Source organism: Klebsiella sp. RHBSTW-00484 (assembly GCF_013705725.1).
In the GTDB taxonomy this organism is placed as follows: domain Bacteria; phylum Pseudomonadota; class Gammaproteobacteria; order Enterobacterales; family Enterobacteriaceae; genus Klebsiella.
Genome location: NZ_CP055482.1, coordinates 57,672 through 262,877 on the forward strand (window position 1 = coordinate 57,672; position 205,206 = coordinate 262,877).

The window sequence follows — 205,206 nt, forward strand, 5'->3', positions numbered from 1 at the left end:
CGGCCGCAATCAGTCTACATGCTGGAGACTGCATAAATAAAATTTACTTACTTTGTTTTAGTTTCGCGAAAATAGGTCTCTTATCCGAAAAATGGAACGATAGAGATTTGTATACTGTTTAAAACAAAGGAGTGACTATGCCTGCCACCATAAGTCTGAGCAATATCCCTGTGAACTCGGTCTTTTCCCACGACCAAAGCCAGTTCTCTTATCGGCATGTTGATTTCAGTATTGAGTTGCTGCTTTCTTCGGGAAGTGACTCACAGCTGGAGTATCTTTTTCTCAAACCGGCAGCTGAAGTAAAGGCCGATCTACAGCGTCGTTTAGGCCGTGGGGAACTCTTTGTGACAACAGACAGTTGCGACAATTTTAGCGAAGTCTATGGCTGTATGGGACACGATTGCTGAGGGCTTTATAAAGGCAGGCGTCCGATTTTATAACAATACGAGACACAAGCACCTAATGATGACTGAATCGTTCTATGACTGGGTTGTGTACTGCATCACGGGCGTAATAATGGCGTCGGCGCTCCTCGAAGGAAAAAGAACCCGTTTCCCGGCTGCATTTTTTTACGGAAGCATTGTGCTTCTGGTTGTTTTGATTGTGGCCGGTGGCCTGAACTGGTGGTTTTACCGGTCAAAATTCGGCTCAGTCGTCGTTATTTTTGCTGCTACAACACTGTTAATGACCCGATTCAGGATGGTCATTTATGCGCTCAGGTTTCGGTCGCTGGTTGCAGGTCTGCAATCACACGTTAACAAGGGGTTCAGGATAATCCTCGTTTTACCCGAAAATGAGGACGAGAAGATCGTATTAATGAGCATGTTGTCTAAAAAAATACCCGCAGGCGCGTTGTTTTATACCCAAACTGCTCTGGGTCCATATTCAGGGGATCTACTGCATGCATTGGGACAAAAGCATCTTATGGGCGAAGGTTACCTGCTTCTCTGTGAGCAACAACTTCCTGCCCGAACCTGGCTAAGCACTGTGGAAAACGGTGAACCAGAGACGTCTCTTGCAGTCAATTTTCATTCGATCCCTGATATGGAGTGATACCCCTATGTACAATACCGATTCACAGACCGTACCAGCTGACACCCTGTGTGAAAGCAGTTCTCAGGTGAAAATTCAGTTAAGTCGAAGTGCCTCCCGGGCGCTGACGACGGCGAAAGAAATTCTTGAAACCCGGGGACTGGAATCTGTATCAACTGAAGATCTCGTTCGGGCATGCCTCGAAGAAAATCATCCTCTCGATCTGGCCAGCATCTATCTTGAGCATCGACTAAAACAGAAGGGGACCAGCATCTGCGAATTTTAGCGTTTTGCAACCTATTGGGGAAAATCCGGAATGTGTTTAAATAGCTGTAAATAAAGCAATCTACAGGTAAATCATGAAAAGCAATCTTCATCCTTTTGGAGCGTCTGGCACGAAACGAGTACTCAAAACGGACATTGCGTTGTCGCTGCTCTGTTGGATGTTTACCAGTCCCTTTAGCAACTGGACCGAAAAATATTTTACCGGCACAGAGGTGCCTGAAGCACCGATGCCCGAGTTGGGTCAGGCACCTGAGGCTATCTTTCGATTTGTGCTTAATGATGATGGTTTTGATGTTGGTTATGACGCTGTGGGTATGGATCTCTGCTGTTTCTCTATCCCACTATCTGCAATGCCAACAGTAAATCTCGACGAAGAAGAGACGTTATCCAGGCTGACTGGCGAAATGATCCACGGCGTACTGCTTTCTCTGCCTGAGTACCTTGAGATGCCAGACAGGCTTGTCTATCAGCTAAATGATGAGGTAATGGCGTTCAATTCACACTGTGGCAACGGAATTCTCCATGGATGGACGTCAGCGCAAGAGCTGTGGCGAAACGAGATCTTGCCACGCACACCTATTTTGATGCAGCACACCTCAGTCATTCACTGAGTTCCGGGGGCTCTGGATGAAAAAGCGACTTTACCTGTTGGAATGGAAACTTTGTGAGACACGAGCCTGGTTAGGATGGATGGTTTTTTGGTTGATCATCAGTTTTATGCTGTTATCTGCGATGTTGATGACAGGGCATTTGCTAAACAAGTTTGTCCTAGCGCCCGTCTGGCTGTTTATCTGGTGCTCTCCCTGGTTATGCTTCTTGTTGAAGGTACGCGTGACCGAGATTGATAAAGGGCTGGTGAATACCCTTCAGCTCGGAGGTTTACCGGTTTGTCGGTGGAGCCGTCCTGTAGTTCCCGGCATTTGGTCTGTTGATCGAATGAACGGCCGCTACAGGCTGAACCGTATTGGCACGGATGGCCTAACGGTACATTATCCGTGGCGCTTGCATTATCAGCCTTTGTTCCTGACTCCGGATAACCAGATTTCTGATATTAACGGGGGTAAACATGAATGAAAAATATGACGCTGTAGTGAGTGCAGCTACCTCCTGTCTGTTGTATGTCCGTGAAAACGGAAGGTCAGGCCTCGGGGAATGCCCGGTGGCGTATTCGAATGAACTCATCAACAGATGGCTTAGTTCGGCTGAACGTCGTAATTTGCATTCTCGTCAGTGTTTGCGTTCGATCCGAACCATTCTGAAGCAAGCCAGAAAGTGTCGTCAGCCTGATTTTAAGAGCGTGATGCATTTGCTGGTGGAAGGTAATGGCGTTATCCCGGATGTTACAGTATCGGATTTGGGTAATGTGCAGAGTATACGAAATGAACTTATTGGACTGGGCTGGTGGGTGAAGTTCGGTGTACCGCTGGACTGGCAGCGTATCAATCTGCAACACAGGCCTGTCAGTTTTGGCCTTTTGTCCGACCTTAATCGTTGTTTCAGGCATGACGGCCAGCAGGCTGAACCTCTGCCCCTTTATACAACAGGCAATTCCGATGAACTGCGGAAGGTGTTGGAAAAGTACAGCTACCGGCTGCGTATCGCATCTTCAGAAGTGGTTGAGGATGTAACGGTGTTGCGCTGTTTTATTGAAACCGGAGTGATGAATGTCCAGTGAAAATTTACCTTTCTACCGTGATCGGATTCTGGAGCGAATTGAACAGCTCAGAGCCTTTCTGAATAACCATCAGCCGGTGATGGCGGAACTGATGACTGTGGGGGCCGTCACGCGCCACGAAGAGCGGCTGAAAGAGGTTACCCCAATTGAGGTGAGTACTATTTCTGATGCCTCTGTAGATGACATTATCCGTGTATTTCAGGATTTTTGTATCGATGACATCGATGTACTCAGCAGGAATTCAACGAAAGTAACGACCAAATATCCGGGGCTGATTATTGTTCCTGAGGGTGCCGAACTGCTGAGCAGAATTATTCGCGATATCAACGACGCCAAAACTGACTTTGCCTCAGCTATGAAAAGGGTAAATGATCAGAAACACATCCGCTTTGAGGAAGTTCACCGTAAACTTCCCGGCCTTGTGACAGTGGCGTCTACTCGCAAAATTATGTTTGTGGAGGCACGGCTTAAAAAAGTTACTTTTTGCTGGCGACTAAACCGGAACCAGGTAAAAACCAACGCCAGTGAGCTCATCGCGATGCTGGATAAGCGTCGTACGGCAGCGGTCAAATCGCCAGCGACCACTGACCTGACAGTGGTTGCGAACATCGATAGGGCGAAGGCATTACTTGAAAGAAAGGTCCTACAAGACGGGGATGCGTTACGTCTTTGTCGGACCAATACCTTCCCGGTTCCGATCGCGCATCTGTTCTCATACCGTCCTGAAGGCACGGAGCGTGGAAGTAGCAAATACGCCGAGACGGATTACAAGGTGGTGAAAGCCTCACTGCCCATTTTCGCTGTTGGACAAAAGCCAGCATTTAAAGGTCTTCAGAACTGGGTGCCTGCGTCGGATGACGCACCGTCAAATGCACGAAGGATCAACCATAGCTACACGGAGCTTGTACCCGGTGCGGATCTTGGCATTTTCATTATGAGTAAGGTCTGAGGAGAAAAGCATGCAATGGATCTCCACTACCAGCCAGAAGCTCGATGAGAGACTTTATCGTGTCTGTGTCTGGGTGAAAAAATACCACGAGGACGCTATTAACCGTGTTGTATTGACGGTGGATCTCAGTAAAGCCCGACATGACCCGGGAGAGGATAAGGTACGGTCCGAGTTACTGTGTGGCCATTACTTTCTCATGAGGAAGGAAAACAATGCGAAATCGGCGCCAGCGGATCAAAACTTTGAATTTTTACCTGACGGCCGCAACCTGAGCTGGCAGACGTCGACCCCGGGGCTTCAGCAGCTTCTGCTGAACAATAATGTACCGGAGTCCCTCAGGACCCTGGCTGATTATATTCACATACGTCTGACCAAACTGACAATGGTCCCGATGTCGGGAACCATAATGAAAGCTGCACAGGAAGACAGTATCAGCTGGGTGAAAGTGGATCTGCGATATTTCTGGCAGTATGAACTGGTTGATTCCCATCTGGGACCTGTCCAGGTGTCTCATAAGGCGCTTGTGCGTTTTGGCCGTCTGGCTAAACACGATGAAAATGCCAGCGCTATTCGTATGCTTCGCCAGCGGTTGTCATCACCATTTATTCAGGAATATGAGATGCCTGAGGAGGAGCTGAAGCGTAAGCAACAGATCATGAATACCGCCGATGTGAAAATGCTTTTTCATGCTCATTATCCGGGGCAGAAATTGCTGTTGGCCCGGTATGCCAATGGCTGGGTGCTGGTGGATTGTTTCCTGTTCCACCATATCAAACCCAAAAAGAAGGCGAAAAACAAAACCAAAGCAGGCAAATCAGAAACACAAAATATAAAAACGACGGGGAGTGAGGATCATGGAACTGGGCATTATGGTGTGCATCGTGTTGTTACTCTCACTGGCAGCGGTGTGGATCAGTAACAAGGCGGTGGGATTACTGGAAATCCATTATTTTAAGCGACCGCTGAGCATGGAATATGCGGCGTGGCTGAGGGTGATGTGTGCCGGTTTGTTGTTTATTTTTATCCAGATGGCCCCGGCATTCACGTTTCTGTATACGCTTAAGCTGGTGGCACTGTTAAACTTGGGTGTGCAAACTATGAAGCTTAACGGCGTTTATAAAATGAAACGCACAGGTATGCTGCCGCCGAAAGACGCCCTTCAGGATCTGAACCGGTTTAATCCTTTCCGTAAGAAATAACCCTCAGCAGCGCCCGCATGGGCGCTACTCATCCAGCGCTCCGCGCATGAATTGCGTCATCGCTTTTTTACCAGCTTCAATGTTACGGATATAGCGTGAAACCATCTCCGCGTTGCTCCAGTTACCCATCTCCATGATCTGCAAGAGCGTATACCCGGCATGAGCAAGTTCGATGGCACCGCCTACGCGGACGCTGTGACCGGTCCAGCATCGGGTGCCCGTTTCCTGCGGATGAAGCTCTTCCCAAAGCGCTTCAAAGGCCCGGAGTAGCGTGTTCTTACTAAGCATACCCTCATCCTCGACGGGAATGGGTTCGCCATTTCCCCCGAGCGGGGTTCGGGTAGGCAGATAGGGCATGTTATGGTTTCTCAGCAGCGCATTGATTTCGTTACCCTGGCTTCGTAAACCCCATTCAGGTGGCATATATCCGTTATCCTGAAAGTTAACGGCCTGAAAGAGATAGTCCTTCGGATGGCTGTATTGATCCCTTCCGACCATACCCATCAGCCTTCTCAGTGTGGCTGTGAGGTTAGGGGTCAGATGATAGGTGAGCAGGGTACTGACAGTGGATTTTGTCCGGTATACCGTCAAGGTAAAGCTGCCGGTCTTTTCATCCAGCACAAGGTCTTCCATCCGAATTCGCCTGATCTCCGCTGAGCGAAGCAGTGTTTCAAACCCTGTCCAAATTAGGCAAAGGTCGCGGAGTTTGCGCACCGACTGCGTCGTACTGTGTGCTTTAATCAATGCCTTTAGATCCGTCACCATGAATGGCGTAGCCTGGCGGGTAACTTTCTGCTTTCGGGCTTCAGCCTGTTCGAGGGCCGCAAGAATATAACCTACTTCAGATGTGATGATCCCAGGCTGATCGAGTGCTTTCCTTTGGATACTGTTCAGGGCATGCAGGCACCCTTTAATACTGCTTCGTGACAGTGACTTCTGAAGATGGTCTAAATAGGCCAGCAGTGGAGTTTCAGTCACCGGGAGAGAGCTGGCGGGCCAATCTTCGTTCACCTCCTTTCCTGCATTTGCCTGATACCACTCATTCCAGGAACGCAGCCAATGGAGATACGTCTTAGCCGTATGGTATTTCAGGTGAGAAAAATAGCGGATGAGGCGCATCAGTTGCTTGTCATTAACTTTAACCGTAGACAATTGTTGATGGAGATCGTTGTCTGCAAACCGTCTGGTTACTGGCTGGCTATTCATTGTGTCCACCTGAATACACTGTTTTTATTTACAGCCATTTTAGCATTGCGGTACCTGCTTATGAACAGGTTCCGGGCAACAAAAAAAGGGGGCCCGCCAGTTCAGCAACGAGCCGGAGTTATACGTCAAATAGTTGCAAAAAAAATTAGATTCCCGGAACAAATCCACATAAGATTGGGATACTGTACTTTTGCTGAAAATAACTTAAGGTTGACCATGTCCGAAACTAAACAGGCGTATTTGATGAAATTTCGTAAGTGCTCTTCATTTGACACACTGGAAAAAGTATTTGAACGACTCTGTGAAAAGAATGTTGGTATAGTTTCACTAGAAATTTCCGGGGCATATGACCATCGAAAAGCTGAACTGACAATGAAAAAACTCTACGATAAAGTCCCCGCCAGTGTATGGACCCTGGTTCGTCAGTAAAATGAAAATCCCGGGAACCATTATACAGCCGACGTTTAACAAAAAGAGGTTTATGAAATCGTCTGTTGAACATATAAATTTATTAAATTATTTATTACCACCTCTGGGAATTAGTTTAATCAGAAAAGTAATAACTTCACTTAAAATGCTTTACTTGCTCTGTTGTGGTAAAACGCATGGGAATTAAACCTTTATTAATTTTAACTCTTCCATTCATCTCCTTTTATTTAAACGCGGCGAGCCTAAACGAGTTCAGTCAAAAACTGGATGAAGGTTACCGTTACGCCTGTAACGCAACTCAGACGGGCAACGCAGAGGTTGCCTCTCTGGCGCTTGAGAACTACAGGGCAAATTTCACTACCTCAGACCCAAAAGTTGGTTTCAGCCAGATAATGAATGATGAAATAAACAAGGTTGTCTCGAATTTTTTCAGAATGGGCATGATCCAGGGGAACACCAGTACTGCGGCCTGCGAGACGCCTTCGGAGTTGCTGAGTCAGACCGCTTTGGCGGTATATTCCCGACAGGAAAAGGCGGCGTTGGCATCGAGCCTTGATGCTGTCCGCTTCACTGAATATGCGGCGCAGGCCTACCCGATTTTTGATTCAATCCGGAGTACAAGCATCAGTGAGGATGAAGTAATTAATCAGATTAATAAAATTGGGAATAATGCAATTATAAATGACAAGAATGCTATTGACGCCAGCAATGCGACAAGTGCGATGAAAAACGTAGTGACTGTACTTTTTTCTGCCCGGAGTGACCCGGAACTTATGCAATTTATGATGGGTTATATTGATCAACACAAACTGCATTGAATGTAGGGTCCAGTATTTATATTAAATCAGCTTTCGTCCTGAAAGTGAGCCCACTGTTGGAATGCTCACTAATTCCGGTTCCGTCCGTATTAATAAGTCTCACTGCTGGTGGAGGGACGGGCAACCGGAAAAGTAGCTTTTTACCAGCATAGAATTGCCATCGCTTTATCCATTTGCCCCTGCCACAGTAATAAAAGCAACTTAAAAACTCATGAAAAAAGACCTCTTATCGAAATGTCATACTGCTTTCGTCCGATATAGTGAATGTCTGTATGCTGCGGGGGAAATAACATGCGAAAGAGCTATACCTATGGGATTCCTTTCGGACTCCATCGCGAAACTGGACGGTATCTGGACATCACGGAAGTAAGCAGAGGGAGTGCATGCAACTGTATCTGCCCCGGGTGTCGTACGGATTTGATCGCCAGGCAGGGTGAGGTCAAACTCTGGCACTATAGCCACACCACGGACCTCTTCGGTGATTGTGACGGCTTGATGGAGGCGATTCGGGGAAAAATTATTGAAGTTGTCCGGGAAAGACATCTTCTCGGTTTCCCGCATCTTCTGGCCGGTTATGAAGGCGGGAAGGTGCCACTTGATGAGGTAAGCGGCAGCGGAAGCATGTTCGGCGCCACGGCAGATCTGTTTGTGAAGGTTAACGACCTCTGTGTCGCCGTGTTTCTTGATACCGATCGCAGCGTGGCCGGGAAGCTGACGTTCGACCATCTCCATCCCTCGGAAATGGTAGCAGCATTACGTATCGATCTGCCGGATATAGAATACGAAATCAGTCAGGTACAACTTGGCAGGCGAGATGGAACCTACAGCGAACGTATCGAGAAAATTATCATTGATGAGACGGAGTCACGAGAGTGGTTGTATCATCCCATGATGCAGGAACTGGGGACTGAACCCCTGAAGGTTTATCAGGGCCGTGAGCCTGCGGAAGCAGGACCACTTCTCCAGCGTCTTTCCGACTGCTACATGAAGCTGCCGGACATCTTACCCCAGAGCATGAATACGCTGATAAGAATGCAGCAGGACACCATCGTTTGTTTGTGTCGGCTCACCGTCAGAGCATCCAATATAGCCCAGACTGATGAATTTCCGCTGTTTATACGTTACTTCCGTCTGCATTGTCTCGACACCAGTGAGCATGTGAATTACGAGAAATTGCTGAACTGGCAGGACATGATCACAAAATCACAGGAAGGGCAGTCGCTAACGATGGAGGAACGGGATTATCTCCAGGAAATCGCCCGTATTGGCCTCTACAACCACCGACTTAAAAGTGTCTGCCTGACGGCCTGCGAAGACAGTAAGGTGGCAACAACTGAAGGACCAACAAATTTCTCATTGCTCTGAAGGGGGCTGGTGAGTTACGGGCCTGGCGGGCATGGAAACGTAAACAAAATCTACTTGCTCGCCTTAAGCAGTAATGGGTTGTTCATTTCTTACATGGTCTCAGAGTACCTATCATGATCAGTCCGGTAATATAAACTGGCACAGCCATCATAACAGCCCAACGCTAATGGACATACATTAGCGTTGGGCTGTTATGGCCGAAAGACTGGATCAGGAGTTCCGGATTTTTGCGCGGTAGGTGTGTTTGATCCTTTCAATCGTGGCAAGAGATGCATTCCAGTAGCGTTCAGCGTCGGGGCGATATTGGTCATCGAAGATGCAAAGATTCAATAATAGTGTAATTAGCGTCTCCTGGCGGCAAAGTCAGTCGGCCGGAACTGGTAAACTGTATTCCACCTCACCCGGGCTGGCGGGCGACTGACGTCTTGCCGGTTCATAGCCGGTGGTCGCGTCTGACAATGCGGTGTCCTGCCGGTAGTGACGCTGGCAGGGAGGTTTGCCAAATATACCCTACAGGGACTTCAGGAATGAATACGTTCGAACAGTTTAAAGCACAGGTCACCCAACATGCCTGTGGACTCGGTCCGGAACAACTGGCCGGGTACTGGGGGCGGTCCACCAGCGGCGAATGTGTTTCGCCATCGTATGAAGTGTTCAGGGGTTATCCGACCCGCCATCCGCTGGCGGAGTTTGTGGAGATGGCTGCATCCCGCAACGGCATCAGGCCGGATGACTACCTGGGTGATTTACTCCGGGGGCCGCATGAGGTTGTCGGCTCCCTGACGGATGACAGCACGTCACCCGCCGCCAGCCTGCCTGTCTATTTCTTCCCGGGTGCCGGGATTTACGCTGCGGCGGTCAGTGATACCGAGGTGCTCGATGTCTGGATGAGCTGGCCTTGCTACCCGGAAAACTGGTGAACATCCGAAACCGGGTTAACCGGCCGGGGATGATTTCCACGACAGCTGGTGCGGACGTGATAACACAATTGCATGTCCTCATCCCTCAAGCCCCCTGCCAGGCCCCAACGTGCTGTCAGGCTTCGCCTGATTCCCGACCTTTGCACGTACTTCAGCCGATAACTTTTTGTTTTCTTTTTATTTTCTCCCCATTTCCTCAAAGTTCGCGGGCGGCGTGGACAGGGCACCATTGCCGCATGTGGGGTCTTAATAAGGGCAGGGTGGTCAGGTTTGCTCGATGCCGGGGGTAGGCCCTACCCTTTATGGGATGAGGACATGCAATTTACTAAATTAATCGCCAGCACCGGTGGTGGCTTATCTGTAACGGGTCAGTTTTTTGATACGGGGAATGTTTCAGGGTTAAGATCTGGAATCATAAAAATATACGCTCCCGTTCAGGACATACGACTTGAAATGGATAATGCCATTAAAGAAATTCCAGCCTTTCGTCGATAACAGTTTCTGACCATCGCCATAACCATGTCATGGAGGAGACTAACCGTGTTTCAGAGGTAAGCTGTTGCCTGGCAAAACATACAAACTCAAATATCAGGAAGCGAGTTTAGTTGTTTATAACATGCAGCCGTGTAACTGATTAGGTACCGGCAAAAGGAGGAAATAATGTTTGAAAACTACGTTTGTAAAATCTATGTAAGCAATGATCCTCATTTTAGTAGCCATCTCGAAGCAACTGCGTTTGGTTTCGATAATGGTCAGCAGCAAAAGATTCTCACCGCAGCCCATGTTGTTACCAATGCTCTTGGAAAAATTTATCCCGTCAGCAATACACTTAAACTTTACGTCAAATTTCTTAACCATCAAGGACTGGTGAACGAAGAGCCTGTTCTAGTCGATTTCATTCTCAATGAGGCTAATGACAGGGCAGACTTTAAAGACGGCATTCCGTTTGTTGACAGTGCAGAAATCGTATTACCAGCTGGAATACAACAGCCTGTAAGTAGTTACTTTAAGGTCCTAGCACCCGCAGCTGGCATGGATACATTGGGTGTCGGATATCCAATGAATGAGACAACAATTTCGGCATTCCCTGGTGAAGTTTCAGGAATTTGGCCTTTAAATTGCTCAAATCATTCTCCCCAACATCTCACAACTCGCTTTGTAATAGCACATTTCAACACCGATGGTTGCTCTGGTGGACCCTATGTCGTCTCCGAGAAGGACGAGCATTTTGTCATTGGAAGTCTGGTTGGAATAATGTCTGGAACCTGCCCAGATTCAAATCCACACATGTCTGTTCAGTCCGCTACTGATTTTTAGCAAAGTCAGTTCCAAAATGACGCTGGCACGATAGTTATTTTGGGTATGCCAGATATGGCGTCTGCCCTTACTAACAGCAACAGCATTGAAACTGACAAACATGAACTGGAAAGTGCCACAATAGTAAGTCATGATTTCTTCATCACTTTTATGGTGCTCTTTTTCACCTATCACACAGCAAGTTATGAATACGAGGCCTGTAATGGACGCTACCGAAACTGAAGAGCTCGAAAAAATTCGCAAGAAGGCAATGGATGAAGTTACAAGTGCTCTTCAGGCGCTTGAAAATAAGTTCCCGGGTATTACTGAGGGCGCAGCAGCTTTGGCGGGGTCAGGCGTAGGCGCAGCGGCTTCCTTCGGTGCTCTCTATACGCTTGGTACAACGGGAGTGTCAGCAGCAGGCATAACCTCCGGGCTCGCTACAGCAGGGTCTATCGTCGGTGGCGGTATGGTTGCAGGCATTGCGGTATTGGCCGCACCTGTAGCTGTGTTAGGGATTGGCGGGTACGCGATAGTGAAACACAAAAAAAATGCGAAACTGACAGCCGCCCTTAGTCAGGCCATCCAAAAGCTCTACGAAGTTCAGGAAAGGTTGATGTCGAATGCGGAATATTTTAAGGCAGAAATTGCTGGCATCAAGGCAACAATCGACATGCTTACTAAGAAAGCTCCAAAAGGTAGCCTGGTCGCGGTGAGGTAAACACATGAGTCAGTCTGAACCGCCCCGGTTTTTTTGGAGAGTGTTTAGTCCGGAAGCTCAGGCTGCCAGATCATTATTTGTACTGGTAGCATAATAAGCTTTTTCGGCTTCTACCGGCGGTATGTGTCCTAGCCGTTCCAGTAACCTTCGATTGTTGAACCAGTCCACCCACGCCAGTGTCGCAAGCTCCACTTCCGTGTGGTTTTTCCAGCTTTTACGGTGGATCACTTCCGCTTTGTAAAGGCCATTGATACTCTCGGCCAGGGCATTATCGTAAGAGTCGCCTGTACTGCCTGTCGACGCCAACAGCTCCGCCTCCTGCAGCCGCTGGGTGTACGCCAGTGACACGTATTGGGAGCCCTTGTCCGAGTGATGGATTGTACCTGAGGGGCGACGTGCCCACAGAGCTTGTTCCAGAGCATCCAGCACGAACCTTGCTTCCATCGACGATGAGACCCGCCAGCCAACGATCGTGCCTGCGAACACATCGATGATGAACGCCACATAGGCGAAGCCATGCCAGGTGCTAACGTACGTAAAATCTGCACACCAAAGCTGATTGGGACGTTCTGCCACAAACTGGCGGTTTACCAGATCCGCTGCTGCCGCTGTTTTACGACCGATCGTGGTCTTGATGACTTTGCCACGGAGTACGCCCCGAAGACCTATTATTTTCATCAGGCGTTCAACAGTACACCGGGCGACGCTAAAGCCCTCGCGGAGCAACTGACGCCAGACTTTTCGTGCCCCATAGACACTGTAATTTTCTCCGTAAACGCGTTTTATCTCCTGGATGATTTGAGCATCGCACTTTTCTCGTTGGCTACATTTCTCAGGATGTAGCTGGCGTTGCTGATGCCAGTAATATGTCGACGGGGCAATATCCAGTTCGCGACATACCGGCCCGACCCCGTGTGTACCACTCAGACGCTGCATAAGTGGCATTATTTTTTCCAGTGGCGGTCGAGCTCCGCCTGAGCAAAATAAGCTGAGGCCTGGCGCAATATATCATTGCTGCGGCGTAGCTCCCGATTTTCACGCTCCAGTTCTTTTAAACGCTGGCGCTCATTGGTGCTCAGTCCACCATCATCAGTGCTGACGGGGCTGACACCACCACGGACATCATTTTTATGCTGACGCAACCAGGCTCGTAGGGTGTCGTAATGGCACCCGATTTTTGACGATATGGCACGAATGGCATCCGGCTCAGAGTCATACTCATCACGGTGTTCCAACAACATTCTGACAGCGCGCTCACGCAGTTCAGGGGGATAGCGTTTGGCGGATTGTGATTTCATTTTGGGTCTCCTTTCACTGAGAGTTTAGTCTCCAAGAAACCCGGTACGGTTCAGTCTCCTTATGATGATGAGTTCAGGGCCATCCGTTATATTCAGCTCCGTGGTCAGGATATCGCGAACGCTCACGAGACAATTAACAGTGATATAGAGAGCCTTAAGGCACAGTTGACCGGGCTAATCAGCGGCACTGAACTTGATGAAGCGGAGCATCTGGCGCTTAAAGAACATCATCTGCGAGAAATGACCCCTTCAGATACTGCCATGCATTCTACTGGTCTCAAGACTATATATAGCGAGGCTAACCAGCGTGTATGCGGTGATATTGGACTGGCCACAATACTCTCCACGGATGACCTGGCTGTTGTAGATGCCCGGATCCAGAATCATATTAAAGAATTTAATGATCGCTACGCACTCGACGCCTGGGATTATGCTATTGCCTGCGGATGCGGGCTCATAGCATCCATGCTGGATTTACTTTGCGTCAGAGCCCCGCCAAAACCTACGGTGAGCTTTACGGCAGAAGTGGATGGTATTTTCAATAAACAGGTGCAGAAAGCCTTCAATGCCATTTTGCCGGAGGACCTGAGTACAAAACTCTCAGATTTGTTCCCTATAGGGGCACCAGACAGTTCGATCAGCAGCGATTTAGTGGGTGCGGCCGGTGGCGTTTTGTCTCCCACAAATCACCGCTTAAGAGCTTTGTCACACGATCCCATACTGGGCATTATTTTCGGTATAAAGGATATGCTGAACGGGACCTGTACGGTGGTTCAGAATGGACAGATCGTGGTTTATCCTTCCAGTAAAGGCGTTACTGACGAAACCAATATTTTCAGGCTCATCGCCAGAATGTTTGGACACCTGGCATCGGATGTTAATGCCCCCTCAGCAAAAGGAAACCGTGGCATGGGTTTACCGGCTCCTTTTATGGGGCTACTTCGTATGCTTGAGGGGATCCCTGTGGGGAGTTCTAACTTCGGCAAACAAATAGAGTACATGTATGTCAACGGATATGACTTTCGTCAGTTTATCGTGACAAGTATTCCGATGACCATAATGGAAGTTTTGATGCGGGTTTTCTATGTGGTGAAACAGGTATCGCTGGGAAAAGGAGCTTTTGGGGAGACCTTACTGGATACCATGCCGTTGCGGCTAAATCCACGCTTCCGGATGATGCTTGCCCTGGGTTATGGAACTTCCAGTGCTGTTAACGCAGGTAAAATGTATATCACCGGCAATATTCTCAATGCGAATTACGCCTCTTGGATGGGGTTGGCCTGGAATGGTTTTCACTCACTCAAGTGGTCCCTTTATCAGCGACACTTAAAGCTTTGGGCCGGTATTGAAAAGGCAGAACTGGAACGGCTTCAGAACAATATAGACAGCATCGAGGCATTGACCATCAGAGCAGGAAACTTGCCAGTCAAGTAACATTCACCGGAGCACCTCCGGAACCCCATAGCCCACCAGCTGCTAAAAATGTCTGCCTTTGCTTTTAATGCTCTCTCTGCCTCCTCCCCGAGGCAGAGAGTAGCTCGTAGTTATTTATACAGCTCACAACAGGGCCATAAGATACTCCGCTTCTCGTTTACCGATGATCCTGATCTGTCAGCTCTCTTCCCGGATGCTGTACGAGCGTAACGGCTTATTATTGATAGTTCTCTCATATCAAACGTCATAAAGATTTATGCTGCCACTTGGTAACAGCCTAAAGGTTGTACTCTCTATTTAACAGCTTTTAGGCTGTTAATTTGATATTACAGCTTTTAGGGTGTATTTTTAGAAAACAGCGTACAAGGTGTATCAGAGGAACTACTGAGGCCAGCTTATGATCAATAATGATTACCCGTTAAACACGCTCAACCAGTTGCGTCCCTTGCTCATTGGTTTTCGCAAGGCGAATGGCCTGACGCAAAAAGACCTGTCCGAAAGGTTAGGTGTCACTCAACAGACATACTCACGTCTGGAAGCCAACCCTGCCAGTGCGAGCATTGAACGGCTATTCAAGGTGTTTTCTGTCCTGGGTGTAAAAATCAGCTTCTCCTCGGCAACCACTTCTTCAGAGAGGAAGCAGACGGAAGAAATATATAAATTTAATTCACCTGCACGACAGGAGGATTGGTAACGATATGAGCCGGAAACAGCAACGTCTGGTAATTTGGATGAACGGCATCAAAGTCGGGTACTGGGAAAAAAGCAAAGGGGTAGACAGCTTAGAATACCTTCCTGAATGGGTTGCTGACGAACAGGGAAGGCCGCTGTCATTATCCCTTCCTTTTACTCCCGGGAACCAGGTCTGGCGTGGAAATGTGGTACGTGACTATTTTGATAATTTACTCCCGGACAGCGAAGGCATACGCAGACGTCTGGCAATGCGTTACAAGGCCGATAGCCTGGAGCCTTTTGATCTGCTGACGGAGCTGGGAAAAGACTGCGTGGGCGCGATACAGCTGCTTCATGACGGAGATGAACCCACTGATTTATATTCCGTGAAGTATCACCCGCTTACTGAATCAGAAATTGCGGCAACTTTGCGTAATACCACGGAGACATTGCTACCGGGCAGGCCAGAAGATAACGACGACTTACGTTTATCTATTGCCGGTGCTCAGGAGAAAACAGCCCTACTGTGGCATGAAGATCGGTGGTGTATGCCGGAGGGTAATACACCAACGACGCATATATTCAAGCTACCGCTCGGACTTGTGGGGAACATGAAAGCCGACATGAGCTCGTCGGTTGAAAATGAATGGCTCTGCTCGGTACTTCTCGACCAGTACGGGCTCCCCGTGGCAAGAACGCAGATTGCTCACTTTGAAGATCAGAAAGCGCTGGTGGTAGAACGTTTTGACCGAAAATGGTCAGGAGACGGACAATGGATCATTCGTTTACCCCAGGAGGATATGTGTCAGGCCCTGGGCGTTTCGCCATTACGAAAATATCAGGCGGACGGCGGGCCAGGTATATCGGAAATTATGGAGGTTCTGAGTAATTCAGACCGTGCTGAGCGTGACAAAGCGCAGTTTTTTATGACGCAGATAATTTTCTGGATGATGGCCGCAACAGATGGCCACGCTAAAAATTTCAGTATTTCTATTGGGCCACAGGGACGTTATCACCTTACACCAAACTATGATGTGTTGTCGGCATGGCCGGTGATCGGTCATGGGAACAATCAGATATCTTGGCAGAAGTGCAAACTGGCGATGGCCGTACGTGGCAGTAGCAACTATTACCAGATATATCGAATACAACGACGCCACTGGATCAGGCATGGTGAGATAACCGGCCTGAGTAAACAGCAGACAGAGGCGATGATAGAGGAAATCATCGCCAGAACCCCGGGTGTCATTGAACGTGTTAGCGGGCTTCTTCCGGACCAGTTCCCCCAGCAGCTTGCGGAAAGTATTTTTGATGGAATGAGGCAGCAATGCAGGCGCCTGGCTGAGAAATGACAGCCGCAATTTATAGTGTGCATGTTTTCAGAATAGCTGGTGTAAGCGTGAGGATTCAGTATGACTGAAGAACAAAAAAGAATAGAGCGGGCTATTGAGTTGGCTTGTCGTTACGGCGGAACCGATGAAATGCATCATCTGCAATGGGTCGTGGATCAGATGGTAAGAGAACTTGCTGGAGAACGTTATGCACAGATAGTAGCTGATGCCACCAGCGGAGAAGATGGGCCTGATACTTACAAATGGAGTGTTGGGATCGCGCCTTAACAGCTGTCGGTCTGGGGGTGAAAACGTATTCTTCATTCAGCGAATTCCCAGGCTTCACATTAAGACTAAAGCGGCGGCCGCAGTAACGTAAGAGAAAATAAATGGCTATTTTTGTCCTCCAGATAAAAAGAGCGGCCTATCGGCAGAGTATCGAGTCAGATGGCAGCAGTTGCTGGAAAGCCATGGGGTGAAGCAGGCCCGTTTATCTCATCAGGCGTTATACGCCTGGCTGTATCGGCATGATCGAAGCTGGTTTCTGCAATTTAACCGGCAACACCATCAGGGCCATGCTAGAGACAATCTCCGTGTCGATTGGCCAAAGCGGGATCGCATGGTTTGTCGTCAATTACTCCATATCCTCGATCAACATGAGTTGATGCTTGATTCCCCTCGGCTGTCGAGGAACTGGTATCTATCGAAACTTCTATCGGGAGCCATGATTGAGAAAAACTTGCGCTCTATGCCTCTTACTCGCTTGTTTTTTCAACGATATTGTGAAGATATAACAGGTTATCAGATTCGTCGTTTGGCTCTTGCTGCCGGATTGCTGGTGCAGACTGGTAATTCATTGCGCCGATGGCGACTTCTTCGCCTGGCTGGATTGAGTGATGAGCGATTAACCTCGCTGGCTGATGACCTATTGCGAGATGTATTGGGGGCTTGATGCAGGATATCCGTTTTGAAAAGGTATCTGACGATACAACCATTTTGGCAATCGGTTCTCTGTTCCGGCGAGTTAATCACACACAGTGGGGCATCAATCTGGATCTGGCTCCTCAAGCTGAAATCGGGTCGCTGCGGGTTTCGAATCTTCCTGTTTTGGCTCGTAAGCGGGTGTTGAATCCGACACAGAAGCATAAGTCTGCCGGTTTTCGGCTCTCTTTTACCATCGAGAGCTCGGCTACTTGGCAACGCAGATATTTAGGTGATTTCCCTGTTCCCTTGGCCATTCGCGCCATGGATAAGCGGAGAACAGCATGAGCCAACAGACCCTCAACCGCCTGCGCGAGCTCAGACTCGGCGGCATGGCCGCTGCCCTGCAGCAGCAACAAGAACAGGTCGCGACCTACGACGGCCTGTCGTTTATCGAACGGCTGGGACTCTTGGTCGAGCAAGAACATCTGGCGCGCGAGCAACGCAAACAGGCGCGGCTGGTGCGCCACGCTCGCCTCAAGCTGAGCGCCACCACCCAAGAGATCGACTACCAGCACCCGCGCAACATCGACCGAGCCCAGATCGCCCGGCTGGCCCAGGGCGACTGGCTGCAACGCGGGCAGAACCTGCTGATCACCGGCCCCTGCGGCAGCGGCAAGACCTATCTGGCCTGCGCCTTGGGCTATCAGGCCTGTCTGCAGGGCTACGGCACCCACTACCACCGCCTGTCACGGCTGCTGCAGAGCCTGACCCAGGCCAAGGCCGACGGTAGCTACGGCCGGCTATTGGCCCAGTTGGCCAAGGTCGAGCTGCTGATCCTCGATGACTGGGGGCTGGAGCCGCTGCTACCCGCCCAGCGCCACGATCTGCTGGAGATCATGGACGACCGTCACGGCCGCCATTCGACCGTGGTGATCAGCCAGGGGTCGTCTCAGAAAACGGAATCTATGGTCACTCCCGTTTTTGCAACACCGATTTTGACGACAAGTTGGCTTGCTTGAATCTATCCGGCGTCTGAATGGGATTTTATTCCCGCGCCTCGATGAGTTCCGCGCCTGATGAACCTCCAGAAAATATACGGCTTCAATGAGCCTTTCCGTTTTACAGGTTCCTCAACAGGCCGGTGGGCCGTTAGTATCATCAATATCAGTATTCGCAAAACCAGATGAATGATTGTTTAAACTGGTGTATTTCTGCCTTTATGCTTCGTAAGTTTGCTGTCGCGCCGTCAGTGCCCAGGCTATTCTGGCCAGCTTGTTTGCCAGAGCACAGGTGACGACAAAGTTGCTTTTCCGACACAACAACTCCCTGACCCAGTCGGCCAACTTGCCAGACTGGTGTTCCAGTTTTTGTATGAATACCCTGGCACACTGAACCAACAAAGTTCGGATCTTTTTGTTGCCCCGCTTGCTAATCCCTAACAATGTCGTCCGACCTCCCGTGCTGTACTGTCGGGGTACCAGCCCTGTTGCCGCCGCAAAGTCACGGCTGCTGGCGTACTGCTTCCCGTCGCCAATCTCAGTTGAAATAGTACTGGCAGTCAGCGTTCCAACGCAGGGAATACTCAGCAAGCGCTGTCCAACCTCATCTTCGTCCAACTTTCGTTTCAACTGAGATTCCAGATCTTTAATCTGCTCAACAAGATAGTGATAATGCTGTTGTAATTTCAGCAGTAACTGGCTGAGATAAAGAGGCAAACTACTGTCCTCAAGAAGGGTACTCAGTCGACTAATAACGGCAGCACCTCGCGGAACGCTGATACCAAATTCCAGCAGAAAAGCATGCATCTGATTAGTTGTTTTCACCTTATCCTGAACCAGGGATTCACGGACACGATGCAGAGCTCGCATTGCCTGCTGAGATTCGGTTCTGGGCTGCACGAAACGCATAGATGGACGTGATGCTGCTTCACAGATAGCTTCAGCATCAACGAAGTCATTTTTGTTGCTTTTAACGAATGGGCGGACAAATTGCGGTGATATCAGCTTTGGAAAATGCCCTAACTCTGCCAGCTTGCGTGCCATAAAGTGAGAACCGCCACAGGCTTCCATCGCGATGGTTGTTGCTGGGCATGTCGCCAGAAATTCGATTAGCTTTGGTCGGGTGAATTTTTTACGGTAAACGGCCTTCCCACGATGATCCTGACAATGAATATGGAAAGAGTTCTTACCCAGATCGATACCAATAAGCGCAATGTTTTCCATGATGGTTCTCCGAATGAAAGCCTGTCCTCAGCATAGTACTGGGAAGGAGGGAGTGACCATCTCATTAAATAAAGCACGCTAAGCCGGTCGCGCCAGCCCGCGTTCGAGCCATGCCTGCACGTTCGAATAGCTGCTTAGGCCGAGGATGTCGCCCGCTGCGTAGAATTCGACCAGCGCATTCACCCAGCCAAACGTCGCAATGTCCGCGATCGAGTAATCATCGACAATCCATTCGCGGCCCTCCAGCCGGTGATCCAGGACCCCGAGAAGACGCCTGGATTCATCAACAAAGCGCTGCCGAGGTCGCTTGTCCTCATAGTCCTTGCCGGCAAATCGCAGGAAAAAGCCTAGCTGTCCGAAGGTCGGCCCAACGCCCGACACCTGAAAGAACACCCAGGCCAGAGTCTCGTACCGCTGGGCGGGTGTTGTTGAGATGAGCTGCCCCGTCTTGTCGGCCAGATAGATGAGGATCGCACCGGTTTCCCATATGCCAATGGGCTGGCCGTCAGGGCCAGCCGGATCGATGATCGCGGGTATGCGGCCGTTGGGATTCAACGACACGAACGCTGGATCCTTCGACTCGTTGTTCGAGATGTCGACGAAGTGGGGCTCATACGGCAGGCCAGTCTCCTCCAGCATCATCGAGACCTTGACGCCGTTGGGCGTGGGGGCCGCGTATAGTTGCAAGCGATCCGGATAAGATGCTGGCCAGCGCTGCGTGATGGGAAAGGAGGAGAGGTCTGTCATATCTGGATCCTGGCACTGCGACGGCGGCTGAATGGAATGATCTGCTTCAAGGCCGGGTTCGACGACCGCGTCGATTGACGCGGTCGTCGGAGGTTGCGAACCGGATCGGCGCGGCACTAACGGCAGCGAAGCCTATTCCGCTGCAGCCCCGGCCGCAGGGCTCACATCGCCGGCCTCATGCCGCTTTGGAAGAACCCAGTCGGGACGGACGAAGTGGCAGGTGTAGCCGCCCGGCCGCTTCTCCAGATAATCCTGGTGATCGGGCTCGGCCTCCCAGAACTCGCCGACCGGCTGGACCTCGGTCACCACTTTGCCATCCCACAGCCCCGAGGCATCCACATCGGCGATCGTATCCTCGGCGACGCGCTTCTGCTCCTCGTCGACATAATAGATGCCCGACCGGTAGGAGAGCCCACGATCATTGCCCTGGCGGTTCAGCGTCGTCGGATCGTGGATCTGGAAGAAGAATTCCAGGATGTGCCGGTAGCTCGTCACTGTCGGGTCGAAGACAATCTCGATCCCCTCGGCATGCGTGCCGTGATTACGATACGTGGCGTTCGGAATATCGCCGCCCGTGTAACCCACACGGGTCGAGATGATGCCGGGCCGCTTGCGGATCAGATCCTGCATGCCCCAGAAACATCCTCCTGCGAGAACAGCGCGCTGATGCATGTTAAGCCTCCTCTACTTGATCGAGATATTCACCGTATCCCTCGGACTCCATCTCGTCGCGCGGGATGAAGCGAAGGGACGCAGAGTTGATGCAGTAGCGCAGACCGCCGCGGTCGGAAGGACCGTCCGGGAAAACGTGGCCCAGATGGCTGTCGGCGTGTACCGACCTGACCTCCGTCCGGACCATGCCGTGTGCACTGTCCCGCACCTCGTTCACGTTTGCCGGAACGATCGGCTTGGTGAAGCTGGGCCAGCCAGTACCCGAATCGAACTTGTCCGTTGAAGCGAACAGCGGCTCTCCCGACACTATGTCGACGTAGATGCCAGGCTCCTTGTTGTCGTTGTGCTCACCCGTGAAGGGCCTTTCGGTCCCCGAATCCTGGGTAATCCGGCGTTGCTCGGGGGTCAGGCGGTCAACTGCTGCCTGTGACTTCTCAAACTTCATGATAGTCTCCAATAATTAATCTAAATAGATGCGCGGAATAGTAGATCACTGAAAGGGAACTCAGCCCGGATTGTGCGATCTGATCAATCGCCAAACCAACCAAAACCACCAACCGGACTGAGCGATGCCGATCATAGCACCAATACCCCGTGGCGAACGACGCCTGATGCAGAAAGCTATTCATAAAACGCGCGATAAAAATCATGCCCGCAGACTCACGGCCATGCTGATGCTTCATCGGGGTGAACGGGTCAGCGATGTTGCCAGAACTCTCTGTTGTGCTCGTTCATCCGTTGGTCGCTGGATTAACTGGTTTACGCACTCAGGTATTGAAGGCCTGAAATCCTTACCCGCAGGGCGCTCCCGACGCTGGCCTTTTGAACATATCTGCACCCTGTTACGTGAGCTGATAAAGCATTCTCCCGGCGATTTTGGTTATCAACGTTCACGCTGGAGCACCGAATTACTGGCAATAAAAATCAATGAGATAACCGGTTGCCAGTTACATGCAGGAACCGTTCGCCGCTGGTTGCCATCTGCGGGGCTTGTATGGCGCAGGGCCGCGCCAACTCTGCGTATCCGTGACCCACATAAAGATGAAAAGATGGCGGTAATCCACAAAGCGCTGGATGAATGCAGCGCAGAGCATCCGGTATTTTATGAAGATGAAGTGGATATCCACCTTAATCCTAAAATCGGTGCGGACTGGCAGTTGCGCGGACAGCAGAAACGGGTAGTGACGCCGGGGCAGAACGAAAAATACTATCTGGCCGGCGCACTGCACAGTGGCACGGGTAAAGTCAGCTACGTGGGCGGCAACAGCAAAAGTTCAGCGCTGTTTATCGCTCTGCTGAAGCACCTGAAAGCCACTTACCGGCGGGCGAAAACAATCACGCTGATCGTTGATAACTACATTATCCATAAAAGCCGCGAAACACAGCGCTGGTTGAAAGCAAATCCCAAGTTCAGGGTAATTTACCAGCCGGTTTACTCGCCGTGGGTGAATCATGTGGAACGGCTATGGCAGGCACTTCATGACACGATAACCCGTAATCATCAGTGCCGCTCAATGTGGCAGTTACTGAAAAAGGTCCGCCATTTTATGGAAACCGCCAGCCCATTCCCCGGAGGAAAACATGGTCAGGCAAAAGTGTAGCGGTATTAGGCGCAGCTATTTAGAGAGCTCGACACACTGTCATTTATCTTTGCAGTCATTGCGCCGACTATCGCAGTGCGCCCCAGATTTATCCAATACGCTGCGCGTATAGTTTCCATAGCGCCGAAGCTCTTCACGTCGTGATTCAGTTCCACTCATACCGGGCTGCCAGCTGCGCGATGTTCCGTATCTCGACCGTTGCCGTGGAGCCGGATACTGTCGCGATCACGACTTCGCGCTCCAAGACAAATCCGTCGATCGGCCGAGTGACGAGGCCTTGCACGGTCGGCGATCGTTCCGGAAGAATGCATATGGCGTGGCCGTCAGCGACGACCCGTTGCACCCAGTCCTCGCGATCTGATCGAAAGCGAGGTCGCATGAGCAAGTCCCGTCGCGCGAAGTGATCGAGGATCCGATCGCGAAACTCGCATTTCAGGCGATCGACGAAAGGAAACTCGAGCAGGTCTTCGCCGCGCACGATCTCGTTGGCAGCCAAGGGATGGTTTGCAGAACAGCCGAGCACGAAGCGCTCCCGAAATAGAGGATGCACATCCAGCTTGCGTTCCGGTCTTGTTTCACGCGGCATGATGCACGCGTGGTATTTTCCTGAAAGCACCTCCGATGTGTCCTCGTTCGACTGGAGCGAGTGCAGCTTGATTTCGATGGATGGCATCTCCGCCAATGCGCTCTCGAAGAATGCCGTAAATTCCTTTGGTCCGACGGTGGGCGCGACGGCGACATCCAGCACGCGGTGCCCCCCCATCGCCCAGTGCTCCGAGTGATTGCGAACGCTCTTCATCGCGACCACCATGCGCCGGAATTCTGCCTCGACGTCATGGCCAAGGCCAGTCAGGCGGCTGTTCTTCCCGTCGCGATAGATCAGCGGCCCGCCAAGCTCATCTTCCAAGCGGCGGATCGCGCGGGTCAGACTTGGCTGTGACACACCGCTCAAGCGAGCGGCCGCTGTGAAATTCAGCGTCTCGGCCAAGTTGATGAAATAGCTGACTTGATTGAGTTCCATAGTCCTTTGGCCCACGCGCCTGACTGATACCTCTTCCGTGAGACCGCCTTTGGAAAGCAGGTCGCAGAAGTATGCTTGGCGCATATAATCATGGTATAGGGGCTTGTCTATATGCGCCAGACATATAAATGATAGCCTGAGATGACGATTACCGGTTGGCGGTGCGCTCCGCTCAGCTCCGTCGAAGGTTCTGAGAGCGCAACCGCCAAGCCGCGTGCTGGAGGTTTGATGGACATGGCAGGAAGATCATTTACGTTTGTCAGTGGGGCTGGCTCTCCGCTGTCCGGGCACCTCGAACCGCCGGAAGGGACGCCGCGGGGCTGGGCGATCTTCGCCCACTGCTTCACGTGCGGGAAAGACAGTCGCGCCGCTGTTCACATCTCGCGCGCGCTGTCGCGTGCGGGCATCGGGGTCTTGAGGTTCGATTTCGCCGGGACCGGGATCGGCGGTGGGACGGGAGAACCTGTGAACTTCGCGTCGGACGTCGAGGACCTTCGGGCCGCCGCAAATGCGATGGCGGCGGCGGGCATGTCACCGTCCCTCCTCGTCGGGCACAGCCTGGGTGGCACCGCTGCGATCGTAGCCGCCGCCGACATGCCTGATATTGCGGCGGTAGCGACGATTGGTGCGCCGGCCGACCTTCAGCATATCTTGCGCCTCTTCGGACCGAATGATCTGGACACCATCGCGAGCGAGGGCGAGGCCTCGGTGGAGATTGCCGGTAGGCCCTTCCTCATTCGCCGAGGGTTCCTTGAGGCGGTTGAGGGGATCGACGTCGAGAAGGCCATTGCCTCCCTGCGACGGCCGGTGCTGGTCATGCACTCTCCGCTGGATCAGGTGGTCGGCATCGACCACGCGTCGCGCATCTTCGTCGCGTCCAGGCACCCTAAAAGCTTCATCTCGCTCGACAACGCGGATCACCTTCTCACCGACGTCGCGGACGCGAACTACGCCGCGGCCATGGTGGCGGTTTGGGCGAGCCGCTTTCTCCCACCACTCAGCGCGGATCTTCCGCAGGTCGAGGTTGCGGAGGGCGTCGTCTCCACCGAAACTCTTGCAGGGACGTTCCAGCTCAAGGTCCGCAGCGGCGAGCACACTCTGTTCGCCGACGAGCCAGCATCGGTCGGTGGCCTCGGGACCGGACTATCTCCCTACGAACTCGTATCTGCCGGCCTCGCAGCCTGCACGGTGATGACGATGCGTCTCTATGCGAACCGCAAGGGCTTTCCGCTCGAACGGGCGAGCACGACCGTGCAGCACGAGAAGGTGCCGGACATGATGCCACCCGACCGGTTCACCCGCACCATTGTCCTCGATGGGCCGCTGAGTGATGATCAGCGCGCTCGGATCCTCGCGATCGCTGATCGGTGTCCCGTCGATCTGAGTCTCATCCGGGGTTCGGACGTGCAGACCGAGCTCTTGAGCGCCAGTCAGGCTGCGGATCCCGCGAGGCTGGCTTGACCGTGGCGCACACGGAGGAGGGCGAACGGACTGTGAGCCAATCGCCTACCGGCAATAGGGCGGCCGCGACAGAGCGAGCAATTCTCGCAGGCGGCTGCTTCTGGGGCATGGAGGATTTGCTGCGCCGAGCCAGGGGAGTCATTTCGACGCGTGTCGGTTACACAGGCGGAGAAATGCCTGATCCGACCTACGCGAGACATTACGGCCATGCGGAAGCAGTGGAAGTGACCTTCGACCCTTCCGTTCTCGCCTATCGCTCGCTCTTGGAACTCTTCTTCCAGATACATGACCCCACGACCTACGAGCAACAAGGCAGCGATGTCGGTCCGAGCTATCGATCGGCGATTTTCTACACCACCGAAGTGCAGAAGGAAGTCGCCCTCACAACCATCGCGGAAATCGAGGCATCAGGAAGCTGGCCAGGCCCGGTCGTGTCGGAGATCAACCCAGAAGAACCCTTTTGGGAGGCGGAGCCAGAGCACCAAGAATACCTGGTGCGCTATCCTGGGGGCTATAGCTGCCACTTCGTGCGCCCGACCTGGCGGTTGGACCGCTCAGACGAACGCCCAGCTGTAATACTTGACAGAAAGAGTTGATGATGACCGAAACCGTGACTAATCAGGCCGCCTGGCAGAAAGCGCCGGGGCAGCCACTGAGGATCGGTGTCACCGCTCTGCCGCATCTGGCGGCGAACGAGATATTGATCCGCAACGCGGCCATCGCGATCAACCCACTCGACTGGATTCTGCAGGACGTCGCGCTTTTGCCATGGCTCGACTATCCCGCGATTCTCGGCAGCGACGTCTCCGGTGAGGTCGCGGCGGTCGGTGGCGCGGTCGAGCGGTTCAAGGTCGGCGATCGAGTCATCGGACAGGCGGTCGGGACAACCGTAAATCAACCTGCGCAGGGTGCGTTCCAGCACCACACGATCGTGCTGGACCACATGGCGGCGCCGATCCCCAACAACATTGCCTTCGCTGATGCGGCAGTCCTCCCGCTTGGCCTTGGCACCGCCGCAAGCGGGCTCTACGGACGGACACAGTTGGCTCTCGCGCCACCGTTACACTCGCCGACCGCGCGTCCAGAGGTCGTTCTGGTCTGGGGTGGATCGTCGAGCGTTGGCTGCAACGCCATCCAGCTCGCGGTGGCGTCGGGCTACAGGTGCGTCGCCACCGCTTCGGCGCGCAACGTCGGCCTGTTGAAGGAGCTGGGTGCAAGCGAGGTTCTTGACCACTCGAGTCCAGCCATCGTGGAAGACGTGATTGAGGCAATGCGCGGGCGCAGTCTCGCTGGAACGCTTCACGCGACCGGTCACATGAAAGACTGTTTTGCCGTAGTTGCGAGATGCGAGGGCTCGCGCCGGGTGGCAGCGACGCTGGCCCCGCCCGACGAGCGTTCATTTGGAGTCGAGGCGACGCACATCTCCGGGACGAGCCTCAAGGATGACGAGGTTGGTCCAATGATCTACCGCGAATTCCTGCCGCAGGCTCTCGCGGCGCGCACGTTCGTCCCCGCCCCTCCGGCGAAGATCGTGGGCCAGGGCCTTGAAATGCTCCAGGCTGCCTTGGAAGCCCTGAAGGCGGGTGTATCCGCAGCGAAAATCGTCGTTACCCTGCCTTGAGTGACCAGCCAGGCGGTTTTTCGCGTTCGCAGTCTGAGGTGGCCCGCACTTTGCCGATTGGGAAGCTCTACCGGGAAAACGCGTTTGGGACGCGCGCTGCGCTCCTGCCGGAGCATGCGTTCCCGAAACCTGTTCCCGACTGCTTTTCCCCGAAACTACCTATCGGACATAGAGAAATGGGAATGCAGCGAGTGGTTTGAACGGCCGCTTCCGAAACCGCGTTCCGATCAATTGAGCGGCTAAAAGTGGGGCGATCACCGACATATTAGAATGAGACCGCCATGCCCGATCGGCCGGCTTGACGCGTAGCCAAAAGAATGCGGCTGATGGTAGGCTCGCTGACATTATGAAGCCCCGCCATCTGAGCAGCGTTGAGCTGCCGCAATTGCGAGTCTCCTACGCGTCGTCGTTCTTCTCGCGGTCCACACCTCGCTCATGCAATTCGGCATCGACGGGGCAGTTCGTGCAGCCCTCGTAGCAGCACAAGCGGCAGATGCGGTATGACTGCTCGAGGTTTTCCAAGCGATTTCGGAGAACGCGTTCAGCGATGTCCGATAAGGTTTTCAGTTCGTCTGGATTAAGGATCGATAGCCCTTCGGCAATCACTTGATCGCGCGAGGCCAGGACCTCGTCGCTCGCGACCTTGCCAGTTGGAGTAAGATAGAGGGATCGCGCGCGCCCGTCTGTCGAATGCTCCCTACGCTCGATCAATCCCTCGCTTACCAATCTATCCACCAGGCGAACAGTTCCAGCATGTGAAAGGCCCACCCCGATCGCAAGCATACGGATCGAGAGCCCGGGCTTGTGCGCGAGCAACGCCAGCGCTGAGGCGGCGGGTCCAGCTTCCGGCGCCCGCGATGAACTAGCGCGAACGATGTCGTCGCTGATCATGAGTGCGAACGCCCCGAAAATGTTTCGATCTCGAGGTCCATCCATTGCCACATCTATATGTGCGCGGAGCATAGACAGCAAGCCATACCGTGGTCCTCTTCCTCCGCGCGGCTTGTGGAAAATGTCCTGTTTTAGAAGGGTTTCGGAGGATTTCGACTGATCGAGCGCGCCGAAAAAAACGGGTCCGGCTCGTTAAGGCCGCGGAACCGTTGATACCTGGCGGCTATAGGGCAAGCCTTTTCGCTCGGAATCGCCGTAGGTCGCGCCCGAGAATCACTCCGCGTCAGCGCTGTCATCCAGGCCGCGCAGGTGCAGATCAGCGAGACCTAGCTTGCCCCCGGCGTCGCACTTCCATCGTGTCACCGCGCGCGATCACGATTGTATCAATCCCATTGAGGAACAGTCCGTGCTCCACGACGTCGGGGATTGCGGCGAAACGGGCGAAGACCGCGTCGCCATGCAGCTGAGCGCCTCCGGGCTCGATATCGCGACGGAGCATCCATGCCCCGCGGAGGTTCTGCAGGATTTGCACGCCCGCCGTCACGAGAGGACCACAGTCACGAGAGCACAAGCGCCCCTCTGTGGCGGACCGAAGCACGCAGCAGCACGAGGGACGCCGCTAGCAGAACTGCGTCCTTCAGTAGAAACTGCCCTGGTGCAGCCGAAATCGCAGGAAAGCCGCCGGCAGTCTGCTCCGCGACACCTGGAGTGGTGATGAAAAAGGTCAGCGTGATCAGATAGGTCGCTGCTGACATTAGTGCGCCTAGCGCAGAGAAGAGTGGACGAAATGCACCAAGGATCAGAACGAGACCGGTCGATAACTCGATAACGCCGATGAAATAGCTTTGCCCCTGCGTCCCGAACATGCCGAGCCAATTCATGATCGGGCTGTGTTCGATAAACGGGGCGATACCATAGGCCTCGTACGCTGTGAACTTCATCGCGCCGAACCACAGAAATACGATCACGAGAGCCCATCTAAGCAGGCCAAGATCCCTCCGACCGTGCTCGGGGACAAGAAATTCATAACGGTCGAAAATGCTCATCTAAAATTCCTCAACAGTGGTCCCGTGGGAACGTCACGAACGTCGTCTACGTGCTTCGGGCAGGCGTTGCAGTATATGCGCGACGCATATACCATATACTAATAAGCGAGATATGTCGAGCGGCTGGCTCGCGCTTCGCTGCCTCACGAAGCCATCCTCATCGGCGATGCCTTTACCCAGCAAACGCGCGACCTTTGCGGGATTTTGACTTGATGGGGCTGGCGCTCCGGGTGGGCCTATAGCCCGTTGGCAAACGTCCAGCCTGTACGGATGGACGCGGCCCTGGACGAGATAACCATGCCCACCGAAATCGTAGCAGCGATCGGCGAAGGCGCGCTCGCTTATCGAGAGAGCGGCATTCTCTCACTGGCAGATGGCAGAGTATTCTCCGCGTGCCGGCAGTATCGCTATCGCTTGAGCGAGGACAGTGTTGTCGTCGAGTTCGCAGACGGACCTCATATCGGGACGCAGTTCCTCAGCTTGAGTTTCTCGCGGACGGATACCGGGTTGGAAGCGAGTGGCGTCTATGCCTGCGGAGACGACACCTACCATGCAACCTACAGGATTCTGGGGCCGGCGGCCTTTGAAGTGGTCATCATGGTCCAAGGGCCTGCAAAGGCATACGAGCTAGTCAGCCGATATTCCCGGTCGGGATAAATGCTCATGTCAGGAGGGCAAGTCCTCTGTTGCCCTTATCATGGCCGTGAAAGGCAGCGCCGGAATAACTTACCACGCGCTGCAAATCCGAAGACGATTGTCGTCGTCATCAGAAGGTAGGCGACTATCCCACCAGGTGAAAGAGTCGGAACCGCTGCGAGGATCAACCCATCATTCCCGCCGGGTATGAGCGCGATGCCGATACCCATCAATGTGCCGCCGACGACAGATCGCAGAATGCCATTGGCTGTCGGCAGTTGGAGACGCAGATTGCCTTGGCGAAAGGAGGCGGTTAGGGCGCCTGCGATCGAAGAGATCACCGCAGTGAGCGCGACCTCGCCGGCCGGGGACATTCTGAGAGGAAGGGCGCGTTGAATCACGTCTGCGAAGGTCCAGGCCGGCGAGAGTGCATATAGAAGTCCGCCAGTGATACCGAGTCCAATCATCGAAGCGCCGAACGACCAACCCGGCTTTGTTCGCAGAACGCTCTTCGTGGAAACGAAAACGAGTGCCAGCACGAGCACAACTAGGAAGGCTAGGAGAGTAACGAGGCCTGTTGCGCTCGGTTTGGAGATTAAGCTTGGCCATGTTGAATCGTAGCCGAACCTGCCATGGTCGGCAGCCAAGATACCAATCGTTAATCCCAAGGGTAGAGCTAGAAGTCGCATCTCCCCATCCCCAAGCCGCGCCAGCGATCCGAGCAGGCATGTGTCATTAATGAGTGCGCCGAGGCCGAAGGCGATGGCGCCGATGAGCAGGAGGAAATTGATGCTGGTCGAGGGTGCGAGTGTTGCGCCCAGTGTTCCCGTCCAGACTATCGGGACCGCAACCAGGCCTGCCGCTGCCGACGCTGCGAGAAATCCGACGAACATTTTCGGCGGCTGTCTTCTGTGTAACTCATGAGCGGCCACCACTAAACAGGTTCCGCCTTGGTTCGCCGCATATCCGAACCCGAAGGCAAGTACGCATAGAAGAAGTTCGAGCGCAAACGATCCCATTATTTCAAGCCTGCCTGATCATATCGTCAGCCTTCTGATGCGACGTTCCAGCGTGGCGAGCGCCCCGGCTTAGCTTTACCACGGGAAGGCGCGATCCTGCTGTAGCCGCACAGATGGCAAAGGCTGACCGAGCCATCTTTGTCGAAGCCGTTTGCCACAAGGAGCCGCTCCGACAGCATGCCTAGAATGTCGAGGTCATTGGGCGACAGGGGCGAAATACATTCGGAGATCACCTGCTCCCGTGCCTTGAGCAAGGCGTCCGTTATCTTCTTCCCCGAATTGGTGAGGTGAATGAAGCGCGCCCGCCTGTCGGTGATTTGTCTTCGTCGTTCCACCAACTGTTCGCGCTCGAGCCTATCGATCAATCGCACCGTCCCGGCATGAGAAAGCCCGATCGAGGTAGCCAAAACGCTGATCGGCAGTCCGGGCTCCATGCTGAGTAACACCATCACGGCGGTCCCCGGGCCGCTTGGTGAAAACGAGGCCGAGACACTGGCGATGCTGTCTGCAACGGCCAACGCGAGTGCACCTAAATGGTACTTGGCGACCTCAGGCTCCATACCGCAAGAATATATGCTTCGCGCATAGACTTCAAGCGTGTGAAAATGTATGACCGCCGCATGCATCTATGACAGATTCGGACATGGTCATGCTCATTGAGGGGCTCAGCTCGGATTCCACATCTGAGATCAACGGACGTGCTCGTTCCCCAGGCGCTAGCGGGGGTGGGCTCGATGAAAGTGGACGTGCATGGGTGCCGCTCACCGGGCGCAGGCGGTTCGCCGATGAGACCGCCGGTATGATCGGACGGGTCTCATGCCCGACCTGACTCTTGATCTCCGATACCTGAAGTACGCCGTTCAGGTCGCCGAGGCCGGCAGCTTCCGCCGAGCGGCGGAGCGCCTATCGATATCGCAATCCACCGTCAGCCGACGTGTGCAGCTGTTTGAGCGCCAACTTGGCTTTTCTCTCTTCAAGCGTACGCGAGCGGGGGCAGGGCTGACTCCAGAAGGTGAGCGCTTCCTTCAACAAGCGGTGGTGGGAGCGCGCTACCTTCGTAACGCCGCAACGGAGATCCGCTCCGCGCGGAAACTCAAGACCGGGCTCGTGAGGTTTGGAATGCTTGAAGCGTTCCCGGCGTGCCCGATCATCAACATTCTCTCGGCATTCAGAAATAGACATCCGACGATCGAGGTAAAGCTTGAGGAAGGCACTTCAGAAGAAAACACTTTGGGGGTGAAGCGCGGATTACTGGACGCAGCAATCAGCCTGAGTGCGAGCAAGAGCCCTCAGTTCCAAGTTCGACGTCTCTGCGAACCAGATCTGTTCGTGGCATTGTCCCCGCTTCACGAGTTGGCAGCACGGCCACAGCTGTCGTGGGAGGACGTTTGTGACGAAGTCTTCCTCGTTCGCTCGGATGGCGCTGGGCGTGAGCTCGCTGGCATACTCCGGCGCATGGTGGGCGCCGGAGACGGAGCGGTTCAACTCTCGATCCAACAAGTCAGCCGAGAAACCCTGCTGACGATGGTCGAACAGGGCTTCGGCTTGACCATCACCAGCGTGATCTACCGGCCGGATATCGCGTTGATCCCGCTCCCATCGGCGCGGGCGCCGACGGCCGCTATAATTTCTTCCAGTGACAACGACAACCCGACTCTGCCGCTGCTGCTGAAGTGTTTCGACACCCCCTCTAGAGCGGGGACCACGGATTAATCGGCGCTCCCCGGCGTCAACGTTCGCCTGGCTTTGGCGAAGCCACGGTCTGTCGCGATGAACCGTTGTAACATCGGGACGATTAACCGAGCTGGGTCAACAGCGGACTGACCTTGCTCTCGGCCCAATAGGTGGGCGTAGTCAACAAGGTCCTGGTGGAGAGCTGCAGGTAGCTCGACCTGTACCTTAAGCGGCTTGTCGTCCGCGATGGGGCCTAGCTTAAGCTTCGACATCATCACCCTCCATATGGCTCCAGTACCAAGTCTCGCGTCACGAGAACGCGCACGGGAAATCCGGGCCGAATAGTGATCGTGGGCGCGACGTTGAGCTGACGCCTCACAATCTGCTGCCCTGCGTCGTTGATGGTGTCCTGCCCACCGTTCCGGATCGCCTGAACGAGCTGATCGTCGTTGTCGACCGCGAGTTCGGCGCCGACGCTCAGCAGTGTCGACAATCCCGCAGCCTTGGCCAGATCCCACCAATGGTAATCGACGCCATCCTGCAGCCCGGCGAACCCTTCAGCGTCAGCACCAGGCTGGCGCTCGAGAACGATCGAGCGCCCGTTCGGGAAGACGAGCCGAGTCCAGACGAGCAGGACTCGGCTCTGGCCGAACTGCACGTTGTTGTCGTACTGCCCGACCACACGAGTGCCTTGCGGCACAAGCAAGATACGGCCGGTTGGGCTGTCGTAGATGTTTTCGGTGACCTGCGCGGTGATCTGGCCGGGTAGATCGGATCGGATGCCGGTGATCAGCGCCGCGGATATCACTGCTCCCGCCTGAAGGACGTTCGGCGATACTGGCGCAGCGACGCGATCGGGCGCAACCGTCCTGCGATCGGCCGCGGCGTTCAGAAACGCGTTCTGCCGGTCCTGCGCCGAGGGCGTGGCGGGCGGCGGAGCGAGGCCAATGCTCGCCAAATCCGGCACCGGCGCGAGCGCTGGGGCAGCTCCCGCAGCAGCGGGTGTGCCCCGGCTTTCCGATCCGGAGAAGAGACGGCTGGTGCGCGCGGTCTCGATTTCCTGAAGGCGGCGCTGCTCTTCCGGGCTGATGCCGGGATTGGGCGTGGCCGTCCCGGGTGTGGGCACCGGCTGTCCGCGATCCTGGGTACTAAGGATCGGCCGGCCGAGGTCACCGGGAAGAGGGGGACCGAGCTGTGGCACGCCACTGTAATCTCGCGGCAGGCCGGCCAGTCCGTCAGCGGTCGAGCGGTTCTCGGTCGAATAGAGTTCGTCGTTCGGCCGACCGGCGTCGCGGGTCTGAAGCGCGTAGATCAGCGCACCTCCGAGCCCGACGCTGGCGACAAGACCGAGGCCGGCGAGAACCTTCCGCGACAACCGGGTGACGCGGGGCGGTTCGGCCCGCAGCCGCATCGGCGCAGGCCCGACCGGCTCGCCGGTCAGGGGCTGCGCATCGTCGTCCGGCACTTCCTCAATCCGGGGCGGGTTCTCGCTCACGAGGTCGGCCTCCCGTCTGTGCGGACGATCCTGACGCGCTTCTGCTCGCGGCCGGAGCCGAAGCGAAGTTCGGCAGCCGCGAACAGACGATCAACGATCATGTGGTGGCCGCGAACGCGATAGTTCACGAGCTCAGAGGTGTTGCCCTCGGGGCCGACGACGAAGAGTGGCGGCATCTCGCCCTGACCGATGCCGCGCGGAAACTCGATAAAGACCTGGCGTCCGTCGTCGAAGGCGCGCAGCGGCCGCCACGGCGCACGGTCGCCCTCGATCGCATAGCGGAAGTTGACGTTCGCGAGATCGACGCCGCTCGCCACCGGCTGGGCCGCCTGCGCCTCGGCGTTCTGACGGCGCAGCGCAATGAGCTGGTCTTGCGGATACTGCCATGAGACCGACGCCATATAGGTGCGCTCTGTCGAGCGCAGCTCCATGTGATAGGTGCGCATGTTGGTGTTGATGACGAGGTTTGTCATCAGGTCGGCGCGGGTGGGCTTTACTAGGATGTGGATCTGGCGCGTTGCCCCCGATCCGCTCTCGGTGTCGCCGATGATCCAGCGCACTGTGTCGCCGGCGGCCACCGGGCCTGCGCCGACAAGCTGCTCCCCGGGTTGGAGCGCGATGTCGGTGATCTGCCCGACGGCGGTATAGACTTGATAAAGCGCCCCTTGAGTCCACGGGTAGACCTGCATCGAGTTAATGAAGCCGTCGCGCACCGGCTGGACTCGTGCCGCCTCGTTTGCCTGGTTGACGCGAGCGGTCGGATTAGAAGGCTCCGGGGCACGCCGCGTCTCCTCCACACGCTGCAATTGGCCAGGCAGCGGCAGCGGCCGGGGCAGCTCGACCACGGTGACCGGCGCGGGTGGATCGACGGTCTGCACCGCCGGAGCCGCATTGTCGTAGGAAATCTCCGGCGGCGGATTGGTGGTCGCGCAGCCCGCGAGCGCGGTCGCCGCTAGCAGAACGACCGGGAATGCGGCTCTACGGAGAGCCGGGAGTACGTGTGTGTGTGAAGCCGGGTTTCCGGCTTTACGGAAATACGGCTTCATTGCCCAAGCTCCCGTGACCAGTTGATGGCGTTGACGTAGATGCCGAGCGGGTTCGCCCTGAGCCGGTCGGCGTTTCGGGGGATCTGCACGACGATCGTCAGGATCGCGGTCCAGCGCGTGGTCTCGGCGAGCTGGCCATTTTCGTATCGGCGCTCGACCCAGGCGACGCGGAAGCTGTCCGGGGACGCGCGGATGACGCTGGAGACGTCGACAGCGACCTGCTGCCGGCCGACCCGTGTAAAGGGGTCGTTGGAGCGGGCGTAGTCATTGAGCGCCATGGCGCCGCGGTCAGTCGTGAAGTCGTAGGCGCGCAGCCAGGGGTCGTCTCAGAAAACGGAATCTATGGTCACTCCCGTTTTTGCAACACCGATTTTGACGACAAGTTGGCTTGCTTGAATCTATCCGGCGTCTGAATGGGATTTTATTCCCGCGCCTTGATGAGTTCCGCGCCTGATGAACCTCCAGAAAATATACGGCTTCAATGAGCCTTTCCGTTTTACAGGTTCCTCAACAGGCCGGTGGGCCGTTAGTATCATCAATATCAGTATTCGCAAAACCAGATCAGTAATTCTTTAAACCGGTGTATTTCTGCCGTTATGCTACATAAGTTTGCTGTCGTGCCGTTAGGGCCCAGGCTATTCTGGCCAGCTTGTTTGCCAGAGCACAAGTGACGACAAAGTTGCTTTTCCGGCACAGTAAATCCCTGACCCAATCGGCCAATTTGCCAGACTGGTGTTCCAGTTTTTGTATGAATACCCTGGCACATTGAACCAACAAAGTTCGGATCTTTTTATTACCTCGCTTACTAATTCCCAGCAATGTCGTCCTACCTCCCGTGCTGTACTGCCGAGGTACAAGCCCTGTTGCCGCCGCAAAGTCACGGCTGCTGGCGTACTGCTTCCCGTCGCCAATCTCAGTTGAAATAGTACTCGCTGTCAGTGTTCCGACGCAGGGAATGCTCAGCAAGCGCTGTCCAACCTCATCTTCGTCCAACTTTCGTTTCAACTGGGATTCCAAATCTTTAATCTGCTCAACAAGATAGTGATAATGCTGTTGTAATTTCAGCAATAACTGGCTGAGGTAAAGAGGCAAACTATTATCCTCAAGAATGGTACTCAGTCGGCTAATAACGGCAGCTCCTCGGGGAACGCTAATGCCAAATTCCAGCAGAAAAGCATGCATTTGATTGGTTGTTTTTACCTTATCCTGAACCAGGGATTCACGGACACGATGCAGAGCCCGCATTGCCTGCTGAGATTCCGTTCTGGGCTGCACAAAACGCATAGACGGACGCGATGCAGCTTCACAAATAGCTTCGGCGTCGACAAAGTCGTTTTTATTGCTTTTAACGAACGGGCGGACAAATTGTGGTGATATCAGCTTTGGGGAATGCCCCAACTCTTCCAACTTGCGTGCCATAAAGTGAGAACCGCCACAGGCTTCCATTGCGATGGTTGTAGCGGGGCATGTCGCCAAAAATTCGATCAACTTTGGCCGGGTAAATTTTTTACGGTAAACAGCCTTCCCGCGACGATCCTGGCAATGAATATGGAAAGAGTTTTTACCCAGATCGATACCAATGAGCGCAATGTTTTCCATGATAGTTCTCCGAATGAAAGCCTGTCCTCAGCATAATACCGGGAAGGAGGGAGTGACCATCTCATTAAATAAAGCACGCTAAGCCGGTTGCAGCGGCCGTAGCGGCCTGAACTTGCCCGCGCCGATCTTGGCGCTGCTGCGCCAGAGGTAATCGCCGGTCAGGTTGATGTGCTCCCAGCCGAGCGGCGACAGGTACTGCAACAGGCCGTCATCGACGGCTTGACCGTGGCCACGCAAGGCGTTCGCGGCCCGCTCCAGATAGACCGTGTTCCATAGCACGATGGCCGCCGTCACCAGGTTGAGGCCGCTGGCCCGGTAGCGCTGCTGCTCGAAGCTGCGGTCGCGGATTTCCCCCAGGCGGTTGAAGAACACGGCGCGGGCCAGCGCGTTGCGCGCCTCGCCTTTGTTCAGCCCGGCATGCACGCGGCGGCGCAGCTCGACGCTTTGCAGCCAGTCCAGGATGAACAGTGTGCGCTCGATGCGTCCCAGCTCACGCAGGGCGACGGCCAGGCCGTTCTGGCGCGGGTAGCTGCCAAGCTTCCTGAGCATCAGCGAGGCCGTCGCCGTGCCCTGCTTGATCGAGGTGGCCATCCGCAGGATTTCATCCCAATGGGCGCGGACGTGCTTGATGTTGAGCGTGCCGCCGATCATCGGTTTCAACGCCTCGTAGGTGGCATCGCCCTTCGGGATGTAGAGCTTGGTGTCGCCCAGGTCACGAATGCGCGGGGCGAAGCGGAAGCCCAGCAGGTGCATCAACGCGAAGACGTGGTCCGTGAACCCTGCCGTGTCGGTGTAGTGCTCCTCGATCCGCAGGTCGGATTCGTGATACAGCAGGCCGTCGAGCACGTAGGTCGAGTCGCGCACGCCGACGTTCACGACCTTGGTGTGGAACGGCGCGTACTGGTCGGAGATATGGGTGTAGAACGTCCGCCCTGGGCTGCTGCCGTATTTCGGATTGATGTGGCCGGTGCTCTCGGCCTTGCTGCCGGTGCGGAAGTTCTGGCCGTCCGACGATGACGTGGTGCCGTCGCCCCAATGCCCGGCGAAGGGATGTCGGAACTGCGCGTTGACCAGCTCGGCCAGTGCCGCCCCGTAGGTTTCGTCGCGGATGTGCCAGGCTTGCAGCCAGGCCAGCTTGGCGTAGGTCGTGCCGGGGCACGATTCCGCCATCTTGGTCAGGCCCAGGTTGATCGCGTCGGCGAGGATCGTGGTCAGCAACAGGTTTTTGTCCTTGGCCAGGTCGCCTGACTTCAGGTGGGCGAAGTGCCGGGTGAAGCCCGTCCATTCGTCTACCTCCAGCAGCAATTCGGTGATCTTGACGTGCGGTAGGATCATCGCCGTCTGGTCGATCAGGGCCTGTGCGGTATCGGGCACCGCCGCATCGAGCGGCGTGATCTTCAGGCCCGACTCCGTGATGATGGCGTCCGGCAGCTCGTTGGCCAGCGCCATGCGGTTGACGGTGGCGAGCTGCGTTTCCAGCAGCGTCAGCCGGTCATGCAGGTACTGGTCGCAATCGGTGGCCACGGCCAGCGGCAATTCGCTGGCCTGCTTGAGGCTGGCGAATTTCGCGGGCGGCACCAGGTAGTCCTCGAAGTCCTTGAACTGGCGCGAGCCTTGCACCCAGATGTCGCCGGAGCGCAGCGCGTTCTTCAGCTCCGACAGCGCGCACAGTTCGTAGTAGCGCCGGTCGATGCCGGTGTCGGTCATCACCAGCTTCTGCCAGCGCGGCTTGATGAACTCGGTCGGCGCGTCGGTGGGCACCTTGCGGGCGTTGTCGCTGTTCATGCTGCGCAGCACCTCGATGGCGTCGAGTACGTCCTTGGCGGCGGGCGCGGCCCGCAACTTGAGCACGTCGAGAAATTCCGGCGCGTAGCGGCGCAGCGTGGCGTAGCTCTCGCCGATGCGGTGCAGGAAATCGAAGTCCTCGGGTTGCGCGAGCCGCTGCGCTTCGGTGACGCTCTCGGCGAAAGCATCCCAGGACATGACGGCCTCGATGGCGGCGAACGGATCGCGGCCCGCTTGCTTGGCCTCGATCAGCGCCTGGCCGATGCGCCCGAACAGCCGCACCTTGGCATTGATCGCCTTGCCGGATGCCTGGAACTGCTGCTGATGCTTGTTCTTGGCGGCATTGAACAGCTTGCCCAGGATGCGGTCATGCAGGTCGATGATTTCGTCGGTGACGGTGGCCATGCCCTCGATGGCGAGCGCCACCAGGGTCGCGTAACGCCGCTGCGGCTCGAACTTCGCCAGGTCGGCGGGCGTCATCTGGCCGCCCTCGCGGGCGATCTTGAGCAGCCGGTTCTGGTGAACCAGCCGCTCGATGCCGGAGGGCAGGTCGAGCGCCTGCCACGCCTTGAGGCGTTCGATGTGTTCCAGCATGTGCCGCGAGTTCGGTTTGACCGGGGATTGCCGCAGCCAGGCCAGCCACGTCGTCTTGCCGTTGTCGCGGCGCTTGAGCAGATCGTCGAGGCGACGGCGATGCACGTCCGTCAGCGGCTCAGCCAAGGCGTCGTAGAGACGCCGGTTGGCGCGGGTAATCGCTTCGGCGCTCGCCCGCTCGACGGCGTTGAGGGCGGGCACAATGACCGACTGCCGCCGCAGGTGCTCGATCAAGGCTCTGGCCAGCACGATGCCCTTGTCGGTTTGCATGGCCAGCTCGGTCAGCAACTGGACAGCCTGCCGGTAGTGGCCAATCGTGAACGGCTGGAAGCCGAACACCGTTTGCAGCTCGACCAGGTGCTCGCGTCGGGTCTGCTCACGCTGCCCGTACTCGTCCCAGCTTTCGATGCCGACCTTGAGCTGGTTGGCGACCAGTCTCAGCAATGGCGGGAACGGTGGCTCATCAGCGCCAAGGATGACGCCGGGAAAGCGCAGGTAGCAGAGCTGCACCGCGAAGCCCAGCCGATTGGCCGGGCCGCGCCGCTGCCGGATGATGGAGAGGTCGCTTTCGCTGAACGTGTAGTGACGGATCAACTCATCCTTGGTGTCCGGCAACGCCAGCAGGCTTTCGCGCTCGGCGGCGGAGAGGATCGAACGGCGGGGCATGCGGTTTCCTTCTTCTTGAAAACGTAGGTTTGTGACAAGCCCGCCAAGGCAACCGGCGCGGCACGGGAATCAAGGCATTGCGATTCTCGAAAATAGTTCTTGAAATTCTATTCTTGATTGCATATCATCTCAACGAGTTTCGATAAGAAAGGATGCGCATGCGACCGTCTGTTGTGCTTGACATGAAGCGAAGCGCAGTGCGTGAAGCGGTAGGCCGCTTTCGCGCCGCGAACCCGCGCGTCTTCGGCTCGGTGCTGCATGGCACCGACCGGGATGGCAGCGACCTCGACCTGTTGGTCGATGCGCTGCCCGGTGCCACGTTGTTGGACTTGGGCGATTTGGAAGAAGAACTGAAATCGCTGCTCGGCGTTGACGTCGATCTGCTGACTCCCGGCGACCTGCCGCCGAAGTTCCGGGCCAAGGTGCTCGCGGAGGCGCAACCGATATGAGCGAGAACCGCCTGCCCGATTACCTCGACCACATTCAGCAGGCCGCAACCGATGCGCGCAGCTTCGTGGAAGGGATGGCCAAGGACGACTTCTTGGCCGACAAGCGCACCCAGCAGGCCGTCATCATGAGCCTGATCGTCATCGGCGAGGCGGCCACAAAGGTGATGGATGGCTACGTCGAGTTCACCCAGGCGCATGCCGACGTGCCGTGGCGCAGCATGCGCAATATGCGTAATCGCATGGCTCACGGCTATTTCGACATCAACCTCGATGTGGTGTGGGAGACGGTACAGGAATGGCTGCCGGCGTTGCTCCAGCAATTGCCCGCCGTGCGTCAGGATGCCGACGATGAAGACCGTAACGACAACTGTGAAAGAGGGATCTCCGATGACTGTTGAATCGAGAATATTTTCTGTAGCCGAGTATGTTCAGCCGTCCGAAGGCGAGCCTATTCGTTCCGTTGTGCTTGAAACCCGAGACTCAATTATCGTGGTTTGGCATGTCCATCCCGGGCAGGAAATTGCGGCTCACATTCATCCTCACGGCCAAGACACGTGGACTGTTTTGTCGGGAATGGCTGATTACTTTCAGGGCAATGGGATTGTTCGTGCCCTCAGGGAAGGTGAGATAGCCGTGGCAAGACCGGGCCAAGTGCACGGGGCGCGAAATACAGGTACCGAGCCATTTGTGTTAGTCTCGGTTGTGGCATCAGCCAATGCCGGTTTCGTATTGGCTGAGCGATAGAGCCCAATCTCTGGAGTTGGTCCAATGAGCGGTCGGGGAGATAGGTAACAGACATGCAGCGGACACGGCTGCTAAACCAGGTCGCAAACCTCCTTGCGTCGCAGCGTGCCGCAAGCGACGCGATCAATCGAATGGGGTCGGCATGAGACTGAACACCATCCAGTTCCCGACCGCGTAGCCGCCTGTCCTGCCGATCAGGTCTTGACCATCGACGCCTGGGATCAGTCCTGAATGTTCTTGGAGACCACTACGTTATGAGCCGCAGCCGCCGCAAAACACCCATCGTCGGGCACACGACCTGCGGCAGCGAGCGCGAGGACAAGAAGCTCTGGCATCAGCGCTGGCGCACCCGTGAGCGCACGGCGCTGACCAGCGCGTCGCCCGAAGCCCTGAGCGCCCATCTGCCCCTGCTGGAAAACCAGGCCAGCAGCGTCTGGTCGATGGGCAAGGATGGCCGCTCCTACTGGCCCGTCAAGCGCCAGGCCGCCACGGCGGATCGCATCGCCAATCACAAGGGACGCAACCCGCAAGAACGCGCCTCCCTGAAAAAGCGCCTGCTGCGCAAGTGGATGAGCAAATGAAGCTCTCCTTCCATCAGCACATTGCGCTGTTCTGGATGATCGGTGCTCCGGGCGTCTTCGCGCCCGTGATCGAGAACGCCAAGCGGCCCGATGCCGGCGCCGTCATGGCGTGGGGTGTCGCGATCGTGGCGGTGATGATCCTCTTCACCCCTTTGCTGCTGCGCTGTCCACCATTCCGGCGCTGGTATGGCCGGACGGATGCGCTGTCGGAGCGGCAGCGCCAGGCGCTTGCCGAGCGCGGCCTGCGCCGCTACTACCAGACCGCTTTCGATGACGGCTACGTGCCCCGCGTGATGCCCTACGTGTGGCGCATCATCTGGACGGTCGGCGGGTTGATGGCTGTGACCGCCGTACTGCCTACCAACACCGGACGGCCAGCCTTCGATGCCTTGGTGGTCTTCTCGACCTGGTATCCGATAGGCGTGATGCTGCTGGTTTTCGCGTCGAGGCCCCTTGGCCGGTTGATTCGCCAAAGAGCACAGGAGCGGCGGAAATGAGCACGTCAACCATCGAGGCGCTGGCCAGCGCCTGGGCAAGGATTGCCGAGGAAGCGGAATTCCCCGCTGACTACGAGGGGACTGCCACACCACAAGCGCATCGGGCTAGCGAAGCTATTCAGGAGCAGATTCGGGAGCGCATCGTCGCCACCAACGACATGCGGCTGTTCAGCCTGCTGCACCTGCTGGGTCAGGCGTCGCTGCGCATGGAGCAAGCGCTGTGGCCGGAGGATTACGAGCGGATGACGCGCGAGGTTGAGGAAGCCCTGCGGCAAGCCACCGACGCCAACGCCAGATCGTACACCCACGAAGAAGTGATGCAGGCGATGCAGGAACGCATCGACCGGGCGCGAGACAAGCCATGTTGATTGGCTATGCGCGCGTCTCGACGCAGGATCAGAACCTGGAGCTGCAACGCGAAGCCTTGAGCAAGGCCGGATGTAAAAAGGTCTTCGAGGACAAGGTGAGTGGCACGCGGGCAGACCGGCCTGGCTTGGCCAAGACGCTCGAAATGCTGCGCGAAGGCGATACTTTGGTCGTCTGGAAGCTCGACCGGCTGGGCCGGTCGGTCAAGCAACTGGTCGATCTGGTCGGCGATCTGCACAAGCACGGTGTCCAGTTCAGGAGCCTCACCGACTCCATCGACACCGGCACACCATCCGGGCGGTTCTTCTTCCACGTCATGGCGAGCCTTGCCGAAATGGAGCGCGAGCTGACCGTCGAGCGCACCCGCGCCGGGCTGGAAGTCGCCAAGCAGCTCGGCCGCAAAGGCGGCCGCAAGCCGAAGATGACCGACAGCAAGATCGAGTCGGCCAAGAAGCTGCTGGCCAGCGGGGTGCCGCCCAAGGACGTGGCCAAGAACCTCGGCGTGTCCATTCCGACGCTGTACCGCTGGGTGCCAGCCTCCACGCACGCTTAGCGTGCTTTATTTTCCGTTTTCTGAGACGACCCCTGCATGACCATTATCGCCGCATATTATTACAACGAAGGTAAGCGAGTCCGTGAAATCAGGCTCGATGAGCACGTCGAACTAAACGAGAATCGCTCGGGCTTCTGCTGGATCGCGCTTAGCGAGCCCACCGCAGACGAACTCAGCGCGATCCAGACGACGTATAACCTCCATCCTTTGGCGATCGACAACGCCATGCACCCGCTGTGCCCGCCCAAGCTCGAGGTCTACAACGATGAGTTGTACGTCGTCGCCCAGACCGCCGAGCTGGTCGGCGACCGGATCAGCTACGGCAAGATGGCGATCTTCACCGGTCACAATCACCTTATCACCGTGCGGCACGGCAATGCCGGAGCGCTGGGCAAACTTCGGGAGCAACTCGAGGCATCGCCGACGCAGTTCGGCAAGGGTGTCGACTATGTGCTGCACGCGATCTTGCACCGAGTGGTCGACCAGTATCTGCCCATCTTCGAAATGATCGAGGACGACGTCCTGGCGATGGAGCGACGGTCGCTGCACGATTTCCTCGAGCCAGAAGAGGTGGCGCGAATCTTCGAACTAAGGTCCGAACTCACGCGGTTCCAGCGCACGCTCGGGGCTATGGCCGAGCTGGTGCGAAAGCTCGTTCGCGGCCACTTTCCCTGCATCAGCGCCGAAATGACACCATATTTCCACGACGTCGCGGACCATGTCCACCGCGTGCAGTCCATGGTCGACGGCCTCCTGCTTGTCCTGTCCACGGTCTTCGAGGCCAGCAGCCTTCTGGAAGCGCAAAGGATCGGTGTGGTCACTCGCCAGCTCGCGGCCTGGGCGGCGATCTTGGCGGTCCCGACGGCGATCGCCGGAATATATGGCATGAACTTCAAGCACATGCCGGAACTGGACACGCCATATGGCTACTTCGTCGTGCTCGGAGTGATAGCGGTGTTCTGCCTTCTCCTATTCATGCGCTTCAAGAAGGCCAAGTGGCTATGAGTAACGCACTTCGCGAGCTTCTCCGTCCGCCGAGTCACAGCGCGCTTTGTGCGCGAGCGTGTCCAATCCAGTTCAAGATGAAGGTGCTTCCATGACCTCCCAGGTGACCGACGTTCTAGAAGCAGTCCAGTCATTCATCGCCAAAGGCTATGACCGCGAATACCGCGTCAAGGACGGCAATCTCGTCGATCTCGAACTAGGGTCAACCCTCGATGCATGCAGCATTCGCGTCGATGCGGCGTTGCGCCTCGAGAGCGGGGACGACGGCGAAGATGCCTCCAACATCTACGCGATCACCGATCCGGCGACAGAGCATAAAGGCCTGTTGATCGACGCCTTCGACGTGTTCCACGAAATCTGCCCCCGCGACTTGTCCGAGCGCCTTGTGGCGCATCGGGAAACAGCACCGGCAGGTGACCAGGACGCGCCGAGCAAGCACGGACTACGGAAAGTCTACAAGAGCGAGTTTCACAGCGATCCCGAGCGTTACGTTCTGCGCGAGGGCTTTCCAGACTTCCCGCCATGCCCTTTCGGCCAATCCTTCAGCATCCTCGGCTTCGATACCGCCGAGCAGGAATATGTCTGGCTCGTCACGAGCATCATTCGAGATCCTCGGCTGATCAGGGTTCCATACCAGGGCGAAGACGTCATCAGCGACGAATAGCGGTGTCGCTTAGCCGGAAAGGCTGGCCTTCCTGGCCCACACATCTGCAGGCTGAACTTTAAGAACATCGAAAATTAGGAGGTGATTATGGACTGGAACAAGGACCACATACGAGAAACTATGCTCTTGCTGGAGACAGCAGCGTTGCACAGCGCTCGCGAAAACTACCTGGACTATGTCTCTACCGCTCGGCTCGATCGGAGCGAACCGATCGAAAACGACGAACTAGCTCAGGCCGAGGTCGCGAGCGACTTCGCTGAAGCGCTCGATGACACGCTCCATGACTACGCCAATAAACTCGAAAAGCTCAGGACGATCGATTTCGGCCCCAAGTTGGCCGTCAACGAAGGCGCTGTCGTCAAGCTGTCCGGCCGCCACTTTGTGATCGCGGTGTCAACGAGCAAGTTTACCTGTCAGGGGCGTGAGCTCATGGGCATTTCCACGATGGCGCCGATCTTCGAAGCGATCGAGGGTGCCCGAGCCGGGGAGACCGTGCAGTTCAACGGCCGGGACCTCACCGTAGAAGACGTGGAATAAAGCCCTCCACCGCAGCCGGCGCGCTAGTGCCGAACGCCCTGCATCTCTTTCTGCATGCATACGGTCACTTGCAGCCGCGTTGACCTGGCTCATCAAAGGCAAACTCATGACAACACCTTCATTCTTCATCACCCCCGGATACGGGACGCGCCTGCATGACGCGCTTCATTATTCTCAGGCAATGCGCATTGGTGACCGCGTGGAGATCTCCGGACAGGGCGGATGGAACGACGATCTCGTCATTCCGGAGTCGATTGAGGAAGAGATCGAGCAGGCGTTCAAGAACGTGGAACGGACGCTCGCGACCGCCGGAGCACGCTGGCCGCATGTGGTCCACGTCAATTCCTATCACGTCGGTGGATTCCCTCCCGTGATCAACGAAACAATGGCCAAGCTGTATCGCCACTACATGCCCGACCGCGCTCCAATCTGGACGCAGTTGGGAATCGAAGCGCTGGGGCTTCCAACCATGCGTATCGAAATTCGCGTAACAGCTATCATCGCCTGACCCCGCGGTTCGTGCAGGCGCCGTGCCGCGCTAATCCCGCACGCCCTGCGCCCGCTTCTCCATGCATATCATCGTATCGAGAGATCCGGTTATCATCGGCGTGCTCGGAGAACGGGGGGCCGCCTTGGCCTGGTTGGCGCGCCTCGGCTGCCTGCGGGCGATGGCCAGCACTGCCAGGAGCGTGAGCAACGCCGCCGCATAAAGGAACAGGCCGCCAGGGCCGACGATATTCATTGCAGCTGCTCCTATTAGGGGGCCAGCGGCTGTCCCGATCCCGTTGAGCAACAGAAGCCCGCGCGCGGTGCCGAGTAGCCGACCGGCCGGAAGATCGTCGTTTGCGACGGCGAGACACAACGAATAAATCGGGATGCCAAAGCCGCCGAACAGCGCACCTGCCGCAAGGAGCAGCGGCAGAGGCGCTTCCACCGCCAACGCTACGCCGATGGCAGACGCTGCGGACGCCAGCGCCGCACCGGCGATGACAAGATTCCGGGGCACTCGATCCGAAAGCCAACCGAGTGGCCAATGGAAGGCGAGCGTTCCACCAAGAACCGCAGCCATGAAGGCGGAGATACCGCCCACATCGAGGCCGATGCTCTGGGCGAAGTTCGCGCCCATGCCCCAGAAACCACCGATAGCCAGGCCGGCCAGGAAAGCGCCAGCCGCAGCGAGAGGTGATACGAGGACGAGGTCCCTGAACGCGACCCATTCCTGTTCCACCTGGGCCGGCGGATGACTGGGCAGCAAGGTGATCGGAACCACCGCCGCTGATATCAGCAGCGACACGATGAGGAACAATGTCACGTCGGCGGGCGGTGCGATGTTGAGTAACGCCTGCCCGATTGCCCATGAGCCCATAGAGACAACTCCGAATATCGACAGGAGCTGCCCGCGTGTGGATGGCAATGCGTGGGCGTTGAGCCAACTCTCCGTTGCGAGGATCATGCCCGCGTAGGCCAAGCCGGTAATCAGGCGAAGCGGCATCCAGGCGATCGGCTCCACGAACGCCACATGGAGAAGGGCGGTCATCGAGGCAATGGCCGCGAAGCCGGCGAAGGTTCTGACATGTCCCACGGAGACGATGATCGGTGGCAACACGAGCGCGCCGATCGTGAAACCCGCGAAATAGAAGGACATCATCGCGCTGATCGCGCCGGTCGAGAACCCCTTATGGCCGGCTCTCACGATCAGGAGCGTGCTCAGCAGGCCATTGCCCAGCAGCAGAGCGGCGACGCTCAGCAGCAGCGCCGCCACCGGCGCGAGAACGAGGCCGCGCTTGCCCGCCGACCTCATGGTATCCATCGCCGGGCTCGTTCTCGGGCCTGACTTGAGGGTTGATACTCTGCCGCACTGATGAACTGGTCGAATGCTTCGCACCAGATGACGACCGTGTTGTAGTCACGGACATCGATGCCGGCAGGCACCTCGACGATGAAGCCGTTGAACGTCTTCACATCGCCCACGCGGACTGATCTGTCCTTGATTAGGAGAAAGGCCTCCTTCGTGTCGACGAAACGTGGTGCGAGGTAGAGCTTGTAGTCGGGACCAGGGGCGAGGCGCCCGATATGGGCGATACGGTCGCGCGAGACCCGGATCTCGCCTTCCCCCCAGTGAAGCAGGTCGCTGCCTTTGAGATCGCGGGCCAGACGCCCTGCGTAGAGCGTCTCGGCTGAGATGGTCCGCAAGGCCGCCGCGTCCGGGGCCTGGGGGGCGGTCAGGATCGGCAGCGTGTAGACACCGCCCGCGAAGCCCATGGCGAGCATCGCGAGATGGGTGGCAATCAGGATGACCCAGCGCCGCATCGGTTACACCAGCTCCAGTCCCTTCACGAGCTGATCGGCGTCGAGATGGAAGTCCGAGAATACGATGCGGCCGCCAGCGTCCATCACGGAGAACCAGGGCGTTCCCCGCGTGCGGTAGTCCTCCATGAAGGTGGGAAGCGTCGCGCCGGCAGGTGGCTCGTCCTGACCGAACGCGACAGGAAGCGCATACTTGAGCTGGTTCACGCGCAGCTTCTCGAAGGTGTTCTCATCCGCTCCTTCGAAGACGGTCTGGATCACCGCGAAGCCCACGCCCTTGGCGCTCAATGCACCATGCAACCTTTGTAGCGTCGGAAATCCATGCAAATGGCAGCCACGGCACCAGTGCTGGAAGGCGAAGAGGACTTTCGGGCCGGTGCCGAGATCCGACAGCTTGAGCGGCGCGATGCTTTCTCCATCCGCGCCAATCCATCTCTGCACCCGCAGCTCGGGGGCTTGTCGTTCGTCGACGCTCATCTGATCCTCCAATTCCGATGCAGAAGTCCGATGAGTGGTCGCGTGTGGCGATGGCACGCGAACCTCACCGCCTTGATCCCCTACAGGTTGTAGGATGCGAGTTCGCCGACCGATACCTCGTGGCCAGCCCCGCCGTTCTTCCGTCGGTGTGTCACCGCCGCCCCTCAATGACAAAGGCGCGATAGCGGGAACCGGCAAAACGGTGCGCAGCGATGGTTTGGTAGGCGGGGCTATGATACCAATCACGGGCGGCCTGCATCGTCGGGAACCGCAAAATTACGGCCCCTTCGACGGGCGGCCCCTCCAAATGCTCCATCGCGCCATAAGCGGCGAGAAAGGTTACGTCGTGGCCATCGAACGATGGGCCGACGCCTGCAGAATAGGTTGCGAGTTCTTCCGGATCGGTGGTTTCTTCGCGGGTGAAGACGACGAACGCTTCCATCTTAAAGTCTTTCATAAGGTCGCATCTGCAGGCCACCGCCGCTGGCGATGGCCTTAAAGTCGTCAGGCTGGCAGCTCGAACCCGATTTTCGTGAGTGCCTCGACGCACGCATCCTGATCCTGCTGATAGTTGCCTCCGGAGATGCCGATCCCGCCGATCAACTTCCCGTCTTCCAGGATCGGATAGCCTCCGCCGACAGCGACCATCCGGGGGCGATAGGCCAGCGGCGCCACTTTTGGATCGTTCGAAACATAGTCGTTCCAGACATGGGTGGGGTACCCAAACGAGGCGGAACTCCAAGCCTTGTCGATGGCAACATCGACGGTGAGAAACGGCGCGTCATCAGTGCGCTCGAACGCGCGCAGGTTACCGGTGGCGTCGACGACGGCGACCGCAGCCGGGATGCCGATTGTACGTGCCGCGGCGATCGCCGCGTCGATGAGGGCGACGGCGGTTTCGCGGTTGATCGAGGCGGTGGCAATGGATTTCGTCATGAAATTTCCTTCGCCGTGGCGTAATCCGTCCGGCGTTCTTGAGGTTAGAAAAGACGTTCGGCGGTGGCAGTCATCAGAAGCCTTCGAGGACAATCTTGCCTCTTGCCGCGCCACTTTCGATCAGTGCGTGCACCGTCTTCAGATTGGCGGCATTAATTGGCGACAATTTTTCGGTTAGCGTCGTGCGAATTTTGCCGTCGTCCACCAGCACCGCCAGCGAATTGAGGATCTTGCCCTGCTCATCCATGTCGGGCGTGCCGTAGAGCGACCGTGTGAACATCAGCTCGTGGTGGATCGACACTGCCTTGCGCTTGAACAGCATGACGTCGAGCGCCTTGGGATCGTCGATGAATCCGAACCGTCCTTGCGGGGCGATCAGTTCGGCGATGTCGGATGCATGCTGCTCGGTATGCGTGGTCGAGAACACGAAAGCGGGAGCGCCGATGTTGAGCTCGGCAATCTGTGGCGCGAGCGGCCGAGAGTGGTCGATGACATGATGAGCCCCAAGCCCTTTAACCCACTCCTGGGTTTCCGGCCGAGAGGCGGTGGAGATGACGATGAGATCCGTGCGCTGTCGAGCGATCTGGATGGCGATCGACCCGACCCCACCCGCACCACCGATGATGAGGATCGCCGCCGCCCCGGGAACGGGCTTCGTCACGTCCAGGCGATCGAACATGGCTTCCCAGGCCGTCAACGTCGTGAGTGGCAGCGCCGCCGCTTCCGCCCAGTCGAGCGACGCGGGTTTACGACCGACGATCCGGGCGTCGACGAGATGGAACTCCGCATTGGTGCCAGGCCTTATGAGCGATCCGGCATAATAGACCTCGTCGCCTACCGCGAACTGCGTCACGTCGGGGCCGACCTCTTGCACGATCCCGGCCGCATCCCATCCCAGCACTTTCCAATCGCCATCAGCGGGCGGCGTGCTGCTGCGGATTTTGTAGTCGACCGGGTTGACCGAGACAGCCTTCACCTCAACGGGGTTTGAAGGCCAATGGAACGAAAACGTACGTTAAGAATGTAATTTATTGATATTCATAAAAATAAAAAAAGGATCGCTGATTGATCCTTTTGTTTTGCTATTTGAATTTCGATAAACATTAACCACGAGAATGCAGTAGCTCGGCTATCTCATGAGCAATTTCATCGATTGTATGAGTTGCAGTACTACGAGCAACTTTGTCTGCTAATGATGGACTAAAATCGACAACTTCTTGTTTTGTAATATTATGCCATATGGGAAGCAATATTTGCTCACCAGAAATAGCACGAGTGACGATTCCATCAAGTTCATAATTTGTCCAACCTTTGCTTATAAACGCCGGAGACAAAACTACTAACCCAACACGACTGTTTGCTAAACCTTTGTCTATTTTTTGTCTCAGGCTGTCACCAATTCTTAACGTCATTTCGTCATACCATACATTAAGGCCGTGACTGATTAATGAGTTTGCCAGAGAGCGAACAAAATCATCTTTATCCTCTGAGGCATGCGAAATAAATACGTCATGTATCTCGTTGCTCTGTGCTGTTGACGGTGGTCTGTTATCTCTTACCAGACTAGGAACTTCGCTTAACGGCCTATCCTGAATTTCAGGAAGAACCCCTGGAAGAACGCGAACAGAAGCCCTGGTACTCCCCCTTAATCCCTGCATATCTACAGCAATATGCCAATGGCCTGATGAAGGGATCTGTAACCTTATGGGGGAGCGCTTTGCTAACCCACCAATGTAGGAATGTCGTCGGCCATTCTTATAACTACTGAAGTTAGAACTATCCATTAGTCTAACATTTGCACCACTGGTAAGGGTGATTTCAACAATCTCCCCTCTTTTTCTTTGACCAAGATCATTATGGATGAATTGCATGTAAGTCTGCTCTCTTCATTTGAATTGGAAGAATGTAGCCACTTCCTGATTATACTGTATCCAGTGGTTGAGAGTATCTCTTAGTGTGAAAAAATAAATTATAAGACTTTTACTCGGTATGGATGAAGATGTAAAATCCGTAAACCAGAGAATAAATGAGGAAAAAGCGTGACCAAGCACAAAGTTTTCATCAGTTACCACCATGCTAATGACCAATGGTACAAAAACGAACTTGAAAAAATGAATGATGTTTTTGATATTTTTGTGAATCGCTCGGTATCACTTGGTGACATTGATGAAGAAGAAGAACCTCAAAAGATCAGAGAAATAATAAGGGATGAATATTTACGTGATACATCCGTTCTTATTTTACTCGTTGGGACTGAGACTAAAAATAGAAAGCATGTTGATTGGGAATTATATTCATCCATGAGGGATAGTCCCAGAAACGGCAAATCAGGTATTTTTATTATAAATCTTCCTTCAACAGGGACAAACAACATTAGAGCCAGTCATGGTGAAAATGAAAAAAATGAATTTCATCCTAATATAACCGAGTGGATAACAATCAACGACAGAACAACATATAAAGAAATATATCCATATATGCCTGAAAGAGTTATCGATAACTTGATGAGTGAAAAGTCATATATATCAATAGTCAACTGGGATCAGATACACAATAACCCAGAAAACCTTAGAAAAATGATTGAGTTAACATATCAAGATAAAGATAAGTGCGAATACGTTTTTTCTACCCCAATGAGAATGCGTAATGGCTAGCAGAAACAGTAAAGGGGAGTATGATACTCCCCTTTACTTGTTACCAATCCCATTTGGTGGTGTTCACGTTAAATGTTTGTTGAACCCGTGATGTGAAAAAATCATTTACTACTTTAAAATCGTTACATATTTTACTGTAGTTATAGTATTGCTTTTGTATTTTATTTATAGGCGTCAGGTGAACTTTTAATGGTGTATTAGTTATAACATCAATAACTTCATCCTTATCTGATATATATTTATACCATCTTTTATAATTATTTTGATTTTTAGTTAAAAATTTATTTAACACCATTAACATATCATTGCTAATATTATATAACTCATTGTCTTTTTTTGGATTCAATAGTTTCATTTCATCTCTAATAAATTGATATGTCTGATAATATGATGAGATAACTTCATCGAATGCGTCCACATTTTTCTTCAACTTAAAGATAGCTCTTTTTGAATCCAGATGATTTTTTATACTTTTGCGATATAACGTACCACTTTCATTGAACAGAACATTAACGCCGCCTAAACTTAATTTCTCTACTTTAAATGAGTATTTTTTTAAAAGATATAACGCTACAATTAGCCATATAAAAATAGATATTAGTAGTATATATATAATACCAGTTACTAAAGGTTTGTTTTTATTAAATACGGTGTAAATTGAAGGTACATATGATGAAAGATCCACTGTACACATTACAGCAATTACCGCAATGAAAGCTATCGTCCAAATTATAACAAATGTTCTCACAATTCCACCTTGTCAGTTGTAAGATAATCAATCATTGATTGGTGAACGTTCTGAATTGATAATTTTATATACGGTTGAACGCGCAATACCCATATGCTTAGCTATTTCAGTTGCTCCAGTTCCTTTATCATGCATAAATTTTATTTTATTCCTGTCTATTTTCCGTTTTCTGCCAAATTTAATTCCTTTAGACTTGGCCTCAATTCTTCCTTCATTTGTTCGTTCAAAGATGCGAGTACGTTCTGCTTGTGCCACTGCTGATAGAATTGTGACGATCATCTTCCCCATTTCTCCATCGGTACTGATCCCATCATCAATGAATCGGACTGCCACACCCAAGGTATCGAATTCTTTTATTAGTTGAATCATATCGGCAGTGTCACGACCAAGACGGTCTAGCTTCTTCACCAGAATGACATCTCCATCTTCCACCTTCATGCGCAACAGCTCAAGTCCTTCCCTGGCAGCTGAACTTCCCGATGCCTTGTCCGTAAAAATACGGTTGGCTTTTACCCCCGCGTTCTTAAGTGCTCTAATTTGAATATCTAGGGACTGCTGACTGGTTGAGACCCGTGCGTAACCAAAAAGTCGCATAAAAATGTACCTTAAATCGAATATCAGACACCTTGTGTCTATTATGGCAAAAATACGATTTAATAGACAGTCCATGCCTGCCGTTTTATGCTGTCTTATAAATTATAACATTTCGGACGGTTGCAAAAATGTTACTAAATGCCCGTCAGGCAGGGAGGCCGATATGCCCGTTGACTTTCTGACCACTGAGCAGACTGAAAGCTATGGCAGATTCACCGGTGAACCGGATGAGCTTCAGCTGGCACGATATTTTCATCTTGATGAAGCAGACAAGGAATTTATCGGAAAAAGCAGAGGTGATCACAACCGTCTGGGCATTGCCCTGCAAATTGGGCACTGTTGCAAATAGTCGGTGGTGATAAACTTATCATCCCCTTTTGCTGATGGAGCTGCACATGAACCCATTCAAAGGCCGGCACTGTTGCAAATAGTCGGTGGTGATAAACTTATCATCCCCTTTTGCTGATGGAGCTGCACATGAACCCATTCAAAGGCCGGCATTTTCAGCGTGACATCATTCTGTGGGCCGTACGCTGGTACTGCAAATACGGCATCAGTTACCGTGAGCTGCAGGAGATGCTGGCTGAACGCGGAGTGAATGTCGATCACTCCACGATTTACCGCTGGGTTCAGCGTTATGCGCCTGAAATGGAAAAACGGCTGCGCTGGTACTGGCGTAACCCTTCCGATCTTTGCCCGTGGCACATGGATGAAACCTACGTGAAGGTCAATGGCCGCTGGGCGTATCTGTACCGGGCCGTCGACAGCCGGGGCCGCACTGTCGATTTTTATCTCTCCTCCCGTCGTAACAGCAAAGCTGCATACCGGTTTCTGGGTAAAATCCTCAACAACGTGAAGAAGTGGCAGATCCCGCGATTCATCAACACGGATAAAGCGCCCGCCTATGGTCGCGCGCTTGCTCTGCTCAAACGCGAAGGCCGGTGCCCGTCTGACGTTGAACACCGACAGATTAAGTACCGGAACAACGTGATTGAATGCGATCATGGCAAACTGAAACGGATAATCGGCGCCACGCTGGGATTTAAATCCATGAAGACGGCTTACGCCACCATCAAAGGTATTGAGGTGATGCGTGCACTACGCAAAGGCCAGGCCTCAGCATTTTATTATGGTGATCCCCTGGGCGAAATGCGCCTGGTAAGCAGAGTTTTTGAAATGTAAGGCCTTTGAATAAGACAAAAGGCTGCCTCATCGCTAACTTTGCAACAGTGCCCACAGCAGTTACCGATCATAAATGACTACATGGCCAGTCTGCAGGCACTGGTGGAATACGAAAAAACAAGCATAGATAAAGCGGGTGAAGTTATCGCTGATAATGGTACGACAGCCATACTGACACTGATCATCACTGGGTGTATGGCGCTTCTTCTGGGAGGTGTGCTGGCATGGCTGATCACCAGAAGCATTACCAGTCCGTTGATTTCAGCCGTCCGGATTGCCCGGGAAGTGGCGGAAGGTAACCTGTGTGTGGAGATTAAAGTGGACTCACAGGACCAGCTGGGGCAACTGATGCAGGCACTGCGTGATATGTGCGGGAGTCTGAGTAACACCGTCTGGGAAGTACGTCAGGGAGCGGACAATATTGCGCTGACTGCAGCAGAAATCAGCAGTGGTAATACAGACCTGTCAGCCCGCACCGAAGAGCAGGCTGCCGGTGTGGAACAGACGGCGGCCACTCTGGAACAACTGACGGCCACCATAAACAATACTGCCGGCAATACAGCACAGGTTTACCAGTTTGTGACAGAAACAACGGCCATTGTGAAACAGAATGGAGTGGTCATGAGTGAGGTGTCTTCCCGGATACAGGAGATTTACGACACCTCGTCTGAAATGACAGCCATCATCCAGGTCATCGACGGGATTGCCTTCCAGACCAACATTCTCGCGCTTAATGCTGCCGTGGAAGCCGCACGCGCCGGCGAGTCCGGCCGTGGATTTGCGGTTGTGGCCGGAGAGGTTCGTAATCTGGCTCAGCGCAGTGCTTCTGCCGCGCGGGAAATAAAAGAGCTCATTGATGACTCCGTTTCCCGCATTGCATCCGGCCGTACCCTGGTTGAAAAAGCAGACAGGGGAATGGAGGATATCATCAGTAACGTCCAGAGCATGGAAGGGCTGATTGACGAAATAGCCAAGGCCAGTCGTGAGCAGGGAGATGGTATTGCCCAGATTAACAGCGCCATGGGCCAGATAGACAGCACCACCCAACAAAATGCAGCTCTGGTGGAACAGTCTGCAGCCACTGCCGCTTCGTTGCAGAATCAGTCACGGATTCTGCAGGAGAAGGTGAGCGTATTTCGTCTCCGTGATAATAAAAAACGCGATGCTGAACGAAAAAATACCATAGTACCGACAATCAGCAACACCAGCCCGCAGAGTAAGGTTAAAGCGGTAAAGTCCGTTCGTGAAACGGAACAACACGCCAGCGAGAACTGGGAAACCTTCTGACCCCCGACAACAGCGGGATCCTGTCGTTCCCGTTTTGTCAGCCATAATCTCCCGGCATGGTGTTCGCACTGTGCCGGTTATTTACAGGCGACAGTAATAATGAGTGAAATAAATCCCCGTCAGGCTAAATATGCAGACATACATGCGAAACTGACCGACCGGATGCAGTCTGTCAGGGTCATCCTTGAACAGATGGAAGGACACGAGTACGCCGCAATCAGCACCTACATGAATAACATGGAAGCGATTGCCTGCTTTTACGAGGAGGCAGGGGAAAGTCTCAGTGAGCCAGACTTCCTGAACTACCTGAAACAAAACGACCTTAACCTGTTTATTGAAATTCTCTCTGTGGGACGCGCCATTTCACTGATGAATAACCTGCTGGTGAATATAAGGCGGCTTGTAGTGGCACAGTAAATTTGGCCACCTGATTAAAGGTGATATTCTCACCTCAACACAAAACAGGTGACTTAATGAACAAGAAAACCAAACGTAGTTTCACCCCTGAGTTCAGGCTGGAATGTGCACAGCTGATTGTTGATAAGGGCTACTCATATCGACAGGCCAGTGAAGCGATGAATGTGGGTTCTACTACGCTTGAGAGCTGGGTACGCCAGCTCAGGAGAGAGCGCCAGGGGATTACGCCCTCTGCCACACCCATTACTCCAGACCAGCAACGTATCCGCGAGCTGGAAAAGCAGGTTCGCCGTCTGGAGGAGCAAAATACGATATTAAAAAAGGCTACTGTAGATTCAATTGGTCAACGCAACAGTTATGTGAAAACATGGGGTTGCGGAGGTTTTTTGAATGAGACGAACATTTACAGCAGAGGAAAAAGCCTCTGTTTTTGAACTATGGAAGAACGGAACAGGCTTCAGTGAAATAGCGAATATCCTGGGTTCAAAACCCGGAACGATCTTCACTATGTTAAGGGATACTGGCGGCATAAAACCCCATGAGCGTAAGCGGGCTGTAGCTCACCTGACACTGTCTGAGCGCGAGGAGATACGAGCTGGTTTGTCAGCCAAAATGAGCATTCGTGCGATAGCTACTGCGCTGAATCGCAGTCCTTCGACGATCTCACGTGAAGTTCAGCGTAATCGGGGCAGACGCTATTACAAAGCTGTTGATGCTAATAACGGCACTGTTGCAAAGTTAGCGATGAGGCAGCCTTTTGTCTTATTCAAAGGCCTTACATTTCAAAAACTCTGCTTACCAGGCGCATTTCGCCCAGGGGATCACCATAATAAAATGCTGAGGCCTGGCCTTTGCGTAGTGCACGCATCACCTCAATACCTTTGATGGTGGCGTAAGCCGTCTTCATGGATTTAAATCCCAGCGTGGCGCCGATTATCCGTTTCAGTTTGCCATGATCGCATTCAATCACGTTGTTCCGGTACTTAATCTGTCGGTGTTCAACGTCAGACGGGCACCGGCCTTCGCGTTTGAGCAGAGCAAGCGCGCGACCATAGGCGGGCGCTTTATCCGTGTTGATGAATCGCGGGATCTGCCACTTCTTCACGTTGTTGAGGATTTTACCCAGAAACCGGTATGCAGCTTTGCTGTTACGACGGGAGGAGAGATAAAAATCGGCACTGTTGCAAAGTTAGCGATGAGGCAGCCTTTTGTCTTATTCAAAGGCCTTACATTTCAAAAACTCTGCTTACCAGGCGCATTTCGCCCAGGGGATCACCATAATAAAATGCTGAGGCCTGGCCTTTGCGTAGTGCACGCATCACCTCAATACCTTTGATGGTGGCGTAAGCCGTCTTCATGGATTTAAATCCCAGCGTGGCGCCGATTATCCGTTTCAGTTTGCCATGATCGCATTCAATCACGTTGTTCCGGTACTTAATCTGTCGGTGTTCAACGTCAGACGGGCACCGGCCTTCGCGTTTGAGCAGAGCAAGCGCGCGACCATAGGCGGGCGCTTTATCCGTGTTGATGAATCGCGGGATCTGCCACTTCTTCACGTTGTTGAGGATTTTACCCAGAAACCGGTATGCAGCTTTGCTGTTACGACGGGAGGAGAGATAAAAATCGACAGTGCGGCCCCGGCTGTCGACGGCCCGGTACAGATACGCCCAGCGGCCATTGACCTTCACGTAGGTTTCATCCATGTGCCACGGGCAAAGATCGGAAGGGTTACGCCAGTACCAGCGCAGCCGTTTTTCCATTTCAGGCGCATAACGCTGAACCCAGCGGTAAATCGTGGAGTGATCGACATTCACTCCGCGTTCAGCCAGCATCTCCTGCAGCTCACGGTAACTGATGCCGTATTTGCAGTACCAGCGTACGGCCCACAGAATGATGTCACGCTGAAAATGCCGGCCTTTGAATGGGTTCATGTGCAGCTCCATCAGCAAAAGGGGATGATAAGTTTATCACCACCGACTATTTGCAACAGTGCCGGCCTTTGAATGGGTTCATGTGCAGCTCCATCAGCAAAAGGGGATGATAAGTTTATCACCACCGACTATTTGCAACAGTGCCCATCAGCCGGAACTCCAAGCTGAGCACCGACGAAGGAAAGGACTTCACGCGGGATCATCTCACCAGGAGCCAGTGCACGGCCCGGATATCGTAAGGCACAAAGTTGCAGGGCAAAGCCAATCCTGTTTTCCGGTCTGCGGCGCTGCCTAATGTTTTCCAGGTCATCATCGCCCAGCGTGTAGAACTTCAGTAGCGACAGTTCGTCCGTGGGCAGATCGAACAGCGCTGCTCGCTGCCGTTCGGTGAAAATATGGCGTCGTGACATACAAATTCGTCCCTTTTGAAGTATAGTCTGTTTTGGACAACAGCCAGCCCATATAAATCAGGGCGTTCCGATACAAAAATCCAGGAGGGTTCAATTGGGACATCGTGCCGCCATTTACTGCCGGGTTTCAACAGCGGATCAGTCTTGTGAACGCCAGGAATTTGATCTGCGAGCCTTCGCCGGCCGTGCCGGCTACGACGTGGTGGGAATATTTAAGGAAACAGGTTCAGGAACTAAACTCGACCGGGCCGAGCGAAAGAAAGTCCTGGCGCTTGCCCAGTCCAGACAAATTGATGCAATCCTGGTCACTGAGCTTTCCCGGTGGGGGCGCTCGACGCTCGATCTGCTCAATACGCTACGTGAACTGGAGAACTGGAAGGTTTCCGTGATAGCCATGAATGGAATGGCGTTCGATCTTTCGTCGCCGTATGGACGAATGCTGGCGACGTTTCTTTCCGGCATTGCGGAGTTTGAGCGGGATCTCATCAGCGAGCGGGTCAAGTCAGGCCTTGCTGTTGCGAAGGCACGTGGTAAGAGGCTTGGTCGTCAGGCCGGAGTGCGACCAAAATCAGACCGACTTTTGCCTAAGGTGGTTGCGATGAGGGCCGAGGGACGCAGCTATCGCTGGATCGCACGCGAGCTCGGTATCAGCAAGAATACCGTCGCTGACATCGTGCAACGACACAGAGCTAACGCTTAGGGTGTCATTTCGCCCTCAGCCGGAACCGACCCCTATATCAGCGCGGCCCGGATCCACTTACCCAACGCAGTAGAAAAAATCGCCTTCGATCACTTCCATGTAGCCAAAATGCTCTGTGCCGTGGTGGATAAAACACGGCAGTCAGAGATGAAAACGATCCCGTTGCAGGCCCGAAAACGTGCACATCGCTCCCGCTATCTGTGGCTGTACGGCCGTCATAAGCGTCATGGTCGAATAGCAGAAAGACTGGAGGCAGCGCAGATGGTCCTGCCTGATACCAGCCGTTGCTGGGCAATGAAAGAGCTGGCGCGGGAACTCTGGAACCGTCGGTATGACGAGCACAGCAGACGCCTGTGGCAGGAATGGATAGCGATGGCAAAAGATGTTGGCGTCCCGCTGCTGAGTAGTGCCGCCAGAACGTTACGTAAACGGCTGTACGGTATCCTGAATGCGATGAAGCATCGGGTATCAAACGGCAATGCAGAATCGCTGAACAGCAAGATCAGACTGCTGCGGATCAAGTCGAGGGGATACCGGAACAAGGAGCGGTTCAAAGTAGCTGTGATGTTCCATTACGGCAGGTTAAACATGGACTTCTGAGTCTCCCACCATGATCGGGGAAGACCCGAAAAAATAGCCTAAATAGGCTGATTCGATGTGTTTGCGGGAAAAAAATCGGCCCAGATCCGCGAAATTTTAATCAGCGAGTCAGCTTGGGAAGAAATGACCTGCTTATTCGCACCTTCCCTAAGGTACCAGCACTGGCTCAATGGCTACATACGGCACTTGGTTTACGATTACGATATAAAAGCTCAAGGATGATGAATTCTTTTCTTTATGATTTCGACGTTATTTGTCTCCTGCAACACCACGGGGTTGCTATAACCAGCGACGAACCCGTTGGGTATAGCGTTCCCATTCCAACCCGAAACGTTTTCGAAGCTGTACCTCTTCAACATGGATATGTAATCTGGCTACTACAAACATAAACAACGGTACAGCAAGTATCCCCACCAGGCTGCCAAAGCAGAGAGCAACGGATAACTGGAGCCCGCTCATTCCAAGGTAAATAGGGTTTCGACTCCATGCGTAACAACCGACAGTTACCAGCTTGGTGGTTCTATCCGGATGAAGCGGATTAAGCGTCGTGCCGTTCGTGCTCATCTGCCAAGCGGTGTGCAGTATCATGGTAATACAAACACCGGTCAGCAACACGCTTAGCACTATATTCACGATGTCGAAGGTAAAACGCGGGATTGCAGTCAACACATCAGTGACGAAAAACAGCAATAAGATGAGTGGGGGCGGAAACCATACTCTCAATCGAGTCACGAAGTTACGCATTACACAGACCTATCTCTGAACTAAGCAGCCTGATGGCTGCAAAATGAAAATCCAGTCCTTGCCATTCCTATAGTGACCATGAATCTGACATTATATGCCTGATCTGAAAAGTTATTTTTTTCATAACTGTCCTTATAACGGTGCGGGGTCAGTCCACACCTCTGTTCAGGTGAACAAATTCAGCAGACCACTTCACTGTTAAACCTGTGGCGATTCAGGGTGCCATGTGTATGGCACCTCATCTCTTATTTACTTATTGACTCCGTTACCGCCTGCCAGGTTATAAAGCCACCACTCAGATTATATGTCCTGAAGCCGTGAGCCTGCAGAATACGGTATGCCACATGCCCGCGCAGGCCACTCTGACATCCTATAAAAATTTCTTTATCTTTAGGCAATTTTCCAAGGTTTTCCCGCAGGGAATCAAGAGGGATGGATAGCGCGTCAGGATATTCACCAAATTGTTTCAGTTCGGCAGGAGAGCGAATATCAAGTAAACAATAACTGCCCGGTTCCCGTTGTAACACATCGCTGACATGACATATGACCGTATCTCCTTTCATTACATTTGTCGCCACCATACCAGCCTGGTTAACGACGTCCCTTGCACTGTTAAAAGGTGGAGCATAAGTCAGCTCAAGATGTTCGAGATCGTTGACGGTAAGCCCCGCGCGCTGTGCGACAGACAGGACATCGATGCGTTTATCAACCCCTTTTTTCCCTGATGCCTGAGCCCCGAGAATTTTACCGGTATCGGGGCTGAACAGCAGTTTCAGACTGATCATCGTTGCCCCCGGGTAGTAACCGGCATGATCAGCGGCATGGACGTAAACCTTCTCGTATCGGGTGCCATGAACTTTCAGCTGCTTTTCATTCGCACCGACGCTGCCAATACTCAGCGAAAATACCTTACAAATGGATGTCCCCTGACTGCCATGGTAAAGGCTGTGACGATCTAGCATGTTATCAGCAGCAATGCGTCCCTGGCGGTTGGCGGGCCCTGCCAGAGGAAAATTAGCGGGTTCCTGAAAGACAAAGTCTGGGGTTTCAACGGCATCCCCCACGGCGTAGATGTCAGGGATACTGGTCTGCATACAGGCATTGACGCTTATGCCTCCCCGTTTACCCACTGCGAGCCCGGCTCCTGTGGCAAGGCTGTTCTCAGGTTTTACCCCGATGGCGAGAATAACCATGTCGGTCTGCAGAAACCCACCCTCAGACAGTGCAACGCGGAATCCCGTCTCTGTCCGCAGTACCTCGGTGAGCGCCGTTCTGAGACGCAGATCCACGCCATGACTCCGGATTTCCTGATGCAGGGCAGATGCCATTTCAGGATCAACCGGAGCCATAACCTGTTCCCCCATCTCCAGCAGGGTCACACTGATCCCCCGTTCGCTCAGAGCCTCCATCACTTCAAGTCCGATAAATCCCCCCCCGACAAGCGTGGTGTGAGCTACGTGATGTTGCTCAATCCACCCCAGGATAGCATCCATGTCAGTAAGATTTCGCAGCGTAAAGACACCCTCTTCCTGTAGCCCGGGCAAAGGAGGGACAACCGGAGCGGCGCCGGTACTGAGGAGCAGACGATCCCATTCTTCGCTATAGACCTCCCCTGAGGTCAGATTTTTAACCGTCACCGTTTTATTAACCGGATCCACTGACGTCACTTCATGACAGATACGGACGTCTATGTTAAAGCGGGATTTAAAATCCTCCGGGGTTTTCAGAATCAGTGACTGCCTTAAAGGAATTTTTCCGCCTATATGATAAGGTAATCCACAGTTGGCGAAAGAGACATCGCTTCCCCGTTCAAACACAACAATACTGACATTCTCTGATAACCGACGAGCTCTGGCTGCAGCGGATGCCCCGCCGGCAACACCACCAACAATCACTATTTTCATTACATCCTCTCTGTTCACCCGGGGCAAAAATGCCTGCCAGATATAATCGTTTCCCCGGGCCGGCAGGACGCTGCAGACCTGACGAACACGATGGCAAAATTACGATACCGTTAGTATACTAAATTATATTATATAAAAACACATAGTATGAGAAATCAGCAATGCTCATGAATGAAGACACAAAACGTCAGACAGATATGAAGAATGCGGCCCTGAGGGCAGCAGATGTCTTACGGGGACTGGCCAACAGCGACCGGTTGCTGTTGATGTGTCAGTTAAGCCTGGGGGAAGCGAATGTGGCCGGGCTGGAAGCGGCGGTCGGTATCACTCAGCCGACCCTGTCCCAGCAGCTGGGTGTAATGCGCCGCCTGAAGCTGGTCGAGACCCGACGGGCAGGTAAAATGGTATATTACCGTATTGAGGATAACCGTATCATGACGTTGTTAAATACCTTATATGATCTCTACTGCCCGCAGGCAGGCACCGGTAAAGGAAGCCATAACAACGAATAATATGATCCTGCTTTCCCCGTAAACCGTTTTATCCATGCATCATTAACCCTGTTCAGGCTGTGAAATGCCAGACCGGAACCTGCGATACCTTAACGGGAAAACAACAGTGGTCCGGATATACCAGCCGATGATGCCCGTCACGGACTGTATTTCTCGTTCACGCATTCACTGATTAACCCACTGATTCAATGGTGTTTAATACTGTGACGGTCAGAAAAAACAGCCACAGGAACACGGATGATTCTGCACTGTCAGTAATAGCCTGTGGCTGACAAACCGTTTTTTCTGCTGCCACGGGGTGACATTATTCAAGCAGGCTACGCAACATCCAGGCAGTTTTCTCATGTAACTGGATACGTTGTGTAAGCAGATCTGCTGTGGCTTCATCATTCGCATTATTAACGAGCGGGAACAGGGAGCGTGCAGTTTTAACCACGGTCTCCTGGCCCTGGACAAGATTTTCAATCATGTTTTTTGCTGCCGGAATATCCTTATCTTCATTAACCGCTGTTAAACGTGAAAATTCATGATATGTGCCGGGCGCGAAGCATCCGAGCGAGCGTATACGTTCAGCGATATCATCAACGGCAGTGGCCAGCTCATTGTATTGATTTTCAAACATTAAATGTAAGCTGTTAAACATGGGGCCAGTTACATTCCAGTGATAGTAATGTGTTTTTATATACAGGGTATAGGTGTCAGCAAGAAGCCGGGACAGGCCGTCTGCAATCTCCACCCGGGATGATTCAGCAATACCAATATCAATGATTTGTTTACTCATAACTACCTCTTACACGGTTTCAGTGGAATATACGATATGCGATTATTCTTTCCGGTCTGAGCAAAACACGCCTCAAATTTTTATAATAACCAGGTACACCTGTCGTCTGTCACACTAGCGATGCGCCAGAGCAATATCCTGCGACGGAACAATGAATTTCGCCGTGGCACGTGCCACTGTCTGCTGTCCTTTTGTCAGCCATGCTTCAAGCAGGTAAATCCCCCTGCGTTGCCCAAGCAGTCTGGCACATACCATCAGTTTGTCTCCGGTACAAACGGGTGAAATGAATCTTACCGTCAGTTCAGCCGTCAGGGCTTGCACACCCTGCATGAACAAACAATGAGTCATTGCTGCATCCAGCAGGGTACTCGTCATTCCGCCATGTAAAAGACCCGTATACCCCTGATGCCTGTGATTGGCCGTGTAGTCCGCACATACAGAGCCATCCGGGTGCTCTGAAAACATTAAGTTCACCGTATCAGGGTTGTTGTCGCGGGAACTACAGACCATACAACAGGTATGGGCCTTTCTGGCATCAAGATAACAATTCATCTGTTTCTGCTCAGCGTCCGGTTGTACTGACGGGAGGCATCCGGAATTCAGTCAGCTGAGGGGCTCCCCCGGCATCATTACTGCCTCCTCCACACATTCCGGCTCCTGGTTTATACACAATACGGGTCTGATAAAAATCACCGCCCGTGATGAAATAAACTCATGAATGGCAACAGCGCCCGTTTCCGTGATGATGCTGACGCCCACCCTGGCACGCATTTTCTGCTGTGTTCCCGTCAGAGTGACAGCATTTTTTCCCTTTCGCCTCATGATGAAAGGACTGGCGTCCCTGCTCCGGCTTATTCAGTTCAGTCAGAACACGGGTATCCGGATCACACAGTTCAGTGAACAAACGACGACCACAGTCAGTCTGGTACACCGCGATCTGATGCCCCAGTAATTTACCCAGCATCCGTTCCCCGATGTTACGGACCACAACGCGGCTGACTTGCTGTTGAACCAGCAGGTCAACCAGCTTCCGTTTACCTGAACAATCTGCGCCCAGCGCGGGATTTTCTGTCCGGCTGAGCTCCACACCGCGCTCATCCACCAGGACAAGGTGACTCGCTTTGGTAAAATGATTTGCTACCCGGTCGTCATTCACTGGAATGGCTGTGATCATCTTGTGTAACTCCTTCCCTTTCAGAGTGCATTATTAAGGCCTTGCCCTGAGTGAGACAGTCCACAACCTTAAAACGGGCTGCTTTCAGGACATTGGCCAGTGTCTGCCTTGAAACCCCCATTGCAACAGCCGCTTCCTGCTGTTGCATGCCCAGTAAATCGACCAGCCGTAACGCTTCAAACTCATCTTCTTTTAAATGAACATGTTCAAGCTGGCTCATCGGTCGCGCATTGGGCTTAAAACAGGTATCCGCAGGGCGGCCACAGATGTTACGGGGAATTCTGGGTCTTGGCATGAAGGCTCCTTATTGGCATATGCTGTATATACACTCATAAACTGGCATATGCAATATACTCTGCTCACCGGTGGAGAATTTTTTGCTTTACCCTGGAGTCTGTAAGTGGGCAGCAGGTCATGAGAGATGAAGAGAAAGAAAACAGATACTGTATGAGACTCAATTTAAAGTGCTGCCATAAGGGGGTCGTCTCAGAAAACGGAATCTATGGTCACTCCCGTTTTTGCAACACCGATTTTGACGACAAGTTGGCTTGCTTGAATCTATCCGGCGTCTGAATGGGATTTTATTCCCGCGCCTTGATGAGTTCCGCGCCTGATGAACCTCCAGAAAATATACGGCTTCAATGAGCCTTTCCGTTTTACAGGTTCCTCAACAGGCCGGTGGGCCGTTAGTATCATCAATATCAGTATTCGCAAAACCAGATCAGTAATTCTTTAAACCGGTGTATTTCTGCCGTTATGCTACATAAGTTTGCTGTCGTGCCGTTAGGGCCCAGGCTATTCTGGCCAGCTTGTTTGCCAGAGCACAAGTGACGACAAAGTTGCTTTTCCGGCACAGTAAATCCCTGACCCAATCGGCCAATTTGCCAGACTGGTGTTCCAGTTTTTGTATGAATACCCTGGCACATTGAACCAACAAAGTTCGGATCTTTTTATTACCTCGCTTACTAATTCCCAGCAATGTCGTCCTACCTCCCGTGCTGTACTGCCGAGGTACAAGCCCTGTTGCCGCCGCAAAGTCACGGCTGCTGGCGTACTGCTTCCCGTCGCCAATCTCAGTTGAAATAGTACTCGCTGTCAGTGTTCCGACGCAGGGAATGCTCAGCAAGCGCTGTCCAACCTCATCTTCGTCCAACTTTCGTTTCAACTGGGATTCCAAATCTTTAATCTGCTCAACAAGATAGTGATAATGCTGTTGTAATTTCAGCAATAACTGGCTGAGGTAAAGAGGCAAACTATTATCCTCAAGAATGGTACTCAGTCGGCTAATAACGGCAGCTCCTCGGGGAACGCTAATGCCAAATTCCAGCAGAAAAGCATGCATTTGATTGGTTGTTTTTACCTTATCCTGAACCAGGGATTCACGGACACGATGCAGAGCCCGCATTGCCTGCTGAGATTCCGTTCTGGGCTGCACAAAACGCATAGACGGACGCGATGCAGCTTCACAAATAGCTTCGGCGTCGACAAAGTCGTTTTTATTGCTTTTAACGAACGGGCGGACAAATTGTGGTGATATCAGCTTTGGGGAATGCCCCAACTCTTCCAACTTGCGTGCCATAAAGTGAGAACCGCCACAGGCTTCCATTGCGATGGTTGTAGCGGGGCATGTCGCCAAAAATTCGATCAACTTTGGCCGGGTAAATTTTTTACGGTAAACAGCCTTCCCGCGACGATCCTGGCAATGAATATGGAAAGAGTTTTTACCCAGATCGATACCAATGAGCGCAATGTTTTCCATGATAGTTCTCCGAATGAAAGCCTGTCCTCAGCATAGTACCGGGAAGGAGGGAGTGACCATCTCATTAAATAAAGCACGTTAAGCCCATTGCAGACTCTAGATATTGACGAGTACGTCGGGTTTTCTCTTGTTTGAGTTGCCTCTTGTGGTAAGATAGTAATCAATTACTATCTTACAAGGAGTGCTCGTGGACACCCATCCAAAGCATCTGCCGGCCGATGAACGTCGTGCCGTAACTGTCGAGTCCGTCGTGGCGCTTGCCGGTTCACAAAACCCAAGCGAGATAACCACTGCGGCTATCGCTAAACACATGAACTTGACCCAGGGTGCGCTGTTTCGGCACTTCCCGAACAAGGAAGCCATTTGGCAGGCGGTCATGGAGTGGGTAGCAGAGCGCCTATTAGCCAGAATCGATCGATCCGCACAAGGAATCGAGTCGCCCTTGGCAGCCATGGAGGCGATGTTCATGAGTCATATCGAATTCGTAGCTGAGCACCCAGGCGTGCCAAGAATGATGTTTGGTGAGCTTCAGCGTGCCGAATCGACACCGGCCAAGCGCATGGTGCAAACCTTGATTCAGCGCTACGGCGAACGTTTGCATCGTCTCATCGAGAAAGGCAAGGCCAGCGGCGAGTTGTCTCCCTCGCTTGACAACGAGGCGGCGGCAACGCTGTTCATTGGCACGATCCAGGGCTTGGTCATGCAATCGCTGTTGGCGGGTGATGTGGGACGTATGCACCGCGATGCGCCGCGCGTCTTTGCAATTTATCGGCGTGGCATAAGGAGTGCGCAATGAAAAAGTTACCCTTGCAAGGCCGCACCCTGGCACTGCTTGCCGTCATCATTCCTTTGCTGGTGCTTTTTATTTATGTCGGTCTGCGATCAGGGCCGCTCGCCCCGGTCGCTGTGACGGTGGCAAGCGTGGAATCACAGGCTATCACACCGGCGCTGTTCGGCATCGGCACGGTGGAGGCGCGCTACACCTACAAGATCGGACCGACGTTTGCCGGGCGCGTCAAACGCCTGGAGGTGCATGTAGGCGACCAGGTCAAGGCCGGACAGGTGCTCGGCGAGATGGAGCCGGTCGACCTTGATGATCGGGTGCGCTCACAGGAGTCTGTATTCAAGCGGGCGGAAGCGGCTTTGCGCGAGGCAGAAGCCCGGCAAGCCTACGCGCAAACCCAGGCGCGCCGCTATGAGCAATTGTTTGCGGTGCGCTCGACCAGCGAGGAAATCGTCACCACCAAGCGGCAGGAACTGCAGATCGCCGATGCCGCCCTATCCGCCGCTCGGGAAGATATTGCCCGGGCACGCTCCGACCGCGAAGCACTCGTCGCGCAGCGGAGCAATCTGCGCCTGATCGCGCCGGTCGACGGTGTAGTCGCCGTGCGCGATGCCGATCCCGGCACGACCATCGTCGCGGGCCAGGCCGTGGTGGAAGTGATCGACCCCAAGAGTTTGTGGATCAATGTGCGCTTCGACCAGATCAGCGCATCGGGGCTGGCTGGGGGGCTGCCGGCTCATATCGTCCTGCGTTCGCGTGGTGGCCAGACCTTGAAAGGTCGCGTGCTGCGGGTGGAACCCAAGGCCGACGCGGTAACCGAGGAAACGCTTGCCAAGGTGACATTCGATAACAAACCAGAACCTTTGCCACCAGTGGGTGAACTGGCCGAAGTCACGGTTGACTTGCCGGCGCTCCCGGCCGCTCCACTGATCCCCAACGCTGCCGTCCAGCGTGAAGGCGATAAAGTTGGTGTCTGGCAAATCGTGGATGGTGATCTGCATTTCTCCCCGGTCAAGCTCGGCACTTCCGACCTCAATGGTTACGTGCAGGTGCGCGAAGGGCTCAAGAATGGGGACCAGGTTGTGACCTATAGCGAAAAGGCACTGACGGCGCGCAGCCGCATCCATGTGGTCGAGCATATCCCGGGAGTTTCACGATGATCAGCCTGGCCGGCCGCGACATTCTCCATGCCTGGGGGAAATTCGTCTTCACCGGCATCGGTCTGGGTCTGCTGATCGGCGTCACCCTAGTCATGGCTGGGGTGTACCGAGGCATGGTGGACGACGGCAAGGCGTTGCTCGACAACAGTGGCGCTGACCTTTGGGTGGTGCAAAAGGATACTCTGGGTCCTTATGCGGAGTCGTCCAGCCTCAACGATGACGTGTATCGCGCCATTCTCGCCATGCCGGGAGTCTCACAGGCAGCGAACGCGACCTACCTGACCATGCAGGTACGCAAGGGCGAGAGTGATGTACGCACCATGGTGGTCGGCATCGCGCCCGGTGCGTTGGGGGCTACACCCGGATGGCCTCCTTATCTCGTCGCTGGACGCCAGATCACGCGCGGTCACTACGAGGCTGTGGCCGACATCGCCACCGGCTTCAAACTGGGAGATCGTCTTACCATTCGCCGCAATCATTACACCGTCGTGGGGCTGACACGGCGTATGGTGTCGTCCAGCGGCGACCCGATGGTATTCATTCCGCTCAAAGATGCCCAGGAGGCCCAGTTCCTCAAGGACAACGATGCCATCTGGCAAAGCCGGCGTCGCACCGAAGCCAACCCGGTCTTCAATCGACCCGGTGATCCAGGTTTGCTGGATGCCGTGATTGCTTCACAGAGCAGCAACGCGTTCGTCAATGCCGTGCTGGTCACTCTGAAACCTGGTCATGCGCCGGACGAGGTTGCCGAATCCATCCAGCGCTGGAAGCGTTTGACGGTCTACACCCGGGCACAGATGGAAGACATCCTCGTCGGCAAGCTGATCGCCACCTCGGCCAAGCAGATCGGCATGTTCCTTGTGATTCTGGCCATCGTTAGCGCGGCCATCGTTGCCTTCATCATCTATTCGCTGACGATGGACAAAATCCGTGAGATCGCGGTGTTGAAGCTCATCGGCACACGCAACCGAACCATCGCCGCGATGATCATGCAGCAGGCGCTCGCCCTGGGCGTGATTGGCTTCGTGGTCGGCAAGATCACAGCCACCTTTTCAGCACCGGCTTTTCCAAAATATGTCCTGCTCACGCCAATGGATTCTGTCGCCGGTTTTTTTGCCGTGCTCGTGATCTGCGTTCTAGCTAGCCTCGTCGCCATTCGCATAGCACTCAAGGTCGATCCGGCCGAAGCCATTGGAGGTTGAGATGAGTGGCAAAGGGATACACATCGAAAGTTTAAGCAAGCGGTATGGCGATGGTGACACCGCTGTCTTTGCCTTGAGAGACGTGAATATGCATGTTGCGCCTGGTGAAGTGGTGGGACTGATCGGCCCTTCCGGGTCCGGCAAGAGCACGCTGCTCAAGTGTCTGGGTGCGGTGATCGAACCGACCGCCGGTCGCATGACGCTGGGCGATGAAGTGATCTACGCCGATGGCTGGAAAGTCCGCGACCTGCGCGCCTTACGGCGTGACAAGATCGGTTTCGTTTTCCAGGCGCCGTACCTGATTCCGTTTCTCGATGTCACCGACAACGTGGCGCTGCTGCCGATGCTTGCAGGCGTCGCGAATGGAGAGTCGCGCGCGAAGGCACTGGAATTGCTCACAGCGCTTGATGTGCAACACCGAGCTCGCGCAATGCCCTCGCAACTCTCCGGTGGCGAGCAGCAACGGGTCGCCATCGCGCGCGGACTGGTCAATCGTCCGCCGGTGATCCTGGCCGATGAACCCACTGCGCCGCTGGATTCCGAGCGCGCCATGGCTGTAATCCGCATCCTCAACGACATGGCCCGGAAGTTCGAGACCGCCATCATCGTCGTCACCCATGACGAAAAGATCATCCCCACATTCAAGCGCATCTACCACATCCGCGACGGCGTGACCCATGAGGAAGCTGGCGAAGGGCGGGAGTTCGAATGAGAGAACGATTGAATTACAGGAGAATTTCATGACCCACCGCAAACACAGCCACGCATTTGGAACTATCACCCTGACCGTTACGGCCTGCCTGCTTTTATGGGGTTTTCAGTTGCCAGCTTGGGCTGGTGACGCTACCCAGGTTGAGCCACTGGCGCTACGCAAGATCATGCAGGAACTCGGGCGCAACATGCAGGCTATTACCGGTGCGATTTCGCAGGAGGAATGGGTTCAGGTCGTTCAGCTCGCCCCAAAAGTTGCTGCACACCCCGAGCCACCGCTTACTGAAAAAATGCGCATCCTTGCTTACCTCGGCGCTGATGCGACCAAGTTCAGCAACTTTGACGCGCAGACTCACGAGGCGGCGCTGGCCATGAAGCTGGCTGCTGCGAGCAGCGACGGCAAGGCGGTGACCCAATCATTCGCCCACGTGCAGGAAAGCTGCTTGGGCTGCCACCAAGCTTTCCGTAAACCTTTCGTGGAGCATTTTTATGGAGCACGCTAAAACATGCCAGCGCCCCATCAGCCTCGAAAGACGGCTTGCGGCAACTTACCTGGTAGCTGGTCTGGTCACCGCCGGTCTGGCCGGCTGCGCCGCCGGCCCTGATTTTCAGCGTCCCACCGCACCCGATGTGGCTCGCTACACTGCAACACCGGTAGCTGATAGAACCGTGTCCGCTCCCACGCAGTTCGGCGAAACACAACGTCTAGTCGAAGGGCTTCCGATCGAAACGCAATGGTGGCAAAGCTTGGGTTCATCCGCACTCGACGGACTGATAAACGAAGCTTTCCATGTCAGCCCGACGCTGGCGAGCATCAGCGCCAATTTGCGACAGGCGCAGGAGCTTCTTGCCGCACAGGCGGGCTCGACGCAATATCCACAGGTAGATGTCGCACTGGGATCTCAGCGCCAGCAAATGAGTCCCAGTAGCCAAGGGTTGAGCGGAGACGCACGTCAATTCAGCCTCTACAACGCCAGCGTTGGCGTGCATTACAACCTCGATCTGGCTGGCGGCAACCGGCGCGCACTCGAAGCCTTGGCTGCTCGCGCCGACTACCGTCGCTTCGAACTGAATGCTGCGCGCCTGGCCCTTGCCGGCAACATGGCAACCGCTGCCATTACCCGAGCACGCCTCGCCGCGCAACTAGAAGCCACTACTGCCATTTTGCGCGTGCAGGATGAGCAACTGCGCCTGGCCCATGAACGCGTGCGTATCGGTCAGGCCTCACCTGATGAAGCGTTGAGCCTACAAGCTCAGGCGGAGCAAACGCGGGCAGAACTGCCTGCGCTGCGTAAACAACTGCAACAAACCGAACATCTACTGGCGGTGCTAGCCGGTCGTGCCCCAGGCACGGGTGGCATCCCGGCCTTCACTCTGGCCGATTTCACTCTACCCGTCGAGATGCCGCTCGTCGTGCCCTCAGAACTGGTGCGCCGCCGACCGGATATCCAGGCGTCAGAGGCGCTGTTGCATGCGGCCAATGCAGACTATGGTGTGGCTGTCGCCAAGCTCTACCCACAGATCAACCTGAGCGCCAACCTTGGTTCTCAGGCGCTGACCACCGGTGCCCTGTTCGGTGGTGGCTCGGCAGTGTGGGGCCTGGTTGCGCAGCTCACCCAGCCTCTTTTTAATCCAGGGCTACCCGCTGAAAAAAGAGCGGCGCTCGCCGCTTTTGATGCCGCCGTAGCCAATTACCAGAGCGTCGTATTGGAGTCTTTGCGTAACGTCGCCGACACCCTGCGCGCGGTGGAAAGCGATGCACAAACTTTGACTGCCCTCGCTGCCGCTGATATGGCTGCACAGGCCTCCTTGCAGTCGGTCGAGCGGCAATACCGGCTGGGCGCGGCCAGCTACCTGCAACTGCTCATCGCGCAGCAACAGGCACAGTCAATCCGGATCAATATGGTTGCGGTCCAGGCACAACGCCTAGTCGATAGTGTTGCTTTATATCAGGCCCTGGGAGGTGGTGTCAGTTAAGACTATACCCTAACCTGATGTCAGATGTTGAGCACAAACAACGTCAGAGTAGGGTATTAATTTATATTTATTGACACATTCAGCCAAGGGTAATAGATTTCATCCTGACATTTTTACCTTTGGAGGCATCTTGCAAGGTCAACGTATCGGCTACGTTCGCGTCAGCAGCTTCGACCAGAATCCTGATCGACAACTGGAACAAATAGAAGTCGGCAAGGTATTCACCGATAAGGCTTCAGGCAAGGACACACAACGTCCCGAACTTGAAAGGCTGCTGGCCTTCGTCCGCGAGGGCGACACCGTGGTGGTGCATAGCATGGACAGGTTGGCACGCAACCTTGATGACCTGCGCCGCATCGTCCAAGGGCTGACACAACGGGGCGTGCGCATGGAGTTCGTCAAAGAAGGGCTAACGTTCACCGGCGAGGACTCACCGATGGCCAATCTGATGCTGTCGGTCATGGGAGCCTTTGCTGAGTTCGAGCGCGCTCTGATCCGCGAACGTCAGCGCGAGGGAATCGTGCTGGCTAAGCAGCGCGGGGCCTACCGGGGACGAAAGAAATCGCTGAACAGCGAACAAATTGCCGAGTTGAAACGGCGAGTTGCGGCAGGCGACCAGAAAACCTTGGTGGCCCGTGACTTCGGCATCAGCCGCGAAACCTTGTACCAGTACCTGCGGGAAGACTGACCATGCCACGCCGCTCAATCCTGTCCGCCACCGAGCGCGAAAGTCTGCTGACACTGCCAGATGCCAAAGACGAACTGATACGGCACTACACGTTCAACGAAACCGACCTGTCGGTGATCCGTCAGCGTCGCGGCGCCGCGAATCGATTGTGCTTCGCCGTGCAGCTTTGCTACTTGCGATTCCCTGGCATCTTCTTGGGCGTCGATGATTCTCCATTTCTGCCCCTGCTGCGCATGGTGGCCGCACAACTCAAGGTGCCGGTGGAAAGCTGGAACCATTACGGCCAGCGCGAGCAGACACGGCGGGAGCACTTGGTCGAGCTGCAAACGGTGTTTGGATTCAAGCCCTTCACCATGAGTCATTACCGGCAAGCCGTGCATACATTGACCGAACTGGCCTTGCAAACAGACAAAGGCATTGTGCTGGCCAGCACCCTTGTTGAAAACCTGCGGCGGCAGAGCATCATCCTACCCGCCATGAATGCCATCGAGCGCGCAAGCGCCGAGGCCATTACCCGTGCCAACCGAAGCATCCATGCGGCATTGGCCGATTCCTTGATACCTGTCCATCGCCAGCGCCTGGACGAACTGCTCAAGCGCAAGGATGGTAGCAAAATGACGTGGGTAGCGTGGCTGCGCCAATCGCCCGCCAAGCCGAACTCGCGCCACATGCTTGAACACATCGAACGCCTCAAAGCCTGGCAGGCGCTTGACCTACCTGCTGGCATCGAACGGCAGGTACACCAAAACCGCTTGCTCAAGATCGCCCGCGAAGGCGGCCAGATGACGCCCGCCGACCTGGCCAAGTTCGAGTCGCAGCGGCGTTACGCCACCTTGGTAGCACTGGCCATCGAGGGCATGGCCACCGTCACTGATGAAATCATCGACCTTCACGACCGTATCATCGGCAAGCTGTTCAATGCGGCCAAGAACAAGCATCAACAGCAGTTCCAGGCTTCCGGCAAGGCGATCAACGACAAGGTGCGGATGTATGGGCGCATCGAGCGCACGCTGTTCATTCTGGATTGGCTGCAAAGCGTGGAGCTGCGCCGCCGCGTCCATGCGGGGCTGAATAAGGGCGAGGCGCGCAACGCGCTGGCCAGGGCGGTCTTCTTCTACCGATTGGGTGAAATCCGCGACCGCAGTTTTGAGCAGCAGCGCTACCGGGCCAGCGGCCTCAATCTGGTGACGGCGGCCATCGTGTTGTGGAACACGGTCTATCTGGAGCGTGCCACCAGTGCTTTGCGTGCCCACGGCAAGGCGCTGGACGACACGTTGCTGCAATATCTGTCCCCGCTGGGGTGGGAGCATATCAACCTGACCGGCGATTACCTATGGCGCAGCAGTGCCAAGGTCGGTGCGGGGAAGTTCAGGCCATTGCGACCGCTGCCACCGGCTTAGCGTGCTTTATTTAATGAGATGGTCACTCCCTCCTTCCCGGTACTATGCTGAGGACAGGCTTTCATTCGGAGAACTATCATGGAAAACATTGCGCTCATTGGTATCGATCTGGGTAAAAACTCTTTCCATATTCATTGCCAGGATCGTCGCGGGAAGGCTGTTTACCGTAAAAAATTTACCCGGCCAAAGTTGATCGAATTTTTGGCGACATGCCCCGCTACAACCATCGCAATGGAAGCCTGTGGCGGTTCTCACTTTATGGCACGCAAGTTGGAAGAGTTGGGGCATTCCCCAAAGCTGATATCACCACAATTTGTCCGCCCGTTCGTTAAAAGCAATAAAAACGACTTTGTCGACGCCGAAGCTATTTGTGAAGCTGCATCGCGTCCGTCTATGCGTTTTGTGCAGCCCAGAACGGAATCTCAGCAGGCAATGCGGGCTCTGCATCGTGTCCGTGAATCCCTGGTTCAGGATAAGGTAAAAACAACCAATCAAATGCATGCTTTTCTGCTGGAATTTGGCATTAGCGTTCCCCGAGGAGCTGCCGTTATTAGCCGACTGAGTACCATTCTTGAGGATAATAGTTTGCCTCTTTACCTCAGCCAGTTATTGCTGAAATTACAACAGCATTATCACTATCTTGTTGAGCAGATTAAAGATTTGGAATCCCAGTTGAAACGAAAGTTGGACGAAGATGAGGTTGGACAGCGCTTGCTGAGCATTCCCTGCGTCGGAACACTGACAGCGAGTACTATTTCAACTGAGATTGGCGACGGGAAGCAGTACGCCAGCAGCCGTGACTTTGCGGCGGCAACAGGGCTTGTACCTCGGCAGTACAGCACGGGAGGTAGGACGACATTGCTGGGAATTAGTAAGCGAGGTAATAAAAAGATCCGAACTTTGTTGGTTCAATGTGCCAGGGTATTCATACAAAAACTGGAACACCAGTCTGGCAAATTGGCCGATTGGGTCAGGGATTTACTGTGCCGGAAAAGCAACTTTGTCGTCACTTGTGCTCTGGCAAACAAGCTGGCCAGAATAGCCTGGGCCCTAACGGCACGACAGCAAACTTATGTAGCATAACGGCAGAAATACACCGGTTTAAAGAATTACTGATCTGGTTTTGCGAATACTGATATTGATGATACTAACGGCCCACCGGCCTGTTGAGGAACCTGTAAAACGGAAAGGCTCATTGAAGCCGTATATTTTCTGGAGGTTCATCAGGCGCGGAACTCATCAAGGCGCGGGAATAAAATCCCATTCAGACGCCGGATAGATTCAAGCAAGCCAACTTGTCGTCAAAATCGGTGTTGCAAAAACGGGAGTGACCATAGATTCCGTTTTCTGAGACGACCCCCTTATGGCAGCACTTTAAATTGAGTCTCATACAGTATCTGTTTTCTTTCTCTTCATCTCTCATGACCTGCTGCCCACTTACAGACTCCAGGGTAAAGCAAAAAATTCTCCACCGGTGAGCAGAGTATATTGCATATGCCAGTTTATGAGTGTATATACAGCATATGCCAATAAGGAGCCTTCATGCCAAGACCCAGAATTCCCCGTAACATCTGTGGCCGCCCTGCGGATACCTGTTTTAAGCCCAATGCGCGACCGATGAGCCAGCTTGAACATGTTCATTTAAAAGAAGATGAGTTTGAAGCGTTACGGCTGGTCGATTTACTGGGCATGCAACAGCAGGAAGCGGCTGTTGCAATGGGGGTTTCAAGGCAGACACTGGCCAATGTCCTGAAAGCAGCCCGTTTTAAGGTTGTGGACTGTCTCACTCAGGGCAAGGCCTTAATAATGCACTCTGAAAGGGAAGGAGTTACACAAGATGATCACAGCCATTCCAGTGAATGACGACCGGGTAGCAAATCATTTTACCAAAGCGAGTCACCTTGTCCTGGTGGATGAGCGCGGTGTGGAGCTCAGCCGGACAGAAAATCCCGCGCTGGGCGCAGATTGTTCAGGTAAACGGAAGCTGGTTGACCTGCTGGTTCAACAGCAAGTCAGCCGCGTTGTGGTCCGTAACATCGGGGAACGGATGCTGGGTAAATTACTGGGGCATCAGATCGCGGTGTACCAGACTGACTGTGGTCGTCGTTTGTTCACTGAACTGTGTGATCCGGATACCCGTGTTCTGACTGAACTGAATAAGCCGGAGCAGGGACGCCAGTCCTTTCATCATGAGGCGAAAGGGAAAAAATGCTGTCACTCTGACGGGAACACAGCAGAAAATGCGTGCCAGGGTGGGCGTCAGCATCATCACGGAAACGGGCGCTGTTGCCATTCATGAGTTTATTTCATCACGGGCGGTGATTTTTATCAGACCCGTATTGTGTATAAACCAGGAGCCGGAATGTGTGGAGGAGGCAGTAATGATGCCGGGGGAGCCCCTCAGCTGACTGAATTCCGGATGCCTCCCGTCAGTACAACCGGACGCTGAGCAGAAACAGATGAATTGTTATCTTGATGCCAGAAAGGCCCATACCTGTTGTATGGTCTGTAGTTCCCGCGACAACAACCCTGATACGGTGAACTTAATGTTTTCAGAGCACCCGGATGGCTCTGTATGTGCGGACTACACGGCCAATCACAGGCATCAGGGGTATACGGGTCTTTTACATGGCGGAATGACGAGTACCCTGCTGGATGCAGCAATGACTCATTGTTTGTTCATGCAGGGTGTGCAAGCCCTGACGGCTGAACTGACGGTAAGATTCATTTCACCCGTTTGTACCGGAGACAAACTGATGGTATGTGCCAGACTGCTTGGGCAACGCAGGGGGATTTACCTGCTTGAAGCATGGCTGACAAAAGGACAGCAGACAGTGGCACGTGCCACGGCGAAATTCATTGTTCCGTCGCAGGATATTGCTCTGGCGCATCGCTAGTGTGACAGACGACAGGTGTACCTGGTTATTATAAAAATTTGAGGCGTGTTTTGCTCAGACCGGAAAGAATAATCGCATATCGTATATTCCACTGAAACCGTGTAAGAGGTAGTTATGAGTAAACAAATCATTGATATTGGTATTGCTGAATCATCCCGGGTGGAGATTGCAGACGGCCTGTCCCGGCTTCTTGCTGACACCTATACCCTGTATATAAAAACACATTACTATCACTGGAATGTAACTGGCCCCATGTTTAACAGCTTACATTTAATGTTTGAAAATCAATACAATGAGCTGGCCACTGCCGTTGATGATATCGCTGAACGTATACGCTCGCTCGGATGCTTCGCGCCCGGCACATATCATGAATTTTCACGTTTAACAGCGGTTAATGAAGATAAGGATATTCCGGCAGCAAAAAACATGATTGAAAATCTTGTCCAGGGCCAGGAGACCGTGGTTAAAACTGCACGCTCCCTGTTCCCGCTCGTTAATAATGCGAATGATGAAGCCACAGCAGATCTGCTTACACAACGTATCCAGTTACATGAGAAAACTGCCTGGATGTTGCGTAGCCTGCTTGAATAATGTCACCCCGTGGCAGCAGAAAAAACGGTTTGTCAGCCACAGGCTATTACTGACAGTGCAGAATCATCCGTGTTCCTGTGGCTGTTTGGATTGGCCCCTATATTTCCATACACTTTTTATCACTTAACCCATGACTGGTTCGTCGCCGCAGATATTCCCGTGGCGAACGATACCCCAGTGCACTATGCGGATGCCATTCGTTGTAATGTTCGAAGGCCTCCGCAAGGTTCTTTACCGCTGTTAACCCGTCGGGTTTCGGCATGATGCTGATGTAATCGCGCTTCATCGTTTTCACGAAGCTCTCTGCCATCCCGTTGCTTTCCGGGCTACGTACCGCCGTATGTTTAGGCTCCAGTCCTACCATTCTGGCGAACTGACGCGTCTGATAAGAACGGTAGGCTGAACCGTTGTCTGTCAGCCACTCAACTGGGGATGTCGGCAGGCTGTTACCGAAGCGACGCTCCACGGCACCCAGCATGACGTCCTGCACGGTTTCACTGTCATATCCACCGTTACTGGCCGCCCAGTAAAGTGCCTCGCGATCGCAACAGTCCAGAGCGAACGTGACCCGCAGTTTTTCACCGTTATCACAGCTGAACTCGAAGCCGTCAGAGCACCACCGCTGGTTACTTTCTCCAACGGCCACTTTCCCTGTATGCGCCCGCTTCGATGGCGGTATTTCCGGTTTACGCTCAAGCAGCAGCGCATTCTGACGCATGATGCGGTATACGCGTTTGGCATTGATCACCGCCATGTCGTCAGTTTCTGATTGTCTGCGCAGCAGTGCCCATACCCGACGATAACCATAGGTGGGCAGATCGCCGATAACGGTATGGATACGGGCCAGCGCGTCAGTATCATCAGGCTTGCGCTTGCACCGACGATCCTGCCAGTCCTTCGACCGACGGGCCATGGCATGCAGTTGCGCACGTGAGACCCGGAGGCAACGACTGACAAGGCTTATTCGCCATCCTCCGGCAACAAGGGCACGTGCGCTATCCACTTTTTTTGTCGGCCATATTCAACGGCTTCTTTTAGCAGCTCGTTTTCCATGGTTTTCTTGCCCAACAGGCGCTGCAGCTCTTTAATTTGCTTCATCGCAGATGCCAGCTCCGACGCGGGCACAACCTGTTCTCCTGCGGCAACGGCTGTAAGGCTGCCTTCCTGATACTGCTTACGCCACAGGAACAGCTGACTGGCAGCAACGCCATGCTGACGGGCGACCAGCGACACGGTCATTCCGGGCTCAAAACTCTGCTGAACAATGGCGATTTTTTCCTGAACACTTCGCCGTCTGCGCTTCTCTGGACCTAAAACATCAATCATTCGGACTCCAACGACTAGTCTAAAAACTAGTATTAAGACTATCACTAACTTAAGTGATACCAACTGTCTGGAGATTCAGGGGGCCAGTCTACTGTTTTTTCTGACCGTCACAGTATTAAACACCATTGAATCAGTGGGTTAATCAGTGAATGCGTGAACGAGAAATACAGTCCGTGACGGGCATCATCGGCTGGTATATCCGGACCACTGTTGTTTTCCCGTTAAGGTATCGCAGGTTCCGGTCTGGCATTTCACAGCCTGAACAGGGTTAATGATGCATGGATAAAACGGTTTACGGGGAAAGCAGGATCATATTATTCGTTGTTATGGCTTCCTTTACCGGTGCCTGCCTGCGGGCAGTAGAGATCATATAAGGTATTTAACAACGTCATGATACGGTTATCCTCAATACGGTAATATACCATTTTACCTGCCCGTCGGGTCTCGACCAGCTTCAGGCGGCGCATTACACCCAGCTGCTGGGACAGGGTCGGCTGAGTGATACCGACCGCCGCTTCCAGCCCGGCCACATTCGCTTCCCCCAGGCTTAACTGACACATCAACAGCAACCGGTCGCTGTTGGCCAGTCCCCGTAAGACATCTGCTGCCCTCAGGGCCGCATTCTTCATATCTGTCTGACGTTTTGTGTCTTCATTCATGAGCATTGCTGATTTCTCATACTATGTGTTTTTATATAATATAATTTAGTATACTAACGGTATCGTAATTTTGCCATCGTGTTCGTCAGGTCTGCAGCGTCCTGCCGGCCCGGGGAAACGATTATATCTGGCAGGCATTTTTGCCCCGGGTGAACAGAGAGGATGTAATGAAAATAGTGATTGTTGGTGGTGTTGCCGGCGGGGCATCCGCTGCAGCCAGAGCTCGTCGGTTATCAGAGAATGTCAGTATTGTTGTGTTTGAACGGGGAAGCGATGTCTCTTTCGCCAACTGTGGATTACCTTATCATATAGGCGGAAAAATTCCTTTAAGGCAGTCACTGATTCTGAAAACCCCGGAGGATTTTAAATCCCGCTTTAACATAGACGTCCGTATCTGTCATGAAGTGACGTCAGTGGATCCGGTTAATAAAACGGTGACGGTTAAAAATCTGACCTCAGGGGAGGTCTATAGCGAAGAATGGGATCGTCTGCTCCTCAGTACCGGCGCCGCTCCGGTTGTCCCTCCTTTGCCCGGGCTACAGGAAGAGGGTGTCTTTACGCTGCGAAATCTTACTGACATGGATGCTATCCTGGGGTGGATTGAGCAACATCACGTAGCTCACACCACGCTTGTCGGGGGGGGATTTATCGGACTTGAAGTGATGGAGGCTCTGAGCGAACGGGGGATCAGTGTGACCCTGCTGGAGATGGGGGAACAGGTTATGGCTCCGGTTGATCCTGAAATGGCATCTGCCCTGCATCAGGAAATCCGGAGTCATGGCGTGGATCTGCGTCTCAGAACGGCGCTCACCGAGGTACTGCGGACAGAGACGGGATTCCGCGTTGCACTGTCTGAGGGTGGGTTTCTGCAGACCGACATGGTTATTCTCGCCATCGGGGTAAAACCTGAGAACAGCCTTGCCACAGGAGCCGGGCTCGCAGTGGGTAAACGGGGAGGCATAAGCGTCAATGCCTGTATGCAGACCAGTATCCCTGACATCTACGCCGTGGGGGATGCCGTTGAAACCCCAGACTTTGTCTTTCAGGAACCCGCTAATTTTCCTCTGGCAGGGCCCGCCAACCGCCAGGGACGCATTGCTGCTGATAACATGCTAGATCGTCACAGCCTTTACCATGGCAGTCAGGGGACATCCATTTGTAAGGTATTTTCGCTGAGTATTGGCAGCGTCGGTGCGAATGAAAAGCAGCTGAAAGTTCATGGCACCCGATACGAGAAGGTTTACGTCCATGCCGCTGATCATGCCGGTTACTACCCGGGGGCAACGATGATCAGTCTGAAACTGCTGTTCAGCCCCGATACCGGTAAAATTCTCGGGGCTCAGGCATCAGGGAAAAAAGGGGTTGATAAACGCATCGATGTCCTGTCTGTCGCACAGCGCGCGGGGCTTACCGTCAACGATCTCGAACATCTTGAGCTGACTTATGCTCCACCTTTTAACAGTGCAAGGGACGTCGTTAACCAGGCTGGTATGGTGGCGACAAATGTAATGAAAGGAGATACGGTCATATGTCATGTCAGCGATGTGTTACAACGGGAACCGGGCAGTTATTGTTTACTTGATATTCGCTCTCCTGCCGAACTGAAACAATTTGGTGAATATCCTGACGCGCTATCCATCCCTCTTGATTCCCTGCGGGAAAACCTTGGAAAATTGCCTAAAGATAAAGAAATTTTTATAGGATGTCAGAGTGGCCTGCGCGGGCATGTGGCATACCGTATTCTGCAGGCTCACGGCTTCAGGACATATAATCTGAGTGGTGGCTTTATAACCTGGCAGGCGGTAACGGAGTCAATAAGTAAATAAGAGATGAGGTGCCATACACATGGCACCCTGAATCGCCACAGGTTTAACAGTGAAGTGGTCTGCTGAATTTGTTCACCTGAACAGAGGTGTGGACTGACCCCGCACCGTTATAAGGACAGTTATGAAAAAAATAACTTTTCAGATCAGGCATATAATGTCAGATTCATGGTCACTATAGGAATGGCAAGGACTGGATTTTCATTTTGCAGCCATCAGGCTGCTTAGTTCAGAGATAGGTCTGTGTAATGCGTAACTTCGTGACTCGATTGAGAGTATGGTTTCCGCCCCCACTCATCTTATTGCTGTTTTTCGTCACTGATGTGTTGACTGCAATCCCGCGTTTTACCTTCGACATCGTGAATATAGTGCTAAGCGTGTTGCTGACCGGTGTTTGTATTACCATGATACTGCACACCGCTTGGCAGATGAGCACGAACGGCACGACGCTTAATCCGCTTCATCCGGATAGAACCACCAAGCTGGTAACTGTCGGTTGTTACGCATGGAGTCGAAACCCTATTTACCTTGGAATGAGCGGGCTCCAGTTATCCGTTGCTCTCTGCTTTGGCAGCCTGGTGGGGATACTTGCTGTACCGTTGTTTATGTTTGTAGTAGCCAGATTACATATCCATGTTGAAGAGGTACAGCTTCGAAAACGTTTCGGGTTGGAATGGGAACGCTATACCCAACGGGTTCGTCGCTGGTTATAGCAACCCCGTGGTGTTGCAGGAGACAAATAACGTCGAAATCATAAAGAAAAGAATTCATCATCCTTGAGCTTTTATATCGTAATCGTAAACCAGGTGCCGTATGTAGCCATTGAGCCAGTGCTGGTACCTTAGGGAAGGTGCGAATAAGCAGGTCATTTCTTCCCAAGCTGACTCGCTGATTAAAATTTCGCGGATCTGGGCCGATTTTTTTCCCGCAAACACATCGAATCAGCCTATTTAGGCTATTTTTTCCACCATTTCTGGCGTTATTTCCGGTTTTTACTGAGATCTCTCCCACTGACGTATCATTTGGTCCACCCGAAACAGGTTGGCCAGGGTGAATAACATCGCCAGTTGGTTATCGTTTTTCAGCAGCCCCTTGTATCTGGCTTTCACGAAGCCGAACTGCCGCTTGATGATGCGAAACGGGTGCTCCACCCTGGCACGGATGCTGGCTTTCATGTATTCGATGTTGATGGCCGTTTTGTTCTTGCGCGGATGCTGCTTCAAGGTTTTTACCTTGCCGGGACGCTCGGCGATCAGCCAGTCCACATCCACCTCGGCCAGCTCCTCGCGCTGTGGCGCTCCTTGGTAGCCGGCATCGGCTGAGACAAATTGCTCCTCTCCATGAAGCAGATTACCCGGCTGATTGAGGTCATGCTCGTTGGCCGCGGTGGTGACCAGGCTGTGGGTCAGGCCACTCTTGGCATCGACACCAATGTGGGCCTTCATGCCAAAGTGCCACTGATTGCCTTTCTTGGTCTGATGCATCTCCGGATCGCGTTGCTGCTCTTTGTTCTTGGTCGAGCTGGGTGCCTCAATGATGGTGGCATCGACCAAGGTGCCTCGAGTCATCATGACGCCTGCTTCGGCCAGCCAGCGATTGATGGTCTTGAACAATTGGCGGGCCAGTTGATGCTGCTCCAGCAGGTGGCGGAAATTCATGATGGTGGTGCGGTCCGGCAAGGCGCTATCCAGGGATAACCGGGCAAACAGGCGCATGGAGGCGATTTCGTACAGAGCATCTTCCATCGCGCCATCGCTCAGGTTGTACCAATGCTGCATGCAGTGAATGCGTAGCATGGTTTCCAGCGGATAAGGTCGCCGGCCATTACCAGCCTTGGGTTAAAACGGCTCGATGACTTCCACCATGTTTTGCCATGGCAGAATCTGCTCCATGCGGGACAAGAAAATCTCTTTTCTGGTCTGACGGCGCTTACTGCTGAATTCACTGTCGGCGAAGGTAAGTTGATGACTCATGATGAACCCTGTTCCATGGCTCCAGATGACAAACATGATCTCATATCAGGGACTTGTTCGCACCTTCCATAGCTAAACATGATTTCCCCATCAAACAGTAAGTCGTGTCAATTCCTAGAGTTAACACATTTCTGATCATGACTCACACGTTACGTTCAGTCGGTAGCCATCTGTGCAAAAAATGCGCTTAGCGTAGGATAATTTCCTTTTTCCAAGCGGACCCCTTATTAGGTGTGTAATTCGCGACGCCGTCATTTTGTTGCCCTTAGCCCAATGTGTGCAATCACTGTCTATCAGTCGTAACAGCCCCTCATCCGTGATAACGACCAAAGAGGAGGCCCGAACAACTATCCCATTATACATTTAGTCATGCCTTTACTAATAACTAGTTACCACAAAAAAACCTCGCGAGGTGACGGTGTCACGCTTATTGGCCTTTTTTAGCTCACTTTATGTACTATGGGATTTAATTACAGGTAAATCCCATCGTTCAAATAGCACCCCCCATAGTGTAATTGCGGCTAAAACCCTTATTAATCAGTCATGTAACGCAATGGTTGTGCATTCAGGGGATGCGATCGCCACTTAACGGGTTGCGGGTTGTTGGTCACCCGACATCTGTGTGCTAATCTTTTTCATCATTAGTCACTAGTAAAGGCTTCACTATATATGACGCTACGAGAATTTTTTTAACGAGAGAGGTGGATAGGCCAGTGAAAATCTCTCAGCCAAAACAGTGGGAAAAGGATCGTGAAATGAGCATGAATTCGCAGCCGGAACTGAAGTTGAGTACCCGTACCGAACAACTCGCCAGTAGTCGTGATGCCGCTATGCAAAAATTTCTGGACGGCATGACGCTGATTGCCGAAGCCTCAGCAATTTGCGGGTTTTCACTGTTTAACAGCAAAATTATGGCCCCTAATGCTTTTGGCCTTCCTGCGTCCCTGGCCGCAAGCATCGAGGAAGGGCGACAGCAAATAGACCGTAAGACATGGAACAATCTTTTTGAAGAAACGGGTATTGACCGATTCTGGAATCACAACCAGCGGGCAGAGTTCCGTGAGTCTCTCCGGAACGCTCCGCCAATTGCGTCGTTAACCGTAATCCGCAGTACATTGCGCCAGGCAGTTGCCATGCGCAGCATTACACTTGCTGAAGGGTTTGTTGATCTGCTATGCCAGCTTGATCGCCGGTATAAAACTAATGCCCAGCAATTTGTGATGCCAAAAAAACTGGTACTACGCGGCATTTTTCCCGACTCGAACATGATGAGATATAATGGCTTTTCTCAGGATAATCTCTTCTATTTAAACGACTTTGAGAATATCGTTTGCATCTGCTCCAATGCAGCAACACCGCCTGTCGGCAGTGGAATGAACATGTACGATCGGCTTGCTGTCTTACGGAAAACCGATTTTACGGGTGACATTACCGACCCGAAGGGCTGGAAGTGCCGATTGTTCGAAAATGGTAACGTCCATATCTCAGTTGAGTGTGAAAGCCTGCATAACGCACTGAATGACCTGATTAGCATTTATTTTGCCAACCAGATCCCGGCCAAAGGATAAGAATGATGACTGACAATGTAAATTTGATGAACGGGGATGAACAGACAGCGTCCAGTTTAAGTGAAGATACTCCAAAAACGCCCCCTCTAAGCCCCGAGTTACTGAAGAATTCCCCTTACTCGTCAATAGCTAAGGTTAAATATTTCACCGAGATTGAACAAATCTGCCTCGATAAGAGCATCAGCACCGAAAACCTCGACCAGTTTTTCAAAGCCCACTGGCTGCGGGATAAAATGGGGGGGTCTTTTGCCCGGGCTCAGGAGATGCTGGCGGCCTACAAGCAATACGTGGACGAGGTGCCCGAAGAAGCACGCGCGATTGAAATCCCTGACCAGATTAAAGATGCATTCAGTGATTTTACTGCGTTTATCACCTGGTACTTCCGCTTAAGCTATACGGCTATCCAGAGTGATAGCGTGAAAATTGCGAAGGCAGAAATTACTCAGTTACGGCACCGGAATGCTGAAATTCTGGAAGAACTGTCACAGTCGAAAGAACAGGCTACAGTCCTGAATAACGAAAAAGTTAACCTGATTAACCTGCTGGAGCAGCAGCGTGAACTCTCCAGTAAATTAGAAGATTCACTTCAGGAAGCAGAAGAAACTCTGGCAGGAACTCAAAGTGAATTACAGCATGCCCAAAACGAGATCCAGCTTTTACAGCAGACAGTAGGGACACTGAACCAGCAACTGAGTGAGCGCAAACAGGAACTGGCCTCGCAGCAGGAGTATCAGAAGCAGCTTAATGATGAAAATAAAGCGCAGCAGGTAGAGCTGACCGCCCTCAACAGCCAGAATGAAAACTTACAACGGACCGTGTCTGATTTAAAGTCCAGTGTCAGTCAGCTTGAACAGGACCTTTCTTCATCACAATCCCATGCCTCTGAATTGAGCTCATCTTTAGCCGAAAAGGACACGGCCCTGACGCTCGTCCGGTCGGAGCTCTCAACAGCTAAAGGGACGAATGAACAACTACGAGCTGAAGCACAACGCTTAGCTGATGAGAACCTGGTGTCCAAAAAGGTCCAAACAGATCTGACAGAAGAGCTTCAGCAGCTCAGGAATCAGATGATGTCCATGGAAGCGACACTCAATGCGGAAAAGACCATTGCAGAGTCTTTACGAGGAACAATCAAGCAGCTTACCGAAGCTATGACCGGCGTAGTTGCTATCAAACCTAAATCCCCAGGGGCATCAAAACCGCGAAACAAAAAGACGACATAACTGCTCCCGCCAGGAATTTGCTATAAACTTAAATTCCTGGCGCCCGTAGGCTCTTTATCCCGTCCGGAGGAGTTTACGTCCTTCCGATAGCATTTGGCTGATTTTCCCCGAGTCACTGATCTCAAGAGCATCAACCAGGCTAGTGATCCCGCCAACAGCTTGCTGCTGCGAAATAGCTCCCAGCTTATAGTCATCGAGTACTGCCGCCAAAAACGCTTTCAGTTTAACCTGTTCACTCATCGAAAGTATGTACGCCATTTTTAACCCCATTTTAAGGTTGTGATTCGGGTGAATTGTATTTTTTAGCTTCAGGGAAATGAGGGAGATCCTGGGATTCCGTCTTCTCCGTAGCATCCCAGTGCCACCATCCATAGGCCCCATATTCCTGGTTGTAATACGCCTTCTTAAGTTCCTTTCGCGCAAGATAGGCTGGTGTCGACATTCCGAAAACCTCCATCGGGAACGGCTTATCACTCCGGGTATCAAGTAAATAAAAATCGGGGAATACATCGCTCGCACTTGCGTCATACCGCATAGGCTTAACATAGTGCCGGTGTTCGGCATCCAGTTTACGGGATACAATCGCTTCGTATGAGGAGTCCAGAGGTATCCAGTTATCACTCACCAGCATAAGCACTATCTGATGAGCTCGTGCAGAGAGACCTCTAGTGGTCACAGATACGGGAGAGGTAAGTGCAAAAACAACAACTTTGCCACCATTTTTCCAGGCTGCATATTCCAGTGGGAATCGCCGCTTCACGCTATCCCAGTGCCCGTCTGAGTTAAAGAAGGTAAGGGGCATACCGCCGAAGTTACGCATAGGAAGAAACTTCAGTGGCTTCTCATGCTTTTCTGCGTCATAGCGCGGCAGTACTGATAGCAGCAGCAGTCGCTTGTCGCTCAGTTCTGCGGACGACAACAGCTTAACCTGCTCACTGGCCACTTTGCTTTTAGAGTCCGCCACCCCGATAAAGAGATGGTCGCCAATACACGCTCTACCTGATTTGACCTGCTTTGCGGCGTCCAACATCCGGTAGCGAACCAGCGAATCATTTCGCTTCCCGGCCATATTCGGATACCAGACATTAAGACCGGCTTCAGTCCACAACAGACTCAGAAGTCCGGACAGGGTCATTGAAGCCTGTCCACCTTCAGGTCGCTGGATTTGGGGCGGGGTAGGAACCTCTGACTTTTCCGGCGGATCTTTCTCCGTCATGCCTATTCCGAGGCGTATTGACATGGTCCCCTCATTGTTGATGCGTACAACATTGCTGGCATAACCCTTTAACCCCGTATGCCTGGCATCAAGGTCGAAAAACACGCACGATGGATCATGCTCAGTGCCGGTATTTGCAGCCTTAATCAATATGAAGGTATCACTGTTTGGTAGCGACCGGACGTACAGACGCTTTGCGCCTTTGCCCCGGCATCCGCAGGTGATCACAGATTTCTGCCCGGACGTGTGGTGTGCTTTCTTTAGGGCCGACTGCCATCCCTTTACATACTCGTTCTGCGTCTGAAATTCAGCCGAGTATCGTTTCGTGTTTGGTTCGTCATCGTAAGCAATAAATACTGCAAACTTCTGGCCCATGGGACCTCCTGAAATTTAAAAGACTAATAGCCCAGCCATCTCAATACATCCTGCGCGTTGTACTCTTCCTTCTCACCCAACTCGGAAAAAAACACGTTGATGTCGCTGGCCTCAACGCCATGTTTAGCAAGCTCTTGGAGAGCCCTTTGTTTTGTAATAGTAAGATCTTCAGCTGAATCAAAATACGTCATCAGTACCTCCTGATGAAGGCGATAACTGAAGCAGGCTTACTCTTCCTGCCCAGGTTTTATCTGCGTGAATGTTAATATTTTGTGAATTAAACCATTACGTTACCCTGTTAAATCACACAGAAGAATGACTATGATGCCGCTTCAAACTCTCCCTTGAGCCGAGCCGAAACGGCAGTCTCAATACGGCTCCGAAGCAAACTGGCCACGGCCGCAAATACGTCGACGATGACCGAATTCCCGAACTGGCGATAGGCCTGCGTATCAGAGACTGGAATGCGAAAAGTAACTTTTCCCGGTTGCTCGAACCCCATAAGGCGGGCACATTCTCGCGGGGTTAAACGGCGTGGGCGCCTTGCCAAATTGACAGGATCATTAAAGTGCTTTTCGCCTATGCTAAAATCCCATCCCCGGTCTAATAAAATTTCAGATCCATCCCGATAATAGCGTGCGCTGAGTGTTCTGCAAACCACTGTTTCTATTGATGAATCTACCAAACCATAGCCAAATCCATTGCCTTTTGCCTGGTGCTTTTTAGCGTAGTTATAAAGGTATTCCCAGAGCTTTGGAGAAAGGATGTAACGGCTATCGACCTCAGCGTCCAGCAGCTCCCTAAGGGTTGGCCGTCGTGAAGGATAAAGAGCGGATACACCACTTAGCGAAAAGCCATCATTGAGTTTCAGATCACGGCGGAAACCGACCAGCACGATACGTTCCCGGTGCTGAGGTCTGAAGTTCTTACCGTCAATTATTTTGGGGTCCTTTGCTCCGTGAGCATCGGAGTCGGCAACATCGTAGCCGAGCTCATCAAGCGCATTCATGATGATGCGGAACGTATTGCCTTTATCGTGACTCTTCAGATTTTTTACGTTCTCCAGAACGAAAATGGCAGGCTGTTTGGCTCGGATGATCCGGGCAACATCAAAAAAAAGGGTCCCCTGGGTGTCGCATTCAAAGCCGTGCTTTCGGCCAAGGGAGTTCTTTTTGCTGACACCGGCAATACTGAACGGCTGGCATGGGAAACCTGCGAGCAAAACATCATGGTCTGGGATGGATGCATCGATAGAAGCATAGGCCTGGTCATCCGAAACATCGGGAAGATTACTGAGTGTAATGTCCCGGATATCTGAGTTGAAATGGTGCTCAGTCTCGTCACAGTACCAGTTTGCACTGTAAGTCCGTCGGGAGAACTGATTCCACTCACTGGTGAACACACATTTTCCGCCGATGGCGTCAAAACCACTCCGGAGGCCACCGATCCCAGCAAACAAGTCAATAAATCGGAAAAACTTCTGGTCATAGTCCGCTGGCCGAGAGGGGAGCAACGTTCGAAGATAACGATATCCTTCCTGGGTGATTTGGCATTCATTAACTGCACCTTTAATCTGGCGAATAAGCGTTCCCCTCGACCATTCGCTGCCGGTTGCAGCATTAAGTTGCTCAGCCAAATCCTTCACGTCGTAGATGCTTGCAACCTGCACCAGTAATTTATGGATAGAGGAAGGTGTCTCATCATTAAGCAATGCTGTTATTGCAGGCTCAGTTCTATCGTTGTACATCCTTACTCCGTGAAATGTGATTAATTTAGGTTCTCAGACTACCACGCGGTGAAAATTCAATTTTTTGTTAAAGGCCTTTATTTTCATCTCCTGTATTAAAATTTTTACCCACTCAAATTGCCTCCGTTAACAGAAAATCGCCGAGTTTCTAATTGGTACAATAAGCGCGTCAAATCACACGACTTATTTGTTACTACGAACCATCTAATTCAGGGAGAACGTATGACTCTTTTGAAAAAGTTACTTTTGCCGACATTAATCGTCCTTTTCCCGGTGGCAACTCTTGCTACCCAATCATCATTTGAAGCGAAAGTGGTAAAAATTATCGACGGGGACACAATCACCGCGCTCGATGGTCAGAATACAAACATCAAAATCCGCTTGTACGGTATTGATGCCCCCGAAAGTAAGCAGGCCTTTGGACAAAAGGCTAAACAAGCGTTGAGCTCCGCGATTGCTGCACAGAATATTACGGTAATAGACCACGGACCTGATATTTACGGCAGGATGCTGGGAACCATTTGGCTTGATGGTTATGACATAAACGCCTCAATGGTAGACAGTGGCTATGCATGGGTATACCGGTTTGACGGTAATGCCATCGTCCCAAACTATCTGAAATTCGAAGCTTCAGCGCAGAAAGCAGTTAAAGGCCTCTGGGTAGATCCGAATCCCGTTGCCCCCTGGGAGTGGCGCCAGCAAAACCAGAAACCTCAAAAGACGAAAAGCAGGGGGTGACCGCGATGACAAGACAACATCCTTTATTGAAAATTGCGCTTAATAACGATGGACATCTTTCGTGGCCAATTTTACCCGGACAAACTCAGCGCTGCCCAACGTGTCTGCGAGACGTTATTCCGGGTCCGGATGGGGATTTAGTACATCAAGTGGAGGAGGGCGTTAACCCCTGCACGCCATCTGTAGATGTTGTCATTTCAAAGTCGATCATTGAACTCCTCAGCGCAGGTGAGCGCCTATATGTTAACCCAGTTAAGAACGCGAATAGAACACTGGCCCCATCGTTTATCTTTCTGCACAAAGACCAGCAACTTCGACCATTTATAAATACGGACTATCAACCAGCAGGGGCCACCTGGAGAAGTGATAAAGGGAACAGACTTGGTCTTTTCTATATGGATGAGCGAGCGTCTAAAATTAATAAGGACCAGTTCGATTTTATTGCTGTAATAGACCCATCTACTTTTCAAGCAGAATTTGAGACCTTATGGTCCATGGGCGAATTTGATAACCCCCTTACCGCGTTACAGCACTCACTGGTTTCAGAGAATATGTCATCTGTCTGGGTGAAATGGCCTGTTAAAAACCTGCAATCGAGGAAAGAATCGGTGAAGTCCGATTACTGGTATGACTATTATACACCTCACTACCCAGAGGAGCAGGCAGCTTGCACGGCAACCGTGATTGGAATAGACGGAAATGTATCCGGGGAAACTATTTACATGCTCCAGATCGCCCTAGACCGGTCGACAGTTGAGTACCAGCTTGTAAAATCGCTAGGGGTCATATTGCTACTGGATAATACGGGAAATTTCGTATCGGAGGCGCAGCCTCACTTTGATATAATCATCAAAGCTTGCATCTCGGGCGTCAGAGACTTTGTACGTCAAAATCCTCGAATGCGGAGTGTGGAGCATCAGATTACCAGTGCAATGCCTGGTTAGTTAAATCATGAAGGATTTCCAATGACATGCAGCCGGTTGAGTTCTGATTCGATTGACGGGTTCACCTTTTTCATTTCGCCTCACGGTCAGGGATGTAGACTGTCTGTCGAACCTGAATACCGCCGCAATGGAACACAAAATTTCGATGGCTGGTTCCCTCGATATTACACTAAGCCACAATACGCTAAAGCAGCATTGACACGGTTTCTTGGGGAACCTGTTAATTGGTTGGATTGTAATGACCATAATTAGGGCTTTCAGACAGTTAGCCAACAAAAAAATCTTTAACTCACCAACAATATTGAGAATTACCAAATGGAAAATCTGGATGTTGTATCAGCGGTAGATTTTTACTTAGAAAAAGCATTTTATTTATTTGGATTCATAATGTTAGGTATGGCATGGCTTACTTTCCGTGCTGGTTCAACTTATCAGCATTTTAAAAATGCTGATAAGTTAGTCAGTGAAGGTAGAGGATCTTTCTCAAGCGGTGAAGAACCTGAAATGATCCGGCGACTTAAGTTCCAAACATTGATCTGGTACATTGCTAATTGTGTGGTGTTAGCACTATCCACTATTGTTTTTGGGTATCTATTTTATCTACTTCACAGTTAATCAAACAAGGAGATATTTTTATGCACGAGAATCAGGCACATCAAATAATTGACGCACTAAGTAAAGATAAGTATATCTACATTGCCCTTATGATTTTAGTCATTCACCTCTTGATGAAGCAAGTGAATAAACATCACGATAAGCTTGTAACTTCAAGGCGTATTTATGATGACCATAAATCTGGCAAAGCACTCGATGAAACACCAGCCGAAACCTTGACCATGATGAAAAAAAGCTTTATTTCCATCGTAGTTAACTTATTTTCAATTATTAGCGTCACGGTACTGGCTGCATGTTTTTTCATCTATTTTTAGTTCAGTAATGGTACAGATAGTTCCGCTGGTACCTATGGCGGTCTATCTGTATGAGTTTAAAAAATTTTTCTAGTAACGAAGGACCTAAAATGATTAGGTAAGAACGGGGTAAGCCCGTCCTATGTCCTGGATGGTGATAATGCAGGTTGCCCACAGGAAAATCATCATGGAAATCCCAAATCCCAAATCCCGTGCCAGTGCGTAATCCAAGAAGTAAAACGTAACCCATTGATTTATATGTCAAAGCTAAGTAGAGATGTCCGGGGTGGGGCAAAGTTCAAATGTCCTTTGATAATATTGAATTCCTGGATAAAAATCGCATCTTAACCTCTTCGTTTGAGTACCTTGTTGGGTTGACCCCGTATTCGCTTTATTTGTAGTATTGGGCTGCTTTGAAGTGTTTCATGTTCAAACGCGACGTGTTCTGTAAGTTCTTCCTGACAACAGAGCCGACAATATATACACATCCGCTATGGAGAATCTGACAACCGCTATGCGTATTACGCCACCCTGAGTTTTTCCTTCCTCTGTCGTACTGAGCAAGCCTCAGCACGCACTCAATAACATCCCGTCTGCGGATGTGCTTTACCGTACGTAAAAATGTAGCCCTCCAGGGCTGACTGTATCTAAAAACTGAGAAATTACTATGTTGCTGTCCTCGACGCGTAAGGACTGGCTGGGTAACGTCCGTGGTGACGTTCTGGCCGGTATTGTTGTCGCGCTCGCACTCATTCCAGAAGCGATCGCCTTTTCCATTATCGCCGGTGTTGATCCCCAGGTGGGCCTCTACTCGGCGTTCTGTATTCCTCTCGTTATGGCCTTCTTTGGCGGACGTCCGGCGATGATTTCGTCCTCCACCGGTGCAATGGCTCTCCTGATGGTGACGCTGGTGAAAGATCATGGCTTACAGTATTTACTGGCTGCCTCCATACTGACCGGGGTATTCCAGCTGATAGCCGGATATCTGAAGCTTGGCGGGCTGATGCGTTTTGTTTCACGCTCAGTGGTCACGGGGTTTGTTAATGCACTGGCAATACTGATTTTTATGGCCCAGTTGCCTGAGCTGACCAATGTGACATGGCATGTTTATGCCATGACTGCGGCAGGGCTGGGGATCATCTATCTCTTCCCTTATATCAACAAAACCATTCCTTCACCGCTTGTGTGCATCGTGGTGCTGACTGGGATTGCCATGTGGCTGCATCTGGATGTGCGAACCGTCGGGGATATGGGGAAACTTCCCGACAGTCTGCCGGTCTTCCTGCTCCCGGACGTGCCTTTAAATCTTCAGACGCTGCTCATCATCCTGCCATATTCTGCGGGGCTTGCGGTGGTTGGCCTGCTTGAGTCGATGATGACCGCCACTATCGTGGATGACATGACCGACACGCCAAGCGACAAAAACAGGGAGTGCAAAGCTCAGGGCATCGCGAACATCTGCACATCCTTTATCGGAGGAATGGCAGGCTGCGCGATGATTGGGCAATCTGTTATCAACGTAAAATCCGGTGGACGCGGACGACTTTCAACCCTCACGGCGGGCGTGGTGCTGCTTTGCCTGATTGTGTTCCTGCGCAACTGGGTCTCCCAAATTCCGATGGCAGCGCTGGTCGCGGTGATGATTATGGTTTCCATCGGGACATTCTCCTGGCGCTCCATTGCCAACCTGCGGACACACCCCCTTTCAACCAGCGTGGTCATGCTTGCCACCGTAGCGGTTGTGGTGGCAACACATAATCTGGCCTTCGGTGTGCTGACCGGTGTACTGATTGCTTCGCTCAATTTTGCCACTAAAGTATCCCGGTTCATGCGTGTAACCTCAGTTCTGGAGGGGACGAGCCGGACGTATACCGTCACCGGCCAGGTATTCTTTGCATCAGCAGACCGCTTTACGAGCCACTTTGATTTCCGTGAAGCGATTGAGAATGTGGTGATAGACGTTTCACATGCCCATTTCTGGGACATCACGTCCGTCAGCGCCCTGGATAAGGTGGTCATTAAGTTCCGCAGAGAGGGCGCCGGGGTTGAAATACGTGGGATGAATGAAGCCACCCGCACCATCGTTGACCGGTTTGGTGTTCACGATAAACCTGAAGAAGTCGAAAAACTGATGGGCGGTCATTAACAGACTGGAGGGAAAACTATGAATAATACTGTTACAGCTTGTGTGGACGGTTCACTTTCAACGCGGTCAGTGTGTGAATATGCGGCGTGGGCAGCCCGCACTTTGCAATCACAGCTAGCACTGTTGCACGTTATCGAAAAAGACAGCACCCCGGTAGTGTCAGACCTGACCGGCACTCTCGGCATAGACAGTCAGCAATTGCTGACCGATGAGCTGGTAGAAATTGAAGGGCAACGTAATCGCCTGCTGATGGCCCAGGGGAAAGCAATACTGGAAAGTTGTGCTGAACTGCTTCAAAAACAGGGAAGCCCGGATGTGCTTTTGATGCAAAAACACGGTACACCGGATGAAGTTCTGGCAGAGCTGAGCGACCTTCGTCTCATGGTGCTGGGGCGTCGGGGTAGCCAGCATCCGGTAGGCTCTCATCTGGAAAGCGTTATTCGTCTGCAAAAGAAACCCCTACTGGTTGTTCCGGAGAACTACTCAGTGCCTTCCAGAGTCATGCTGGCTTATGATGGCAGTGAAGAAAGCAGGAGTAACCTGGAACGTCTGACGATGAGTCCCTTACTCAGGGGGCTGGAGTGCCACCTTGTCATGGTAAACGGTAAGAAGGAAGAGCTGCTGACCGCACAGCAAATTTTACGTGACGCGGATATAGAAAACAGCACAACACATCTTACCGGGCAATCAGTCGGGGACGCGCTTATTCGTTACGCCGAGGAAAATGCTGTCGATCTGATAGTGATGGGGGCCTACGGTCATTCCAGGTTGCGGCAGTTCTTTATCGGTAGTCATACCTCCGAAATGCTGCAAAAGACGCAACAACCGCTTCTTATCCTCCGTTAGCACTGATTATCTTAAATAAAAAAGGGCGAGTTCTCTCGCCCTTCGTCACAAGAACACGTTTAGTTCAGCCGGTTACCTTTTTCATCAACTACCTTCTCACCGTCCTCTTTCGTGAACGCGCTTTTCTGCGCATCGGGAAGAATATCCAGCACGACTTCAGAAGGGCGGCATAGCCGGGTACCCAGCGGCGTTACCACGATAGGGCGATTGATCAGAACAGGGTGCTGCAACATAAAATCGATTAACTGCTCGTCAGTAAAGCGGTCTTCCGCCAGCCCTAACGCTTCAAAAGGTTCGACATTCTTACGCAGCAGCGCTCGTACCGTGATCCCCATATCCGCAATGAGTTTTACCAGCTCAGCTCGTGATGGTGGGGTTTCAAGATAATGAATAACGGTCGGCTCTGTACCGCTGTTGCGGATCATTTCAAGGGTATTGCGTGACGTGCCGCAGGCCGGGTTGTGATAAATGGTAATGTTGCTCATATCAGTATCTCATTACAAAGTGAAAGACAGACGAAGCGCCAGTGCTGCAAGCGTGACAAACAGCACGGGGATTGTCATGACAATGCCCACCCGGAAGTAATATCCCCAGGTAATTTTGATATTTTTCTGCGACAGAACGTGCAGCCACAGTAACGTTGCCAGACTGCCGATAGGGGTAATTTTTGGCCCCAGGTCGCTGCCGATGACGTTGGCGTAAATCATCGCTTCTTTGATAACACCGGTCGCAGTGCTGCCATCAATCGACAGCGCCCCGACCAGCACGGTCGGCATATTGTTCATCACTGATGACAGGAAGGCCGTCAGGAAGCCCGTACCCAGCGTTGCCGCCCACAATCCCTGCTCTGCCAGCTGATTCAGCAAGGAAGAGAGATAGTGGGTCAGACCGGCATTTCGTAAGCCGTAGACCACCAGGTACATCCCCAGCGAGAAGATAACGATTTGCCAGGGCGCACCACGCAGCACCTTACCGGTGTTAATGGCATGCCCTTTTTTCGCAACAGCAAACAGAAGCAATGCACCAGCGGCTGCGACCAAACTGACCGGTACGCCCAGCGGCTCCAGTCCGAAGAATCCCACCAGAAGCAACACCAGAACCAGCCAGCCGGTTTTAAAGGTATTCACATCACGTATAGCGTCTTTCGGTTCTTTCAACAGAGAAACGTCGTAAACGGCGGGAATGTCCTTACGGAAAAACAGATGCAGCATCACCAGCGTAGCCGCAATCGCGGCCAGGTTAACCGGGACCATCACGGCGGCATATTCTGAGAAACCAAGCTTAAAGAAATCCGCCGAGACGATATTCACCAGGTTTGAGACAATCAGTGGCAGGCTTGCCGTGTCAGCGATAAACCCTGCGGCCATGATAAACGCTAAGGTTGCCCCCCGGCTGAATCCCAGCGCCAGCAGCATCGCGATAACGATAGGTGTCAGGATCAGTGCCGCACCGTCGTTGGCAAACAGTGCCGCAACCATCGCACCAAGCAGGACGATCCAGGTGAAGAGCAGCCGCCCCCGGCCATTCCCCCAACGGGCAACGTGCAGCGCGGCCCATTCAAAGAAGCCGGATTCGTCGAGCAGAAGACTGATGATGATCACGGCGATAAAGGTGGCGGTCGCATTCCACACTATCTGCCAGACCACCGGAATATCCCCCAGATGAACGACGCCAGTCAGCAATGCCAGAATTGCGCCCAGTGAGGCACTCCAGCCAATCCCCAGCCCTCTGGGTTGCCAGATAACCAGGACGAGCGTGAATAAAAAGATAGCACCAGCCAGTAACATCAGAAACTCCATTCACATTTGTTTATTCGGATATATATATCGCCATCAGCAGGAGACAGATGCCACGCTACTGAGCTTGTTGCGTATGTTTTCTCGTTCACAGTTCCAGGCTGTATCAATAATACCCGCAGCCCATGCTGGCATGTGTGGCGACAGTCGGTAATGCACCCATTTTCCTTCGCGACGGTCGATGACCAGCTCGGCTTCACGTAAAAGGGCCATATGGCGAGAAATTTTTGGCTGAGACTCTGCGGTTGCCGCACAGATGTCACAGACGCACATTTCACCGGACTCCCTGAGAAGCATCACGATAGTTGAACGGGTCTCGTCGGCGAGCAGTTTAAAAAGCTGAACAGGCTGTAGCATGCTTAACCTCGTAAAAAAATAACAATACATATGGTATTTCATATGTGATAACTTTTAAAGCATAGCTTATGAAATGGAGATTTTTTATGACCGACTTACCAGCAATCGAACCGGCTTATTTTGATGATGCGCTTGCCAGCAAACTTACGGGCAACAACGAAACCATGCCGCGAATTCTCATCCTGTACGGTTCAGTACGAGAGCGGTCCTACAGTCGTTTTGCAGCGGAAGAGGCCGGGCGGTTGCTGGCAAAGATGGGGGCTGAGGTGAAAATATTTAACCCATCCGGTCTGCCGTTACCCGATGATGCGCCCGAAAGTCACCCCAAAGTGCTTGAACTCCGCGAGCTGGTCAGGTGGTGTGACGGAATGGTCTGGAGTTCTCCGGAAAGACATGGCGCCATGAGCTCGGTGATGAAGGCCCAGATTGACTGGATACCCCTGAGTGAAGGTGCTGTTCGTCCTTCCCAGGGTAAAACGCTGGCCGTCATGCAGGTTTGTGGTGGTTCACAGTCGTTTAACACGGTCAATCAGATGCGGATACTTGGCCGCTGGATGCGGATGTTCACCATCCCCAATCAGTCGTCAGTGCCAAAGGCATGGCAGGAATTTGATGATGAAGGGCGCATGAAACCCTCACCCTGGTATGACAGGATTGTCGACGTTACCGAAGAGTTGTTCAAAATGACGTTACTCCTGAAAGGGCACACAGCCTACCTGTCCGACCGCTACAGCGAAAGGAAAGAGAGTCATCAGGAGCTCGCGGCACGGGTCAATCAGGCCAAAATCTGACAGCCAGGCATGCCCGGATGGATTACCGGGCTTTAAATCGGTTTCTTCCCAAATATCTCTTCAGAGCGTGACTGAAGTTTCACCAGGGCATTGAACATATCGTCCTGATCCAGGGAACGCTGGGATTTCTTCGTCGTGGGAGCTTTACGCCTGCGAGAAGGGCCGTCTCCGGATGGTACGGATTGCGACCGGTTATTATCCCGCTCGGCCTGGACCAGCTGCGCCATTTCCAGGGCCCGCCCCAGACGTTTGTTATCCACAATGGCCCCCTGATCGATTTCAGAAAGCTTGTCATAGGTGGAGTAGGGAAGTGATACGCCATTAAGCCGGAGCTCTTTATGTCCATCCGGGTAATGCCAGACATCGATGTATTTACCAATCGCCCGACGACTGAATTCGCTGTCTTCAATCAGATAAAGGACTTTGTCGTATTGCACTGTGAGTGATTTCGACACTTTACGAGCTTCACGCCAGTTAAATACCATATCAAGATCGTCATCGACATCCAGTTCCCGATGAACATCAAACTCCTGGCGAGGCGCTTTTGCGAAACGACGGTTGTAATCGTTCATGAACTCTTCGGCAAATGCGTTCGCAGCTTCCATGGAACTGATGCCCTGGAGCCTGAGCTCCTTGACCAGTCGGTCCTGAAGCGTCAGGTGCGCCCGTTCAACGCGGCCTTTGGCAGCACTGGTTTCTGCACAAATGGTCTGAATGTTCAGTTCATGCATCGCACGGCCAAACTGGGTATCGCCGTCGCCGCCGGTTGCATTTTTATTGTTGATCCTGAATACGCTGGCTTTGTCGCTGTACAGCGCAAGCGGTTTGCCATGTTTTTCAATATAGCCCCGGGTCGCTTCAAAATAGGTGAAAGTAGACTCAGATTTCACGAAAAGAAGCTGCATTAAACGACTGGTTGCGTCATCAACGTAAACCAGTGCCGTACACTTAGGTCCCCGATTTTCAAACCAGTGGTGGTCGCAGCCGTCGATTTGTATGAGTTCACCGGCACAGGCACGGCGGTAACGAGGTTGCTGAATTTTTGGCGCACGTTGCTTACGTGGGACCCACAGACTGGCCTGAGTCATCAGCTTACGGACGGTTTCTTTGGAAAGATGAACACCGTGCACCTCAGACAGTTTTTCACAGGCCAGCGTCGGACCGAAATCGTTATAGCGTTCGCGAATAATGTTCAGCGCGTATGCGGCCAGTCCCTGAGGCAACTGGTTGTTACTGGATTTACCACGACGGCGGCTGGTCATGCCAATCGGACCATCTTCACGATAACGCGCAAGCAGACGACGGCACTGACGGTCGGAGATACCAAGCCGCTGAGCTGCCATTTGTGTTGTCAGACGCCGGTCGATGACATCCTGAATGATTTTGAGTCGGTTAACTTCATCCAATGTGAAAAACTCCGCTGCGAGAGCCGTCATGGTAATCCTTACTTGATTATACACGCCGGACATCTTAACTTAGCCATTATCGGACATTACAACTTTGCTACTACATTATATGTCAAGGCTCAATTGAAATGTCCGTTATCCAGCTCAATTAAAATGACCACTTTGATCTCTCATTCTCTTTACTGATAGACTTTCCTCCGACTGAAACAACAGGATGATTGAGCCCATGCTTCGATACGAGTTAACGCCGAACAATGCAGGTTTTATACTGTGGGGAGATTCAGAAGCCCTGAATGAATTACATGAACTCATTCATTACATCGTGGATGAAAGCCCACTGATTAAAGTTAAAGACGGATTTATGTTATCCCTTGCCTATGATATTCGTAAAGCACGGGAAGGTAATCGTCGTGTTGAGCAACATCAGTATGATCAACATGATACATATAAGCTTTATGGTGTTGAGCTTTTATGGCCTCTGGTCCTGGTACAGTCCTCAATACTCAGAAACTCAATGGGTTATATTCAGACAGACAAAAACCAGCTGTCTGTCATGTATGCCTTTGAATACCTGATAGAATCAGCATTAACAGAGTCTGAGAGAACAACGTCGAATGATATTATGCTAACAGTAAAATATGCATCAGACTCTGATTTTAATTTCATTGAGGATAATATTGACAGCAGGTGCTGCTATTTTATCAGCCTATCTCCGGAGCAAAGAAAAAAGCAGTTAATCAGTATTGTTCGTTCTTTTCATTCATTATGGGGTAAGTATGCCCGTGAAAAGCAGGACATAAAGATGCTGAACGAAATGAATAATACATCATGGGTCTGGCCGGACAATATCAACTGGTGAGCAACCACTGTCCGGCCAGTGAGTACCATCAGCGGGCTCTTTTACCAAAAATGTCCTCTGAACGTGACTGAAGCTGTTTGAGTGCTTCGAGCATGTCATCATTATCCAGTGAGCGCTGGGATTTCTTCCCTTCCTGCTTTGGCCGTCGTCGGGAAGGGCCATCTCCAGCGGGAATTGACTGAGAGCGCGTGTTATCCCGCTTGCTCTGCACCAGACTGATAAACTCCAGGGTTCGGCCAAGACGCTTGTTATCGACAATCGCGCCCTGGTCGATTTCTGACAGTCGGTCGTAGGTAGAGTAGGGAAGTAGCGTACCGTTCAGGCGCAGCTCTTTTCTGCCATCAGGATAGTGATACACATCGATATATTTACCTATTGCACGGCGACTCAGTTCGCTGTCTTCAATCAGGTACAACATTTTATCATATTGTATCGTCAACGATTTTGAGACTTTACGTTTTTCACGAACAGTGAAAATAAGCCCCAGGTCCTCATCATGTTCTACAGCACGGTGTACGTCAAAATCATGTCGCGGTACTTTGCCAAAACGGCGGTTATAGTCAGCCATATAGGCCTCAGCGAAGTCATTTGCAGCCTCCATTGAACAAATGCCCTGTAACCGCAGCTCTTTGACCAGACGATCCTGTAAAGTGAGGTGAGCTCGTTCTACACGCCCTTTGGCGGGACTGGTTTCTGCACAGATAGTCTGGATGTTCAGTTCATGCATGGCTCGCCCAAACTGAGTATGCCCGTCTCCGCCTGTGGCGTGTTTATTGTTAACACGAAAAACACCGGCTTTATCGCTGTACAGTGCCAGCGGTTTACCATGCTTATCGATATAGCGCCGCGTGGCTTCGAAGTAAGAAAACGTGGACTCCGATTTAACAAACAACAGTTCCATCAGTTTGCTGGTTGCATCATCAACATAGACCAGCGCGGTGCAGGCCGGGCCACGGCCTTCAAACCAGTCGTGATCACAGCCATCTATTTGTATCAGCTCACCAGTACACGGACGCCGGTACCGTGGTTGAGGGATCCTTGCGGCACGTTGTTTACGGGGAACCCATAAGCCAGCCCGCACCATGATGCGCCGGACAGTTTCTTTGCCAAGAAACAGTCCGTGGAGTTCTTCGAGCTTTTCACGCGCCAGAGTCGGACCGAAATCAGCATAACGCGTCTTGATCAGTTCCAGAGCCTGATCTGCGAGCCCGGGTGGCAACTGGCGGTTACCACGCATGCCACATCGTCTGCTGGCCATACCAAGCGGTCCGCCTTCACGGTAACGGGCAAGAAGTCTGCGGCATTGCCTGTCGCTGATACCGAGGTGCTCGGCCGCACGGCGCGTTGTGATGCGACGTTCAATGACGTCCTGTATAATCTTGATCCGGTTGATCTCTTTCAAAGTAAACACTCCTGAGCTTTCTGCGCTCATGATATGCCTCCCGGTAGTTTAAACGGACCAGTGAAGCTTACCATAGCGCGGACATCTGAATTGAGCCACAGGCGGACATTACTATTGAGCCATTACATTATAAGTGCGTATAACGTGGATTATGTTAACCCAAAACGTTTAATTGTAATGGATAGTCGAATTGGGTATACTTTCGGGAAGTACTTCAATTCATAATATACCCATGACTGAACTCGTTGAAAGTAAGCTGTGCCGAAAATGCAAGACTCTGAAGAGCTTGTTAGACTTCGGAATTGACCGTAAAAGTAAGGATGGCCATAAGACTCGCTGCCGCCAGTGCGTAGCTGGCGAAAACCGGTTGTATAAATTGAATAACCGCAATGTAGTCAATGCAGCCAAGAACCGGTATCGTCAACGCCATACCGCCGAAATGGCCGACTATATGCGTTTGTATCGTGCCAGGGTCCGTGGAAGCCAGCTGGCTGACCGCCACCGTCAGCACCTGGAGTTTCACAAAGAAGTGAATATTCAGCTTCAATTTAGGCTCGGAGCCATCATGGCCTCTCAGTTACTTCAGAATGACAAAACTATAGAGATTGAAAAGTTACTTTTAAAGTACCTTAAATCGCCTGAATCTGCTTCCGGAAGAAAGGCTCTTAATGAAGCTAGGGGAATCGCTTTCAGAGCGAAAATATCATATGAGGCGTTCAATACTCTTTTGAATACATTGAACAGATCACGAATTTAGATGCCCCGTTAGTATAAATCGTGTTTCTAAAGGCTTTCGTATGTTTAAAAAAGGAAAAAGCTTAATAGCTTTTAGTGATTAAAATTACTATGCAGGCGAAATAAATGAGCAGATTTTATGATTTCAATGCGTTAGGGAAGGTGCGAATAAGCGGGGAAATTCTTCTCGGCTGACTCAGTCATTTCATTTCTTCATGTTTGAGCCGATTTTTTCTCCCGTAAATGCCTTGAATCAGCCTATTTAGACCGTTTCTTCGCCATTTAAGGCGTTATCCCCAGTTTTTAGTGAGATCTCTCCCACTGACGTATCATTTGGTCCGCCCGAAACAGGTTGGCCAGCGTGAATAACATCGCCAGTTGGTTATCGTTTTTCAGCAACCCCTTGTATCTGGCTTTCACGAAGCCGAACTGTCGCTTGATGATGCGAAATGGGTGCTCCACCCTGGCACGGATGCTGGCTTTCATGTATTCGATGTTGATGGCCGTTTTGTTCTTGCGTGGATGCTGTTTCAAGGTTCTTACCTTGCCGGGGCGCTCGGCGATCAGCCAGTCCACATCCACCTCGGCCAGCTCCTCGCGCTGTGGCGCCCCTTGGTAGCCGGCATCGGCTGAGACAAATTGCTCCTCTCCATGCAGCAGATTACCCAGCTGATTGAGGTCATGCTCGTTGGCCGCGGTGGTGACTAGGCTGTGGGTCAGGCCACTCTTGGCATCGACACCAATGTGGGCCTTCATGCCAAAGTGCCACTGATTGCCTTTCTTGGTCTGATGCATCTCCGGATCGCGTTGCTGCTCTTTGTTCTTGGTCGAGCTGGGTGCCTCAATGATGGTGGCATCGACCAAGGTGCCTTGAGTCATCATGACGCCTGCTTCGGCCAGCCAGCGATTGATGGTCTTGAACAATTGGCGGGCCAGTTGATGCTGCTCCAGCAGGTGGCGGAAATTCATGATGGTGGTGCGGTCCGGCAAGGCGCTATCCAGGGATAACCGGGCAAACAGACGCATGGAGGCGATTTCGTACAGAGCATCTTCCATCGCGCCATCGCTCAGGTTGTACCAATGCTGCATGCAGTGAATGCGTAGCATGGTTTCCAGCGGATAAGGTCGCCGGCCATTACCAGCCTTGGGGTAAAACGGCTCGATGACTTCCACCATGTTTTGCCATGGCAGAATCTGCTCCATGCGGGACAAGAAAATCTCTTTTCTGGTCTGACGGCGCTTACTGCTGAATTCACTGTCGGCGAAGGTAAGTTGATGACTCATGATGAACCCTGTTCCATGGCTCCAGATGACAAACATGATCTCATATCAGGGACTTGTTCGCACCTTCCATAAGAGGCCATTCACATGTCGGTAATTCAATGGTGGTTAACTTATTTCTTTAATGCCGCTTCTGAGTATTTAATCTCCACCCGACAGATGTCGTGCCGTTTTATCAAATCTACAAACTCTGGCCTCTTCCTGAAACTACTCTCCTCTTCCGATCTCTTAAGAAGGAATTACATTTGAGACGCTTACCCGTATATCTGCTACTCGACACGTCCGGCTCTATGCACGGAGAGCCTATCGAAGCGGTTAAGAATGGCGTTCAGACGCTGCTTACCACGCTGAAACAGGATCCGTATGCACTCGAAACGGCTTACGTGTCAGTGATCACCTTTGATTCTTCAGCCCGACAGGCAGTCCCCCTGACAGACCTCCTGAGTTTCCAGATGCCAGCACTAACAGCCAGCGGCACCACGTCTCTTGGCGAAGCGCTTACCCTGACGGCCAGCTCCATTGCCAAAGAAGTACAGAAAACGACGGCTGACACTAAAGGTGACTGGCGTCCCCTAGTATTCCTGATGACGGATGGAAGTCCGAATGATGACTGGCGTAAAGGCCTGAATGACTTTAAAGCCGCCAGAACCGGCGTTGTTGTGGCATGTGCAGCCGGGCATGATGCCGATACCAGCGTCCTCAAAGAAATCACTGAAATCGTGGTTCAGCTCGATACAGCTGACAGTTCGACGATTAAAGCTTTCTTTAAATGGGTCAGTGCGAGCATTTCGGTAGGCAGTCAGAAAGTGGAGTCCAGCAAAAAAGAAGTGATCGGTCTTGAAGACCTGCCACCGCCGCCGCCAGAAGTAAATGTGGTCTTATAATTTTATTAATTAAGGGGATGTCATGTCTGTCAGTCTGAGCAAAGGCCAGGGCGTAAGCCTGAAAAAAAATGAATACGATCTCTCGTCCGTTACTATCGGCCTGGGTTGGGATATTAATGAGGAAAAGAAAGGTTTCCTCGGCGGGATCTTTGGTAAAAAAGAAGAAGAATACGACCTTGATGTGATCGCTTTCCTGTGTAATTCAGCCGGAAAGGTGACCGATCTCGGCAATGTGGAAAATGGTAAACCAACGCTTGTGAATGGCGATATCATCTTTTTCAACAGCCTTCGCCATAAGTCAGGCAATATCTGGCTGACAGGCGATAACCGAACCGGAGCCGGTGACGGTGACGATGAGCAAATTATTGTGCGCCTGAATTCCCTTGACGCTCAGTACGAGAAAATTGTGTTCATCGTTCAGATCTACAATGGTGAAAAGCTCCAGCAGCACTTTGGTAAAGTTCAGAATGCCTTCATCCGGGCAGTAGATGCCCGTAATATTGAAATGGCACGATTCGATCTTTCTGGCGGACCCGCCTTTGCCAGCCAGCGCTCCATGGTCTTTGCCGAGCTGATACGCGAACCTACAGGCTGGAAACTCAAGGCAATTGGTGAGCCTTCAGAATCAGATTCGTTTGTCTCACACCTGAGGAATTACATCTGATGCGTCGCCTGCCTGTTTACCTTGTTATCGACACCTCCGGTTCAATGCGCGGTGAGTCCATCCATTCCGTTAACGTTGGAATTCAGGCGATGCTAAACGCACTCCGCCAGGATCCATACGCCCTCGAAAGTGTCCATGTCTCCATTATCACCTATGACAATGAGGCGCGTGAGTTTATTCCTCTCACGCCGCTGGAAGACTTCCAGTTTTCTGACATCGTTGTGCCAAGCGCTGGCGGGACGTTCACCGGCGCTGCCCTTGAATGTCTGATGCAGTGTGTAGACCGGGATGTGCGTCGCTCAGATGGTGATACAAAAGGAGACTGGCGTCCCCTGGTATTCCTGATGACTGATGGTACGCCTTCTGATGCCATGGCGTACGGTGAAGCGGTAAAAGCTATTCGTGGCCGGGGATTTGGCTCCATCATTGCCTGTGCGGTAGGTCCTAAAGCAGGCCACGAGCATTTAAAACAGCTCACTGATAAGGTTGTGTCTCTGGAGACTCTCGACTCAACCGCTTTTGCAGGTTTCTTTAAATGGGTTTCGGCCAGCGTTTCTTCCGGTAGCACAAGCGCGGGGATCAATGCCGGAACAGATACCCTCCCACCTCCTCCACCAGAAATACAGCTGGTGCTCTGACAGACAGGAAGGTGCTGCTTTACCCGGCAAACGCCTTCCTTTACAGAACCGTTTTCTGCTGACTGTTACCAGCCGTACGAGGGATATTATGAGACGCCTTCCCGTTTTTTTTGTTCTGGACTGTTCAGAGTCCATGATCGGTGAAAACCTGAAAAAAATGACTGATGGTCTGCAAATGATCGTCGGAGATTTAAGAAAAGATCCACACGCACTGGAAACGGCCTGGGTCTCGGTAATCGCATTTGCCGGAATAGCCCGCACGATTGTACCTCTGCACGAAATTGCCTCGTTCTACCCTCCCCGCCTTCCCGTTGGCGGCGGCACGAGCCTTGGGGCTGCATTGCGTGAGTTGACCGTGCAAATTGATACTCAGGTAAGAAAAACCACTCATGAGACTAAAGGCGACTGGAAACCCGTAGTGTATCTCCTTACCGACGGACGTCCGACTGACGACACAACCTTAGAAGTGAAACGCTGGAAAAATAACTACGCGAGTAAGGTGAATCTCATTGCCGTTGGCCTGGGACCGTCAGCGGACCTGAATATCCTGCGGCAGCTGACAGAAAATGTCATGCTATTCACAGAGTCACAGGAAGGCGACTTTACCCGCTTCATCAAATGGATCACGGCCTCGGTTACTGCTCACAGCCGCAGTGTCGGGGACGAAAAACAACCGGAGCTCAGCCAGACTGAATACATAGTTCGCCTGTCCAAAGACGAGTATGTAAAAGCGTACGACGAAAACTGCGTTACGCTCACCGGGCGTTGCAGCAAGACTCGTCGACCGTACCTGATGAAATATGAACGGCCACCAGCAAGGGTTTCCGGGCTCGATTTCAACCTGAACCTGAACAACTTTAATATTGCCGGATGCTATCCCATTGATGAGGACTATTTTGCGTGGTCAGATGCCACCGCTACCGATTTGCAGGTAAACACAAGCGAACTGCATGGTGTACCGGGTTGCCCCCACTGTGGTAATGCCAGTGCGTTTGCCATGTGCTCATGCGGGAAGTTGCTCTGCATTGATGGCCCCGATGACGTGATCTGCCCATGGTGTGAAAAAGGTCTTTCATTCAGCAATGATGGCGGAAACACTAACTTCGACGTAAACAGAGGGAGAGGTTGATGTCGCAAAATACGTCACTTGAAGAAAAGATTATCCGCTTAGTTCTGTCTGAGCTCAGCCACACCGCAGAAGGTGAGCGGCTTTCCCTTCCATCCCAGGATCCTGCCCTGTCTGCCGAGGTTATGCAGCTTATAAAGCGGATTGAGAACCTTGCAAAAGGTACCTCTGCACTGGTTAACGAAGGTGAGAACGAATCAGTGACTGCCCTCCCGCCTGCTCCAGGCCTTGCCGAAAAGCAACAGCCGGTCGGGACTGATGAGGATATGCAGGGAAACCACGCTATTGACAAAAAAGAGACGCAAACAGCCACAGTCAACGAAACCAGCCCTACATTGTGGAAATTGATGCCTTTTTACGAACTTCAGAAACCAGGAAAAAATGAAACTGAAAACCAGCCGTCTCCGATACTAAAACCTGGGCAGGTACCGGAAAGCCAGCATCGGACCGGGTCAGCAGTGCAATGTGTAATGCCCCCGACAGCGAGAATAACCATACCCAACGCCCGCGCAGGCGAACGTTTCTCTTCGCCGGTTGCCATCATACTGGATGAGGGTGGACGGGCGACGATAAGAGACGTTGTCTTTCCCCGGGACATTGGCTTGTCGTATAAAAAAGAACAAGGGTTGCTCACTGGCATACCCACTGAAATTGGCGATATTGAGCTTTCAGTACTGTGGTCATACACTTCGCACGACGAATGCGAAACAAAGTTACTTTTTGTAGTAAACCCGGATCCGAGAAGCCTGTGGAAGGTAATAGAACCACCAGCAGACGCTCCCTACCCTAAGGCCCATCTGGACTCTGCTGGCCTGGTCAGAGATAACATATGTATTGCTGCCGCCAGTCGCCGGGGCCGCTCTCATGAGCATGCCGGGAGCTTCAGAGATGATGACTTCTATATCAACCACTGCCAGGAAACAGGATGGTCTGTCATGCTGGTCGCAGACGGGGCCGGTAGTGCAGTAAATTCCAGAGAGGGATCGCGAATTGCAGTCATGACGGCTGGCGATTACCTTTTCAATCAGCTCAGTGGAGTGAAAGGCGTCCGTTTAAAAGAGCATATCACGACTTGGGAAGGGAGCGATCAGCAGGCAACCATAAACGCCATGCTTCATCATTTTAAACAGGCAGCTACGCTCGCGGTCAACAGCATCCAGAACGAAGCCATTTGTGCAGAACAACCTGTGAAATCCTATTCAACAACCCTTCTTGCAACTGTAGCACTGCGAACTGAAAACGAGCTGTTTGCAGCTGCTTTCTGGCTTGGCGATGGTGCGATAGGTGCATACAGTCCTTCAGGTAAAGTCAGGATACTTGGAAATCCCGATAGCGGAGAATACGCAGGACAAACCCGCTTCCTTGACCAGAGCATTATCGCAGACCCATCATTTACTGGTCGCATCAGCGTGGGCAAATGGAATGACGTATCTCACTTGATCCTTATGACCGACGGCGTATCAGACCCTCTGTTTGAGACTGATAACGGGCTTCGCAGTGACGAAAAATGGACCCGTCTCATTAATGAGATCTCCCCTATCCTCGCAGACGCCAGTATTGCGTCTGAGGGGTTAGGCGACTGGTTAAACTTTTTCTCCACTGGGAACCATGATGACCGCACTATTGCGGTGTTGTGGTAAGGGATACGCTTTTTCGGTGATCAATATGGCAAATATCGTTACGTGTAAAACAAAGAACGGCGAAACAGTCCAGTATGTTGACGAGGTGATTGGTTCAGGCTCGATGAAGGATGTTTACTTTTCGCCTGATAAATCTTACGTCGTCGCTTTTTATCAAAAACCGCAGAATGAGCAGGCCCGGGATCGTATTGATATGATCACCGGCCGCTACAGGCAAAACATTTTTGGACAATCCGGTGGCGAATACTGGAAGGATCTGTTTTGTTGGCCGACCCACGTTGTTGAGCATGGGAATAAAATCGGTATCGTGGTTCCAACCTACCAGAACCATTTTTTCTTTAAATATGGTTCCAAAAACGATGATTTTCTGGATATTAAAGGCCGGGAGAAAGAAGGCAAATGGTTTGCCAGCGCCAGCAACCAGAATAAATTCCTCGATCCGCGTGAACGAGGCAATACGCTTACCTATCTCAAAGTCTGTCTGCTGCTGACAAGAGCCGTCAGAAGGATGCATGCAGCTGGCCTCTGTCACAGCGATCTCAGCTATAAAAACGTGCTGATTGATCCAGAAATGGGCCATGCCTGCATCATTGACGTAGACGGCCTAGTCGTTCCTGGAAAGTATCCTCCCGATGTGGTGGGCACTCCGGATTTTATCGCTCCGGAGGTGGTGAAAACCAGCCATCTTTCCAAAGAAGATCCGAACCGCGTACTGCCAAGCATTACTACTGACCGCCATGCACTGTCGGTGCTTATCTACATGTACCTGTTTTTCCGTCATCCGCTACGTGGCGGAAAAATACATGACATGTCGGATGAAGTGCGTGATGAAACCTTATCAATGGGTGAGAAAGCGCTCTTCATTGAACATCCGACAGACAAAAGTAATGCAGTCAAAATCAGTCAGTTATCCTCCTTTTCACTTCCCTGGGCTGACCCGGGTAAAATTCCTTACACCATCATGGGTCCCTACCTGACGTCATTGTTTGATCGAGCCTTCATCGATGGCTTACATGATGCCACAAAACGCCCTACCGCCGATGAGTGGGAAAGTGCCTTGGTTAAGACCGTTGACCTGATACAGCCCTGCCAAAACACGAAATGTGAACAGAAGTGGTACGTTTTCTCGGGTAAGACAAAGCCGGTCTGTCCTTACTGCGGTACGCCGTATAAAGGTAAGTTGCCAGTGCTTAATTTTTATTCTTCTCGTAAAGAAGGCAGCTATCGTCCTGACGATCACCGGTTGATGGTCTGGAGCGGGCAGTCTATCTATGCGTGGCATGTGAATCGTCTTATCGCGCCAAATGAACGTACAACGGATGCACAAAGGAAACGGGTTGGTTATTTTGTTTACCATAACGATCAATGGTGGTTGGTAAATGAAGGCATATCAGGACTAATGTCATTACCGGATAAGCGGCAGATTATGGTTGGGGAAAAAATAGAACTGAAGAATAACGCTCAATTTGTTTTGTCAAAAGAGGAAGGTGGCAGGCTGGTAGTCGTTCAATTAGTAGAAAACTAACAAATATCTCTTACCAGATTTTAGCTGTTACGGCATTGAGCCACTCATCGCGACTAATTCGATGAGCGGCCCGCCAAACGAGGCTGTGAAGCGCTTATGAAGGCGATGGATCGGTTTAACAAAGAGCTGCGTAGCTCTCTGTTCCTGCTTGGGGAAGGGATTCAGCAGGATTTCAGGGGGTAGCAGACCATACTGTCAATGTCGCCACGGTATACCACTCGCTGGAATGAGCTACTTGTCGTAAAAGCCTGACATCCATGCCAGTGTTACCCGGCATGGTCAGTTCTGGCATGAAAAGCTACTTTAACCACCACGGGCCTTCTGGATTGCGTATTTCAGGGTAGCTTCGTCGACAGCCCCCGGGATGAATGATGTCGTTGCAGCATCGGGTTTTTGCATGTTCATGATAATGAACCCTGGCGTTCCGCTGATCCCGAGAGCTTCCCCCAGTTGCATATTTCCGGAAATGACATTCTCATAGCGACTTTTTTCTCGATCGCTGAATGAGCTGTTGAACCCGGATTTATTCACCACCATGTCTAAATCACTGAGCGTAAACCCTCGCTGGTTGTTGAAGAATACATACGCGCTGGTCATCAGGTTGTTGTGGTACTTACGATACGCTTCAGCGCCAAATGCCTGGTACACATGCAGGCCTGTCGCCGCCCCCATCGCAGAAACGGGTTTCGAACCAGCGAAGATTGGAAATTCTTTAAAGAAGAATTTAACATCGCTGCTCTGGCTCAACACGGATTCAACGACCGGCGCTACCTTCATACAGAAATGGCACTGGTAGTCGAAAAACTCGATGACGGCGACGGCCGCATTATCCGGTCCAATGTTGGGAGTCTCTTTGGTCTCGAAGAGAGCCGGTGCGTAAGGGATGATCCGCTCAAGGGAGGCGTTGGTATTTTGGTTTTCAAGAGCCTTACCCGCTTCAAGCAGATACTGAGGATTTTTTACCAGATAGGTAGCCGCTACCTTTCCTACTTCATCGTTACTGGGGAGCTCAGTTTTAAAATATTTCGACGTGATATACACAGAGCCAGCCGTCGCAATCAACACAGAAATTAAAACAGACGCTACGGGTTTTAAATAATTTAATTTAGTCATAGCCACCTTTACGAATTCAACTTGTTAGTTATCAACCTGTGTTCGATTATACTGTCACAGCACATCGGAATTATTCGTTAAAGAACCCTTTTTGGAGGAATTAGAATGTTACGGCATTTATTCTTACTGACCGCCACAACGTTCTTATGTGGGTGCAGCTATCATTTCGGGAATGATGTTGATGCTTACGATTTAATGTCACGCCCGGTAGGCAACAAGAAATTTGAAATTGTAGCGCCTGATGACAGTATACAATCGCGCATGTTTGCAGCCCGGTTTGCGAGTGGATTAACGGGGATAGGGTTTAATATTTCCAACCATCTGCCCGACTATATTCTCAGATTCAGTTACAGTAAGACCCAGGAAAATATGCAATACAGTGAACAGCTGGTGACGGGCATAACCGGATATGTCGTCGAGAAGAAGACAACGAAAAAAGATAAACACGGGCAGACTCAGACGGACTATGACTATAAACCCGTCAGCGGGATCGTGGGGTCAGAGACGATATCACAGAGGCATTTCTGGCGCCGCCTTGATGTGGAAGTCTACCCTGCGGGGAAAGGGGCACAACAGGTTCTTAAAGTCAGTATGCAGAGCAATGCGCCAATCCCATCGGACAGCATTGCGTATTCCGCAATGATCGACGCTCTGGCCGGGAAACTGGATGCCCCGCTACGCTCCGGAAACTATGTCGCATCGGTTCCCTGGAACTAATGACCAGCACCGCAACGCCCAACCGCAAAGTGACTTTTCTCACCTGCATGCCGCACCTTTACCGGCCTCCTCTGTTGAAATCATAGAGCCGGTAAAGATCACCGATCGTCATTGCATCCACTTTGGACACGAACAAATACTCAAACTGCGCTTTCTGAATATCTGACACTGACGCATCGTCCAGCACCTCCTGGTAAAATCGAGCACTGATGCATCTCTCCGGATGCATGAACTGGTACCGACTCTGGAGAACCACCATTAGTAAAAACAGAATCAGCAGAACGAGAAGTAATATTTGGTTGGAGAGCTCCAGTCCCAGCGACACACCGATGGTTGCCAGGAAACAGAGAGTCCATCCGACCAGGGCAAAAGGAGCCTTTTGGATCTTTTGTTGGTAATAACGGAAGATCACCGGATCATTTAAATACCGCTTATCCGGTAATCCCGTTGCCCGGGTGACAATGCTGAGCCAGAGCGACATTTTCTAACCCCCAAATCGCGGATATACGGCGCTCTCAGGCCATACGTTCATAAAAGGCAACCAATGGCTGGGTGATGGGGTTTTGTACAAGCTCGGGGCGAATGGCTTTCAGCTGCCTTACCGGCGCTAGCTCATCCGTCGGCTTCACGATTCCATTGCCCGGACCTTTCCGGGTACTGTCGGTGTTCACCTTTAGCCTGTCATTATTCAGATACGATTCAACCCGCTTAGACATGGCGTCGCTGGGGGATGATGCGTCATTAAGTTTTTTTAAAACCGCGTCTTTATCCGTCTGAGCCGCAGAGACCAGCAGTTCACTGCTGGCCTCAATGTCTGCGTTGCAGGACCCGAACTGGCATTGGGCCGCAAAGACGGGTTGAGTGCCAACCGCCACGAGCATTAACGTTGTCAGTATTACAGATTTCATAATCACCTCTTGCAGTCGTGAAAAGTCACTTTTGTGCGGTGCCCATGCGGGTCACCAGATTTTCCGGGCTCAACCAGCCGGTGAACAACTGAGGTTTACCCGACAGCGTTACCATGGTTGGCGTACCCTGAAGCGGAATAGTTGAAGCAACCTGGAAATGCGATTTGATAATATCGAGGCAGGCCGCGTCAGGCCGTCCTTCCGGAATGATTGATATCGAGCTCATTGCAGCATCCAGCGCATCATTAGGTTTGGCCGCACACCAGATTTTTGCCATATTCCCCGCGACCACGGAGTTCAGGCCTGCACGCGGAAAAGTGAGGAATTTTATTGAGATCCCGGCATCGAGATAGGATTGAAGATCATGATGTAGTTTCTGGCAATACCCGCAGGTTATATCAGTAAACACCGCCAGGCGATATTTTTCATTCGCCGACTTATATTCTATGGATTTTGTTTTAGCAGCAAACTCCCTGACGCCTTTCAGTATCGCCTGTTCCGTTGTATTCTCCACATCTTTGCCGTTAACATGAAACAAGCTCCCGGTAAAAATGTAATCACCATCTTTGCTGACGTAACTCACGCCTTCTCTTGAAATCACGGTATAAATATCTTTTACTGGGGATGGTTCAATATGCTCGATGGACAGCCCAACTTCTTTTAATTTCTTCAGTGCTGCATCAGGAAGCACGTCAGTTTTCACTGTCTGGGCATTCATGCTAAAGGCCGTACAAGATGCCAGTAATAAGAATGATGCCTTGATAGTCTTATTCATTTCAGCTCCTTTAATGGAGCATTAATACTATCATGCGAAAAAATCCTCCAAATTCGCTTAAGGGACAAAATTCCCTCCCTATAGTAAAAATTTTTAGCCCGCGATGTGGGAGAATATCCAGTATGTAATTCCAGTGGAGATTATCTCGTGTTTATACCACCAGCAGATGATGTGAAACCTATTCCCGTTCCTGTTGAAGTCTACACACAGTGCATTACCGATGCCTCCCGCTTTTTCGGGATTGATGCAGAATTGGTCTTTACGCTTTTTGATAATGAAGGCGGAAAAGTGGGAACGTTCAGCCGGAATAAAAATGGCACTTATGATATTGGACCTATGCAGATCAATTCGTCCAATCTGCCGGAAATACGTGGCCACTTTCCGTCTGTTACCTGGCGGGTATTGGCCTATGACGCCTGTGCCAGTTTCTGGGTAGGTACCTGGTGGCTTTACCGGAAAATTGTAGACCGAAATGGTAATGTATTTGAAGGGATTGCCGATTACAACAGCAAAACCCCTAAGGTCCGGGCGAGGTATATCTTTAACTTCATGGTCAAATACAATCGCCGGATTCAGGGCCGGAATGGCATGGACGAGTTATATCAGTGGACGCAACCAAAGACCCAGTACAACGGACATATTGTAAAAAATGTTCCGGAGTAAATTACCCCCCTACTCTCCAATTTATTGTTTAGTTGTTTTACGTGGCTGTGAACAATTCATCACTGAGCGAGTGAAACTGTCCCGTGAAAGAGGTTAGGTATGCTCCAATCAATATACGAATTCCTGTGCAAGATACGCTGTTCTCCACAGAAGCTTAGAAATAAAGACTTGGACGGGATCTTGCCTCAGGATGAATCAACAGCTGGCTTATGGGGACCTCTGCCATTAATCCATATTGTTCTTTTCCTGGATTTTGATGGTGTAATCCACAAATGTCAGAATGAATCTTTCGAACGGATGTATTTGATTGAGAAGTTACTTGATGCAAGTCCTTCAATGTTCATCGTTATATCAAGTTCATGGAGAGAATGCGGGAGTATTACCTACCTAAAGTCACTTTTCCGCTCGCCGTACAGAGACCGGGTAATTGGCGCAACCCCATCCCTGTGTCTACCCTCGGGGGGAATAGGGGTACGTGCAGCTGAATGTGAAGAATTCGTGGCCAGGCACCAGGTAAAAGCCTTTATCTGCCTTGATGACGATACGACCCTGTTTCCGCCAGAATATCCGCACCTGATCCGTACGGATTATTACACGGGGGTTAAAGAAAAGGACATAACGGATCTGATAGCCAGATATAACCTACTGATGGCCCGTTTTTATTAAAAAAGTAACTTTTCCACACACTCCGTCAAAAAAAACCATGATTCGCCATCTACCAAAAACACTGCATCAGTCGATCAGAAAAGTAACTTTTTCCTCAACTTTAATTTAGGCCAGTAAGCATTCACGTTTCTTAGGGTGGCGAGTGAACTGGATTTGGAAAGAGAATTTGAATCGTGATTAAGATAGTATCCTGTTTGACCATTGTTTTAAAACTGAACAAACCTTATCCAATGCTCAGTTAGCCGGTGTACTTTTCTCAGATTCGTGGTTTACCTTGAATAGCACTGCCGTGAATAGTTATTTTCCCCGGATGCAGGCATAAAAAAGCCGTGCCCAAAAAGAGCACGGCTTTTATCAGTCAGTATTCACTCCTACTTCTTATTATCATTCAGCCAGTTTTCAGCTCTCTCTATTCTCGACTGATACGGTTCGTTTGTATTGTTAAGGTCTGACTTCATAAAGTTAACGAACGCATCTGCTTTATCCGACCCGAAGCGTGGATCATCGGTCAGTTGCTGACGAATCGCACGCTCTGAGTTTTGTGATGCACTCTCATACGTCTTGATCCCATCACTTCCCATATCCTTATAACGGCTGGTCACCGCGCTCAGACCATCTGACATTTGCAGGTGGTTGCCAACCTTGCCCAATAACGAACTCGGCATATTTACCGGATTCGTTGCATCGTTTGCCAAAGATGCGGGCGTAGTCAGGACCCCAATACCTGAGAGCATGTCGTTTACGGGTTTTGCTCCGATAACGTCAAGCCCTCTGGCAACACTCTCCTGGCCCGATAAAAGCGTACTGCCAATCACACTACGTTCTGTATTGGACTCAATTTTATTACCAGCAAGGGTATCAATCGTGGTTTGGGTTCGTTGGCCAACGATCCCGCCGCCAGAGCCGCCTTCACCAAGATTCGCCCTTATTGCTGAATCAAGAGAGCCTGAAGCCTTGTTGTGCATGTTGAAACCTTCATGGATACTCTGGAGATCATTCATCCCCCAGCTAACGTTGTAGTGACCCAGCTCGGTGAGGAGGCTTTGAGTATCCGCTTTCAGTTGTTCTTTCTCAGCGCCGGTTGCCATTGTACTGGCCCCATAGGTAAACACGGCTTGTGCGGCCAGCTCCGCCCGTTTGTCATCCGGCTTTTTGGTTGGGTCATTTGCAACCCTGTCAAAATAATTCGGGAGGTTGTTTGATATCCCGCGTATCTGGCTATCTCCGTACATAGAATTCAGTTTTTCGCTGGTATTACCCATGCCTGAAGTAGCATGCTTGCCGCCTATACCAGTTTGAAGCTGGTCGAAAGTTTGGTTGGCGTTCTTAACGTCCTGCCCAGCCCCCTGAATTCTTCCCACGGTCTCATTAGTCACTACAGGGGTATTCTTATCCAACGACGAGAGAACACTTTGGTTTTCTTCGCTATAGGAGTTAGCTACATTACCTTTATGAATGCCCTGAATATCTTCTTTACTGACCGAGCCCACATTGTACGGCGTAACACCTGATTCGGTTTGTCCGCCAATATGTTGATTAGCATTCTGCTGGTTCTGTGCCAATCCAGCTTTCGCCTGAGCATCCAGACCTTGCCCTACGTCAGCAACACGATCGGCACTCATTACGCCGGAGGTATCTACATGGTCTGGTGTGCGCTCCTGCGCCTGTGCAATGGTATTAATACCCGATGCATCACCAGTGATTCGGTCAAGTTGATTGGTAATTGGCAGCATCTGTTGAGCGTTACCGCCGAAGTCAGCAACCAGCCCTTTAAGCAGGCTGGAGGTCTCACGCAGATCCTGCTTATTGCTCTCAGCCGTTTCACCCCTGGCAGTATCAATCGCAATTTTTTGCTCACTAAAGTCGCGTGTCGTTGCCACCAGCGCATCAGTTCGCTGGAGTTGTGATCCCAACTGAGTGCTGGCCTTAAATGTGTCATTGTAAGAATTGAATTTATCCATAAACGCATTCTCATCAAGACCATTTTTCCGTGCAAAATTACGCACATCATCATCGCTGAAGTTTTTATTACGAATAGAATCGGAGAATCTGTCTAGGTTGACAGACTGTCTTGAGTCGAGTGTCATGCCGGTATTAGCGCTGGCGTTCGTTGAAAGTGACGTCGACAGATTTTCGGCCATTGTCTGTGTTGCCTGGTTCATTTTTGATGCAGCTTCTTTGAATGCATTGGTCTGTGCAAACTGATCACTGTTTACCTGAGAAGCCGCTTTACTCATTTGTTCAGAAAGTCCTGAGTTTTCTGACAATTGAGTCGTAATAGCTTTATTCAAATCAGTTAAGAGGCTATCACTGCCTGAATTCGATTTTGAGATCCCTGAACCAACGGTACCCGATGCTTTCAGACCTAGTGAATCCATCACTTTCTGACCTATGCCCCCAGCCCCCCCTTTTCCAAGTTTTTCCTCGCCACCAAGTCCCAAACTTCCATTGAGGAGAAGGTTTGACACCACACCAGCTAATTGCTGCGAATTAATTCCGTGCTTCGCCCCTACGCTATTAGCGACGTTTGCACCGGCCTGGTCTGTATATGATTTCAAGTTTTGCAGATTCGAGGAAAATTGCTGGCCCGATTGCCCCGAACGACCAACTTCACTCATCTGATTGTAGGCCTGCTGGAATGAATTACTTGCTGCACTCATGACTGATGAGGTCATTGCCGCCCCTTGTCCCTGGCTTGACGCGATACTTGAACCTGCATTCCACGTACCGAGTCGGAAGTTACTGGAGTCCATGGCCCCGCCACCGCTGAACCCCTGCCCGGTGCTTGTCAGTGCTGTACGATTAACATCCCCAAATGATGATTTTCCGCTATTTGGCGCATCCCACACTTTCGGCGTGAGGTGGCTGGAGTCCACAGGTGCGGGTGGCGTAACTCCTTTCATCGCATTCATCATTGGATGAATGGATTGCGTCATCAGGAACAGCGTCAGGACTGGGATAAGAGCATAGAGCGCTGATGCAACTGATAAGTAAGAACTATATGTTTCGGCAAGCCCTGGTAAGCCCATCCAAGTCACCGCGTTACTCTGACTATTCAGTGTGCTCCATGTATCAAGATCCGCTGTTGCCACCTTCTTCACGTAGGCATTGACCATCACCGCAGTAATCGGCCACATATTAACGAAGAGAATCAACTGAAGATATTTTGCCGCTGCGGCAACACCGTTTCCGCCGAGTGCAAGCAGCATGAGCAATGCAAACGGAGCAACCATGTACGCAAACATTTCAAGAAACGCAATTGCCGCACCAGATAATTGCAGCCAGAGCTGCCCCTGAGATGCCATGGTATTCGTACGTTTTAATGATGCCTCAAACAGTTGCATATCCGAGGCCAGACCAAGTGGGGTTTTGTATTTACTGGCACCATTACGTAGCTCATTCATGATGAACAAAGAAAGCGTCGCGTCATAAGCGCCAATCGCCTTGCCATACATGCCGTTCGCCGACGCCATTACATCCGTGAAGCTCGATCCGGATGCGGCACCGCCCGCCTCTTCTGGGGTAAGAATACCGTTTGTTTGCCCAATCAAAGCAATCGTCTGTCGAGCCTCCGGGGTGCTCGTTACCTGTTTAACGGTCGACCAGACCTCTTCACAAGTCGCTGACTTTGAACTATTCACACCCACGATGTTAGCAGATGCGTTCTTCAGCGAACCTTTCATCGCCTGATTAATGCGTTCCATGCTTTCCGCGACATTTGAAGAGAAAATATCGTTAAAAATGGTTTCTTTCCCAGCGATTTTCGCGCTTGAGTTTTGTGTTCCCTTGAGGCAGTTATAGGCCAGTGATTGCACTGTCGCACACACGTTCATCGCACCTAATCCGCTAACTGGTTCGGGGAACGCTGAACAATACCCCTGGCTGTCCCCGCCCCATTGTAAGAATTTAACGAAGCGAATCATCGGGCCAAGAGTAATGTCATCATCAAGCGTGGTTGCGGCAAAGTCGATCGGCGCCAGCGGATCAAACGCCGTTTTATAGTCTTTGAGTAGGCCCTGGCTAAGGTTAGTGGTTACAGTTCCCATCGCCGCGATAAAAACAGGAATACCATCGACATTTCTCACTTCACCAGACTTAACCGATTCAATAGTCACATCCACGCGTACTATTGCCATCGAAAAAAGAATCAGCCCAAGAATCCATGAAAATATCGGCACCTCTGCTTTTGTCGGGTTCAACAGCCAAAGCCATGTTTTATAAAACAGGCTGGCTCCAGCCAGCACCGCTGCCGTGGTGAGAAATGCTTTTACACCGGTATATTGTGAGAAAATCAGGGCAATCCCGTTAAGGGCGGACCACACGAACTCGATATCACCTACTGTATAGATGTTGTAATCCATATCAGACCTCAGTTACCTGTGCCACGAAGACTTTCCATGAACGCCTTCCTCTTTAATCGGCGATCATCCCATGCTGAAATGACATCAGAGCTGTTACCTACCTGGCTACGGGTGAGCTCGTAAGCTGCTTTTACCTGATTGCTAAGGTTTTCAGATAACCGAGTCAGGTCCTGCCGCCGTCCGGAAAGTGATTCACTGGGGATATTCATAGCGCTGATCTTTGCTTCAACTTGCCGAAGCATGTTAATGACAAGGCTGGTGGCCGCTATTGCACTGATATCCTGGATATAGGCATAGCCTTCAGGGACATCAAAAGTCTGAAGAGAATCAAGAATTGTTGGGATGCCGATATAAGAAATAATGCGTAATTCATCATCAGAGATCCTGACATCGCTGATTGCCTTTGTTTGAACCTGAATTAGGAGGTCTGAAATCGTATCCTTCAGTCCTTTGAAACCACCATCCATCACTTCAGACATAACCAGGCATTGCGACTTTCTCGCTGAAGCAGGATCGGGTACAGGCGAACATTTGAGCATTTTTATGGAGCCACCAGCCGGAGGACCCATGATGAAATCCGATACCGTCATCGTCGATGGACGAACTTCCATCCCCGCTTTTTCACCTTTAGCATCCCAGTTGATAATCACAGTGCCGACAAGCGACATCAGCTGCTCTGCGAGTTTGTAGCCAGATAATTCAGTCACGCCACCGATATTCATAGAACCTTTATCGATGTCCATAAATGACATATAGAAAAGGTTTCCACTGAATTTTTCAGCAAACTCTTCAGGGTCTTTTGCTTTTACCTGGGAGGTCACAGTTTCTGGCGACTTGGTCATTGATGAACCGAAATCAGGCAACAATCCATTAAGAGTACCAAGCATTGAAGCTGGGCCGGAACTGACCGCATTCGCATACTGGCTGGGTGGTCCAACATTTTCAGAAAGAAACGAGTAAGTAGCGTTGCAGGAATCTTTGGCAAATTTGTTCAACGCCTGCAATTTGTTCTGGATATCATTAATAGTCGCAGCACAGTCAGCACAGATTGCCGATACCGCGACATTAAATGCATAAATCGCGGCCCCCTGCGCGATACCGCGAGCAACCTGCACCAACTGATCTCCGTTAATCATACTGAATGAACCGAGGAAAACATCGATGCCGTTACAGCCGACGGAAGCTTTGGGGAAAGACATTGAAACTAAATTGGTATTCACGTTTGTTGTGCGGTAGGAAAAAGAGCCGCCAACCACACCGGTACGGGTGGCCGTTTCAAAACTGGCCGGGCTGGTTGTCGTCATCATTCCATTAAAAATATTACGCATGGCGTTATCGGCACCGGCATTTGGTGCAATCATCGCCGTGCAAACGGCTAACGACAAAAGTAACTTTTTTGCACAAACATGGAGGTTAGCGCGCATATGGGCCTCCTAAACTGCCACCAACATTCAAGTAGTTCACAGGGTCCGCTGTAGGCATATCGTACCCTTCCAACTTCTGGTCCATTATTCGTTGCAATAAGAACGGGTCAGATTCCATTTCTGATTTATTCACTGTAATTACGCCATCCTCACCAATGGTATATTGGCGCTTAATATCTAACGTGGATTGGAATGAGGCATCATCAATCAGGTTCATGCCCTTTGCAGCCAGAATAATAGTATTCTTGAGCTCCTCAGCAGTGATCATACCTTCGCTAATTCGTTGCGCTGATGACCCGTCTTTCGACACAAGGAAAATAGTTGGCACTTCGCGGATTTTGAATTGATCAATAATCTGCGCATTAGGGACAGAGAAATCCTGGAACAACCCATTTTGTAATGGTCTGCCATCCATGCTGACAGGGAGAATGTCGACCGAATAGTAATTCTGCATAAACTGGAGGATTTGACTTTCTTCGTGGCAGAACTCACAGGTACTCTGGAAAAAGAAAAAGAGCCCGGATCTTGTGAAAATATCTTTCATTACCGTCTGCTGGTTTTTTTCCACAACCGTACGATGTGCATCCAAGGCAACCTTCTCAACCGGCTGTCTTCGTTTTTCAGACATCATTGGATTTTTAAGAAAATAATCTTTCGACTTATCCGAAAATCGCGTACCGATATCCAACATTAAACGTTGCGCTGTATAAAACCTCGATAAGTTTTCAGGGGTCGGATTATCCATTGCCTGAGTCAAAAGCCGGGGCATATTGTCCTTTAGCCACTTTGAATTAAGATCAATCTTTTCTTCTTGTACTGGCTGGGACGAAGATGCAACAGGAGGCGTAGTCTCATTAATTTCTTCCTCAGTTTTCCGGGCTGGGTCGTCATACCAGAAAAAACCTTTCTTAAAGGCTTGTCCTGACACAAATGGGGTGTCTTTGATAAGGGTCTGGTCTTCATTTGCATGGACGCCAGTTATAAACAAAGACATCAGCACTAACATCTTTGAAGGCAGTAACGTTAATCGAGTCATTCACCGATCTCCTCATGGAATAGAGGTATGATGGCATAAAAAAAATCACCGGGAGTTCGATAACGGAGTAGATTTCATGCGTTAAAAAACCAGAAATGTGACGCCGACAAAGCCCCAAAAACGACAGTTCAACACAGTGTCCCGGTAAAGACATGGTCTGTAAGAGAGAAATGGATTAATTATATGACGGTACAGTAATGCAAATTCGCGTTGTCATTCAGACAACACTATCCAGATTATGAACGATCCCCGTACTTTGCTGGTTAACGCATAAGGGAATTTATACTTAATTGAATACCTATAAGAAACGAAATTGGCAGGCGCATCATAAAATCTGGACTTTTCAAAGACCGTAATGAATCAAAGAATGGCAATTCATGTTAGTTATACTTACAGAAAATGAACGTTGGAAGGATAGAGCAGACAAAAAAATACGGATGGTAGTAATATTTAACACAGTATGTTTTAGATACGTCAGAACGGAAGCCGTCTGAAAATAAACAGCAACATGAGGAACCATGTGTAACGGTATGCAAGCCAAAGATTTAATAGATAAAGACGACGCAGTCTTTAGATTTTTGGTCTCAGCTTAAAACCACTCACATAAAGTAATAGCTAATCTAACTCCTCCTGAGAATATCTCGCTATTGCAGAGACCGTTGACGACAATCTGCACCGAGGGCAATGAGTATCATTGGTATACGGGACAATGTAAGGCCGCTTGCATTTCGCACAAGTTTCGAGTTCCTCTATTTCTTTCATTGACGTGAGGATCTCAATGATTTTATTGACCTCAGGGGCGCAGACGAAATACCCAAGGTTATGCAGCACGCTCATGATTCGGTTGAAGTCAATATTGCGGAAGCTGGATTCCGGATGAATAGGATCAAAACCGAAGTAATTTACCGCGACATCAATAACCGCAGAAAATGCTCTGCGGTTATCCGAACGACGACTCCACCCTCGAATACCTTTTTTAACGTTTTGTTGAGGTTCCGATCTGAAATCAATATTTTCTGCAACATGGCTTCCATAAAGAATTCTTATTGAGTTTTTATTCGCACCAAGTGACATCGTTTTTGTAGCGCTCAACAACATGTTAGCTTTAGTTTGATCGACTTTAGCCATTTTTATTAATCCTTCAAGAGCACTTTATTTGCCAAAGAGTTGAACACATCCTGACGGTGGCATGTAAACATAGTGTCGTAACGCAATAGTTCCATTAAGTCGTCACTAACTTTACCCAAACGAATGTCGGCAGATAATTCGTATGCCCAGGCAAACACCTTAGATTTTAATGTTGCACTATCATCCCCCAACCCCGGTGTAAAGGCAATTATTCGTGGGAATAGAACGACATCGTTAATTGCTTTGAGTGATGACACACCAACATCTTTTATTGCATCTACGGTAGCAGGCTTTAATCCAAAAAATATACTGACAAACTCAGGTGCAAGCATTGACATAAAGAAGATCTGCATAAAATAATCATTTTGTATGTCTACACACTTGGAGCGTAACTGCTGAATTTTGCTCGGATTATAACAATCTTCCTGCCCATTCAACAAAGTAACTTTTTCCCCTGCATTGTAAATGCCGAAGTCAGTATCGTCACTGTCATATTCACGGATAACGTTAGTGTCACCATCAACAACGGCCATAAAAAATTTATCCCACGAGATCTCTTTACCTAAAGAACGTGGAACGAGGAAACTTCCGGGACGTGTTTCAACTTCGAATGCATTATCAGCCATTGCCCCAAACCCGGTTCCAAATAGACGGCGTTGCAGGAGTGGAGACCCTGTTTGATACATAGAAGATCCGTGAATAGGCAATAACATTAGGAATGCACGGTAACTACGAATAATCGAAATCTCGGTACGTAATAGTTTACCGAGTAGGTTACGCGTTATGTTATCTGATTCTGACATGTGCGGATTGTCCTTGCGTCAATACAATTGTACTAATCTTCTACATGAAATTAAAGTTTGGTTTTTGAATGATGAAAAGTAACTTTTGGAATTTTAATACTGCCTATTTGAGTCTTAAAACTAACCATTCATCCATTGGCCTTACTTGTAACACTTTTTGACCAAACTAACCAGAATTTTATCAAAAAACCCTGCGCTTGCTAACGAAATTTTAATCGCTTAAAAAAATAGCAAAGCCCGAATCGTTATCGGCATTAAGCGGCAATAACATTAGCGAAAAAAGCGATTCAGGATGAATATTTTTCCGATTGATTAACATGACTACTACATAGGGTCACTTCTTGCCGAAAAGTGGTCCTATGAAGCCTCGACATAGGGTCACTTCTTTGTGAAAAGTGACCCTATGTAGCCAAGACATAGGGTCACTTTTTTTAAAAGTGGCACTATGCGCAAAAAACATAGGGTCACTTTTGTTTAAAAAGTGGCACTAGATATATGTATAACTTAGTAAGTAAAACAGCACTTTTCAGATCACGGTCTCAAAATACCCATGGCAGAAAAAGTTACTTTTCTGCCGCGCTTAAATGCGCCCATCTCAGCCGTTCCCGTGTTCATCTGGAGCTGCGCACTATCTGTATTCCTCACGCCTCCGAAGCCCCACCTCAAAATTCTCGATAAAAATCACGGAAAAAAGTCCTGTTTGTGAAAAAAAAATAAAAACCACTTCGGTATAGTGATTTCACATCAGGAGGTCACATGTCTAATTCGAAACTAATAAAGTCACTAGAATTATCACGCAGTTTGATGCGTTCACAAATCGAGGTTCTGCGGGAGGCAGCTGAAGACCTTTGCACAAATTACTGGATCGAGTGGAAAGAACGGAATCATCTGGAGATTAATTTACCCCGGCCTAACAATACGCTAAAGCGTGAGTATCTGGGTTCGTATGCGCCGAAAATTGAATTAATCGGTAATGCCAAAAAAGTTACAATCACCTGGCATAAGTTCAGCCCGTTTAAAACCAGGTCTCCCAGTCATATGTCGAAACGGATTTCTGCGATGAAAAGCGGAAAATATTCGAAAAGCTGCTTTGTTAATCATGCCTTCTGGGAATATGAAATGATCGAAAAAACGGAGGGAGTACTAGAACCCTACAGAGAATTACTTGAGTTCTATCATACTGCGTATATCGAACTGGGACGCAAAATCCGTAAATACTCAAAATCAGAGGTGGCACAATGACCGACGTAACAATTAATGAAAGCAAGCAGAAGACACCTGATGTAAATGCCCGCTCCTCTCAGACTCCTGAAGATAGCCGAAGAGCCACGCAAAGTAAAAATGAACATTACGGCATGGCAACAGTAACTATTACTCCAGGCACGCCAGACTTTAACCGATTTCTTACGGCACGGAATCGTTCCGTAATAAGAGGCTTTAATGATGTTAGCATTGCTATTTCATCATTATTCAGGACGGTTAATGCGGTAAAACACCCTGAATTGGTGCAGGCAATTCAGGACTGGTTTAATGAATTGCACGACGAAAACAATTTGATGAAGCAGAATCTGGAGGCCCACATCGCCACTATTAAGGTTGATGAAAGTGATCCATTCTTCTCATCAACTGAGTTTTCTCCGTTCAGATTTGAATCTGTCCAGTTAAACTTCAACAACCAGAACACGATGCGATTTTATAAGCACATCTTTGAAATGAACAACCTTCTGACCCAGATGTATAAATTCAACTCTCTGGGTCAGCTGCCGGTTAGCGATTACAACGTAATGGCGCACAATATTATCCGAAGTCTCAACATGTATATCGAACGGGTCAAAAAAACACTTAACGTGTCGCGCCGTGTAAAAGGTTCTTACAGTCCTGATGAGTTTATCGAAAAGGTAAAACAGTACAAAAGCGTGCAGGCATATATTGCTGCGGAACTATCTGGTAAACGCCAATAAGGATTATTTGATGAATTTCAGGGCGCTATTCCTAAGTATACAAAGAGTTTTAGGCATCTTCTCCAGTAGGGAGAATGATGTGGCTGAGTTAATGATGAAGGATGTTTCGAGTCTTTCACCATTTGCTCAGATTATAGGGGATCAGAAATACACTGTACCGGATCACCCGAATCTTGAAGTCCTGAAATTCATTGAGTACCCAACTCGGCCAGCTGGGATACAAACGTTTAATGAGCAGTCTATTCTTTCTCTTTACAGAGATAAACTGCACTCAATCTCTATGATGCTGGCAATAAGTGATGGAGACATCCGTGAGGATGCCTTTACCTTCACCAATCTGGTTTTAAAACCATTGATTGAATACATCCGTTGGATTCATTTACTTCCTGCTTCAGAAAACCACCACCATAATGGTATTGGCGGATTGTTGTCACATAGCCTGGAAGTTGCAATGATTTCTTTAAAAAATGCCAATCATTCTGAATTGCGCCCAATTGGGTATCAGGATGAAGAAGTCATTCGCCGAAAAGTATATCTCTATGCCGCTTTTATCTGTGGCCTTGTGCATGATGCCGGAAAGGTATATGACCTCGATATAGTAAGTCTGAATCTGAATGAAACTTTAACATGGGCGCCAAGCTCGCAAAGCCTGCTTGACTGGGCACGTGAAAACAATGTTGTCGAATATGAAATACATTGGCGAAAACGCATTCATAACCAACATAATATATGGTCAAGCGTTTTCCTTGAGAGAATATTAGATCCGGTCTGTATGTCATTCCTCGACCGTGTCAAAAAGGAGCGCGTCTATGCAAAAATGGTTACGGCACTGAATGTCTATAACGATGGCAATGACTTTCTGTCCAAATGTGTAAGAACCTCAGATTATTATTCAACGGGAACTGACCTTAATGTATTGAGGGACCCGATAATGGGTCTGCGGTCGAATGATGCTGCGGCAAGAGCAATAGGTACCATTAAGCATAACTTCACCAGTATTAATATTAATAACTATAAATCCAAACCCATGCACATCATTATTGTAAACGGTGAAGTTTACCTCAATGAAAACGCCTTCCTCGACTTTGTACTTAGTGATTTTGCGGCCCACAAGTTCAACTTCCCACAGGGGGATGCAGGTAAAACTGTACTAGTAGAGTCGCTGGTTCAACGGGGTTATGTTGAGCCTTACGATGATGAGCGTGTGGTTCATTATTTTATTCCCGGGACATACTCGGAAAATGAAATAGCCAGCATCTTCCGAAACGGTATCGGTAAGCTGGAATTTTATAATCTCCTGAAACTTCGCTGGATCGGGTTAATTTTTGACTCATATAAAATCCCGGATTCTGTTCCGGGCCTCTTCAGCGTTAATGCAAATAAAGATTTCATCTATATTGATGAACAGAAAACTGTAACAGAATACAGAAGGCCGGTCCCGGGTCGTGAGTCTGTTACCAGAGTAACGGACACCGTAAGCGACGCCATTGAAGATACTCCACAATACGGACTCAAACTCGTGAACGGCCCTGATGCCGACAGTGTCAACGGTAAAAGCAGTGAAAATACTGAAGCCATCACAGAAAGTGTGGAGGCGGCTGGCACGGATAAAGCAACCGATATTATTGATCCGCAGGTTACTACGCCAACAGATACAGCCGGAACAGGCGGCTTGGATGAAAAGGAACGGGTAGAGGAACATGAAGAGCAGAGTCAGATGCGTCTGGTCGAGCAGCTGCATGAAATGCTTCTGAGCGCCCCACTGCCCCACAACGCAGTCATTAATATTGATTCCGTACCTTACCTTAATCTCGATGCTGCTATTGCGTTAATCCCTGGTATTGATGAGGCGGCATTTTGTGATGGGCCCTTTTTCCAGCTGACGTACCGTGATGGATCACTGGATGGTATGTGGATAGTCCGTGACGTAAACAATCTACGCCTGATACAACTGGGGGATAACTGTGCTGGTATTCAGGTGAGCACCTCGGAACCCCGAACCACTTCTACGCTGAAGTCGCTTTTTGATACGTCAATGTACCAGCCGTTGGATATCCCTGAAAGTCCATCATTAAACGAAGCGGTTTCGCCCCCACAAACACCGCTTGATCTCCCTCCGGCGCGACTGAATACCCCCCAGGCTGTAGAGGCCAATTCGGTAGCTGAACAGATTAACGCCCACTCCGAACCGGAGACCGTCACTGCTTCTGAGTATGAGCAATATGGCCACCTGCTGGAAGAAACCCTAGATAGCGATAGTGAGGCATATTCTGACTTTATAGTCGCCGACAACTCTGTGGTTGAACCCCCCCAGCCTGAGGCGAAAAATAGCGATGTCGCCGAATTCCATGATGAAACAGACCAGGTCGTTGCGCCCGGTAAATTGAATGATCCTGAGGATACCAGAGAGCCACCAGCTCCCAATACAACCGGGAAAGAAGTAATTTTAACAAGTCCTGTGTCATCACAGGACCCTATAAAATCGGAACCCGCCGGGGAGAAAGCGAACCATCTATCTCCGGCCCTGGCTCGTCTGTTTGCGGTAAACACTCAAGCAGAGAAGAAGCATGAAAATCCGCCGGTCACGACTCCAGTGAAAGAAGCCTTTAATCGATCCAACTCTGCCACAGTTCAGGCTCCTATTGCCGTTGACCAACCTGGTGCAGAAGAAAAGGAGACACTGGAAGATTTTACCCTGCTAAGTGGCGGTGAAGTTACAGAACTTGAATACGTCGAAATTGCCACAATGCTTCACCACATTCTGACTAAGTTATCTGGGTCGTTTAAAAGAAAGCGGAAAAACCGATTCATGGTTTTGACCCAGAACACCTTTTTTCTGACCCAGTCATGTGTTGAAAAATACGGGACGCAGTTAAATGCGCCTGAGCTTTTTAACCAGCTTCCTCAATACCAGGTCACCTCCGGCGCCATAGTCAATACAAAATGTTTCGCATTCAACATGCCAACTCTGGTAGCCGCATCCGACCGGGCAAAGGTCGATATTGAGTTAATCATTAACACACTTAAAGATGTAGGGAATCTATAATGGCAAAATCAAAAAGGACCAACCTGCACGCCCAGGAAAACTTTTACAGGCCGATATTGGAGTACAGAAGTGCCTCAGTACTTTTAATTTGCGCCATAATAATGCTGTTTATGGGGTTTCGATCAGATGGGTTGAATATTGCCCCCATCATTTTGTATACCGCTGCCTTCATGCTTTTGGTTTGTTTGTACCGCTGTAAAACGGCATACCCTTATTTGATGGCGCACTGGCGCGTGTTTCAGCGCCAGATTATGTTTATTAGCCTTAAATCGCTCAGGTCGATCAACAAAAGTAACTTTTTCTCTAACGAGCGAAAGTACCGCCAGCTGGTACAAGAGTATAAAAAATCCAACCGTCAGGTACCGGACAGAAAAACCTACTTCTGTAACGGCTTTGAATGGGGTCCCGAGCATGCAGATCGCGCGTATCAAATTGCCAATCTCTCAAGCGATAAAAGAGAGATAGCCCTGCCATTTGCCCTAAACCCCATAGCGCGGCATTTTGAGGCGATGGCCAGATCCATGGGTGGCAGTAACGCCATTTTTGCTGTTGATAAACGGGCGCCAATTTTTGTTACCGAAGATAACTGGTTCGGCCATACCCTCATTACCGGAAACGTCGGTACCGGTAAAACAGTCCTTCAGCGGTTATTGAGCATCAGTATGCTGCATTTAGGCCACGTCATTGTGGTTATTGATCCAAAGAACGACGCAGATTGGCGGCAGTCACTTATGGATGAAGCGGCGGAACTTGGGTTGCCATTTTATAAGTTTCACCCTGCCCAGCCTTCTTCTTCAGTGTGTATTGATGTCTGCAACGCTTATACCAATGTTTCGGACCTCACCTCACGCCTTCTTAGTCTGGTTTCGGTTCCCGGGGAAGTTAACCCATTCGTACAATATGCCGAGGCTCTCGTTTCAACTGTGATCACCGGTCTGTCTTACACGGATAAAAAACCGTCGATATATCTCATTCATAAAAACATGAAAAGCCACATGGCAATCCTGAACCTCACCGTAAAAGTTCTGGAATGCTGTTATGCACGGCTCTACGGGCCCGATGTATGGATGGAAAAGGTGAAATATTCTTCGAATGATACTCTACAAGTCCGCTTTAAGCGCCTTGTTGAATGGTTTTCTGCCCACTTCTTGAATTATGAAGGTGCCGAGCCCATTGATTGGATTGATACCGTCGGCCGGTTAGTAGATTATTCTTTGTCTGATCCTGAGCACATGTCAAAAATGACAGCGGGTATTATGCCGCTGTTCAGTCGTCTGACCGAACAACCACTGAATGAATTGCTTTCGCCGTCACCTAATTCACTCACTTCGCGTGAAATAGTCACTTCAGATGGAATATTCAGTACCGGAGGTGTTCTCTATATCTCGCTCGATGGTCTTTCCAACCCGGAATCCGCCCGGGCTATTTCGCAGTTGATAATGTCAGACCTGACGTCCTGCGCGGGTAGTCGCTATAACTCTGATGATGGTGATATGTCCTCACATTCAAGGATCAGTATTTTCGTCGACGAAGCACACTCCGCAATCAACAATTCAATGATAAACTTACTCGCTCAGGGTCGTGCCGCACAAATTGCATTGTTTATTTGCACGCAAACCATTTCCGATTTTATTGCAGCAGCAAACGTTGAGACTGCAAATCGTATTACGGGTCTGTGTAACAATTACATTAGCCTGCGGGTAAACGACACCCCAACGCAAACGCTGGTTGTAGAAAACTTTGGTAAAAGTCCAATTAGTACAAATATGGTCACGTATACGACAGGATCAGAAACCACTTTGCCGCATAATAACTTCTCTGGTTCGATATCAGAAAGAAAGCAAACAACGCTGGAAGAAAGTATTCCGAAAGAGCTTTTAGGCCAGGTTCCAAAATTTCATATTGTGGCCAGACTTCAGGATGGTCGTAAAGTCGTCGGGCAGATCCCGATTGCCGTAAGTGAAAACTCGATGAGACCCAATACAACATTATTGGAGATGTTCCTGAAACCAGCCGGAAAAGTAACTTTGCGTCAGAATGTGGGTTTAGACTATTTAAATAAACATCTAAGGAAATTGCATTGATGGACGAGCAAATTACTCTGACACAAAATCAAATTTTCAGTTCATCTCTGAAAGTCAGTAAAAGCCGTTCGCTTGTTAAACGGCGTATGCAGTCATTAGGCCTGAAGTTTGCCGATTCGCAGGATGTTCGTGACCGTCTGGCAGGGATTGAAAAAGGTGCTTTGAAATCTGTGGGGCAATTTTGCCATGACAACGATGCTGAGTCTTTATCAGCGCTGGCTATTATCCTTTCCGAGCTTTTTCTGCTCCAAGGGGAACTGTCCACCAGCAATGAATACGGTGACCATGAAACAAGTTACTGGTCCGTAGCTCAGGGACCTTGTGATGAATGGGTTCAGTCTCTTCTTACGAGCGAAGACGGACAGCGAAAATTTATTGGTTTTCGCATTACATTCGACAATTCTGAAGAGCGCCGCCGCCTTGTTGATAAAAATTCAAAAATGCTGGGGAGTTATTTACTTCCCTATTTTGTCAATTTTACGAGTGCTGCATCGGCGTTTATTACGCTGCCTGACAGCGTCACGTTTAAACAAGTACAACGCAATAAGCCACTCATTCACCCTGAAACCACATTAAGTCACATTCTTACCATAGAAGACTCGGCGTTTCTCTCTCGTATCAAATTTAAACTAATCTCGGCGATTGACCGCCTGCCCGACCCGACCGGGCTGTATGCCAATATGTTCAACCACATTATGGACCGGGCACTATTAACACACCTCGACCGGGAGCAAATTGATAGCCCTTGTGTGTGCAAAAAGGTCATCTCAACCTACGCAGACACCATGCTAACGCTCCCGGTATTTAATACAGGGATCACCGGGAGATACCGACACTGGACGCCCTGGGGGATTAATTTTGTTGAGTTTAGCCGTCAGGCTGCAAAGGAAAAAGCCTGTGTCTATGTTCCTGAACCCGGTCAAATTCATTGGAAAAGTCCGGAGCATAAGGAACTGGCTGAGTTCAGCCTGATCAACCACATAATCCCGCAGCAATACCACTGGTTGCTGGGTGTGCCAACAATCTGGCGAAGCCACTACCGTGACCATGGCGACCGATTAGACTTATTCAGGGAGTGGAGGGACGCAAATGGCTGCGGATAATTCTGCACGGGCAGTATTCATCAGAGGACTGCTTTTTTTAGGGATGATGCTTTATCTTATTTATAGTCTGGGCTTCCAGAATACTGACGATCTAAAGCAACAAATCACTCAGGAGGTGAACGCCAGTCGTAGCCTCATTTCTAATGACCGGTGGTTGTCGGTTATTGCAAATAGTGAAGCTACTTTGTCGACTCTGATTAATGACTATAAGCTGATCGAATATCTGAATACGATACTGATCCCGGAAACGACGAAACCTGCGCGTGGGCTGAATTACGTTGCAGAGAAGATGTCATCGGTAAACTACACTGTGGCAAAGAATCTCCCCTTGCTCATTTATCAGTCCATTTTCCGCTGGAATCTGATACTCGGCTGGCTGATTGTGTTTTCACCTTACTTAATTGCTATGCTCGCTGACGGCATGTATCAATGGAAATTAAAACGTTACGTTTTCGGTAATGTAACCGTTCAGTTTTACAGGATCTGGTTCAGAGCCTTCTGGATAATTGGTGCATTAACCTTTGTTTACCTCTCAATGCCTAATATGTCTCTTTTTAACAATATCGCTCAACTGTTCCCCCCTGTCGCATTGCTGATATTGGGAATTGCACTCAACCGCTTGTGGTCTAACTTTCAAAAACTTATGTAATAAGGTGGTCAGATGTTTAACCGTAAAAATAAGAAGTCACCTGCCAATATCAAAGAATCGCTTGATGAGAACGCTGACCGTTTTTATAAGATGTTCCGAATCCATACCACCTCAAAAGTGGTTATTTCCCTTCTGGCATTAGCAGCAGCAGGGGTTTCGGCCTTTAATATTTACGATAAGTATCAGGAATCAGAAGGACGAATGGATCATATTGCCGTCGTGCGCATATCGGGAGAAATGGGCACCGGGTCAGAGGCCGGTGACGGTTCTGTGATAGCCGCAGCACTGGCAAAAGCGTACAACAACCCGCATGCCAAAGCTGTCATTATCGAGGCGGAGTCAGGTGGTGGCGGACCTTCAGACGCGATTATTATTTATCGCCAGATTAATGCACTTCGAAGCCACCAGCAGAAGATTGAACGTATTTCACATGCGGAATCCGCAAGCAAGACCCGTAATACGGGTGATACCAGTGCTTCACGCTCGCAGGACGATATCAATGCCGAACAATCGAAACGCAATACCCTGGAGGTCCTCTCCGCCGGGAGTGGCCGTTTCATTGCCGATATGGAAACCAGCTATAAGCCTATTATCGTTAGCGTCAAAGGCATTTGTGCTTCAGCGTGCTACTACGCCGTGTCCCCTGCTGACGCCATTTATGCAGATAGCAGCGCTCTGACCGGCTCGATCGGCATACGAATGGATCACTGGAACCTGTCCCGCGTCATGGATACGGTCGGTGTTAAAAATGAGCCGCTCACAGCAGGGGAATTTAAAGCTGCACTCGACCCTTATCATCCGCTTTCCGAGGCCACCCGGGATTTTATGCAGAAGCAAATCCTGGATTCCATGCATGAAAAATTTATTTCGGACGTTGAGCAAGGCCGGGGTAACAAACTAATTAGCCGCCCGGAGGCAAATGCTGTCGCTCTGTATTCCGGCCGGGTATGGACAACGCAGCAAGCAATCCAGTACGGTCTCATCGACGGTGACCTGACACCAGTCGAGGTCCGTTCGCGTCTGTCTCAAATGTATTCGACCACTACATTCAAAACGTACAACGAGCCGCAACGATCGCTTCGCTCCGCGCTCGGTATGTTAATGAGCCTGTCAACCAACATCGAAACGCTGGCGGGCACAACCTCCCGGTTACTTGATTCTGTTCAGGCCACCAGCTATCCGACGGTGAAATAAGATGGACGTGATCCTGATGGCGTGGCGGGTGATAGCAATAAGTATTATTGCCCTGGTACTCATTGTGCTTTATTGCTTGATGGGATTCGTATCGTCAGCCATTGCTGAACGCAGGACGGCCAAGCAAATTGAAGCGTACCTTCCTGATGATGCAGAAGGCCTTCTGAGCGATTTAACTCTGCCGGTTAGTGCCACTGGCACCACGCAGATTGATCACGTCCTTATCGCCTCTCATGGGCTCTACGTCATCGAGCAGAAGAACTATGCTGGAAAGCTCTATGGGAAGCTGGATGAAAGCCACTGGCGAAAATGGAAATCGTCAGGGACACTAAAGTTACAAAACCCGTTCAGGCAAAACTACGGTCACATCAAGGCCATTCAGTCTACATTACGCGCCAGCGAACTGGAGTGTATCAATGTTGTCATCATTAACGGGCCCTGCAAGTTTGAAGGTGAGAAGCCAGACTGGCTTTGCATGGGTATGGGTGATTTTGTTCGGAAAGTCACTGAGCGGCGCCAGTTAACTGTATTCAAGCCTGAGGCAGTAAGTTATATCCGTGGGGAGCTGAAGTTAAAGAGAAAGCCTCCTGGCCTTTATACTGATCTGGACCATATCCACAACGTTACCACCAGATACAAAACAACTATGCGATTGGAGCAGCGTATTACCTATAACCTTTTGCGCTTTCTTCGGAATCTACCGGGTAAAATATTCGGTTCGACAAAGTAAAAAAAAGCCCTGCTAATTTATGCGGGGCTTTTTTATGGATTCAACACCGGAATATTTTGCCATGCTTCCTGCATAATTTGCATGACCTCCCCAATGGGTAGCGACGGCCATAAGACTGTGTCAGTCATGATTACGCCAACCGGCTCACATTCAATGGGAACCAGAATTAAAATCACACGAGTCCCTTTAACCTGATACGCAAGATTAACTACCGCCTGTCTGTAGGTTGCCAGAACACCAGAACCGTACTCCGCTGGTTTGCTGGCCCAGTTCCGTACCAGAGCATAAGCCTGCGGCATATAACGATTATCCAGAACGCCCTGTGGCCGACGAAAAGGCACAATATCATCGGAGCGGTAGATAGTAGTGGTGGTTACGTTGGCCGTTGTCATTATTAAACTCCTCCCGTCCAACCCTATTAAATCTGAATGAATAGGGTTCAACTAACAGTTCCTAGCCGTGAAAACTGGCTAGTGTAGCTAGAATTTTTGTTCCATTTGTTGAGCTTCAAAATCTCTCGTTGCCTTCAATAATGAAGCGCCACTGTAGTACTCCGGTTCAGTAATATCATCCTCTTTATTCAACCATTGCGAGGCTGATTCATTGCCTGTCTTAACTGTACTCACATCGCTGCCTTGGTATTTGGGCAACATTACGGCATCCACTTCTTGATAAACGCCATTGCGTTTCACCAGGATTTTAACCGCTTTCGCTTTGCTGCGTTTTTCGCGCACTTTATTAACCAGATACAGCACGACAATCCAGCCTACCAGTACGTAAAGAAAAGTATTCATAATGCCCTCCTTTGTATGTGTCCATTATACCAGGTTCCGTCCCAGCCCAAATAGGTTCGGTGCATGAAAAATAGACTTTCCCGCTTGAATCTGCAAATCACCTCCGGCGTGCCTTTGCTGCCCCGAGAGATATTTTCTTTCCGGATGCGTCTGACAGATTCAGAAAAGGTACTTTTCTGCACGACGGATTTAATTTAGATTCTCTGACTTCACGCCCCACCAGCCAGAGCCCACGGCCGCAACCTTTACGAAAAAAACCGTCAAAATTACCAATGTCGATAGCTCCCCACCAGCGGACGCCTGCGAACAGCATCAATCACCACCACCCCCACATCCGCCACCAGCGTCACCACCACCCCCACATCCACCATCACCGCCTGAGGTATCGGGGGTAAAGAAGGAACCATTTCCGTCGGCAATCCCCCCTCTCTTACTATCCTGCGTATACCGACGCCCTTCGGTCTGGGAATGGCAAAGTGCCTTTTTATTACGGGCTCTCAAAAATAGACAGCAGAAAAGACATACAACCACATAGAGGGTTAAAACAATATGGAGAATCATAAGCACCAGTGAAATCCTGTGAGTCATCGTTAATTGTCTGAGTATTTATATCAAAGTCCCTCGCGCTTAATTTTTGCTAGCACGTCCCTTTTCTCTCGATCGCGAATTAAGATGGCTCAGTTCAGTTACAGACGACACACCGCAGGCATCCGCCAGGCATATCTACACGCAGGTCGGGAGGTCACGACGATTTCTTTCCGGATGCAAGATACCTTTTCAGTTCCCCGGCGCCATCTCGGCACCGGGCGAAACCATCTGCATGCGGGTCAGACTTATACCACCAGCTGTGGGCCCCGGGCAGACCCAGACTCCCTTCCCCGTTTGCCAGCACTGACAGCTGAGTCCATAAAAAGAAACCCGGAGTTACCGGGTTCTTGTGCTGATCAGCTGGCCTTCAGTCCGTGGCTTTGCAGGTGGCTATTGAGCGCATCATAGGCATCGGGTTCATAATTCCAGTTACGCCAGATCAGCTGGCGATCGTGGTCGCGATGATTACGGATGGCAATCTGGAAATGGCCTGCTGGCTGGAGGTTTTCGATAAAGACGTTCTGGTAACCGGCGGCAACGGCGCGGGCTTGAGCCAGTGATAACGGTGATTCGTTGCTGAAAAATCCGCTCATGGGCATTTCCTTCATAATGGCCAGGCCTGAGCCTGGCACTGGGTGTCAGGCCACAAGGCGTTTCGCGAGTTTAACGAAGTGATCTTGGTTGTTGTAGAGCGGCATCTGATAGGCCCGGTCTGAAATAAACATCCGGATCTGGTCAAATGTCATGCCGCAGTTAAAGCCGGTTTCGCTGACATTAGCCCGGGGAAAATCGGCGCAAAATTCGTTTAACACCTTCTCATGGACAATGCCGATATTAAGGAGTCCGGCAGGTCCGTTATCACGGAAAGACACCACCCGGAATGCACCGTACCAGCCCGACTGGCAGAAGAAGGTAAACGCCTGGTTCGCAAGTCCGTTAAACAGCTCGTAACGCAGGCTGGCACTTAGCGATTGACTGTCCAAGCAGTACACACGGTTGATGAAGACGCCTGGGTCGATATTTGCAGGGGTCTGCCCGTAAGCAATACACGGCATAGGCATTTCCGCAGTGTCTTTGTTATCACCAATTACTTTATATTGGGTGGCGATGATATCCGCCAGCATTGATCCACCAAGTGTGTTAATTGCTGCGATGTCGTTAATCTGAATATTAAGATTTTTCATATTTCACCTCGTCGTTTTTTATTATTATTCCACAACCGGTTTCGTGGCTAATAACCTGAAGTGAAATATTTAATAAATAATTCAGTACGACAGACACAAGCCGGTTGACCGTTCAAAAATGTCCTGTAAATGAATACCACAGATATCCAGATTAAAGCGGACAAGCTCTGCTTCATTATTTGAAGTAGAAAATAAATAAAAATCAAATCCACCTGTATTATCATCTTTGAAAATTCTGAAGGAATTATTATCAACAGCGTCGGCCAGTTCAACGTGAACGCCATAGCGCACTTCACCGTCGTCAAACTGTGCAATTCGGCGCACAGATTTAAGACGGACAAATTTCGCCAGCTCCAGTTCGGGCGCCTGGGAAAACGTCAGTGCCTCGAAGATGAGATCAGCCGTTTCATGTTGCTTCCTGCGGTCGAACTCAAACAAACCGCCACCGTTGTTGCGATAGACCGGCTGAAGCGCATTGACCAGGTTGAACGACTGCCGGTTCCTGTCATATCTGTACATTTAAAGGTACTCCAGACCTGCCAGCATCCACCAGCAGGACATAATGTGATTAGTGCCAGTCGGCGATCAGTTCTTCGCACTGCAAAAAGGATAAGCACTGCTGTGCCAACACGGGCAGTACGGCAATGTTGGGTAGGCGGTTGTAACACCAGGCGTTAAACAGCATCTGCCACGGACCGGCGTAGTAACCGGCCATTTTCTTTTTTTGCTTCGGAGTACGGCACGCTGAAATAGCCTGCTGATAGAGACTTTCATTTTCGGCACCTGAGCGTTGTTGCAGTGCCTTGTAAATAAAGGAATAGAGAGCGTCGGAACAATTAGATGCGTAAGCCAGACTGGTTTTCATAATACCTCCTGTTTTTTGGTATTATATAAAATTCGACCTGCTAGCTAATAACCTACACTGAATATATTTTTAAATTCCCATAAATATTAAATATGGACGAATGTGGATTTAAGCGTTGTAAATTATTAAAACCATATCTTATTCTACCATTATGTATTCCCTACAATACGCTTGCTAATTCGTAATTTTGCAGTTATTTGAATATCACCATCCTAAAAGCTGGTAGCCACCTATTTTCCCTCGGATGTAAGTTCACAATAACTCTGTTTATTGCCTGTTCAGTGGCGGTTAAGATTTATAAATGGGTGTGCCATTCGTCAAATCGGTATCCATGGGGTTTGCAGGTACTTATTAAAACGGATCATTCACCTTTTACGTTTACTGCAAACGAGCGTAAGAATTCAGTTGCAGCTCTGCGTCCGCCTGCTGTTGCAGCACGTCCATCACCCGGCTGAGCATGGTCAGCGCCTGGGAGGGGGAGCCGCCAAAAGTCACTTTAATTTCGTTGGTGGTGTGGTGCTGCTCCAGATCGAGAATATTCACTTCCACGTCTTCGCCCTTCTCATCCTTCGCCGTACACTGAATGCTGACCCGGGTCACAGGGTCCTTAACTGTCTGCAATGGTGCCTTCGTGCTGACGTTGATCGCGATATTCTTCATTACCCTGTTTCTCCTTGACCTGTGGTGGTAACCGACCCTACCGGGTGGAGGGTCGGTCAGAAAATCATGCCTGGCCCTGTTGCTGCTTTTCGGCATGCTTACGCAGGTACTGCGTGAGATTGCCGTGGGCTTCACAGATGGCATTCATCTCATCATTGGTCAGCACTAAGGTGTACGTATCGTCGCTGAGGTTCTTAGCGGCACGTTGTTCTGCTTCTTCCGCAATACGCGAAAAAAGCGGGATTGCCGTGTCCGCAATCGTCGTCACGGTCTTTTTGTTGAGTACGCTGGAGACCGATACAGTTTTAGGCTCTGGCGTTTTGATCGGATCTTTCGCCTTCGGCTCCGGGGTGTTTTCCGGAGTTGGCTCCGGGTTGGTCCCAACATTCCCGTCCACCAGCTGCGGCGGGGTGGTCTCATCCGTAGTACCTTCGACGGATGTTTGTTCCGTCACGGTGGTTTCAGGGGTGTTTGCGTTCGTTTCCTGCACGACCGGCGCTTTCGGCTGCATGGCTGCATCAATGTTGCCAGCTTTGACGAATTTAAGGGTTTTGGCCGTAGCCTTGCCATAGACGTCGATGGCTTTGGTGATATTATTCACGGCCTTATCGCCGCTGTAGAGATATTCATCCAGCGCGACATACATGCTCACTTCCCCTGTCACCAGCATAACCTGGAGGGCTTCAGGCAGGTCCAGGACGCGAACCATCTGACGCAGGTGCTGTTCTGTTTTACCGCGACGCTTGGCCAGTTCTGCGAACGTTTTAGGTTCTTCAGCATCTTCGACCATCCGTTTGATGGAGAGCGCCTCAGCCACGACAGACAGAGCCAGATTAGAGTTACCGTCCAGCGTAAACTGTTCGGCACTGGCGCGGCTACCGCGAAACTCCTCGCAGCGAATTAACGAAATCAGTTCACGCCCTTCCTCTGCCAGCTCGATGTTTGCCATAGCGGCGGCGCGGATACGACATGCCCCCTGACGCAGAACAGGACGACCATTCAGAACCTGCACGACGATAGCTGGTACGCTTAAAGGCTCAGACTTATAGGACTCTTTAAGACTGTTCAGGTGGGCTACCACGTGGGGTAAGGAGTAGTAGCTTTCTCCCATGCCAGCGGTACGGGTGTTAAAACCTTCTTCCTCTTCGACCACTGCCGGGTTGATGACCAGACCATTGCTTTTGCGTGCGCCGTTACCGGAACGCTCCAGGTAAGTGCGCAGGCTGATATCGTTGTTAGCGGTTTTTACATCATTTTCGATAGTGGACATTGTGGCCTTCCTTTTAAATTTTCGTTTAGGGTGGTTGTTCGCTACAACACAACAATACCAGGTTCGATTCATTTCCTAATAACCTGAGGCGAAAAAAAAAGTAACTTTTTTTCCCGTGGTAATAGTACGTGATCCGTCCGTTTTAATTTTTCGCTAAGGAGGCCAAATTTAACTTTAGTGTGAAATCGGGTACCAAAAAGCCGGAATTTATCGAAAAAGTTACTTTTCCGTCTGCAAGAACCCACAATAATGCAGAACCGTCAGCATGAAAGGTGTTACATGCGCTGAAGGGAAGATGAGTAAGAGGGGAACTGCGGCGTCACAAGGCATCTAAAGTTACTTTTCCAAAATATGGAATGGCAATCTATCTATCGCTATAAAAGAATAACCGGGATCACTGTCGAACATCTCAACGCGGGGCAGGTAGAATGAGGGAATTAAAATCGGGCCAGGCTAAATCTGCCCGGCCATCGGGAAAGGATACGGCGGCATGGGTCTTACACGAGATAATGCGAATGTATGGTCTTTTCCGGTTGCGACTGTTGGGTTTCTTTCTCACCTGTGGCTAACCGTCGGTATTCGGCGTCACAAAACATCCGTAAGTTGGTAAAGACTTTCTCCATAAACTCAGCGTGAGCAAACGACTCACCCGGGGATTGTGTACGTTCTTTCATACATTCCTTTTTAATCATGTCGACACCTTCGGCACAGGTTGCAGCGGGTACGTCAGCGGGTCACCGGCTGGCGCTGATAATTCGTGAATCCGGAATAGTATTCTACCCTGTTCGCATGCCACATCTGGTCGATAAGCGGGGAATTTCAATCCTATATTGAACCCAGCGACCACCGCAGGGAGAAGGGGCACATTCTCCCCCGCTCTTCTTCCGTCTGCGGGAGGTCACACTCGGCGCGGTGTCCCCGGGCAGAATCATGCTGTGACGGCTGGCGTCCATATCAAGATGTCAGCTCCTGGATTAAACCGCCTCCATCTTCTGTAAATGCAGGGGCTAATGACTGTGTGCAACTGAATTTACCGCAGCATCCGTCCTGTATAAAAAATCCTCAAAACGTTGTTTTCTATTGTATTGACAATAGAAGTTCAGAAGATCATAGTAATCCCATGGCGCGGCATCCGCACCAACGCCCCGGCGTTTCCGGGCATAAGGTAAGCATCATGACCCACGATATCGACACCCTCATTCGTCTGTCCCAGCATAAGTCCCACATCGTCGCTGTACGCCGCCTGCAACTGGCCTTTGAGCTAGAGCTGCGCGACGCAAAAATCAACTCACGTGACGTCGCTGATGCGCTGGCTACCTTGAATGCGGCTATCAGTCTGGAAGAAGAGCTGAACGGCTCTGCGTATGACGATCTGCATTTTGACCTGACCGATGGCGCGAAAGTCGACGCAGCCGAACTGGCAGCGTACCGGGCACAGAAACCGGTGGCTTCCTGCATCGTGGCCGATGGCAGCATTGTGCCAGACGGTTTCGGTGATTACTGCGAGCCGCTGGCAGATGGGGCGCATGACTTGTTTGTCCGTCCGGTCTCGGCATAAGGAGCGATCCATGAGCAAAGAGACTCTGTCACTGGCAACCCGTTACGCAGGCAACTCCTCTGTGATTTCGGAAATGCAGACAGCGCTGGACGTAATGCCGCTGGTGACGGAAGCCGTTCAGAGCGTGTGCGAACGGGTTGAATGTGAGCCCACTGAATTTCTGGACGCGATGGCGCTTGTAAAACGTTTCCTGCTGGCAAAACAAGATGAACTCCGTGCGGAAAGCGTTTCAATCCGCAAGCAGCTGGGTGAGATGGGGGAATAATGATGATTAAGGCTACTATCAGCAACGATGCGCTTCGCACCCGTATTCAGGCGCTGCGTAAAACCAGTGCAAACACCCTTGTCAGCACGACGAAATTCGACGCTGATGCGCTGGAGGAGCTCCTGCGCCTGCGTACCGCAGTGAAGCTGAGACGAGTACGCGTGGTCCAGAGTGGCACCTGCGACTGCGAGGAGCCCTGTGAATGCATGCCCGGGCTGTATGTAACCGTCGACTCCGGCGTGGGTCACGGCCAGGCGGTCTGGACTTACCGGGACGACGGAAAATCCGGTCTGGCGTACTGGTGCGAATTTATGGGACTCGCTCCATTCTGGGCCGAAGACCAGATGAATGCCGCCGAACTGCTTCGCGAGAAGCTGGCCTGGCTGGGTGAACATGTCGAGGTGGTCCCGTGGTAATGAAGCTGTATTGCCCCGAGTGCCTGGCGTACCTTGAAGGGGGGGATGGAACGCTACAGGACTGTCACTGCGGCTGGAAACAGCCGGTCAGCTCTTCCACTGAAGAGGGCGATGATCATGACGCTGACTAACGCCCAAATTTATACTCTGCGTCGGCTGAATACCGGAACCCGCTACCTGATGCAGGGCAACGGAAAGAAAGGGATGGAGCAGCGTCCAGATTGCCTCAGTACGCTGGGATATTTTCCGGTTAATGCCCCCAGTCTGCCGCCCCTCTTCCGGCTGGGCCTGATTGAGTTCACTCTGAAAAGTGGGTTAGAACAGAGCTGTTTCTATCGCGTACGGCTGACCGGGCGTGGGCAGGAGTTAGCCACAACGGCGGTGATCTCGGTGGGCTGACTCAGCCCGCTGCTGCACTGCGCATTACAACTTTAACAGTCTGATTTAAAAAATAAATACAGCTATCAGGTGGAAAAAGCACCCGTTGTTTTGTATTGACAAAACAACTCTGATTCTGTATATTTAATCACACAGCGGCACTCTGGCCGCACGCCCCGGCGTTTCCGGGCATACAGGATAACCCCATGAAACCGATGCTTAAATCCGCTTTCTTCTCAGCTGTTAAATCACTCCTCACCAACGGCTTCAGACCAACCTTCTACACCGTTAACTGTGGCCGAATCGGCATTATCGCCTTTACCGATAAAAACGGTTCTAAGCAGGTTGAACAGGTCTATTCCTGTACCTCGCTTGCCGTGAAGACCATTGCTCCCCGTTTCGAAAAGTGGTTTGCTGCTGCCGTGGCGGAATTTCATGCGGCCGCAGCTGAGACTCTGGAGTCGGGCCAGCGGGTCCTGGACAAGGGTACTGTTCGTACCGTGACGGGATTTCGAAGTGCATTCATCCGCAGCGCTAACGGCACACCCCGTGCCCAGGCACGGACTGGCGTAGTCATGCTTGATCATCGGCACGAAGTTATGGCCGGTGATCTTGTTCGAATGGCTGACAATCCATCAGACACCGTCGTCCATAATACAGACCAACAGCCTGACCAGACAATTCATTCTAACGTGCAGAACGTTTCCGTAAACCTCGCCACAGGACTGGCCCCTGACCCGACGGTTTCAACAGCGACATGACACGGCTGCACTCTCCCCCTGGGAGCCGCACTACGCGGCTCTGTTTGACCGAGAACACTATGACCGATAACAATGAAAAGCACGTTAACGCGATCCATATGAAGGGCAACGATAACGCGAAAAAAGATGAGGCCGACAAAGCAACGGCACTGGTCCAGATGCGTATGACCCCGGAGAAAAAATCACGCTATGTCCGTGAGGCGAAGCGTAATGGCCTGACTATCTCGGCATGGATTCAGCGTCATATGGATCAGGTATGTGATGAGTCAGACGTAAACTATCTAAAGAAAAAGGCTGGCGAGCAATAGGCGACAGTCCACCAGCAGCAGCGAAAAGTTACTTTCCCGGTTGCCTGAAAAGGACCGCATACTGCAAACACAAGGTGTGAACATCACACCCCCGCCCCGGCGGCTCCGGGCAAAGGAGTATCCAATGAAACTTTCCCGCCAGACCACGAACGACACTGCTGTTATCGAAGGTACCCGCAGCCACTTCTGGGGTCGCTCGCTCTACTTCATCATTGAGAATGCGCCCAGGGCACACCTCGTCGCTATTGATGAATTGCTGGATGCAGCGGGTTGGGAAAGCGATCACTGTCCAAACTACGAAGATGACGATGCGTTTGGGCATGCCGGTTACAGCTGCGGGTACATGATTGAGATCGATGACGTGGCACGCTTCAGGGCTGACTATAAGCGCCTCAAAAAGCAGATTGCCGCCCATATCGCCGCCCAGCGTAAAGCCGCAGCCAAACAGACGGCATGAATTTTAATGCAAGCGTTGAGCCTGCATCTAAAAGGAACTGTGCAATGACCGAACAACTATCGGATGAAAAACTGCACCAGCTGGAAGGTGCTGCCGCAAATTACCGTACGACATACCAGGCGCACCTCGCTAATCCACTGGATGGCTCCGCAGTACAGGACTGGGATGAAGCGACCCGTCAACTAATGGCGGTCATCAATTACGATGAAGCCAATATTATCGCGCACCTACTGGCTCGCCGGGATGCAGATCTTGCCAGGCATGAAAGCGACATGACCCGGGCTATCGCAGCTTGGCAGACGGCATCCGTGAAGCTGTCCGAGCAGGCCAGCCAGCAACCAGAATTCCACCTCCGCCGTGTTGGTGGGGACGAGGAGCTCTATGCCCCTTGTGGAAAAGATTATCCACGGGGAAGAGCGTACTACGTTAAGCCGGTAGTGAGCCTGGTTACCGTAAATTGTCCGCCCTGCGACCAATGCTTTGATTCTGCCGACGCCGCAACGGCCTACCGGGATGAGCAGTGGAGACATGTGCTGAGTGAAGCTGGTGTGCTGGTTACGCCGGGGGAGACAGCCCCGGTTCAGCCCACTGAAGACAAGCCGCTTTCCAAATAGTGCGATTGAAAATGAAAACGAAGATGAAACAGCCCAAATCTGCACTTCAGAATGCGATGAAGGGCGAAGAGCCTGCGAGCGTACAAATTCAGATGCGTGCCACTGTAACAAGAAAAGAACGCTATAAGGCGCAGGCAATTCAGGAGGATCTGAATTTAACCGAATGGATGGCGAATCATCTGGACGCCGTCTGTGACGCCGCCGAAGGAAAGGCATCCGTCAGCATCTTTTCCCCGGTTGTACCGGAGAAGATCCCAGACAGCGTCTACCAGGTCATCTATCAGGAATGCGGCGGGTTCGTGGACTGCGATGCGAATGCCCAGACGATCTGGAATGCCTGCCGCCAGGCCATTCTGAAAAACGTGAAAGACTGAATACCCGGCGTCATTTTACCGGATGCAGCAAGGACAAACATGACCATAATTGAACGCCGTGCAGAGATGCGCCAGACGGCCATTAAAGCTCTGCTGGATGCTGAAGAAGCACTGACCGCACTGGCTATGTCCTATGAGCTACAGCCCAATGAGAAGACCAGTGCATGTCATCCACAAACCAGTACTCTCTCCACGACCAGCCAGGTTCGGAAATTGCGGCGGGTCCTCGAAAAATTGAGGCGTTGAGAATTAAACAGGACGCAGGAGGAGGTACCCAGTGCGAGCCGCAGCCGTTCTGGGGAGAATTTTAATCCGACGGTATTCCACTGAGACTGTTGAATGCCTTGGGTAATTGAGTGGCGGTCTGCCACCGAACGGAAGGAAAAAAGGGTTTCCCCGACCGGAGAAACCCTTTTCTAAAGGTGCTATTGGCTTGCTGGCCACATCTGAATCGAGGGGGGTTACCCCCCCTCTTTCAGCTACTTACCGGATTCGTAGTCCATCACAGCCGACACTTCCCGCGTACAGTCTTTCAGCCGCAGTTCGCAGAGCGAATTGCGCGTAAGCCAGGTGAATATCAACAGCGTAAGACATACTATCAATACGCACAAAACAACGGGTTGGTTCGGCAGTTTCATGGCTTCTTCTCCTGTCAACGCAAAGCAGAAGTGTCACCATCGGTGCGAAACAGAGATGTCATGCTTTGGTTCAGAGAATGCGTTTGACCGCCTCGCTATATACTTCCGAGCGTTCTCTTTTCCCAACAGAAATCACGAAAACGACAACTTTCTCGTCTATAACCTGGTATACAAGGCGATAGCCTGAAGACCGGAGCTTAATCTTGTAACAATCAGGCATACCACGGAGCTTGTTTGCTTCAATCCGGGGTGACTCAAGTACTTCAACCAGCTTCTTTTTCAACTGTTCACGTACCGTCGAGCCCAGCTTTCGCCATTCCTTTAGTGCCCGCTCGTCAAAATCCAGAAAATACGCCATCAGAGTTCATCCAGCGTCACACGTACTGGCTTAGGATTACGAAGTCGTTCTTTCACTATCTCCACAAGTTCAGCATCTTCATCACTCAGGAGTGTCTGTTTGAACGGCAAGCGTTCATTGTCAGCGATATACTCGAGCATGAGACGAAGCGCTTCAGAAGGAGTTACGCCCATTTTTTCAAGCGCGGCGTAAGAACGCGCTTTAAGTTCATCGTCAATACGTAGGTTAATGCTACCCATGTCTTACACCCCTTGTAATTACAAATGTCATTACAAGTATCGCACTACAACATGCTTAGGGCAAGTCACGAAGTAAGTCAGAAAGTAGTCGTAAGAACGGTGATCACTGTCCGCTTTGTGCCAGAAGCGGACTTTTTAAAAATATTGCGTGCCCAACAATTGGGCGCAGGTCACATCAAGTACCCTCAGAATTATAGAGAATACCTGAAATTTTTGTAGAGCGAGGTTTGTTACCCTGCCCGACCAGCGACATGTGGTTAGTTTAGTGATCAGAAATGTCGAGCGTTTGGTCGTTCATTGACGCGGGATCTTCCAACGGTTCCACATGAGTGGTGATATGGATAAAAGGCAGTGCGGTGCGGATATCATTCTCTATACGCTCGGCCCAGTCGTGCCCATATTGAACAGTCCATCGCCCAGGAACTAGGATGTGCATTGTCATAAACGCCCGCCCGCCAGCCTGGCGTGTACGTAGTGCATGGAAATCAAGCCCCTGTTCACGATATCCTGCCAGCAGTGACTCGATTTTTTTGAGTTCTTCCGTGGGTAGCGATACGTCCATCAGACCTGCAGCTGAACGACTCATAAGCTGATAACCAGTCCAAACGATGTTGGCTGCGACCAGCAATGCAACGATCGGATCGACCCAAAACCAGCCGGTCAGATAAACCAGTCCGACACCAAAAATGACACCGACCGACGTCCAGACATCGGTCAGCAGGTGATGAGCATCTGCCTCAAGAGTGATAGAGTTGTGCTGCCTGCCAGCCCTTAACAAAATGCGAGCCGTCACAAAATTAAGGATTGATGCGACTGTTGAAACCAGTAATCCGAGACCAATCTCCTCAAGCGGCTGTGGAGTTAACATCCGCTCAACTGCGGTATAGGCGATACTGGCTGCCGCCAATAGGATCAGAAATCCTTCGAAAGCACTCGAGAAATATTCGGCTTTGCCGTGCCCATATGCATGGTTCTCATCGGCCGGAAGCGCAGCCAAGGTCAGCATCCAGAGCGCCATTAGGGCTCCTGCGAGGTTAACTACGGATTCGATGGCATCAGATAGCAGACCGACCGAACCGGTCATTTTCCACGCCACACCTTTGAGTCCGATAGTGGCAATAGCCGTGGCAATGGAAAGCCAAGCGTAGTGCGTCAGCGGACGAGGTAACCCTTTTGTTTTAGTCATTATTAACTTCCTAAAATAGGACGACTAACTCACATTTCTATCCATGATAGATAATTAAACAATCATTTCGCCATGAATATTTTTTCGTTTTTATTAAATTTAATTAAAAAGTCTCTGCAAGTGCTGTTTCATCTTCTAGTAAACTAAATTTTATTTTTAGGGTTTTCTTCAACTTGAAGTAATATTATCTCACAACAGATTAGTCACTTAGGTTAACTGAGCGGCTTTTATATTTTTCAATTAAAATATGCAAAACTCCCATTGCACCATGTGCATAAAAATAGACCTCAATGAAAGTAGTAAAGAACTTATGCCAGTGGATTACTGTTTCAGCCAGATTTGACTGCATGGTATTCAACAAGAACCATAGGCCACCTGAAAGTGCTACAATTAGCAATGCTAGGGAAGGTGCGAACAAGTTCCTGATATGAGATCATCATATTCATCCGGAGCGCATCCCAGAGGGACATCATGAGCCATCAACTCACCTTCGCCGATAGTGAATTCAGCACTAAGCGCCGTCAGACCCGAAAAGAGATTTTCCTCTCCCGCATGGAGCAGATTCTGCCATGGCAGAATATGACCGCTGTCATCGAGCCGTTTTATCCCAAGGCGGGCAATGGCCGACGGCCCTATCCGCTGGAGACCATGCTGCGTATTCACTGCATGCAGCATTGGTACAACCTGAGCGACGGTGCCATGGAAGATGCCCTGTACGAAATCGCCTCCATGCGCCTGTTTGCCCGATTATCCCTGGATAGCGCCCTGCCGGATCGCACCACCATCATGAATTTCCGCCACCTGCTCGAGCAGCATCAACTGGCCCGTCAATTGTTCAAGACCATCAATCGCTGGCTGGCCGAAGCAGGCGTCATGATGACCCAAGGCACTTTGGTGGATGCCACCATCATTGAGGCACCCAGCTCTACCAAGAACAAAGAGCAGCAACGCGATCCGGAGATGCATCAGACCAAGAAAGGCAATCAGTGGCACTTTGGCATGAAGGCCCACATTGGTGTCGATGCCAAGAGTGGCCTGACCCACAGCCTAGTCACCACCGCGGCCAACGAGCATGACCTCAATCAGCTGGGTAATCTGCTTCATGGAGAGGAGCAATTTGTCTCAGCCGATGCCGGCTACCAAGGAGCGCCACAGCGCGAGGAGCTGGCCGAGGTGGATGTGGACTGGCTGATCGCCGAGCGTCCCGGCAGGGTAAAAACCTTGAAGCAGCATCCGCGCAAGAACAAAACGGCCATCAACATCGAATACATGAAAGCCAGCATCCGTGCCAGGGTGGAGCACCCGTTTCGCATCATCAAGCGGCAGTTCGGCTTCGTGAAAGCCAGATACAAAGGGCTGCTGAAAAACGATAACCAACTGGCGATGTTATTCACCCTGGCCAACCTGTTTCGGGTGGACCAAATGATACGTCAGTGGGAGAGATCTCAGTAAAAACCGGAAATAACGCCAGAAATGGTGGAAAAAATAGCCTAAATAGGCTGATTCGATGTGTTTGCGGGAAAAAAATCGGCCCAGATCCGCGAAATTTTAATCAGCGAGTCAGCTTGGGAAGAAATGACCTGCTTATTCGCACCTTCCCTAGAACTCCAAATCCTTGGATTGTACTGGCAATACCTCCCGAATGTGCATCGGGCAGTCGGAAACTAGTCAACGTTTTTATATCTTGCTTAATACCACTAAAGTCAAGCCCTACCCATGAAAAATAATAAGTAAAACCTCTTTGAGTAAGCATCCAACTTAACATAATAAAACCACAAATAATCAGTCCTAACCCTGAAATAATGTGCATCCAGGTTATAACTCCTTCAAGACTATGTTCACCAATTGCTTCGGTCTCTGTCAGATTAGAGTTAATAATTTGTGATAATATTAGAAATGCCACAATGATGTGAAGAATACGAAAAAAAGGAGCGTAATCATGGGGTAATAGATTCCAGAGTCGCAATTTCATTAATGAGTCCTTAGTAAATTTATCGATGATCTTAATCATACAAAAGAATTATTAGGATAACCTTAATTCTTAAAATTGCAGCAGGCATTAGTTCACCTCTGATATGGCCACTTGCGAAATGGGAATGGTAACTGTTATTACTATGTGTTTACTTGCTGTTCTTGTTACGCAGCCCCTTAAACACATTACTTTCAAATATGATTTCCTGCTGGGTTTAAATATGTGTCTTTCTATAGTGCGGCAACCTATTTTTACACCAACTCATGAATTAAATAAGAATCATAAATTAAATGAGAGGTTTAATTCTCTTGCTTAACGCGATGATATTAAATGGAAATTTTAATTTTTGTAATTTATTAAACAGTTAGAATGAGACATGGTAAATACGATCTTCCTTTAGATAATTCTGATAGCACTTTTTCTACTGGGCAGTCTGCAATGTCCGCTTCACGCCCTGAGACATTCGACAAGCTTTTTATGGCTTCAGTAAGGGCGAGTGGCGCGCTTCGAGAGCCAGCAAATATTTTGCTTCATCGTACTGGGTTCTGGCCTTCCAGCAGCGGTAAATGATCCTTATCCATTTGAACGCCAGTGCCCGGATCGCAGACTGATGAGATTTGCCCTTCTCTCTGAGGCCCTGATAATACAGTCTGGCCCAGTATGATGAATTAACCGTCTTGGCAGCCCATTCAACAAAGGTTTGCCTGACGAACTTGGCACACTGCCATCGCCAGTGAACCCAGGATTTCTGGCCACTTCGTTCTGTCACCGGTGCAATACCTGCGTAGTTTTGAATTTCTTCAGCGCTGTTAAACCGGTCACGGTTATCACCAAGTGCAGCAAGCATTCGTGGGCCCATACACGGCCCCATGCCCGGAAGTGATTTGAACAGCTCCGCATCTGGCAATGTGTCAAACAACGCTTCGATTCGTTCGTCATAGGTTTTGATGATTTCACTCACGACTTTAATTTGTGTCGCCAGTGCTGTTGCCATCAAAGCATTAGCCTCTATAACGCTCGGGTCTGTAGTCAATGGGATCGCGTTATCAATACTCGCAACACGTTGCTCGGTAAGAGCCATTGCGCGGCCACCTTTGGCATTCAGAAAGTTGCGGATCGTGTCGCGCCTCGCTCGTTTCAGTTGTTGCAGACTGGGCCACCGGATAATCAGCTCACACAATAGTAAGCTACCCCGATGTGAGAACCACTCCAGTGGCTGAGGATAATACTGTTTAAGTGTGTTGATTATCCGGTTCACAAAACGGCGTTTATCTTCAACCAGCTGACGGCGCTGCTCAACCAGTTGCTGGAGTAACCGGATATCCGCATTGTCGGGTTCAATGGCTTTTATCTTTTGGGGATAACGCAGCATTAACTCTAATGCCAGCTCGGCATCCTGCGGGTCATCTTTAGCGCCGCTGGGCGAGAAGGCCTGCCGGTAACGAGCCAGGGACAAAGCGTGGACGGGGAAAACGGTGATAAATGGATATTTCTGAAGAGCATACACCACGGGACCTTTCTTCAGCTCAACGGCGATAGCGATCCTGCCTTTTACCTTCTGGTGTAACTCGGTAAGCCAGACATCAAGTGCTTCCGGCGTATGTTCAATCACATGGAATGTGCGTTCACCGTTTTTAAACTGAACACAGACATCGTGCTTTTTATCTGCCCAGTCCAGACCAACGTGCGCAGCAAATTGATTAGTCGCAGTCATCACCAACTCCTTTTTATCGGGGATTGGTATGCATTCCACGCTCTTCGAAAGAAATATAGCCAGCAGTTTATCTGCATGCCCTGAGTATTCGTTAGCGAACGTGGAGCACCCACTGGCTCGAAAGAAAAGCGGCGATCATCACGTGATTCTCGCTCAATATTCGTAACCAGTAAGCGCATACCCTGAATCACTTAAAGTGTAATTCTCAGGGTGCGAATGACTATATCTCGCTCTTAGCGGACATTAGCATAGGCTATTTACCATAACGCCGCATTACGCGTACCGCTCAGACGGCCTGAGCGCGTTTCTGACGTGTCCCCGTTAAAAACAGTAACAAACCACCCGAAAATGCACGCCAGAAACGCTACGTAAGAATCTATCCTATGACTGGATATGCACTCAACTGAATAACGCCTGGTTTCAGTCCATTTTATCGGGATCAGCCTTCTTTCTGGGTAATTTAGGGGGCTTCACTTGCTGATTACTTTGCGTGCGGCGCGTGAGCCAAGGATGGTCAGCTTTAGGTTTTACGTAGAATTTTGAGCGTAAATCAAAACGGGCATTATCCACACGTTCATGGACACTTTTTTCATCATCCAGTGGTATAGGCTCCGGGCCATCAACATATTTTTCCCATCCCAACGCTTTCCCATCATACAGAACCTTAATTTCACCGTTAAAGCTTTCGCATACCGTGACAACCGAATGCCGAAGTCGATATCCCCGGCCTTCACTGCGAATCTGAAACGCACTGCTTTTGTACTGGAAAGTGAGATTTTTGGAGAGAACGCGCTTCGCCTGGAGGCTGAAGATATAACCCAGTTCCTCTTCAGAATGGTGTACATCAAGATGGGCGTTATCAGCAATACGAGGCGGCGTAGCAAACCGGTTGTTATAGGCTTCAATAAAGGTCGGCAACCATGCGTTTGCTGTTTCAATATCACTGATACCCTGAAGCCGCATTTCTTTGACCAGCCTGTCCTGCAGTGTCTGATTGGCACGCTCTACCCGCCCTTTTGCCTGCGGGCTGTTGGCATGGATTGGCTCGATGCCCAGTGTCTTTATCGCACGTGTGAACTGAGTCAACTCTCCTTCCCGCTCCGGGTTATTTACTCTGAATATACTGTGTCTGTCAGAATAGAGAGCCAGTGGTACGCCATGATCATTAAGGTAACCCCGGAGGGTTTCCATGTAAGCCCGGGTTGTTTCTGCAGGAGCGAATCGTAGCGCCATCAGAGCGCTGGTAGCATCATCGATAAAGACTATCAGTGTGCATTTGGGGCCCCGACCTTCAAACCAGTCATGAGGCGAGCCATCAATCTGGATGAGTTCACCGTAGGATGGGCGCCGCATCCGGCGCTGATAAATTCGGGCAAACTTACGACGACGTTCGCGCCATATGCCCTCCTCTACCATCCACTTCCTGAGAGTTTCAATGGATAAACACAAGCCGTGTATCTCGCGCAATTTTTCGCACGCAAGCGTAGGTCCAAAATCAGCGTAGCGGCCTTTGAGGAGTGAAATTACTGTTGCTCTGAATTCGGTAGAAAAGGAATTATTGGGACGCTTTCCACGTCGGCGGGAAACTAGACCAGAAGGCCCTTCATTTCTATACCGTTGCACCAGACGTTTAACCTGCCGAATAGAAATGCCAATGCGTGCCGCAGCTTGTTCCTGAGTAATATGGCGATTAAGTGACTCCTGAATAATGTGAAGTCGGTCGAGTTCCTTATGACTCATCGTAACAGTCTCTTTGATCATGAAAAATCCCCCAGAGAATTGTCTGGGGACATTTTAGAATGGTTCAAAGGGGACATTACAGCTTGGTGTTAACACATGGCTTCTTCTCCTTGCATTTTTGCAGGTAAGAGGCTAACCTTTAATGTGACTAGCATCAGGGGCCTCGGGTTAATTTGAAAAAATTACTCGGGGCTTTCTGCTTTTTACCACAGTCAAACAGTGATTCTGCTGGCTGGGGCAAAAGCCTCCAGCACCGAAGCCATTATACCACCCAGCCCCCTTCAAACGAACAGGTCGACCGCCTAAATATTTAATAAGTAAGTATTTCAGGTTTTGCTGCCTCGCAGGCCGTAACAGCGGACGGCTGACGTAATCGCTGACGAAACAGACGGATGCAAATCTCTACACTCAACGCCGCCAGCCCGTCCGGTCCCCCGCTTCTTTCCGGCTGTAATCAGTCAGTCTTCGAACCCGCGATCAGTGACAAACGGTGAGCACGAACACAACTGTGCATTAGGCTATCCGGGTAATGGGCGATTTTCTCCAGTTTCTCATCGAGGCGGGTATACGTCAGTCGCCTGATTTTCGTTAGTTCCTCGTGAAGCCAGCGTTTGATAAAGGGATTGCTGGAAAGCAGCACCAAATCGGAGTCCTCCACTTCATCAAAAAGCCAGACGGGTTTTGCCGGAGTAAGACGATAGAGCCAGGGACGCGAATAGTCCCCCGTCGCAATCAGGAACCAGACAACAATGCCAAGTGCGAGCTCCATGACCAGCATCAGGGTAAACTGAATATCCCGGACGTCAGGCTCTCCGGTAAAGCTCATCAGTCGGTCGCCAGTTGCCACACGCTGGATAATACATACCAGCATCAGCAGAGCAAGCAAAAGCCCCATGAGCAGCCCGCCATTCACCTCAAAAGTAGCTTTCTGGACGCGATCAGGCGGTACCTGTCTACGGTAGCGGCCGACCACTTCGCCGATCAGTTCCCTGATGGCCATGCGTTCTTCATCGACCGTTGTTGCGGTATATCCGGACGGGTCCGATTCAGTTTGGTTCATGTACCCTCTCCTCACTCTGAAAATTAATGGTCACAGACACGCTGATCATACCCGGTGAACGGGAGCTAGTTTGCGGGTTAAGGGCTCGAAAAAAACGGGATTAAAGAGGGAAATGACAGCAGGAAGGTGGGATGCAATGAGCTGTTTTGTTTCCCTACAGTTAAGTGGGGGGGGGAAACTGCCATCACCGGAATACGCTGAGAACGGAACGGGCCAAACCGATAAGATGGACGGGCGCTATTTTGATTCCAATATTCGGGATTTTTCTTCCCGCGTCGCCAAACGGGCACTTCCGGAACGGTCGCGGATGAGTAGCGGCTTATCTTTTTTCCAGCTACTTATCGCCGTTTCCCCGAACCGACGCGGCGCATTGCGGTTCCAGCTGGCGATAACGTGGTTATCGTAAACCTCCTGAATAACGACAGAATGAAGAGTTACTGTCTTAATGGTGGTATTGCCCATTTTGGTTCGGAAGAGTGACCAAACGGTCATCCCCGCCTCCAACTGACTGAGTTTCATCTTTGCTCCGGTGATATCGGGGAAGTCGACGTGGTGACGTATTTAATCATAATCACTCACAGCGGATAATGCCGCCAGGTAACAGGGTACTGTCAGCCCAGGCATGAGCAGTCCTTACGGCTATCGTGATTCGGCCAGTGTGCGGGTAATAGTCGCACGCTGACGCTGACGCTCAGCCTTACGCTGGCTGCGGCGGTAAAGCGGTTTCGCAGCAGCATAACGGCAATCCTCCGGGTAGTACCAGCAGCAGCCACAGGGCTCAGGCTGCGGTTTTCCGGCAAGTCCAAATGGTTTCATAATGTCACCTTTAAATGGAAATATTGTTCAGTTCCCGGCCTTCAGACACGGGTTCATTAATGAAGCGGCGTTGCATAAACAGGTACAGATAACCCTCTGTCGAGAACATACAAAGATTCTCAGTAATACAGGCATCGAGATATTCTGTGTCGCTCTGGAGTCGTTTAATGACGCTCATCTGGTTAGCCGCCGACTGAATCAGCGGATAGCCATTAACAGCACGATGAATACCTGAGCGGAATAACGAACGAGCCTTTCCAATCTTTTCCCGGGCAGCGGTCATTTCCATCTCGATAACCGACTGTCGCGCAAGATTAATAGCATCGCCGGATAATTCCGCAAAGCTGACCAGAGACTTATTCATCTAAAACTCCTTTCAGAAATGTGAACTCATTATATCAATACGGCCTCTGGCCCAAATAACCCGTGGTGAAATATTTTGACGAATATCTGAAAAGTGAAAATGGCAACCGGGAAAAGGACGGGTTTTATTTTAAGTGTGCCGATGACGTCTGACAGGGGAATTAAATTTGACGGTCTTTGATTTAAAAAAAGGTAGAAGGAGGTCACCTGGACACCTCCTTCTCCGGCGCTCAGTTTGAGAATACGTTAACGCTGTAGCGTCTACCGAGCACCTCGGCAGTGGTATCCACAATTTTCTGAATATCATCGGTAATCGCGGGTTTACTGAATGCGACAGTATGCAGTTCGCCAGCTTGTTCCGCCGTCGCGCCATCATGAAAGCGGCTGGCATCGTACAGCTGGACCCGGAGCGTCCGGGTGTGATCAACATGGGGCAATGTTCTTCTCCTGTTCAGCCAGTCGCCATAAGCGTTAATAATCACTTTCTTCCGGTTGCGGCTGAGTGACAAACTGGTACTTTACTCCATTAGGGACACCAACGGCTTTTGCTACGGATTCACACAGCAGCGACAGGTCATTCAGCGTCATCGGATATTCGATGTCGACTGAATATAGGGCCCCGGCATTCTCGGCGTCTTCGATGTTTTTAAACTGGGCGCTGAAAATGGCGACGGTAGAAATTTCAATGTTGTGCATGAGTCAGTCCTTATGAAAAAAAAGCCACCGAAAGGTGGCTGAGTAAAAGTTACTGCGCCTGGCTGGCCTTGTCCGCATTTTTGGTGTAACCAACTCGGGCAATGACGACGGCAATTGCAAGGAGAGCAGCGAGACCGCCGTAGAATACAGATCGGGAAACATCGGCGAACATATCGCTCAAGTTATCAACGCCGAGGAGAAATACACAGATAATGACGATAAAGCGAACTGGTTTGCTATAAAACAATTTCATCAGTAGCTATCCTTCTGGGGTGAAATGACAACAGCATTACACCACATCAGATACCGTTTTTTTTTCGCTAACGGGCCTATTTTGACCAGAAAAAAATAGCGCCTCAGGGTTGGCAATGGCGAGGTTCTTTTCGAGGTACCTGTGGTCATCCCGTCCTGATATCAGAGAGAAAAACGGTTCCAATTGAAAAATTTAGTCGCGTTCGATGGACCTCAGGAGATCACTCCCAGTGGCGCTCAGCTTGACCTGATAATAACTTCCCGGTAAAGGCCGCTGGGACGGATTGGCCAGCTCAACCAACCCAAGCCGAAAGAGGACCGGGGTGCTACGGCATCGCACATCATCCGATGCCCCCCTATACATCCGGCATTCCCGGGCCCGACGAAATTCACCGCAGATCTCATACTGCGTTCCGCTTGCCAGACGATGCAACACATAGATTTGGGCCTGTGTAAGCGGGGAAATAGGTCGCTTTGTGTCAGCCATAATACTCCTTTTAAGGTGGGTCTGTTCGGCTGGCTGAAAGATCAGGGACAGACCATGTTAGACCGATACAGCCTGTGACTCGTTTATCCATTCACCAGCGTTATTTTTGTAGGGGATACTTTGAGACTAAAAGCCTTAAGTTTCTTTTCGATTGCGAGTTCAAACCACTCAAGCGGTGGATTGGCCCCTATATTTCCATACACTTTTTATCACTTAACCCATGACTGGTTCGTCGCCGCAGATATTCCCGTGGCGAACGATACCCCAGTGCACTATGCGGATGCCATTCGTTGTAATGTTCGAAGGCCTCCGCAAGGTTCTTTACCGCTGTTAACCCGTCGGGTTTCGGCATGATGCTGATGTAATCGCGCTTCATCGTTTTCACGAAGCTCTCTGCCATCCCGTTGCTTTCCGGGCTACGTACCGCCGTATGTTTAGGCTCCAGTCCTACCATTCTGGCGAACTGACGCGTCTGATAAGAACGGTAGGCTGAACCGTTGTCTGTCAGCCACTCAACTGGGGATGTCGGCAGGCTGTTACCGAAGCGACGCTCCACGGCACCCAGCATGACGTCCTGCACGGTTTCACTGTCATATCCACCGTTACTGGCCGCCCAGTAAAGTGCCTCGCGATCGCAACAGTCCAGAGCGAACGTGACCCGCAGTTTTTCACCGTTATCACAGCTGAACTCGAAGCCGTCAGAGCACCACCGCTGGTTACTTTCTCCAACGGCCACTTTCCCTGTATGCGCCCGCTTCGATGGCGGTATTTCCGGTTTACGCTCAAGCAGCAGCGCATTCTGACGCATGATGCGGTATACGCGTTTGGCATTGATCACCGCCATGTCGTCAGTTTCTGATTGTCTGCGCAGCAGTGCCCATACCCGACGATAACCATAGGTGGGCAGATCGCCGATAACGGTATGGATACGGGCCAGCGCGTCAGTATCATCAGGCTTGCGCTTGCACCGACGATCCTGCCAGTCCTTCGACCGACGGGCCATGGCATGCAGTTGCGCACGTGAGACCCGGAGGCAACGACTGACAAGGCTTATTCGCCATCCTCCGGCAACAAGGGCACGTGCGCTATCCACTTTTTTTGTCGGCCATATTCAACGGCTTCTTTTAGCAGCTCGTTTTCCATGGTTTTCTTGCCCAACAGGCGCTGCAGCTCTTTAATTTGCTTCATCGCAGATGCCAGCTCCGACGCGGGCACAACCTGTTCTCCTGCGGCAACGGCTGTAAGGCTGCCTTCCTGATACTGCTTACGCCACAGGAACAGCTGACTGGCAGCAACGCCATGCTGACGGGCGACCAGCGACACGGTCATTCCGGGCTCAAAACTCTGCTGAACAATGGCGATTTTTTCCTGAACACTTCGCCGTCTGCGCTTCTCTGGACCTAAAACATCAATCATTCGGACTCCAACGACTAGTCTAAAAACTAGTATTAAGACTATCACTAACTTAAGTGATACCAACTGTCTGGAGATTCAGGGGGCCAGTCTAAGCGGTACTGTAACTGTACTATCATCTCCTCCCATAATCTGATCAGACTCATAATTCCAATCTTCATCAAGCGACGGATTCATTCCACGGGCATAGATAGCTGTATCTCGGGAGACAGGACTTCCATCCAGAGAAGCATTGGTAATCAGACAGACGCCATGGCCTTTTACCAGAGTAATCTGAGGGGTCAGACGGGTCTGAACCATATGCTTTGGCGATGGCCAGAAAACTTCCCCTGCCAGGCAAGCTTCTTTTTCCGTCTTACCAGCTTCGTTAAGAGGCACCCCCCCCGGATAATTTGTTGGCTCAAAAAGCTGATCAACGGTTGCAAGGAATTGATCCGCTGACTGGATTTCATTAAGCAGTTTTTTTACCCCTGAAATCTCGAATGTTAATCTGCTCATCTGATTATTCTCCGCAATCCGGCGCTAAATAGCTGCGCGGAATAGTAGATCACTGAAAGGGAACTCAGCCCGGATTGTGCGATCTGATCAATCGCCAAACCAACCAAAATCACCAACCGGACTGAGCGATGCCGATCATAGTACCAATACCCCGTGGCGAACGACGCCTGATGCAGAAAGCTATTCATAAAACGCGTGATAAAAATCATGCCCGCAGACTCACGGCCATGCTGATGCTTCATCGGGGTGAACGGGTCAGCGATGTTGCCAGAACTCTCTGTTGTGCCCGTTCATCCGTTGGTCGCTGGATTAACTGGTTTACGCACTCAGGTATTGAAGGCCTGAAATCCTTACCCGCAGGGCGCTCCCGACGCTGGCCTTTTGAACATATCTGCACCCTGTTACGTGAGCTGATAAAGCATTCTCCCGGCGATTTTGGTTATCAACGTTCACGCTGGAGCACCGAATTACTGGCAATAAAAATCAATGAGATAACCGGTTGCCAGTTACATGCAGGAACCGTTCGCCGCTGGTTGCCATCTGCGGGGCTTGTATGGCGCAGGGCCGCGCCAACTCTGCGTATCCGTGACCCACATAAAGATGAAAAGATGGCGGTAATCCACAAAGCGCTGGATGAATGCAGCGCAGAGCATCCGGTATTTTATGAAGATGAAGTGGATATCCACCTTAATCCTAAAATCGGTGCGGACTGGCAGTTGCGCGGACAGCAGAAACGGGTAGTGACGCCGGGGCAGAACGAAAAATACTATCTGGCCGGCGCACTGCACAGTGGCACGGGTAAAGTCAGCTACGTGGGCGGCAACAGCAAAAGTTCAGCGCTGTTTATCGCTCTGCTGAAGCACCTGAAAGCCACTTACCGGCGGGCGAAAACAATCACGCTGATCGTTGATAACTACATTATCCATAAAAGCCGCGAAACACAGCGCTGGTTGAAAGCAAATCCCAAGTTCAGGGTAATTTACCAGCCGGTTTACTCGCCGTGGGTGAATCATGTGGAACGGCTATGGCAGGCACTTCATGACACGATAACCCGTAATCATCAGTGCCGCTCAATGTGGCAGTTACTGAAAAAGGTCCGCCATTTTATGGAAACCGCCAGCCCATTCCCCGGAGGAAAACATGGTCAGGCAAAAGTGTAGCGGTATTAGGCGCAGCTATTTAGCATCAAATGCTTGGTTGCCAAGAGCAGCTCTTTGACGTCAGCAGGAGAAACCTCCCCATTGCCTTCGACAGCGTCCTGTAAACGCTGACGCGTCGCCTGAATCGTATCAGACGACAGAGATGCAAGTTTGCTCAATACCGCGTTAGCTTTTTCCACTGCGGGATACAGGGCTTCTGAGGTGGTATTGTCTACATCATTATCGAAGACCAGCTCAGACTCCATATTAATATTGTCTTCAAGCCAGCTAGAAAGAATATCAAGAAAAGACATGACTTTATTAATCTGCATTTTTTTGCCCTCGGTTGGTGTAAACCCAATATAACAAACCGACTCTCCCGGCTAATAACCCAAAGAGCAAAAAAAAATAGATAAATTAGATAGGACAGAATTTAGTTTAAAAAGGTGTAAAGACAGACCCGCTATAAATAAACTCAGCACTGAAGGAAAAAACCTTCCATATCGGAAGGCTTATGGTGCATCAGGTAAAAAATACTGCTGCTTCTGGAACGCGACGAACGTCGCGAAAACAGCTATCAACACTGCCATGAAGTAAACCAGGTATGAGCCGGATTGCCAGATATTTACGCCGAAAAAAGAAAGTAACTTTCCGTCCGGGATAATAGAAAAAGCCAGGTTCCATAATCCGGTCAGTACAACCTGAGCGATAATCATTTTTCCCAGCGCACCCAGTTCCTGAGTTGCATACATTGCAGCCATTACAAATGTCAGAACTACCACAAGGAGAGCAGACAAAGCCACAACCGAAATGCTCAGTCCGACGGACGTAAATATAATGGCTTCTTTAAAAGCCAGACCTGTAAACCCCCAGATCAGAATGACTAAAATGAAAAACAACAGGATAAATTTCATTAAAATTGCGTCCCTCTTTCAGTGGTAGAATCTGGCTACGATGTCAAAGGCCAGCCTACCACTCGCAGAATGTATAACATGAGGTTAAATACAAATCCGTTCACAGGCCCGTTTCAGTGTTTCTTTGGTATGACATTGTGTGGCCTGATTTAACTGTGTCCGGATATGCTGCTCATCATGGCCGTCAGCAACAAAGAGTTTGATTTTACTTTCAAGACGGCTCATTGCTTCGTACAATTTTGCTTCTTTATTGTTCTTCATGAAGCGAAGAACGTAATCCGCAATAATATGCACAGGCGGTGTTTTTATTTCACGGGAGCGATTGCTGGTCATGATTCTTTCCAATTTTTTGTATTGAAAATACCGTTATACGGTGCCACCACATTTAAGCCAACCTTTTCCGGTTGTATAAGAAATGCGACCGTCCTTAATTAGCGATTGCAAACGGCGGTCAAGAATCCGCAATGGTTGCGGATTGCTTTCCCTAGCGGCAATCCTGTGACACTCTGCTTTGATTTCTCCGGCAAATAATGTCGCGAACGGCTTAGGAACCGGGGTTAGAACTTCGATGAGTGCCTTGTCCAGCGCCAGATATTCATCCATGTTTATGTCCTTACACATAATAAACTAACTATGATTTAACTAATTATACCGAATCGGGGTACGAACCGAATAACCTACAGGTTGGAAAATCAACTTCCCCGGTATATCCATTGAGAGTCTGTCAGCCTGTGCAACGACATCAGGCTGATCGCCACTCACCCGCTAATAACAATGGCCTGCTCCGGTTGTGGCTGGCGATCCCCCCGCAGTGCCTCAGACTCCCTGAGACGGGCTGATGGCATCGTCATTGCCTTAAACCCCTCTTCCCGCGTACGCACCAGCATCCCCCACGAATAGGTTTCACAGACATCGTTCTCTAAATTGGGTTCGGTCGACAGCAGGGACTCCATCTTCGGTTCGATGTGTACCGGCGCAATGTTTTTATAGACAGGGTGAACACGATACTCTTCAGACGCCTGTGCCCGGTAGCTCCCTTGCGCCAGCAGCACGTCATGGGAAACCAGGTCATATTCCGTATCTTCGACAAAGGTCTTCAGGGTGTGCGTTATTTTGCCGTATCCTTCAATATTCCAGACGGAGACCATCGTAAACTCTTCTAACGCTCGGGGAATTTTGACCAGAAATCCATTCAATGCCTTGCGACCCTTCAGCATACCCACCAGGTATTGCTTGTTCGGATAAGGGCGCATCGCAACCAGGTCATTTCCTGTCAGGTGAAGCGACAGTTCCGTGACGCTCACGGAATCCAGCGTGCAGAGATTTCCCATCGGATGCAGGATTTTAGGTACCAGGTGTAAAAACATCGTCATTATCCTCGTTTATTATGGTTTCAATTATTTCGGTGTCGCTTGATACATTTCGAACCAGAAGACAATCGGCTTCTCCGTGACTTCAATTAATCCAAATCGCTCTGCGGTCCTGAAGTTGACGCTGTATGCCCTGGCGCGTTCTACCTGGCGGCTTATTTCTTTCCGCATTCCTTCAACACTCAATGCACCTTTAAAGAGATTGCAGGGGGCGCAAGCCGGAAAAAGATTTTCGATTGCATGCAGTTCAGGATGCATGACCTTACCGGTACTTCGAGCCTGGTGTGTCACTCGACTTCCAGCGGGGGCTCTGACCATTTCAAAATCCCGCCTCACCGGTTCAACATGATCGGCATGCCAGCCTTTTTCCGGCAGAGTACAGCCGCAATAGGCACACCGACCACCAAATTTCAAACGCAGTTCGGCTCGTTGCTCTTTGGATATTTTATTTTTGGGCTTTGAAAATCGCCCATCATCAGATTTAACCTTCGGGAGGAGTTCTGAAAAATTGGGTAATTCGATTACTGAGCCTTTGTTATTTAGAACTTTCACCGGACCTCCCAACCATATTAAGACGGTTTTTTATTAAATTTCCTGAATTAGTTTTCGGATTTTAATCAGGTGTGGTCGGCTTAATTTACATAGCTGTTCGGTCGCGGCATCCAGAGTGGGGAATACATGGGCCTCATTAATATCCACTGTCCAGTATTTCGCCTTCCCTTCCCCCAGATCAGATTCAAAATAATTTCGCTTTACTCCGACCTGCTTTGGTCTTCCATTTATCCTGATAATCTCGTGCCGCTCATCGAAGATAAAACCATCACCGACTAACGTCAGAAGAACAAAAGGACCTTCGGGTTTTTCCGTACCCAGCGAACTCACCTCATTATTCATGCGACTTCCCCAGCAATGCGCTCAAAATTGATTACCCACACCCACGGGTTGGCCTGCCAACTGTCTTCTCCATAGGTGTCTTTCCAAAGGCTGCGGAAGCCAAGAAAATGCTTATCGCCAATAACACAACATTCGGTTGGGGCTCCTTCAGCTTTCGCATCCTCTTCGCTGATGCTGTTTAACCGCTCTACTCGCAAATCGGTGATTTCCAGTACTATACGGCTGGCCCAGCGAGGCATATGGATAGAAGGTGTCCACGCACCTTCGAACTTCATATTTTCTGTACGGGGCTTCCAGTCGGCCTCATCAGGGATCGACCACAGCCCATAATCCCCCGAACGCTGTTCACAGCTCGCACGGTAAATGCGGGCTGCTTCAGATCTGTCCATCACAATGTTGTCATTCCAGTCCACCGCGCACGCATCTTCATTCCCGAGCAAGGAAAACGCTTCACGTACAGTAATACGGTCGCCAACTACACCGTACGGACAGGCGCGAAGCGCCGAATTTGGCTGAGTTCCTGTTGGAAGCCACCAGTCATGCGTATGCCCACGATGTCGCGGTGTTTGCGCAGGCCTTACCGACCATTCAGGTGAACTGTACTGAGGCTCTATAATCCGCCGCGTCTGTGTTTTCTGGTTTGCCAGAATTGCCCTGACCATTTCATCTTTAAAAAGCATTCCACGTGTCTTCACTGTGGTTTCTCCTTTCACACATGGTTCACACATTGAGAAGCCTATCCATCTTTATTCGCCCATCCCTGGAAACGACAGTCGTTACACGGTCGCGGGACTCTACATCCCTTCCTGAAAACGTGGTGTACACACCCCGAATTAATCTTCATCCGCTTCCACTACCGGCTCGGTCGTAATTTCATATTTCACGCAACCAGGTGCATCCAACGCTTTCGCGACAGACTCACACAGCAATGACAAATCATTCAGGGTCATCGGATATTCAACTTCCAGGCTGTAAAGTGCATTGGCGCTGGAGGCAGTGGCCTTGTCAGCGTGGCAGGCATTAAAAATGAAAACGGTATTTTTTTCTTGAATAGTCATAGTGCAATCCTCTGGATAATTAGCCCTGTTTTCAGGACGGTTTTCGATTAAAATTATCTATTCTTTTTTATTACTTACTGAAATCTGTTGAACAGGTTCTGACTGATCATTTTCTCCGACCGGTGTTTTGTCGACAAATGACCATTCTTGTTTGGGTTCTTTATATAAAGCACTAGCCTCAGTATTCATCCATGATTCAAAAGCAACATAAGTCATGCCTTCCTCACTAACGCGGGCCTTAAAAACCTCCCAAGCTTGCAGATCAAGCGGCTGGTACTCTTTCAGCGACTGGTCAAGCCATCCCTTCCAGATTTCCTTACGATGTTTAAAATGAGGTATAGCCAGGTATGCATAACTACCCGCAACACAAATTAAATACAGGAAGCCGCTCCATAGAGAGGAATTGAAAAAAATCTGACTAGGGAAAATACATGCCACTATGGCAATAATTAATAGCAGGTGTTCCTTACCAGTGGGCTTATTAAATTCCCAGTTGATTGAAATGCCCCTTATCTTCCTTAAGTTCCTTTTTTTATCCTCTTTATCGGTCATATATCAGTCCCTAATAGTTTTAAAATGGATGTTGTTAGTCTGATGAAAAAAGTTACTTTTCAAACCCGCACCGTAACGGACTTCACCCCTGCGAGCATTACACCACACACATTTCATCTATTTTTCCGTTAACGGGGCTATTTTCACGCTTTTTTAGATCTGTCTGATTGTGCTAATTGCCTCACGCCAGCAGGCGGACCAGACGATTCAGCAGAGGCCTTAACAGTGCCGCAGTACTCTCCCGGCAATCATCCACATGCCGGAATCCCGTCTTTTTCGAAGACTGGGGACCGGACAGCATCCTCAGCGCCCAAATAACCTCCCGTAAGGTTTCGTCGTACTCCTGGGAAATACACCTGGCTAACGTCGTCAGAAAGCGTTTTCTGACAGCCCGGTAATACAACCGTTCCTCCGGTTGCATTGATTGAGGCTTAATCCGCAGGTTACAGAGAGTCAGTACAGCGTCGAGCAGACCGGCTTTCAGTTCGTCACCCGTCCGGGCCAGATGTTGCTGGCGTTCGTTCTCCAGTTGCGTCGTGATCCATGCCCCAAGAGGCGTTCGGTTGTGGGTGTGCAGCGCCACACAGGCCGCAACACAGCACCAGAAGCGCAGTTTCTGCCGCTGCCCCCGCAGTTTACGGGCAACGAGCAGGCGGTAATCGCAGTCGGTCAGGATCTTGAAACGGTGGCTGACGAGCAGGGACGGCAGCGGCGTCTGGTCGTTAATGCCAAGACGTGAAAAGGCCTGCCCGCGTTGAGCGAGGCGGTGGTACACCGCACCTTTCCCCCGGGAAATTCGGACGGCGCCGTATCTAAGCAGGTACTGTGCCGCCGCCACGGGGGTAAACTCACCGTCAGACACACGCTGGCGTAATCCGTCATATTCATGCCAGATAATCCAGGACGCAGTGTCTTCATCGACCGTCAGCTCATCCTCTTCTTCGAATGCAACGATGTTCAGGCTTTCCCCGCTGCTCAGCAGGCTGCGGGAAGCACGGTCATCCTCCCGACCGTCAAAATAGGCCATTTCGGCAGACGGATCAGACAGCCCGTCAAATGACGTCCCGATACGGCCTTCCGGCAACTTCATCCAGCGTGGTGCTGGCATCGGCGTGCGGGGTACGGGTTGCATAGCTGGCTCATCGTCGAGCAGATCCAGTGCCCCCCCTTCCCACACCTGGCGGTAAAGTTCGATGGCGCGAAATGGTCGCGGGTTAAAGCAATGCAGTGACCAGAGAAAGTCGATATGCAGCACGTTGGCTTCCTGCACCAGTCGAAACTGCGGCTCCGCCATGCGGCGGTTATGCGCCGTATCTTCGACCTCGCCAGAAAGTAACTTTTCCCGCACCGCTGCGGCCCGCTGGGCCTCCACGTAATCGAGGCTGCAACAGATATGGAACAGTCGTTCGGTCAGGGACGACGAGAAAACATTGGGCTGAAGACGCACATACCCGCCCTCAAACACTTTGCGGCCGATATAATCCCGAAGGCTCCAGTCGTACTGGATTTTGGTCAGGAAACGCTGGGCCACCAGGACGGTCACGGGCAGTTGCTGTTCGGCAATAAAGGCTCGGAGCTGGCTGAGAACCTGCGTGGACTGATGATGCATCTCAGGGTTTTCAATCAGGGTGTTGGAGATCTGAATGAAGTGGTGCTGGCTGACGTTCGACCCGTTCCGTACGGCACGGATCAGGGCCATGAGGAACAGGTGCAGTAGCGAGTGGGAGTCTTTCCCGCCGCTGTAGCCGACGCACATGGTCCAGCCTTCGGTAATCGCATGATAAATGGCACTGGTTGCCGTCGTCACGCGCGATGCGAGACTGACCGGCTCACCGGCATCGGTATAATTCAGATCCGCATCGGTCTTCAGTGTTTGCCAGACATCGCCCCATTTATCCTGCGTCAGAATGGCAGCGTTAGCCGCCTCAGAAAATTGAATTTCTGAGGGTAATTCAAGGAATGTTTCTTTTATTTCGATATACATATTATTTCCTGAATTTTGGCTTTCGCTGCATTATCGCGTTATTTATTAAACCCATCTAATATCTTCAGTGCAATATGTGAAGATAAATTTAGTTAAATTGGAATTATGCCAATTTAACTAAATAGCACTGAATAAATAGAATTACGCGGCAATAAATATATTATCTTTACCACGCTCTCACGAATACTGCTGGGTAATTAAAACCGTCGTATTTGATTCCAGCTCTGCCAACGGAATTCTGGGGGTATTGAGCATCATGTCATCACCGCAATGGCGGGGTACAGCCGTCAGTTGAAATGATTCTTTCATGACCCGGATGGAAGTTGTTTCCGTGCGAGAGGACGGCATGACGTCCCGGAGCATGGTTTCCTGCCCGTTACTGTCACTTTCAATAAATGCAGCCTTCGCCATGAGTTCCTCAATGTCCTCTTCCGATGTTTCGGACCAGAGGCAGTCATAGAAGAAAAACTCTGCAACGTACAAATCATTCTCTTTCACGTATGCCGCCAGTTCACGGATACGCTGAGCCAGCGATGTATCAATGGAAAAGAAGACGCTTTGCGGGACTTCACTCGCAAATTCATTGATGCAGCTAGCGGACGCAATCAAAAGTTTATTGAACATTTCAGCTCTCCATGCCACCGGCTGTCCCGGTGGCAATCTAGGGTTATCAGGCAGTCACGGGGCACAATACGTCCAGCGAAGGCAGCAATTTGCTCAGGCTGTCGTACACGACGGGCGTCAGTTCGGTGACGCTGTGAAGCGCCATGCTGGTGTTGTCTTCTTCGCTGAGAATGATGACTCCATCCTCATCAGGATCGTCAGAAGTACTCTCGTCCGAGGCCAGGCGGTGGCGTGCAACGTCATAAGGCGATTCAGACGCTTTGCAGCTCATCAGATAGCATTCTGTGTATGTGTTTTCGTGGTTATACTGGTTCACTTTCACCAACGCATACTGAACACCGGCATCATGGGCTTCGTTCATCAGGCGGGAAAAATTAAAGCCTTCCTCATAGTGGTGTGTATCTTTAGTCACCACGATTGTCGCACCGCCGAACTCGTTTTCGCGTGGTCGGTCGCAGACGAAAGCGGCATTGATTGTGACCATTTCAGGCAGGTTAAACACCGACAACACGGCAGTTGTTACCGCGATTGCGTGGTCGAGGTTAATGCTTTCATCATGGCTGATTGCCAGACCGCTACCGGTGATTTCCGCTTTGAGTTCCAGCTCGTAATTGTCTTCTGGTGACTCCGGCTGACCAAAAGTCGGCTCAAACGGATCGCACTCCGGGTGGTTCTGAATAATACCCAGGACCAGCAGTTCAGTGAGGGAACACTCTGAAGCAGGTTTAGACAGCAGGTGATCACCTTCCGACACATCCGTGTCCGTAACATACGCAATCGCGTCCAGAGCCATCTGAGCCTGTTCCTGTGAACAGAGAATTGTGAAGGATGCCTGAGTGTAATTATTTGCCATTGCATAACTCCTTATTTAATTAAGTGTGATTGCTGTCTGTGAATAGATAATATCAAAACAGATACCCGCACCTAATAACCCGAAATGAAATATTTTCGAAGTTTTTATAGAGAAGACAGGCGCCATATTTATTAATCCAGCCATTATTTAGAGGGCGGCATTAAGTAATTATGCGGAAAAAATAAAAAACCGCCACAATGAAGTGAACCCCATATATTGGACACGTTCTTAACTGGCGGCTGACATGGCCTGGGTTCGGTATTGTACCGGACTCAGGCCGTTTAGTTTTAGCTTGATTCGTTCGTTGTTGTAGTAGTGGATATACTCTTCCACCGTTTTTCGTAGATGGTCTGTATTTTCAAACTCTTCGTGGTACCAACATTCTGTTTTCAGCAGACCAAAAAAATTTTCTATCACTGCATTGTCCAGACAGTTCCCTTTGCGCGACATGCTTTGTTCTATGCCTTTAGCTTTAAGTTTCTCCTGATACCGTGCCATCTGATACTGCCAACCCTGATCAGAGTGCAGTACCGGTCTGTCACCCGGTTTCAGCCTCTTGACGGCTTTGCTGAGCATGTTTTCGACCAGATTCATTCCCGGATGCGTCGTCATATTCCAGGCTATTATCTCGCTGTTATACAGATCAAGCACTGGTGACAGATACAGCTTTGTCCCTTTTACGTTGAACTCTGTCACATCCGTGACCCATTTCTGGTTTGGACTGCTGGCCTTAAAATCACGTGCAAGGGTATTTGGCGCTACTTTACCGTAGGTGCCTTTGTATGACTGATACTTTTTGCTTCTCAGGCATGAGGCCAGCCCCATCTTGCGCATCAGTTTCCGTACTGTTTTATGATTAATGCCATAGCCTTCATTACGCAACGCCAGGGTAATGCGCCGGTAACCATATCGTCCTTTATGATAGTGGAACAGTGCGGCTATTCTTTGCTGTTCGCCCTCATAGCGCTCTCCACGGCTATCTGCTTTGACATGCCAGTAGTACGTGCTGCGAGGTAATCCTGCTATATGAAGCAGCATTCTCAGGTTATGGTTTCGCCTCAATTCGGTAATTATTTTTGCTTTGTCTTCTGCTTTTCCCGAATCAAGGCCTGAAGCTTTTTTAGGTAGGCATTCTCAACACGCAGGTATTCAAGTTCTTCCTCAGCGTTCTGGAACGCTGGACGGGGATTATTAAGTTCTTTATCTGAAGTTTCGTTCTTCCCTGACTTCATCTGGCGTCCTCTGGGTTTATCCTGTAGGGCAATGATACCGCCAGTACGGTAAAGACGCTCCCATTTGCTGACAGTACAAGCGGCTGCAATACGAAACTCCGCCGCAGCTTTCCGGGATGATTTGTTGTGTTGCTGCATCCAGAGCACGACAGACTCTTTAAACTCGGCAGAGTAAGCCCTGGTAGGAATGGTAAAACTGTCCATCCCATTCACTTTCCAGTGCTCAGTCCAGCGTCTGACCGCTCCGTGATCAACGCCGAACAACCGCGCTGTTTTCTTTGCACCATCACTGCTGAACAGATAGTGGAGTACGACTTGCTGCTTGAATTCAGGTGAGTATTTTTTTCTGCCCATTGAAACGCAAAACCCCTAATCGTTGGATGTCCAACTTTCGGGGTTCACTTCAACAAGGGCGGCATTTATTAAATGGGAAAGATTCAGTTATAAGGTATGTGTCAGGGCGGAAACAATGATCCGGTCTGGTAACAGTGATTGAAGGGACGCCGACGAAATGACAAGTGCCTTTTCAATGTGTGCCTCTCTGTCGGCGATATGTCGCCGGAATGCCGCTTCTGCTTCACCGGAGGAGTCGGCTTCAACCAGCATCACTTCTTCCTCATCATCAAACATCATGCGGCCTGAGATAATATACAGTCGGCTTAAGTCCGGGAGATTTACAGCGTTGCCCTGTTTGTTAATCATCATTTTTCTCCGTCTGCAATTTTTAAATTTGTCAGTTCTGCTACGGGTAAAATACACCATCAGCCCTGTAAACCCGGACAGGTATCAACGTAGCTCATCGGTTTGCCAATCGCGGCGCTTAGGCGAAGGATTTCGCCGATGGAGACGTACCGCAGCATTTCAGAACGCCCGTGTTTCTGGTATTCATCCACCGACATGGTGCGCCAGTCCTTGTGCGGTGTGTTTTTGCACAACTGCCAGTTGTCGACAGTGGTCGGGCGACGCAGGACATACACACCCAGCGAAGGCGTGAGGCCTAAGCCAAATGACTGCTGCACCACAATACGCACTTCAGAGCCGTCGGGGCGTTTCAGTGTCTGAGTAATTTTAGTGATGAGCTGTTCGGATTCCATACTATTAACCTCGACCGTCAGTTGGGTTGCTGTAGGGATATTTTAGCAAAGTCGGTTCACTGGCTAATAAGTACAAAGCGAAATTTTTAAAAATAGAGGAATAAAACAGGAAGAGAACAAATCTGGAAACAGCAAAATCACATTATCCGATTGCAATTCATTTCACATTTGACATATTCGGAATTAAGTACGCAACGAACCTGCATCGTCTGGTATAAAAGTATATTTCAAATATTCAGGTTATTATCTGAAGTAAAATACTCTCTGCCCCGGTTGCAATACCAGACGGAACACAAGACGTTATGAAGAGCCTGTCCCGGTTCAAAAGCTGCGGCTAATTTTTTCTGACCCACTTAACGAGAATGCCAGCCAGAGTCACAGTCAGCATCAATGCCCATACTGAAGAAATAAAGTTAAGCAATGGAATACGCTCAGAATAATCACAGGTACTGGATGGGTCACTGGCAAATTTACAGATAAATTCGGGATCAAGCCCCCAGTAAACGAAAGAAAATAACACAACGAGCGATACACTGATTTTAAAGATTTTTTCGCTTGTCATCATTTATCATCTCAATCCAGGAGGTTATATAAACCTGAAACTATTTCAGCCGTGTGTCGTACTGGTAAGGAATTTTCTGGACGGTTTTCATCAGATCAAAAATCGCCGGATGAGCCGGATTTAAAAGGTAGTTAAACTCCACCGGAGATAATGCACTGGGAATACGCAGGGCAACAGAAGAGCCACTTTCAGCCCAGTTATCGCCATACAGGGCAAGTTCTGCGGGCGCATCTTCACTTGCCCAGCCCGGCGGCAGCAGGTTCAAGTCAAAGGCCTGGATCTGGTCATCCGGGACATCAATGCTCAGCAGCGTGTAAGCGTCCAGAAGCTGCGGGGCATTGATATGCACCAGCGTCTCCAGCATGGTCAGAGAGGCCGTCTCGGACAGATAGACAAGTGCTGTGCCGACACTGTTCCAGCGGCCTCCCGCTTCTTTCGCACCTAATCCCGACCATGCAGTCGTAATATAGCGGGTCTTGGTCATCCGATACAGGATCACGAATAGACTCCGTGTTCAATACGGGTGATCAGGCGCATCACTTCGAGTGCGCCGGTTTCCGAAGAGACAACATCTGCCGGAGTCTTCCAGCTCAAGCCACGGTTTGGCTCGTTCATCCATTTCTGTGCTGCCTCTTTGTCGCCTTCGAACAGCTCTACAGCCCGTTCAATGACGCGAATAATACGCACCAGACGTTCGCTCTGATCCGCAGTGAAACGGGCTTTTACGCTGCGATTGAAGGTGGTGTTCGGAATGCCGGACATTTTGCGCAGTTCCGACGGCGTGATGTTCGCCCATTCAGAAATGGAATGAGCGACTTTACCTTCCAGTCCGTGGCTAATTTTGTCCATCAGCGCAATGCCGTCATTATCCAGACCCACCACCTGCCATAAGCCGTGCGGGTTCATTTTGGATAAATCTGGAGAAAAAACTTTCATAGTCATAACCGACCCTCCCATTTGGTATGTCAATTATACCATATGGGTGACTACTGGCAATATTTTCACCTTTCTCATAACGTCAGTTCGTCACCCGGCTGACTCTGGCATGGGCATTGCCCTGAATGTTCCAGTACAGCCCAGCCGGAAGCTCTGCGGCCCAGGTTGCCCCCCGTTCCGACATTTGTTCGGGCGTTTCCAGCCATCCACGCGGAATAGTACCGGTGGTGTCACCGATAACCCGCGAGACGCAGGCGGCAACGCGGACGCCGCCGGGGACATCACAGCCGGATTCAACGATGTGCATCACTTCCATTAATGCGCCGTACGCTTCAACACGGTCGCCCTTTTGCAGTTCAATGGGGGAAACCTGTTCAGTCAAATTCTTCATGCTCACACTCCCTTCAGTGATTAAAATTGTCGCCGTCGTTTTTAAGGCATCCGGGAGAAGAATCCTGGTGGCCATTACGCCGGTATGTTGCTGAATCATTTTCTGTCAGCGCCGTCGCCGCAGGACATCCCCGCTGGCGTCACTTCCGGCTGCTGGCCAGGCTAAACCGCCCAGCTCATCCCCCTTCCCGCAGTTCATCACGGTAAAGGGCAACCAGGTCATCGAGTATCGGGCTGCTCTGGTATCCCGGCATTTCTGTAAACAGGCTGCGCGAGATCCCGAGCCATTCCATTATTTTGTCCGTTGCATACCAACGTCTGCCGAGCCGCTCAGCGGCAACCGGTACTTTGTGCAGACCGGCAAATGGCTCAACTACCAGATCACCAGGCCTGGTGAGGAACTCGATCAGGAATGCGGCGAGTCGAGTGGGTGACGTTGCACCGTGCAGCGGAAACCCCAGTTCGCGGGCGATGCGATGGCAGAGCCGCGTATCCGGGCAGGCATTGCCAAACATAAGCGTATTTTTGGAGATAGTCCCTTCTGTCTTATTGCCGAAGGCGCCATTTTTAAGCTGGTAAGCGCCATCCCCGTAAAATGTAGTGCGGTTTTCGCCGCCGGACGCCTGCAATTTCTGATGCTGCTCTGAATGAGGCTGGAGAACGCGCATGTTGTTCGAACGAACCTTTTGCGCGTCATTAGTAAACCACAGCACCGGCTCGTAAGACGAACAGAGCTGAACACGCTGTTTACACGCCCAGTGAGTCGGCGACGGGGGTTTCGCTCGGTTCACCCAGTTCAGTCTGTCCATCAGCTCAAGACCCAGCTTATCGCACAGCGCCAGTGTCAGTCTTTCCAGATACAGAGAGCGCGATGGCCTGCCTGGATTAAAGCTGTCCTGCGTCACATTGAGCGCCACGCTGCCCCCCGGCACGAGCTGCTTCACGATAGGCTCAAGAATCCGCAGCAGCCAGTCAATATACGCCTGCTCACCGCGTCCGCCGCCGTGCCCGTAATTTCGGGCATTACGCAGCAGGAACGGGGGCGACGTAAGGCAGAGATGGATTTGCTCATTGATGTTGCTGAAGAACGCGTACGCATTCCCGAAGACCGATGCCCCGAGCGAAGTTGAGAAGCCAACGACGCACAGTTTGTCCCAGGACTCATGCAGCTTCTTGTCATTTTTGAAGGCATAGCGCCAGACGCCCCGCTTTTCCGGGACACGCTCGATCACCCCGGCCTGCCGCAGCGTCTGCTGATACCAGCGAACCTGATGCTTGACGCCGCTGGTTCGCATTTTGTCCGAGCCGAACGCCTTCATTTTCTGTAGTTCTGCATCCGACATCCCCGTTTCGCGTTGTACCTCGCGATACAGCTCTTCGTTCGTTAACGGGGTGTCTGACGCGGCATAGATCCGCGCAATCAAATCGCTGTTAAGGTTGCTCATCAGCCATCCTTGAAAAACGGACCAGGGCGGCTTCACACTGCTCTTTACCCCACGAGTCCTGCCAGTCGCACAGGTGGAGATATTTGCGTTCGAGTGCTTCCATTTCATCGAGATTTGAACTCGATAATCCCGCCCAGACGTCGTGCCAGCACACATCGTAAGTAACGCCTGCCGGTGGGCAGTATTCCAGAGCATCCGCATGGATGATTTCAACACGGGGATCGTGGGCAAAGGCCTCGGCAACTAGGTTAATCACATCCTGCGACTTCTCAATGACAGTCACGTTGTTAACTTCCGGCTTCTGAAGAATGGCGTGCAGCACCATCCCCAGCCCCAGTCCGTTGATCAGGACGTGCCCTGTCGCTCGCTTTATGAACTCCTGACAGAGTTGGATTTCGTATGGCAAATTGGTCATCACCACATTTCTGCCATTTGAAAGGCGGCGATAGTTACCGGGCTGTAAAACCGCGTCGATATCCTCCGTAGCGGCACGGAGGAAAAGGCTAACCGCCTTATCTTTGGAGATTTCGAAGCTGTCCAGTGTCCAGGCACCGGATGTTCCATCTTTAACAGGTAAATTAGAAAAGCAACTCTTCATCAGTCATCCTTAAAATGGATTCAGTTCAACGTAAGTGGGCGCAGGAAGACGGTGAAGCAGGTCACTTCCCTTTCTGCATCAGGGACTCCAGTGACGATTCCAGCGCCGCGAAACGAATCAGGGCAGCTTCACACTGCTCTTTACCCCACGAGTCCTGCCAGTCGCACAGGTGGAGATATTTGCGTTCGAGCGCTTCCATTTCATCAAGATTTGATCTCGAAAAATCTGGCCAGATATCATGCCAGCACACATTGAAGGTAACGCCTGCCGGTGGGCAGTATTTCAGAGCATCCGCAAGGATAATTTCAACGCGGGGATCGTGAGCAAATGCTTTGGAAACCAGGTTCATCACATCCTGAGACTTCTCAATGACGGTCACGTGGGTCACGTCAGGCTTCTGAAGAATGGCGTGCAGCACCATTCCCAGCCCCAGTCCGTTAATCAGGATGCGTCCAGTTGCTCGCTCAATGAAAGCTTCACAGGTACGGATCTCCATCGGCGTATTGGACATCACCACTTCGTTATCACAGGACAAACGCCGGTAGACGCCTGCCGGGATATATTCATCCTGATCCTTTGTATATTCGGCGCGAAGCTTCAGGGTCTGCGCTTTTTCTGGCGTAATCACAAAGGAGTCCAGCGTCCAGTTACCGGATTTCCCGTTTTTCACCGGCAGCTCAGCAAATTTACTTTTCATACTGATAACCTTAATTTCGAATCATTCTGTTGCCGGGAAATTACCACATAACCCTCGGGCTGGGCAGGCAAGATCGCGTTACAACGGACGGCGGCTGACGCAACCGTCCACGGGTTCACAGGTAACGAAGTAGGATCTCCGCATCCTCCGGTGGCAGCTGTTGGCAGCTCTTCACTTGATAGAAGAATTCCCCGCCAAGATCATACACTCCGCCGTCTTCAAAACTCAGTGCTTCGACCTCGTCGCGACACTCATTCAGTAATGCCGTCTGGCTGGCGTTTGCCTCAGTATCGCTGGCGACAAGCTTCACGCTGGAATGCTCATACTCGCCATTCCGGCATACAATTTTGACAATGAAGTTTTTTTCAGGCATCTGCGCCTCCCGGCTGGTTAGGGGTTTATTCAGCGTTGCCCCGGCGTCCGGGGCAAGACTCAATCAACCCTTGATGAAACTCTGGCCGAAAGAAGGATTGGCTTTAAACTGGTGCTCCTTTATGATTTTTTTCATCATCTGAGAGCATTTCTTGATCGATTTGGTGCTGGCATCCGTGACTTCAGCCATCTTGCGGATAAAGCGATTCACCTGATACTGCGCCTCAGCATCTTGGCTGAGGGCTTCACTGTGGATGCGGTCTTCATGCTGCGCAATCAACAGCACATAGCAGCGGAGACCTGTGGCGGTGCTCACGCGCTGGCTGATCGTGATTTCCGCCGAGCGGGTAGACTGGACGACAGAGAGAGAGACTCTCGATAATTCGCCGTCCCGGAAAATAGCCGGAGTAAGACCATTAATATCCTCGCGGGAATAATTCAGAGAGTCCAGAATGGAAAATAAATCACAGGTGGTAAAATCGAATTCCTGAATGCTCATATCGCCTCCGACGCTTCATTATTTGTTGGCATTGCCTGTAGATATATAATACCAGGTTGGGTTCAAAACCTAATAACCCGGAAGAGAATATTTTGAAGAAAATCTCAGGCATCCATGCCGTGAATTAAGCTGGCACTATTCTGAAATAATATCACCAAGGCTGGTGGTAAATTCTCTTTTGACGGATTCAGTAAACGGCACTCGCTCAATATATTTATAATTCGTGGCATAGGTGTTGGTGTCTAAAGTCCGGGAGATCTCATCATCAATCGGGTCTTCAAACATATCAATGCGCACATCGATATGCTGCGTGCCTTCTGCGGTAGGATGTGACAGGCTGCACGACACTTCGATATAGCGATCTTTCTGCTCCGCGACAAACGTCCAGAAACCTGCATTAAAGTCGGTTGATGCACCGTGACGTTTAAATACAACATCAGATACGGAATAACCGACAGCATTAAGAAGGGAAATGAAATTAAGCTGACTGGAAATGATATCTAATTTATTCATGATGTCTCCTGTTGGTATGTGGCAATTATACCAGGACGCGCTCGACGGCTAATAACCTGCGGCAAAATTTTTCCGAATAGTTGATGATGTGATTGATAGCTTTAAAAATTAGGAGGATTGTTTATAAGAAGGAATATAACCAGAGGATTTGAAATTTAATACACCATGCCGACTGACCACGTCTAATTTTTCAAAAGTTACTTTTCCCGGCTGCCCTGATCCCACGTCGCTAAGACCCGGTATACTCAGGCATTCTGCCCGGAAGGCAATTGGCTTCGGTGATCGGGTATTAAAATAGGGCCAGTCTGTTTTTCTGCGAGTTTCGCGCTCTGTTGATGGCGTGAAATCACCTTTTCCGGATGCCCTCCCTGGCTGTCCGGTGCGCTGGCGCTACGCCCAGCGGTATGGGGTAAAATAGGTCTCGTTAACTTCAAGAAATTCGGTCAGGGAATTCATCGCTCTCGTGTCGTATGCAGTCACAATAAAACGGTAACCGTCCACCGTTTCGATGTAACTGATCCCCCGTGGCGTGCTGCTGGCATTCACCACTTCCGCCGTCATCATAAACTGGCCTTGCGGGAATTCCTGTGACAGGTAGATAAATCCGGTGGTTGCTGATGACGGGGTGGCATTCATCAGCACACCGTTAAATTGCTGGCCGTGTCGCGCCGGGATCAATGTGCTGTCCGCCGTCGCCTGATTCAGCAGCTGCCGGATCAGGGTTTCCTCTTTATATGAGCTGTAAGCGCGGACATCGTCTTCAGCCCCGGAGCGTGAGCAAACACCTACATGTGCAAGCCGCCGGTATTCGTTACGCATGTAGGCATGACAGGATGCACCCGCTCGCCCCTGAAGGGTGACACCAAAATCTTCACACAGCATCAGAACCTGGCGCAGATTGTTGTCATATACCGTCGCAGTAAGGGCCAGGTTATAACTGACGAATGTCAGCTCAAAAACCCGTGTATGCATGTCACTAACGTGTGCCTCCATCCGGATCAGCGGCTTTTCAGTCAGCGGATATGGAGTGCCGTTCACGCAGTACGGGGTAACGCCGCTAAAACACTCGCCGATCACGCTTGCAATGACTACGTCGGCGTCAATGACAGCCGGTGCCGGGACATAGATCTGAAACTGTCCTTCCGTGCCAGATTGGGTAAGGACGGGGAACAAACGCGGGGAATTAAGCTGCTCAAGGTCAGCATTGATCAGTTCTGTCCAGCTGGGTTTCCCGGTGGGTGCATCGAGGCGCAGGCCCAGGTTATCGCAGAAGTCGACGATCTGCCGGGAGTGTTCCACCATCACTGCCCCGGAGAGAGTCAGACCGTGCGTCGTCATCTTCAGCTCACTCGTCCGTGTCTGGGTATTCTGGGACCAGGGCTGTAAAGAAAGTGTCGTCCGGCTTAGTGAAGGTATAATTGTTTCATTCAGTGGGTCGATCAGTTGGCAATGCGCATTCAGCCGGGGGACAAGGGCATCAAATATGAAGCTTGCCTGTTGTTTAGTGCTGGTCTGAATATAAAACATCGCATCCGTGCCTGCATCCCTGGATAAAATACCGAAAAGTTTCATTTTTTACCTTAATGGATTAGCGATTTATAATCATGCGCCGACAGGTGAACGTTATGTACGCCATCATTCCACACAAAGAATAACCGATATTTTGAATTAACTCGAATGGAAGAGTACCGGTTTGCGGTCATCCTTAAGCGTTCGTAACGCAAACTACTTGATAACAATTCGCGTTCGTTTTTTACATTATTTAACGTTTTCAGTCTGCATGAAATCGCATTTAACAGATCAGCAGGAATACCTGCTGTGGACTTTCCATTACGGAAAAAGCTTTCCAGCCGTCTGTCTTTAAATGAATGGATCATATCTTCCTCCGTAATGGAATGAGTAAAATTAAATAAGAATTATAAAAGCCTGAAGCTGATTTATTAAATCCCGAGAATTCTGGCTGCGACCGTTAGTTGTTTATCACTTAATGGATATTTCCGTGATAACGTCGATTTCAGACTGTTCAGAAAGCTGTTCTCCCCGTCTTGCTGTGTGATGGCGTCAACCAGTTCCTGATTGCTCTTACACCACAGATTGAACGCGGAAGTCTTTGATTGTACAGCACGCTGACGCACTACTGCCTGAGCTGCTGAAATCTTGCGTGCCGCTTCCGGGTATGTGCGATATAACGCGGAAAGGGTGTAACATGTACGGGTTGTGACCAGGCTATAGCCCGTACCATTACATGCCATGCAGCGGCTCCTATAAAAGTGTTTACGCTCACCACGGCCTTTGCATTTATTGCAAGTGACCCGATAAATATATTCCCCGGTGCCTTTTACTGAATCAATACACTGAATCTTAGCGTTGTCGATTTCAATTCCGCTCTGGTCAAAGTATTTATCCATTTTTGATTCCTCAGGTTTGGTCTGAAGTAATCATGACAGATTGGTCTCGCTGGCTAATAACCTGAATGAAAGATTTTTAAAAATAATTTTGCAGCACTGCTAAAGGCAGTTTATATATGCAGGATTCAATTTTACTGAGAAATATTTTCGGAATTGTCTGTTTACAAATACCAAAAAAAAACCAATGAGGTCTTAATTACATCCTTAATGGGCATGGTTATTTTACATCCTTATGAGTAGCAATGCTTATGTGTTAATTTAAAAACACCATATGCGTCTAAGGAACTTCCTATCCGCCTTCATGAAGCTTTTTTCCGGTTACCAGTAAGGGCCATATGACTGGCAAATATTCCGCTCGCGGTATACCGAAGTTCCGAGAGGATGGCGAAACGGCAGAATGCTACAGTAAAGGAGAAATGTTAGCTATAAAACGGTGGCACAGGGTCGGGATACTCGCGGGCTGAAATGGCAGATTCAGTTTGTCTTCCGGCTGTAGCGTCCCTTCCCCACTCACAAGACCCATCTTAACCGAAGGTGTCGCAGCCTTTCTCCCAGACGCTCGACGATTCCTGGGTTTAAGGTCACGAAACAATGGTCATGCACACCGGCTTTCAACTGGCACAAATGTGATTACGAAACACTCGTTAATGCCCTCCCGGTAAGCCTTTAGAAAAGTTACTTTTCTGAGATTAAAATGGACTATTTTAATTATAGTTTGGATATGAATTTTTAAAAAAATAAATGCCTTCAACTTATTTGGAAAATAAGCCGGAATGTTAGAGTGTTCTCATTCAAAAAAGAGGAGAACCAACCATGCCAAAATGTCTATTACCTGCCGAGCTTGCGGAAATTGTCTGTGGATTACTGGTGCAACCCACATTAATGAATGAATTAAAAACACCGGAGTCGCATAAAGCATTTATGCAGGATATCGCTGAGCTGGTGGCGAAACATTGCGGAGGAGAGATTGACGGTGTGATCATGCCGGTGGATCGCGATGAATCAAGCCAGGCCGATTATCTGACCTCTCCGGATGTAACCCCTTATCTCGTCGTATCTCCCGGCGCGGACATGCACTCCCTCACCGATAATGTCTGGCGTCACCATGCCCGAGATGGCTGGCTTGACCATATCAAAGGCAGCGACGAAGAAAGCCCTGATGAATTGCCGACGCATAAAGAGTGCTCAGTTCGCCGCTACGCCCTCCAGCGGATGCTCCTTCAGACACAAACCAACCATGCTAATCTTCCCTCGCAGGTGGTACGAATGCGTGATTACTGCAACCTCGACGACGAACAGCCCGGGTCTTCAGCAGAGTTTATCGTTACTATGGCGCTCGGCGGTCATGCCCAGCTGGCAGTACAGGATGTGGAATCACGCCTGGTAATGGCCCTGACGTTGTTAATTGAAAATGGTGTTCCCTCGGTCCATGTAAACGCGGGTGACACTGATCCTTCAGTTCTGCACGTCCAGGCTGCTCACGGCGGCATGGTCCTTTCAACTGACTCCCTGAATCATGAATTCGGTATTTCGCCGCCTGACAGGTATACCAACGGTCGCCCTGGCTTATTAGTTAAAGCAGCCTCCTGATTCATTAATTACAAATTTGTCCTTTTTTAATTCCATTGTTCGCTCTTTGTTTAAAGGGCGAATATATTTTTAAAAAACTTCACGCCGGGTTATTAGCCAGCAAACCGAAACTGTTAGAATTAACACATCAGATGAAAGGATGACTATCATGGCTAAATTAATTTCAACTCGTGAACTGGCAACAATTATTACTGCATTACTGGTAAAACCGGAATTATTGGGCGAGCTGGATTCTCCAGAAAAACATCGCGCACTGATGGAGGATCTGGGGCGTGTTGTGGCAGAGCATTGCGGCGGCAATGTCACGGAAATCGCATTGCCGGAAACCGATGGTACGGCAGTTGATGAAGCTTTGCTGGATGGCCAGCCTGTCCGCTATCTGGAAACAAAAGAAAGCTCCCCATATCTCATCGTACACCCTGACGACTCACTACCGTCTCTGACGCATAACGTTTGGATGCACGCTGATCCTGATGGCTGGGAAGAACATTTCGATGGCGAGGACAATCCCCTGATGGAGGAGTTGAGCCAGCAGTTCCGCCAGCAGGTGTATGCGCTTCTGACGCCGGAATCGCAGGCAACGCCTTCAGAGATTATCCGGACGTTACAGGACTGGCAACTGGGTGAAACCCAGCTGCCAGAAGAAGACTGTCAGTCCTATCAGGTGAAGGTGTTGTTAGAAGAGAAAAACATTCAGTGTGAAGTGGTGAATGAATCCGGCACGACTTGTTTCGGCCTCATTTTTGAGATCGATCGGGGTGTACCGACGCTGCACATCGACACGGGCAGTGATTCACTGCTGCATATTCACGCGGCACATGACGGCCTTGTTCTGACACCAGATGCGCCGAACCACGGATTTGAAGATGCTCCAGTAGACCGCTTTTCTTATAACAGCCCGTCCCTGTTGGTGCCAGGGGTGTAACCTGGCAAACAACACAGCGGTATTTTGGCCCCGAGTGAAATAATTCAGGACAGGAGTCAGGCAGATGGGCGATGTTGCCACACTACCACCGAAAATTAACGATGGCGTACTTCGACGCTGGAATGCTCAGCGCGGGCAACGAAATGGCCGAGGCGGAAGGTATAAGCGCCTTCCGTCACAAAGCAACCTAAGTAACTGGGTTGTAAGACGTCTGATTGAAGAAATCATAATGGAGGACCGACGAAGAGCAGCATCAGGTTGAGCAGTATGTTGATCAAGTTACCACTACTGGCGCAGGAGAAGTGGAAGGTATGACCCGCGTCCCGGTAGTTCCCACGATGGAACAGCTAATTGCAGGCCGGAAGCAGATAACTTCGGCCACTGGAAAAATGTCTCGATTAATGAGCCAGCGTCTTGCAGATGTTTACCGTGCAATGGTCGCAACTGCAAAGGGGGAGTGAGATGCGTGAATTACTTGGAAAGACAGGGGCAGAACATCAAGCCTCCGTAATGTATCAAACGTTTGGACACCTCGATGCGAAGCCAGGCGAAAAGCATAAAGGTCACTTCGTTTTTATCAACGGTCAGCACGGCGATCTGTGTGTTGTGCATAGTGAATTTTCATCCTTTGACGAAGGTCCTGGCTATTTCAGTGACCGTGCCGATTTCATCTGGGAATTGGTTAAAGACGGAGGACCCTGCTCTAAGGTCGGCATCTACCGGTTTGACGGCGAATACTCGCTTCCTAAACGCCGGAACGGGAAAAGGTTTTCGGGAAGCGTGACGTGCCTTCAATCATTCTAATTTCGTAGTGCATGAGCACCGACAGGTTATCAGTAAAACGGGGAGCGCCACAGTTCGCGTGCAACCTTCCCTATCCATCAACTCGAATGAGTACATAATAATGACGAACGCTGACGCATCTAACGTTAAGACCAGTCCAGAATTACCAACTCTCGAACGTGTCTATGCTCTGCTCAAGGACAACTATAAACCCGCAAGATTTGCTGATCGGGATGGGGAAATCTGGGGGCATGAGTATTCATGGAATCTGGCAAAATCAAGCCTGCAAGACCTGGAGAAGTACGGGAAATCGTATGTATCGAAGCATTCCGACCGGATGGGCGATGGATTCAGTTTTGGTCCTGACCTGGTCATTATTCGCTGACATGCGCACGGAAGTGAGTAAGATGGCTGGCTGCACCGGAGGACAAGAGTGATGAAGGGTAAAAATATCGTGGCTCGTGTCGTGCGGGAAGCGACCTATAAGTGGGAAACCCGCCACAAGTTAACGCCAGAACAATGCTCTGAAATTAATCAACTGATGCGTCGGCTTTCAGAACACCTTGCCTGCCCCGTTTGCAAAGCAATGTCCTTAAAGCAACTCAGGCACGCAGAATACATTTTGAAATGCGGAACGTGCGGTGAAGAGTTTCTTATCAATAAACGTAAAGAATCGGCTCACGCGAGTTAAGCGCGGTGAATGAGCACAACAGTAAGGTGACAACCATGAAAGAACTGATTTCGGTAGCTCAGGCGGCTCTGGACTATATCGATGCCTTACCCAGCGACATGGTGGCATCACTCCATACGATGCCTGGCTTTGATCGCGATTGGGCAACAGAAGTCATTGCCGATGCTATCGTCGAAAGTAACGAGTCCCGGGAACAGATACAGCAGCAGTCGCAGGCAATTCAGTTGCCCGAGACCTGTTTCTTTGATGGCCCGGGCAACACAACAGAAACGTATTTCCTGGCAGACGATGTCAGAGAGTTACTCCGGTCAGCGGGCGTCCAATTTAGCGAGTGATACGGGTAAAGTTCCCAGGCAGTCCGGTCTCACATCGGTATTACGCCAGACGCTGTCAACATTAATTCGATTCAGGGCATGACAATGGAAAACACAGTAATACCGACGGTAACAGAAAACGAGATGGAAGAGGTGATCACCCGTCACACGGCATACGGGCAGGTATCGGTAAGCCGCACGACAACGACGGGGCAGCGCTTGTATGCCTCCGACCTCATTCATAAAGAGGTGATTACGCTGACCTTCAGTGAATCAGAGCAGGTTGAGCGCGATGGAGTGATCCGTCATCGGCTGGCGGAAGGCAGACGCCGTTCCCCACTTCTGAAAGTCAGTCTGTCTCCGGCTCAGTGGGCCTCAATGATCACATCGTTCGGAATGAGTGACGGCGTGCCGTGTACCATTAACAGTTTGATTCGCGGCGACTATGAGCGCCAGCCGGAGATTGGCTATATTGAGTCGACACGCGAACGTTATGAGCGTCAGATCCGGGAAGCCTCTGAGCGCGAGATGGCGAAAGTGAATGAAAAGCTGAAAGCACTGGCTTTGCTGGTGGCAAAAGGCAAGGCAGGAAAGCGCGAGCTTGAAGAAGTATATCAGTCTCTGTCCGGCGCAATCGCCAACCTGCCGGTTAATCTGGCCTTCAGCACCCAGTTGATGCAGGAATCCATGGACAAAATCGTCTCACACGGCAAGGCCGAACTCGAAGCCTCCGCCATGGGCGTGGCCGCTCGTCTCGGTATGAAAGAAATTAGCCGCTTGGCCTCGTTGGAAGACAAGAAGTAACCGGTACGATCACCCATAAGCATACCTGCTGCACACATAAGCGGCACAAAGCTCAGTGGCCAATTCATAGCGTGTTGACATAAACCGTACACACAAATGTGCTTCGTCGTGGCGGGTGCCTGATATGCGGTTCCCGACGCGGCCCCCTTCTCTCTTTAGCGGTCCACAGGACTCCAGGTAATGCCGGTGGGCTGTATCCAGGACGTTTTCCAGTAGCCGACAGTGGTCGGCGTCATACCCCTTAAGAAGGTGTTCCAGTTCTGCCATGGCGAGTGCGGGTGGTAACCAGGTGACGCCAAGACGCAAAAATTGGAGCTGCATTTGAATTTGATGGCGATCGGGCGTGAGACCCTGCACCCGGGGAGCGCGATAGCAAATTCTCTCCAGTGGAGCGAAATGCGTGATAAACGTTTTCTCAGCAATCTCTGACATTCGACTAAATCAGCCTGTTCCGTTTCTTTCTGGCTACGTTAAGACACCATGAAAAGGCCCCGTATGACGGGGCCGGTTCTGTGGTGTTTATTGGATTTGCGGCAGCTCGATCATGAAGCGGGATTCGCCAACTTTGCCGCTGGTGGCCGGGAAGATCGGGATCAGGATGCCATCCCCTTGACCGAAGTCTATTGTGATGTCTTTCGAATCTCCGGGAATGACAGTCGCCCCATTCATACTGACCGCAAAGGCCGCATCTTTACGGACCGTCAGCGTGCCGGTCTGCACTCCTGTGATCAGCGAACCATCTTTCTTCCGGATGCTGTTGGTCCGCAGATACGCCAGTGGCTGGTTATCTGATGTCTTCAGCCCCATGCCCACAGCCAGCGTCTTGATGGTATTAAATTCAATCAGGTTGTTCGGTACGTAGCGGAACCGGCTGCTCTTTGTGGTGCTGTTTCCGGCTTCATCCATTGCTATGGCAGTCAGCACGTAGGAATCTGCATCATCTGTTGCGGGGAAGATACGCGGGTATCAATGCTGAAGGAGTAGCTGGTTGTGGCCACGACATTCGACTTATTGTCGAGGGTTTCGGATTTAAGGGCAAAAGTCCCCTCGCCCAGTACCGGCAGTGCCATGGATTTGCCGTAGTACTCACTACCATCAGCGGCAGTGATCCTGTCGGCCACTGTCACCAGGCCGGTGACACTCTGGAACATCTGCACATTATCTGATGATCGTGTCACGGTAACGCGCTCGTAGCGGTCGAGACCAGATATCAAGTTCAGCGTAATTGCGCTACCTGGGTTGAGATACGCTCTGGAGGGTTCAGCATTCACTTTCGTACCACGTGTGTCGGTGTACGAATAGTTGTACAGCTGAGCCTGGCCGCAAAGTGGGAACAGCAGTGCCGCATAGACGGCGGCGATCAACGGACCTCTGTAAAATTTCATTTATGTTCTCCTGGTTGGCCAGGAAATTTTACCCGAAACGTTTTCATCACCCGGGTGATAAGAGGTGTAATTATTCAGTAAAACAACGCCCGTTTGTGCGCCTTTTGCCAGGCCAGCGAAAGTGACAATATCCGCTGATTAACGGCCCAGAAATACTCTGCTTAACGAAAAAGTGCCGGAGGTGAATCGTTTAAAATAACGACAAAACAATAGGGGAATACTGAATGAAATATCAGACTATAACTTTGGCTATGGTTTTGCTCGGCGTCTCAGTTCCGGTAACAGCTCAGATTTATGAATCCAGCTTTACAGATACCAATGGCATTGAAGTACACGCGCCTTCAACCCGGATGCTACTCAATCCGGCTTCTACCGTAACGCTGACGCTTATTTCTGGATTGGATCGCTTTGTAAACGTTAAAGTGACCCGGGAAACCGGGGCGCAGTTGTACAATACCACCACTACCCGTACCGGTGTGGCTGATCGGCTAAAAGCAGCCGACGGCAGTGAATTTTACGGGAAGAAAGTAACTTTACCCGCTCTCGGGGAAGGAAAACTGATCGTCCAGGTCAACATTTTGGATCTGAATCAGTCAGTGGTAGCTACGTATAACTACAACTGGACAATAGACACCACACCTCCGGCTGCAAATGCCCTTACAGCAACCACATCACTGGGCACTGGAACTGGAGCGGTATTTAAATTAGGTCTTGAAGCTGTGGCGCAATACAGCTTTTTATCAACGGGCATCGCTGATGCGGTTGGAATAGATAAAGGCATATTTGAAATCTATCGCGCTAATGGAACCCTTTTCAGCTCAACGCCAATGAAATACAACGTCGGTGACAAGACGATGTACCTGCCCTACACCTTCGCAAGTGTGAAGCAACCGGGCATCCCTGATAGCAACCTTGACGAAGAATTTCAGGCAAAAGCCAAAATTTACGACACCGCCGGGAATATCCGCACGTTACCGACCCAAAAATTTCGGTTTGATAATACAATTGGTGAGATATCCCTTTTCGCTGTTCATGATCCAAATGATGCAACCAGCGTCGTTCCCGGCGTGAAAAACTACCCGGCCTATAAAGCCGGTATGGTGGTTAACGAAAACCCTATCAGGCTGGTGTATAAAATCCCGAGATCTAACTACCGGGCATATGCAGAGGGTGGACTGGAATTTATTAACCTTTATTCGGCTGCAAAAGAAATCGCTTCTGATGCCACCTACAGCTATGTCGAAATGACGCTGCCATTTGGTGCCTTCAATGGGGATATGGCTCGTATGGCCAACTTTGGACAGTGGGCAGGATACTTCCCGACCTACACGATGACGCTCAACCCGAACGCAAACAAGACGCCTGCTTTTACTGGCACCTGGGAGGATTTTCAGGATAGCAATGGCACCTGGTATAAGTCGAAGGACTTCGAGACAGTTCTGTCTTCCAGATTGCCGATTAAAATCGTCCGGGCAAGATTTAATGTAGAAGCCAGACCGTTTGAGCAGGAAGTTGGGGGACGCCTAACCTGCCGCATTCCGGTTGGCCAGACAAGTTGCGAAGCTCCTGAGAATTTTGATATGGCGGTAGGGACTCAGGGTTATAACCGTACACTTTATTATGTACGCAGTGTCGCGAACCCTATTCTTCGTTCCGAGCAGTGGGTTATGACACGCTGGAACAATCAAATCGTCCCAGAAATTGGTGAGATCACCTACAGCCCGACATCTAAGATACTGACTGTTGAAGCTCATCTCAACAGAGATAATGATTGGTTCGACGGATTCAGACTCCTCGGATTCTATCTTACCGATAAGAACTCCAAACAGCGCATGACGCCTGTGGGAGTCGAAAAGTCCAGAAACGCGGGTAACTACACGATTGAGTATGACCTTTCCCGGCAGTCTGAAGGGCAATACAACGTTGAAGTGAATATTCAGGATCGTTTCGGTAACCAGACAAACAAAACCTATGGCGTGATAGCTCTCGATGCCACACCCCCAACGGTTGCTATTACCTTCGAAGGGAAGCCGGTAAAGGATGACACCGTCGTCTATGGTCTGGAAAATCTGCGCATTGCACTGAGCGATAACCTGACCACACCTCGCATTACTCGTCTCCAGCTAACTGGCGGACCGACATCAGACAATGTTGAACTCAGTTGGTCACCTGCTGGTAAAGACATATACTCGCCGGAATATCCGCGCATATTCCCGAATTTCGAGCCCTCTGAAAACTATGCTCTCAGTGTGACAGTGTCGGACAGCCAGTCCAACACAAAAACTTACACACAGAAGTTCAGTTATCTCCCGAATAACTTGGTACAGCTGCATAACCTTCGAACCCTTGCAGTAAAGTCGGCGCTCAAAACCTCTGATAACGTGCCACTTGCCTATCTGTCTACAAACATGCTCCGCAAGACTAACGGTGAAATAGCCAAAGGCTTACAGAACGCGACCCTCTCAGTACGTAAGGATGCCAACTTCGGGATAGTGTTTAATGGAGCGGAGGCAGCTCCTGGGGAGTCTGTAAATGTTAATATCGACATGGGTATGGGTGATAATCTTCTCATGCCGGTTTATCCATCAGAGAACGGCAAGACCGGAGCCGCTGAGTTTATGATCCAAATTGATGAGCTGAAGTAACCATAAAAAGCCGTCAGTCACTCTGGCGGCTTTTTTTCGTGACGCCATTTCCTGCATTTTCTCCGCTCTCTCTCCTCATAACTCTGTAGCCGCTTGCGTCAAAAAAGTAACTTTTTCTACAAGGGAAGAAGTGTGCTAGTGCGGTTCTTAGAACGGATCGGAATTTACTCACATTTCGATCGTAATGCTTCATGACGTCTCTGTGCATAGTTATCAACAGGATAGAATAATAATAAAGATCAATATAGGATCAATAGCAGATCAAAAAGGAATAACGATCCTCGCAGGCCAGTAATATCGGGGCTCTCAGCGGATCGCCATCCACTGTACAGGGGGCGAAATACACTATGTCGGGTAATCCATCCACTATACAGGGTGCATAATCCACTATACCGGGTGGATTCGATACACTATACCGGGTAGGATGTAGATCTTATGCACAAAACGGATCTTTCTATATGTCTAGTAATAACAACAAGTTATCTCTTGTCATTGAAGAGTCCCTAAAAGATTCCGGGGAAGTTATCCAACTGCTTCCCACGCTAAGACAGACCATTCAGCCGAAAGTTTTACTCCGTCTGGGTGTGTTTGTGCCAACACTGAAATCCACGGATAAGGGTGGCCGGAAGAGTCACCGCATCGATGCCACCGAACCCCTTTCGAGACTATCCATTGTCGAGGGTGAAGGCTACAGCCAGATCCAAATTTATGGCCCGCGCCTCGACATGGACTCTGACTTCAAATCATGGTGTGGGATCGTTTATGCATTGTCTAACCGTCCGCTCGACTCGGAAGGTCAGCTGGAGCTGAATTTCCCGGAGTTTGCTAAGTTCTGCGGTTTTGACACTAAGCGCATTGATAGGCAATTGAAAGAGCGTTTTGATGCTTCATTGACGCGTATTGCCCGAACCAGTATCTCGTTCATTAAGAAAATACCCGGTACAGACGATCAGATAACGATAAACATGCACCTCGTGGAATCCACGTACTACGACAGTTCCACCGGGAAAATCGTCATCAAGCCAAATTCGAAGCTCAATACGCTGTATCGCGTCGACGGTAAAACCCGACTCTACCTGAAGACGTTGCAGAAACTGGCCCGTAAGGAGTCCGCACAGGCCCTGTATCTGTATCTGGCTGAGTTACCGAGCACCTTTTACCGTATCGGATTTGACCGGCTGCGTGAACGCCTGCAACTGTCCTCACATCTTGGCAACCAGAATGCCACAGTTAAAAAGGCGCTGGGCCAGCTTAAAGAGATCGGTTTTCTGGAATACTCCATAGACAAAGAAAACGGCGATTATGTACTGAATATTCTGAAAAGAAACATGAAGCCATGATAGATGCCGGATAATGCAGCTGCCTGCCGCGTGGGTGGCTGCATTACCCGGAATAGTGGATATTCTTCTCCTTTCCGCTCTGTTTTTACCCGGTACAGTGGATCTCCACTACACCGGGTAATGTCAGCCCTAAAACTCCGATGCAGCCCTTTCTCTTCAGCCTTACCCTGACGATTCTGTGTGTTTTTCAACCAAAATGTGAACTATACCCGGTACAGTGGAGCCACGAAAATGTGATCCATACCCGGTATAGTGGATAAGGCCCCTTGCGAACCAGGCACCGGAAATGTGGCGGCACTGGTTGGCAAGTTTTACCCGGTATAGTGGAGCCCGTTACTGCCTCCGCCCCGGATGGCGTGATGTCACGGGAAGGAAGATATACCCGATAAAGTGGTTCGTGAAGGGTGAACGGCCCTGATAGCACGATGAGGCTGAAGTGGAAACTGTACCCGGTATAGTGGAGCCACTAAGATTGCGTACCCGGTGGCTGAGAGGGGAATCTTTTCCCGCCACAGTGGAGTAGCTGATATCGTCGAAAATGTCTTAACCACAATACGGCCATTCTGTTGCTGCACTAAAGAAATGCATCATCGAGTCTCAGGTGTTTTAAGTTGGTAAACCCCCTTCCACCAGGTGTCGAAAGAGACGCTATCATCGCAGCGCATAAACATGCCGTTATGCCTTGCGACAACGCTGAGAGAACCTTTATTTTTACCGCAGGTCTTCTCAAAAGACTCTGTAGCTTTAATAAAAGTTTCACCATCCGTGATGGTCGGGGAATCCAGTTCCTTCGCCAGCCATGACGGATAGCTGTCAGCATTAACCCATACAAGGCGTTCCACAACTGAAAAGAGTACGCCGACAAGGCCAACCGCCCAGAGCGTAATAACCAGTAAACGTAAAATTCGCAGGACTATGAATTTTGAATGCTGTAAAGGCGAGACAAGAAATGGCAACGATATCATGACTGTGAGCATGACTGATGACGCCAGCAACGTGTATAACAATGCCCATGATTTCACATAGGCCGAAAACGCGATCATCAAGCCAATAAGAACAAAGAGCGGTGCAGCGCTTTTCAGACTACCCATGTTTATTTTCATTATTTTGATGCTCCATTTTGTACGAGTTTAGAGATACTACGTTTAAAATCATCTACGGCCTCAAAAAAGGTTCGTGGATGACGTTATTGGTTTTTTATATTGTACCATTGGTGAGCGTTTACCTTTTTACCCTTTAATTAAGGCACCAGGATTCGCCCCTGAAAAAGCGAATTCCATGAGGTTAATGTATGTCACACAATATTTTTATAGCTGAGTTTGATGATGGACTTCGGATGTACGGTATCAATGACGGTACAGCCTGCCATATGCATGCTTTTTTGTTTCAGACCCAGGCGCAAGTAGAACACTGGCTGGGAAGCGGTGATCGTGATACCCGCAAGTTACCTGTAATGCCAGAAAACGCCTCATTGACGGAGGAAAACGTCACTATCGGCCCTGACGAAACATGGGCTTTTCGCTCCCGAGCTTCACGCACCGCACAATGGATCACCGGCCCCCTTGAACATGACAGTGAGTCATGGGAAGACCAGTCTGTATATGGCCACAGCACGTGAACTTCACGCCTCCAGTCCTGCTGACCGACATAGGCAGGACAGGGGTTTACAGTACCCGGTACAGTGTATCGCCTTGCTGAACCCGTGTTTGCTGCTGCTGGCCCAGCGGACGGATGCTGGGAAAGTCAAAGATGATCAGTTTTAGATCCGCGTTCGCGGGGATAATTATTCCTACTGGAATGTTAGCTACAGCGTTAGAATCCATTTTGTTGCCTCACCTTACAAGGGCGATTAACCGTCTTAATGGCAGCATTCGCCCGATCAGGCCGCAGGGGTAACAACTTGTGGTCTTTTTCGTACACAAGGAGTGTTTATGCCTTACATCCCCGAAACACTGGAAGGAACGTTTTTCCGCAAGACTATTGAAACATCACCGGAAGGTGAAAGCCTGTACTGGTTTCGCCGTGCAGATGGCATAGAATTCGCCGTCATTGAGTCGGCTCGCTACCCAGGCAATGATGCCGTGGTAATTTGCGGGGACGGGCGCCCAACAGGCAACACGATTTCAGAATCGCTTTTTGTCATTACTGATGACATGCGGGCGCTTCCCCGTGGCGTGTATGAACAGGAGGCGCATGATGCCTAACCAGATCCCGAACAACCCTACACTTCCGAAGAATTTCGACATTACGCCTAACGAGAAGCGCAGCAAGGCCCAGCTCGATGCCTGGTGGGATCATCCTTACTGCGTCACCCATAACGAGAAATTTCACGTGTACTGTCTGAACGGCGGGGCGTGGGATAGGCCGACATGGCTGGCTCAGGCTGACACGTATGATGAGGCCTGTGAACTGGCAGAACGGAAACAAGCTGAGTGGGTGGCACGCCGGGAACAGCCTATTTACTATATGACCTTTGAGCCGCCTTTTCAGATGGTGCGACAGCCGCAACGCCCTGATCATGATGCTGTAGTAGTTGTGTCGTTCGAAACGAAGGAAGAACTGGACGCCTGGAGCGCAGCGCAGCAATAAAAAAGCCTCCCGTTTAGGCGCCTCTTAAGGATGGGTTTTCGTGGCTAAAGATGAAAAGCAACACGCTTCCCGGTTAGGAGAGTTGCCCAAATCCACTATGCCGGGTGAATGATGTGTTGATCCATGCTGACGGGTAGGTGTATGGGCAGATCCGCAGAGAGCGGCAGGCCAGTTTCATTTGCGGTTTTAGTGATGGGACATCAGGTTATCCACAAAAACGGTGCATAAACCTGTGACCGGAATCTGGATAAGATGGGATAATCATCATCGCGGTGCCATTACCTTGAAAGGGTGACCCGGTACCGGGTCACCCTGCCTCGCTTTTACTTCAGTTCCTCGATATTCAGCATAAATTCTGACGTTCCGCTGACGCCGGAAATCGATGGGAAAATCGGGAAGCTGCGGCTGTCACCCAGACCCAGATCCAGCTGAACGTTTTTGCTCTCCCCTGGTGCTGCGGAAACCCCATTCACCGTAACGCCGAAGGCCGCATCCTTACGTACCGTCAGTATCGCGTCCTGTTTCCCTGTTGCGATAGAACCGTCCTTCTTGCGCAGCTGGCTGGCATACAGTACAGCCAGCGGCGTGTTGTCGGACGTTTTCAGGGCGGTACTGACGGAGATGGTCTTAAGGTTCTCCAGACGTACCAGGTTGTTCGGCAGGTAGTTAAATTCGACGGCGCTTTCTTTAACGTTGTTCATCTCGTCTTTGGCATACACGGTCAACGTGTAGGTTTCACCGTCATTAAGTGACGGGAAGATCTTCGGGTAATTCGGTGTATAGAGATCATTTCCGAGATTTACCCAGGACAACTCAACAGCATCAGATACCGGTCCACCTCGAAGCGTCATGCGAGTTAACGAGGGTTTGGTCAGAGTATCTGCGAGCTGAATTCGGACGTTTTCCAAGCCGAACACTGTCACGTTGCTGGTGATAGGTTTGTTTTCGTAGTTGATACTGATGGACGGCGGCGAGTTATCGACCGTCACGGTTTTGTAGGCTAAGCTTCCCGTGTTGCTGAAAGAATCCTGGGCGTTGAGCTGCACGTTATAGCTGCCCTCCGGGATCTGTTTCAGGTTGAAGTCGTAAGTATAATTCCCGGTTGCTGTGTTACGCCCCGTTTGTTTTCCTGTCACGTTGATATCCGCGTTATTGCGGGATTTGTCAGACAACCACACCCGGCTCAGTTTAACGGCATCGAAATACCATCCGTCTCCTGGCTCGTTGACGAATACCTGAAGAATGTTGGTCGCATCATTGTAGTTGTAGCCAGTAACTGTGGGCCCCTTTGTATGCCAGGCGATGTTTTCCCAGAGCGGCATGAAGAAGGTGGACTCGGTTGTCGAACGCACTTCATAGGCAGTATGTATATAGCCGGTGGTACCGTTTGTAATCGCCTGTGTCAGGTCGACAGTACACGACGTTGACCCGGCAGGGATCTTGCAGGTGGCACTGCCGGTAATTGCTTGTTCGTAGGGGCGTGCTTGCACAGTGAAACGGATCTTGGTTAGGTTCACCGGCATATCTGAAGCCAGAAAATTTTTCCAGTCGACGCTATTGAACCAAGTGCCGTCAGACTTCTGTCGCTCAATCGCAGGACTCCCCCACGCAGGACTTTTTACCGCCGCCGGGTCCCAGTTCAGCCAGGAGGCGTACTGAGTCAGACCGCCACCGGCCCATTGGTACCTGTTCACAGGGCGATAGTAGTTTCCATCCAGAGTACCCTGTGGGAGCTTCACTTCTACGTACACATAGGTCGTGTCTTCTGAAATAACCTTAGAGCCGCCATAATTGTTAAGAATGGTGATGCCGCCGTTACGGTATGGCTGCCAGTTAGTTCGGGGAATACGAATGACCATCCGGTACGGGTTTTCGAGTACAGAGAGCCCCCGCACAAACGGTACGTACCCTGAAGAGATCCCTGGAACCACACTCGTACTGACTCGTGAGTCATGGACCGCAAAGGGCGTATATTCACCTATCTGGTCATCAAATAAAAAGCGCTGCGGAGGAATATTCAGCGTGTTTCCGGCCTTATCAGTGATGATAAAATTGAAGGTGAATTCTTCATTGAGATCGCTGGTGGGCATGCCAGGTTGAGTGACCGCTTCCTTTATCCAGGGGTAAAAGGCACGTTTTGCCGCCGTGTCGTAGCTGAGTGTATTATCGGAAACGACTGTTCCATTGCTGCGCTTGATGACCAACCGGATCTTGTCTATGCCATACGCATCATCAACGCCGTCAGCAAAGATGGAAAACTGGCCAGAACCTCCGCGACCGAGCTCCCAAAGTGGTCCACTCAGGACCATGTCATAGCCTGCGTTCTGGCTTGGGTATATGCTGGTGTACTTCGGCGCTGTAGTATCGATGGTGAAACGATACGTTGTGGAACTTACGACGGCTTGCTGGAGATCTAGCGTGTCATTGATTACCGTGAAAGACCCTTCACCAAGTGCAGGTAACCCCATGTCCTTTCCGTAATACTCTGTGCCGTCGGCAGCAACAATGCGGTCTGCAACACTTATCTTGGCCGTTAGTCCCGAATACATAACCTTTTTATCACTGTCCCTGGTTACAGTCACACGTTCGTACCGGTCTAGACCGGAAATTAAGTTTAGGGTCAGGGCGCCAGCCGGATTGAGATAGCTCTGCGTTGCAGGCTTAAGCGTCATTGCCAGCTGATTGGTGTCGGTATAGGAATAACTGAAAATCTGAGCCGCCGCCGGATAAGTTGAAGAGATGGCCGTGGCAATGATACAGCCTGTCAGTATTTTACGCATGTGATGCTCCCGGGATGTATTTGTCCCTATTTTACAAAATCATTTCTTCTGACCTTGCTGGTTATCAGAGGTATTTCATAGCTTTAAACTTTTGAAAATGTCCGTTATAACAACTTTGGCGAGGTAAAAATTGGCAACGGATTGACTATTGAGATGGATCTTCACCAGGACGAGAAAAAGTGACTTTTCGTACACGAACAAGTAAGCAAGAATTCATGTTTTGATGTAAATGCCACAGTGCGGGAACTGAAAGATATGGGTGGAGGTTTGGCTATATTTCAGCAAGGTGCCGACTTAACGACACCCCAAAATTATTCAGAACTGCGGGAATTCCACGGCAAACTCAGATGTACCAGAAACGCCACTCTTTCCTGGTGTGACAGAATAAATACGTTCTTCACCCTGCCCCATATCAAAAATGATTGCCTTTGTCTCTCCTGGCGCAACGGTTACGCCAGCTACACTTACCGGGAAGTCAGCATCTTTCCGCACGGACAGCGTACCGTTTAACTGCCCAGTAATGACAGAACCATCCTTTCGGCGAAGTACGCTTGTCCGGATAAAAGCCAGTGGCTGGTTATCCGTGGTCTTTAGTGCAGCCGCAGTAGCAAGGGTACGTAGCCTGTCCAGAGTGATCATGTTTGCTGGTTGATAGAGGAAATTGAGCTTTTTCGAGGACCGGTTTCCAGAGGCATCGACTGCGTGAGCTTCAATTGTATAAATGCCATCCTCTTTTGCTATTACGGGAAAGATACGCGGGTACTCTGGCGTATAAACTCCTGAGCCCTGACTGGAATAAGCTAATGTCACCTGTTCACTGTTTGGTCCACCGCTCAACACCAGTGATTCAAGCGAGGCGTCACCTGAAGGGTCAGCTACACTAATTCTGAGGTTTTCTAGTCCCTTAACCAGTTTGCCTTCAGGATCATCATTCAGATACCGGTAGGAAATTAGAGGGGCAGTGGAGTCAATGGTAAGCAAATCATTTATCACGTAGTTTGCCGTGTTGCCCACAAGATCTCTTGCATAGGCGGACAGAACGGTATATTTGCCGTCCGGCAGATCAGCATAGGAAATGACCGCGTTTTTTGTTTTAAAATCACTCTCTGTCCATGTCCTGGCGGGTAGGTCAATCACATTCCCCGTTTCGGTTTTAAGCACCACGCCAAATTCTCGGGTATCCCATGCTCCTATTTGCCATCCATTTATCCGGTCATCATCAGTAACCGTCATGGTTACATTTTTATCCATACGGTTAATTTTTACGGCGTTAATAACCGGTGGGTTGTTATCCCAAATCACTACGAATGCCCCAGCCAGATTATCATAAATAGCAGTACCGTCTTTACCTGAGACCAGATGGATGTATTGCATCCCCTTATCGGAAGTAAAGGTATAATCCACGTTCATGGTACAACCAGTGCTTCCTACCGGGATAAGGCAGTACCAGTTACGGTTCGAATTAGCTGCAACCCGTTGTACATAGTTACGAGGTTCGGTAGTCACGCGTATTTGGGTAAATTTGGCAGTTCTTACATTCCCAGTAGCACTGCTCCATTTACCGGTATCACTACGAAAAATTTCTTTGCTTGTGACCTTTGGTGCAAGTTCCATGGTTGGGGAAGGAGTGAAAGATAACTCAGAGTGATGGTACCGACGAACGCCTCCCGCAAGTGTCTGGAATTCGTGATAAATATCACCGGTACTGGGGAAAACAAAATTGAACGAATAAATATTATATGTGCTGTCAGAACTTTGATAATTGGCATCTGCCCACCCAAAGCTTGTTTTATTAGCAGCAGTAAAGTTACTTTTATTCCTGAGTACCCGCAATGATATTGGATTACTGTAAACAGTTATCCCAGCTGAGTAGTTTTCCCAGGTATTTGTCCTGGTATTAAGCACCTGTAGAACAGAAGGAGGGTTGACCCGATCAATCACACTTTGTCTGCTTACTGATGCTTTATTTCCTGCCTTGTCATAAACATAAAGGCCCATACGGTATTCAGACTGAGAAGCTGGCGCCAGGGCTGGATCGCTCGCAGTAGTATTTTGGACGGTTACTGAATTATCGACCAGGTTAATTACAGCCCCTCTCTTTCGTTCAACGCCGTTCGAATCGACAAGAAAGTACTCAGCCCGGTCGAGACCAGAGCGACTGTCTGAAAGGCCTGAAAAGACGAGAGCCTGAACAGAGGCATACTGCATACCTGAAGGAACGCTGGTAAAGATGGCTTCGCTACCATATTGCCATCCATTTCGCGTATATCCAATTGTGCTAGTTTTAGGGGGAGTGCGGTCGATAGATATAACGTAGTCCCGGCGAGAAATTTCATTATTTTGGAGATCTGTGATCACTTCCCTCAGGGTGTAATTATCTTCACCAAACGCAGGGACACTTAACCTTTTTCCATAATAGTCATACCCGCTACTGGAGGTCATACGGTCATCAACCGTAACTTTGCTACTTTTCGTGCTCCACAAGCTTGCACCGTTGACATTAAGTAACGACAACTGGACGTACCGGTCTAAGCCGGAGATTACATCAGCCTCGAATGAGGTTGCTGGATTAATCCACTGCACAGATGGAACAACAATCTTTGGTTGATTCTGAGTGTCATTGAATCTTAACTCTGCAATCTCAGCTTGTGCCGTAAACGAAAAAGCTATGAGTGGTGCTAAAAGTATCGCCCTGCATTTCATGATTATCCTCCCCCAGTCAGGTATCAATAATACCAAGTGAGCAAGGCTAACTTTTCTGGGAAGGGGATATAAAAAACAAGAAAAAAAGAGTGAAATGTTCGCCAATAAAAGCAGGAATGCGAAGTGCTTAACATGCACTATTAATCACAGTTTATCTCATCCTGAGTAATAACCACTGCTCGGGCTCCCCGCTATCTTGTAGGGAGCCCATAAAGGGAGCAATCTGTACCAACTCCTTTAACAGGTTAGTTTTCAAACCAGGGCGAATCGGCAGCGTTGGCGGAGTCTTCACTTTGCGGTGACTCTCCCAGAAATTGCACTTCATGTACCGGTTTACTTTTCCCCAGGCTCTGCTGGAAATCATCCATCATAAATTCAACATCATTTTGGTCCTCTGGCAGGCCAGGTGAGATTTCAGACATGGTCTTTCCTTCAGTTAAAGGCATTCTACATACAGAACACGGACGGAGACGGCAGTGTTGTCAAACTCGTTATCGAAGGTGTCCATCCATTCAGCACGGTATCCCTCGCCCAGCAGGTTATCGATCCCCTGAAGGGATAGCGGCAGGACGGCCGCTAAACGCCCGCCGGAAACGAGATGAGACGCAGCGGCCAGTAGATGGAGTTTAGCCCGGTTGTCAGCAAAAGGTGGGTTCATCACCACGCAGTCGAATTTCTGATTTGGGTTCGCTGCTGACCATGCCAGAAAATCGGCCTCCGTTGTATCGTAACCTTTAGCTCGGGAGACCAGACAATTTAGTGTATCCAGTTCGATGCCGGTAACGTTGACGCTCTTAGGAAAACATTGCAGCAAATCCCCGTGCCCGATGCTTGGCTCTAGCAGTCGCTCCCCCTCCCCGGTCGCAATAATGGATGCGACGTATTCACTGAGTCGCAGCGATGAAGGGTAAAACTGGTGGGATACAATATCGGGCATGGCACCCATATGACCGATGAAGCGCATCACTTCGGTCGGGTCATAATCAAATGTCACATGGTAGCTAGTAATCCGGGCACCGAGGAACCGCAGAACCTCCGCGTTCACCTGCCGCGTTTTATCAGCGAACTCACCGGCATAACCGAGCGATGTCCAGCTGGACCATTCCTTTTCATTCCGAGTGAATTCCAGCTCTGCGAGCTGCATCCGTGAATGAAAATCGATGCAGCGTTTCAGTGCCGGGAACTCCTGCAACGTGGCTTTGTAATGGGCTAAGCGTTCAGTAGGCAGCGCCAGAGGGACAATGGCAGCAAGAATGTTGTTAAGCCGTTCTGCAATATCAGGATGTACATCAATGTGCATCGAACCATTCTTGTAAACCCGAAAACGAATACTGTTGCCATCCAGGCTGATCCAATTTCTGAACCCAGCATGACCAACCATATTCTCAACCATTTTTTTCGTGTCATAGACCGGTTTAACTGTTTCTCCCCGGAAATAAGAACAGATCACCCGCAGTTCCGACAGTGGCATGAGTCCTGATTCTTTGAATTCAACTTTAAGTTTTACCCACTTGTCTTTCACCCCTTCACAGACACCGACGGTGATCATGCGGGTTGAGAAACCAAAAGCTTTATTGGTTTTGTGGTGACGGCTTAATGATTGAAAAACGGCATAGACGCGCTCTTTAATGAACTGATGCCGGTCATTGAGCAATGTGACAACCGTGGCAACTACTGCGTCGAGTGTAAACTCAGGGATCTCTTGCGGAGGCCGGTGATACCGGTCAGCAGTAAATTGCTTGTCCCATTCGTTCTTTTTTTCGTCAGACATCACGGACAGCACATCGGTAAGGGCCATTACCCGCTTCCAGTACTCAGAACGAAGTGCATTTTCTGCGTACAGGGCATCTGTTTCTGAAATGAGATGGTTATAGCCCGAGAGGTAGGAATAGAGCTTCTGATTTCCGTATTTCATAAACTGAGTGGACATGGACCTCAGTAAACTAAGCTCTTCGTTATAGGATTCGACCTGGCTGGCAATGATGCCAAGCTCTTCCCGCATTTCGGGCAGAAAGTTATCCTCGTTAACACTGAGGCCAGTTAGGGGCATACAAGCGACCAGAGAGTTCCCTGGGGCGCCAATTTGGGGGAAATTAGATTCAACAGCAGACATAGTATCAGTCCTTTATGTAGGAATTATCTATTACCAGGATATCAACCTCGTTCAAAAAGCTAATAGGTTGGGCGACATAAAAATCTCGAAAGTTGCGCTGCGGGAGGTAGGACAGACAGATGTCGTTTTAATGAAGAGAAAGCGTGCCGGAGACAGGACAAAAAAAAGCCCCTACTTAGTAGGGGCAATGGGCGAGAGCCTGGGTGGCTCGTTCTTGAATATCGTACTTCTAATTATGTGCTACTCATAAGTTGAAATGCTTAATTCAAGCCTGTGCTGGTGGTGCTTCAGATTGTGGTTCTCCGCCAGTATTTGTGTTTTTCGCGGATTTGTAAGTCACTTTCTCCCCTTTCAATCGAGCTTGCCGATTTTCGACCCGGCGAAGCTGCTTGTTTTCTGCTTCAGTGATCTCACTTTGCAGGTTCTTGAGCATCTCCAGCATGCTTCGGTTCAACGTAAAGGAAATTTCTTCATCTTCGCTGGAGTCGGTCACTTCGGGAAGTTGGATATCACCGAGTTTCTGCAACAAACTCGTAGTGATGAGTTTGACCCCTTCTACGGCTTTTGTGGCGAGAACAGGTGGAACACGTGCCGGTTTAAAATCGGAAGGGACAACACGAATACTGCCACGTGGCGTCTTCTTAATCTTGATACCGCTTGAATCAGCTTTCTCAAGCTCGGCGATCATTTTTTCGATACGAGAGATGGCTTCCGTTTCACCGAACTCATCAATAAGGGATAGGACTGCAACATAGGAAATAGCATCGGCATGGATTAATTTTTTGATGTAGACAGAGCATCCGGTCAGACGAATGAGAGCAGCAATGGTTGTACTACTCTTGCCCTCACGTTCGGCAATACGATCAAGCGACCATCCGCCCAGCGCCTGAAGACGTCTGTAGGATTCACCCAGTGCCACTGGAGAAAGAGCCAGACCACGGTTCCCGTCAATTGTCGTCAGTTCGCAGCTGATCTCATCGGCTTTCATCTCGATGCAAAGAATGGTGAGGTCAGTATGTCCTTCTGCCTGAGCCATTAAAGCCGCTTTTAAACGGCAATGGCCCTGGCAAACGTACGGAATACCGTCTTTGATCAGAACGCGTATAGGGTCAACGTAATCACCCCGGATGAATGCACACTTGATGTTATTGAGATGATCTACGACTTCCGGCAGCTGGTAATATGCCTCCCCCATCCCCATCTCACGGGAGTTGAAGCCTGGCGAGATTTGAACCACTGAAGGGTTGATAGCCCAAGCTTTTTGTTCAGTGACTTCATTACAAAGGTCAGGGTTCGCGTCGCGGAACTGCTTCATGCCACTGACGAATCGGCCGGAACCTGTCACTGTTGAAAATGACACGAGGGGTGATTTAAAGACCCGTGAGTTAGTTTGCTGGGAATCAGTCATCAGATCACTCATAGATACTCCGTTGTATTCTTTTTTGCCATACCTTTCATCTGTGCGTGAATACTACCGGAAAAAAAAATCTCACTTTTTCGTTAAAAAGGTACTTTTGGGGTTTATTCCGAATTTCGCGAAGCAAAACGTTCTGATGCTCAGACCTAAAAGATTAAATAAACAATTAAAAACAAATGTTTATGCGAGCTAAGAAGGTAGTTAACTTTTTTGCCAAAAAGTGAAAAAAAATAAAAAAATGTGTCGGAATGAAAATTTCTTTCACAACACCCGCGATTTTCCCTGCTTAAACCTTGTTGGTTGTAATCCGGCTTTCGGTACCATAAGGGTGACATACCGATAATGCTTAAAGGAGAATACGCGTTGCGAAAACATACACCAATCATCAAATGGGCGGGGGGTAAAACCAAACTGATGCCATTCATCAGTCAGCATTTCCCACATGATCAGAGCCGTCGGTGGGTCGAACCATTTATCGGCGGGGGCGCTGTGTTCCTTAACATGTTTGCCACCGATGCACTCTTGGCAGACAGTAATCCGGATCTAATCAATCTGTACCGCAACATCCAGCGGAATAAATCGGCATTCATCAGAGAAGTGAATCTTCTGGCGGAAAGGGAATTTGATAAAGAGGATTACTTAAAGCTGAGGAACACGTTTAACAGCACCAGTTTGGATGATGCCCCGCTGCAACGAGCAGTCCTTTTCTACGCAATGAACCGACTCGGATATAACGGCCTGTGTCGTTACAATCTGAAACGTAAGTACTCAGTTCCGTGGGGGAATCGATCCAAGTTAACTCTGGACCCCCAGAAAGTCGATTATCTCTCATTCAGACTTTCTGGCGTTGAGCTGACAACCGCAGATTTTGGTCTGACGTTGGAGAGTGCTGGTGGTTGTGACCAAATTTATTGCGATCCGCCTTATGATAAAATCAGCAAAACCAGCTTTGTCAGTTATGACGGCATACCGTTCAATAAGAGCGCACATGTTAAACTGGCGGATATGCTGGTGGCAGCTCATCGTAAAGGGGCTTCAGTGGCCATATCCAACAGCTTGACTCCCTTTACGCTGGAGCTCTATGAAGAACGCGGTTTTGAAATTCATACTCTCAATGCTTACCGTTCTGTCGGCAGTCAATCAAAATCGCGAAAAAAGGAAAAAGAGATCCTGGCTGTCCTTCGTTAAGTGACAGTCAGTGGTTAGTCGATCGGGCTTATCCATTCCTCAAAGCTCAAAACTTCGGAATGGTCCCGACTGGCATAAGGAATAAACTGAAGCTCTTCGATGGACCGCTCCCCTCTCTTACCTTCACAAATAAACGATATAAGCCCCAGATCTGCAAGTTGGGTAAGAACATGCATGATTCGTACGTTCACCGTCTGCAACTGAAGAGCGTTAGCAATATCGGTAATTTTATGGGAATGGCGCCGAGACTTTCGCAAATATTCAAAAATGACAAGTTGGGTATTACGTCTCTTCAATAACTTCTCGGTCATAAATTCCTGAATTAACCCCCCAAGTAACACCAAGATCGGCCGCAGCACACCAGGGAACATCAAAGTATAAGACTGTGATGTTTTGATCAGTGTAAAGGACGTCAGAAAGCTAAAGTTCAGGCGCTTCTTTGAATACGGGATATATACGGCCAATGTAGTCGACAAGTGAGTAAGTAATTCTTCCAGATGATCCAATGTGATCATTGCTGTTTTATCGGTATTACGCAGACCGTGATAATCAATAAATGCCACTCTGGCACGACTCAGCCATTCATGTATGTTAATGGATACAGTGAACGGAGCATTTTCATCGACAACGTTGGCGGCATGATCAGCGAGCTGGTTGTGGATTAGCATAGACAGCTGGTAAAACGGAAACCGGCAGGATGGATGACACTGTAGTCCCGTTAGGGTAAGTTTTGTAGTACTCGAGCCATTTAGCGGAAAAGTAACTTTCCGGGATATAATTTTTGCTGACGCTCTTGCTGACTTGCAGATGAACCCAAGTCCAAGATCATTTTGCATACATCACTCCGTTTTAACAAAATCGCCTTAACCTGAATGTTAAGGAGAATAAAATTAAATATATAATTAATAAGATTATCATTTTTAATTTAAAAGATTAGTTAATAACGGGTGTTGAATTTAAAGAAATAGGCATATTTTTCGGAGTTTAAAACCGGGTAAAAACCCGATGCGTGAGCAACAAATTTGACGTGAGTGAGTCGGCACGACAGTGCAGAAAGCCTGTGGCTAATGAATAAACACCCTGTATTTGGGAGTTCTGTTCACTACGCACTAGGCTTTGTGGTTAATTTAAACACCGTCAGTAATGCGTAGGGCACAGAGTCAAAATAGTGGATCTTTCTCACCCTTCCGGAAAGATGATAGCTATGCCCCAATAAAACATGATCCTGCACATTACCTGTTAATGCGAATCCATCATTCTGCTTTTTGCCTGTAAAAGTAAAAAAGTAGCTGTGGGAGCCTTTTGAAAAAGCAGCTCGCACTTCTGTAAAAATGATATCAATACTCACTACATCACCAATGCTGAAAGAATGCTCAACAGGTACATCAGCGTTTTCTGGCAAATCTTTAGAAACGGGTTGGTAAGTTGAGTAGAAAGATTCTAACTGACGAACTGTTAAAAAGAGATTGTTGTTTAACTGCTGTGAAATGCTTACTGCAAACTTAGAATTATCGGCTTGTAACAATGCCAGGTGCCCGCTGTGCCTACGTTTCCAAGCGTCTAGATCGGGATTGCAGCGAAATTCCGGGATAGTTTCAAGAAATTCGATGCCCTCTTTCAGTACCAGTTTTTCCTCTGTGGCCGGTGACGTTTTGCTTCCATTACATGTCACGCAGACGGCGTTTGCGATTTCTCCTGTCCCTCCGCAGGCAAAGCATTCACGTGTGATCATGGCATAATAGTGCCCATCGTTACCGTGGAAAGGCTTTACGACCGCTGGCAATAAATAACCATCGTGAGTAAAAAAAATTGAATGTTTCATTTTTTAAGGTTCTCCAGACGTCCCTCCACGATAAGTAAAGCGTCAGTCACTTTCTGTACATACTGATCATGTCCTTCTTCAAAATGATCAAAGCGCTTACCAGCGTTGATCTCAACAATGTTACGGTCGAGCGAGGCTTTCGCAATAAGTAAATCGTTAAAAGTATTAATGACGGTAAAATGTACAATCTTGTCCATAAATTATCCTCAGCTATCTACTCATTTGTCAAAAGGTCACGAATTTCGTTCAGTTCTGTAACCTTAGATTTTGGAATGATGATTGCAGTATTTTCATCATTTAGAAGACTTAATACAAGTTGAAGTTTTGCTTCATCTAAAGTGATCTTTACACTTTCATTTGTTTTTGTGATTAAAGTGTTACTGACGTTCATAAATAAATTAGAATGCTGTCCGTCTAAAATTAATTCTGTCAGTTTATTATTGTCTGACATTGTTGACCCTACATTATCAATCAAACCAATAAATTCATTTTTTAACCGTTCAGTTTTTTTATGTGAAAGACGTTTAATACCTAACGAACTGCGAGTGATAGACTTTGTTTTAATGTCTTTAGGGTTAATATGTACAGGAGGTTTTTCCTGTTCTTCGAGTGGCTCACTGTTTGTTGCTGTTTCAACGGTTGTTGGTTTCGATAAATCAAGTACGCCAGAAGATGGCACTAAAAAAGAACAGGACTCCAAGTGTGCAAGGACTTTTGCATGATCATTGGAATACTTCAACATGATTTCAATCGCGAGTGTTTTTTTAATAAGGTTTAGGCTGATTAAACGTTGCAGTTCTAAAGGCATATCAAGGATTTTAAGCTGATTGCGAATCGCTGTGCCAGACCGCTGATAGCGCATAGCAAGGGATTCAACGGTAGAGCCAAGCTTCAGGGTCTCTGCGAGTGCGTAAGCTAGTGCAACGGGATTGAGACTGTTATTCCTGTTCCCATCAAGGTTCTCTAGGTATTCTTCGATTTTATCCTTGTAGTGCATAAGTACGACTGAAAAGAGCTGGATGTCAGCTCCTTCCGCGAGAGCAAGCAATAATGCTCTGTAACGACAATGCCCTTGCCGGACAACGTACTTGGAGTCCTTCTTTACTACCTTAATTAAATCAACACGTCGCCCCTCTTTATAGGCTTGCTTGAGAGAAATAATTGCCGATTTTACTGGCTCCTGTTCGTAACAAAGATCACCGATTACCGCTTCCCGTGGATTAAATCCAGGCTCGATAATAAGATCTTTTGGGCTGATTTCAATAATCTGATAGTCGCAATGATTCATATAAGCACCTTTTTTTATTACATGATACATTAATGCTCTCAGATTCAAACAACTCTGAAGGCATAAAAAACAAAATTTCTTTTAGTGGTTAGGTATCTTACTAATTCAAAAATAGGCTGTTTTAAAAATTAAATTAAAAAGAAAATCTGAATAGTTTGAATTTATCTTTCTTAATAACTTCATGCTAACTGATATTTTTCCCGGCTGCATTCTATACAGGGTTTGTATCCAATCCTAAATTTGTAGGGCCAGAGCTCTTTCTCAGAGGGAATTTATCCCCGTTTTCCACAAGATAGATCAATTCTTTAGATCAATAGAGATCAATAGAGAATAATAAAGATCACGACCATTGTAACGTGATGATTTTTAAAAGAAATAGCAATGATCCGGCATTCAGGTGCATGCGAAAAGCATTTGATCGAATAAGAAAAGCATTTACTTGAATTGAAAAGGCATTTAGTTTAATGCGTGAAAAGCATTTGGACGAATAATCTATTCACAGCTAAATGTAGAAAGGGAAAAACATGGTGGGTAAGTTTAA

Annotated in this window: 234 protein-coding genes, 12 pseudogenes and 1 other annotated feature; of the genes and pseudogenes, 120 read left to right on the top strand and 126 right to left on the bottom strand. The window is 50.5% G+C overall.

The features are described 5' to 3' along the window. Positions 1–137: 137 nt before the first annotated feature. The 9 genes from HV213_RS29990 to HV213_RS30035 all read left to right on the top strand — a co-directional run bounded on the left by HV213_RS29990 (position 138) and on the right by HV213_RS30035 (position 5,140). Positions 138–407, top strand: a complete 270-nt coding sequence (locus HV213_RS29990) for a hypothetical protein (protein WP_015063142.1) — start codon at positions 138–140, stop codon at positions 405–407. 109 nt (positions 408–516) lie between these two features. Further along, positions 517–1,053 carry a hypothetical protein gene (locus HV213_RS29995; protein ID WP_223203164.1) on the top strand — a complete coding sequence of 179 codons (537 nt, stop codon included), beginning with the start codon at positions 517–519 and terminating at the stop codon, positions 1,051–1,053. Positions 1,054–1,060: 7 nt separating this feature from the next. Further along, the gene (locus tag HV213_RS30000; RefSeq protein WP_015063144.1) at positions 1,061–1,318 is read left to right on the top strand and encodes a hypothetical protein; all 258 of its coding nucleotides are present in this window, start codon (positions 1,061–1,063) and stop codon (positions 1,316–1,318) included. Positions 1,319–1,391: 73 nt separating this feature from the next. After that, positions 1,392–1,928 carry a hypothetical protein gene (locus tag HV213_RS30005; protein ID WP_015063145.1) on the top strand — a complete coding sequence of 179 codons (537 nt, stop codon included), beginning with the start codon at positions 1,392–1,394 and terminating at the stop codon, positions 1,926–1,928. A gap of 16 nt (positions 1,929–1,944) precedes the next feature. Further along, positions 1,945–2,391: a hypothetical protein gene (locus tag HV213_RS30010; protein ID WP_015063146.1), complete on the top strand. Its 447-nt coding sequence runs from the start codon at positions 1,945–1,947 to the stop codon at positions 2,389–2,391. After that, positions 2,384–2,992 (top strand): hypothetical protein, encoded by a 609-nt coding sequence (locus HV213_RS33395; protein ID WP_015063147.1) that lies wholly within the window; start codon positions 2,384–2,386, stop codon positions 2,990–2,992. Before HV213_RS30010 ends, HV213_RS33395 begins: the two co-directional genes overlap by 8 nt. Further along, complete coding sequence (locus HV213_RS30025; RefSeq protein ID WP_022652180.1) at positions 2,982–3,941, top strand: DNA replication terminus site-binding protein; 960 nt, start codon at positions 2,982–2,984, stop codon at positions 3,939–3,941. The genes HV213_RS33395 and HV213_RS30025 overlap by 11 nt, the downstream gene beginning before the upstream one ends. Positions 3,942–3,951: 10 nt before the next feature. Beyond that, positions 3,952–4,860: a hypothetical protein gene (locus HV213_RS30030; protein WP_022652181.1), complete on the top strand. Its 909-nt coding sequence runs from the start codon at positions 3,952–3,954 to the stop codon at positions 4,858–4,860. Then, positions 4,796–5,140, top strand: coding sequence for a hypothetical protein (locus HV213_RS30035; RefSeq protein WP_015063150.1), 345 nt, complete (start codon positions 4,796–4,798; stop codon positions 5,138–5,140). The genes HV213_RS30030 and HV213_RS30035 overlap by 65 nt, the downstream gene beginning before the upstream one ends. A 24-nt stretch (positions 5,141–5,164) precedes the next feature. On the opposite strand, the gene HV213_RS30040 is transcribed toward HV213_RS30035, so the two are convergent. After that, positions 5,165–6,346: a tyrosine-type recombinase/integrase gene (locus tag HV213_RS30040; RefSeq protein WP_015063151.1), complete on the bottom strand. Its 1,182-nt coding sequence runs from the start codon at positions 6,344–6,346 to the stop codon at positions 5,165–5,167. Positions 6,347–6,562: 216 nt separating this feature from the next. Between HV213_RS30040 and HV213_RS30045 the strand changes: the two genes are divergently transcribed. From HV213_RS30045 to HV213_RS30075, 7 genes are all read left to right on the top strand, one after another. Next, a complete protein-coding gene (locus tag HV213_RS30045; protein WP_022652191.1) occupies positions 6,563–6,775 on the top strand; it encodes an Hha/YmoA family nucleoid-associated regulatory protein in 213 nt (70 codons plus the stop codon). A 176-nt stretch (positions 6,776–6,951) separates the two neighbouring features. After that, a complete protein-coding gene (locus HV213_RS30050) occupies positions 6,952–7,593 on the top strand; it encodes a hypothetical protein (protein ID WP_015063153.1) in 642 nt (213 codons plus the stop codon). Positions 7,594–7,884: 291 nt separating this feature from the next. Beyond that, positions 7,885–8,958: a competence protein CoiA family protein gene (locus HV213_RS30055; RefSeq protein ID WP_022652192.1), complete on the top strand. Its 1,074-nt coding sequence runs from the start codon at positions 7,885–7,887 to the stop codon at positions 8,956–8,958. A gap of 527 nt (positions 8,959–9,485) precedes the next feature. Then, on the top strand, positions 9,486–9,878 hold the full coding sequence (locus tag HV213_RS30060) for a hypothetical protein (protein ID WP_022652193.1): 393 nt from the start codon (positions 9,486–9,488) through the stop codon (positions 9,876–9,878). A gap of 315 nt (positions 9,879–10,193) precedes the next feature. Next, a complete protein-coding gene (locus tag HV213_RS30065; RefSeq protein ID WP_071685142.1) occupies positions 10,194–10,373 on the top strand; it encodes a hypothetical protein in 180 nt (59 codons plus the stop codon). Positions 10,374–10,538: 165 nt separating this feature from the next. Then, positions 10,539–11,195, top strand: a complete 657-nt coding sequence (locus tag HV213_RS30070; protein ID WP_059509512.1) for a trypsin-like serine protease — start codon at positions 10,539–10,541, stop codon at positions 11,193–11,195. A 202-nt stretch (positions 11,196–11,397) separates the two neighbouring features. Beyond that, positions 11,398–11,895 (top strand): membrane protein, encoded by a 498-nt coding sequence (locus HV213_RS30075; protein ID WP_000340139.1) that lies wholly within the window; start codon positions 11,398–11,400, stop codon positions 11,893–11,895. Between the two features lie 57 nt (positions 11,896–11,952). Here the strand turns inward: HV213_RS30075 and HV213_RS30080 are convergent. Further along, positions 11,953–13,193 (bottom strand): IS3 family transposase gene (locus tag HV213_RS30080; RefSeq protein WP_165590718.1). Its coding sequence is split into 2 segments (ribosomal slippage): positions 11,953–12,878 and positions 12,878–13,193, totalling 1,242 coding nucleotides; the frame shifts between segments, so codons are not numbered across the junction. Then, positions 12,769–12,885 (bottom strand) — a sequence feature (AL1L pseudoknot). (Overlaps the previous gene by 117 nt.) Before the next feature lie 165 nt (positions 13,194–13,358). On the opposite strand from HV213_RS30080, the gene HV213_RS30085 reads away from it, so the two are divergent. From HV213_RS30085 to istB, 7 genes are all read left to right on the top strand, one after another. After that, the gene (locus HV213_RS30085; protein WP_228288646.1) at positions 13,359–14,627 is read left to right on the top strand and encodes a hypothetical protein; all 1,269 of its coding nucleotides are present in this window, start codon (positions 13,359–13,361) and stop codon (positions 14,625–14,627) included. Positions 14,628–15,027: 400 nt separating this feature from the next. After that, a complete protein-coding gene (locus tag HV213_RS30090) occupies positions 15,028–15,321 on the top strand; it encodes a helix-turn-helix transcriptional regulator (protein ID WP_058656924.1) in 294 nt (97 codons plus the stop codon). Positions 15,322–15,325: 4 nt separating this feature from the next. Continuing rightward, positions 15,326–16,651, top strand: coding sequence for a type II toxin-antitoxin system HipA family toxin (locus HV213_RS30095; RefSeq protein ID WP_020833804.1), 1,326 nt, complete (start codon positions 15,326–15,328; stop codon positions 16,649–16,651). 60 nt (positions 16,652–16,711) lie between these two features. Further along, positions 16,712–16,918, top strand: a complete 207-nt coding sequence (locus tag HV213_RS30100) for a hypothetical protein (RefSeq protein ID WP_000134171.1) — start codon at positions 16,712–16,714, stop codon at positions 16,916–16,918. A 97-nt stretch (positions 16,919–17,015) separates the two neighbouring features. Continuing rightward, the gene (locus HV213_RS30105) at positions 17,016–17,582 is read left to right on the top strand and encodes a TnsD family Tn7-like transposition protein (RefSeq protein WP_077909720.1); all 567 of its coding nucleotides are present in this window, start codon (positions 17,016–17,018) and stop codon (positions 17,580–17,582) included. Beyond that, positions 17,582–17,899 (top strand): hypothetical protein, encoded by a 318-nt coding sequence (locus HV213_RS30110; protein ID WP_058656922.1) that lies wholly within the window; start codon positions 17,582–17,584, stop codon positions 17,897–17,899. The genes HV213_RS30105 and HV213_RS30110 overlap by 1 nt, the downstream gene beginning before the upstream one ends. Further along, a complete protein-coding gene (gene istB / locus HV213_RS30115; protein WP_080394746.1) occupies positions 17,896–18,573 on the top strand; it encodes an IS21-like element helper ATPase IstB in 678 nt (225 codons plus the stop codon). The genes HV213_RS30110 and istB overlap by 4 nt, the downstream gene beginning before the upstream one ends. A gap of 198 nt (positions 18,574–18,771) precedes the next feature. On the opposite strand, the gene HV213_RS30120 is transcribed toward istB, so the two are convergent. From HV213_RS30120 to msrB, 4 genes are all read right to left on the bottom strand, one after another. Then, positions 18,772–19,776 carry an IS110-like element IS5075 family transposase gene (locus HV213_RS30120; RefSeq protein ID WP_000427614.1) on the bottom strand — a complete coding sequence of 335 codons (1,005 nt, stop codon included), beginning with the start codon at positions 19,774–19,776 and terminating at the stop codon, positions 18,772–18,774. A 78-nt stretch (positions 19,777–19,854) separates the two neighbouring features. Then, complete coding sequence (locus tag HV213_RS30125; protein ID WP_058678057.1) at positions 19,855–20,523, bottom strand: glutathione S-transferase family protein; 669 nt, start codon at positions 20,521–20,523, stop codon at positions 19,855–19,857. A gap of 132 nt (positions 20,524–20,655) precedes the next feature. Further along, on the bottom strand, positions 20,656–21,195 hold the full coding sequence (gene msrA / locus HV213_RS30130) for a peptide-methionine (S)-S-oxide reductase MsrA (protein ID WP_004099036.1): 540 nt from the start codon (positions 21,193–21,195) through the stop codon (positions 20,656–20,658). Position 21,196: 1 nt separating this feature from the next. Beyond that, positions 21,197–21,640 (bottom strand): peptide-methionine (R)-S-oxide reductase MsrB, encoded by a 444-nt coding sequence (gene msrB, locus HV213_RS30135; RefSeq protein ID WP_004099035.1) that lies wholly within the window; start codon positions 21,638–21,640, stop codon positions 21,197–21,199. Positions 21,641–21,764: 124 nt separating this feature from the next. Here msrB and HV213_RS30140 point away from each other — a divergent pair, with 124 nt between their 5' ends. After that, entirely contained in the window at positions 21,765–22,796 is a 1,032-nt protein-coding gene (locus HV213_RS30140; protein WP_046092923.1) for an IS630-like element ISEc33 family transposase, read from the top strand. Between the two features lie 145 nt (positions 22,797–22,941). Here HV213_RS30140 and HV213_RS30145 read toward each other — a convergent pair whose 3' ends face one another. Continuing rightward, positions 22,942–23,817 carry a LysR family transcriptional regulator gene (locus HV213_RS30145; RefSeq protein WP_011191349.1) on the bottom strand — a complete coding sequence of 292 codons (876 nt, stop codon included), beginning with the start codon at positions 23,815–23,817 and terminating at the stop codon, positions 22,942–22,944. A 228-nt stretch (positions 23,818–24,045) separates the two neighbouring features. On the opposite strand from HV213_RS30145, the gene HV213_RS30150 reads away from it, so the two are divergent. The 3 genes from HV213_RS30150 to HV213_RS30160 all read left to right on the top strand — a co-directional run bounded on the left by HV213_RS30150 (position 24,046) and on the right by HV213_RS30160 (position 26,899). Further along, positions 24,046–25,278, top strand: a complete 1,233-nt coding sequence (locus HV213_RS30150) for a bifunctional alpha/beta hydrolase/OsmC family protein (RefSeq protein ID WP_004357650.1) — start codon at positions 24,046–24,048, stop codon at positions 25,276–25,278. A gap of 107 nt (positions 25,279–25,385) precedes the next feature. Continuing rightward, positions 25,386–25,874, top strand: coding sequence for a peptide-methionine (S)-S-oxide reductase MsrA (msrA, locus tag HV213_RS30155; RefSeq protein WP_045269765.1), 489 nt, complete (start codon positions 25,386–25,388; stop codon positions 25,872–25,874). After that, on the top strand, positions 25,874–26,899 hold the full coding sequence (locus tag HV213_RS30160; protein ID WP_004357654.1) for a zinc-binding alcohol dehydrogenase family protein: 1,026 nt from the start codon (positions 25,874–25,876) through the stop codon (positions 26,897–26,899). Before msrA (HV213_RS30155) ends, HV213_RS30160 begins: the two co-directional genes overlap by 1 nt. A 396-nt stretch (positions 26,900–27,295) precedes the next feature. Here the strand turns inward: HV213_RS30160 and HV213_RS30165 are convergent, their stop codons facing one another. Both HV213_RS30165 and HV213_RS30175 read right to left on the bottom strand, forming a co-directional pair. Next, entirely contained in the window at positions 27,296–27,790 is a 495-nt protein-coding gene (locus tag HV213_RS30165; protein ID WP_004099028.1) for a MarR family winged helix-turn-helix transcriptional regulator, read from the bottom strand. A gap of 557 nt (positions 27,791–28,347) precedes the next feature. Further along, positions 28,348–28,836 (bottom strand): YkgB family protein, encoded by a 489-nt coding sequence (locus HV213_RS30175; RefSeq protein ID WP_004099027.1) that lies wholly within the window; start codon positions 28,834–28,836, stop codon positions 28,348–28,350. Between the two features lie 297 nt (positions 28,837–29,133). On the opposite strand from HV213_RS30175, the gene HV213_RS30180 reads away from it, so the two are divergent. Beyond that, on the top strand, positions 29,134–29,493 hold the full coding sequence (locus tag HV213_RS30180; protein ID WP_166479491.1) for a DUF6314 family protein: 360 nt from the start codon (positions 29,134–29,136) through the stop codon (positions 29,491–29,493). A gap of 38 nt (positions 29,494–29,531) precedes the next feature. Here the strand turns inward: HV213_RS30180 and HV213_RS30185 are convergent, their stop codons facing one another. Further along, the gene (locus tag HV213_RS30185) at positions 29,532–30,491 is read right to left on the bottom strand and encodes a YeeE/YedE thiosulfate transporter family protein (protein WP_004099025.1); all 960 of its coding nucleotides are present in this window, start codon (positions 30,489–30,491) and stop codon (positions 29,532–29,534) included. Positions 30,492–30,517: 26 nt separating this feature from the next. Then, the gene (locus tag HV213_RS30190) at positions 30,518–30,940 is read right to left on the bottom strand and encodes a MarR family winged helix-turn-helix transcriptional regulator (RefSeq protein WP_223296479.1); all 423 of its coding nucleotides are present in this window, start codon (positions 30,938–30,940) and stop codon (positions 30,518–30,520) included. 367 nt (positions 30,941–31,307) lie between these two features. Between HV213_RS30190 and HV213_RS30195 the strand changes: the two genes are divergently transcribed. Beyond that, positions 31,308–32,204: a LysR family transcriptional regulator gene (locus HV213_RS30195; protein ID WP_011191354.1), complete on the top strand. Its 897-nt coding sequence runs from the start codon at positions 31,308–31,310 to the stop codon at positions 32,202–32,204. Here HV213_RS30195 and HV213_RS30200 read toward each other — a convergent pair. From HV213_RS30200 to HV213_RS30225, 6 genes and pseudogenes are all read right to left on the bottom strand, one after another. Next, on the bottom strand, positions 32,201–32,437 hold the full coding sequence (locus HV213_RS30200; RefSeq protein WP_026227538.1) for a DUF2274 domain-containing protein: 237 nt from the start codon (positions 32,435–32,437) through the stop codon (positions 32,201–32,203). The genes HV213_RS30195 and HV213_RS30200 overlap by 4 nt on opposite strands. A gap of 2 nt (positions 32,438–32,439) precedes the next feature. Next, a complete protein-coding gene (locus tag HV213_RS30205) occupies positions 32,440–33,660 on the bottom strand; it encodes a TraB/TrbI/VirB10 family type IV secretion system protein (protein ID WP_011191355.1) in 1,221 nt (406 codons plus the stop codon). Beyond that, positions 33,657–34,706, bottom strand: a complete 1,050-nt coding sequence (gene trbG, locus HV213_RS30210) for a P-type conjugative transfer protein TrbG (RefSeq protein ID WP_011191356.1) — start codon at positions 34,704–34,706, stop codon at positions 33,657–33,659. The genes HV213_RS30205 and trbG overlap by 4 nt, the downstream gene beginning before the upstream one ends. Then, positions 34,703–35,023, bottom strand: a pseudogene (gene trbF, locus HV213_RS30215) (conjugal transfer protein TrbF); the annotation flags it as partial. The gene trbG and the pseudogene trbF, both read right to left, overlap by 4 nt. A gap of 277 nt (positions 35,024–35,300) precedes the next feature. Then, complete coding sequence (locus HV213_RS30220; protein ID WP_000427623.1) at positions 35,301–36,305, bottom strand: IS110-like element IS4321 family transposase; 1,005 nt, start codon at positions 36,303–36,305, stop codon at positions 35,301–35,303. Positions 36,306–36,383: 78 nt separating this feature from the next. Continuing rightward, positions 36,384–39,350 (bottom strand): Tn3-like element ISPa38 family transposase, encoded by a 2,967-nt coding sequence (locus tag HV213_RS30225; RefSeq protein WP_015065644.1) that lies wholly within the window; start codon positions 39,348–39,350, stop codon positions 36,384–36,386. A 158-nt stretch (positions 39,351–39,508) separates the two neighbouring features. Here HV213_RS30225 and HV213_RS30230 point away from each other — a divergent pair, with 158 nt between their 5' ends. The 11 genes from HV213_RS30230 (at position 39,509) to HV213_RS30280 (ending at position 45,254) form a co-directional block, all read left to right on the top strand. Beyond that, a complete protein-coding gene (locus tag HV213_RS30230; RefSeq protein ID WP_001247892.1) occupies positions 39,509–39,799 on the top strand; it encodes a nucleotidyltransferase family protein in 291 nt (96 codons plus the stop codon). Beyond that, the gene (locus HV213_RS30235; protein WP_001293886.1) at positions 39,796–40,197 is read left to right on the top strand and encodes a HepT-like ribonuclease domain-containing protein; all 402 of its coding nucleotides are present in this window, start codon (positions 39,796–39,798) and stop codon (positions 40,195–40,197) included. Before HV213_RS30230 ends, HV213_RS30235 begins: the two co-directional genes overlap by 4 nt. After that, positions 40,187–40,543, top strand: a complete 357-nt coding sequence (locus HV213_RS30240) for a cupin domain-containing protein (protein WP_000215515.1) — start codon at positions 40,187–40,189, stop codon at positions 40,541–40,543. The genes HV213_RS30235 and HV213_RS30240 overlap by 11 nt, the downstream gene beginning before the upstream one ends. A gap of 254 nt (positions 40,544–40,797) precedes the next feature. Continuing rightward, on the top strand, positions 40,798–41,124 hold the full coding sequence (locus HV213_RS30245; RefSeq protein WP_003100858.1) for a hypothetical protein: 327 nt from the start codon (positions 40,798–40,800) through the stop codon (positions 41,122–41,124). After that, positions 41,121–41,621, top strand: a complete 501-nt coding sequence (locus HV213_RS30250) for a hypothetical protein (RefSeq protein ID WP_003100856.1) — start codon at positions 41,121–41,123, stop codon at positions 41,619–41,621. The genes HV213_RS30245 and HV213_RS30250 overlap by 4 nt, the downstream gene beginning before the upstream one ends. Next, entirely contained in the window at positions 41,618–41,989 is a 372-nt protein-coding gene (locus HV213_RS30255) for a hypothetical protein (RefSeq protein WP_003100853.1), read from the top strand. The genes HV213_RS30250 and HV213_RS30255 overlap by 4 nt, the downstream gene beginning before the upstream one ends. Continuing rightward, a complete protein-coding gene (locus HV213_RS30260; RefSeq protein ID WP_003100847.1) occupies positions 41,983–42,540 on the top strand; it encodes a recombinase family protein in 558 nt (185 codons plus the stop codon). Before HV213_RS30255 ends, HV213_RS30260 begins: the two co-directional genes overlap by 7 nt. Before the next feature lie 36 nt (positions 42,541–42,576). Beyond that, on the top strand, positions 42,577–43,545 hold the full coding sequence (locus HV213_RS30265; RefSeq protein WP_032640602.1) for a magnesium and cobalt transport protein CorA: 969 nt from the start codon (positions 42,577–42,579) through the stop codon (positions 43,543–43,545). Positions 43,546–43,636: 91 nt separating this feature from the next. Continuing rightward, a complete protein-coding gene (locus tag HV213_RS30270; protein WP_004099040.1) occupies positions 43,637–44,209 on the top strand; it encodes a hypothetical protein in 573 nt (190 codons plus the stop codon). An 87-nt stretch (positions 44,210–44,296) separates the two neighbouring features. Continuing rightward, positions 44,297–44,746, top strand: coding sequence for a hypothetical protein (locus HV213_RS30275; RefSeq protein WP_004099042.1), 450 nt, complete (start codon positions 44,297–44,299; stop codon positions 44,744–44,746). Between the two features lie 106 nt (positions 44,747–44,852). Further along, entirely contained in the window at positions 44,853–45,254 is a 402-nt protein-coding gene (locus tag HV213_RS30280) for a RidA family protein (protein WP_004099044.1), read from the top strand. A gap of 30 nt (positions 45,255–45,284) precedes the next feature. Here the strand turns inward: HV213_RS30280 and HV213_RS30285 are convergent, their stop codons facing one another. From HV213_RS30285 to HV213_RS30315, 7 genes and pseudogenes are all read right to left on the bottom strand, one after another. Beyond that, positions 45,285–46,556, bottom strand: coding sequence for an MFS transporter (locus HV213_RS30285; RefSeq protein ID WP_181486536.1), 1,272 nt, complete (start codon positions 46,554–46,556; stop codon positions 45,285–45,287). After that, complete coding sequence (locus HV213_RS30290; RefSeq protein ID WP_004357637.1) at positions 46,544–47,056, bottom strand: DM13 domain-containing protein; 513 nt, start codon at positions 47,054–47,056, stop codon at positions 46,544–46,546. Before HV213_RS30290 ends, HV213_RS30285 begins: the two co-directional genes overlap by 13 nt. Before the next feature lie 3 nt (positions 47,057–47,059). After that, positions 47,060–47,530: a TlpA family protein disulfide reductase gene (locus tag HV213_RS30295; RefSeq protein ID WP_011191345.1), complete on the bottom strand. Its 471-nt coding sequence runs from the start codon at positions 47,528–47,530 to the stop codon at positions 47,060–47,062. Between the two features lie 151 nt (positions 47,531–47,681). Beyond that, positions 47,682–47,972, bottom strand: a complete 291-nt coding sequence (locus HV213_RS30300; RefSeq protein WP_011191344.1) for a DUF1330 domain-containing protein — start codon at positions 47,970–47,972, stop codon at positions 47,682–47,684. A 62-nt stretch (positions 47,973–48,034) separates the two neighbouring features. Next, positions 48,035–48,466 carry a GlcG/HbpS family heme-binding protein gene (locus tag HV213_RS30305; protein ID WP_004357630.1) on the bottom strand — a complete coding sequence of 144 codons (432 nt, stop codon included), beginning with the start codon at positions 48,464–48,466 and terminating at the stop codon, positions 48,035–48,037. Between the two features lie 73 nt (positions 48,467–48,539). After that, positions 48,540–49,448, bottom strand: a pseudogene (locus HV213_RS30310) (zinc-binding alcohol dehydrogenase family protein); the annotation flags it as partial. Positions 49,449–49,569: 121 nt separating this feature from the next. Next, positions 49,570–50,337: a DUF1883 domain-containing protein gene (locus HV213_RS30315; RefSeq protein WP_001159650.1), complete on the bottom strand. Its 768-nt coding sequence runs from the start codon at positions 50,335–50,337 to the stop codon at positions 49,570–49,572. A 168-nt stretch (positions 50,338–50,505) separates the two neighbouring features. Here HV213_RS30315 and HV213_RS30320 point away from each other — a divergent pair, with 168 nt between their 5' ends. Next, complete coding sequence (locus tag HV213_RS30320; protein ID WP_032640595.1) at positions 50,506–51,120, top strand: TIR domain-containing protein; 615 nt, start codon at positions 50,506–50,508, stop codon at positions 51,118–51,120. 40 nt (positions 51,121–51,160) lie between these two features. On the opposite strand, the gene HV213_RS30325 is transcribed toward HV213_RS30320, so the two are convergent. Continuing rightward, on the bottom strand, positions 51,161–51,868 hold the full coding sequence (locus tag HV213_RS30325; RefSeq protein ID WP_032640598.1) for a hypothetical protein: 708 nt from the start codon (positions 51,866–51,868) through the stop codon (positions 51,161–51,163). Positions 51,869–51,895: 27 nt separating this feature from the next. Then, positions 51,896–52,462 carry a recombinase family protein gene (locus tag HV213_RS30330; RefSeq protein WP_057056002.1) on the bottom strand — a complete coding sequence of 189 codons (567 nt, stop codon included), beginning with the start codon at positions 52,460–52,462 and terminating at the stop codon, positions 51,896–51,898. Positions 52,463–52,625: 163 nt separating this feature from the next. On the opposite strand from HV213_RS30330, the pseudogene HV213_RS30335 reads away from it, so the two are divergent. The 6 genes and pseudogenes from HV213_RS30335 to HV213_RS30360 all read left to right on the top strand — a co-directional run. Continuing rightward, positions 52,626–52,793, top strand: a pseudogene (locus HV213_RS30335) (DUF4158 domain-containing protein); the annotation flags it as partial. Between the two features lie 146 nt (positions 52,794–52,939). After that, positions 52,940–53,644, top strand: coding sequence for an IS6-like element IS26 family transposase (locus HV213_RS30340; RefSeq protein WP_001067855.1), 705 nt, complete (start codon positions 52,940–52,942; stop codon positions 53,642–53,644). A gap of 81 nt (positions 53,645–53,725) precedes the next feature. Then, positions 53,726–54,931 carry a methyl-accepting chemotaxis protein gene (locus HV213_RS30345; RefSeq protein WP_181486537.1) on the top strand — a complete coding sequence of 402 codons (1,206 nt, stop codon included), beginning with the start codon at positions 53,726–53,728 and terminating at the stop codon, positions 54,929–54,931. Between the two features lie 99 nt (positions 54,932–55,030). Then, complete coding sequence (locus HV213_RS30350; protein WP_082261903.1) at positions 55,031–55,348, top strand: hypothetical protein; 318 nt, start codon at positions 55,031–55,033, stop codon at positions 55,346–55,348. Positions 55,349–55,368: 20 nt separating this feature from the next. Continuing rightward, positions 55,369–55,671 (top strand): annotated as a pseudogene (locus HV213_RS30355) (transposase); the annotation flags it as partial. Positions 55,672–55,738: 67 nt separating this feature from the next. Continuing rightward, positions 55,739–56,075 (top strand): annotated as a pseudogene (locus tag HV213_RS30360) (helix-turn-helix domain-containing protein); the annotation flags it as partial. Between the two features lie 48 nt (positions 56,076–56,123). Here the strand turns inward: HV213_RS30360 and HV213_RS30365 are convergent. The 3 genes and pseudogenes from HV213_RS30365 to HV213_RS30375 all read right to left on the bottom strand — a co-directional run. Next, positions 56,124–56,528: pseudogene (locus HV213_RS30365) on the bottom strand (IS6-like element IS26 family transposase); the annotation flags it as partial. A gap of 46 nt (positions 56,529–56,574) precedes the next feature. Beyond that, positions 56,575–57,279 carry an IS6-like element IS26 family transposase gene (locus HV213_RS30370; RefSeq protein ID WP_001067855.1) on the bottom strand — a complete coding sequence of 235 codons (705 nt, stop codon included), beginning with the start codon at positions 57,277–57,279 and terminating at the stop codon, positions 56,575–56,577. 146 nt (positions 57,280–57,425) lie between these two features. Then, positions 57,426–57,689, bottom strand: a pseudogene (locus HV213_RS30375) (DUF4158 domain-containing protein); the annotation flags it as partial. 94 nt (positions 57,690–57,783) lie between these two features. Between HV213_RS30375 and HV213_RS30380 the strand changes: the two are divergent. Together HV213_RS30380 and HV213_RS30385 are read left to right on the top strand one after the other, a co-directional pair. Then, positions 57,784–58,389 carry a recombinase family protein gene (locus tag HV213_RS30380; protein ID WP_000509966.1) on the top strand — a complete coding sequence of 202 codons (606 nt, stop codon included), beginning with the start codon at positions 57,784–57,786 and terminating at the stop codon, positions 58,387–58,389. A 33-nt stretch (positions 58,390–58,422) separates the two neighbouring features. Then, positions 58,423–58,989, top strand: a pseudogene (locus tag HV213_RS30385) (transposase); the annotation flags it as partial. 279 nt (positions 58,990–59,268) lie between these two features. Here the strand turns inward: HV213_RS30385 and HV213_RS30390 are convergent. Continuing rightward, on the bottom strand, positions 59,269–59,733 hold the full coding sequence (locus HV213_RS30390; protein WP_001243598.1) for a methyltransferase family protein: 465 nt from the start codon (positions 59,731–59,733) through the stop codon (positions 59,269–59,271). Positions 59,734–59,978: 245 nt separating this feature from the next. After that, entirely contained in the window at positions 59,979–61,637 is a 1,659-nt protein-coding gene (locus tag HV213_RS30395; protein WP_181486577.1) for an FAD-dependent oxidoreductase, read from the bottom strand. A gap of 161 nt (positions 61,638–61,798) precedes the next feature. On the opposite strand from HV213_RS30395, the gene HV213_RS30400 reads away from it, so the two are divergent. Beyond that, positions 61,799–62,149 (top strand): ArsR/SmtB family transcription factor, encoded by a 351-nt coding sequence (locus HV213_RS30400; RefSeq protein ID WP_000928911.1) that lies wholly within the window; start codon positions 61,799–61,801, stop codon positions 62,147–62,149. A gap of 304 nt (positions 62,150–62,453) precedes the next feature. Here the strand turns inward: HV213_RS30400 and HV213_RS30405 are convergent, their stop codons facing one another. The 5 genes from HV213_RS30405 to HV213_RS30425 form a co-directional block, all read right to left on the bottom strand. Beyond that, entirely contained in the window at positions 62,454–62,930 is a 477-nt protein-coding gene (locus HV213_RS30405; protein ID WP_000043177.1) for a Dps family protein, read from the bottom strand. 114 nt (positions 62,931–63,044) lie between these two features. Next, on the bottom strand, positions 63,045–63,482 hold the full coding sequence (locus HV213_RS30410; protein ID WP_016241611.1) for a PaaI family thioesterase: 438 nt from the start codon (positions 63,480–63,482) through the stop codon (positions 63,045–63,047). A gap of 160 nt (positions 63,483–63,642) precedes the next feature. After that, positions 63,643–64,104: a NifB/NifX family molybdenum-iron cluster-binding protein gene (locus HV213_RS30415; protein ID WP_000626969.1), complete on the bottom strand. Its 462-nt coding sequence runs from the start codon at positions 64,102–64,104 to the stop codon at positions 63,643–63,645. After that, on the bottom strand, positions 64,079–64,399 hold the full coding sequence (locus HV213_RS30420; RefSeq protein WP_001137910.1) for a DUF134 domain-containing protein: 321 nt from the start codon (positions 64,397–64,399) through the stop codon (positions 64,079–64,081). Before HV213_RS30420 ends, HV213_RS30415 begins: the two co-directional genes overlap by 26 nt. 459 nt (positions 64,400–64,858) lie before the next feature. Beyond that, the gene (locus HV213_RS30425) at positions 64,859–65,863 is read right to left on the bottom strand and encodes an IS110-like element IS4321 family transposase (RefSeq protein ID WP_000427623.1); all 1,005 of its coding nucleotides are present in this window, start codon (positions 65,861–65,863) and stop codon (positions 64,859–64,861) included. Positions 65,864–66,050: 187 nt separating this feature from the next. Between HV213_RS30425 and HV213_RS30430 the strand changes: the two genes are divergently transcribed. The 13 genes from HV213_RS30430 (at position 66,051) to HV213_RS30490 (ending at position 77,273) form a co-directional block, all read left to right on the top strand. Next, on the top strand, positions 66,051–66,659 hold the full coding sequence (locus HV213_RS30430; RefSeq protein ID WP_004393990.1) for a TetR/AcrR family transcriptional regulator: 609 nt from the start codon (positions 66,051–66,053) through the stop codon (positions 66,657–66,659). Beyond that, positions 66,656–67,807, top strand: a complete 1,152-nt coding sequence (locus tag HV213_RS30435) for an efflux RND transporter periplasmic adaptor subunit (RefSeq protein WP_022652304.1) — start codon at positions 66,656–66,658, stop codon at positions 67,805–67,807. The genes HV213_RS30430 and HV213_RS30435 overlap by 4 nt, the downstream gene beginning before the upstream one ends. Continuing rightward, positions 67,804–69,009, top strand: coding sequence for an ABC transporter permease (locus HV213_RS30440; RefSeq protein ID WP_000624215.1), 1,206 nt, complete (start codon positions 67,804–67,806; stop codon positions 69,007–69,009). Before HV213_RS30435 ends, HV213_RS30440 begins: the two co-directional genes overlap by 4 nt. Position 69,010: 1 nt before the next feature. Then, positions 69,011–69,721 carry an ABC transporter ATP-binding protein gene (locus tag HV213_RS30445; RefSeq protein WP_004393997.1) on the top strand — a complete coding sequence of 237 codons (711 nt, stop codon included), beginning with the start codon at positions 69,011–69,013 and terminating at the stop codon, positions 69,719–69,721. A 28-nt stretch (positions 69,722–69,749) separates the two neighbouring features. Beyond that, positions 69,750–70,223, top strand: coding sequence for a cytochrome c (locus tag HV213_RS30450; protein ID WP_082226212.1), 474 nt, complete (start codon positions 69,750–69,752; stop codon positions 70,221–70,223). Beyond that, the gene (locus HV213_RS30455) at positions 70,210–71,697 is read left to right on the top strand and encodes an efflux transporter outer membrane subunit (RefSeq protein ID WP_011784757.1); all 1,488 of its coding nucleotides are present in this window, start codon (positions 70,210–70,212) and stop codon (positions 71,695–71,697) included. The genes HV213_RS30450 and HV213_RS30455 overlap by 14 nt, the downstream gene beginning before the upstream one ends. A 130-nt stretch (positions 71,698–71,827) precedes the next feature. Continuing rightward, positions 71,828–72,385: a recombinase family protein gene (locus HV213_RS30460; RefSeq protein WP_001162010.1), complete on the top strand. Its 558-nt coding sequence runs from the start codon at positions 71,828–71,830 to the stop codon at positions 72,383–72,385. A gap of 2 nt (positions 72,386–72,387) precedes the next feature. Further along, positions 72,388–73,785, top strand: a complete 1,398-nt coding sequence (locus HV213_RS30465) for a DUF4158 domain-containing protein (protein ID WP_181486538.1) — start codon at positions 72,388–72,390, stop codon at positions 73,783–73,785. A gap of 78 nt (positions 73,786–73,863) precedes the next feature. Beyond that, on the top strand, positions 73,864–74,868 hold the full coding sequence (locus HV213_RS30470) for an IS110-like element IS4321 family transposase (protein WP_000427623.1): 1,005 nt from the start codon (positions 73,864–73,866) through the stop codon (positions 74,866–74,868). 459 nt (positions 74,869–75,327) lie between these two features. After that, entirely contained in the window at positions 75,328–75,648 is a 321-nt protein-coding gene (locus HV213_RS30475; protein ID WP_001137910.1) for a DUF134 domain-containing protein, read from the top strand. Continuing rightward, entirely contained in the window at positions 75,623–76,084 is a 462-nt protein-coding gene (locus HV213_RS30480) for a NifB/NifX family molybdenum-iron cluster-binding protein (RefSeq protein WP_000626969.1), read from the top strand. Before HV213_RS30475 ends, HV213_RS30480 begins: the two co-directional genes overlap by 26 nt. A 160-nt stretch (positions 76,085–76,244) precedes the next feature. After that, the gene (locus HV213_RS30485; RefSeq protein ID WP_016241611.1) at positions 76,245–76,682 is read left to right on the top strand and encodes a PaaI family thioesterase; all 438 of its coding nucleotides are present in this window, start codon (positions 76,245–76,247) and stop codon (positions 76,680–76,682) included. Positions 76,683–76,796: 114 nt separating this feature from the next. Beyond that, a complete protein-coding gene (locus HV213_RS30490) occupies positions 76,797–77,273 on the top strand; it encodes a Dps family protein (RefSeq protein WP_000043177.1) in 477 nt (158 codons plus the stop codon). A 97-nt stretch (positions 77,274–77,370) separates the two neighbouring features. Here the strand turns inward: HV213_RS30490 and HV213_RS30495 are convergent. After that, positions 77,371–78,599 (bottom strand): IS3-like element ISEc36 family transposase gene (locus tag HV213_RS30495; protein ID WP_110129298.1). Its coding sequence is split into 2 segments (ribosomal slippage): positions 77,371–78,284 and positions 78,284–78,599, totalling 1,230 coding nucleotides; the frame shifts between segments, so codons are not numbered across the junction. A gap of 314 nt (positions 78,600–78,913) precedes the next feature. Further along, positions 78,914–79,264: an ArsR/SmtB family transcription factor gene (locus tag HV213_RS30500; RefSeq protein ID WP_000928911.1), complete on the bottom strand. Its 351-nt coding sequence runs from the start codon at positions 79,262–79,264 to the stop codon at positions 78,914–78,916. A gap of 161 nt (positions 79,265–79,425) precedes the next feature. Between HV213_RS30500 and HV213_RS30505 the strand changes: the two genes are divergently transcribed. Further along, positions 79,426–81,084 carry an FAD-dependent oxidoreductase gene (locus HV213_RS30505; RefSeq protein WP_181486577.1) on the top strand — a complete coding sequence of 553 codons (1,659 nt, stop codon included), beginning with the start codon at positions 79,426–79,428 and terminating at the stop codon, positions 81,082–81,084. Positions 81,085–81,329: 245 nt separating this feature from the next. Continuing rightward, complete coding sequence (locus HV213_RS30510; protein WP_001243598.1) at positions 81,330–81,794, top strand: methyltransferase family protein; 465 nt, start codon at positions 81,330–81,332, stop codon at positions 81,792–81,794. 279 nt (positions 81,795–82,073) lie between these two features. Here HV213_RS30510 and HV213_RS30515 read toward each other — a convergent pair. Then, positions 82,074–83,054 (bottom strand): annotated as a pseudogene (locus HV213_RS30515) (IS5-like element IS5 family transposase). A 755-nt stretch (positions 83,055–83,809) separates the two neighbouring features. Between HV213_RS30515 and HV213_RS30520 the strand changes: the two are divergent. Together HV213_RS30520 and HV213_RS30525 are read left to right on the top strand one after the other, a co-directional pair. Continuing rightward, the gene (locus tag HV213_RS30520; protein WP_015062955.1) at positions 83,810–84,622 is read left to right on the top strand and encodes a DUF4942 domain-containing protein; all 813 of its coding nucleotides are present in this window, start codon (positions 83,810–83,812) and stop codon (positions 84,620–84,622) included. Between the two features lie 2 nt (positions 84,623–84,624). Beyond that, a complete protein-coding gene (locus HV213_RS30525) occupies positions 84,625–85,845 on the top strand; it encodes a coiled-coil domain-containing protein (RefSeq protein ID WP_032610436.1) in 1,221 nt (406 codons plus the stop codon). A gap of 54 nt (positions 85,846–85,899) precedes the next feature. On the opposite strand, the gene HV213_RS30530 is transcribed toward HV213_RS30525, so the two are convergent. The 4 genes from HV213_RS30530 to HV213_RS30545 all read right to left on the bottom strand — a co-directional run bounded on the left by HV213_RS30530 (position 85,900) and on the right by HV213_RS30545 (position 89,183). After that, positions 85,900–86,103: a hypothetical protein gene (locus tag HV213_RS30530; protein WP_024191726.1), complete on the bottom strand. Its 204-nt coding sequence runs from the start codon at positions 86,101–86,103 to the stop codon at positions 85,900–85,902. Between the two features lie 13 nt (positions 86,104–86,116). Beyond that, positions 86,117–87,436: a DUF1173 family protein gene (locus tag HV213_RS30535; protein ID WP_032610439.1), complete on the bottom strand. Its 1,320-nt coding sequence runs from the start codon at positions 87,434–87,436 to the stop codon at positions 86,117–86,119. Positions 87,437–87,459: 23 nt separating this feature from the next. Further along, on the bottom strand, positions 87,460–87,627 hold the full coding sequence (locus tag HV213_RS30540) for a hypothetical protein (RefSeq protein WP_016246550.1): 168 nt from the start codon (positions 87,625–87,627) through the stop codon (positions 87,460–87,462). Positions 87,628–87,755: 128 nt separating this feature from the next. Then, entirely contained in the window at positions 87,756–89,183 is a 1,428-nt protein-coding gene (locus tag HV213_RS30545; RefSeq protein WP_015062959.1) for a DNA cytosine methyltransferase, read from the bottom strand. A gap of 222 nt (positions 89,184–89,405) precedes the next feature. Here HV213_RS30545 and HV213_RS30550 point away from each other — a divergent pair, with 222 nt between their 5' ends. From HV213_RS30550 to HV213_RS30575, 6 genes are all read left to right on the top strand, one after another. After that, entirely contained in the window at positions 89,406–89,921 is a 516-nt protein-coding gene (locus HV213_RS30550; RefSeq protein WP_015062960.1) for a thermonuclease family protein, read from the top strand. Between the two features lie 5 nt (positions 89,922–89,926). Next, positions 89,927–90,865 carry a hypothetical protein gene (locus HV213_RS30555; protein ID WP_032610440.1) on the top strand — a complete coding sequence of 313 codons (939 nt, stop codon included), beginning with the start codon at positions 89,927–89,929 and terminating at the stop codon, positions 90,863–90,865. Between the two features lie 315 nt (positions 90,866–91,180). Further along, complete coding sequence (locus tag HV213_RS30560; RefSeq protein ID WP_016246547.1) at positions 91,181–91,480, top strand: hypothetical protein; 300 nt, start codon at positions 91,181–91,183, stop codon at positions 91,478–91,480. A gap of 20 nt (positions 91,481–91,500) precedes the next feature. Next, positions 91,501–91,794, top strand: coding sequence for a hypothetical protein (locus HV213_RS30565; RefSeq protein ID WP_016246546.1), 294 nt, complete (start codon positions 91,501–91,503; stop codon positions 91,792–91,794). A gap of 646 nt (positions 91,795–92,440) precedes the next feature. Next, positions 92,441–93,919 (top strand): SulP family inorganic anion transporter, encoded by a 1,479-nt coding sequence (locus HV213_RS30570; protein ID WP_000927306.1) that lies wholly within the window; start codon positions 92,441–92,443, stop codon positions 93,917–93,919. A gap of 18 nt (positions 93,920–93,937) precedes the next feature. Next, entirely contained in the window at positions 93,938–94,765 is an 828-nt protein-coding gene (locus HV213_RS30575) for a universal stress protein (RefSeq protein ID WP_001066652.1), read from the top strand. A 59-nt stretch (positions 94,766–94,824) separates the two neighbouring features. Here HV213_RS30575 and arsC read toward each other — a convergent pair whose 3' ends face one another. The 3 genes from arsC to HV213_RS30590 are packed head-to-tail and all read right to left on the bottom strand — an operon-like array spanning position 94,825 to position 96,918. After that, positions 94,825–95,250, bottom strand: a complete 426-nt coding sequence (gene arsC / locus HV213_RS30580; RefSeq protein WP_000065802.1) for a glutaredoxin-dependent arsenate reductase — start codon at positions 95,248–95,250, stop codon at positions 94,825–94,827. A 12-nt stretch (positions 95,251–95,262) separates the two neighbouring features. Then, complete coding sequence (locus HV213_RS30585; RefSeq protein ID WP_000922628.1) at positions 95,263–96,552, bottom strand: arsenic transporter; 1,290 nt, start codon at positions 96,550–96,552, stop codon at positions 95,263–95,265. A gap of 45 nt (positions 96,553–96,597) precedes the next feature. Next, positions 96,598–96,918 carry a transcriptional regulator gene (locus tag HV213_RS30590; RefSeq protein WP_000941305.1) on the bottom strand — a complete coding sequence of 107 codons (321 nt, stop codon included), beginning with the start codon at positions 96,916–96,918 and terminating at the stop codon, positions 96,598–96,600. A gap of 86 nt (positions 96,919–97,004) precedes the next feature. Between HV213_RS30590 and arsH the strand changes: the two genes are divergently transcribed. Next, positions 97,005–97,709 carry an arsenical resistance protein ArsH gene (gene arsH, locus HV213_RS30595; protein ID WP_000130816.1) on the top strand — a complete coding sequence of 235 codons (705 nt, stop codon included), beginning with the start codon at positions 97,005–97,007 and terminating at the stop codon, positions 97,707–97,709. Positions 97,710–97,741: 32 nt separating this feature from the next. Here the strand turns inward: arsH and HV213_RS30600 are convergent, their stop codons facing one another. Next, positions 97,742–99,145: an ISNCY family transposase gene (locus HV213_RS30600; protein ID WP_011152984.1), complete on the bottom strand. Its 1,404-nt coding sequence runs from the start codon at positions 99,143–99,145 to the stop codon at positions 97,742–97,744. Between the two features lie 196 nt (positions 99,146–99,341). On the opposite strand from HV213_RS30600, the gene HV213_RS30605 reads away from it, so the two are divergent. Further along, positions 99,342–99,974 (top strand): DUF6904 family protein, encoded by a 633-nt coding sequence (locus HV213_RS30605; protein ID WP_001567369.1) that lies wholly within the window; start codon positions 99,342–99,344, stop codon positions 99,972–99,974. Positions 99,975–100,002: 28 nt separating this feature from the next. Here HV213_RS30605 and HV213_RS30610 read toward each other — a convergent pair whose 3' ends face one another. The 3 genes from HV213_RS30610 to HV213_RS30620 all read right to left on the bottom strand — a co-directional run bounded on the left by HV213_RS30610 (position 100,003) and on the right by HV213_RS30620 (position 103,395). Then, complete coding sequence (locus HV213_RS30610) at positions 100,003–101,406, bottom strand: ISNCY-like element ISKpn21 family transposase (protein WP_001567368.1); 1,404 nt, start codon at positions 101,404–101,406, stop codon at positions 100,003–100,005. A gap of 259 nt (positions 101,407–101,665) precedes the next feature. After that, on the bottom strand, positions 101,666–101,923 hold the full coding sequence (locus HV213_RS30615) for a hypothetical protein (protein ID WP_103216141.1): 258 nt from the start codon (positions 101,921–101,923) through the stop codon (positions 101,666–101,668). A gap of 491 nt (positions 101,924–102,414) precedes the next feature. Further along, a complete protein-coding gene (locus HV213_RS30620; protein ID WP_000019403.1) occupies positions 102,415–103,395 on the bottom strand; it encodes an IS5-like element IS5 family transposase in 981 nt (326 codons plus the stop codon). Positions 103,396–103,637: 242 nt separating this feature from the next. Between HV213_RS30620 and HV213_RS30625 the strand changes: the two genes are divergently transcribed. From HV213_RS30625 to HV213_RS33405, 7 genes are all read left to right on the top strand, one after another. Beyond that, positions 103,638–104,276, top strand: coding sequence for a vWA domain-containing protein (locus HV213_RS30625; protein WP_001388628.1), 639 nt, complete (start codon positions 103,638–103,640; stop codon positions 104,274–104,276). Positions 104,277–104,298: 22 nt separating this feature from the next. Beyond that, positions 104,299–104,940, top strand: a complete 642-nt coding sequence (locus tag HV213_RS30630) for a TerD family protein (RefSeq protein ID WP_032610462.1) — start codon at positions 104,299–104,301, stop codon at positions 104,938–104,940. Beyond that, positions 104,940–105,578 carry a vWA domain-containing protein gene (locus HV213_RS30635; RefSeq protein ID WP_015062986.1) on the top strand — a complete coding sequence of 213 codons (639 nt, stop codon included), beginning with the start codon at positions 104,940–104,942 and terminating at the stop codon, positions 105,576–105,578. The genes HV213_RS30630 and HV213_RS30635 overlap by 1 nt, the downstream gene beginning before the upstream one ends. Before the next feature lie 88 nt (positions 105,579–105,666). After that, positions 105,667–106,707 (top strand): TerY-C metal binding domain-containing protein, encoded by a 1,041-nt coding sequence (locus tag HV213_RS30640; RefSeq protein ID WP_015062987.1) that lies wholly within the window; start codon positions 105,667–105,669, stop codon positions 106,705–106,707. Beyond that, positions 106,707–108,344 carry a PP2C family serine/threonine-protein phosphatase gene (locus HV213_RS30645; protein ID WP_015062988.1) on the top strand — a complete coding sequence of 546 codons (1,638 nt, stop codon included), beginning with the start codon at positions 106,707–106,709 and terminating at the stop codon, positions 108,342–108,344. The genes HV213_RS30640 and HV213_RS30645 overlap by 1 nt, the downstream gene beginning before the upstream one ends. 25 nt (positions 108,345–108,369) lie before the next feature. Next, entirely contained in the window at positions 108,370–109,869 is a 1,500-nt protein-coding gene (locus HV213_RS30650) for a helix-hairpin-helix domain-containing protein (protein WP_032610464.1), read from the top strand. Positions 109,870–110,067: 198 nt separating this feature from the next. Then, positions 110,068–110,121 (top strand): DUF4113 domain-containing protein, encoded by a 54-nt coding sequence (locus HV213_RS33405; RefSeq protein ID WP_223203177.1) that lies wholly within the window; start codon positions 110,068–110,070, stop codon positions 110,119–110,121. Positions 110,122–110,172: 51 nt separating this feature from the next. Here the strand turns inward: HV213_RS33405 and HV213_RS30660 are convergent, their stop codons facing one another. After that, the gene (locus HV213_RS30660; protein ID WP_015062990.1) at positions 110,173–110,982 is read right to left on the bottom strand and encodes a DsbA family protein; all 810 of its coding nucleotides are present in this window, start codon (positions 110,980–110,982) and stop codon (positions 110,173–110,175) included. 105 nt (positions 110,983–111,087) lie between these two features. On the opposite strand from HV213_RS30660, the gene HV213_RS30665 reads away from it, so the two are divergent. Beyond that, a complete protein-coding gene (locus HV213_RS30665) occupies positions 111,088–111,699 on the top strand; it encodes a hypothetical protein (RefSeq protein ID WP_015062991.1) in 612 nt (203 codons plus the stop codon). A 58-nt stretch (positions 111,700–111,757) separates the two neighbouring features. On the opposite strand, the gene HV213_RS30670 is transcribed toward HV213_RS30665, so the two are convergent. From HV213_RS30670 to HV213_RS30680, 3 genes are read right to left on the bottom strand one after another with little or no spacing between them, the layout of a single operon-like run. Continuing rightward, entirely contained in the window at positions 111,758–112,180 is a 423-nt protein-coding gene (locus HV213_RS30670) for a hypothetical protein (RefSeq protein ID WP_015062992.1), read from the bottom strand. Between the two features lie 34 nt (positions 112,181–112,214). Then, positions 112,215–112,607, bottom strand: coding sequence for a hypothetical protein (locus HV213_RS30675; protein WP_032610466.1), 393 nt, complete (start codon positions 112,605–112,607; stop codon positions 112,215–112,217). 25 nt (positions 112,608–112,632) lie between these two features. Further along, the gene (locus tag HV213_RS30680; RefSeq protein ID WP_032610468.1) at positions 112,633–113,382 is read right to left on the bottom strand and encodes a thioredoxin fold domain-containing protein; all 750 of its coding nucleotides are present in this window, start codon (positions 113,380–113,382) and stop codon (positions 112,633–112,635) included. A gap of 147 nt (positions 113,383–113,529) precedes the next feature. On the opposite strand from HV213_RS30680, the gene HV213_RS30685 reads away from it, so the two are divergent. Both HV213_RS30685 and HV213_RS30690 read left to right on the top strand, forming a co-directional pair. Continuing rightward, positions 113,530–114,045: a lytic transglycosylase domain-containing protein gene (locus HV213_RS30685; protein WP_032610469.1), complete on the top strand. Its 516-nt coding sequence runs from the start codon at positions 113,530–113,532 to the stop codon at positions 114,043–114,045. A gap of 99 nt (positions 114,046–114,144) precedes the next feature. Beyond that, positions 114,145–114,711 carry an HAD domain-containing protein gene (locus HV213_RS30690; protein WP_015062996.1) on the top strand — a complete coding sequence of 189 codons (567 nt, stop codon included), beginning with the start codon at positions 114,145–114,147 and terminating at the stop codon, positions 114,709–114,711. A gap of 371 nt (positions 114,712–115,082) precedes the next feature. Here the strand turns inward: HV213_RS30690 and HV213_RS30695 are convergent, their stop codons facing one another. The 5 genes from HV213_RS30695 to HV213_RS30715 all read right to left on the bottom strand — a co-directional run bounded on the left by HV213_RS30695 (position 115,083) and on the right by HV213_RS30715 (position 123,463). Continuing rightward, the gene (locus HV213_RS30695; protein ID WP_015062997.1) at positions 115,083–119,072 is read right to left on the bottom strand and encodes a conjugal transfer protein TraG N-terminal domain-containing protein; all 3,990 of its coding nucleotides are present in this window, start codon (positions 119,070–119,072) and stop codon (positions 115,083–115,085) included. Positions 119,073–119,080: 8 nt separating this feature from the next. Continuing rightward, positions 119,081–120,496 (bottom strand): IncHI-type conjugal transfer protein TrhH, encoded by a 1,416-nt coding sequence (gene trhH / locus HV213_RS30700; RefSeq protein ID WP_015062998.1) that lies wholly within the window; start codon positions 120,494–120,496, stop codon positions 119,081–119,083. Then, positions 120,486–121,532 (bottom strand): thioredoxin family protein, encoded by a 1,047-nt coding sequence (locus tag HV213_RS30705; protein WP_015062999.1) that lies wholly within the window; start codon positions 121,530–121,532, stop codon positions 120,486–120,488. The genes trhH and HV213_RS30705 overlap by 11 nt, the downstream gene beginning before the upstream one ends. 615 nt (positions 121,533–122,147) lie before the next feature. Next, complete coding sequence (locus HV213_RS30710) at positions 122,148–122,660, bottom strand: hypothetical protein (RefSeq protein WP_015063000.1); 513 nt, start codon at positions 122,658–122,660, stop codon at positions 122,148–122,150. 5 nt (positions 122,661–122,665) lie between these two features. Beyond that, positions 122,666–123,463 carry a hypothetical protein gene (locus HV213_RS30715; protein ID WP_015063001.1) on the bottom strand — a complete coding sequence of 266 codons (798 nt, stop codon included), beginning with the start codon at positions 123,461–123,463 and terminating at the stop codon, positions 122,666–122,668. 756 nt (positions 123,464–124,219) lie between these two features. Between HV213_RS30715 and mobI the strand changes: the two genes are divergently transcribed. Genes mobI through HV213_RS30755 form a run of 8 tightly spaced genes read left to right on the top strand, consistent with a single transcriptional unit; the run spans position 124,220 to position 134,230 of the window. Then, entirely contained in the window at positions 124,220–124,705 is a 486-nt protein-coding gene (mobI, locus tag HV213_RS30720; protein WP_015063002.1) for a conjugative transfer protein MobI(A/C), read from the top strand. After that, positions 124,702–125,424, top strand: a complete 723-nt coding sequence (locus HV213_RS30725) for a hypothetical protein (protein WP_015063003.1) — start codon at positions 124,702–124,704, stop codon at positions 125,422–125,424. Before mobI ends, HV213_RS30725 begins: the two co-directional genes overlap by 4 nt. A gap of 10 nt (positions 125,425–125,434) precedes the next feature. Next, positions 125,435–128,470: a MobH family relaxase gene (gene mobH, locus HV213_RS30730; RefSeq protein ID WP_015063004.1), complete on the top strand. Its 3,036-nt coding sequence runs from the start codon at positions 125,435–125,437 to the stop codon at positions 128,468–128,470. Further along, positions 128,470–130,554: a conjugative transfer system coupling protein TraD gene (traD, locus tag HV213_RS30735; protein ID WP_181486533.1), complete on the top strand. Its 2,085-nt coding sequence runs from the start codon at positions 128,470–128,472 to the stop codon at positions 130,552–130,554. Before mobH ends, traD begins: the two co-directional genes overlap by 1 nt. After that, a complete protein-coding gene (locus HV213_RS30740; RefSeq protein ID WP_015063006.1) occupies positions 130,554–131,657 on the top strand; it encodes a hypothetical protein in 1,104 nt (367 codons plus the stop codon). The genes traD and HV213_RS30740 overlap by 1 nt, the downstream gene beginning before the upstream one ends. Then, a complete protein-coding gene (locus tag HV213_RS30745) occupies positions 131,644–132,306 on the top strand; it encodes an IncC plasmid conjugative DNA transfer DtrJ family protein (RefSeq protein WP_015063007.1) in 663 nt (220 codons plus the stop codon). The genes HV213_RS30740 and HV213_RS30745 overlap by 14 nt, the downstream gene beginning before the upstream one ends. A gap of 12 nt (positions 132,307–132,318) precedes the next feature. After that, the gene (locus HV213_RS30750; RefSeq protein WP_032610470.1) at positions 132,319–133,500 is read left to right on the top strand and encodes a S49 family peptidase; all 1,182 of its coding nucleotides are present in this window, start codon (positions 132,319–132,321) and stop codon (positions 133,498–133,500) included. Position 133,501: 1 nt separating this feature from the next. Next, positions 133,502–134,230, top strand: coding sequence for a nuclease-related domain-containing protein (locus HV213_RS30755; protein ID WP_015063009.1), 729 nt, complete (start codon positions 133,502–133,504; stop codon positions 134,228–134,230). Between the two features lie 32 nt (positions 134,231–134,262). Here HV213_RS30755 and HV213_RS30760 read toward each other — a convergent pair whose 3' ends face one another. The 9 genes from HV213_RS30760 to HV213_RS30800 form a co-directional block, all read right to left on the bottom strand. Beyond that, positions 134,263–134,622 carry a hypothetical protein gene (locus HV213_RS30760; RefSeq protein WP_015063010.1) on the bottom strand — a complete coding sequence of 120 codons (360 nt, stop codon included), beginning with the start codon at positions 134,620–134,622 and terminating at the stop codon, positions 134,263–134,265. Positions 134,623–134,709: 87 nt separating this feature from the next. Then, positions 134,710–135,024 carry a hypothetical protein gene (locus tag HV213_RS30765; protein ID WP_015063011.1) on the bottom strand — a complete coding sequence of 105 codons (315 nt, stop codon included), beginning with the start codon at positions 135,022–135,024 and terminating at the stop codon, positions 134,710–134,712. 266 nt (positions 135,025–135,290) lie between these two features. Then, positions 135,291–135,431: a hypothetical protein gene (locus HV213_RS30770; protein WP_154591402.1), complete on the bottom strand. Its 141-nt coding sequence runs from the start codon at positions 135,429–135,431 to the stop codon at positions 135,291–135,293. 537 nt (positions 135,432–135,968) lie between these two features. Then, positions 135,969–136,205, bottom strand: coding sequence for a DUF905 family protein (locus HV213_RS30775; RefSeq protein WP_032610472.1), 237 nt, complete (start codon positions 136,203–136,205; stop codon positions 135,969–135,971). Positions 136,206–136,250: 45 nt separating this feature from the next. Then, on the bottom strand, positions 136,251–136,796 hold the full coding sequence (locus HV213_RS30780; protein WP_032610473.1) for a hypothetical protein: 546 nt from the start codon (positions 136,794–136,796) through the stop codon (positions 136,251–136,253). Positions 136,797–136,877: 81 nt separating this feature from the next. Then, on the bottom strand, positions 136,878–137,315 hold the full coding sequence (locus HV213_RS30785; protein WP_059509378.1) for a hypothetical protein: 438 nt from the start codon (positions 137,313–137,315) through the stop codon (positions 136,878–136,880). Positions 137,316–137,364: 49 nt separating this feature from the next. Further along, complete coding sequence (locus HV213_RS30790) at positions 137,365–137,661, bottom strand: hypothetical protein (RefSeq protein WP_032610474.1); 297 nt, start codon at positions 137,659–137,661, stop codon at positions 137,365–137,367. A 378-nt stretch (positions 137,662–138,039) separates the two neighbouring features. After that, complete coding sequence (locus tag HV213_RS30795; RefSeq protein WP_032610475.1) at positions 138,040–138,321, bottom strand: hypothetical protein; 282 nt, start codon at positions 138,319–138,321, stop codon at positions 138,040–138,042. 64 nt (positions 138,322–138,385) lie between these two features. Next, positions 138,386–139,591, bottom strand: coding sequence for a DNA-binding protein (locus HV213_RS30800; RefSeq protein WP_032610476.1), 1,206 nt, complete (start codon positions 139,589–139,591; stop codon positions 138,386–138,388). A 1,174-nt stretch (positions 139,592–140,765) separates the two neighbouring features. Here HV213_RS30800 and HV213_RS30805 point away from each other — a divergent pair. From HV213_RS30805 to HV213_RS30850, 11 genes are all read left to right on the top strand, one after another. Further along, positions 140,766–141,149, top strand: a complete 384-nt coding sequence (locus tag HV213_RS30805; RefSeq protein ID WP_050596975.1) for a hypothetical protein — start codon at positions 140,766–140,768, stop codon at positions 141,147–141,149. Between the two features lie 10 nt (positions 141,150–141,159). Beyond that, positions 141,160–141,414, top strand: coding sequence for a hypothetical protein (locus HV213_RS30810; RefSeq protein WP_032610479.1), 255 nt, complete (start codon positions 141,160–141,162; stop codon positions 141,412–141,414). Continuing rightward, positions 141,414–141,830, top strand: coding sequence for a hypothetical protein (locus tag HV213_RS30815; RefSeq protein ID WP_032610480.1), 417 nt, complete (start codon positions 141,414–141,416; stop codon positions 141,828–141,830). The genes HV213_RS30810 and HV213_RS30815 overlap by 1 nt, the downstream gene beginning before the upstream one ends. Then, entirely contained in the window at positions 141,830–141,961 is a 132-nt protein-coding gene (locus HV213_RS33645; RefSeq protein WP_255344485.1) for a hypothetical protein, read from the top strand. Before HV213_RS30815 ends, HV213_RS33645 begins: the two co-directional genes overlap by 1 nt. Next, positions 141,948–142,229, top strand: a complete 282-nt coding sequence (locus HV213_RS30820; RefSeq protein ID WP_032610524.1) for a hypothetical protein — start codon at positions 141,948–141,950, stop codon at positions 142,227–142,229. Before HV213_RS33645 ends, HV213_RS30820 begins: the two co-directional genes overlap by 14 nt. A gap of 185 nt (positions 142,230–142,414) precedes the next feature. Then, the gene (locus HV213_RS30825) at positions 142,415–142,969 is read left to right on the top strand and encodes a hypothetical protein (protein ID WP_015063016.1); all 555 of its coding nucleotides are present in this window, start codon (positions 142,415–142,417) and stop codon (positions 142,967–142,969) included. Positions 142,970–143,028: 59 nt separating this feature from the next. Continuing rightward, complete coding sequence (locus HV213_RS30830) at positions 143,029–143,277, top strand: hypothetical protein (protein WP_050596976.1); 249 nt, start codon at positions 143,029–143,031, stop codon at positions 143,275–143,277. Positions 143,278–143,401: 124 nt separating this feature from the next. Further along, complete coding sequence (locus tag HV213_RS30835; RefSeq protein WP_032610481.1) at positions 143,402–143,734, top strand: DUF5417 domain-containing protein; 333 nt, start codon at positions 143,402–143,404, stop codon at positions 143,732–143,734. A 44-nt stretch (positions 143,735–143,778) separates the two neighbouring features. After that, positions 143,779–144,348: a hypothetical protein gene (locus tag HV213_RS30840; RefSeq protein WP_032610483.1), complete on the top strand. Its 570-nt coding sequence runs from the start codon at positions 143,779–143,781 to the stop codon at positions 144,346–144,348. A gap of 23 nt (positions 144,349–144,371) precedes the next feature. Continuing rightward, positions 144,372–144,722: a hypothetical protein gene (locus HV213_RS30845; RefSeq protein ID WP_032610485.1), complete on the top strand. Its 351-nt coding sequence runs from the start codon at positions 144,372–144,374 to the stop codon at positions 144,720–144,722. 39 nt (positions 144,723–144,761) lie between these two features. Then, entirely contained in the window at positions 144,762–144,968 is a 207-nt protein-coding gene (locus tag HV213_RS30850; RefSeq protein ID WP_044255297.1) for a hypothetical protein, read from the top strand. A gap of 233 nt (positions 144,969–145,201) precedes the next feature. Here HV213_RS30850 and HV213_RS30855 read toward each other — a convergent pair whose 3' ends face one another. The 3 genes from HV213_RS30855 to relB form a co-directional block, all read right to left on the bottom strand. Next, positions 145,202–145,360 carry a type I toxin-antitoxin system Hok/Gef family toxin gene (locus HV213_RS30855; RefSeq protein WP_064758473.1) on the bottom strand — a complete coding sequence of 53 codons (159 nt, stop codon included), beginning with the start codon at positions 145,358–145,360 and terminating at the stop codon, positions 145,202–145,204. 70 nt (positions 145,361–145,430) lie between these two features. Beyond that, positions 145,431–145,718: a type II toxin-antitoxin system mRNA interferase RelE gene (gene relE / locus HV213_RS30860; protein WP_000323025.1), complete on the bottom strand. Its 288-nt coding sequence runs from the start codon at positions 145,716–145,718 to the stop codon at positions 145,431–145,433. After that, complete coding sequence (gene relB / locus HV213_RS30865; RefSeq protein ID WP_000534858.1) at positions 145,718–145,957, bottom strand: type II toxin-antitoxin system antitoxin RelB; 240 nt, start codon at positions 145,955–145,957, stop codon at positions 145,718–145,720. Before relB ends, relE begins: the two co-directional genes overlap by 1 nt. Positions 145,958–145,981: 24 nt before the next feature. Here relB and HV213_RS33410 point away from each other — a divergent pair. Next, positions 145,982–146,098 (top strand): annotated as a pseudogene (locus HV213_RS33410) (hypothetical protein); the annotation flags it as partial. Between the two features lie 121 nt (positions 146,099–146,219). On the opposite strand, the gene HV213_RS30870 reads toward HV213_RS33410, so the two are convergent. Further along, positions 146,220–147,143, bottom strand: coding sequence for a cation diffusion facilitator family transporter (locus tag HV213_RS30870; RefSeq protein WP_000167917.1), 924 nt, complete (start codon positions 147,141–147,143; stop codon positions 146,220–146,222). A gap of 199 nt (positions 147,144–147,342) precedes the next feature. Continuing rightward, positions 147,343–147,546: pseudogene (locus HV213_RS33415) on the bottom strand (cytochrome b/b6 domain-containing protein); the annotation flags it as partial. Positions 147,547–147,614: 68 nt separating this feature from the next. Here HV213_RS33415 and HV213_RS30875 point away from each other — a divergent pair. After that, complete coding sequence (locus tag HV213_RS30875; protein WP_000019450.1) at positions 147,615–148,595, top strand: IS5-like element ISKpn26 family transposase; 981 nt, start codon at positions 147,615–147,617, stop codon at positions 148,593–148,595. Positions 148,596–148,719: 124 nt separating this feature from the next. Here HV213_RS30875 and HV213_RS30880 read toward each other — a convergent pair. From HV213_RS30880 to HV213_RS30935, 12 genes and pseudogenes are all read right to left on the bottom strand, one after another. Then, a pseudogene (locus HV213_RS30880) lies at positions 148,720–149,115 on the bottom strand (cytochrome b/b6 domain-containing protein); the annotation flags it as partial. A 475-nt stretch (positions 149,116–149,590) separates the two neighbouring features. After that, positions 149,591–150,829: an IS110 family RNA-guided transposase gene (locus tag HV213_RS30885; RefSeq protein ID WP_003030308.1), complete on the bottom strand. Its 1,239-nt coding sequence runs from the start codon at positions 150,827–150,829 to the stop codon at positions 149,591–149,593. A 420-nt stretch (positions 150,830–151,249) separates the two neighbouring features. Continuing rightward, a complete protein-coding gene (locus HV213_RS30890; RefSeq protein WP_000589001.1) occupies positions 151,250–152,590 on the bottom strand; it encodes an ISNCY family transposase in 1,341 nt (446 codons plus the stop codon). Positions 152,591–153,023: 433 nt separating this feature from the next. Further along, the gene (locus HV213_RS30895) at positions 153,024–153,629 is read right to left on the bottom strand and encodes a hypothetical protein (RefSeq protein WP_015063019.1); all 606 of its coding nucleotides are present in this window, start codon (positions 153,627–153,629) and stop codon (positions 153,024–153,026) included. A 237-nt stretch (positions 153,630–153,866) separates the two neighbouring features. Next, entirely contained in the window at positions 153,867–154,148 is a 282-nt protein-coding gene (locus HV213_RS30900) for a hypothetical protein (RefSeq protein WP_022652345.1), read from the bottom strand. 120 nt (positions 154,149–154,268) lie between these two features. Next, complete coding sequence (locus HV213_RS30905) at positions 154,269–154,445, bottom strand: hypothetical protein (protein WP_162859439.1); 177 nt, start codon at positions 154,443–154,445, stop codon at positions 154,269–154,271. Between the two features lie 10 nt (positions 154,446–154,455). Continuing rightward, a complete protein-coding gene (locus tag HV213_RS30910) occupies positions 154,456–154,809 on the bottom strand; it encodes a hypothetical protein (protein WP_022652347.1) in 354 nt (117 codons plus the stop codon). Between the two features lie 229 nt (positions 154,810–155,038). Beyond that, entirely contained in the window at positions 155,039–155,245 is a 207-nt protein-coding gene (locus HV213_RS30915) for a hypothetical protein (protein WP_032610492.1), read from the bottom strand. A gap of 34 nt (positions 155,246–155,279) precedes the next feature. Then, the gene (locus HV213_RS30920; protein ID WP_022652349.1) at positions 155,280–155,504 is read right to left on the bottom strand and encodes a hypothetical protein; all 225 of its coding nucleotides are present in this window, start codon (positions 155,502–155,504) and stop codon (positions 155,280–155,282) included. Positions 155,505–155,553: 49 nt separating this feature from the next. Continuing rightward, the gene (locus HV213_RS30925) at positions 155,554–155,757 is read right to left on the bottom strand and encodes a hypothetical protein (protein WP_022652350.1); all 204 of its coding nucleotides are present in this window, start codon (positions 155,755–155,757) and stop codon (positions 155,554–155,556) included. Between the two features lie 673 nt (positions 155,758–156,430). Further along, a protein-coding gene (locus HV213_RS30930) for an IS3-like element ISEc36 family transposase (protein WP_110129298.1) occupies positions 156,431–157,659 on the bottom strand; the annotation gives its coding sequence in 2 pieces (ribosomal slippage) (positions 156,431–157,344 and positions 157,344–157,659; 1,230 coding nt in all). Positions 157,660–157,734: 75 nt separating this feature from the next. Then, on the bottom strand, positions 157,735–158,154 hold the full coding sequence (locus HV213_RS30935; RefSeq protein WP_181486534.1) for a DUF3085 domain-containing protein: 420 nt from the start codon (positions 158,152–158,154) through the stop codon (positions 157,735–157,737). Between the two features lie 128 nt (positions 158,155–158,282). Here HV213_RS30935 and HV213_RS30940 point away from each other — a divergent pair, with 128 nt between their 5' ends. After that, positions 158,283–159,314 carry an IS630-like element ISEc33 family transposase gene (locus HV213_RS30940; RefSeq protein ID WP_001395480.1) on the top strand — a complete coding sequence of 344 codons (1,032 nt, stop codon included), beginning with the start codon at positions 158,283–158,285 and terminating at the stop codon, positions 159,312–159,314. Positions 159,315–159,319: 5 nt separating this feature from the next. On the opposite strand, the gene HV213_RS30945 is transcribed toward HV213_RS30940, so the two are convergent. The 29 genes from HV213_RS30945 to HV213_RS31085 all read right to left on the bottom strand — a co-directional run bounded on the left by HV213_RS30945 (position 159,320) and on the right by HV213_RS31085 (position 178,288). After that, positions 159,320–159,625, bottom strand: coding sequence for a DUF957 domain-containing protein (locus HV213_RS30945; RefSeq protein WP_103286031.1), 306 nt, complete (start codon positions 159,623–159,625; stop codon positions 159,320–159,322). A 180-nt stretch (positions 159,626–159,805) separates the two neighbouring features. Continuing rightward, on the bottom strand, positions 159,806–160,207 hold the full coding sequence (locus HV213_RS30950; RefSeq protein WP_022652353.1) for a hypothetical protein: 402 nt from the start codon (positions 160,205–160,207) through the stop codon (positions 159,806–159,808). A gap of 84 nt (positions 160,208–160,291) precedes the next feature. After that, a complete protein-coding gene (locus tag HV213_RS30955) occupies positions 160,292–160,540 on the bottom strand; it encodes a hypothetical protein (RefSeq protein ID WP_022652354.1) in 249 nt (82 codons plus the stop codon). A gap of 33 nt (positions 160,541–160,573) precedes the next feature. Continuing rightward, positions 160,574–160,810 (bottom strand): hypothetical protein, encoded by a 237-nt coding sequence (locus HV213_RS30960; protein WP_022652355.1) that lies wholly within the window; start codon positions 160,808–160,810, stop codon positions 160,574–160,576. 155 nt (positions 160,811–160,965) lie between these two features. Beyond that, complete coding sequence (locus HV213_RS30965; RefSeq protein WP_015063022.1) at positions 160,966–161,580, bottom strand: DUF6012 family protein; 615 nt, start codon at positions 161,578–161,580, stop codon at positions 160,966–160,968. Between the two features lie 24 nt (positions 161,581–161,604). Beyond that, positions 161,605–162,129 carry an HNH endonuclease gene (locus HV213_RS30970; protein ID WP_022652357.1) on the bottom strand — a complete coding sequence of 175 codons (525 nt, stop codon included), beginning with the start codon at positions 162,127–162,129 and terminating at the stop codon, positions 161,605–161,607. 33 nt (positions 162,130–162,162) lie between these two features. After that, positions 162,163–162,471: a hypothetical protein gene (locus HV213_RS30975; protein ID WP_022652358.1), complete on the bottom strand. Its 309-nt coding sequence runs from the start codon at positions 162,469–162,471 to the stop codon at positions 162,163–162,165. After that, the gene (locus HV213_RS30980; protein WP_022652359.1) at positions 162,468–163,166 is read right to left on the bottom strand and encodes an ASCH domain-containing protein; all 699 of its coding nucleotides are present in this window, start codon (positions 163,164–163,166) and stop codon (positions 162,468–162,470) included. The genes HV213_RS30975 and HV213_RS30980 overlap by 4 nt, the downstream gene beginning before the upstream one ends. A 138-nt stretch (positions 163,167–163,304) precedes the next feature. Then, positions 163,305–163,529, bottom strand: a complete 225-nt coding sequence (locus HV213_RS30985; protein WP_022652360.1) for a hypothetical protein — start codon at positions 163,527–163,529, stop codon at positions 163,305–163,307. A 57-nt stretch (positions 163,530–163,586) separates the two neighbouring features. Then, positions 163,587–164,081, bottom strand: a complete 495-nt coding sequence (locus tag HV213_RS30990; protein WP_015063025.1) for a hypothetical protein — start codon at positions 164,079–164,081, stop codon at positions 163,587–163,589. A 181-nt stretch (positions 164,082–164,262) separates the two neighbouring features. After that, entirely contained in the window at positions 164,263–166,065 is a 1,803-nt protein-coding gene (locus HV213_RS30995) for an adenine nucleotide alpha hydrolase family protein (RefSeq protein WP_059509374.1), read from the bottom strand. Between the two features lie 177 nt (positions 166,066–166,242). Further along, positions 166,243–166,689 (bottom strand): hypothetical protein, encoded by a 447-nt coding sequence (locus HV213_RS31000; RefSeq protein ID WP_015063027.1) that lies wholly within the window; start codon positions 166,687–166,689, stop codon positions 166,243–166,245. A 46-nt stretch (positions 166,690–166,735) separates the two neighbouring features. Next, complete coding sequence (locus tag HV213_RS31005) at positions 166,736–167,542, bottom strand: hypothetical protein (protein WP_015063028.1); 807 nt, start codon at positions 167,540–167,542, stop codon at positions 166,736–166,738. Between the two features lie 228 nt (positions 167,543–167,770). Then, a protein-coding gene (locus tag HV213_RS31010) for an IS3 family transposase (protein ID WP_105318584.1) occupies positions 167,771–169,128 on the bottom strand; the annotation gives its coding sequence in 2 pieces (ribosomal slippage) (positions 167,771–168,666 and positions 168,666–169,128; 1,359 coding nt in all). An 87-nt stretch (positions 169,129–169,215) separates the two neighbouring features. Next, positions 169,216–169,479 carry a hypothetical protein gene (locus HV213_RS31015; protein ID WP_032610382.1) on the bottom strand — a complete coding sequence of 88 codons (264 nt, stop codon included), beginning with the start codon at positions 169,477–169,479 and terminating at the stop codon, positions 169,216–169,218. A 56-nt stretch (positions 169,480–169,535) separates the two neighbouring features. Next, positions 169,536–169,868, bottom strand: coding sequence for a hypothetical protein (locus HV213_RS31020; protein ID WP_022652118.1), 333 nt, complete (start codon positions 169,866–169,868; stop codon positions 169,536–169,538). A gap of 334 nt (positions 169,869–170,202) precedes the next feature. After that, positions 170,203–170,433 carry a hypothetical protein gene (locus HV213_RS31025; RefSeq protein ID WP_022652119.1) on the bottom strand — a complete coding sequence of 77 codons (231 nt, stop codon included), beginning with the start codon at positions 170,431–170,433 and terminating at the stop codon, positions 170,203–170,205. 37 nt (positions 170,434–170,470) lie between these two features. Next, the gene (locus HV213_RS31030; RefSeq protein ID WP_022652120.1) at positions 170,471–170,929 is read right to left on the bottom strand and encodes an RES family NAD+ phosphorylase; all 459 of its coding nucleotides are present in this window, start codon (positions 170,927–170,929) and stop codon (positions 170,471–170,473) included. Continuing rightward, a complete protein-coding gene (parS, locus tag HV213_RS31035; protein WP_032610495.1) occupies positions 170,926–171,366 on the bottom strand; it encodes a type II RES/Xre toxin-antitoxin system antitoxin in 441 nt (146 codons plus the stop codon). Before parS ends, HV213_RS31030 begins: the two co-directional genes overlap by 4 nt. 82 nt (positions 171,367–171,448) lie before the next feature. Then, positions 171,449–171,757, bottom strand: coding sequence for a hypothetical protein (locus HV213_RS31040; protein WP_022652122.1), 309 nt, complete (start codon positions 171,755–171,757; stop codon positions 171,449–171,451). 175 nt (positions 171,758–171,932) lie between these two features. Continuing rightward, the gene (locus tag HV213_RS31045) at positions 171,933–173,201 is read right to left on the bottom strand and encodes a DNA methyltransferase (RefSeq protein WP_022652123.1); all 1,269 of its coding nucleotides are present in this window, start codon (positions 173,199–173,201) and stop codon (positions 171,933–171,935) included. Then, positions 173,188–173,799 (bottom strand): polyamine aminopropyltransferase, encoded by a 612-nt coding sequence (locus HV213_RS31050; RefSeq protein WP_022652124.1) that lies wholly within the window; start codon positions 173,797–173,799, stop codon positions 173,188–173,190. Before HV213_RS31050 ends, HV213_RS31045 begins: the two co-directional genes overlap by 14 nt. 61 nt (positions 173,800–173,860) lie before the next feature. Continuing rightward, the gene (locus HV213_RS31055; protein WP_022652125.1) at positions 173,861–174,496 is read right to left on the bottom strand and encodes a polyamine aminopropyltransferase; all 636 of its coding nucleotides are present in this window, start codon (positions 174,494–174,496) and stop codon (positions 173,861–173,863) included. A gap of 115 nt (positions 174,497–174,611) precedes the next feature. Next, positions 174,612–174,869, bottom strand: a complete 258-nt coding sequence (locus tag HV213_RS31060; protein ID WP_022652126.1) for a hypothetical protein — start codon at positions 174,867–174,869, stop codon at positions 174,612–174,614. A 63-nt stretch (positions 174,870–174,932) separates the two neighbouring features. Then, positions 174,933–175,367: a hypothetical protein gene (locus HV213_RS31065; protein ID WP_015063073.1), complete on the bottom strand. Its 435-nt coding sequence runs from the start codon at positions 175,365–175,367 to the stop codon at positions 174,933–174,935. Between the two features lie 135 nt (positions 175,368–175,502). Next, the gene (locus tag HV213_RS31070; RefSeq protein ID WP_015063074.1) at positions 175,503–175,880 is read right to left on the bottom strand and encodes a hypothetical protein; all 378 of its coding nucleotides are present in this window, start codon (positions 175,878–175,880) and stop codon (positions 175,503–175,505) included. Between the two features lie 390 nt (positions 175,881–176,270). Further along, on the bottom strand, positions 176,271–177,218 hold the full coding sequence (locus HV213_RS31075) for a flavin reductase (protein ID WP_224085232.1): 948 nt from the start codon (positions 177,216–177,218) through the stop codon (positions 176,271–176,273). A 242-nt stretch (positions 177,219–177,460) separates the two neighbouring features. After that, complete coding sequence (locus HV213_RS31080; protein WP_015063076.1) at positions 177,461–177,757, bottom strand: type II toxin-antitoxin system RelE/ParE family toxin; 297 nt, start codon at positions 177,755–177,757, stop codon at positions 177,461–177,463. A gap of 63 nt (positions 177,758–177,820) precedes the next feature. Next, positions 177,821–178,288 (bottom strand): DnaJ-like cysteine-rich domain-containing protein, encoded by a 468-nt coding sequence (locus tag HV213_RS31085; RefSeq protein ID WP_022652128.1) that lies wholly within the window; start codon positions 178,286–178,288, stop codon positions 177,821–177,823. An 813-nt stretch (positions 178,289–179,101) separates the two neighbouring features. Between HV213_RS31085 and HV213_RS31090 the strand changes: the two genes are divergently transcribed. From HV213_RS31090 to HV213_RS31120, 7 genes are all read left to right on the top strand, one after another. Beyond that, a complete protein-coding gene (locus HV213_RS31090; RefSeq protein ID WP_022652129.1) occupies positions 179,102–179,878 on the top strand; it encodes a hypothetical protein in 777 nt (258 codons plus the stop codon). Between the two features lie 148 nt (positions 179,879–180,026). After that, positions 180,027–180,803, top strand: coding sequence for a hypothetical protein (locus HV213_RS31095; protein ID WP_022652130.1), 777 nt, complete (start codon positions 180,027–180,029; stop codon positions 180,801–180,803). Between the two features lie 462 nt (positions 180,804–181,265). Next, positions 181,266–181,607 carry a hypothetical protein gene (locus HV213_RS31100; protein ID WP_032610383.1) on the top strand — a complete coding sequence of 114 codons (342 nt, stop codon included), beginning with the start codon at positions 181,266–181,268 and terminating at the stop codon, positions 181,605–181,607. A gap of 100 nt (positions 181,608–181,707) precedes the next feature. Next, positions 181,708–181,971 carry a hypothetical protein gene (locus HV213_RS31105; RefSeq protein WP_022652132.1) on the top strand — a complete coding sequence of 88 codons (264 nt, stop codon included), beginning with the start codon at positions 181,708–181,710 and terminating at the stop codon, positions 181,969–181,971. Positions 181,972–182,022: 51 nt separating this feature from the next. Beyond that, complete coding sequence (locus tag HV213_RS31110; protein ID WP_022652133.1) at positions 182,023–182,277, top strand: hypothetical protein; 255 nt, start codon at positions 182,023–182,025, stop codon at positions 182,275–182,277. Positions 182,278–182,312: 35 nt separating this feature from the next. Then, positions 182,313–182,612, top strand: coding sequence for a hypothetical protein (locus HV213_RS31115; RefSeq protein ID WP_032610385.1), 300 nt, complete (start codon positions 182,313–182,315; stop codon positions 182,610–182,612). Between the two features lie 84 nt (positions 182,613–182,696). After that, positions 182,697–183,395 carry a hypothetical protein gene (locus HV213_RS31120; protein ID WP_022652135.1) on the top strand — a complete coding sequence of 233 codons (699 nt, stop codon included), beginning with the start codon at positions 182,697–182,699 and terminating at the stop codon, positions 183,393–183,395. A 519-nt stretch (positions 183,396–183,914) separates the two neighbouring features. Here HV213_RS31120 and HV213_RS33420 read toward each other — a convergent pair. Continuing rightward, positions 183,915–184,319 carry an Ig-like domain-containing protein gene (locus tag HV213_RS33420; protein WP_071787996.1) on the bottom strand — a complete coding sequence of 135 codons (405 nt, stop codon included), beginning with the start codon at positions 184,317–184,319 and terminating at the stop codon, positions 183,915–183,917. Beyond that, positions 184,313–184,780: a DUF4165 domain-containing protein gene (locus HV213_RS33425; RefSeq protein ID WP_015063083.1), complete on the bottom strand. Its 468-nt coding sequence runs from the start codon at positions 184,778–184,780 to the stop codon at positions 184,313–184,315. The genes HV213_RS33420 and HV213_RS33425 overlap by 7 nt, the downstream gene beginning before the upstream one ends. Before the next feature lie 224 nt (positions 184,781–185,004). On the opposite strand from HV213_RS33425, the gene HV213_RS31130 reads away from it, so the two are divergent. Then, positions 185,005–187,425 (top strand): Ig-like domain-containing protein, encoded by a 2,421-nt coding sequence (locus tag HV213_RS31130; protein ID WP_015063084.1) that lies wholly within the window; start codon positions 185,005–185,007, stop codon positions 187,423–187,425. A gap of 458 nt (positions 187,426–187,883) precedes the next feature. Further along, positions 187,884–188,765 (top strand): RepB family plasmid replication initiator protein, encoded by an 882-nt coding sequence (locus HV213_RS31135; RefSeq protein WP_015063085.1) that lies wholly within the window; start codon positions 187,884–187,886, stop codon positions 188,763–188,765. Positions 188,766–189,352: 587 nt separating this feature from the next. On the opposite strand, the gene HV213_RS31140 is transcribed toward HV213_RS31135, so the two are convergent. Next, on the bottom strand, positions 189,353–189,868 hold the full coding sequence (locus HV213_RS31140) for a hypothetical protein (RefSeq protein ID WP_015063086.1): 516 nt from the start codon (positions 189,866–189,868) through the stop codon (positions 189,353–189,355). Between the two features lie 188 nt (positions 189,869–190,056). Here HV213_RS31140 and HV213_RS31145 point away from each other — a divergent pair, with 188 nt between their 5' ends. The 3 genes from HV213_RS31145 to HV213_RS31155 all read left to right on the top strand — a co-directional run bounded on the left by HV213_RS31145 (position 190,057) and on the right by HV213_RS31155 (position 191,354). Next, entirely contained in the window at positions 190,057–190,383 is a 327-nt protein-coding gene (locus tag HV213_RS31145; protein WP_015063087.1) for a hypothetical protein, read from the top strand. Positions 190,384–190,696: 313 nt separating this feature from the next. Further along, the gene (locus HV213_RS31150) at positions 190,697–190,969 is read left to right on the top strand and encodes a hypothetical protein (RefSeq protein ID WP_022652138.1); all 273 of its coding nucleotides are present in this window, start codon (positions 190,697–190,699) and stop codon (positions 190,967–190,969) included. Next, positions 190,959–191,354 carry a DNA-binding protein gene (locus HV213_RS31155; RefSeq protein ID WP_223203170.1) on the top strand — a complete coding sequence of 132 codons (396 nt, stop codon included), beginning with the start codon at positions 190,959–190,961 and terminating at the stop codon, positions 191,352–191,354. Before HV213_RS31150 ends, HV213_RS31155 begins: the two co-directional genes overlap by 11 nt. Before the next feature lie 323 nt (positions 191,355–191,677). Here HV213_RS31155 and HV213_RS31160 read toward each other — a convergent pair whose 3' ends face one another. The 5 genes from HV213_RS31160 to HV213_RS31180 form a co-directional block, all read right to left on the bottom strand. After that, a complete protein-coding gene (locus HV213_RS31160) occupies positions 191,678–194,134 on the bottom strand; it encodes an Ig-like domain-containing protein (RefSeq protein WP_022652143.1) in 2,457 nt (818 codons plus the stop codon). A 315-nt stretch (positions 194,135–194,449) separates the two neighbouring features. Beyond that, on the bottom strand, positions 194,450–196,837 hold the full coding sequence (locus tag HV213_RS31165) for an Ig-like domain-containing protein (protein ID WP_022652144.1): 2,388 nt from the start codon (positions 196,835–196,837) through the stop codon (positions 194,450–194,452). Between the two features lie 245 nt (positions 196,838–197,082). Further along, complete coding sequence (locus tag HV213_RS31170) at positions 197,083–197,259, bottom strand: hypothetical protein (RefSeq protein WP_022652145.1); 177 nt, start codon at positions 197,257–197,259, stop codon at positions 197,083–197,085. 14 nt (positions 197,260–197,273) lie between these two features. After that, positions 197,274–198,950 (bottom strand): DUF4942 domain-containing protein, encoded by a 1,677-nt coding sequence (locus HV213_RS31175; RefSeq protein ID WP_015063091.1) that lies wholly within the window; start codon positions 198,948–198,950, stop codon positions 197,274–197,276. A 265-nt stretch (positions 198,951–199,215) separates the two neighbouring features. Beyond that, a complete protein-coding gene (locus HV213_RS31180; RefSeq protein WP_022652146.1) occupies positions 199,216–200,370 on the bottom strand; it encodes a ParB/RepB/Spo0J family partition protein in 1,155 nt (384 codons plus the stop codon). Between the two features lie 339 nt (positions 200,371–200,709). On the opposite strand from HV213_RS31180, the gene HV213_RS31185 reads away from it, so the two are divergent. Next, positions 200,710–201,555 carry a DNA adenine methylase gene (locus HV213_RS31185; protein WP_015063093.1) on the top strand — a complete coding sequence of 282 codons (846 nt, stop codon included), beginning with the start codon at positions 200,710–200,712 and terminating at the stop codon, positions 201,553–201,555. Between the two features lie 14 nt (positions 201,556–201,569). Here HV213_RS31185 and HV213_RS31190 read toward each other — a convergent pair whose 3' ends face one another. The 4 genes from HV213_RS31190 to HV213_RS31205 all read right to left on the bottom strand — a co-directional run bounded on the left by HV213_RS31190 (position 201,570) and on the right by HV213_RS31205 (position 204,665). After that, entirely contained in the window at positions 201,570–202,391 is an 822-nt protein-coding gene (locus tag HV213_RS31190; RefSeq protein WP_015063094.1) for a hypothetical protein, read from the bottom strand. A gap of 266 nt (positions 202,392–202,657) precedes the next feature. After that, the gene (locus tag HV213_RS31195; protein ID WP_015063095.1) at positions 202,658–203,377 is read right to left on the bottom strand and encodes a DnaJ-like cysteine-rich domain-containing protein; all 720 of its coding nucleotides are present in this window, start codon (positions 203,375–203,377) and stop codon (positions 202,658–202,660) included. Beyond that, positions 203,374–203,574, bottom strand: coding sequence for a hypothetical protein (locus HV213_RS31200; protein ID WP_022652148.1), 201 nt, complete (start codon positions 203,572–203,574; stop codon positions 203,374–203,376). The genes HV213_RS31195 and HV213_RS31200 overlap by 4 nt, the downstream gene beginning before the upstream one ends. 17 nt (positions 203,575–203,591) lie before the next feature. Continuing rightward, positions 203,592–204,665 (bottom strand): hypothetical protein, encoded by a 1,074-nt coding sequence (locus HV213_RS31205; protein ID WP_022652149.1) that lies wholly within the window; start codon positions 204,663–204,665, stop codon positions 203,592–203,594. Positions 204,666–205,206: the final 541 nt, after the last annotated feature.

Coding starts and splice junctions, on each gene's coding strand:
- HV213_RS31020 (WP_022652118.1), bottom strand. CDS start 169,868: ATGGAATCCGAACAGCTCATCACTAAAATTACTCAGACACTGAAACGC.
- HV213_RS30250 (WP_003100856.1), top strand. CDS start 41,121: ATGAAGCTCTCCTTCCATCAGCACATTGCGCTGTTCTGGATGATCGGT.
- HV213_RS30955 (WP_022652354.1), bottom strand. CDS start 160,540: ATGACCAGCAATCGCTCCCGTGAAATAAAAACACCGCCTGTGCATATT.
- HV213_RS30710 (WP_015063000.1), bottom strand. CDS start 122,660: ATGGCTAAAGTCGATCAAACTAAAGCTAACATGTTGTTGAGCGCTACA.
- HV213_RS30905 (WP_162859439.1), bottom strand. CDS start 154,445: ATGAAACCATTTGGACTTGCCGGAAAACCGCAGCCTGAGCCCTGTGGC.
- HV213_RS30255 (WP_003100853.1), top strand. CDS start 41,618: ATGAGCACGTCAACCATCGAGGCGCTGGCCAGCGCCTGGGCAAGGATT.
- HV213_RS30070 (WP_059509512.1), top strand. CDS start 10,539: ATGTTTGAAAACTACGTTTGTAAAATCTATGTAAGCAATGATCCTCAT.
- HV213_RS30855 (WP_064758473.1), bottom strand. CDS start 145,360: ATGAAACTGCCGAACCAACCCGTTGTTTTGTGCGTATTGATAGTATGT.
- HV213_RS30535 (WP_032610439.1), bottom strand. CDS start 87,436: ATGGGCCAGAAGTTTGCAGTATTTATTGCTTACGATGACGAACCAAAC.
- HV213_RS31180 (WP_022652146.1), bottom strand. CDS start 200,370: ATGAGTGATCTGATGACTGATTCCCAGCAAACTAACTCACGGGTCTTT.
- HV213_RS30745 (WP_015063007.1), top strand. CDS start 131,644: ATGGCTGCGGATAATTCTGCACGGGCAGTATTCATCAGAGGACTGCTT.
- HV213_RS31015 (WP_032610382.1), bottom strand. CDS start 169,479: ATGATGATTAACAAACAGGGCAACGCTGTAAATCTCCCGGACTTAAGC.
- HV213_RS30230 (WP_001247892.1), top strand. CDS start 39,509: ATGCGACCGTCTGTTGTGCTTGACATGAAGCGAAGCGCAGTGCGTGAA.
- HV213_RS30600 (WP_011152984.1), bottom strand. CDS start 99,145: ATGACGGCTCTCGCAGCGGAGTTTTTCACATTGGATGAAGTTAACCGA.
- relB (WP_000534858.1), bottom strand. CDS start 145,957: ATGGGTAGCATTAACCTACGTATTGACGATGAACTTAAAGCGCGTTCT.
- HV213_RS30425 (WP_000427623.1), bottom strand. CDS start 65,863: ATGGAAAACATTGCGCTCATTGGTATCGATCTGGGTAAAAACTCTTTC.
- HV213_RS30545 (WP_015062959.1), bottom strand. CDS start 89,183: ATGTACAACGATAGAACTGAGCCTGCAATAACAGCATTGCTTAATGAT.
- HV213_RS30950 (WP_022652353.1), bottom strand. CDS start 160,207: ATGAAATTTATCCTGTTGTTTTTCATTTTAGTCATTCTGATCTGGGGG.
- HV213_RS30985 (WP_022652360.1), bottom strand. CDS start 163,529: ATGACTATTCAAGAAAAAAATACCGTTTTCATTTTTAATGCCTGCCAC.
- HV213_RS30000 (WP_015063144.1), top strand. CDS start 1,061: ATGTACAATACCGATTCACAGACCGTACCAGCTGACACCCTGTGTGAA.
- HV213_RS30750 (WP_032610470.1), top strand. CDS start 132,319: ATGTTTAACCGTAAAAATAAGAAGTCACCTGCCAATATCAAAGAATCG.
- HV213_RS30665 (WP_015062991.1), top strand. CDS start 111,088: ATGTTACGGCATTTATTCTTACTGACCGCCACAACGTTCTTATGTGGG.
- HV213_RS30780 (WP_032610473.1), bottom strand. CDS start 136,796: ATGAAAAATCTTAATATTCAGATTAACGACATCGCAGCAATTAACACA.
- HV213_RS31145 (WP_015063087.1), top strand. CDS start 190,057: ATGTCACACAATATTTTTATAGCTGAGTTTGATGATGGACTTCGGATG.
- HV213_RS30295 (WP_011191345.1), bottom strand. CDS start 47,530: ATGAGCGTCGACGAACGACAAGCCCCCGAGCTGCGGGTGCAGAGATGG.
- parS (WP_032610495.1), bottom strand. CDS start 171,366: ATGAAAGTTTTTTCTCCAGATTTATCCAAAATGAACCCGCACGGCTTA.
- HV213_RS30835 (WP_032610481.1), top strand. CDS start 143,402: ATGAAACTTTCCCGCCAGACCACGAACGACACTGCTGTTATCGAAGGT.
- trhH (WP_015062998.1), bottom strand. CDS start 120,496: ATGCGCGCTAACCTCCATGTTTGTGCAAAAAAGTTACTTTTGTCGTTA.
- HV213_RS30145 (WP_011191349.1), bottom strand. CDS start 23,817: ATGGAACTCAATCAAGTCAGCTATTTCATCAACTTGGCCGAGACGCTG.
- HV213_RS30405 (WP_000043177.1), bottom strand. CDS start 62,930: ATGAGTAAACAAATCATTGATATTGGTATTGCTGAATCATCCCGGGTG.
- HV213_RS30095 (WP_020833804.1), top strand. CDS start 15,326: ATGAGCCGGAAACAGCAACGTCTGGTAATTTGGATGAACGGCATCAAA.
- HV213_RS30650 (WP_032610464.1), top strand. CDS start 108,370: ATGGCAAATATCGTTACGTGTAAAACAAAGAACGGCGAAACAGTCCAG.
- HV213_RS30660 (WP_015062990.1), bottom strand. CDS start 110,982: ATGACTAAATTAAATTATTTAAAACCCGTAGCGTCTGTTTTAATTTCT.
- HV213_RS30390 (WP_001243598.1), bottom strand. CDS start 59,733: ATGCGTAACTTCGTGACTCGATTGAGAGTATGGTTTCCGCCCCCACTC.
- HV213_RS30160 (WP_004357654.1), top strand. CDS start 25,874: ATGATGACCGAAACCGTGACTAATCAGGCCGCCTGGCAGAAAGCGCCG.
- HV213_RS33395 (WP_015063147.1), top strand. CDS start 2,384: ATGAATGAAAAATATGACGCTGTAGTGAGTGCAGCTACCTCCTGTCTG.
- HV213_RS30640 (WP_015062987.1), top strand. CDS start 105,667: ATGAGACGCCTTCCCGTTTTTTTTGTTCTGGACTGTTCAGAGTCCATG.
- istB (WP_080394746.1), top strand. CDS start 17,896: ATGAGCCAACAGACCCTCAACCGCCTGCGCGAGCTCAGACTCGGCGGC.
- HV213_RS30265 (WP_032640602.1), top strand. CDS start 42,577: ATGACCATTATCGCCGCATATTATTACAACGAAGGTAAGCGAGTCCGT.
- HV213_RS30445 (WP_004393997.1), top strand. CDS start 69,011: ATGAGTGGCAAAGGGATACACATCGAAAGTTTAAGCAAGCGGTATGGC.
- HV213_RS30185 (WP_004099025.1), bottom strand. CDS start 30,491: ATGGGATCGTTTGCGCTCGAACTTCTTCTATGCGTACTTGCCTTCGGG.
- HV213_RS30965 (WP_015063022.1), bottom strand. CDS start 161,580: ATGACGATGTTTTTACACCTGGTACCTAAAATCCTGCATCCGATGGGA.
- HV213_RS31105 (WP_022652132.1), top strand. CDS start 181,708: ATGACGAACGCTGACGCATCTAACGTTAAGACCAGTCCAGAATTACCA.
- HV213_RS31205 (WP_022652149.1), bottom strand. CDS start 204,665: ATGAATCATTGCGACTATCAGATTATTGAAATCAGCCCAAAAGATCTT.
- HV213_RS31065 (WP_015063073.1), bottom strand. CDS start 175,367: ATGAGCATTCAGGAATTCGATTTTACCACCTGTGATTTATTTTCCATT.
- HV213_RS30510 (WP_001243598.1), top strand. CDS start 81,330: ATGCGTAACTTCGTGACTCGATTGAGAGTATGGTTTCCGCCCCCACTC.
- HV213_RS30410 (WP_016241611.1), bottom strand. CDS start 63,482: ATGAATTGTTATCTTGATGCCAGAAAGGCCCATACCTGTTGTATGGTC.
- HV213_RS30050 (WP_015063153.1), top strand. CDS start 6,952: ATGGGAATTAAACCTTTATTAATTTTAACTCTTCCATTCATCTCCTTT.
- HV213_RS31175 (WP_015063091.1), bottom strand. CDS start 198,950: ATGTCTGCTGTTGAATCTAATTTCCCCCAAATTGGCGCCCCAGGGAAC.
- HV213_RS31110 (WP_022652133.1), top strand. CDS start 182,023: ATGAAGGGTAAAAATATCGTGGCTCGTGTCGTGCGGGAAGCGACCTAT.
- HV213_RS30705 (WP_015062999.1), bottom strand. CDS start 121,532: ATGACTCGATTAACGTTACTGCCTTCAAAGATGTTAGTGCTGATGTCT.
- arsH (WP_000130816.1), top strand. CDS start 97,005: ATGACCGACTTACCAGCAATCGAACCGGCTTATTTTGATGATGCGCTT.
- HV213_RS30675 (WP_032610466.1), bottom strand. CDS start 112,607: ATGAAATCTGTAATACTGACAACGTTAATGCTCGTGGCGGTTGGCACT.
- HV213_RS31130 (WP_015063084.1), top strand. CDS start 185,005: ATGAAATATCAGACTATAACTTTGGCTATGGTTTTGCTCGGCGTCTCA.
- HV213_RS31070 (WP_015063074.1), bottom strand. CDS start 175,880: ATGAATAAATTAGATATCATTTCCAGTCAGCTTAATTTCATTTCCCTT.
- HV213_RS30960 (WP_022652355.1), bottom strand. CDS start 160,810: ATGGATGAATATCTGGCGCTGGACAAGGCACTCATCGAAGTTCTAACC.
- HV213_RS30195 (WP_011191354.1), top strand. CDS start 31,308: ATGCCCGACCTGACTCTTGATCTCCGATACCTGAAGTACGCCGTTCAG.
- traD (WP_181486533.1), top strand. CDS start 128,470: ATGGCAAAATCAAAAAGGACCAACCTGCACGCCCAGGAAAACTTTTAC.
- HV213_RS30790 (WP_032610474.1), bottom strand. CDS start 137,661: ATGAAAACCAGTCTGGCTTACGCATCTAATTGTTCCGACGCTCTCTAT.
- HV213_RS30225 (WP_015065644.1), bottom strand. CDS start 39,350: ATGCCCCGCCGTTCGATCCTCTCCGCCGCCGAGCGCGAAAGCCTGCTG.
- msrA (WP_045269765.1), top strand. CDS start 25,386: ATGGAGGATTTGCTGCGCCGAGCCAGGGGAGTCATTTCGACGCGTGTC.
- HV213_RS31080 (WP_015063076.1), bottom strand. CDS start 177,757: ATGATCCATTCATTTAAAGACAGACGGCTGGAAAGCTTTTTCCGTAAT.
- HV213_RS30560 (WP_016246547.1), top strand. CDS start 91,181: ATGGAAAATCTGGATGTTGTATCAGCGGTAGATTTTTACTTAGAAAAA.
- mobH (WP_015063004.1), top strand. CDS start 125,435: ATGAATTTCAGGGCGCTATTCCTAAGTATACAAAGAGTTTTAGGCATC.
- HV213_RS30480 (WP_000626969.1), top strand. CDS start 75,623: ATGATCACAGCCATTCCAGTGAATGACGACCGGGTAGCAAATCATTTT.
- HV213_RS30935 (WP_181486534.1), bottom strand. CDS start 158,154: ATGAGCAGATTAACATTCGAGATTTCAGGGGTAAAAAAACTGCTTAAT.
- HV213_RS30175 (WP_004099027.1), bottom strand. CDS start 28,836: ATGAGCATTTTCGACCGTTATGAATTTCTTGTCCCCGAGCACGGTCGG.
- HV213_RS30055 (WP_022652192.1), top strand. CDS start 7,885: ATGCGAAAGAGCTATACCTATGGGATTCCTTTCGGACTCCATCGCGAA.
- HV213_RS30680 (WP_032610468.1), bottom strand. CDS start 113,382: ATGAATAAGACTATCAAGGCATCATTCTTATTACTGGCATCTTGTACG.
- arsC (WP_000065802.1), bottom strand. CDS start 95,250: ATGAGCAACATTACCATTTATCACAACCCGGCCTGCGGCACGTCACGC.
- HV213_RS30010 (WP_015063146.1), top strand. CDS start 1,945: ATGAAAAAGCGACTTTACCTGTTGGAATGGAAACTTTGTGAGACACGA.
- HV213_RS31190 (WP_015063094.1), bottom strand. CDS start 202,391: ATGCAAAATGATCTTGGACTTGGGTTCATCTGCAAGTCAGCAAGAGCG.
- HV213_RS29990 (WP_015063142.1), top strand. CDS start 138: ATGCCTGCCACCATAAGTCTGAGCAATATCCCTGTGAACTCGGTCTTT.
- HV213_RS30605 (WP_001567369.1), top strand. CDS start 99,342: ATGCTTCGATACGAGTTAACGCCGAACAATGCAGGTTTTATACTGTGG.
- HV213_RS30590 (WP_000941305.1), bottom strand. CDS start 96,918: ATGCTACAGCCTGTTCAGCTTTTTAAACTGCTCGCCGACGAGACCCGT.
- HV213_RS30190 (WP_223296479.1), bottom strand. CDS start 30,940: ATGGTGTTACTCAGCATGGAGCCCGGACTGCCGATCAGCGTTTTGGCT.
- HV213_RS31165 (WP_022652144.1), bottom strand. CDS start 196,837: ATGAAATGCAGGGCGATACTTTTAGCACCACTCATAGCTTTTTCGTTT.
- HV213_RS30670 (WP_015062992.1), bottom strand. CDS start 112,180: ATGTCGCTCTGGCTCAGCATTGTCACCCGGGCAACGGGATTACCGGAT.
- HV213_RS30455 (WP_011784757.1), top strand. CDS start 70,210: ATGGAGCACGCTAAAACATGCCAGCGCCCCATCAGCCTCGAAAGACGG.
- HV213_RS30315 (WP_001159650.1), bottom strand. CDS start 50,337: ATGCAATTCATCCATAATGATCTTGGTCAAAGAAAAAGAGGGGAGATT.
- HV213_RS31050 (WP_022652124.1), bottom strand. CDS start 173,799: ATGAAGAGTTGCTTTTCTAATTTACCTGTTAAAGATGGAACATCCGGT.
- HV213_RS31195 (WP_015063095.1), bottom strand. CDS start 203,377: ATGAAACATTCAATTTTTTTTACTCACGATGGTTATTTATTGCCAGCG.
- HV213_RS30150 (WP_004357650.1), top strand. CDS start 24,046: ATGGACATGGCAGGAAGATCATTTACGTTTGTCAGTGGGGCTGGCTCT.
- HV213_RS30845 (WP_032610485.1), top strand. CDS start 144,372: ATGAAACAGCCCAAATCTGCACTTCAGAATGCGATGAAGGGCGAAGAG.
- HV213_RS30785 (WP_059509378.1), bottom strand. CDS start 137,315: ATGTACAGATATGACAGGAACCGGCAGTCGTTCAACCTGGTCAATGCG.
- HV213_RS30065 (WP_071685142.1), top strand. CDS start 10,194: ATGCAATTTACTAAATTAATCGCCAGCACCGGTGGTGGCTTATCTGTA.
- HV213_RS31120 (WP_022652135.1), top strand. CDS start 182,697: ATGGAAAACACAGTAATACCGACGGTAACAGAAAACGAGATGGAAGAG.
- HV213_RS30840 (WP_032610483.1), top strand. CDS start 143,779: ATGACCGAACAACTATCGGATGAAAAACTGCACCAGCTGGAAGGTGCT.
- HV213_RS30475 (WP_001137910.1), top strand. CDS start 75,328: ATGCCAAGACCCAGAATTCCCCGTAACATCTGTGGCCGCCCTGCGGAT.
- HV213_RS30305 (WP_004357630.1), bottom strand. CDS start 48,466: ATGACGAAATCCATTGCCACCGCCTCGATCAACCGCGAAACCGCCGTC.
- HV213_RS30830 (WP_050596976.1), top strand. CDS start 143,029: ATGACCGATAACAATGAAAAGCACGTTAACGCGATCCATATGAAGGGC.
- HV213_RS30235 (WP_001293886.1), top strand. CDS start 39,796: ATGAGCGAGAACCGCCTGCCCGATTACCTCGACCACATTCAGCAGGCC.
- HV213_RS30645 (WP_015062988.1), top strand. CDS start 106,707: ATGTCGCAAAATACGTCACTTGAAGAAAAGATTATCCGCTTAGTTCTG.
- HV213_RS30765 (WP_015063011.1), bottom strand. CDS start 135,024: ATGAATACTTTTCTTTACGTACTGGTAGGCTGGATTGTCGTGCTGTAT.
- HV213_RS30890 (WP_000589001.1), bottom strand. CDS start 152,590: ATGATCAAAGAGACTGTTACGATGAGTCATAAGGAACTCGACCGACTT.
- msrB (WP_004099035.1), bottom strand. CDS start 21,640: ATGAAGTTTGAGAAGTCACAGGCAGCAGTTGACCGCCTGACCCCCGAG.
- HV213_RS30925 (WP_022652350.1), bottom strand. CDS start 155,757: ATGAAATTGTTTTATAGCAAACCAGTTCGCTTTATCGTCATTATCTGT.
- HV213_RS31185 (WP_015063093.1), top strand. CDS start 200,710: ATGCTTAAAGGAGAATACGCGTTGCGAAAACATACACCAATCATCAAA.
- HV213_RS30330 (WP_057056002.1), bottom strand. CDS start 52,462: ATGCGACTTTTTGGTTACGCACGGGTCTCAACCAGTCAGCAGTCCCTA.
- HV213_RS30240 (WP_000215515.1), top strand. CDS start 40,187: ATGACTGTTGAATCGAGAATATTTTCTGTAGCCGAGTATGTTCAGCCG.
- HV213_RS30820 (WP_032610524.1), top strand. CDS start 141,948: ATGACGCTGACTAACGCCCAAATTTATACTCTGCGTCGGCTGAATACC.
- HV213_RS30990 (WP_015063025.1), bottom strand. CDS start 164,081: ATGACCGATAAAGAGGATAAAAAAAGGAACTTAAGGAAGATAAGGGGC.
- HV213_RS30395 (WP_181486577.1), bottom strand. CDS start 61,637: ATGAAAATAGTGATTGTTGGTGGTGTTGCCGGCGGGGCATCCGCTGCA.
- HV213_RS30585 (WP_000922628.1), bottom strand. CDS start 96,552: ATGTTACTGGCTGGTGCTATCTTTTTATTCACGCTCGTCCTGGTTATC.
- HV213_RS31060 (WP_022652126.1), bottom strand. CDS start 174,869: ATGCCTGAAAAAAACTTCATTGTCAAAATTGTATGCCGGAATGGCGAG.
- HV213_RS30620 (WP_000019403.1), bottom strand. CDS start 103,395: ATGAGTCATCAACTTACCTTCGCCGACAGTGAATTCAGCAGTAAGCGC.
- HV213_RS33425 (WP_015063083.1), bottom strand. CDS start 184,780: ATGAAATTTTACAGAGGTCCGTTGATCGCCGCCGTCTATGCGGCACTG.
- HV213_RS30470 (WP_000427623.1), top strand. CDS start 73,864: ATGGAAAACATTGCGCTCATTGGTATCGATCTGGGTAAAAACTCTTTC.
- HV213_RS30485 (WP_016241611.1), top strand. CDS start 76,245: ATGAATTGTTATCTTGATGCCAGAAAGGCCCATACCTGTTGTATGGTC.
- trbG (WP_011191356.1), bottom strand. CDS start 34,706: ATGAAGCCGTATTTCCGTAAAGCCGGAAACCCGGCTTCACACACACAC.
- HV213_RS30875 (WP_000019450.1), top strand. CDS start 147,615: ATGAGCCATCAACTCACCTTCGCCGATAGTGAATTCAGCACTAAGCGC.
- HV213_RS31090 (WP_022652129.1), top strand. CDS start 179,102: ATGCCAAAATGTCTATTACCTGCCGAGCTTGCGGAAATTGTCTGTGGA.
- HV213_RS30555 (WP_032610440.1), top strand. CDS start 89,927: ATGACAAGACAACATCCTTTATTGAAAATTGCGCTTAATAACGATGGA.
- HV213_RS30275 (WP_004099042.1), top strand. CDS start 44,297: ATGGACTGGAACAAGGACCACATACGAGAAACTATGCTCTTGCTGGAG.
- HV213_RS30435 (WP_022652304.1), top strand. CDS start 66,656: ATGAAAAAGTTACCCTTGCAAGGCCGCACCCTGGCACTGCTTGCCGTC.
- HV213_RS29995 (WP_223203164.1), top strand. CDS start 517: ATGGCGTCGGCGCTCCTCGAAGGAAAAAGAACCCGTTTCCCGGCTGCA.
- HV213_RS30370 (WP_001067855.1), bottom strand. CDS start 57,279: ATGAACCCATTCAAAGGCCGGCATTTTCAGCGTGACATCATTCTGTGG.
- HV213_RS30530 (WP_024191726.1), bottom strand. CDS start 86,103: ATGGCGTACATACTTTCGATGAGTGAACAGGTTAAACTGAAAGCGTTT.
- HV213_RS30280 (WP_004099044.1), top strand. CDS start 44,853: ATGACAACACCTTCATTCTTCATCACCCCCGGATACGGGACGCGCCTG.
- HV213_RS30550 (WP_015062960.1), top strand. CDS start 89,406: ATGACTCTTTTGAAAAAGTTACTTTTGCCGACATTAATCGTCCTTTTC.
- HV213_RS30895 (WP_015063019.1), bottom strand. CDS start 153,629: ATGAACCAAACTGAATCGGACCCGTCCGGATATACCGCAACAACGGTC.
- HV213_RS30005 (WP_015063145.1), top strand. CDS start 1,392: ATGAAAAGCAATCTTCATCCTTTTGGAGCGTCTGGCACGAAACGAGTA.
- HV213_RS30695 (WP_015062997.1), bottom strand. CDS start 119,072: ATGGATTACAACATCTATACAGTAGGTGATATCGAGTTCGTGTGGTCC.
- msrA (WP_004099036.1), bottom strand. CDS start 21,195: ATGCATCAGCGCGCTGTTCTCGCAGGAGGATGTTTCTGGGGCATGCAG.
- relE (WP_000323025.1), bottom strand. CDS start 145,718: ATGGCGTATTTTCTGGATTTTGACGAGCGGGCACTAAAGGAATGGCGA.
- HV213_RS31095 (WP_022652130.1), top strand. CDS start 180,027: ATGGCTAAATTAATTTCAACTCGTGAACTGGCAACAATTATTACTGCA.
- HV213_RS30825 (WP_015063016.1), top strand. CDS start 142,415: ATGAAACCGATGCTTAAATCCGCTTTCTTCTCAGCTGTTAAATCACTC.
- HV213_RS30575 (WP_001066652.1), top strand. CDS start 93,938: ATGAATAATACTGTTACAGCTTGTGTGGACGGTTCACTTTCAACGCGG.
- HV213_RS31155 (WP_223203170.1), top strand. CDS start 190,959: ATGATGCCTAACCAGATCCCGAACAACCCTACACTTCCGAAGAATTTC.
- HV213_RS31085 (WP_022652128.1), bottom strand. CDS start 178,288: ATGGATAAATACTTTGACCAGAGCGGAATTGAAATCGACAACGCTAAG.
- HV213_RS30635 (WP_015062986.1), top strand. CDS start 104,940: ATGCGTCGCCTGCCTGTTTACCTTGTTATCGACACCTCCGGTTCAATG.
- HV213_RS31000 (WP_015063027.1), bottom strand. CDS start 166,689: ATGTTCAATAAACTTTTGATTGCGTCCGCTAGCTGCATCAATGAATTT.
- HV213_RS30770 (WP_154591402.1), bottom strand. CDS start 135,431: ATGGTTCCTTCTTTACCCCCGATACCTCAGGCGGTGATGGTGGATGTG.
- HV213_RS30775 (WP_032610472.1), bottom strand. CDS start 136,205: ATGAGCGGATTTTTCAGCAACGAATCACCGTTATCACTGGCTCAAGCC.
- HV213_RS30810 (WP_032610479.1), top strand. CDS start 141,160: ATGAGCAAAGAGACTCTGTCACTGGCAACCCGTTACGCAGGCAACTCC.
- HV213_RS30520 (WP_015062955.1), top strand. CDS start 83,810: ATGAGCATGAATTCGCAGCCGGAACTGAAGTTGAGTACCCGTACCGAA.
- HV213_RS30120 (WP_000427614.1), bottom strand. CDS start 19,776: ATGGAAAACATTGCGCTTATTGGTATCGATCTGGGTAAGAACTCTTTC.
- HV213_RS31040 (WP_022652122.1), bottom strand. CDS start 171,757: ATGAAGAATTTGACTGAACAGGTTTCCCCCATTGAACTGCAAAAGGGC.
- HV213_RS31200 (WP_022652148.1), bottom strand. CDS start 203,574: ATGGACAAGATTGTACATTTTACCGTCATTAATACTTTTAACGATTTA.
- HV213_RS30725 (WP_015063003.1), top strand. CDS start 124,702: ATGACCGACGTAACAATTAATGAAAGCAAGCAGAAGACACCTGATGTA.
- HV213_RS30565 (WP_016246546.1), top strand. CDS start 91,501: ATGCACGAGAATCAGGCACATCAAATAATTGACGCACTAAGTAAAGAT.
- HV213_RS30165 (WP_004099028.1), bottom strand. CDS start 27,790: ATGATCAGCGACGACATCGTTCGCGCTAGTTCATCGCGGGCGCCGGAA.
- HV213_RS30465 (WP_181486538.1), top strand. CDS start 72,388: ATGCCACGCCGCTCAATCCTGTCCGCCACCGAGCGCGAAAGTCTGCTG.
- HV213_RS30610 (WP_001567368.1), bottom strand. CDS start 101,406: ATGAGCGCAGAAAGCTCAGGAGTGTTTACTTTGAAAGAGATCAACCGG.
- HV213_RS30300 (WP_011191344.1), bottom strand. CDS start 47,972: ATGGAAGCGTTCGTCGTCTTCACCCGCGAAGAAACCACCGATCCGGAA.
- HV213_RS30245 (WP_003100858.1), top strand. CDS start 40,798: ATGAGCCGCAGCCGCCGCAAAACACCCATCGTCGGGCACACGACCTGC.
- HV213_RS31115 (WP_032610385.1), top strand. CDS start 182,313: ATGAAAGAACTGATTTCGGTAGCTCAGGCGGCTCTGGACTATATCGAT.
- HV213_RS30345 (WP_181486537.1), top strand. CDS start 53,726: ATGGCCAGTCTGCAGGCACTGGTGGAATACGAAAAAACAAGCATAGAT.
- HV213_RS30440 (WP_000624215.1), top strand. CDS start 67,804: ATGATCAGCCTGGCCGGCCGCGACATTCTCCATGCCTGGGGGAAATTC.
- HV213_RS30900 (WP_022652345.1), bottom strand. CDS start 154,148: ATGAAACTCAGTCAGTTGGAGGCGGGGATGACCGTTTGGTCACTCTTC.
- HV213_RS30350 (WP_082261903.1), top strand. CDS start 55,031: ATGAGTGAAATAAATCCCCGTCAGGCTAAATATGCAGACATACATGCG.
- HV213_RS30040 (WP_015063151.1), bottom strand. CDS start 6,346: ATGAATAGCCAGCCAGTAACCAGACGGTTTGCAGACAACGATCTCCAT.
- HV213_RS30800 (WP_032610476.1), bottom strand. CDS start 139,591: ATGTCCACTATCGAAAATGATGTAAAAACCGCTAACAACGATATCAGC.
- HV213_RS30525 (WP_032610436.1), top strand. CDS start 84,625: ATGATGACTGACAATGTAAATTTGATGAACGGGGATGAACAGACAGCG.
- HV213_RS30910 (WP_022652347.1), bottom strand. CDS start 154,809: ATGAATAAGTCTCTGGTCAGCTTTGCGGAATTATCCGGCGATGCTATT.
- HV213_RS30100 (WP_000134171.1), top strand. CDS start 16,712: ATGACTGAAGAACAAAAAAGAATAGAGCGGGCTATTGAGTTGGCTTGT.
- HV213_RS30110 (WP_058656922.1), top strand. CDS start 17,582: ATGCAGGATATCCGTTTTGAAAAGGTATCTGACGATACAACCATTTTG.
- HV213_RS30060 (WP_022652193.1), top strand. CDS start 9,486: ATGAATACGTTCGAACAGTTTAAAGCACAGGTCACCCAACATGCCTGT.
- HV213_RS30125 (WP_058678057.1), bottom strand. CDS start 20,523: ATGACAGACCTCTCCTCCTTTCCCATCACGCAGCGCTGGCCAGCATCT.
- HV213_RS31135 (WP_015063085.1), top strand. CDS start 187,884: ATGTCTAGTAATAACAACAAGTTATCTCTTGTCATTGAAGAGTCCCTA.
- HV213_RS30885 (WP_003030308.1), bottom strand. CDS start 150,829: ATGACTGCGACTAATCAATTTGCTGCGCACGTTGGTCTGGACTGGGCA.
- HV213_RS31170 (WP_022652145.1), bottom strand. CDS start 197,259: ATGTCTGAAATCTCACCTGGCCTGCCAGAGGACCAAAATGATGTTGAA.
- HV213_RS30815 (WP_032610480.1), top strand. CDS start 141,414: ATGATGATTAAGGCTACTATCAGCAACGATGCGCTTCGCACCCGTATT.
- HV213_RS30045 (WP_022652191.1), top strand. CDS start 6,563: ATGTCCGAAACTAAACAGGCGTATTTGATGAAATTTCGTAAGTGCTCT.
- HV213_RS31025 (WP_022652119.1), bottom strand. CDS start 170,433: ATGATGACAAGCGAAAAAATCTTTAAAATCAGTGTATCGCTCGTTGTG.
- HV213_RS30740 (WP_015063006.1), top strand. CDS start 130,554: ATGGACGAGCAAATTACTCTGACACAAAATCAAATTTTCAGTTCATCT.
- HV213_RS31075 (WP_224085232.1), bottom strand. CDS start 177,218: ATGACGACGCACGGTCTGACTCTCTCCGGGGCAGTGATGGTGGAACAC.
- HV213_RS31005 (WP_015063028.1), bottom strand. CDS start 167,542: ATGGCAAATAATTACACTCAGGCATCCTTCACAATTCTCTGTTCACAG.
- HV213_RS30945 (WP_103286031.1), bottom strand. CDS start 159,625: ATGCAGATTAATAAAGTCATGTCTTTTCTTGATATTCTTTCTAGCTGG.
- HV213_RS30400 (WP_000928911.1), top strand. CDS start 61,799: ATGCTCATGAATGAAGACACAAAACGTCAGACAGATATGAAGAATGCG.
- HV213_RS30500 (WP_000928911.1), bottom strand. CDS start 79,264: ATGCTCATGAATGAAGACACAAAACGTCAGACAGATATGAAGAATGCG.
- HV213_RS31100 (WP_032610383.1), top strand. CDS start 181,266: ATGCGTGAATTACTTGGAAAGACAGGGGCAGAACATCAAGCCTCCGTA.
- HV213_RS30025 (WP_022652180.1), top strand. CDS start 2,982: ATGTCCAGTGAAAATTTACCTTTCTACCGTGATCGGATTCTGGAGCGA.
- HV213_RS30285 (WP_181486536.1), bottom strand. CDS start 46,556: ATGGATACCATGAGGTCGGCGGGCAAGCGCGGCCTCGTTCTCGCGCCG.
- HV213_RS30075 (WP_000340139.1), top strand. CDS start 11,398: ATGGACGCTACCGAAACTGAAGAGCTCGAAAAAATTCGCAAGAAGGCA.
- HV213_RS30180 (WP_166479491.1), top strand. CDS start 29,134: ATGCCCACCGAAATCGTAGCAGCGATCGGCGAAGGCGCGCTCGCTTAT.
- HV213_RS31150 (WP_022652138.1), top strand. CDS start 190,697: ATGCCTTACATCCCCGAAACACTGGAAGGAACGTTTTTCCGCAAGACT.
- HV213_RS30870 (WP_000167917.1), bottom strand. CDS start 147,143: ATGACTAAAACAAAAGGGTTACCTCGTCCGCTGACGCACTACGCTTGG.
- HV213_RS30490 (WP_000043177.1), top strand. CDS start 76,797: ATGAGTAAACAAATCATTGATATTGGTATTGCTGAATCATCCCGGGTG.
- HV213_RS30570 (WP_000927306.1), top strand. CDS start 92,441: ATGTTGCTGTCCTCGACGCGTAAGGACTGGCTGGGTAACGTCCGTGGT.
- HV213_RS30995 (WP_059509374.1), bottom strand. CDS start 166,065: ATGTATATCGAAATAAAAGAAACATTCCTTGAATTACCCTCAGAAATT.
- HV213_RS30290 (WP_004357637.1), bottom strand. CDS start 47,056: ATGCGGCGCTGGGTCATCCTGATTGCCACCCATCTCGCGATGCTCGCC.
- HV213_RS30450 (WP_082226212.1), top strand. CDS start 69,750: ATGACCCACCGCAAACACAGCCACGCATTTGGAACTATCACCCTGACC.
- HV213_RS30415 (WP_000626969.1), bottom strand. CDS start 64,104: ATGATCACAGCCATTCCAGTGAATGACGACCGGGTAGCAAATCATTTT.
- HV213_RS31160 (WP_022652143.1), bottom strand. CDS start 194,134: ATGCGTAAAATACTGACAGGCTGTATCATTGCCACGGCCATCTCTTCA.
- HV213_RS30760 (WP_015063010.1), bottom strand. CDS start 134,622: ATGACAACGGCCAACGTAACCACCACTACTATCTACCGCTCCGATGAT.
- HV213_RS30805 (WP_050596975.1), top strand. CDS start 140,766: ATGACCCACGATATCGACACCCTCATTCGTCTGTCCCAGCATAAGTCC.
- HV213_RS30505 (WP_181486577.1), top strand. CDS start 79,426: ATGAAAATAGTGATTGTTGGTGGTGTTGCCGGCGGGGCATCCGCTGCA.
- HV213_RS31045 (WP_022652123.1), bottom strand. CDS start 173,201: ATGAGCAACCTTAACAGCGATTTGATTGCGCGGATCTATGCCGCGTCA.
- HV213_RS30540 (WP_016246550.1), bottom strand. CDS start 87,627: ATGACGTATTTTGATTCAGCTGAAGATCTTACTATTACAAAACAAAGG.
- HV213_RS30030 (WP_022652181.1), top strand. CDS start 3,952: ATGCAATGGATCTCCACTACCAGCCAGAAGCTCGATGAGAGACTTTAT.
- HV213_RS30035 (WP_015063150.1), top strand. CDS start 4,796: ATGGAACTGGGCATTATGGTGTGCATCGTGTTGTTACTCTCACTGGCA.
- HV213_RS31140 (WP_015063086.1), bottom strand. CDS start 189,868: ATGAAAATAAACATGGGTAGTCTGAAAAGCGCTGCACCGCTCTTTGTT.
- HV213_RS30755 (WP_015063009.1), top strand. CDS start 133,502: ATGGACGTGATCCTGATGGCGTGGCGGGTGATAGCAATAAGTATTATT.
- HV213_RS30795 (WP_032610475.1), bottom strand. CDS start 138,321: ATGAAGAATATCGCGATCAACGTCAGCACGAAGGCACCATTGCAGACA.
- HV213_RS33645 (WP_255344485.1), top strand. CDS start 141,830: ATGAAGCTGTATTGCCCCGAGTGCCTGGCGTACCTTGAAGGGGGGGAT.
- HV213_RS30630 (WP_032610462.1), top strand. CDS start 104,299: ATGTCTGTCAGTCTGAGCAAAGGCCAGGGCGTAAGCCTGAAAAAAAAT.
- HV213_RS30940 (WP_001395480.1), top strand. CDS start 158,283: ATGCCGATCATAGTACCAATACCCCGTGGCGAACGACGCCTGATGCAG.
- HV213_RS30270 (WP_004099040.1), top strand. CDS start 43,637: ATGACCTCCCAGGTGACCGACGTTCTAGAAGCAGTCCAGTCATTCATC.
- HV213_RS30850 (WP_044255297.1), top strand. CDS start 144,762: ATGACCATAATTGAACGCCGTGCAGAGATGCGCCAGACGGCCATTAAA.
- HV213_RS30140 (WP_046092923.1), top strand. CDS start 21,765: ATGCCGATCATAGCACCAATACCCCGTGGCGAACGACGCCTGATGCAG.
- HV213_RS30340 (WP_001067855.1), top strand. CDS start 52,940: ATGAACCCATTCAAAGGCCGGCATTTTCAGCGTGACATCATTCTGTGG.
- HV213_RS30260 (WP_003100847.1), top strand. CDS start 41,983: ATGTTGATTGGCTATGCGCGCGTCTCGACGCAGGATCAGAACCTGGAG.
- HV213_RS30200 (WP_026227538.1), bottom strand. CDS start 32,437: ATGTCGAAGCTTAAGCTAGGCCCCATCGCGGACGACAAGCCGCTTAAG.
- HV213_RS30975 (WP_022652358.1), bottom strand. CDS start 162,471: ATGAATAATGAGGTGAGTTCGCTGGGTACGGAAAAACCCGAAGGTCCT.
- HV213_RS30920 (WP_022652349.1), bottom strand. CDS start 155,504: ATGCACAACATTGAAATTTCTACCGTCGCCATTTTCAGCGCCCAGTTT.
- HV213_RS30220 (WP_000427623.1), bottom strand. CDS start 36,305: ATGGAAAACATTGCGCTCATTGGTATCGATCTGGGTAAAAACTCTTTC.
- HV213_RS30690 (WP_015062996.1), top strand. CDS start 114,145: ATGCTCCAATCAATATACGAATTCCTGTGCAAGATACGCTGTTCTCCA.
- HV213_RS30715 (WP_015063001.1), bottom strand. CDS start 123,463: ATGTCAGAATCAGATAACATAACGCGTAACCTACTCGGTAAACTATTA.
- HV213_RS30420 (WP_001137910.1), bottom strand. CDS start 64,399: ATGCCAAGACCCAGAATTCCCCGTAACATCTGTGGCCGCCCTGCGGAT.
- mobI (WP_015063002.1), top strand. CDS start 124,220: ATGTCTAATTCGAAACTAATAAAGTCACTAGAATTATCACGCAGTTTG.
- HV213_RS31055 (WP_022652125.1), bottom strand. CDS start 174,496: ATGAAAAGTAAATTTGCTGAGCTGCCGGTGAAAAACGGGAAATCCGGT.